General features: G+C 73.1%; 209 protein-coding genes, 3 rRNA genes, 3 pseudogenes and 1 riboswitch (2 of these 216 only partly in view). Of the genes and pseudogenes, 82 read left to right on the top strand and 133 right to left on the bottom strand.

Features of this window, described 5'->3' with window-relative positions:
• Together ABD981_RS31375 and ABD981_RS31370 are read left to right on the top strand one after the other, a co-directional pair.
• Positions 1-335, top strand: the end of a protein-coding gene (locus ABD981_RS31375) for a GNAT family N-acetyltransferase (RefSeq protein WP_046909479.1). The gene continues 595 nt to the left of window position 1, outside the view; only the last 335 of its 930 coding nucleotides appear in the window; the start codon falls outside the window, past its left edge; the stop codon is at positions 333-335.
• Positions 316-810, top strand: a complete 495-nt coding sequence (locus ABD981_RS31370; protein WP_046909480.1) for a ribonuclease FAU-1 family protein — start codon at positions 316-318, stop codon at positions 808-810. Before ABD981_RS31375 ends, ABD981_RS31370 begins: the two co-directional genes overlap by 20 nt.
• Positions 811-857: 47 nt before the next feature.
• Here the strand turns inward: ABD981_RS31370 and ABD981_RS31365 are convergent, their stop codons facing one another.
• From ABD981_RS31365 to ABD981_RS31345, 5 genes are all read right to left on the bottom strand, one after another.
• Positions 858-1277, bottom strand: a complete 420-nt coding sequence (locus ABD981_RS31365) for a DUF6299 family protein (RefSeq protein WP_123954738.1) — start codon at positions 1275-1277, stop codon at positions 858-860.
• Positions 1278-1368: 91 nt separating this feature from the next.
• Complete coding sequence (locus ABD981_RS31360; protein ID WP_046909482.1) at positions 1369-1866, bottom strand: GNAT family N-acetyltransferase; 498 nt, start codon at positions 1864-1866, stop codon at positions 1369-1371.
• On the bottom strand, positions 1863-3359 hold the full coding sequence (locus ABD981_RS31355) for a tripartite tricarboxylate transporter permease (RefSeq protein ID WP_046909483.1): 1497 nt from the start codon (positions 3357-3359) through the stop codon (positions 1863-1865). Before ABD981_RS31355 ends, ABD981_RS31360 begins: the two co-directional genes overlap by 4 nt.
• A 3-nt stretch (positions 3360-3362) precedes the next feature.
• On the bottom strand, positions 3363-3911 hold the full coding sequence (locus ABD981_RS31350) for a tripartite tricarboxylate transporter TctB family protein (protein ID WP_046909484.1): 549 nt from the start codon (positions 3909-3911) through the stop codon (positions 3363-3365).
• On the bottom strand, positions 3908-4891 hold the full coding sequence (locus ABD981_RS31345) for a Bug family tripartite tricarboxylate transporter substrate binding protein (protein ID WP_046909485.1): 984 nt from the start codon (positions 4889-4891) through the stop codon (positions 3908-3910). Before ABD981_RS31345 ends, ABD981_RS31350 begins: the two co-directional genes overlap by 4 nt.
• 131 nt (positions 4892-5022) lie before the next feature.
• Here ABD981_RS31345 and ABD981_RS31340 point away from each other — a divergent pair, with 131 nt between their 5' ends.
• Together ABD981_RS31340 and ABD981_RS31335 are read left to right on the top strand one after the other, a co-directional pair.
• Positions 5023-5697 carry a response regulator gene (locus ABD981_RS31340; protein WP_205628221.1) on the top strand — a complete coding sequence of 225 codons (675 nt, stop codon included), beginning with the start codon at positions 5023-5025 and terminating at the stop codon, positions 5695-5697.
• A gap of 155 nt (positions 5698-5852) precedes the next feature.
• Positions 5853-6842: a lytic polysaccharide monooxygenase gene (locus ABD981_RS31335; protein ID WP_046909486.1), complete on the top strand. Its 990-nt coding sequence runs from the start codon at positions 5853-5855 to the stop codon at positions 6840-6842.
• 44 nt (positions 6843-6886) lie between these two features.
• Here the strand turns inward: ABD981_RS31335 and ABD981_RS31330 are convergent, their stop codons facing one another.
• The 3 genes from ABD981_RS31330 to ABD981_RS31320 all read right to left on the bottom strand — a co-directional run bounded on the left by ABD981_RS31330 (position 6887) and on the right by ABD981_RS31320 (position 12401).
• Positions 6887-7774: an esterase/lipase family protein gene (locus tag ABD981_RS31330; RefSeq protein ID WP_046909487.1), complete on the bottom strand. Its 888-nt coding sequence runs from the start codon at positions 7772-7774 to the stop codon at positions 6887-6889.
• Between the two features lie 179 nt (positions 7775-7953).
• A complete protein-coding gene (locus tag ABD981_RS31325) occupies positions 7954-8913 on the bottom strand; it encodes a DNA polymerase Y family protein (protein WP_046909547.1) in 960 nt (319 codons plus the stop codon).
• The gene (locus ABD981_RS31320; RefSeq protein WP_046909488.1) at positions 8910-12401 is read right to left on the bottom strand and encodes a DNA polymerase III subunit alpha; all 3492 of its coding nucleotides are present in this window, start codon (positions 12399-12401) and stop codon (positions 8910-8912) included. Before ABD981_RS31320 ends, ABD981_RS31325 begins: the two co-directional genes overlap by 4 nt.
• Positions 12402-12544: 143 nt before the next feature.
• On the opposite strand from ABD981_RS31320, the gene ABD981_RS31315 reads away from it, so the two are divergent.
• Positions 12545-13582: a membrane protein gene (locus tag ABD981_RS31315; protein ID WP_046909489.1), complete on the top strand. Its 1038-nt coding sequence runs from the start codon at positions 12545-12547 to the stop codon at positions 13580-13582.
• A gap of 62 nt (positions 13583-13644) precedes the next feature.
• Here ABD981_RS31315 and adhE read toward each other — a convergent pair whose 3' ends face one another.
• The 8 genes from adhE to ABD981_RS31275 form a co-directional block, all read right to left on the bottom strand.
• Complete coding sequence (gene adhE / locus ABD981_RS31310; protein ID WP_046909490.1) at positions 13645-16239, bottom strand: bifunctional acetaldehyde-CoA/alcohol dehydrogenase; 2595 nt, start codon at positions 16237-16239, stop codon at positions 13645-13647.
• Between the two features lie 223 nt (positions 16240-16462).
• The gene (locus ABD981_RS31305; RefSeq protein ID WP_046909491.1) at positions 16463-17362 is read right to left on the bottom strand and encodes a S1 family peptidase; all 900 of its coding nucleotides are present in this window, start codon (positions 17360-17362) and stop codon (positions 16463-16465) included.
• Between the two features lie 238 nt (positions 17363-17600).
• Positions 17601-18398 carry a DUF1684 domain-containing protein gene (locus tag ABD981_RS31300; RefSeq protein WP_046909492.1) on the bottom strand — a complete coding sequence of 266 codons (798 nt, stop codon included), beginning with the start codon at positions 18396-18398 and terminating at the stop codon, positions 17601-17603.
• A gap of 24 nt (positions 18399-18422) precedes the next feature.
• A complete protein-coding gene (locus ABD981_RS31295) occupies positions 18423-19406 on the bottom strand; it encodes an ABC transporter substrate-binding protein (RefSeq protein WP_046909493.1) in 984 nt (327 codons plus the stop codon).
• Between the two features lie 75 nt (positions 19407-19481).
• A complete protein-coding gene (locus tag ABD981_RS31290; RefSeq protein WP_240495325.1) occupies positions 19482-20297 on the bottom strand; it encodes an amino acid ABC transporter ATP-binding protein in 816 nt (271 codons plus the stop codon).
• Entirely contained in the window at positions 20294-21199 is a 906-nt protein-coding gene (locus ABD981_RS31285; protein WP_046909494.1) for an amino acid ABC transporter permease, read from the bottom strand. The genes ABD981_RS31290 and ABD981_RS31285 overlap by 4 nt, the downstream gene beginning before the upstream one ends.
• Before the next feature lie 68 nt (positions 21200-21267).
• Positions 21268-23121 carry an FAD/NAD(P)-binding protein gene (locus ABD981_RS31280; RefSeq protein WP_046909495.1) on the bottom strand — a complete coding sequence of 618 codons (1854 nt, stop codon included), beginning with the start codon at positions 23119-23121 and terminating at the stop codon, positions 21268-21270.
• Positions 23118-23969, bottom strand: a complete 852-nt coding sequence (locus ABD981_RS31275) for an amino acid ABC transporter permease (protein WP_046909496.1) — start codon at positions 23967-23969, stop codon at positions 23118-23120. The genes ABD981_RS31280 and ABD981_RS31275 overlap by 4 nt, the downstream gene beginning before the upstream one ends.
• 415 nt (positions 23970-24384) lie before the next feature.
• On the opposite strand from ABD981_RS31275, the gene ABD981_RS31270 reads away from it, so the two are divergent.
• Together ABD981_RS31270 and ABD981_RS31265 are read left to right on the top strand one after the other, a co-directional pair.
• Positions 24385-24864: a GNAT family N-acetyltransferase gene (locus ABD981_RS31270; RefSeq protein WP_046909497.1), complete on the top strand. Its 480-nt coding sequence runs from the start codon at positions 24385-24387 to the stop codon at positions 24862-24864.
• Positions 24861-25835, top strand: coding sequence for an ABC transporter substrate-binding protein (locus tag ABD981_RS31265; RefSeq protein ID WP_046909498.1), 975 nt, complete (start codon positions 24861-24863; stop codon positions 25833-25835). The genes ABD981_RS31270 and ABD981_RS31265 overlap by 4 nt, the downstream gene beginning before the upstream one ends.
• A gap of 54 nt (positions 25836-25889) precedes the next feature.
• Here ABD981_RS31265 and ABD981_RS31260 read toward each other — a convergent pair whose 3' ends face one another.
• The gene (locus ABD981_RS31260; protein WP_046909499.1) at positions 25890-27122 is read right to left on the bottom strand and encodes a DUF5685 family protein; all 1233 of its coding nucleotides are present in this window, start codon (positions 27120-27122) and stop codon (positions 25890-25892) included.
• 288 nt (positions 27123-27410) lie between these two features.
• Between ABD981_RS31260 and ABD981_RS31255 the strand changes: the two genes are divergently transcribed.
• Positions 27411-27848, top strand: coding sequence for a cell division protein SepF (locus tag ABD981_RS31255; RefSeq protein WP_046909500.1), 438 nt, complete (start codon positions 27411-27413; stop codon positions 27846-27848).
• Between the two features lie 40 nt (positions 27849-27888).
• Here the strand turns inward: ABD981_RS31255 and ABD981_RS31250 are convergent, their stop codons facing one another.
• Complete coding sequence (locus ABD981_RS31250; RefSeq protein WP_046909501.1) at positions 27889-29637, bottom strand: MFS transporter; 1749 nt, start codon at positions 29635-29637, stop codon at positions 27889-27891.
• A gap of 414 nt (positions 29638-30051) precedes the next feature.
• Here ABD981_RS31250 and ABD981_RS31245 point away from each other — a divergent pair, with 414 nt between their 5' ends.
• The gene (locus ABD981_RS31245; protein WP_046909502.1) at positions 30052-31056 is read left to right on the top strand and encodes a phosphatase PAP2 family protein; all 1005 of its coding nucleotides are present in this window, start codon (positions 30052-30054) and stop codon (positions 31054-31056) included.
• An 86-nt stretch (positions 31057-31142) separates the two neighbouring features.
• Here the strand turns inward: ABD981_RS31245 and ABD981_RS31240 are convergent, their stop codons facing one another.
• Complete coding sequence (locus ABD981_RS31240; RefSeq protein WP_046909503.1) at positions 31143-31334, bottom strand: I78 family peptidase inhibitor; 192 nt, start codon at positions 31332-31334, stop codon at positions 31143-31145.
• A gap of 285 nt (positions 31335-31619) precedes the next feature.
• Between ABD981_RS31240 and ctaD the strand changes: the two genes are divergently transcribed.
• The gene (ctaD, locus tag ABD981_RS31235) at positions 31620-33332 is read left to right on the top strand and encodes an aa3-type cytochrome oxidase subunit I (protein WP_046909504.1); all 1713 of its coding nucleotides are present in this window, start codon (positions 31620-31622) and stop codon (positions 33330-33332) included.
• Here the strand turns inward: ctaD and ABD981_RS31230 are convergent.
• The 4 genes from ABD981_RS31230 to ABD981_RS31215 form a co-directional block, all read right to left on the bottom strand.
• Positions 33271-34257 (bottom strand): helix-turn-helix transcriptional regulator, encoded by a 987-nt coding sequence (locus ABD981_RS31230; RefSeq protein ID WP_046909505.1) that lies wholly within the window; start codon positions 34255-34257, stop codon positions 33271-33273. The two genes, ctaD and ABD981_RS31230, sit on opposite strands and share 62 nt — an antisense overlap.
• A 108-nt stretch (positions 34258-34365) precedes the next feature.
• A complete protein-coding gene (locus ABD981_RS31225) occupies positions 34366-35649 on the bottom strand; it encodes a glycosyltransferase (RefSeq protein WP_046909506.1) in 1284 nt (427 codons plus the stop codon).
• Positions 35650-35718: 69 nt separating this feature from the next.
• Positions 35719-37023: an ABC transporter substrate-binding protein gene (locus tag ABD981_RS31220; protein ID WP_046909507.1), complete on the bottom strand. Its 1305-nt coding sequence runs from the start codon at positions 37021-37023 to the stop codon at positions 35719-35721.
• On the bottom strand, positions 37001-37519 hold the full coding sequence (locus ABD981_RS31215; RefSeq protein ID WP_046909549.1) for an MTB12 C-terminal domain-containing protein: 519 nt from the start codon (positions 37517-37519) through the stop codon (positions 37001-37003). Before ABD981_RS31215 ends, ABD981_RS31220 begins: the two co-directional genes overlap by 23 nt.
• Before the next feature lie 108 nt (positions 37520-37627).
• Between ABD981_RS31215 and ABD981_RS31210 the strand changes: the two genes are divergently transcribed.
• Genes ABD981_RS31210 through ABD981_RS31200 form a run of 3 tightly spaced genes read left to right on the top strand, consistent with a single transcriptional unit; the run spans position 37628 to position 41516 of the window.
• Positions 37628-38032: a hypothetical protein gene (locus ABD981_RS31210; protein ID WP_046909508.1), complete on the top strand. Its 405-nt coding sequence runs from the start codon at positions 37628-37630 to the stop codon at positions 38030-38032.
• The gene (locus tag ABD981_RS31205; protein ID WP_046909509.1) at positions 38020-40851 is read left to right on the top strand and encodes an ABC transporter permease subunit; all 2832 of its coding nucleotides are present in this window, start codon (positions 38020-38022) and stop codon (positions 40849-40851) included. Before ABD981_RS31210 ends, ABD981_RS31205 begins: the two co-directional genes overlap by 13 nt.
• Complete coding sequence (locus ABD981_RS31200) at positions 40848-41516, top strand: ATP-binding cassette domain-containing protein (RefSeq protein WP_046909510.1); 669 nt, start codon at positions 40848-40850, stop codon at positions 41514-41516. The genes ABD981_RS31205 and ABD981_RS31200 overlap by 4 nt, the downstream gene beginning before the upstream one ends.
• Before the next feature lie 53 nt (positions 41517-41569).
• Here the strand turns inward: ABD981_RS31200 and ABD981_RS31195 are convergent, their stop codons facing one another.
• Entirely contained in the window at positions 41570-42097 is a 528-nt protein-coding gene (locus ABD981_RS31195) for a LysM peptidoglycan-binding domain-containing protein (protein WP_123954740.1), read from the bottom strand.
• Positions 42098-42291: 194 nt separating this feature from the next.
• On the opposite strand from ABD981_RS31195, the gene ABD981_RS31190 reads away from it, so the two are divergent.
• Both ABD981_RS31190 and ABD981_RS31185 read left to right on the top strand, forming a co-directional pair.
• The gene (locus ABD981_RS31190) at positions 42292-43074 is read left to right on the top strand and encodes a hypothetical protein (protein ID WP_046909511.1); all 783 of its coding nucleotides are present in this window, start codon (positions 42292-42294) and stop codon (positions 43072-43074) included.
• A 176-nt stretch (positions 43075-43250) separates the two neighbouring features.
• Complete coding sequence (locus ABD981_RS31185; RefSeq protein ID WP_240495327.1) at positions 43251-43484, top strand: hypothetical protein; 234 nt, start codon at positions 43251-43253, stop codon at positions 43482-43484.
• Between the two features lie 90 nt (positions 43485-43574).
• Here ABD981_RS31185 and der read toward each other — a convergent pair whose 3' ends face one another.
• The 6 genes from der to ABD981_RS31155 form a co-directional block, all read right to left on the bottom strand.
• Positions 43575-45041, bottom strand: a complete 1467-nt coding sequence (gene der / locus ABD981_RS31180; RefSeq protein ID WP_046909512.1) for a ribosome biogenesis GTPase Der — start codon at positions 45039-45041, stop codon at positions 43575-43577.
• A 70-nt stretch (positions 45042-45111) separates the two neighbouring features.
• Positions 45112-45699: a lysophospholipid acyltransferase family protein gene (locus ABD981_RS31175; RefSeq protein ID WP_123954750.1), complete on the bottom strand. Its 588-nt coding sequence runs from the start codon at positions 45697-45699 to the stop codon at positions 45112-45114.
• Positions 45700-45752: 53 nt separating this feature from the next.
• Positions 45753-46427 carry a (d)CMP kinase gene (gene cmk / locus ABD981_RS31170; protein ID WP_123954741.1) on the bottom strand — a complete coding sequence of 225 codons (675 nt, stop codon included), beginning with the start codon at positions 46425-46427 and terminating at the stop codon, positions 45753-45755.
• Between the two features lie 133 nt (positions 46428-46560).
• Positions 46561-47649 (bottom strand): prephenate dehydrogenase, encoded by a 1089-nt coding sequence (locus ABD981_RS31165; protein ID WP_046909514.1) that lies wholly within the window; start codon positions 47647-47649, stop codon positions 46561-46563.
• Complete coding sequence (gene aroH, locus ABD981_RS31160; RefSeq protein ID WP_046909515.1) at positions 47646-48008, bottom strand: chorismate mutase; 363 nt, start codon at positions 48006-48008, stop codon at positions 47646-47648. Before aroH ends, ABD981_RS31165 begins: the two co-directional genes overlap by 4 nt.
• A gap of 89 nt (positions 48009-48097) precedes the next feature.
• Positions 48098-48541, bottom strand: a complete 444-nt coding sequence (locus tag ABD981_RS31155; protein ID WP_046909516.1) for a YidB family protein — start codon at positions 48539-48541, stop codon at positions 48098-48100.
• A gap of 98 nt (positions 48542-48639) precedes the next feature.
• On the opposite strand from ABD981_RS31155, the gene ABD981_RS31150 reads away from it, so the two are divergent.
• From ABD981_RS31150 to ABD981_RS31140, 3 genes are read left to right on the top strand one after another with little or no spacing between them, the layout of a single operon-like run.
• Positions 48640-48975 (top strand): DUF952 domain-containing protein, encoded by a 336-nt coding sequence (locus ABD981_RS31150; RefSeq protein WP_046909517.1) that lies wholly within the window; start codon positions 48640-48642, stop codon positions 48973-48975.
• A gap of 45 nt (positions 48976-49020) precedes the next feature.
• Positions 49021-49458, top strand: a complete 438-nt coding sequence (locus tag ABD981_RS31145; protein WP_046909518.1) for a Rieske (2Fe-2S) protein — start codon at positions 49021-49023, stop codon at positions 49456-49458.
• Positions 49459-49468: 10 nt separating this feature from the next.
• A complete protein-coding gene (locus tag ABD981_RS31140; protein WP_046909519.1) occupies positions 49469-50146 on the top strand; it encodes a nucleotidyltransferase domain-containing protein in 678 nt (225 codons plus the stop codon).
• Here ABD981_RS31140 and ABD981_RS31135 read toward each other — a convergent pair.
• From ABD981_RS31135 to pyrG, 12 genes and pseudogenes are all read right to left on the bottom strand, one after another.
• Complete coding sequence (locus ABD981_RS31135; protein WP_046909553.1) at positions 50143-51132, bottom strand: ADP-ribosylglycohydrolase family protein; 990 nt, start codon at positions 51130-51132, stop codon at positions 50143-50145. The two genes, ABD981_RS31140 and ABD981_RS31135, sit on opposite strands and share 4 nt — an antisense overlap.
• Before the next feature lie 32 nt (positions 51133-51164).
• Positions 51165-51905, bottom strand: coding sequence for an NUDIX hydrolase (locus ABD981_RS31130; RefSeq protein WP_046909520.1), 741 nt, complete (start codon positions 51903-51905; stop codon positions 51165-51167).
• A complete protein-coding gene (locus ABD981_RS31125) occupies positions 51902-52819 on the bottom strand; it encodes an AAA family ATPase (RefSeq protein WP_046909521.1) in 918 nt (305 codons plus the stop codon). Before ABD981_RS31125 ends, ABD981_RS31130 begins: the two co-directional genes overlap by 4 nt.
• Before the next feature lie 178 nt (positions 52820-52997).
• Positions 52998-54257: a pseudouridine synthase gene (locus tag ABD981_RS31120; protein WP_046909522.1), complete on the bottom strand. Its 1260-nt coding sequence runs from the start codon at positions 54255-54257 to the stop codon at positions 52998-53000.
• Positions 54257-54818: pseudogene (gene scpB / locus ABD981_RS31115) on the bottom strand (SMC-Scp complex subunit ScpB). Before scpB ends, ABD981_RS31120 begins: the two are co-directional and overlap by 1 nt.
• Before the next feature lie 38 nt (positions 54819-54856).
• Positions 54857-56203, bottom strand: coding sequence for a segregation and condensation protein A (locus tag ABD981_RS31110; protein ID WP_205628222.1), 1347 nt, complete (start codon positions 56201-56203; stop codon positions 54857-54859).
• A 44-nt stretch (positions 56204-56247) separates the two neighbouring features.
• On the bottom strand, positions 56248-56763 hold the full coding sequence (locus ABD981_RS31105; RefSeq protein ID WP_123954742.1) for a hypothetical protein: 516 nt from the start codon (positions 56761-56763) through the stop codon (positions 56248-56250).
• Positions 56748-57773, bottom strand: a complete 1026-nt coding sequence (locus ABD981_RS31100; RefSeq protein ID WP_046909525.1) for a ParA family protein — start codon at positions 57771-57773, stop codon at positions 56748-56750. Before ABD981_RS31100 ends, ABD981_RS31105 begins: the two co-directional genes overlap by 16 nt.
• Before the next feature lie 469 nt (positions 57774-58242).
• The gene (gene ald / locus ABD981_RS31095; protein ID WP_046909526.1) at positions 58243-59358 is read right to left on the bottom strand and encodes an alanine dehydrogenase; all 1116 of its coding nucleotides are present in this window, start codon (positions 59356-59358) and stop codon (positions 58243-58245) included.
• A 181-nt stretch (positions 59359-59539) separates the two neighbouring features.
• Positions 59540-61556: pseudogene (locus tag ABD981_RS31090) on the bottom strand (hypothetical protein).
• A gap of 207 nt (positions 61557-61763) precedes the next feature.
• Complete coding sequence (locus ABD981_RS31085) at positions 61764-62390, bottom strand: NUDIX domain-containing protein (RefSeq protein WP_046909528.1); 627 nt, start codon at positions 62388-62390, stop codon at positions 61764-61766.
• Between the two features lie 87 nt (positions 62391-62477).
• Positions 62478-64136 carry a CTP synthase gene (gene pyrG, locus ABD981_RS31080; protein ID WP_046909529.1) on the bottom strand — a complete coding sequence of 553 codons (1659 nt, stop codon included), beginning with the start codon at positions 64134-64136 and terminating at the stop codon, positions 62478-62480.
• 485 nt (positions 64137-64621) lie between these two features.
• Here pyrG and ABD981_RS31075 point away from each other — a divergent pair, with 485 nt between their 5' ends.
• On the top strand, positions 64622-66424 hold the full coding sequence (locus ABD981_RS31075) for a glycoside hydrolase family 15 protein (protein WP_123954745.1): 1803 nt from the start codon (positions 64622-64624) through the stop codon (positions 66422-66424).
• Positions 66425-66492: 68 nt separating this feature from the next.
• Positions 66493-67875 (top strand): FAD-binding oxidoreductase, encoded by a 1383-nt coding sequence (locus tag ABD981_RS31070; RefSeq protein ID WP_046909530.1) that lies wholly within the window; start codon positions 66493-66495, stop codon positions 67873-67875.
• Positions 67876-67906: 31 nt separating this feature from the next.
• On the opposite strand, the gene ABD981_RS31065 is transcribed toward ABD981_RS31070, so the two are convergent.
• Together ABD981_RS31065 and ABD981_RS31060 are read right to left on the bottom strand one after the other, a co-directional pair.
• A complete protein-coding gene (locus tag ABD981_RS31065; RefSeq protein ID WP_046909531.1) occupies positions 67907-69553 on the bottom strand; it encodes a flavin monoamine oxidase family protein in 1647 nt (548 codons plus the stop codon).
• A gap of 34 nt (positions 69554-69587) precedes the next feature.
• Complete coding sequence (locus tag ABD981_RS31060) at positions 69588-71105, bottom strand: APC family permease (protein ID WP_046909532.1); 1518 nt, start codon at positions 71103-71105, stop codon at positions 69588-69590.
• Positions 71106-71266: 161 nt separating this feature from the next.
• Here ABD981_RS31060 and ABD981_RS31055 point away from each other — a divergent pair, with 161 nt between their 5' ends.
• On the top strand, positions 71267-72889 hold the full coding sequence (locus ABD981_RS31055; RefSeq protein ID WP_046909533.1) for a PucR family transcriptional regulator: 1623 nt from the start codon (positions 71267-71269) through the stop codon (positions 72887-72889).
• A 121-nt stretch (positions 72890-73010) separates the two neighbouring features.
• Here the strand turns inward: ABD981_RS31055 and ABD981_RS31050 are convergent, their stop codons facing one another.
• Together ABD981_RS31050 and ABD981_RS31045 are read right to left on the bottom strand one after the other, a co-directional pair.
• A complete protein-coding gene (locus ABD981_RS31050) occupies positions 73011-74093 on the bottom strand; it encodes a glycosyltransferase family 4 protein (protein ID WP_123954746.1) in 1083 nt (360 codons plus the stop codon).
• 141 nt (positions 74094-74234) lie between these two features.
• Complete coding sequence (locus ABD981_RS31045; protein ID WP_046909535.1) at positions 74235-74993, bottom strand: hypothetical protein; 759 nt, start codon at positions 74991-74993, stop codon at positions 74235-74237.
• Positions 74994-75064: 71 nt separating this feature from the next.
• Between ABD981_RS31045 and ABD981_RS31040 the strand changes: the two genes are divergently transcribed.
• Entirely contained in the window at positions 75065-76132 is a 1068-nt protein-coding gene (locus tag ABD981_RS31040) for an HNH endonuclease signature motif containing protein (RefSeq protein WP_240495329.1), read from the top strand.
• A 72-nt stretch (positions 76133-76204) separates the two neighbouring features.
• Here the strand turns inward: ABD981_RS31040 and recN are convergent, their stop codons facing one another.
• From recN to ABD981_RS31020, 4 genes are all read right to left on the bottom strand, one after another.
• Positions 76205-77923, bottom strand: a complete 1719-nt coding sequence (gene recN / locus ABD981_RS31035; RefSeq protein WP_046909536.1) for a DNA repair protein RecN — start codon at positions 77921-77923, stop codon at positions 76205-76207.
• A gap of 162 nt (positions 77924-78085) precedes the next feature.
• Entirely contained in the window at positions 78086-79009 is a 924-nt protein-coding gene (locus ABD981_RS31030) for an NAD kinase (protein WP_046909537.1), read from the bottom strand.
• A complete protein-coding gene (locus ABD981_RS31025) occupies positions 79006-79821 on the bottom strand; it encodes a TlyA family RNA methyltransferase (RefSeq protein ID WP_046909538.1) in 816 nt (271 codons plus the stop codon). The genes ABD981_RS31030 and ABD981_RS31025 overlap by 4 nt, the downstream gene beginning before the upstream one ends.
• Positions 79822-79828: 7 nt before the next feature.
• Positions 79829-80092: a hypothetical protein gene (locus ABD981_RS31020; protein WP_046909558.1), complete on the bottom strand. Its 264-nt coding sequence runs from the start codon at positions 80090-80092 to the stop codon at positions 79829-79831.
• Between the two features lie 192 nt (positions 80093-80284).
• Between ABD981_RS31020 and ABD981_RS31015 the strand changes: the two genes are divergently transcribed.
• Entirely contained in the window at positions 80285-80632 is a 348-nt protein-coding gene (locus ABD981_RS31015; protein WP_046909539.1) for an SCP2 sterol-binding domain-containing protein, read from the top strand.
• A gap of 15 nt (positions 80633-80647) precedes the next feature.
• On the opposite strand, the gene ABD981_RS31010 is transcribed toward ABD981_RS31015, so the two are convergent.
• The 4 genes from ABD981_RS31010 to ABD981_RS30995 all read right to left on the bottom strand — a co-directional run bounded on the left by ABD981_RS31010 (position 80648) and on the right by ABD981_RS30995 (position 84837).
• Positions 80648-81583, bottom strand: a complete 936-nt coding sequence (locus ABD981_RS31010) for an ABC transporter ATP-binding protein (protein WP_046909540.1) — start codon at positions 81581-81583, stop codon at positions 80648-80650.
• Entirely contained in the window at positions 81580-82614 is a 1035-nt protein-coding gene (locus ABD981_RS31005; protein ID WP_046909541.1) for a FecCD family ABC transporter permease, read from the bottom strand. Before ABD981_RS31005 ends, ABD981_RS31010 begins: the two co-directional genes overlap by 4 nt.
• Positions 82611-83570, bottom strand: a complete 960-nt coding sequence (locus tag ABD981_RS31000) for a FecCD family ABC transporter permease (protein ID WP_123954747.1) — start codon at positions 83568-83570, stop codon at positions 82611-82613. The genes ABD981_RS31005 and ABD981_RS31000 overlap by 4 nt, the downstream gene beginning before the upstream one ends.
• Before the next feature lie 199 nt (positions 83571-83769).
• On the bottom strand, positions 83770-84837 hold the full coding sequence (locus ABD981_RS30995) for an HAD-IIA family hydrolase (protein WP_046909543.1): 1068 nt from the start codon (positions 84835-84837) through the stop codon (positions 83770-83772).
• Positions 84838-84922: 85 nt separating this feature from the next.
• Here ABD981_RS30995 and ABD981_RS30990 point away from each other — a divergent pair, with 85 nt between their 5' ends.
• On the top strand, positions 84923-86209 hold the full coding sequence (locus tag ABD981_RS30990; RefSeq protein ID WP_046909544.1) for a DUF1015 domain-containing protein: 1287 nt from the start codon (positions 84923-84925) through the stop codon (positions 86207-86209).
• A 68-nt stretch (positions 86210-86277) separates the two neighbouring features.
• Here the strand turns inward: ABD981_RS30990 and ABD981_RS30985 are convergent, their stop codons facing one another.
• The 6 genes from ABD981_RS30985 to ABD981_RS30960 form a co-directional block, all read right to left on the bottom strand.
• Positions 86278-87054 (bottom strand): tetratricopeptide repeat protein, encoded by a 777-nt coding sequence (locus ABD981_RS30985; RefSeq protein WP_046909545.1) that lies wholly within the window; start codon positions 87052-87054, stop codon positions 86278-86280.
• Entirely contained in the window at positions 87039-88346 is a 1308-nt protein-coding gene (locus ABD981_RS30980) for a hypothetical protein (RefSeq protein WP_205628223.1), read from the bottom strand. The genes ABD981_RS30985 and ABD981_RS30980 overlap by 16 nt, the downstream gene beginning before the upstream one ends.
• 189 nt (positions 88347-88535) lie before the next feature.
• Positions 88536-88652, bottom strand: a 5S ribosomal RNA gene (gene rrf, locus ABD981_RS30975).
• A 106-nt stretch (positions 88653-88758) separates the two neighbouring features.
• Positions 88759-91879, bottom strand: a 23S ribosomal RNA gene (locus tag ABD981_RS30970).
• A gap of 283 nt (positions 91880-92162) precedes the next feature.
• Positions 92163-93688, bottom strand: a 16S ribosomal RNA gene (locus ABD981_RS30965).
• Together the 16S, 23S and 5S rRNA genes form the textbook arrangement of a ribosomal RNA operon.
• 505 nt (positions 93689-94193) lie before the next feature.
• Entirely contained in the window at positions 94194-94856 is a 663-nt protein-coding gene (locus ABD981_RS30960) for a DNA-3-methyladenine glycosylase (RefSeq protein WP_345530432.1), read from the bottom strand.
• Between the two features lie 85 nt (positions 94857-94941).
• On the opposite strand from ABD981_RS30960, the gene ABD981_RS30955 reads away from it, so the two are divergent.
• From ABD981_RS30955 to ABD981_RS30945, 3 genes are all read left to right on the top strand, one after another.
• On the top strand, positions 94942-95724 hold the full coding sequence (locus tag ABD981_RS30955; RefSeq protein ID WP_345530431.1) for a sporulation protein: 783 nt from the start codon (positions 94942-94944) through the stop codon (positions 95722-95724).
• Positions 95725-95775: 51 nt separating this feature from the next.
• Complete coding sequence (locus ABD981_RS30950; RefSeq protein ID WP_345530430.1) at positions 95776-96312, top strand: YbhB/YbcL family Raf kinase inhibitor-like protein; 537 nt, start codon at positions 95776-95778, stop codon at positions 96310-96312.
• A 162-nt stretch (positions 96313-96474) separates the two neighbouring features.
• Positions 96475-96981, top strand: coding sequence for an HNH endonuclease (locus ABD981_RS30945; protein ID WP_345530429.1), 507 nt, complete (start codon positions 96475-96477; stop codon positions 96979-96981).
• Between the two features lie 63 nt (positions 96982-97044).
• Here the strand turns inward: ABD981_RS30945 and ABD981_RS30940 are convergent, their stop codons facing one another.
• From ABD981_RS30940 to ABD981_RS30925, 4 genes are all read right to left on the bottom strand, one after another.
• Positions 97045-97818 carry a sulfite exporter TauE/SafE family protein gene (locus ABD981_RS30940; RefSeq protein ID WP_345530428.1) on the bottom strand — a complete coding sequence of 258 codons (774 nt, stop codon included), beginning with the start codon at positions 97816-97818 and terminating at the stop codon, positions 97045-97047.
• A 96-nt stretch (positions 97819-97914) separates the two neighbouring features.
• Positions 97915-98865 (bottom strand): SPFH domain-containing protein, encoded by a 951-nt coding sequence (locus ABD981_RS30935; protein WP_345530427.1) that lies wholly within the window; start codon positions 98863-98865, stop codon positions 97915-97917.
• A gap of 126 nt (positions 98866-98991) precedes the next feature.
• Positions 98992-99420, bottom strand: a complete 429-nt coding sequence (locus ABD981_RS30930) for an NfeD family protein (protein ID WP_345530426.1) — start codon at positions 99418-99420, stop codon at positions 98992-98994.
• A 92-nt stretch (positions 99421-99512) separates the two neighbouring features.
• Positions 99513-100304 carry an ABC transporter ATP-binding protein gene (locus ABD981_RS30925; protein WP_345530425.1) on the bottom strand — a complete coding sequence of 264 codons (792 nt, stop codon included), beginning with the start codon at positions 100302-100304 and terminating at the stop codon, positions 99513-99515.
• 155 nt (positions 100305-100459) lie between these two features.
• Here ABD981_RS30925 and ABD981_RS30920 point away from each other — a divergent pair, with 155 nt between their 5' ends.
• Positions 100460-101251: a hypothetical protein gene (locus ABD981_RS30920; RefSeq protein WP_345530424.1), complete on the top strand. Its 792-nt coding sequence runs from the start codon at positions 100460-100462 to the stop codon at positions 101249-101251.
• 93 nt (positions 101252-101344) lie between these two features.
• Here ABD981_RS30920 and ABD981_RS30915 read toward each other — a convergent pair whose 3' ends face one another.
• The 3 genes from ABD981_RS30915 to ABD981_RS30905 all read right to left on the bottom strand — a co-directional run bounded on the left by ABD981_RS30915 (position 101345) and on the right by ABD981_RS30905 (position 103522).
• Complete coding sequence (locus tag ABD981_RS30915) at positions 101345-101584, bottom strand: chaplin (RefSeq protein ID WP_345530423.1); 240 nt, start codon at positions 101582-101584, stop codon at positions 101345-101347.
• A 140-nt stretch (positions 101585-101724) separates the two neighbouring features.
• Positions 101725-102384, bottom strand: coding sequence for a response regulator (locus ABD981_RS30910; protein WP_345530422.1), 660 nt, complete (start codon positions 102382-102384; stop codon positions 101725-101727).
• Positions 102377-103522, bottom strand: a complete 1146-nt coding sequence (locus ABD981_RS30905) for a GAF domain-containing sensor histidine kinase (protein WP_345530421.1) — start codon at positions 103520-103522, stop codon at positions 102377-102379. The genes ABD981_RS30910 and ABD981_RS30905 overlap by 8 nt, the downstream gene beginning before the upstream one ends.
• A gap of 195 nt (positions 103523-103717) precedes the next feature.
• Here ABD981_RS30905 and ABD981_RS30900 point away from each other — a divergent pair, with 195 nt between their 5' ends.
• From ABD981_RS30900 to ABD981_RS30890, 3 genes are all read left to right on the top strand, one after another.
• The gene (locus ABD981_RS30900) at positions 103718-104419 is read left to right on the top strand and encodes an SDR family NAD(P)-dependent oxidoreductase (RefSeq protein ID WP_345530420.1); all 702 of its coding nucleotides are present in this window, start codon (positions 103718-103720) and stop codon (positions 104417-104419) included.
• Positions 104416-105789 (top strand): S-adenosylmethionine:tRNA ribosyltransferase-isomerase, encoded by a 1374-nt coding sequence (locus ABD981_RS30895; protein WP_345530419.1) that lies wholly within the window; start codon positions 104416-104418, stop codon positions 105787-105789. The genes ABD981_RS30900 and ABD981_RS30895 overlap by 4 nt, the downstream gene beginning before the upstream one ends.
• Positions 105790-106078: 289 nt before the next feature.
• Positions 106079-106816, top strand: a complete 738-nt coding sequence (locus ABD981_RS30890) for a transglycosylase SLT domain-containing protein (RefSeq protein WP_046907970.1) — start codon at positions 106079-106081, stop codon at positions 106814-106816.
• Positions 106817-106897: 81 nt separating this feature from the next.
• On the opposite strand, the gene ABD981_RS30885 is transcribed toward ABD981_RS30890, so the two are convergent.
• A complete protein-coding gene (locus tag ABD981_RS30885; protein WP_123954495.1) occupies positions 106898-109501 on the bottom strand; it encodes an ABC transporter ATP-binding protein/permease in 2604 nt (867 codons plus the stop codon).
• 221 nt (positions 109502-109722) lie between these two features.
• On the opposite strand from ABD981_RS30885, the gene serB reads away from it, so the two are divergent.
• Positions 109723-110985, top strand: coding sequence for a phosphoserine phosphatase SerB (gene serB / locus ABD981_RS30880; RefSeq protein ID WP_240495226.1), 1263 nt, complete (start codon positions 109723-109725; stop codon positions 110983-110985).
• 79 nt (positions 110986-111064) lie between these two features.
• Here the strand turns inward: serB and ABD981_RS30875 are convergent, their stop codons facing one another.
• The 4 genes from ABD981_RS30875 to ABD981_RS30860 form a co-directional block, all read right to left on the bottom strand.
• A complete protein-coding gene (locus ABD981_RS30875; RefSeq protein ID WP_046907969.1) occupies positions 111065-111583 on the bottom strand; it encodes a SixA phosphatase family protein in 519 nt (172 codons plus the stop codon).
• Positions 111584-111642: 59 nt separating this feature from the next.
• Entirely contained in the window at positions 111643-111858 is a 216-nt protein-coding gene (locus tag ABD981_RS30870; protein ID WP_046907968.1) for a hypothetical protein, read from the bottom strand.
• A 158-nt stretch (positions 111859-112016) separates the two neighbouring features.
• Positions 112017-112133, bottom strand: coding sequence for an SGM_5486 family transporter-associated protein (locus ABD981_RS30865; protein ID WP_276205580.1), 117 nt, complete (start codon positions 112131-112133; stop codon positions 112017-112019).
• 17 nt (positions 112134-112150) lie between these two features.
• A complete protein-coding gene (locus tag ABD981_RS30860) occupies positions 112151-113461 on the bottom strand; it encodes a CynX/NimT family MFS transporter (RefSeq protein WP_046907967.1) in 1311 nt (436 codons plus the stop codon).
• Positions 113462-113545: 84 nt separating this feature from the next.
• On the opposite strand from ABD981_RS30860, the gene ABD981_RS30855 reads away from it, so the two are divergent.
• The gene (locus ABD981_RS30855) at positions 113546-114235 is read left to right on the top strand and encodes a FadR/GntR family transcriptional regulator (RefSeq protein ID WP_046907966.1); all 690 of its coding nucleotides are present in this window, start codon (positions 113546-113548) and stop codon (positions 114233-114235) included.
• Here ABD981_RS30855 and ABD981_RS30850 read toward each other — a convergent pair.
• The 3 genes from ABD981_RS30850 to fabG all read right to left on the bottom strand — a co-directional run bounded on the left by ABD981_RS30850 (position 114204) and on the right by fabG (position 116350).
• Positions 114204-114605, bottom strand: coding sequence for a hypothetical protein (locus tag ABD981_RS30850; RefSeq protein WP_046907965.1), 402 nt, complete (start codon positions 114603-114605; stop codon positions 114204-114206). The two genes, ABD981_RS30855 and ABD981_RS30850, sit on opposite strands and share 32 nt — an antisense overlap.
• Positions 114606-114852: 247 nt before the next feature.
• Positions 114853-115629 (bottom strand): enoyl-ACP reductase FabI, encoded by a 777-nt coding sequence (gene fabI, locus ABD981_RS30845; protein ID WP_046907964.1) that lies wholly within the window; start codon positions 115627-115629, stop codon positions 114853-114855.
• Between the two features lie 4 nt (positions 115630-115633).
• Positions 115634-116350: a 3-oxoacyl-[acyl-carrier-protein] reductase gene (fabG, locus tag ABD981_RS30840; protein WP_046907963.1), complete on the bottom strand. Its 717-nt coding sequence runs from the start codon at positions 116348-116350 to the stop codon at positions 115634-115636.
• 186 nt (positions 116351-116536) lie between these two features.
• Between fabG and ABD981_RS30835 the strand changes: the two genes are divergently transcribed.
• From ABD981_RS30835 to tyrS, 3 genes are read left to right on the top strand one after another with little or no spacing between them, the layout of a single operon-like run.
• Entirely contained in the window at positions 116537-118069 is a 1533-nt protein-coding gene (locus ABD981_RS30835) for a TldD/PmbA family protein (RefSeq protein ID WP_046907962.1), read from the top strand.
• Positions 118066-119457, top strand: coding sequence for a metallopeptidase TldD-related protein (locus tag ABD981_RS30830; protein WP_046907961.1), 1392 nt, complete (start codon positions 118066-118068; stop codon positions 119455-119457). The genes ABD981_RS30835 and ABD981_RS30830 overlap by 4 nt, the downstream gene beginning before the upstream one ends.
• Before the next feature lie 56 nt (positions 119458-119513).
• Complete coding sequence (tyrS, locus tag ABD981_RS30825) at positions 119514-120779, top strand: tyrosine--tRNA ligase (RefSeq protein ID WP_046907960.1); 1266 nt, start codon at positions 119514-119516, stop codon at positions 120777-120779.
• Positions 120780-120857: 78 nt separating this feature from the next.
• Here the strand turns inward: tyrS and ABD981_RS30820 are convergent, their stop codons facing one another.
• On the bottom strand, positions 120858-121133 hold the full coding sequence (locus ABD981_RS30820) for a GlsB/YeaQ/YmgE family stress response membrane protein (protein WP_046907989.1): 276 nt from the start codon (positions 121131-121133) through the stop codon (positions 120858-120860).
• A gap of 168 nt (positions 121134-121301) precedes the next feature.
• On the opposite strand from ABD981_RS30820, the gene ABD981_RS30815 reads away from it, so the two are divergent.
• A complete protein-coding gene (locus ABD981_RS30815) occupies positions 121302-121637 on the top strand; it encodes a DUF3099 domain-containing protein (RefSeq protein ID WP_046907988.1) in 336 nt (111 codons plus the stop codon).
• A gap of 184 nt (positions 121638-121821) precedes the next feature.
• Positions 121822-122046, top strand: coding sequence for a hypothetical protein (locus ABD981_RS30810; RefSeq protein ID WP_046907959.1), 225 nt, complete (start codon positions 121822-121824; stop codon positions 122044-122046).
• Here ABD981_RS30810 and moaA read toward each other — a convergent pair.
• From moaA to ABD981_RS30795, 3 genes are all read right to left on the bottom strand, one after another.
• Positions 122029-123018, bottom strand: a complete 990-nt coding sequence (gene moaA / locus ABD981_RS30805) for a GTP 3',8-cyclase MoaA (protein ID WP_046907958.1) — start codon at positions 123016-123018, stop codon at positions 122029-122031. The two genes, ABD981_RS30810 and moaA, sit on opposite strands and share 18 nt — an antisense overlap.
• A 188-nt stretch (positions 123019-123206) precedes the next feature.
• Positions 123207-124844: a solute symporter family protein gene (locus tag ABD981_RS30800; RefSeq protein ID WP_046907957.1), complete on the bottom strand. Its 1638-nt coding sequence runs from the start codon at positions 124842-124844 to the stop codon at positions 123207-123209.
• A complete protein-coding gene (locus tag ABD981_RS30795; protein WP_046907956.1) occupies positions 124841-125215 on the bottom strand; it encodes a DUF485 domain-containing protein in 375 nt (124 codons plus the stop codon). Before ABD981_RS30795 ends, ABD981_RS30800 begins: the two co-directional genes overlap by 4 nt.
• A 272-nt stretch (positions 125216-125487) precedes the next feature.
• Between ABD981_RS30795 and ABD981_RS30790 the strand changes: the two genes are divergently transcribed.
• Together ABD981_RS30790 and ABD981_RS30785 are read left to right on the top strand one after the other, a co-directional pair.
• Positions 125488-127023, top strand: coding sequence for a S8 family peptidase (locus ABD981_RS30790; RefSeq protein ID WP_046907955.1), 1536 nt, complete (start codon positions 125488-125490; stop codon positions 127021-127023).
• An 85-nt stretch (positions 127024-127108) separates the two neighbouring features.
• Positions 127109-128410 carry a CoA transferase gene (locus ABD981_RS30785; protein WP_046907954.1) on the top strand — a complete coding sequence of 434 codons (1302 nt, stop codon included), beginning with the start codon at positions 127109-127111 and terminating at the stop codon, positions 128408-128410.
• A gap of 54 nt (positions 128411-128464) precedes the next feature.
• On the opposite strand, the gene ABD981_RS30780 is transcribed toward ABD981_RS30785, so the two are convergent.
• The 8 genes from ABD981_RS30780 to ABD981_RS30745 form a co-directional block, all read right to left on the bottom strand.
• Entirely contained in the window at positions 128465-129508 is a 1044-nt protein-coding gene (locus ABD981_RS30780; RefSeq protein WP_046907953.1) for a zinc-dependent alcohol dehydrogenase family protein, read from the bottom strand.
• A gap of 52 nt (positions 129509-129560) precedes the next feature.
• Positions 129561-130211 (bottom strand): lysoplasmalogenase, encoded by a 651-nt coding sequence (locus ABD981_RS30775; protein WP_046907952.1) that lies wholly within the window; start codon positions 130209-130211, stop codon positions 129561-129563.
• Positions 130208-131083 (bottom strand): sterol desaturase family protein, encoded by an 876-nt coding sequence (locus ABD981_RS30770; protein WP_046907951.1) that lies wholly within the window; start codon positions 131081-131083, stop codon positions 130208-130210. The genes ABD981_RS30775 and ABD981_RS30770 overlap by 4 nt, the downstream gene beginning before the upstream one ends.
• Positions 131084-131196: 113 nt before the next feature.
• On the bottom strand, positions 131197-131910 hold the full coding sequence (locus ABD981_RS30765) for a VIT1/CCC1 transporter family protein (RefSeq protein WP_046907950.1): 714 nt from the start codon (positions 131908-131910) through the stop codon (positions 131197-131199).
• A 24-nt stretch (positions 131911-131934) separates the two neighbouring features.
• On the bottom strand, positions 131935-133170 hold the full coding sequence (locus ABD981_RS30760; protein ID WP_046907949.1) for an amidohydrolase family protein: 1236 nt from the start codon (positions 133168-133170) through the stop codon (positions 131935-131937).
• Entirely contained in the window at positions 133167-134489 is a 1323-nt protein-coding gene (locus ABD981_RS30755) for an amidohydrolase family protein (protein WP_046907948.1), read from the bottom strand. Before ABD981_RS30755 ends, ABD981_RS30760 begins: the two co-directional genes overlap by 4 nt.
• A 9-nt stretch (positions 134490-134498) precedes the next feature.
• On the bottom strand, positions 134499-135383 hold the full coding sequence (locus tag ABD981_RS30750) for an SDR family NAD(P)-dependent oxidoreductase (protein WP_046907947.1): 885 nt from the start codon (positions 135381-135383) through the stop codon (positions 134499-134501).
• Positions 135383-136198 carry an acetoacetate decarboxylase family protein gene (locus ABD981_RS30745; RefSeq protein ID WP_046907946.1) on the bottom strand — a complete coding sequence of 272 codons (816 nt, stop codon included), beginning with the start codon at positions 136196-136198 and terminating at the stop codon, positions 135383-135385. Before ABD981_RS30745 ends, ABD981_RS30750 begins: the two co-directional genes overlap by 1 nt.
• A gap of 98 nt (positions 136199-136296) precedes the next feature.
• Between ABD981_RS30745 and ABD981_RS30740 the strand changes: the two genes are divergently transcribed.
• The 6 genes from ABD981_RS30740 (at position 136297) to ABD981_RS30715 (ending at position 141765) form a co-directional block, all read left to right on the top strand.
• On the top strand, positions 136297-136953 hold the full coding sequence (locus ABD981_RS30740; RefSeq protein WP_046907945.1) for a TetR/AcrR family transcriptional regulator: 657 nt from the start codon (positions 136297-136299) through the stop codon (positions 136951-136953).
• Positions 136954-137014: 61 nt separating this feature from the next.
• Positions 137015-137989, top strand: a complete 975-nt coding sequence (locus ABD981_RS30735; RefSeq protein ID WP_046907944.1) for a DEDDh family exonuclease — start codon at positions 137015-137017, stop codon at positions 137987-137989.
• A gap of 64 nt (positions 137990-138053) precedes the next feature.
• Positions 138054-138287, top strand: coding sequence for a hypothetical protein (locus ABD981_RS30730; RefSeq protein WP_123954493.1), 234 nt, complete (start codon positions 138054-138056; stop codon positions 138285-138287).
• A gap of 90 nt (positions 138288-138377) precedes the next feature.
• Entirely contained in the window at positions 138378-139181 is an 804-nt protein-coding gene (locus ABD981_RS30725) for an SURF1 family cytochrome oxidase biogenesis protein (protein ID WP_046907942.1), read from the top strand.
• Between the two features lie 39 nt (positions 139182-139220).
• Positions 139221-141005 carry a glycoside hydrolase family 15 protein gene (locus ABD981_RS30720; RefSeq protein WP_046907941.1) on the top strand — a complete coding sequence of 595 codons (1785 nt, stop codon included), beginning with the start codon at positions 139221-139223 and terminating at the stop codon, positions 141003-141005.
• A gap of 4 nt (positions 141006-141009) precedes the next feature.
• The gene (locus tag ABD981_RS30715) at positions 141010-141765 is read left to right on the top strand and encodes an SDR family oxidoreductase (RefSeq protein ID WP_046907940.1); all 756 of its coding nucleotides are present in this window, start codon (positions 141010-141012) and stop codon (positions 141763-141765) included.
• Between the two features lie 7 nt (positions 141766-141772).
• On the opposite strand, the gene amaP is transcribed toward ABD981_RS30715, so the two are convergent.
• From amaP to ABD981_RS30690, 5 genes are read right to left on the bottom strand one after another with little or no spacing between them, the layout of a single operon-like run.
• The gene (amaP, locus tag ABD981_RS30710) at positions 141773-142360 is read right to left on the bottom strand and encodes an alkaline shock response membrane anchor protein AmaP (RefSeq protein ID WP_205628169.1); all 588 of its coding nucleotides are present in this window, start codon (positions 142358-142360) and stop codon (positions 141773-141775) included.
• Positions 142361-142364: 4 nt separating this feature from the next.
• A complete protein-coding gene (locus ABD981_RS30705) occupies positions 142365-143021 on the bottom strand; it encodes a DUF6286 domain-containing protein (protein ID WP_046907939.1) in 657 nt (218 codons plus the stop codon).
• Positions 143018-143380, bottom strand: coding sequence for an Asp23/Gls24 family envelope stress response protein (locus ABD981_RS30700; RefSeq protein ID WP_240495225.1), 363 nt, complete (start codon positions 143378-143380; stop codon positions 143018-143020). The genes ABD981_RS30705 and ABD981_RS30700 overlap by 4 nt, the downstream gene beginning before the upstream one ends.
• 6 nt (positions 143381-143386) lie before the next feature.
• Positions 143387-143578, bottom strand: a complete 192-nt coding sequence (locus tag ABD981_RS30695; protein ID WP_046907938.1) for a hypothetical protein — start codon at positions 143576-143578, stop codon at positions 143387-143389.
• A 30-nt stretch (positions 143579-143608) separates the two neighbouring features.
• On the bottom strand, positions 143609-144070 hold the full coding sequence (locus tag ABD981_RS30690) for an Asp23/Gls24 family envelope stress response protein (protein WP_240495224.1): 462 nt from the start codon (positions 144068-144070) through the stop codon (positions 143609-143611).
• An 86-nt stretch (positions 144071-144156) separates the two neighbouring features.
• Between ABD981_RS30690 and ABD981_RS30685 the strand changes: the two genes are divergently transcribed.
• On the top strand, positions 144157-144807 hold the full coding sequence (locus ABD981_RS30685; protein ID WP_240495223.1) for a hypothetical protein: 651 nt from the start codon (positions 144157-144159) through the stop codon (positions 144805-144807).
• A 14-nt stretch (positions 144808-144821) separates the two neighbouring features.
• On the opposite strand, the gene ABD981_RS30680 is transcribed toward ABD981_RS30685, so the two are convergent.
• The 3 genes from ABD981_RS30680 to ABD981_RS30670 all read right to left on the bottom strand — a co-directional run bounded on the left by ABD981_RS30680 (position 144822) and on the right by ABD981_RS30670 (position 147935).
• Positions 144822-145622: an enoyl-CoA hydratase/isomerase family protein gene (locus tag ABD981_RS30680; RefSeq protein ID WP_046907935.1), complete on the bottom strand. Its 801-nt coding sequence runs from the start codon at positions 145620-145622 to the stop codon at positions 144822-144824.
• 129 nt (positions 145623-145751) lie between these two features.
• A complete protein-coding gene (locus ABD981_RS30675; protein WP_006123601.1) occupies positions 145752-145973 on the bottom strand; it encodes a helix-turn-helix domain-containing protein in 222 nt (73 codons plus the stop codon).
• A gap of 363 nt (positions 145974-146336) precedes the next feature.
• Positions 146337-147935, bottom strand: a complete 1599-nt coding sequence (locus ABD981_RS30670) for an ABC-F family ATP-binding cassette domain-containing protein (protein WP_046907934.1) — start codon at positions 147933-147935, stop codon at positions 146337-146339.
• Positions 147936-148155: 220 nt separating this feature from the next.
• Here ABD981_RS30670 and ypfJ point away from each other — a divergent pair, with 220 nt between their 5' ends.
• Together ypfJ and ABD981_RS30660 are read left to right on the top strand one after the other, a co-directional pair.
• Positions 148156-149046: a KPN_02809 family neutral zinc metallopeptidase gene (gene ypfJ / locus ABD981_RS30665; RefSeq protein ID WP_046907933.1), complete on the top strand. Its 891-nt coding sequence runs from the start codon at positions 148156-148158 to the stop codon at positions 149044-149046.
• 94 nt (positions 149047-149140) lie between these two features.
• The gene (locus ABD981_RS30660) at positions 149141-149545 is read left to right on the top strand and encodes a VOC family protein (RefSeq protein WP_123954492.1); all 405 of its coding nucleotides are present in this window, start codon (positions 149141-149143) and stop codon (positions 149543-149545) included.
• A 112-nt stretch (positions 149546-149657) separates the two neighbouring features.
• Here ABD981_RS30660 and ABD981_RS30655 read toward each other — a convergent pair whose 3' ends face one another.
• Positions 149658-151037: a hypothetical protein gene (locus ABD981_RS30655; protein WP_382748344.1), complete on the bottom strand. Its 1380-nt coding sequence runs from the start codon at positions 151035-151037 to the stop codon at positions 149658-149660.
• 119 nt (positions 151038-151156) lie between these two features.
• Positions 151157-152284 carry an alpha/beta hydrolase gene (locus ABD981_RS30650; RefSeq protein ID WP_046907931.1) on the bottom strand — a complete coding sequence of 376 codons (1128 nt, stop codon included), beginning with the start codon at positions 152282-152284 and terminating at the stop codon, positions 151157-151159.
• Between the two features lie 372 nt (positions 152285-152656).
• On the opposite strand from ABD981_RS30650, the gene ABD981_RS30645 reads away from it, so the two are divergent.
• The 7 genes from ABD981_RS30645 to ABD981_RS30615 all read left to right on the top strand — a co-directional run bounded on the left by ABD981_RS30645 (position 152657) and on the right by ABD981_RS30615 (position 161132).
• On the top strand, positions 152657-153946 hold the full coding sequence (locus ABD981_RS30645; protein WP_046907930.1) for an inorganic phosphate transporter: 1290 nt from the start codon (positions 152657-152659) through the stop codon (positions 153944-153946).
• A 16-nt stretch (positions 153947-153962) separates the two neighbouring features.
• Complete coding sequence (locus ABD981_RS30640; RefSeq protein WP_046907929.1) at positions 153963-154184, top strand: hypothetical protein; 222 nt, start codon at positions 153963-153965, stop codon at positions 154182-154184.
• Positions 154185-154355: 171 nt separating this feature from the next.
• A riboswitch (adenosylcobalamin (AdoCbl) riboswitch) is annotated at positions 154356-154434 on the top strand.
• 52 nt (positions 154435-154486) lie between these two features.
• Entirely contained in the window at positions 154487-155479 is a 993-nt protein-coding gene (locus ABD981_RS30635; protein ID WP_046907928.1) for a cobalamin biosynthesis protein, read from the top strand.
• Positions 155476-156984: a cobyric acid synthase gene (locus ABD981_RS30630; RefSeq protein WP_046907927.1), complete on the top strand. Its 1509-nt coding sequence runs from the start codon at positions 155476-155478 to the stop codon at positions 156982-156984. The genes ABD981_RS30635 and ABD981_RS30630 overlap by 4 nt, the downstream gene beginning before the upstream one ends.
• A gap of 76 nt (positions 156985-157060) precedes the next feature.
• A complete protein-coding gene (locus ABD981_RS30625; RefSeq protein WP_046907926.1) occupies positions 157061-159139 on the top strand; it encodes a putative cobaltochelatase in 2079 nt (692 codons plus the stop codon).
• Positions 159139-159747: a cob(I)yrinic acid a,c-diamide adenosyltransferase gene (cobO, locus tag ABD981_RS30620; RefSeq protein WP_046907925.1), complete on the top strand. Its 609-nt coding sequence runs from the start codon at positions 159139-159141 to the stop codon at positions 159745-159747. Before ABD981_RS30625 ends, cobO begins: the two co-directional genes overlap by 1 nt.
• Positions 159741-161132 carry a cobyrinic acid a,c-diamide synthase CobB gene (locus tag ABD981_RS30615; RefSeq protein WP_046907924.1) on the top strand — a complete coding sequence of 464 codons (1392 nt, stop codon included), beginning with the start codon at positions 159741-159743 and terminating at the stop codon, positions 161130-161132. Before cobO ends, ABD981_RS30615 begins: the two co-directional genes overlap by 7 nt.
• 2 nt (positions 161133-161134) lie before the next feature.
• On the opposite strand, the gene ABD981_RS30610 is transcribed toward ABD981_RS30615, so the two are convergent.
• On the bottom strand, positions 161135-161896 hold the full coding sequence (locus ABD981_RS30610; protein ID WP_046907923.1) for a ZIP family metal transporter: 762 nt from the start codon (positions 161894-161896) through the stop codon (positions 161135-161137).
• A 57-nt stretch (positions 161897-161953) separates the two neighbouring features.
• Between ABD981_RS30610 and cobC the strand changes: the two genes are divergently transcribed.
• Positions 161954-163522 (top strand): Rv2231c family histidinol phosphate aminotransferase CobC, encoded by a 1569-nt coding sequence (gene cobC, locus ABD981_RS30605; protein ID WP_123954497.1) that lies wholly within the window; start codon positions 161954-161956, stop codon positions 163520-163522.
• Between the two features lie 89 nt (positions 163523-163611).
• On the opposite strand, the gene ABD981_RS30600 is transcribed toward cobC, so the two are convergent.
• Positions 163612-164595: an SCO1860 family LAETG-anchored protein gene (locus ABD981_RS30600; RefSeq protein WP_046907922.1), complete on the bottom strand. Its 984-nt coding sequence runs from the start codon at positions 164593-164595 to the stop codon at positions 163612-163614.
• Between the two features lie 327 nt (positions 164596-164922).
• Positions 164923-165687, bottom strand: a complete 765-nt coding sequence (locus ABD981_RS30595) for a siderophore-interacting protein (protein WP_046907921.1) — start codon at positions 165685-165687, stop codon at positions 164923-164925.
• 101 nt (positions 165688-165788) lie between these two features.
• On the opposite strand from ABD981_RS30595, the gene ABD981_RS30590 reads away from it, so the two are divergent.
• Positions 165789-167975 carry a penicillin acylase family protein gene (locus ABD981_RS30590; RefSeq protein WP_046907920.1) on the top strand — a complete coding sequence of 729 codons (2187 nt, stop codon included), beginning with the start codon at positions 165789-165791 and terminating at the stop codon, positions 167973-167975.
• Entirely contained in the window at positions 167962-168522 is a 561-nt protein-coding gene (locus ABD981_RS30585; RefSeq protein WP_046907919.1) for a GNAT family N-acetyltransferase, read from the top strand. Before ABD981_RS30590 ends, ABD981_RS30585 begins: the two co-directional genes overlap by 14 nt.
• 18 nt (positions 168523-168540) lie before the next feature.
• Here ABD981_RS30585 and ABD981_RS30580 read toward each other — a convergent pair whose 3' ends face one another.
• Together ABD981_RS30580 and ABD981_RS30575 are read right to left on the bottom strand one after the other, a co-directional pair.
• Positions 168541-169635, bottom strand: coding sequence for an amidohydrolase family protein (locus tag ABD981_RS30580; protein ID WP_046907918.1), 1095 nt, complete (start codon positions 169633-169635; stop codon positions 168541-168543).
• Positions 169636-169644: 9 nt separating this feature from the next.
• Entirely contained in the window at positions 169645-170706 is a 1062-nt protein-coding gene (locus tag ABD981_RS30575; RefSeq protein ID WP_131723866.1) for a PD40 domain-containing protein, read from the bottom strand.
• Positions 170707-171102: 396 nt separating this feature from the next.
• Between ABD981_RS30575 and ABD981_RS30570 the strand changes: the two are divergent.
• Positions 171103-172207, top strand: a pseudogene (locus tag ABD981_RS30570) (pyridoxal-phosphate-dependent aminotransferase family protein).
• A gap of 88 nt (positions 172208-172295) precedes the next feature.
• Here the strand turns inward: ABD981_RS30570 and ABD981_RS30565 are convergent.
• The 4 genes from ABD981_RS30565 to ABD981_RS30550 form a co-directional block, all read right to left on the bottom strand.
• The gene (locus ABD981_RS30565) at positions 172296-173351 is read right to left on the bottom strand and encodes an aminotransferase class V-fold PLP-dependent enzyme (protein WP_205628168.1); all 1056 of its coding nucleotides are present in this window, start codon (positions 173349-173351) and stop codon (positions 172296-172298) included.
• 107 nt (positions 173352-173458) lie between these two features.
• Positions 173459-174154, bottom strand: a complete 696-nt coding sequence (locus tag ABD981_RS30560) for a DsbA family oxidoreductase (RefSeq protein WP_046907916.1) — start codon at positions 174152-174154, stop codon at positions 173459-173461.
• A gap of 69 nt (positions 174155-174223) precedes the next feature.
• Complete coding sequence (locus ABD981_RS30555; protein WP_046907915.1) at positions 174224-174727, bottom strand: GNAT family N-acetyltransferase; 504 nt, start codon at positions 174725-174727, stop codon at positions 174224-174226.
• Between the two features lie 6 nt (positions 174728-174733).
• Positions 174734-175756, bottom strand: coding sequence for a GlxA family transcriptional regulator (locus ABD981_RS30550; protein ID WP_046907914.1), 1023 nt, complete (start codon positions 175754-175756; stop codon positions 174734-174736).
• A gap of 70 nt (positions 175757-175826) precedes the next feature.
• Between ABD981_RS30550 and ABD981_RS30545 the strand changes: the two genes are divergently transcribed.
• On the top strand, positions 175827-177374 hold the full coding sequence (locus ABD981_RS30545) for an MFS transporter (protein ID WP_240495221.1): 1548 nt from the start codon (positions 175827-175829) through the stop codon (positions 177372-177374).
• A 126-nt stretch (positions 177375-177500) separates the two neighbouring features.
• On the opposite strand, the gene ABD981_RS30540 is transcribed toward ABD981_RS30545, so the two are convergent.
• Positions 177501-178415, bottom strand: a complete 915-nt coding sequence (locus ABD981_RS30540; RefSeq protein ID WP_046907913.1) for an AraC family transcriptional regulator — start codon at positions 178413-178415, stop codon at positions 177501-177503.
• A 101-nt stretch (positions 178416-178516) separates the two neighbouring features.
• Between ABD981_RS30540 and ABD981_RS30535 the strand changes: the two genes are divergently transcribed.
• Complete coding sequence (locus ABD981_RS30535; RefSeq protein WP_240495220.1) at positions 178517-179521, top strand: zinc-dependent alcohol dehydrogenase family protein; 1005 nt, start codon at positions 178517-178519, stop codon at positions 179519-179521.
• Positions 179522-179524: 3 nt separating this feature from the next.
• On the opposite strand, the gene ABD981_RS30530 is transcribed toward ABD981_RS30535, so the two are convergent.
• On the bottom strand, positions 179525-181018 hold the full coding sequence (locus tag ABD981_RS30530; RefSeq protein WP_123954489.1) for an aldehyde dehydrogenase (NADP(+)): 1494 nt from the start codon (positions 181016-181018) through the stop codon (positions 179525-179527).
• Between the two features lie 112 nt (positions 181019-181130).
• On the opposite strand from ABD981_RS30530, the gene ABD981_RS30525 reads away from it, so the two are divergent.
• The 7 genes from ABD981_RS30525 (at position 181131) to ABD981_RS30495 (ending at position 188417) form a co-directional block, all read left to right on the top strand.
• Positions 181131-181901: an IclR family transcriptional regulator gene (locus ABD981_RS30525; protein ID WP_046907912.1), complete on the top strand. Its 771-nt coding sequence runs from the start codon at positions 181131-181133 to the stop codon at positions 181899-181901.
• Between the two features lie 109 nt (positions 181902-182010).
• The gene (locus ABD981_RS30520) at positions 182011-183018 is read left to right on the top strand and encodes a hypothetical protein (RefSeq protein WP_046907911.1); all 1008 of its coding nucleotides are present in this window, start codon (positions 182011-182013) and stop codon (positions 183016-183018) included.
• Positions 183015-184280, top strand: a complete 1266-nt coding sequence (locus tag ABD981_RS30515) for a sensor histidine kinase (RefSeq protein ID WP_046907910.1) — start codon at positions 183015-183017, stop codon at positions 184278-184280. Before ABD981_RS30520 ends, ABD981_RS30515 begins: the two co-directional genes overlap by 4 nt.
• A complete protein-coding gene (locus ABD981_RS30510; RefSeq protein WP_046907909.1) occupies positions 184280-184975 on the top strand; it encodes a response regulator transcription factor in 696 nt (231 codons plus the stop codon). Before ABD981_RS30515 ends, ABD981_RS30510 begins: the two co-directional genes overlap by 1 nt.
• 170 nt (positions 184976-185145) lie before the next feature.
• On the top strand, positions 185146-186594 hold the full coding sequence (locus tag ABD981_RS30505; RefSeq protein WP_046907908.1) for a peptidoglycan D,D-transpeptidase FtsI family protein: 1449 nt from the start codon (positions 185146-185148) through the stop codon (positions 186592-186594).
• 137 nt (positions 186595-186731) lie between these two features.
• Positions 186732-187184: a hypothetical protein gene (locus ABD981_RS30500; RefSeq protein ID WP_046907907.1), complete on the top strand. Its 453-nt coding sequence runs from the start codon at positions 186732-186734 to the stop codon at positions 187182-187184.
• A 48-nt stretch (positions 187185-187232) separates the two neighbouring features.
• Positions 187233-188417 (top strand): MFS transporter, encoded by a 1185-nt coding sequence (locus tag ABD981_RS30495; protein ID WP_046907906.1) that lies wholly within the window; start codon positions 187233-187235, stop codon positions 188415-188417.
• Here ABD981_RS30495 and ABD981_RS30490 read toward each other — a convergent pair.
• Positions 188410-189531, bottom strand: a complete 1122-nt coding sequence (locus ABD981_RS30490; protein WP_046907905.1) for a hypothetical protein — start codon at positions 189529-189531, stop codon at positions 188410-188412. The genes ABD981_RS30495 and ABD981_RS30490 overlap by 8 nt on opposite strands.
• Positions 189528-190460 carry a 5-dehydro-4-deoxyglucarate dehydratase gene (locus tag ABD981_RS30485; protein ID WP_046907978.1) on the bottom strand — a complete coding sequence of 311 codons (933 nt, stop codon included), beginning with the start codon at positions 190458-190460 and terminating at the stop codon, positions 189528-189530. Before ABD981_RS30485 ends, ABD981_RS30490 begins: the two co-directional genes overlap by 4 nt.
• Positions 190461-190664: 204 nt before the next feature.
• On the opposite strand from ABD981_RS30485, the gene ABD981_RS30480 reads away from it, so the two are divergent.
• A complete protein-coding gene (locus ABD981_RS30480) occupies positions 190665-191477 on the top strand; it encodes an NAD-dependent epimerase/dehydratase family protein (protein ID WP_046907904.1) in 813 nt (270 codons plus the stop codon).
• Between the two features lie 204 nt (positions 191478-191681).
• Here ABD981_RS30480 and ABD981_RS30475 read toward each other — a convergent pair whose 3' ends face one another.
• A complete protein-coding gene (locus ABD981_RS30475; RefSeq protein WP_046907903.1) occupies positions 191682-192617 on the bottom strand; it encodes an AraC family transcriptional regulator in 936 nt (311 codons plus the stop codon).
• An 85-nt stretch (positions 192618-192702) separates the two neighbouring features.
• Here ABD981_RS30475 and ABD981_RS30470 point away from each other — a divergent pair, with 85 nt between their 5' ends.
• Both ABD981_RS30470 and ABD981_RS30465 read left to right on the top strand, forming a co-directional pair.
• Positions 192703-192942 carry a hypothetical protein gene (locus ABD981_RS30470; protein WP_046907977.1) on the top strand — a complete coding sequence of 80 codons (240 nt, stop codon included), beginning with the start codon at positions 192703-192705 and terminating at the stop codon, positions 192940-192942.
• 36 nt (positions 192943-192978) lie between these two features.
• Positions 192979-194190, top strand: a complete 1212-nt coding sequence (locus tag ABD981_RS30465; protein WP_205628167.1) for a TerD family protein — start codon at positions 192979-192981, stop codon at positions 194188-194190.
• A gap of 72 nt (positions 194191-194262) precedes the next feature.
• Here ABD981_RS30465 and ABD981_RS30460 read toward each other — a convergent pair whose 3' ends face one another.
• From ABD981_RS30460 to ABD981_RS30450, 3 genes are all read right to left on the bottom strand, one after another.
• Positions 194263-195282, bottom strand: coding sequence for a 1-aminocyclopropane-1-carboxylate deaminase (locus ABD981_RS30460; RefSeq protein WP_046907901.1), 1020 nt, complete (start codon positions 195280-195282; stop codon positions 194263-194265).
• 125 nt (positions 195283-195407) lie between these two features.
• Positions 195408-196076 (bottom strand): GntR family transcriptional regulator, encoded by a 669-nt coding sequence (locus ABD981_RS30455; protein ID WP_046907900.1) that lies wholly within the window; start codon positions 196074-196076, stop codon positions 195408-195410.
• A gap of 50 nt (positions 196077-196126) precedes the next feature.
• Entirely contained in the window at positions 196127-197578 is a 1452-nt protein-coding gene (locus tag ABD981_RS30450) for an alkaline phosphatase PhoX (protein WP_046907899.1), read from the bottom strand.
• 88 nt (positions 197579-197666) lie between these two features.
• Between ABD981_RS30450 and ABD981_RS30445 the strand changes: the two genes are divergently transcribed.
• Positions 197667-198434, top strand: a complete 768-nt coding sequence (locus ABD981_RS30445; RefSeq protein WP_046907898.1) for an SDR family NAD(P)-dependent oxidoreductase — start codon at positions 197667-197669, stop codon at positions 198432-198434.
• Positions 198435-198462: 28 nt separating this feature from the next.
• On the opposite strand, the gene ABD981_RS30440 is transcribed toward ABD981_RS30445, so the two are convergent.
• Positions 198463-199938 (bottom strand): transcriptional regulator domain-containing protein, encoded by a 1476-nt coding sequence (locus tag ABD981_RS30440; protein WP_046907897.1) that lies wholly within the window; start codon positions 199936-199938, stop codon positions 198463-198465.
• Positions 199939-200143: 205 nt separating this feature from the next.
• Between ABD981_RS30440 and ABD981_RS30435 the strand changes: the two genes are divergently transcribed.
• The 3 genes from ABD981_RS30435 to ABD981_RS30425 all read left to right on the top strand — a co-directional run bounded on the left by ABD981_RS30435 (position 200144) and on the right by ABD981_RS30425 (position 203524).
• Positions 200144-201988 (top strand): endonuclease/exonuclease/phosphatase family protein, encoded by a 1845-nt coding sequence (locus tag ABD981_RS30435; RefSeq protein ID WP_046907896.1) that lies wholly within the window; start codon positions 200144-200146, stop codon positions 201986-201988.
• Between the two features lie 35 nt (positions 201989-202023).
• Positions 202024-202467, top strand: coding sequence for a GNAT family N-acetyltransferase (locus ABD981_RS30430; protein WP_046907895.1), 444 nt, complete (start codon positions 202024-202026; stop codon positions 202465-202467).
• A gap of 121 nt (positions 202468-202588) precedes the next feature.
• Positions 202589-203524, top strand: a complete 936-nt coding sequence (locus ABD981_RS30425; protein ID WP_046907894.1) for a hypothetical protein — start codon at positions 202589-202591, stop codon at positions 203522-203524.
• 8 nt (positions 203525-203532) lie between these two features.
• On the opposite strand, the gene ABD981_RS30420 is transcribed toward ABD981_RS30425, so the two are convergent.
• The 5 genes from ABD981_RS30420 to ABD981_RS30400 form a co-directional block, all read right to left on the bottom strand.
• The gene (locus tag ABD981_RS30420) at positions 203533-204273 is read right to left on the bottom strand and encodes an SDR family NAD(P)-dependent oxidoreductase (RefSeq protein WP_046907893.1); all 741 of its coding nucleotides are present in this window, start codon (positions 204271-204273) and stop codon (positions 203533-203535) included.
• A 110-nt stretch (positions 204274-204383) separates the two neighbouring features.
• The gene (locus ABD981_RS30415) at positions 204384-204617 is read right to left on the bottom strand and encodes a hypothetical protein (protein ID WP_046907892.1); all 234 of its coding nucleotides are present in this window, start codon (positions 204615-204617) and stop codon (positions 204384-204386) included.
• 69 nt (positions 204618-204686) lie between these two features.
• On the bottom strand, positions 204687-205670 hold the full coding sequence (gene dapD / locus ABD981_RS30410) for a 2,3,4,5-tetrahydropyridine-2,6-dicarboxylate N-succinyltransferase (RefSeq protein ID WP_046907891.1): 984 nt from the start codon (positions 205668-205670) through the stop codon (positions 204687-204689).
• 109 nt (positions 205671-205779) lie between these two features.
• Positions 205780-206340 (bottom strand): TetR/AcrR family transcriptional regulator, encoded by a 561-nt coding sequence (locus ABD981_RS30405; RefSeq protein WP_046907890.1) that lies wholly within the window; start codon positions 206338-206340, stop codon positions 205780-205782.
• The gene (locus tag ABD981_RS30400; RefSeq protein ID WP_046907889.1) at positions 206340-206660 is read right to left on the bottom strand and encodes a DMT family transporter; all 321 of its coding nucleotides are present in this window, start codon (positions 206658-206660) and stop codon (positions 206340-206342) included. The genes ABD981_RS30405 and ABD981_RS30400 overlap by 1 nt, the downstream gene beginning before the upstream one ends.
• Positions 206661-206700: 40 nt before the next feature.
• On the opposite strand from ABD981_RS30400, the gene ABD981_RS30395 reads away from it, so the two are divergent.
• A complete protein-coding gene (locus ABD981_RS30395; RefSeq protein ID WP_123954486.1) occupies positions 206701-207765 on the top strand; it encodes a DUF7847 domain-containing protein in 1065 nt (354 codons plus the stop codon).
• A 72-nt stretch (positions 207766-207837) separates the two neighbouring features.
• Here the strand turns inward: ABD981_RS30395 and ABD981_RS30390 are convergent, their stop codons facing one another.
• The 9 genes from ABD981_RS30390 to ABD981_RS30350 all read right to left on the bottom strand — a co-directional run bounded on the left by ABD981_RS30390 (position 207838) and on the right by ABD981_RS30350 (position 215287).
• Positions 207838-208176 (bottom strand): metal-sulfur cluster assembly factor, encoded by a 339-nt coding sequence (locus tag ABD981_RS30390; RefSeq protein ID WP_046907888.1) that lies wholly within the window; start codon positions 208174-208176, stop codon positions 207838-207840.
• Positions 208173-208640: a Fe-S cluster assembly sulfur transfer protein SufU gene (sufU, locus tag ABD981_RS30385; protein ID WP_046907887.1), complete on the bottom strand. Its 468-nt coding sequence runs from the start codon at positions 208638-208640 to the stop codon at positions 208173-208175. The genes ABD981_RS30390 and sufU overlap by 4 nt, the downstream gene beginning before the upstream one ends.
• Before the next feature lie 10 nt (positions 208641-208650).
• Entirely contained in the window at positions 208651-209919 is a 1269-nt protein-coding gene (locus ABD981_RS30380; protein WP_046907886.1) for a cysteine desulfurase, read from the bottom strand.
• Positions 209916-210680, bottom strand: coding sequence for a Fe-S cluster assembly ATPase SufC (gene sufC / locus ABD981_RS30375; RefSeq protein ID WP_046907885.1), 765 nt, complete (start codon positions 210678-210680; stop codon positions 209916-209918). Before sufC ends, ABD981_RS30380 begins: the two co-directional genes overlap by 4 nt.
• 7 nt (positions 210681-210687) lie before the next feature.
• Positions 210688-211005, bottom strand: coding sequence for a bifunctional 3-phenylpropionate/cinnamic acid dioxygenase ferredoxin subunit (locus tag ABD981_RS30370; protein WP_046907884.1), 318 nt, complete (start codon positions 211003-211005; stop codon positions 210688-210690).
• A complete protein-coding gene (sufD, locus tag ABD981_RS30365; RefSeq protein ID WP_046907883.1) occupies positions 211005-212186 on the bottom strand; it encodes a Fe-S cluster assembly protein SufD in 1182 nt (393 codons plus the stop codon). The genes ABD981_RS30370 and sufD overlap by 1 nt, the downstream gene beginning before the upstream one ends.
• A gap of 71 nt (positions 212187-212257) precedes the next feature.
• Positions 212258-213673, bottom strand: coding sequence for a Fe-S cluster assembly protein SufB (gene sufB / locus ABD981_RS30360; protein ID WP_046907882.1), 1416 nt, complete (start codon positions 213671-213673; stop codon positions 212258-212260).
• Complete coding sequence (locus tag ABD981_RS30355) at positions 213670-214407, bottom strand: helix-turn-helix transcriptional regulator (protein ID WP_046907881.1); 738 nt, start codon at positions 214405-214407, stop codon at positions 213670-213672. The genes sufB and ABD981_RS30355 overlap by 4 nt, the downstream gene beginning before the upstream one ends.
• Positions 214408-214510: 103 nt before the next feature.
• Positions 214511-215287 (bottom strand): formate/nitrite transporter family protein, encoded by a 777-nt coding sequence (locus ABD981_RS30350; RefSeq protein ID WP_046907880.1) that lies wholly within the window; start codon positions 215285-215287, stop codon positions 214511-214513.
• Positions 215288-215398: 111 nt separating this feature from the next.
• On the opposite strand from ABD981_RS30350, the gene ABD981_RS30345 reads away from it, so the two are divergent.
• The 3 genes from ABD981_RS30345 (at position 215399) to ABD981_RS30335 (ending at position 218159) form a co-directional block, all read left to right on the top strand.
• Complete coding sequence (locus tag ABD981_RS30345; RefSeq protein WP_046907879.1) at positions 215399-216334, top strand: ABC transporter ATP-binding protein; 936 nt, start codon at positions 215399-215401, stop codon at positions 216332-216334.
• A complete protein-coding gene (locus tag ABD981_RS30340; protein WP_046907878.1) occupies positions 216331-217095 on the top strand; it encodes an ABC transporter permease in 765 nt (254 codons plus the stop codon). The genes ABD981_RS30345 and ABD981_RS30340 overlap by 4 nt, the downstream gene beginning before the upstream one ends.
• Before the next feature lie 104 nt (positions 217096-217199).
• Positions 217200-218159, top strand: a complete 960-nt coding sequence (locus ABD981_RS30335; RefSeq protein ID WP_205628166.1) for a COX15/CtaA family protein — start codon at positions 217200-217202, stop codon at positions 218157-218159.
• 127 nt (positions 218160-218286) lie between these two features.
• Here the strand turns inward: ABD981_RS30335 and ABD981_RS30330 are convergent, their stop codons facing one another.
• From ABD981_RS30330 to ABD981_RS30315, 4 genes are all read right to left on the bottom strand, one after another.
• Complete coding sequence (locus ABD981_RS30330; protein ID WP_046907877.1) at positions 218287-219207, bottom strand: Imm49 family immunity protein; 921 nt, start codon at positions 219205-219207, stop codon at positions 218287-218289.
• Positions 219208-219305: 98 nt separating this feature from the next.
• Complete coding sequence (locus tag ABD981_RS30325) at positions 219306-220385, bottom strand: amidohydrolase family protein (protein ID WP_046907876.1); 1080 nt, start codon at positions 220383-220385, stop codon at positions 219306-219308.
• A 78-nt stretch (positions 220386-220463) separates the two neighbouring features.
• Positions 220464-220784 (bottom strand): hypothetical protein, encoded by a 321-nt coding sequence (locus ABD981_RS30320; RefSeq protein WP_046907875.1) that lies wholly within the window; start codon positions 220782-220784, stop codon positions 220464-220466.
• 93 nt (positions 220785-220877) lie between these two features.
• Positions 220878-221825 carry a heme o synthase gene (locus ABD981_RS30315; protein WP_046907974.1) on the bottom strand — a complete coding sequence of 316 codons (948 nt, stop codon included), beginning with the start codon at positions 221823-221825 and terminating at the stop codon, positions 220878-220880.
• A 349-nt stretch (positions 221826-222174) separates the two neighbouring features.
• Here ABD981_RS30315 and tkt point away from each other — a divergent pair, with 349 nt between their 5' ends.
• Positions 222175-224262 carry a transketolase gene (gene tkt, locus ABD981_RS30310; protein ID WP_046907874.1) on the top strand — a complete coding sequence of 696 codons (2088 nt, stop codon included), beginning with the start codon at positions 222175-222177 and terminating at the stop codon, positions 224260-224262.
• Between the two features lie 36 nt (positions 224263-224298).
• Positions 224299-224803, top strand: partial view of a transaldolase gene (gene tal, locus ABD981_RS30305; RefSeq protein ID WP_046907873.1) — the 5' end (the start) only. It continues 614 nt past the right edge of the window; the window shows 505 of its 1119 coding nt (coding positions 1-505); it begins with the start codon at positions 224299-224301; its stop codon lies beyond the right edge, outside the window.

Below are 224803 nucleotides of genomic sequence, written 5' to 3'. Positions count from 1 at the left end.
CGCACTGGCTGGAGTCCACCTGGAACCACCCGCTGCTCGACCGCGAGCTGACCACGGTGGCGCTGGTCGACGGGCGCCCGGCGGCGTTCACCGCGGCCCAGACCGACGGGCTCGGCCGCTTCGGGTCGGGGATGACCGGCACGGCGCCGGAGTTCCGGGGCCGGGGGCTGGCCAAGCTGGCGAAGAACCACGCCCTGCACCTGGCGCGGGCGGCGGGCTGCACGGAGGCCTTCACCGGCAACGACACCGGGAACGGGCCGATGCTGGCCATCAACACGTGGTTCGGGTACGAGGTCGGCGCGAAGGAGGTCCGTCATGTCCGCACGGCCGGTTGAGATCGCCCTGGTGAAGGCGGGGCGGACGAAGATCCGCTACCCGGCGGAGCTGCTGACCGACGACGGGGTCCGGCTGACCGTCCGGGCGCCCTGGGCGGCCGAGGGCGTCCGGGACTTCGGCTTCGTGCGCTTCGAGCCGGGTGACGTCTTCACCGAGCACTACTGGCGGGACCGCTGGTACGCGGTGAAGGAGGTCCGGTCCGGCGACGGCACGCTCAAGGGCTGGTACTGCGACGTGACCCGGCCCGCCGTGGTGGCCGCCGACGGGTCCGAGGTGCTGGTCGAGGACCTGGACCTGGACCTGTGGGTGTCGGCGGACGGCGGCGAGGTGCTGCGGCTGGACGAGGACGAGTTCGCGGCGAGCGGCCTGGCCGCCGCCGACCCGGAGGCGGCCGGACGGGCCGTGCGCGCCCTCGACGAGCTGGACGCGCTGGGCCGCGACGGGCTGGTGGAGCTGCTGGGCGGGGAGGGCTGACGGGGCGGGCCCCCGCCCGGCCGGACCCCCGCCCGGCACCGCCCGTTCTAGCGCAGGGTGATGTCCCGCTCCTCCTCGGCCAGGAACTCGGGCAGCGGCAGCCCCAGCGGGTCGGCGGGGGCCAGTTGCATGAGGGAGGCCTCCACCCGGGCCTCGCCCGGCCGGTAGGCGGGGTCCTTCACGACGGCGCTGTTGGTCCACGTGTGGACCTGCCCGTCGCAGACGGCCTGGGTGCCGCCGATCCCGGCGGAGTGCTCGCCCTGGACGAGCGTCGAGCCGACGAAGACGGGGCCCGCGCTGTCGTCGGTGCAGCGGTAGGCGCCGGAGAGGCTGACCGTGCCGTCGGCACCGATCGTGCCCTGCGGGTCGACGGCGACGGCGTCGGCGGGCCCGGCGTGGGCGGTGGCGGCCGGGACGGCGGTGAGGGCGAGCAGGGCACCGGCGGCGACGGCGAGGCGAGCGCGCATGGGTTGGGGGTCCCTTCGGGGCATGGGGGGGGGAGTCGGGGTGGGAACTGCCCGCCAGGGATATCGGATCAAGCCGCCCGTTGTCCGAAACTCACCCCTTCGGGGGCGAGTTGTGCGCCGGGTCGACCGCCACCGTCTTTCGGTAGTGAATACGGTCGTACGGTCCGTCAAGACGCCGTTCGACGACCTCGTAGCCGTACCGCTCGTACAACTTCCGGTTCTCCCACATCATCGCGTTGGTGAGCAGCCGCACCTCGGGCAGCCCGAGGGCGCGGGCCCGGTCCTCGACCCAGCCCATCAGGGCGCGGCCGAGGCCGGTGCCCTGGGCGTCCGGGTGGACGGCGACGGTGTCGAGGTAGAGGTGGTCCGCCTCCGGGATCACGACGACGAGCCCGGCCACGGGCTCGCCCGCGACGAAGACGCGCCCCGCCGCCACGTTCGCCGCGTGGTCCTCCTCCATCGGGGCCGGTACGAGACCGATCCGCTCGATGTAGTGGTGGAAGGCCGCGTCGATCACGGCCTTCACGGCGGGCACGTCGGCGGCGTCCGCGGGGCGGGGCGCGTCGTTCGTCGTACGGTCAGGCGTCATACCGACACGGTACGGCGGCGGTTGATCGTCTTCCGCACCAGCGGCCAGGCCAGCAGGAGCAGCACCACCGCGTAGACGGTCACCGAGAACGGGGTGTTCACCAGGCCGGTGACGGAGCCGTCGCTGATCTGCAGCGCGCGGCGCAGCTGCTGTTCGGCGGCCGGGCCGAGGATGACGCCGATCACGGCGGGCAGGACGGGCAGTCCGTAGCGCCGCATGCCGAAGCCGATGAGGCCGATGACCAGCAGGATCACCAGGTCGAGGGCCTCGCCGCCGACCGCGTACGCGCCGACGGCGGCGAAGAACAGGATGCCGGCGTAGAGGTACGGGCGGGGGATGCGCAGCAGCTTCGCCCAGACCGGGGCGAGCGGCAGGTTGAGCGCGAGCAGCAGCACCATGCCGACGAAGAGCGAGGCGATCAGGCCCCAGACCAGCTCGGGTTCGCGTTCGAAGAGCAGCGGGCCGGGCTGGATCCCGTACTGCTGGAAGGCGGCGAGCATCACGGCGGCGACGGCGGTCGTCGGCAGGCCCAGGGTGAGCATGGAGACCAGGGTGCCGGCGGCGGAGGCGGAGGCGGCGGACTCGGGGCCCGCGACGCCCTCGATGGCGCCCTTGCCGAACTGGTCCTTGTGCTTCGACAGGCGCTTCTCCGTCACGTACGACAGGAAGGTCGGGATCTCGGCGCCGCCGGCCGGGATCGCGCCGAACGGGAAGCCGATGAACGGGCCGCGCAGCCAGGCCTTCCAGGTGCGCCTCACGTCGTCGCGGCCGAGCCAGGGGCGTCCGACGGGGATCGCCTCGCCGGTGCCGCGGCGCAGGTGGGCGGCGACCCACAGGGCCTCGCCGATGGCGAAGAGGCCGACCGCGACGATGACGACGTCGATGCCGTCGGCGAGCTGGAGCGAGCCGTAGGTGAGGCGCTGCTGGCCGGTCATCTGGTCGAGGCCGACCAGGCCGAGGGTGAGGCCGATGAGCAGGGAGGCGAGGCCGCGGATGCGGGAGGAGCCGAGGACGGAGGTCACCGCGATGAAGGCGAGGACCATGATGGCGAAGTAGTCGGGGGCGCCGATGTCGACGGCGAGCGCGGCGACGACCGGGGCGAGGAGCACCAGCAGGATCGTGCCGGTCATGCCGCCGGCGAAGTGTCCGATGGCCGCGGCGGCGAGGGCCTGGGCGCCGCGGCCCGACTTGGCCATCGGGTTGCCCTCGATGGCGGCGACGACGGCCGCGCTCTCCCCCGGCGTGTTGAGCAGGATGGAGGTGGTGGAGCCGCCGAACATGGCGCCGTAGTAGATGCCGGCGAACATGATGAACGCGCCGGTGGGCTCCAGCCCGTAGGTCACGGGGAGCAGCAGGGCGACGGCCATGGCGGGGCCGATGCCGGGCAGGACGCCGATGGCGGTGCCGAGGAGGACGCCGAGGGCGGCCCAGAGCAGGTTGACGGGGGTCAGCGCGGTGCCGAAGCCGTCGAGGAGGGAGTTCAGCGAGTCCATGGGTCAGAGCACTCCCATCAGCGGGCCGCCGGGCAGCGGGACGCCGAGCAGCGTGTCGAAGACGACGTAGGTGAGCAGGGAGAGGGCGGCGGCGATCAGCGGGTCGCGGGGCAGGTGGCGGCTGCCGAGGGCGTAGGCCGAGCCCCAGAAGAGCAGGGCGCCGGCGAGGGGGAAGCCGGCCGGGCCGATGAGGGCGGCGAAGCCGAGGAAGACGCCGGCGAGCAGGAGGACGGTGCGCCAGTCGCCGGGCTCGGACAGGTCGACGTCCTCGCCCCCCTCGGCCTCGCCGCGGCCGCCGCGCAGGACGTCGACGGCGAGGAGGACGGCGACGAGGAGCAGTCCGGCGCCGACGACGAGGGGGACGGTGCGGGGGCCGACGGGGCCGCGCTGGGCGACGTCGACGGTCATGGTGAGGGCGTCGGTGAGGACGAGGCCGCCGAGGAGCAGCAGGATGAGGCTGACGCCGAGTTCGGAGTGGTCGCGCAGCCAGGACGGGCGCTCGGCGGCGGTGTCGGGGGTGCCCGGCGTGTCGGTGGGGGTCGTGGTGGTCACAGTCCCAGCTCCTTCAGTACGGAGGCGACGCGGCGGTCCTGCTCGGCGAGGAAGGTGCCGAACTCGTCGCCCGGCAGGAAGGCGTCGTTCCAGCCGTGGGTCTTCAGGGACTCGCGCCACTGCGGGGACTCGTGCAGCTTGGTGACGAGGACGACCAGCTTGTCGCGTTCGGCGTCGGAGAGGCCGGGCGGGGCGACGATGCCGCGCCAGTTGATGAACTCGGTGTCGAGTCCGGCCTCGCGGAGGGTGGGCGCGTCGAGTCCGGGGACCCGCTGGGCGCCGGTGACGGCGAGCAGGCGCAGCTCGCCGGCCTTGATCTGGTCGAGGTACTCGCCGACGCCGGAGACGCCGAAGGCGACCTTCTCGCCGAGGATGGAGGCGAGCAGCTCGCCGCCGCCGTCGAAGGGGACGTAGTTGACGTCCTTCGGCGGGATGCCGGCGGCCTGGGCCATCAGCATGGGCGCGAGGTGGTCGGGGCCGCCGGGCGAGGAGCCGCCGCCTACGGGCAGCTTGCCGGGGTCCTTCTTCCAGGCGGTCAGCAGGTCCTGGATGGTCTTGTACGGGGAGTCCTTGCCGACCACGACGATGTCCTGCTCCATGGTGAGCCGGGCGATCGGGGTGGTGTCGGCGAGGGTCTTCGGCGTCTTGTTGGTGTGGACGGCGCCGACGACGCCGAGGCCCATGGACATGGCGATCCGGCCGTTGCCGTGTTCGCCGACGAGCCGGGTGAGGCCGACGGTGCCGCCCGCGCCGGGCAGGTTGAAGACCTCGATGTCGGTGGTGAGTCCGGCCTCCTCGGCGTTCTTGGCCGCGGTGCGGGCGGTGATGTCGTAGCCGCCGCCGGGCGTGTTGGGGACCATGAAGCGCAGGCCGGGTATCCGGGTGCCGGTGTCGGAGCCGCTGCCGGTGCTGAGCAGCGGCGGTCCCACGAGCACGAGCAGCGCCGCCCCGAACAGGGCGAGGGGAGTGCTGAGCCGCACGGGAGCCGCCTCTCTCTAGGGAGGAATGGGGGTGTGAGGTGGCCCACATGTTGCCTGCGCGTGAAGAAGCTGTCTCGCTTCCGCAACCAACGGACGTTGTGGTCCTTGTGGTCGCGCCCTACGTTGGCCGCGTGACGAAGGTGCTGGTGGTCGACGACGACTTCATGGTGGCCAAGCTGCACTGCCGCTACGTGTCGGCGGTGCCGGGCTTCTCCGTCGTGGGGGTCGCCCACGGCGGCGCCGAGGCGCTGCGTGCCGCGCACGCGCTCCGTCCCGATCTGCTGCTGCTCGACATCTTCCTGCCCGACATGGACGGGATCGCGGTGCTGCGGGAGCTGCGGGCCTCGGGGATGGCGACGGACGCGCTGTTCATCACGGCCGCGCGGGACGTGGACACGATCCGGGCGGCGCTGCGCGCGGGGGCCCTGCACTACCTCATCAAGCCGTTCAACCAGGCTGCGCTCCAGGAGCAGTTGCGGCACGTGGCCCTGCTCCGCAGCCGCCTCGACGAACTGTCGGCGGCGGAGGCGCGCCAGGAGGACGTGGACCAGATCTTCGGCACCCGCCCGCGCGGCTCCCGCGAGCTCCCCAAGGGCCTGGCCGCCCCGACCGCGGAGCTGGTCGACACGATCCTGCGCGCCCACCCGGAGGGCCTGTCGGCCACGGAGTGCGCCGAGGCGGGCTCGCTGTCGCGGGTGAGCGCCCGCCGCTACCTGGAGTACTTCGCGCAGACCGGCCGCGCCGAGATCACCCTCCGCTACGGCGGGACCGGACGCCCCGAGCGCCGCTACCGCCGTCTGGGCTGACGCCGGAGCCTTTTCTGTGGCCCCGCTTAGAAGCCCCTTAACACGACCATAAGGATCGCCCGAAGACCCTCCTGAGCCCCTGAACACCCTTTTCCGAGGGCTAGTTTGCTCGACAACCCCCCACACCCTCACCCTCGTGAAGGAGTTGTCCCCCCATGACCTCTCTCCGTACGGCCGCCGTCCCGGTCGTCACCGCTTCCGCCGTCCTGGCGCTGGCCGGGCTCGGCGCCGGGCCCGCCTTCGCGCACGGGTCGATGACCGACCCGGTGAGCCGGGTCGCGGCCTGCTACGCGGAGGGGCCGGAGAGTCCCGAGTCGGCGGCGTGCAAGGCGGTGGTGGCGGCCGGCGGGACGCAGCCGCTGTACGACTGGAACGGGGTGAACATCGCGAACGCCGGCGGACGGAGCAAGCAGATCATTCCGGACGGGAAGCTGTGCAGCGCAGGCAACGCCACCTACCGGGGGCTCGACCTCGCGCGGGCGGACTGGCCGGCCAGCAAGATGGCGTCCGGCGAGCACACCTTCCACTACAAGGGGACCGCCCCGCACAAGGGCTCGTTCGAGCTGTACGTGACGAAGGACGGGTACGACCCGGCCAAGCCGCTGAAGTGGTCGGACCTGGAGGCGAAGCCGTTCGTCACGGTCACCGACCCGGGCATGGTGAACGGCGACTACGTGTTCAAGGGCACCGTGCCGAAGAAGTCGGGGCGGCACCTGATCTACTCGATCTGGCAGCGGTCCGACTCCCCCGAGGCGTTCTACACCTGCTCGGACGTGGTGTTCGGGGCGGACACCGGCTCGAAGGGGCCCGCCGCGCCGACCGCCGCCGCGCCCACCGACGCTCCGACGGGCGGGCACTCCGGGCACGGTGGGCACGCCTCGAACTCGGCCGCGCCCACGTCCCAGGCGCCCGCCTCCCCGGCGCCGGCCACCTCCGCGCCGGCGTCCGGGGCCGAGTCCGGCTCCGCCGGGTCGGGGTCCGGCGGGCCCGCCGGGTCCGGCAGCACGTCCGGGTCCGGCGGGGTCGAGCTGGCCGAGACCGGCGGCGACGCCGCCACGACCTATCTGGCGGTGGGCGGCGCCGTCGTCCTGGGGGCCGGAGCGGCCGTGCTGTTCGCCACGGCCCGCCGTCGGTCGGCGCGTTAGCCGACACGTCGGCCGACCTGTGCGCCGATCGGTGAGCCGATGCTTCAGCCGATCGCGGAGAGGCAGGTGGTCGGGGTCGCGTGGGCCGGGTCGAGGGCGTTGTTCACCTCGTGCATGACGACCCGGTCCACGGTGCCGATCGCCACGTGCTCCGACAGGTCGAGGGCGCACAGGTCCTGGAGCACGATGTTGTCGACGTCCGGTCCGCTGAGGAAGCCGGAGCGGTACGGGGTGACGACCTCGTCGTACCGGGTCGCGATGACCGTGTAGCGCACGCCGGGCACGGTGTCGCCGCCCGCGTTGAGCTTGGTGAGCAGCGGCGAGCCGGCGATCTGGTCGGCGAGTCCCGGGGTCGACGCGGACAGCAGGTCCTCGGCGCCCGGGAAGTACGGCAGCAGCTTGGTGAGGCCGTTGAGGGTGGTGCCGTGGTTGTCCGGCGCGATGCCGACGAGCGCGTTGACCTTCGCCGCGCCGCCGAGGAACTTCAGGTAGTAGCGGGGCATCATGCCGCCCTGCGAGTGCCCGACGAGGTCGGCCTCGGCGGCGCCGGTGGCGGCGAGGACCCGGTCGACGTACGCGTCGAGCTGTTCGGCGGACTTGTCGACGGGGCCGAGGCCGTGGAAGAACGGCACGCCGGGCAGCTGCCCGTAGTCGAGGGAGAAGACGCAGTACCCGCGGTCGACCAGGTACGGCGCCAGGCCCAGCCAGTTGTCGACGGCGTTGCCGAAGGTGCCGTGGACGAGGACGACGGGGCGGGGGTGCGCGGCCGAGGGCTTGCAGGAGAAGTCGTTCCAGCCCCTGCTGGGGGCCGTGCCGGCCTGCGCGGCGGCGGTGGGGGCGAGGGTGGCGGCGGCGGTCAGCAGGAGCACGGCCAGGGTTCTGAGGGCGTGCTTCCAGAGGGGCCGGGGGGTGCGGGGGGTCCGGGGCAGCATCGGGCGGTCTCCTTGCGGCTCAAGGGGAAACTCGAAGGGTGCGTTGCTGTACGCCCTGCGGTCCGGACCACAAGTGGGGATGCGCTTCCGTCAAGCTACGCACGGGTAGCGTCGACTGGGAAGTTACGCGTCGGTAAAAACTGGCGTGTCCCCGCCGGGTGCCCCGCGCCCGAGGTCTCTCAGGCCGCGAGCGTGCCCGGCAGCACCGCCCGCGGGCCGAACCTCGCCCTCGCCCGGTCCGCCACCGCCTCGATCCGGCGGGCCTTGTCGTCCGCCGGGTCGAAGGTCAGCTGGTGCGCGGCCGCCTCGGCCGGCCCCAGCCCCTCGGCGCGCAGGGCGATCCCCCGGACCCGGGCCCGCTGGAGGCCGAAGGAGGCGTGCACCGCGTACGCGAGGGCGGTCAGCTCCGCGGAGTGGGCGGTCGGTTCGCGCAGGGTGCGGGTCCTGGCGGACGTGCTGCGGTCGGCGTACCGCACGGTGACCGCGAGGGAGCGGCACACCTGCCCCTCCGTACGCATCCGGGCGCCCAGCTCCTCGGTGAGCGAGAGCAGGGCCCTGCGCTGCTCGGCCGGGTCCAGTTCGTCGTGCGGGAAGGAGCGTTCGGCGGCGAGGGACCGGGAGGGCTCGCCGGGGACGACGGGGGTGCGGTCGACGCCCCGGGCCCGCTCCCACAGCTCGCGGCCGGCCTTCGCGCCGACGAGCCGCTGGAGCACGGCGAGCGGCGCGTCGGCGACCCGGCCGACCGAGTCGAGGCCGTAGCCGCAGAGGGTCCGGGCGGTGGCGCGGCCGACGCCGTCGAGCGCGACGACCGGGCGGTCCCGCAGGAACTCCGCCGGGTCCTCGACGACCAGGGTGACGCCGGGCCGGGCCTCGCGGGCCGCCATCCGGGCCAGCATGGGGTTGGGCCCGGCGCCGATGACGCAGTCCACCCCGTACAGGGCGAGCGCCCTGACCCGGATCACCGAGGCGAGTTCGGCCGGGCTCCAGCCGAAGTAGCGCAGTGCGCCGCGGACGTCGGCGAGCGCCTCGCCGGGCGGGGTCGCCTCGACGACGGGGGTGAACTCCGTCAGCAGCTCGACGAGACGGGGGAGCATCACCTCCCCCGTCGGTGCGAGCCGGAACCGTACGCAGAGGATCATCCGGCGCTCCCCGGGCTGCTGTGCCACAGTTTCCGCGCCGGCGTCGCGGCGCCCTCCCCGGCGGGCCGGAGGTCGGCCCAGGGGTTCATCTCGTAGCCGGTGGACATCGTGATGCGACGTCCGGTGTCCCCGGTGCCGTCGGCCCCGTCGGGGGACGGCTCCCCCGGCTGTTCGGACAGGCGCTCGCCGACCGCCGGCAGGCCGCCGCTCGCGCGCAGTTCGGCCAGTTCGGCGAGGTTCCAGGCGGCGGAGCCGACCACGCTGAGGCTGCGCGGGCCGCGCCGCTGCACCACGCCCCGGACGAGCAGCAGCCAGGAGTGGAAGACGGTGTGGGCGCAGCGTTCGTGGGAGTCGTCGAAGAAGGCCAGGTCGACCAGGCCGGTGCCGTCGTCGAGGGTGGTGAAGATGACCCGCTTGCCGGAGCGGATCGGCGGGGTCTGGGTCGCCGCCTTGGCGCCGGCGACCAGGACGGTCTGGCCGTGCCGGGCGGAGCGCAGCCGCTGCGCGGAGACGACGCCGAGTTCGCGCAGGAAGGTCCGCTGGTCGTCCATGAGGTGGCGGGAGGCGTCCATGCCGAGGATGCCGAGTTCGGCGCTGAGGCGTTCGGACTCGTCGAGATCGGGCAGGCCGACGGGGGCGGTCCTGTTGCCCTGGGCGAGCGGGAGCTGTCCGCCGTAGGAGGCGGCGCCGCGCTGGAGGCGGTGGAGTTCGGTCAGGTGCAGGAGCAGGTCGCGGCGGTTGGCGCCGAAGGCGTCGAGCGCGCCGACCTGGGCGAGGCGTTCGGCGACGGGTTTGCGCGGGCGGGCCCGCTCCCAGAAGTCGAGCAGGGAGGCGTAGGGCCGGCCGTTCTCGATGCGGGCGCCCTCGGCCTCGCTGATGCCGTGGACGTCGGCGAGGCCGAGCCGGAGGCCCCACACCGCCGGACCATCGGACACCAGTTCGATACGGTGGGCGACCGCCGACCGGTTCACGTCCAGCGGCAGCACCGGCACCCCGCGCCGCCGGGCGTCCGCGAGCAGCAGCCGCTTGGGGTACATGCCGGGGTCGTGGGTGAGCAGCCCGGCGTAGAAGGCGGCCGGGTGGTGCGCCTTGAGCCAGGCCGACTGGTAGGTCGGCACGGCGAAGGCCACCGCGTGCGCCTTGCAGAAGCCGTACGAGCCGAAGGCCTCGACGATCTCCCAGGTGCGGGCGACCACGTCGGCGGCGTACCCCCGGTGCCCGGCCCGCTCGGCGAACCACAGCCTGATCCGCCCCTGCGACTCCGGGTGGGAGAGCCCGCGGCGCACCTGGTCGGCCTCGTCGCGGCCGCAGCCGGTCATGATGCTCACGATCTCGATGATCTGCTCGTGGAAGACGACGACGCCATAGGTCTCCTTCAGCGTCCCCTCCAGGTCGGGGTGCGGGTAGCGGACGGGCGCGCGGCCGTGCCGGGCCTCGATGAAGGGGCGGACCATGTCGGCGGCGACCGGGCCCGGCCGGAAGAGCGAGATGTCGACGACGAGGTCGTGGAAGGTCTCCGGCTGGAGCCGGCCCACCAGGTCGCGCTGGCCGGGCGACTCGATCTGGAAGCAGCCCAGGGTCTCGGTGGAGCGGATCAGCCGGTAGGTGTCGGGGTCGCCGGGCGGGACGGCGTCGATGTCCGGGCGGACGCCGGTGGCGCGCCCGACCTCGGCGACGGCGTGCGCCATCGCGGACTGCATCCGCACCCCGAGGACGTCGAGCTTGAGCAGGCCGAGGTCCTCGACGTCCTCCTTGTCGAACTGGGCCATGGGGAGGCCCTCGCCACTGGTGGGCATCACGGGGGTGCGGGTGAGCAGCGAGGCGTCCGAGAGGAGCACTCCGCAGGGGTGCATGGCGATGCCGCGGGGCAGCGCGTCGAGCGCCTCGACCAGGGCCCAGAAGCGCTCGCGCCCCTGGAGTTCGGCTTTGAGCCCGCGCAGTTCGGGCAGCTCCTCCAGGGCGGCGCGGGCGTCCCGGGCGCGGATGTGCGGGAAGGCCTTGGCGATCCGGTCGGTGTCGGCGGGGTCCATGGACAGGGCGGCGCCCACGTCCCGCACCGCGTGGCGGACCCGGTAGGTCTCGGGCATGGCGACGGTGGCGACCCGCTCGGCGCCGAAGCGGCCGAGGATCGCCCGGTAGACCTCCAGGCGGCGGGCGGACTCCACGTCGATGTCGATGTCGGGGAGGGCGGTGCGGCGCTTGGAGAGGAAGCGTTCCATCAGCAGGCCGTGCTCGACCGGGTCGGCGTGGGCGATGCCGAGGAGGTGGTTGACGAGGGACCCGGCGCCGGAGCCGCGGGCGGCCACCCGGATGCCCATCCCCCGGACGTCGTCGACGACCTGGGCGACCGTCAGGAAGTAGCTGGCGAAGCCGTGGTGGGCGATGACGTCCAGCTCCCGGTGCATCCGGTCCCAGTACCCGCGCCGCCTCTCGTACCCCTTCAGGACCATGCCGGCGGCGGCCCGGGAGGCGAGCACGCGCTGGGCGGTGCGGTGGGCGGCGCCGACCAGGTGCGGTTCGGGGAAGTGCGCGGAGCCCATGCCGAGGTCGTCCTCGGGGTCGACCAGGCAGCCGGCGGCGACGGCGGCGGTGTGCTCCAGGAGCCGGTGGGCGGCCTCGCGGCGGAAGCCCGCGGCCTCGACGGTCCGCTCGGCGGCGGCCCGCATGGCGTCGGGGTCCTTGAGCCAGGCCTCCCCGGCGTCGAGCCCGGCGCCGCGGGGGTCGACGGGGACGAGCCGGCGGGCGGAGTCGAGGACATCGGCGACCGGGCCCTGGCCGGGGTCGGCGTAGCGCACCTCGTTGCCGAGCACCGGCCGGACGCCCTGCTCGGCGGCGAAGCCGACGGTACGGGCGGCGAGCCGCAGCGAGCCGGGCCCGGTGCCGGCGCGCCCGTGCGGGACGACCTCCAGGCACAGGGCGTCCCCGTACCGCTCGCGCCAGGGCACGAGCAGCCGGGCGGCCCGGTCGGGGCGGCCGGCGACGAGGGCGCGCCCGACGTCGGAGGCGGGCCCGAGCAGGACGAAGAGCCCGTCACCGGCGGCCGCCCCGCCCCGGCCGGCGGGCCCGTCGGCCGTCCAGGGCAGCACCGGCGGCCCCTCCCCCGCCCGGGCGTGGGCGGCGGTGACGAGCGCGCAGAGTTCGGCCCAGCCGGCCCGGGAGCGGGCGAGGAAGACGGCGCGGGGCGCGGACTCGTCCACGAAGGCGCCGCCCCGTACGGGGACGCGCCGCGCGGAGGTGCGGGCGGTGGCGGCGGCGTCCGGCGGGCCGGGGGCCGGCTCGTAGGCCAGGTCCGCGCCGAACAGCGGCCGGACGCCCGCCGTCGCGCAGGCCTTGGCGAAGCGGACGACGCCGGCGACGGTGTCGCGGTCGGTCAGGGCGAGGGCGTCCATGCCCCGCTCCGCGGCGCGTTCGGCCAGCCGGGCGGGGTGGGAGGCGCCGTAGCGCAGGGAGAAGCCCGACGCGGTGTGCAGGTGCGTGAACCCCGGCATGCGCCACACCTCCGCATCGAATTCGTACGTACGTTCCCACCCCCCCTCGGTCCCAGCGTAGCTCATTTTCGAACGCCCGTGCGATAACCCGTTCGGGCCCGTCCCACCTGCGCCGACACCCCTCTCCGTCGAGCCTGGGGGGCATGAGCCTCGTCGACGAACTGAAGAGCGCCGTCACCCCCCGAGCAGCCCTGCTGGTCGTCGGGGTCTTCGCCCTCCAGATGCTGTTCATCGCCTCGTACGTCGGGGCCCTGCACGATCCCAAGCCCCGGGACGTCCCCTTCGGCGTGGTCGCCCCGCAGCCGGTCGCGGGCCCGCTGGTGGAACGCCTGGAGAAGCTGCCGGACGACCCGCTCGACCCGCGGACGGTCGCGAGCGCGGACGCGGCCCGGGACCAGATCCTGAACCGGGACATCGACGGGGCCCTGATCGTCGACCCGGCGGGCCGCACGGACACCCTGCTCGTCGCCTCCGGCGGCGGCACCGTGCTCTCCTCCACCCTGCAGAAGATGTTCACGACCCTCGAAGGGGCCCAGGGCCGCGCGGTGCGGACCGTCGACGTGGCCCCGGCCTCCCCCAAGGACTTCGACGGGCTCTCCGCGTTCTACCTCGTCGTCGGCTGGTGCGTCGGCGGGTACATCTGCGCCGCGATCCTGGCGATCAGCGCCGGCTCGCGCCCCGCCAACCTCGAACGGGCGGTCATCCGGCTCGGGACGCTCGCGGTCTACTCGGTCCTCGGCGGCCTCGGCGGCGCGATCATCGTCGGCCCGATCCTGGGCGCCCTGCCCGGCAGCGTCGCCGCCCTGTGGGGCCTGGGCGCCCTGGTGGTCTTCGCGGTCGGCGCCGCCACCCTGGCCCTGCAGTCGGTCTTCGGGATCGTCGGCATCGGCCTGGCGATCCTGCTCATCGTGGTCGCGGGCAACCCCAGCGCGGGCGGCGCCTTCCCGCTGCCGATGCTGCCGCCGTTCTGGAACGCGATCGGCCCGGCCCTGCCACCGGGCGCGGGCACCTGGGTGGCCCGCTCGATCGCGTACTTCAAGGGCAACGACGTCCTCGGCTCCCTGCTGATCCTCTCCTCCTGGGCACTGGTCGGCTCGGTCGTCACGCTGGTGATGTCCTCGCTGAAGCGCAAGCCCGGGGCGGAGCCGATCGCCGCGGAGGTCGGCGAGGTCCGCCCCTAGGTCGTGGGCACGCGGAAGGGCCCCCGGTCGCGGTGACCGGGGGCCCTTCCGTGCGGGGGCGCCTACTTCCCGTAGTACGCCCGGGTCATCAGCGCCTTCATGTCGTCGATCATCGGCATCCGCGGGTTGGCGGGCGCGCACTGGTCGGCGTAGGCGTTCATCGCCTGCTGCGGCAGGGCCTCCAGGAAGGCCGCCTCGTCGACGCCCTCCGCCTGGAAGGAGGCCGGGATGCCGCACTTCTCGCGCAGTTCCTCGACCGCGCGGGCGTAGGACTCCACGCCCTCCTCCGGGGTCGCGGCCGGCAGGCCCAGCGTACGGGCGATCTCCTGGAACCGCTCCGGGGCCCGGTAGACCTCGGCCTTCGGCCACGGCACGGCCTTGTGGGTCACGGTGCCGTTGTGCCGGATCACGTGCGGCAGCAGCAGGGCGTTGGTGCGTCCGTGGGCCACGTGGAAGGTGTTGCCCAGGGTGTGGGCCATGGCGTGCACCAGGCCGAGGAAGGCGTTGGCGAAGGCCATGCCGGCGATGGTGGACGCGTTGTGCATCTTCTCGCGGGCCTCGGGCGCCTTGGCGCCCTCCTTCACGCAGGTCTCCAGGTTCTCGAAGATCAGCTTGATGGCCTGGAGGCACTGGCCGTCGGTGAAGTCGTTGGCGTAGGCCGAGACGTACGCCTCGGTGGCGTGGGTCAGGGCGTCGAAGCCGGAGTCGGCGGTCACCGTCGGCGGGAGGTTCAGCGGGAGGACCGGGTCGACGATGGCCACGTCCGGGGTGAGCGCGTAGTCCGCGAGCGGGTACTTCTGCGCCGCCTCGGGGTCGGAGATGACCGCGAACGGAGTGACCTCGCTGCCCGTGCCCGAGGTGGTCGGGACGGCGACCAGCTTGGCCTTCTCGCCCAGCTTCGGGAAGCGGTAGGCGCGCTTGCGGATGTCGAAGAACTTCTCCTTCGTGTCCGCGAACTCGACCTCGGGCCGCTCGTACATCAGCCACATGATCTTCGCCGCGTCCATCGGCGAGCCGCCGCCGAGGGCCACGATGGTGTCCGGCCCGAAGTCCCGCATGGCGGCGGCGCCGGCCCGGACGGTGGCCAGCTCCGGGTTGGGCTCGACGTTGTCGATGACCTGGATCGTCACCGGCTCGGTGCGCCCGTTGAGGATGTCGGTGACCTTCTGGACGAAGCCGATGGCGCCCATGGTCTTGTCGGTCACGATGGTGACCCGGCGGACGTCCTCCATCTCGCCGAGGTAGCGGATGGCGTTGCGCTCGAAGTAGATCTTCGGCGGGATCTTGTACCACTGCATGTTGGTGTTGCGCCGTCCGATCCGCTTGACGTTGATCAGGTTGACCGCGGTGACGTTGTCGGAGACGGAGTTGTGTCCGTACGAGCCGCAGCCGAGGGTGAGGGAGGGCAGGAAGGCGTTGTAGACGTCGCCGATGCCGCCGAAGGTCGAGGGGGCGTTGACGATGACCCGGATCGCCTTGACCCGCTTGCCGAACTCCTCGGCCAGCGCCTCGTCCTCGGTGTGGATGGCGGCGCTGTGCCCGAGGCCGTGGAACTCGACCATGCGGGCGGCCAGGTCGAGGCCGTGCTCGGTGGAGTCGGCCTTGAGGGCGGCCAGGATCGGGGAGAGCTTCTCGCGGGTGAGGGGCTCGCTCTCGCCCACCTCGGCACACTCGGCGAGGAGGATGGAGGTGTTCTCCGGGACCTCGAAGCCGGCCTGCTCGGCGATCCACCGCGGGGACTTGCCGACGACCGCCGCGTTGAGCTTGGCACCGCCGCAGTTGGTGGCGTAGGCGGTGGTGCCGAAGACGTACTCCTCCAGCTTGGTCTTCTCGGCGGCGGTGACGACGTAGGCGCCGAGCCGCTCGAACTCGGCGATGCCCTGCTCGTACACCTCCCGGTCGAGGACGACGGCCTGCTCGGAGGCGCAGATCATGCCGTTGTCGAAGGCCTTGGAGAGCACGATGTCGTGGATCGCGCGCTGGAGCTTGGCGTCCTTGGCGACGTAGGCGGGCACGTTGCCGGCGCCGACGCCGAGGGCGGGCTTGCCGCACGAGTAGGCGGCCCTGACCATCGCGTTGCCGCCGGTGGCGAGGATGGTGGAGACGCCCTCGTGGTTCATCAGCTCGCCGGTGGCCGCCATGGACGGCTCCTCGATCCACTGCACGCAGTCGGCGGGCGCGCCGGCCTCGACGGCGGCGTCGCGGACGATCCGGGCGGCCTCGGCCGAGCAGTTCTGCGCGGAGGGGTGGAAGGCGAAGACGATGGGGTTGCGGGTCTTCAGCGCGATCAGCGCCTTGAAGATCGTGGTCGAGGTCGGGTTGGTGACGGGGGTCATCGCGCAGACGACGCCGACGGGCTCGGCGATCTCGGTGATGCCGTTCAGCTCGTCGCGGCTGATGACGCCTGCGGTCTTGAGCCCGGCCATCGAGTGGGTGACGTGCTCGCAGGCGAAGAGGTTCTTGACGGCCTTGTCCTCGAAGAGGCCGCGGCCGGTCTCCTCGACGGCGAGCCGGGCGAGCTCCCCGTGGGCGCTCAGGGCGGCGAGCGAGGCCTTCTTCACGATGTGGTCGACCTGCTCCTGGTCGAGGGTCTCGAACGTGTCGAGGGCGGCGAGGGCCGCCTGGACGAGTCCGTCCACCATCTCCTTGGCCTCCATGGCAGGCACTCCTTCTTGGTCCCGTTCGTGGTCCCGTTGATTTCCTTCACCTCCCATTCGACACCCGGTGACCTGCGAGAAGAGGCGATGAAAGACCCGAGGGACGGGGCCGGAAGTCCTTTTGTGAATGGATTCACAAGATCTTGGAAGGGGGTGCCCCCGGCGCGTCCGCCGAGGGCACCCGAGGAGACCGCGAAGACCGCGGGGAGAGCGCGGGTCCCGCCTAGAAGACGCTGACCCCGTACGCGCTCAGCGCCTCGGTCACCGGCTGGAAGAACGTCGTCCCTCCGGAGCTGCAGTCGCCGCTGCCGCCCGAGGTGAGGCCGATGGCGCGGCTGCCCGAGTAGAGCGGGCCGCCGGAGTCGCCCGGCTCGGCGCAGACGTTGGTCTGGATCATGCCGTAGACGATGTCGCCGCCGCCGTAGTTCACGGTGGCGTTGAGGCCGGTCACCGTGCCGCCGTGGGTGCCGGTGGTGGAGCCGCGCCGGGTGACGGACATGCCGACGGTGGCGTTGGCGGCGCTGGTGATGTCGACGCTGCCGACCGTCCCGGACTTGGTCACCGAGGTGTTGGTGTAGCGGACGATGCCGTAGTCGTTGGTCGGGAAGCTGGACCCGGCCGTGGTGCCGAGGACGGTGGTCTTGGAGGAGTTGGACCACCACGTGCCCGCGCCGTCGGTGCAGTGGCCCGCGGTGAGGAAGTAGTAGTTGCCCGCGCTGTCCTTGACGTTGAAGCCGAGCGAGCAGCGCCAGCTGCTCGCGTAGATGGCGTCGCCGCCGGAGATCAGCTTGTTGAACTTCCCGGCGGTGCGCTCGATGCGCAGCGCGCCCGCGTTGGTGCCGGCCTGGCGCTTGATCCTGGCTATGTCGGCCTGCGAGACGGTGGAGTCGGCGGTGACGACCACCGTCTTCGTGGCCGGGTCGACGCGCCAGGCGGTGCCCGCGACGTCGGCCGCGAGGACGGCGTCGCCCGCGGCGGTGAGCTGGGTGGCGCTGAAGGTGCCCGCCTGGACGGCGGAGTCGGCGTTCGCGGCGGGGACGGCGAACGCCGCGGCGGCGGCGAGACCGGTCGCGACGGCGAGCATCCGGATGTTTCTCGTGGGGGTGGTGCGCTTGGTCCTCACTTCTCGTTCCTCCAGAGGGGAATCGGGGGTCCGCAGTGGGGTGTCGGACCCGTGAGGCGCGGCCCTGGGCCGGCGCTGTGGGGGAGTCTCGGGCCGCACGGCTTCACGCCGCAAGGGCACCTTTCGGCCGTACAGCCTTCAACTGCCGTGTGGGCCAAGGGTGTTGAAGAAGCACAAAAGGGCGGCACCCGGAGCCGGAGCCCCGGGTGCCGCCCGTACGGAGCCGATCAGCCCCCGATCAGCTCCCGATCAGCCGCCGCTCCCCCGCCGCGACCGCCGTGTCCAGCGTGTTGCCCGGCGGCGGGAAGGGGCAGATGAAGTGCGCGGCGAACGCGCAGGGCGGCAGCAGCGCCCGGTTGAGGTCCACGGTCACCGAACCGTCCGCCGCCGGGGCCGGCGGCCGCAGGAAGCGGAAGCGGTAGCTGTCCCGCCCGCTGGTGGCGTCCGCGAAGACCGCCCAGAGCGTGCCGTCCTCCTCCACGGCCACCTGGAGGCTGTGCTCGGCGCCGTGCAGGTCGAAGACCAGCTCACCGGCGAGACCGAGACCGCGCTCCTTGCCGTCCGCGTTCTCCACCCGGACGTGCCGGTCCTCGCCGTACGGACGGAACACTCCGGGCCGCACCCACGCCTCGTCGTACGGGGTGGCCTCGATGCCCCGGAAGGCGCGCCGGGCCTCCGACTCGGGGTCGAAGTCCCGTACCGCCCACTCCCCTTCGCGGCGCAGCACGACCAGCCGGCGGCCGGCCGACTCGGCCCGGGACTCGTGGATCGGGCCGTGGTCGGCGGTGAGCCGGACGCTGCCGATCAGCGGCTTCCCGTCCACCGTGACCGCGTCCTCGGCGCCGGCGGTCAGGACCACCTCGTCGTCCTCCGCGCGCCACTCACCGGGAACGGCCGGAATTCGCCCCTCCGGGAAGTCCGAGAGCCAGTACGTACCCGTCAGCGAGAGCGGTCCGTAGGCCGAGGCGACCGCCGCGTCCCGCTGCTCGTGCCAGTGCTGCCAGTCCTGCCGGTCCTGCGATGCATCCGTGCTCATGGTGGGAAACCTTTCCATACCGGGTCAGTTCTTGGTCCGGGGCAGGCCGGGCGGGTTGATCTCCGAGGCGGGCACGGCCTCGCTGCTCAGCCCCCAGCGCTGGAGGACCTGCGCGTAGGTGCCGTTCTGGATGATGTGGTTCAGCGCGTCGGCGTAGGCGGCGACGAGGCCGCTGTCCTTCTTGGTGGTGGCGGCGATCTTGCCCTGGAGCCCGGCGCCCGCGCCGGAGAACTTGCCGACGATCTCGGTCTGCCCGGCGGCGGCCACGTGGTAGGCGGCGCTCGGGTTCGGGCCGAGGTAGGCGTCGATGCGGCCGGACTGGAGGGCCAGGTAGTAGTCGGAGACGTTCTGGAAGTACTTGATGTCGACCGGCTTGCGGCCCGCCTTCTCGTTCTCCTTGCTCCAGTCGACCAGGATCTTCTCCTGGTTGGTGCCGGAGCCGACCGCGATGGACTTGCCCGCCACGTCGGCCGGGCCCTTCACCTTCCAGCCGGAGCCCTTCTTCGCCTCGAAGGCCAGGTCGTCCAGGCGGTAGGTGGCGAAGTCGTACTTGTCCTTGCGCTCCTCGGTCACGGTGACGTTGGAGAAGACGCCGTCGAACTTGCCGCTGTCCAGGCCGACGAAGAGGTTCTCCCAGGAGACCGCGGAGAACTCGGGCTTCACGCCGAGGGTGTCGGCGACCAGCGTGGCGAGGTCGAGCTCGACGCCGATGAGCGTTCTGTCGTCGGTGGCGTAGAAGCCGAGCGGCGGGGCGCTGCCGGTGGAGACGCCCAGCGAGAGCGTGCCGCGCTTGCGCACGGCCTCGGGCAGCTTGGCGGCGATGGCGTCCACCTTGGCGGTGTGGATGCGCTTCTGGTCCGGGCCGAGGTTGATCGAGCTGCCCGCGCCCTTCTGGCCCTTGGGCACGACCTGGTCGGTGGCGGCGTCACTGGCACCGCAGGCGGTGAGCGAGGCGAGGGCGGTGAGCGAGGCGAGCGCGACGGCGAGCGGACGGCGGCATACGGACATGACGGGACTCCCGGTGTCGAGGGATGGACGGACGAAGGGAACGAAGAGAAGAGAAGAGAAGAGAAGGAGCGGGGGTCAGAGGACCTTGGAGAGGAAGGCGCGGGTGCGTTCGTGCTGCGGGGCCTCCAGCACCTCGGCCGGCGTGCCCTGCTCGACGATCCGGCCCTCGTCCATGAAGACGACCGTGTCGGCGACCTCGCGGGCGAAGCCGATCTCGTGGGTGACGACGATCATCGTGGTGCCGGAGGCGGCCAGGTCCTTGATGACGTCGAGCACCTCGCCGACCAGCTCCGGGTCGAGCGCGGAGGTCGGCTCGTCGAAGAGGAGCAGGCTCGGTTCGAGGGCGAGCGCGCGGGCGATGGCGACCCGCTGCTGCTGTCCGCCGGAGAGCTGCTTGGGGTACGCCTTGGCCTTGTCGGCGAGCCCGACCCGTTCGAGCAGCGCCAGGGCCGCCGCCTCGGCCTCCTTGCGGGGGCGCTTGAGGGCGGAGACCGGGGCCTCGACGATGTTCTCCAGGACGGTGAGGTGCGGGAAGAGGTGGAAGTTCTGGAAGACGAAGCCGATCCGGGTGCGCTGCTTGAGGATCTCGCGCTCGCGCAGCTCGTAGAGCTTGTCGCCGGAGCGGCGGTAGCCGACCAGGGTGCCGTCCACGCTGATGGAGCCGCTGTCGACCTTCTCCAGGTGGTTGATGGTCCGCAGCAGGGTGGACTTGCCGGAACCGGAGGGCCCGAGGATGACGGTGACCTCGCCGGGGCGGACGTCGAGGTCGATCCCGCGCAGGACCTCCAGGGCGCCGAAGCTCTTGCGCACGGAACGGATCCGGACCTTGTTCTCGGCGTGCCCGGGTGTTGCGGTCTCGGGTGCGGCGGTCTCGGGTGCGGCGGTGCTCATCGGGTGCTCCCCTTCGCGTAGTGACGTTCGACGTAGTGCTGGACGATGGAGAGCGCCGTGGTGAGCAGGATGTACCAGGCGGTGGCGACCATCAGGAGCGGGACGACCCGCCCGTTGCGGCCGTAGACGACCTGGACCTGGTAGAAGAGCTCGCCGATCGCCATCACGGAGACGATCGAGGTGCCCTTGAAGAGCGAGATGATCTCGTTGGCGGCGTTGGGCAGGATCGAGCGCATGGCCTGCGGCAGCACGATCCGGCGCAGCTGCCGCAGCCGCGGGATGCCGAGCGAGGCCGCCGCCTCCAGCTGGCCGCCGTCGACGGCGAGCACGCCGCCGCGGACGATCTCCGCCGCGTACGCGGCCTGGTGCAGCGCCAGGCCGAGGACGGCCGCGCTCATCGCGCCGACCAGGCCCATGGTGTCGAAGGCGAAGAAGCTCGGCCCGAACGGGATGCCGAAGCTCAGCTCCTTGTAGAGGTAGGCCAGGTTGAACCAGAAGAGCAGCTGGACGATGAGCGGGATCGAGCGGAAGGCCCAGATGTAGCCGAAGGCGACCGCCTTGAGGAAGGGGCTCGCGGACAGCCGCATGAAGGCGAGCACGATGCCGAGGGCGAAGCCGAGGGCGGTGCCGTAGAAGGTCAGCTGGAGGGTGACCCAGACGGCCTTGAGGATGGCGTCGGCGGTGAAGAAGCGGGCGAAGACGTCCCACTCCCAGCCGGGGTTGGTGATCAGGCCGTTGAGGAACTGGGCGAGGACGACGGCGGTGGCGACGACCGCGACCCAGCGCCAGGGGTGGCGCACGGGCACCACCTTGAGGACGGCGGGGTCGGCGGGATCGGCGGCTTCGGCCGCGCCGGCCGGCCGCGGGGGCGCGTCGACCGGCGGGTCGCTGGTGAGAGACATGGGCGTACCTCGGTACGGGGAGGAGGCGGGAAGGGCGGGGCGGGAGGAGCGGGTGGACGGCCGACGGGCTAGGCGCTCAGCGGCGCGGGCTCGGGCGCGTGCGCGGGCTCCGGACAGGACAGCTCGCGCAGCAGCGCGAGCGCGGTGCGGGCGGTCCGGTCGTTCTGCCGGAAGGCGAAGCCGCCGGTGCGCGGCCGGGTGAAGGCGCCGCCGGCCCGGGCGGTGGTGTGCGGGCCGAGCGCGAAGTGCCGCGGGTGCGGGCGGCCGTCGCGGTCCAGGACGCGGCCGTCGTCCGGGTCGACGGCGAGCAGCCCGGCGTCGGTGGCCCGGGCGCCGGCCTCGTACAGGGCGCGCAGCAGCGGGCTGCCGGTGCGCTCGAGGGTGGGATCGGGCAGCCGGGCCTCGACCAGGGCGCGGGCCTCGGTCCACTCCCCCGGCAGGCTCGTGGAGGAGGCGCGGAAGACGCCCCGCTCCTCGTCGGTCGTGACGGTGACGTCCGCGCCCAGGAAGCGGACGATCCCGGCGTCGGAGAGGGCGAGCAGCTGCCGCAGCCGGGGGCCGGGCGGGCCGGAGGCGAGGTAGCTGAAGAAGCCGTGCCACCAGTTGCCCGGGTCGCCGATGTCGCCGAAGCGCAGCAGCTGCCCATAGACGGAGAGGACCGCGCCGAAGACGGCCAGATCGGTGCTGTAGGCGGGGTCGTGGCGGCGGTCGAGGTCGGCGGCTATGTACGCGCGCAGCCCGTCCTGGAGGGCGTCGGCGGACTCGTACCGCACCCCCTCCAGCGGGTGGTCGAGGGCGTCCAGGTCGAGCCGGTCGGCCGGGTCGGGCACGGCGGCGGCGACCAGCGCGTCGAGTTCGGGCGAGCGCGGGGCGGCGGCCGCGTACTTCTCCTCGAAGTCGGTCCAGGCGACGGCGGTCCGCTCGGGGTGCGCGGCGAAGAGCCGGTGGTAGTGGGCCCAGCCGAGCTCCTTGTCGACGAGCGGCCAGACGTCCCTGCGGAAGTCCAGCGGGCCGGGGCCGCCGAGCAGCGCGTCGACCTCGGCGGGCCCGAAGAAGCGCGGCAGCGGCGGGCGTTCGCCGTCGAGCTCGTAGCCGATCTTGGAGTGGTACGGGACGCCCCGCCGCGACCCGACGTAGAGCACCGGCTCGCGGCCGGACGGCCGGTAGACGAGCCGGCCGGAGCCCGCGGTGTCCCCGGCGTCTTCCTCGTATCGGCCGCCACGGCCCTCGGTGAGGAGCACCATGAGGTCCACGAAGGCGAGGCCGAAGCCGCGCACCAGGACGGGTTCCCCGGCGGGAAGCGCGGACAGGTCGGTGTCGGCGGTGAAGTCGGGCGGCAGGTGGACGAGGCCGTGCCGGTCGGCGAAGTCGGCCAGCTCGCGCTGGCGTTCGTCGGGGTGGGCGTCGAGGTGGCCGAGGGCGAGGACGACCAGGTCGGCGGTGAGCGGCACGGCGTGGCCGTCCAGCCAGACCCGCTGGCGGCCGTCGCGGGGCCCGGTGACGCGCAGCGCGGTGGTGGGGTGCTCGTGCACGGTGACGGAGGCCGGCAGCGCGGCGCGGGCCCGCTCGTAGACCCAGCGCAGGTAGGCGCCCTGTTGGGGGCGGCTGGGGAAGGTGCGGCCGTCGAGGCCGGCCCATTCGGCGAGGGTGGGTCCGGGCCGTACGGGTCCGTCGATGGTGACGGTCTCGTCGGTGAACATGGTGACGTCCTCGGCCTGGGAGTTCATCCACAGCAGCGGGGACTGGGAGGTGCGCCAGATCCGGCCGCCGCCGGCCGGGTGCGGGTCGACGAGGTGCAGGTCGAGGGGCCGGTCCCCGTACAGCTCGGGCAGGTTGGCGGCGAGCCGTTCGAGGAAGCCGGTGCCGCGGGGCCCGGCGCCGACGACGACCAGCGAGCGGCGTTCGGTGTGCGGCCGGTTCACCGGGCACCCGCCGTCCCGCGGGCGTAGTGCCGCTCGACGTAGTGCTGCCCGACGCTGAGGACGGAGGTGACCAGGACGTACCAGAGGGTGGCGACCAGGAGCATCGGGACGACCTGGTAGGTGGCGTGGTAGACGAGCTGGACGGAGTAGAGCAGGTCCTGCACGGCGATGACGGAGACGATCGAGGTGCCCTTGAGGGTGCCGATCAGCATGTTCCCGGCGGGCGGGACGATGGCGCGCATGGCCTGCGGGAGCACGATCCGGGTGAGCCGGCGGGTGCGCCCGAGGCCGAGCGACTGGGCGGCCTCGATCTGGCCGCGGTCGACGGAGAGGACGCCGCCGCGGACGACCTCGGCGGCGTAGGCGGCCTCGTGCAGGGTGAGGCCGATGACGGCGACGGAGACCGGGCCGAGCAGATTGACCGTGCTGACGCCGAGGACGGTCGGGTAGAGCACCCCGATGTTGAACCAGAACAGCAGCTGGACCAGGATCGGCGTGGACCGGAAGAACCACACGTATCCCCAGCTCACCGCGCGCAGCACGGGGTTGATGGAGAGCCGCATGACGGCGAGCAGGGTGCCGAGGACGAAGCCCAGGGCCATCACGAGGGCGGTCAGCCACAGGGTGAGGCCGAGTCCGCGCAGCACGGAGGTCGAGGTGAAGTAGTCGGCGACCACGTCCCACTGGAAGGCGCGGTTGGTGGCGACGGAGACGAGGCCGAGCGCGACGAGGACGAGGACGGCCGCGGCCGCGGTCCACTGGCCGGTGCGGCGGGCGGGGACGATGCGCGGGGCGGGTTCTTCGTCGGGCGGGGCCGTGACGGGGGCTTTGGTGAGGATCGCGGACATGGCGAAGGCTCCGTGGATGCCAGAGACGGATCGAACACGGGAGTGCGCCTTCACGCGCGGTGAGCCGCGGATCCGAGCCCCTCAGCACGGTCCGCCCTTTCAACGTAGTCGGCGGGCACGGAGTGCTGTCAAGTCCGTCCGCAGTGTGAGCCGTTCGTCTCATCCTGGTTGACGGGGAAACGGATGCCTGTTCCACTTGGGCCATGAATTCGCAGCAGTGGCTGGTCACGCGCTCCCACATCGACTTCGGTCGCGTGTGGTCCTCTTCCTGTTGAGCCGACCCCCTGCTGCCTCCCGCCCGCGTGCTGTTGTCCCGCGGCGCCTTCACTTCCGCACGTCCGTGAGTGCCTGAGCTCGACTCCCCTCGTCCTGCCCCGCCTTTCGCCTTTTTCCCTACTTGTTCCGTAGGAAATCCATGACCTTCGCGTTGTCCGTGCACCGGACCACGACCACCGACCCGTTGGCGCGCCCGCTCCTCGACGAGCTGGCGTACGAGTACACGACCCGGTACGGCTCCTCGGACGACCTGAGCCGCTATCCGGCGGAGGAGTTCGCCCCGCCGCAGGGGGCCTTCCTGCTGCTCCTGGAGCAGGGGCGGCCCGTGGCGGGCGGCGCCTACCGCCGCTACGACGAGCACACCGCCGAACTGAAGCGGATCTGGACCCACTCGGCACACCGCAGGCGCGGTCTCGCCCGCCGGGTCCTGACCGTCCTGGAACGCGAGGCCGCCGACCGCGGCTACCGCCGGATCTACCTGACCACCGGTCCGCGCCAGCCCGAGGCCAAGGGCCTCTACCTGGCCACCGGATACCGCCCGCTCTTCGACGTCGCCGCCGACCCCGAGTCCATCGGGCCGCTGCCGTTCGAGAAGTACCTGGAGACCCCGAAGCCATGAGCACCCAGCGCAGCACCCGTACGAAGCGCACCACCGCCCTGCTCGCCCTGACCGCCGCGGCCGGCCTGGCGCTCACGGCCTGCGGCACCGGGGAGCCGGTGGCGGCCCCCGCCGGCGCGGCGGGGAAGGGGGGCGCGCAGGCCGCGCTCCCGAAGGAGGACGTGGCGGCGGGGGTGAAGAAGAACGAAGCGGCGGCGAAGCTGCTGCCCGCCGAGGTGAGACAGCGCGGCAGTCTGACCCTCGCCACCTCGGTGGGCACCCCGCCCAGCTCGGCCTATCTGCCGGACGGGAAGACCGTCGTCGGGCTGGACGCCGACTTCGCGCAGGCCGTGGGGAAGGCGCTGGGCCTGGAGGTGAAGACCGAGATCGCCGGCTTCGAGGTCATCCTGCCCGCGCTCGGCAGCGGCAAGTACGACCTCGGCATGGGCAACTTCGGTGTGACGGAGGAGCGGCGCAAGACGATCGACTTCGTCACCTACATCAACGACGGGCAGGGCTTCGCGGCCCGCGCCGACACCAAGCTGACCGACATCACCGACCTGACCCGGCTGTGCGGTCTGAAGGTGGCCACCGGCGCGGGCACCACCTTCGAGCGGACCCTGGAGAAGAACAAGGAGCGGTGCGGGAAGGCCGGCAAGGAGCCGTACGAGGTGAACGTCTTCTCCGACACCTCCGCCGCCTGGCTGGCGCTCCAGCAGGGCCGCAGCGACGTGCTGATGAGCACGATCAACGGCATCCGGTACGCGGTGACCCAGCAGCCGGGCACGAAGTTCCTCAACGAGTACCGGCGCCTGGACGTCGGCTTCGCCTTCAAGAAGGGCTCGGCGCTCACGCCCGCCTTCCAGGCCGCGGTGAACGGGCTGAAGGCGGACGGCACCTACGACCGGATCCTCAAGAAGTGGGGCGTGACCGCCTCGGGCATCGCCGAGTCGCGGATCTCCCCGCCGGAGATCCCGGCGCCGACGAAGTGACGCACCGGCCGCCGGACCCCGCCGCACCGGGGCCCGGCGGCCGCTGAGGGACGGTCAGCAGTCGCAGGGGCAGCAGCAGTCGCAGTTTCCGCAGTCGCAGTTTCCGCAGTCGCAGTTGTGGCAGCAGCCCTCGCGCTTCTTGCGGGACCAGGGGCCCTCGTACTTCTCGGCGCAGCAGATCTGGCAGGTGCAGAACAGCCAGGTGAAGGCGGCGCAGCCGGCGAGGAAGCCGCGCGGCTCGGGCCGGTGCGGCCCGCCGCCACCGCCGCCCCCGCCGAAGGGCGGCATCCCGCCCGGCCCGCCGGGGCCACCGGGGCCGCCCGGCTTGGCGAGCGGGTCGCCCGGCCCGTACGGCCCGGCCTGCGCGTACGGGTTCCCCGGCACAGGCCCGTACGGCTGCTGTCCCGGCCCCGGCGCGCCGTGGGCGCAGCTCGTCGTGCCGAAGGCCCGGTCGACGGAGGTGCGCAGCTCGTGGGCGAGGAGGACGTGGGCGAGCCGTCCGTCGGCGAACTCGGCGTCCTTGAGCGCGAGCCGAATGCCGTGCAGCGCGTCGTCGGCGAGCCTGCGGGCCTCCGCGCGGGAGGTCCCGGTCGCGGTGAGCGGGTTCCAGGATCCGGCGGCGGCGTCGGCGGCCTGGTCCTCGACGGCGTCGAGCAGGTGGGCGAGGCGCCCGAAGAGCCGTCCGGCCTCGGCGAGCGGTGCCGCGTTGCCGGGGCGGCCGGCGAGGACGGCGGTGTGCGCGAAGGCCGCGGCGGTCGCGGTCTCGGTCGGCTCGGTGACGGCGAGCAGCGGGGTGCCGGGCCCGGCGAGCGCCTCGATGCCGGTCTGCCGGTCGACGGCGTCGACCAGGACGGCGGTGTCGAAGCCGAGGGCCCGTCCGGTGCGGGCGCCCGCCCGGTCCCAGGAGCGGGCGACGCGGCGGGCCGCGGCGGCGACCGGGCGGCGGGCCAACAGGCCGTCCCGGTCGGCGACGTGGTCGCGGACCTTGGCGGAGGCCAGCACGAGGGAGACGGCGGCGGCGAGCCGCGCGCCCTCGCCCCGGGCGACGGGCGCGGTCCGCATCGCCCGGAGCGGGCAGGGGCCGGCGGTGCGGCGGCCGGCCGCGGTGGCGCCGGTCTGAGCCTCCGTCAGAACCGAGACGATCAGGCCGTCGTAGTTGGTGACCACCCGGGCGAGCTGCCCGTGGTCGGAGCGAAGTGCCAGGCAGAGGCCGCAGAGATGGGCCATCCACTCGGTCTTGAGCCCCTCGGTGAGGCGGTGCGTGCAGGGTCTGACGATTCCGAACAAGACATTCTCCCCCGTGGCCCCCTGGTGCGACGGTTCACCCGTACGCCTCCGTCGTCACCCTTCCGGCCCGACATTCGTATTTTAAGTTGCGCGCCCCCCGTCCGACCCCCCGTCACGCCCGGCATACCGCAAGATCCCTGACGAATCGCCAGTTTTCGAACCTCACGTTCTGCACCAGTACCGTCACGAATCCCCTGCGCGCCGACTATCCACTTGGCGCACGATCCGCATCATGGACGACGATAGGGATTGCGGAACCACAAGTGACCGCGCTGAAAGGAGGCGTCCATGGGATCGGTGCGCAAGGCGAGTGCCTGGCTGGGACTCGTCGAGGACAACGACGAGCGTTACTACGACGACGAGTACGCCGACGGTGCCGAGAACGGCAGCGACGCCTGGGTGACGGACCCGCGGGTGCGGGTGGCGACCGACACGGCGCAGGAGCACGGCCGTCGGATCGCCACCGTCTCCCCCGACGGGTTCCGGGACGCCCGGGGCATCGGCGAGCTGTTCCGGGACGGCGTCCCGGTGATCGTGAACCTGACCGCGATGGAGCCGAACGACGCCAAGCGCGTGGTCGACTTCGCCGCCGGTCTCGCCTTCGGCCTGCGCGGTTCGATCGAGCGGGTGGCCACGCGGGTCTTCCTGCTGACCCCGGCCGACACGCAGATCGTCAACGGCGAGTCCGCCGGACGGTCGCAGGACGGTTTCTTCAACCAGAGCTGACCCCCACCGGGGCTCGGCTCGCCTCCGGCCCGGTCCTGGCTCAGGACCGGGGCCGGGCCGAGCCGGCCGGCTCGGCGGGCTCGCGGCTCCCGGGCACCTTCGGCGCGCGGTCCGCTGGCCCCGCCTCCGGGGCGCCGTCCACCGCCGCCCCTCGCACGGCCTCCGGCCCGGTCTCCCGGCCGGTCACCGCCGCGGGCCCCGCGATCCCGGTCACCGCCGCCTGCTCCGCGACCGGCTCCGGCTCCTGGTCCGCGGCGCACTCCATCACCCGCGGCAGCCGCAGCGCCATCAGCGCCCCGAGCAGCAGCAGCCCGGCGCTCACGAACAGGGTCACGTGCAGGCCGTTCACGAAGGCGTGCCGGGCCGCCTGGTGCAGCGCCGCCCCCGCCGGGCCGCCGAGCCGCTCCGCCACCTGGTAGGCCTCGCCGAGCGAGTTCGCGGCGGCCTTCGTGGCATCCGCCGGCACCCCGGGCAGCCCGCCGAGACCGGGCGCGTAGGCCGCGTTCATGACACTGCCGAGCAGCGCGATGCCCATGCCCGCGCCGAGCTGGTACGAGGTCTCGCCGATCGCCGCGGCGCCGCCGGCGCTCTCCACGGGCGCCTCGCTGAGCATCGACTCGTAGGCCGAGAAGAGCGTGGTCTGCAGCCCGAAGCCGAGCAGCACGAAGCCGACGGTGAGCAGCAGCGGGCGGTCGTGCTGTCCCATGAGGACCAGCAGCAGCACCGCGGCGGCGGTCAGCACGAAGCCCCAGCCGACCATCCGGCGCGGTCCGATCCTGCGCAGCGTGTACGAGCCGGTGGCGCCCGCGGCCATGGCGGCGAAGGTCAGCGGCAGCAGCCGCAGCCCGGTCTCCAGGGGGCTGAGCCCGAGGATCAGCTGGAGGTACTGGACGGCGATCAGCTCCAGGCCGACCAGGGCCAGCATGCCCAGCACGATGCAGCCGACCGAGGTGGTGAAGGCCGGCCGGGAGAACAGCCGCATGTCGATCAGCGGGTGGGCGCGCCGCTTCTGCCGCCGCACGAAGAGCACGAGGAGGGCGGCGCCGATCAGCAGCGGGCCCGCGGTGGCCAGGGTGAGCGGGGGATCGCCCGCGCCGAGCCGCTTCACGCCGAGGACGGCGCCGAGGACGCCGGCGGCGGCCATGAGCGCGCCGAGCACGTCCCAGGGGCCGTCGCCGCTGCCCTTGGACTCGGGCAGCAGCCAGCGCCCGAGCGGCAGGATCAGCGCCATCAGCGGGATGTTGATCAGGAAGACCGAACCCCACCAGTAGTGCTCGACCAGGAAGCCGCCGAGCACCGGCCCGGTGGCGGCGCCGATGGCGGCGACCGCCGTCCAGACGCCGATGGCGGTGGCCCGCTCGCGCCGGTCGGGGAAGACCGCGCGGAGGATCGAGAGCGTGGCGGGCATGATCATCGCGCCGCCGACCCCGAGCAGGGCCCGGGCGCCGATCAGGACCTCGGGGGTGGTGGCGAGCGCGGCGACCACGGAGGCGATGCCGAACAGCGCGTAACCGAGGAGCAGCACCCGTCTGCGGCCGACCCGGTCGCCGAGCGTGCCGAAGAGGATCAGCAGCGAGGCACAGATCAGCGGGTAGGCGTCGACGATCCACAGCAGCGCGGTGGAGCTGGGGCGCAGGTCCTCGGTGAGGGAGGGGACGGCGACGTGCAGCACGGTCGCGTCGAGCGCGACGAGCAGCAGACTGACGCAGAGGACGACGAGGACGACCCAGCGGTTGGCGCCGCCGGCAGCGGTTCGGAGCCGCGCTCCGGCCGTGTTCGTCCGCGTCATGTACGTACCTCCCAGTGAAGCCCTCGCGCTCGGCGGGCACCTGCCGGGGCCGGACCCCGGGGCGGCCCGGCATCGACGGGCGAGTGAGCCGTCAGCGTACGCGAGTTCAAGGCCCGAGCGCGTGGCGCAGCTCTCACCCCGGCGGGCCGCGGAGTGTGGCGTACGCCACTCGGGCCGCGCCGCGCGTCGCATGGAATTCCGCGCGGAAGGCCGTTCGGCCAATTGCCCCGGCATTCCCCGGGACCTCAAACAGACTTCCGGAAACACCCGCTCGGCAATAGGGCAGAAGGTCATCCGATTTTCCGACGGGTGACGGGAACAAACGCCCGGCTGAGAGCAACTCCACATCACATCGTCATCACGAAGGCACCGGAACGACCAAGGCCGCTACTCACTCCCTGTAACGTCGATTGGGTGCGTACCGACATCTTTGCCCGGCTGGACCGGGAGCCGGAACCGCCGAAGATAGAGGTCCCGCGGATGACCCGCACGCGTCTCGCCCTCTTCGGCGGGACGTCGGCGTTCTATCTGGCCATCGTCGTCGCCGTACTGCTGTCGACCTGGCTGGTGACCCTCGACTGGAAGATCATGCTGTTCCGGCCCTATCAGCAGTGGCCGGAGCTGCACGCCTTCCTCGACTACTACGTCGTCCTCGGCCAGCGCGGCCCCACGGCCGTGATGGTGGCGGCCTGGCTGGGCTGGCGCTCCTGGCGCCAGCACACGCTGCGACCGCTGCTCTCCCTCGGCGCCGCGCTGCTCCTCCTCAACGTGACCGTCGGCGCGGTCAAGCTCGGACTCGGCCGTCTCGGCCCCCACTACGCGACGCAGGTCGGCTCCGCCGAGCTCTTCGCCGGCGGGGATATATTCCCGTCCGGTCACACCGCGAACGCGGTCGTGACCTGGGGCATCCTGGCCTATCTGGCGACCACGCCGAGGGCCCGGCGCTATCTGTCGGCCCTCTCGGCCGTGGTCGCCCTCGGGGTCGGCCTGACCACCGTCTACCTCGGCACCCACTGGCTCAGCGACGTGCTGCTGGGCTGGGCCGCCGGCCTGCTCATCCTGCTCGCGCTGCCCTGGTGCGAGCCGGTGATCGCGGTGGCCGAGGCCTGGATCCTGGGGCTGCGGGACCGGCTGCGCGAGCAGCTGCGGGCCCGTCGGCGCCTGGTCCCCTCGCTGCCCGTCGCGGCCGGCGGACCGGTGCCCGGACTCTTCCCGCAGCGCCCCACGGGCGCCGAGGAGCCGGTCCGGGAGAAGGTCGGCGCCGGTTCCGGCCGGGCGGCCGCGGGCCGCGCGGCCGGGCTCCCGACCCCGCCGCTCGCCCCGCCCCGCACCCATCACGCGGTGCGCTCGGAGCGCAGCCCGGTCGGTCCGGCCGGCAGCCGCCGGCCGCCGCACTCGCGGCCGGCCACCGGCGGCTGAGCCGCCGCACGGCATGACGGAGGGGCCCCGGCCGGGACGGCCGGGGCCCCTCCGTCACACCCGGGCCCGCGGGCCCGGCGGCTCCGTCAGCCGAGCCAGACGCGCGTGACGACCCCGTCCTCGACCTCGAAGTTGATGCGCCCGGCCAGGTACTCCATGGTCACGATCGAGCCGGGCGGCAGTGAGCGGACGACCCGCCAGCCCCGGTGACGGGCGATGCGCTCGGCATCGTCGGCGGCGAGCCCCACATACGTTTCGGGTGCGTGTTCGGGTGTCATACAGCTCACGTTAGTCCCTTGCCGGTCACGCTTGTGTCACAGGTTCTCGACATATGTTTGACAGGGACCCGCCCGTTCGCACGGGCGGTTTCCGGCCGCCTCTCCGGTATTTATCGGCCCTTCCCCGGAATTCGGGTACGACTGCCGTCCGCCGGAATTCCCGGGCATCCGCCCAGATGCGCGGCTTTCACGTTTTCCGCGCACCGCGCACACACCGTCCGCCGACCGGACGACCCGTCGGTCCGCCTCCCCCGCTTCCCGTCCGGCCCGGCGCATCATCCAGGGATGGCTACCGAGACCGCGGTCGGAACCGCCGAATCCGCACGCCAGCGGCACGGACGGGTCCTGATCGACTGGATCACCACCACCGACCACAAGAAGATCGGTCACCTGTATCTGGCGACCTCGTTCGTCTTCTTCCTGATCGCCGGGGCCCTCGCGATGGTGATGCGGGCCGAGCTGGCCAGACCCGGGCTCCAGCTGGTCTCGAACCTGGAGTTCAACCAGGCCTTCACCCTGCACGGCACGATCATGCTGCTGCTCTTCGCGACCCCCACCTTCGCCGGCTTCGCCAACGAGCTGGTGCCGCTGCAGATCGGCGCCCCCGACGTCGCCTTCCCGCGGCTCAACATGTTCTCGTACTGGCTGTTCCTCTTCGGCGGCCTGATGGTGCTCGGCTCCGCCTTCACCCCCGGCGGCCCGGCCGCCTTCGGGTGGACCGCCTACGCCCCGCTGAACGGCCTGCTGCGCTCGCCCGGCGTGGGCCCCGACCTGTGGATCATGGGGCTCGCGCTCTCCGGCTTCGGCACGATCCTCACCTCGGTGAACTTCCTGGCGACCGTCATCGGGATGCGGGCGCCGGGGATGACGATGTTCCGGATGCCGATCTTCACCTGGAACGTCCTCTTCACCGCGATCCTGGTGCTGATGGCCTTCCCGGTGCTCGCCGCGGCCCTGCTCGTCCTGGAGGCCGACCGGCGGCTGGGCGCGGTGGTCTTCCAGCCGGAGTACGGCGGCGCGCTGCTGTGGCAGCACCTCTTCTGGTTCTTCGGGCACCCCGAGGTCTACATCATCGCCCTGCCGTTCTTCGGCATCATCAGCGAGATCATCCCGGTCTTCTCCCGCAAGCCCATCTTCGGCTACACCACCCTCATCGCCGCCACGATGGCCATCACCGGTCTGTCGGTGGTGGTGTGGGCGCACCACATGTTCGCGACCGGGGCGGTGCTGCTGCCCTTCTTCTCGCTGCTGTCCTTCCTGATCGCGGTGCCCACCGGGGTGAAGTTCTTCAACTGGACCGGCACCATGCTGGGCGGCTCGCTCTCCTTCGAGACCCCGATGCTCTGGGCCACCGGCTTCCTGGTGTCGTTCCTGTTCGGCGGGCTCACCGGGGTGATCCTCGCCTCGCCGCCGATGGACTTCGCCGTCACCGACTCGTACTTCGTGGTCGCCCACTTCCACTACACGGTCTTCGGCACCGTCGTCTTCGCGACCTTCGCCGGCTTCTACTTCTGGTGGCCCAAGTTCACCGGGCGGATGCTCGACGAACGGCTCGGGAAGATGCACTTCTGGACCCTCTTCGTCGGCTTCCACACGACCTTCCTGGTCCAGCACTGGCTCGGCGCCGAGGGGATGCCCCGGCGGTACGCCGACTACCTGGAGGCGGACGGCTTCACCGCGCTCAACACGGTCTCGACCATCGGCGCCTTCCTGCTGGGCGCCTCCACCCTGCCCTTCCTCTACAACGTGTGGCGCACCTGGCGGTACGGGGAGAAGGTCGAGGTCGACGACCCGTGGGGCTACGGGCGCTCGCTGGAGTGGGCGACCTCCTGCCCGCCGCCCCGGCACAACTTCACCTCGGTGCCCCGGATCCGCTCCGAGTCCCCCGCCTTCGACCTGCGCCACCCGGAGTTCGCCGCCTACGAGCGGATGCGGCTCACGAGCCCTCCCCCGGAGCGCCGCCCGGCCGGTCGAGGGCGCGGGACAGCAGGTCCCTGAGCGCGCGGACCCGTTCGGCCAGCTCCGGCGGGTCGACCACCTCGAACTCCAGCCCCATCATCGACACGTGGACGACCATCACCTCCAGGCTGTGGGCGCCGGTGCGCAGCAGGCAGGCGGCGTCCCCGTCCGCCGTCAGCACGCCGTCCATCGGGCCGACCACCGCGGCGGCCTCGGCGAGCGGCACGTGCAGCCGGACCGTGGCCTCCGTCGCGTACGCCGTCGTGGACACGCCCTTGGACACATAGGCGGCCAGGTCCTCGGCGGGCGGCTCGCGGGGCGGGAAGCGGGGGCCGTGCGGCGGCTTGGGCTCGATCCGGTCGGCCCGGAAGGTGCGCCAGTCGCCGCGGTCGACGTCCCAGGCCACCAGGTACCAGCGGCGCTCGCTGCACACCAGGCGGTGCGGCTCGACGGTCCTGCGGGTGGCGGCGCCGTTGTGGTCCCGGTAGGCGAAGCGCAGCAGTTCGGCGTCCCGGCAGGCGTGCGCGAGCTCGGTGAGCACCGCCGGGTCGATCGTGTCCCGCGGGGTGCGCAGCATCGGCACGGTGAAGGCGTTCAGGGCGCTCACCCGGCGCCGAAGCCGCCCGGGCAGCACCTGTTCCAGCTTGGCGAGGGCCCGTACGGAGCTCTCGCCGATGCCCTCGACGCCCTGCCCCGCGGCGGCGCGCAGCCCGACGGCGACGGCGACCGCCTCCTCGTCGTCGAGCAGCAGCGGCGGCAGCTCGGCCCCCGCCCCGAGCTGGTAGCCGCCACCGGTGCCGGGTGTGGCGTTGACCGGGTAGCCGAGCTCGCGCAGCCGGTCGACGTCACGGCGCACGGTCCGCGAGGTCACCCCGAGCCGCGCGGCGAGGTCGGCCCCGGACCACTCGCGATGGGCCTGGAGCAGCGAGAGCAGACGCAGCAGTCGTGCGGAGGTCTCCAACATGCGGGCGAGTCTGCCAGCCCTCGCGGACGGTTACGGTCCTCGATCCGGCCGGATCCGGAGGCCCGGTGAGCCGGGGGCGGCCGGGCCGGCCGTGGGCGACGCCGCGCCTCAGCGCAGGCGGCGGACCAGCCGGCCGGCCGCGGCCTTCGCCGCGTAGCCGGTGTCGAGGAGCGCGCCGACCGCGCGGTGGACGGCGGCGCGGCCGCGCGGGTGGCTCCGGGTCCGGGGACGGACGGCGGCCTCGGCGGCGAGCTCGGTCCAGATCGCCTCGTGGCGGGCGGCGATCGGCACCGGGTCGAAGCGCTCGGACGCGGCGAGCGCCGCCTTCGCCGCGCGGGCCCGGCCCTCGTCGTCGTTGATGAGGGCGAGCAGGGCCGCGCCGACCGCGGCGGTGTCGTCGACGGGGACGAGCCGGCCGTCGACGCCGTCCTCGATGATCTCGCCGGGTCCGTGCGGGCAGTCGGTGGAGACGACCGGGAGGCCGCAGCGCATCGCCTCGACGATGGTCATGCCGAAGGACTCGCGCCGGGAGGTGACCGCGGCGAGCGAGCCCTTGGCCCACTCGGGCTCCATCGGGTGGGCGGTGCCCATGAGGAAGACGTGCGCGCCGAGCTCGCGCCGCTCGATCTGCCGGGCCAGCGTCCGCTTCAGGTTGTCGGAGGCGTCGCCGGTGCCGTAGATCCGCAGCTTCCAGTCGGGGCGGGCGGCGGCCACCTCGGCGAAGGCGTCGATCAGCAGGTCGTACCGCTTGACCGGGGTGAGCCGGCCGGCCGCGACGACGACCTTCGCGGCGGGGTCGGCCGGCGGCACGCCCGGCGCGGGCACGCTGTTGGGCACGGCGTCGACGCGGACGCCGGGCAGGCCGAGCGCCCGGTAGGCACGGGCGTCGGCCTCGGTGACGGTGGTGACGGCGTCCAGGAGCGCGTACTCGTGGGCGATGTCGCGGCGCAGCCGGTAGCTGTGCCCGTCGAGGATCAGGTGCTCCTGGCCGATCAGGACCGGCCCGCGCGGGGCCTGCCGGGCCAGCTGCACGTTGAGGCCGGGGCGGGTGGCGACCACCACGTCCGCGGCGACCGAGGCCAGGTGGGCGCCGATCCGGGCGTCGGTGAGCGCGCTGTACTGCCTCCAGCGCCCGTCGCCGCGCGGGAAGACCCGGGCGGGGCGCCGGAAGTCGGGGTGCCCGCCGTCGTAGCCCGGGCCGTCCTTCCGCAGGTCGACGAGGTGACGCAGGGTCACTCCGGCCGGGAGGCCGAGGATCGGGTCGTCGCGGTGGCGGAACACCGAGACGATCTCCACCTCGTGACGCGTCGCCAGCTGCGCGGCGAGCGTGAACGTGGTCCGGATCGTGCCGCCGATGTGATAGCCGTTGTGGAGCAGGAAAGAGATGCGCATGACGCCTACCGGTTCCCCCCGGTCAAGTGCGTGGTCGGGGCGACTGTACTGCGCCCGCGCGGACACCGTTCACGGCCTGTACGGCAGTTGGGGCACGGTCGCGCAGTCGGTGTCCATGTCCCCCTGCGACACCCAGCCCCGGCCGTCCCGCCAACGGGCCACGGACAGGCAGGTGGAGCGGGTCTTCGGCGGTTCGGCGAGGTGCTCGAAGCGGACCGGCAGCAGCAGCCCCCGCGCGGTGTACGGCTCCGGCCGGTTGACGAACTCCTCGACGCACGCCCGGGAGAGGCGCGCGCCGCAGGACGTCGCCGCGTCGGTGAACCACATCGCCGCGGCCCAGCCCTCCAGCTGCCACTGGGAGAGCGGCCGGTCGCCCATCGCCGCCCGGAACTCCCGCACCGCCGGCCGCCCCGCGTCGTCGTGGTTGCGGCTGGACCCGGTCACGTAGAGCGCCGACCGGCAGCCGGGCGCGGCCGCGTAGTCGCGGGGCACCGAGGAGGACCAGTTCTGCACGTTGGTGACCTTGGCGGTGACGCGGACGCCGAGCGACTCCATCGCCTCGCACAGCCGGGCGTTGCCGTGGGTGTCGAGGGCGTCGAGGACGAGGTCGGCGTGCTGGGCCCGCAGATCGGCCGCCACGGCGCGGAAGTTGGGCAGCGCGAAGTCGACCTGCTCGTCGACGACCCGGTAGCCCTCGGCGCGCAGCCCGTCGGAGACCAGCCGGGCGTACGAGGCGGAGGCGGCCTGGTTGTAGGAGACGACGGCGGCGGTGCGGGCGCCCAGGTGTTCCCGGAACCAGCGGTAGACCTCGGTGCCGCCGTAGAGCACCCCGTTCCAGCCGGGCGCGCGGCCGGTGCGCGGGGCGGAGCTGCCGTAGATCCCGTACAGGTGCGGATAGGTGTCGTAGGCCGGGGTCAGCGGCTGGCCGCCGATGTCGGGGACGCCGGCCCGGGAGACCAGCGGGGCGCCCGCGTAGTCCAGGGCGGTGGTGGCGACCAGCGCGAACACCTTCCGCTCGTCGACCAGCTCGTGCACGCAGGCGTTGTTGCCGACGCCGCTGCCGCCGTCGTCGCAGGTGAGGACCTCGACCTTGCGGCCGTCGATGCCGCCGCGGGCGTTGAGTGCGTCGAAGTAGGCGCGGGCCCCGTCGCGCGGGCCGGTGAAGGCACCGCCGCCGACCGGGCTGGTGGCGCTGGTGATGATGCCGACGCGGAGCGGCTCACCGCCGGAGGGGTGGGCGGTGGGCCGCGTCTCGAAGGCGCGCTCCGGGAGCCGGCTGCCGCAGCCCGCGAGCAGGAGCACGAGCAGGGCGATCAGGGCCGCCACGGCGACGCGCGGCGACGGTGCCGCCTCAGCAGCCGGGAACCTGCGCACCGCTGAGCTGGACCAGGCCGCAGAGGGTCTTCACGGAGACCTTCCAGGTGTCGTTCTGCAGGACGGAGGTGCCCTTGGCGTCGGGGAGGGCGGTGTCGCCGCCGACGAGGAGGTCATAGGTCACCTCGGCGCCGGAGGGCGAGGTGAACGTGACGCCCGTGACCTTGGCGGAGGCCAGACCCGCGGTCTTGTCCGCGGCGAAGGCGCCGATCACGGGGGCCATCTTGTCGCCGTTCTCCAGGAGCTCGATCCTCTCGTTCAGCGGGGTCTTCGGGTCGAAGAAGGCGGTCCAGTTCCTGGTGATCTCCGCCTTGGCGGCGACCGGGTCGGCGGGTCCGCTCGCCGAGGCGGGCGCGGTGGTGCCGCTCTGGCCGGAGCCGGAGCCGCCGTCGTCCGAGCAGCTCACGAGTGCCGGGGCCAGCAGCAGCGTCGCGGCGGCGGCGAGCACGGCGGCGCGTCGACGGGGTCGTAGGCGTCGTCGGCTTCGCAGAACCATCTGGCTCACCACCGGATGTCCGTGCAGGCCGGGCGGCCTGATGATTCCAGGGTGTGCCGATTCGGGGCATAGTGCAAGAAACCAGACAGATCGGCGAGGGAGGGTCCCGTGCCGTCGACATCCCGGATCCTGCTGTGGGGCGGACTCGCGGCGGCCGCCGGGGGCGCGGTGCTCTGCGCGCTCGGCTGGTACGGGATCTCGGGCGAACGTTTCGCGGAACGGCAGCTGCCGTACCTGGCCTCGTGCACGGTGCCGGGCGCGGCGCTGATCGTCGCGGGAGCGGTCCTGCTGGCGGCGGGCGCCCGGGCCACCGCCCCGGACCGCCCGCGCGCACCGCGGCCGGCCCCCGCCTCCGCTCCCCCGCCCTCCTCCGTCGGCCCCCCGCTCCGCGTGCCCGGCGGGACGCTCGCGCACCGGCCGGACTGCCCGCTGGTGGCGGCGCGGCCGGAGGCGGTGCCGGTGGGGGACGCGGAGCTGGACCCCTGCCCGGTGTGCGAGCCATGGCCTCGCTGACGTACGAGCTGACGCTCGCCGGCCTGGCGGTGGGCAGCGCGGCGGCGCTCACCGGCATCGGTCTGATCGTCACCCACCGGGCGACCGGCGTGCTGAACCTGGCCCACGGCGCGATCGCGATGGTCTGCGCCTACGTGCTGCGGCAGCTGGTCGTGGAATGGCACTGGCCGCTGCCGCTCGGCGCCCTGTTCACCCTCCTTCTGGTGGCGCCGGGCCTCGGGCTCGTCCTGGACCGGCTGGTGTTCCGCCCGCTCGCCCTGGCCGGCGCGGGCCCGGCCCAGACCCTGGTGGCCTCGATCGGCGTGTTCGTCCTGCTCGTCGGCGTGGCGGCGCTGGTCTGGGGCACCGGCGCCCGCGCGGACGCGCCGGTGCTGCTCGGCGACGACCCGTGGGCCCAGCTCGCGGCGGTGGTGGCGCTCGCCTGCCTGGTCGGGGCGGTGACGCGGTGGACCCGGTTCGGCCGGGAGCTGCGGGCGGTCGTGGACAACCGGCCGCTCGCGAGGGTCTCCGGCATCGCCGCGGACCGGGTGTCGGCGGCGGGCTGGGCCTTCGGCGCGTTCACGGCGGGCCTCACCGGGGTGCTCCTCGTGCCGTACGTGCGGCTGGACCCGTACGGGATGCCGCTGCTGGTGGTCGAGGCGATCGCGGTCGCGGTGGTGGCCCGGATGCGGAGCCTGCCGGTGGCGGTGCTGACCGGGCTCGCGCTGGGCGTGGCCCAGGCCCAGCTCACCCGGCTGCACCCGGAGGGCTGGGCGGGCCCGCTCGTCCAGGCGGTCGGGGCGAACCTCTTCGTGGTGGCGCTCCTGGTGGCGGCGCTGGTGCTGCCCGGGGTGGGCGGCGGGGACACGCTGCCGCCGGCGACGACCGCGGGCCGCACCCCGCCGGGCCTGTGGCTGACCGCGGGCGTCCTGCTGCTCCTGCCGCTGGGCTTCGGCGGCACCGACCTGACCACGGCGGTCCAGGTGCCGGCGCTGGCGACGGTGCTGCTCTCCCTCGTGGTCGTCTCCGGGCGGGCCGGCCAGATCGCACTGGGCCAGACGGCGTACGCGGGCCTGGGCGCCCTCTTCACCGCCCTGCTGGCCGCGGCCGGCCTGCCGGAGCTGGTGGCGCTGGGGACGGCCGTGCTGTGCGTGGCCCCGCTGGGCCTGCTGACCGGCTGGCCCGCGATCCGCCGGCACGGCCTCGCGCTGGCCCTCGCCACGCTGGCGGTGGGCGTGGCGGTCAGCCGCTTCGTCTTCGCGCAGCCGTACGCCACGGCGGGCCTGAGCTCCCTCGCCCGCCCCGCCGGCTTCGCCGACGACCGCGCGTACTACGTGCTGGAGCTCCTGGTGCTGGCCGCCTGCCTGCTCCTGGTGGCGGCGCTGCGCCGGGGCCGCACGGGCCGCGCGCTGGCCGCCCTGCGCGACCACGAGCCCGGCGCGGAGGCGGCGGGCGTCCGCGTCGCCGGACTCAAGCTCCTCGCCTTCGTCCTGGGCGCGGCACTGGCGGCCCTGGGCGGCGGCCTGCTGAGCATGGGCCGGCGCGCCTTCGACCCCGAGGCGTACGACCCGGTGCGCGGCCTCCTGTGGTTCGCCGCCGTCCTGGTCCTGGGCGCCGACACCCTCCTCACCCCCGTCCTGGCCGCCGCCCTCCTCGTCGGCCTGGACTCCGGCACCCACGCGGGCGTGGCGGCGGCGGCGATCGGCGTCCTGGCCGCCCTGACGGGCAGGATCCCGCCCCTCCTGAGCGGCCTGGGCCGAGGAGGGGAGCGGCGGACCGGGGCAGGCGGGCCGGAAGCGGCGGACTTGCGGCGCGACACGGGCCCGCTGGGCACCACGGGCCCGCGGCACGGCACGGACTTGCGGCACGGCACGGACTTGCGGCACGCCCCGGACTCGCCGGGCCCGGCGAGCGCGCCGCCGGTGCCGAACCCGCCCCGGCCGGCCCGTCCCGAAGCGCCACCGCCCTCCCCCCACCGGCCCGCTGCCGCCGACGGCGCGACACCCGCCACGGGGAGACCCTCACCTCTGCCCGCCCACCGCACGGGTGGTGCGGGCGAGGACCCCCGCCCGTCCGGAGGCCGGGCGCACCCCCACCGGCCCGCGCCCGCCCACGCGACCGCGCCCCCTCCGGGACGGCCGCCCGCCGCCCAGGCGACCGCACCCCCAGCGGGAAGACGCCCCGCACCCCCCACCGGCCCCCTCCACGCCCACCGCCTCACCCTCACCTACCCCGGCGGCCTCACCGCCCTCCACACCGTCACCCTCACCCTCCGCCCCGCCCAGATCACCGCCCTCGTCGGCCCCAACGGCGCGGGCAAGAGCACCCTGTTCGACTGCCTCGCGGGGACCCTGCGCCCCACCTCCGGCCGGATCGCCCTCGGCCGGGCCGACATCACCGCCCGCCCCGCCCACGCCCGTGCCCGGCTGGGCATCGGCCGGACCTTCCAGCAGCTCGCCGTGTTCCCGTCCCTCACCGTGGAGGAGAACGTCGGGGTCGGCGCGGAGCAGGGCGGCCGGGCCGCCGCAGGGGCCGTCGAGCAGGCCCTGCGCCTGGTCGGGCTCGCGGGGCCGGTGCGGCACCGGGCGGCCGCGGGGCTGCCGACCGGGACGCTGCGCCGGGTCGAGCTGGCCCGGGCCCTGGCGGGCCGCCCGCACACGCTGCTGCTCGACGAGCCGGCGGCCGGCCTGGACGCAGACGAGACGGCGGCCCTGGCCCGGATCCTCGCCGCCCTCGCCGCCGACGGCCTGACCGTGCTGGTCGTCGAGCACGACCCGGACCTCGTCGCCGGCCTCGCCCGTACCGTCCACACCATGGAAGGCGGCCGGATCGTGTCATGAGCGTCGAGATCGCCCTGCGCGCCGCCCGGGTCCGCTACGGCCCCCTGGAGGCCCTGCACGGCCTCGACCTGGCGCTGCCCGCAGGCACCGTCACCGTGCTGCTGGGACGCAACGGCGCGGGCCGCAGCTCCGCGCTGCGCGCCCTCGCCGGGACGGTGCCGCTCGCGGCGGGGCGGGTGGAATGGCGGGGCACCGACGTGACCCGGCTGCCGGCCCATGAACGCGCCCGCCGCGGCCTGTGCTTCGTACCGGATCTGCGGGCGGTGTACGCGACCCTCACCGTCGCCGAGAACCTGGACCTCGCGGCGCCCGGCCGCCGGGACGAGGCGCTCGCCGCCTACCCCGAACTGGCGCCGCTGCTCACCCACCGCGCCGGGACCCTGTCCGGCGGCGAGCGCCGGATGCTCGCGCTCACCCGGGCCCTGCTCTCCGACGCCCGCGTGGTGCTGGTGGACGAGCCGTCGCTGGGCCTGTCGGCGCCGGTGGCCGAGCGCACGTACGGGCTGCTCGCCGCCCTCGCCCGCCCGGGCGGAGCGGGCGGCGCCGCCGTCGTCCTGGCCGAGCAGCGGCTCCCGCCGGGGCTGCCGCCGGGCTCGGTGGCGTACGAGCTGCGCCGCGGCTCCCTCGCGTCGGCCGGGGAGGTCCTGTCCACGGACGCGCCGTGAGGGGCGTCTCGTCGATCGCGCCGGGCTCGCGGCCCGCCGGTCGGGCCACCGCCTCAGGGCAGCCGCAGCAGCGTGCCGACCATCAGCCGGTTCGGGTCCGGTCCGATCGCCGCGCGGTTCGCCGCGTACAGCGCCTCCCAGCCGCCCTTCACGGAGAACCGACGGGCGATCGTGCTGAGCGTGTCCCCGGCCTGGACGACGTGCGCGCGGCCGCTCAGCCCGTACCGCTTCGAGCAGACCGGCCACGCGCCCCAGCCCTGGGTGCGCAGGACGTCCTCGGCGACGGCGATCTGCTGCGCGCGGGTCGCGAGGTCGGCGCGCGGGGCGTACGTGAGCCCGCCGAACTCGCGCCAGGTGGGGGGCCAGAACTGGAGCCCGCCGTAGAAGCCGTTGCCGGTGTTCGCCGCCCACCGCCCACCGCTCTCGCACTCGGCGACGCAGCCCCACGGCCACTGGTCCTTCACGCAGGCCTCGACCGGCGAGGGGGCCGCGGCCGCTTCGGCGACCGCGCCCGGGGCGAGGAGCGCGACGACTAGGGCGGCACCGACGGCACCGGCCGTCGCATATCGGATCTTCGACATCGGCGCAGGCTAGGCAGGCGCCGCGGCCGCCCGGCCCGTGCCGCGCGGAACGCCGTTCACATGCCACCCGGTCGGCGTCACACAAGTTGCCGGGCGCCCACGCGTGACCCCGGCCGAGCCTTGCCCGTTGAAGTCGGCATGAGACGCCCGGGAACCGCCCGGCCGTCGCACGCACCGAGTCCAGGGAGCCCCCCGTGCCGCGCATGCTCGACGTCAGCGAGGACGTACGCGCCGAGATCGGCGACGAAGAAGCCGACCGGCTGCTCGCCGGCGACAACGCCCCGGGCAGCTACGACTGCACCTCCTGCCGCACGCCGGGCGATTCCGAGCAGGAGCGCACCAGCACGGTGCTGTTCGTCGGCGACGAGACCGCCGTCCTCGCCTTCGCCCACGCCAGCTGCATCCCGTCCCAGGTCGTCCGGGTCGAGGAGGCGCAGCTCCAGGGCGCGGTGGCCTCCATCGCGGCGGCGGACGCGGCCGACTCGCTGGCCGTGGCCCACCCGGAGCAGGCGGTGCTCGGCGTCACCAGCGGTCTGGTGCTGATCGACGGCGAGCTGCACCCGGCGCTCGTGGTGGAGCCGACCGCCCCGGTCGCCCGCCCGGGCTCGGAGGGGCTGACCGACGAGTTCCTGCCGCTGCTGGCGGAGCAGGGCTTCCAGCAGGTCGTGGACATGAACCGGAAGCCGGCCCCGCTGCCGGGCTGGTCCGTCCTGGTCGCCATGGGCCAGCTGCACTCCGTGCTGCAGCCGGGCACGGGCGGCAACGGGCAGGTCGCCTGGTGGCAGGCGCACCAGCCGCTCCAGGTCACCGAGGGCTGGCGGGCCGCGGCCAACAAGTCGCACACGGTGCTGGTCTTCGCCGCCCCGGTCGGCTCGATCGGCCAGCAGCCGCGCGAGGACCTGCTCCGGGACGCCCTGGAGAAGGCCGCGGCCAACGGGCGTCTGGTGGCCGCCGCCATGCCGCTGGCCGGTACGTGATGGAGGACCGGCCGGGCATAGGGCCGGCGCGCGTGCCGGGCGTCCCGACCGTGCCTCGCCCGCGTCGGGCTCCTCTTTCCGAGGGCCGCCCGCATCTCGCGGACGGCGGGGTCGTTGGCACCTACGTGCACCCATACGACCCTTTCCGCCAGCAGTATCCGAGTCCGATCCCGTCCATGCGCCCGGCCCAGGACGTGTCGGCGGGACCTTCGGCGACGCCGATCTACGACGCCCTGTACTCCGAGTACCGGCGGTCGTTCCGCACGCTGCCGGGCGACCGCAGCGGCGAGGAGGAGCTGAGCTTCCGGTCCTTCGGGGCGGGGACGCACGGCCAGGGACACGGCCACGGGCAGCGGCACGCGGGCTGGTCGGCGTACGCGCTGCCACCGGGGCCCCGGACCAGCCTGTAGGGACGCGCACGTACGGCGGAGGGCCGGGGCGGATCGATCCGCCCCGGCCCTCCGCCGTACGTTCCGTGCGCGGGTGTCCGCGCCCGGGTGCTACTGCTTCTTCGAGTTCTTGGCGTTCTTGCCGCGCTTCTCGCGCACCCGCACCGAGATGTGGATCGGGGTGCCCTCGAAGCCGAACTCCTCGCGCAGCCGGCGCTCGACGAAGCGGCGGTAGCCGGCCTCCAGGAAGCCGGAGGCGAAGAGCACGAACCGCGGCGGCTTGGTGCCGGCCTGCGTGCCGAAGAGGATGCGGGGCTGCTTGCCGCCGCGGATCGGGTGCGGGTGGGCCGCGACGATCTCGCCCAGGAAGGCGTTCAGCCGACCGGTGGGGACGCGGGTCTCCCAGCCTGCGAGGGCGGTCTCGATGGCCGGGACCAGCTTGTCCATGTGACGGCCGGTCTTGGCGGAGACGTTGACCCGGGGCGCCCAGGAGACCTGCTGCATCTCGGTCTCGATCTCGCGCTCGAGGTAGTAGCGGCGCTCCTCGTCGAGCTCGTCCCACTTGTTGTAGGCGATGACGATGGCGCGGCCCGACTCGACCGCCATCGTGATGATGCGCTGGTCCTGGACGGAGATGGTGTCGGTGGTGTCGATGAGGATGACGGCCACCTCGGCCTTCTCGACGGCGGCCGCGGTGCGCAGGGAGGCGTAGTAGTCCGCGCCCTCCTGGAGGTGCACCTTCTTGCGGATGCCGGCCGTGTCGACGAACTTCCAGGTCTTGCCGCCGAGCTCGATGAGCTCGTCGACCGGGTCGCGGGTGGTGCCCGCGAGCTCGTTGACGACGACCCGGTCCTCGTTGGCGACCTTGTTGAGCAGGGAGGACTTGCCGACGTTCGGGCGGCCGATCAGGGCGATGCGGCGCGGGCCGCCGAGGGCGGTGCCGAAGCGCTGCTCGGGGGCGTCGGGCAGGGCCTCCAGGACGGCGTCGAGGAGGTCACCGGTGCCGCGGCCGTGCAGCGAGGAGACCGGGTACGGCTCGCCGAGGCCGAGCGACCACAGGGCGGTGGCGTCGGCCTCGCCGGACTGGCCGTCCACCTTGTTGGCGGCGAGGACGACCGGCTTGCCGGCGCGGCGCAGCAGCTTGACGACGGCCTCGTCGGTGTCGGTGGCGCCGACCGTGGCGTCGACGACGAAGAGGCAGGCGTCGGCGGCCTCGATGGCGTACTCGGCCTGGGCGGCGACGGAGGCGTCGATGCCGAGGACGTCCTGCTCCCAGCCGCCGGTGTCGACGACCTTGAAGCGGCGGCCGGCCCACTCGGCCTCGTAGGTGACGCGGTCGCGGGTGACGCCCGGCTTGTCCTCGACGACTGCCTCGCGGCGGCCGATGATCCGGTTCACCAGGGTCGACTTGCCGACATTGGGACGGCCGACGACGGCGAGGACGGGGAGCGGGCCGTGCCCGGCCTCCTCGATCGCGCCCTCGACGTCCTCGACGTCGAAGCCCTCTTCCGCGGCGAGCTCCATGAACTCCGCGTACTCGGCGTCGCCAAGTGCCCCGTGGTCGTGCTGGTCGTTCATGAAGTCCGTTCCTTGATCATTCGTGGTCGGTGGGTCCCCGGGCCGCGGGGCCCACTACTGAGAGTGTCGCTCAGCGCCCGGTGAGGCGCCTGGCGTTTTTCAGGTGGTCGGTGAGACGTCCCTGGATCCGGTGGGTCGCCTCGTCGAGCGCCTTGCGGGTGCGCCGTCCGCTGCCGTCGCCCGCCTCGAAGGCGTCTCCGAAGACGACGTCCACCGGGTGGCGGAACCGGGGCAGCGCCTTGACCAGCCGGCCGGGCCGCTCGGTGCTGCCGAGGACGGCGACCGGGACGATCGGGGCGCCGCTGCGGACGGCGAAGTAGGCGAGTCCGGAGCGCAGCGAGGCGAAGTCGCCCTCGCCGCGGGTGCCCTCGGGGAAGATCCCGAGGACGCCGCCGTGCTCCAGGACGGCGAGGGCGTTGCCGATGGCGGCGCGGTCCGTGCTGTCCCGGTCGACCTTCAGCTGGCCGATGCCTTCGAGGAAGCTGCCCAGCGGTCCGACGAACGCCTCCTTCTTGATGAGGAAGTGCACGGGCCGCGGGGCGGTGCCCATGAGCATGGGGCCGTCGAGGTTGTGCGCGTGGTTGACGGCGAGGATGACGGGACCCGAGGCCGGGACCCGCCAGGCGCCGAGGACGCGCGGCTTCCAGAGACCGTACATCAGCCCGATGCCGATGCCCCGGCCGACGGCGGCGCCCTTCTCGGAGGGCTGGGTCACTTGGCGGCCGCCCTCTTCTCGTCCACCAGGGTGACGACGCACTCGATGACCTGGTCGAGGGTGAGCTCGGTGGTGTCGACCTCGACGGCGTCGCCGGCCTTGGCCAGCGGGGAGGTCTTGCGGCTGGAGTCGGCCGCGTCCCGCTTGATCAGGGCTTCCTTGGTGGCGTGCACGTCGGCGCCCTTGACCTCGCCGGAGCGGCGGGCGGCGCGGGCCTCGGGGGAGGCGGTGAGGAAGATCTTGAGGTCGGCGTCGGGCAGGACGGTGGTGCCGATGTCCCGGCCCTCGACGACGATGCCGTGCTCGGCGCCCTTGGCGATGGACCGCTGGAGCTCCGTGATCAGGGCCCGCACCTCGGGGACGGCGCTGACGGCGCTGACCTTGGAGGTGACCTCCTCGGTGCGGATGGGGCCGGCCGCGTCGACGCCGTCCACGGTGATGGTGGGGCGGGCCGGGTCGGTGCCGGAGACGATCACGGGCTTCGTGGCGGCGTTGGCCACGGCCTCGGCGTCCTGGACGTCGACGCCGTTGCTGATCATCCACCAGGTGATGGCCCGGTACTGGGCGCCGGTGTCGAGGTAGCTCAGCCCCAGCTTGGCGGCCACCGCCTTCGAGGTGCTCGACTTGCCCGTGCCGGAGGGGCCGTCGATGGCGACGATCACGGTTTCCACGGTGGGGAACGCCTTCCTGGGTGAGCGGGAGCCCCCGGCGGACGTGCGGGGACCCCCACAAGGTTACCGAGTCCCCCGCCCCCGTTCGGCCCAGCGGCCCCCGGACCCCTTGCCGGGGCCCCGGGACCCCGGCTCAGCCGGTCCGCAGCGCCCAGCCCCGCTCCCGCAGCGCCTCCGCCAGGGCGGGGGCCGCCGAGGGCTCGACCATCAGCTGGACCAGGCCCGCCTGCTGGCCGGTGGCGTGCTCGATGCGGACGTCCTCGACGTTGACGCCCGCGCGGCCGGCGTCGGCGAAGATCCGGGCCAGCTCGCCGGGCTGGTCGCTGATGAGGACGACGACCGTCTCGTACGCGGTGGGGGCGGCGCCGTGCTTGCCGGGGACGCGGGCGCGGCCGGCGTTGCCGCGGCGCAGCACGTCCTCCACGCCGGAGGCGCCGGCCCGGCGCTTGGCGTCGTCGCCGGACTCCAGGGAGCGCAGCGCCCGTACCGTCTCGTCCAGGTCGGCGGCCACGCCCGCGAGGACGTCGGCGACGGGTCCCGGGTTGGCGGAGAGGATCTCGACCCACATGCGCGGGTCGGAGGCGGCGATCCGGGTGACGTCGCGGATGCCCTGGCCGCAGAGCCGCACCGCGGTCTCGTCGGCCTGTTCCAGCCGGGCCGCGACCATCGACGAGACCAGCTGCGGGGTGTGCGAGACGAGCGCGACGGCGCGGTCGTGGGCGTCGGCGTCCATGACGACGGGGACGGCCCGGCAGAGCGCGACGAGTTCCAGGGCGAGGTTGAGGACCTCGGTGTCGGTGTCCCGGCCGGGGGTCAGCACCCAGGGGCGGCCCTCGAAGAGGTCGGCGGTCGCGGCGAGCGGTCCGGAGCGCTCCTTGCCGGACATCGGGTGCGTACCTATGTACGGGGTGAGGTCGAGGCCCAGCTCCTCCAGCTCCCGCTTGGGGCCGCCCTTGACGCTGGCCACGTCGATGTAGCCGCGCCCGAGCCCGGCCCGCATGGCCTCGGCGAGGGTGCCGGCGACGTGCGCGGGGGGTACGGCGACGACGACGAGGTCCACCGGACCCTCGGGCGCCTCTTCCGTGCCCGCGCCGAGCGCGGCGGCGGTACGGGCCCGGGAGGGGTCGTGGTCACGCAGGTGGACGCGGATGCCGCGGCCGGCCAGGGCGAGCGCCGCCGAGGTGCCGATCAGGCCGGTTCCGATGACGAGCGCGGTTCTCACTGGGCGATGTCCTTGCGCAGGGCGGCCGCGGCACCGAGGTAGACGTGCGCGATCCGGGACTTGGGCAGATCCGACTCGACGTGCGCGAGGAGCCGTACGACCCTCGGCATCGCGCCCTCGATGTCGAGCTCCTGGGCGCAGATCAGGGGGACGTCCACGATGCCGACGCGGCGGGCCGCGGCGGCGGGGAAGTCGCTGTGCAGGTCGGGCGTGGCCGTGAACCAGATGCTGATGAGGTCGTCGGCGGTCAGCCCGTTGCGTTCGAGCACGGCGGCGAGCAGCTCCTCGACCCGCTCGTGCATGTGTCCGGCCTCGTCCAGGTCCAGCTGGACGGCGCCTCGGACCGCTCGTACCGCCACCTCGTCACCCCTTCGCCCGCGTCGGTGCTCCGGCCAGCCTAGTCAGCCGCCCGGAGCACCGTCGCGGCGCCCGCGCTTCGAGACGGGGATCAGAGGTTCTGCTGCCGGATCAGGTCCTCCAGGGAGGTGCCGGCCTGGGGCAGGCCGCCGCCGGGCGTCAGCTTGTCGACGGCCTGCGGCAGGGCCTGGGCGATCTGGTCGGCGGCCTCCTCGGGGCTCACCCCGGCCTGGGCCGCGGCCTTCTGGAGGGCCTCGTCGGGGAGGGCCTCGGCGATCTGGGCGCCGCTGACGGGCTGGTTCTGGCCGGTGCCGATCCAGGACTGGGCCTGGTCGGCGAGGCCCGACCTGGTCAGCATCTCCAGGAGGCCGCCGAGCGGGTTGGATCCGCCGCCGGCGCCTCCGCCGGCGCCCGAGCCTCCGCCGAGCGCCCCGAGGAGGGCGCCGAGGATGTTGCCCGCGCCTCCGCCGCCGGCGCCCTGGCCGCCGCCTCCGAGGAGACCGCCGAGCAGACTGCCGAGATCGTTTCCCGCCATGAGCGTGCCTTTCGTTCGATGGGGAACACGGCCAATCTCACCCAGACCGGTATGTTCCGCCACCCGGGGTAGGGGCTCGGCGCGGTACAACTGTCGGCATGCTGCTGCACGTCGTACCCCTGGACGAATGGTCCGCCGACCCCGGTCTCCCCTACGCCCCGCCGTCCCTGGCCGCCGAGGGCTTCGTCCACTGCTCTCCGGACGAGACCGCCGCCCTGGCCATCGCCGACGCCCACTACCGGACCGCGGCGGGACCGCTCCTGGTCCTGGTGATCGACGAGTCCCGGCTCTCCGGCGAGGTCCGCTGGGAGGGCTCGGAGGACCAGCTCTTCCCGCACGTGTACGGACCGATCGAGCGGGCGGCGGTGACGGCGCTCCTGGAGGTGCGGCGGGATCCCGACGGCCGTGCGAGGGAGCTGACGCCCTGGGCGTAGGCGTGTCGCGGCGCCGGCGCGGGGCGCGCGGCCAAGCTGGGCGGCATGACTGCTGACGCCCTGCCCCGCCGTACGGCGCTCCTCGCCGGAGGAGCCGTCGTCCTCGTCTCCGGCTGCGGGGGCGGCTCCGACGACTCCGGCGGCACGGTAGGCACCGGCGGCACGGGGGGCACGCCGCCGGGTGCCGCGCCCTCGCCGGCGGTGCTCGCCCGGACCTCCGACATCCCGGTCGGCGGCGGCACCGTCTTCAAGGACGAGAAGGTCGTCGTCACCCAGCCGGTGGCGGGCGAGTTCAAGGCCTTCTCCGCGGTCTGCACCCACCAGGGCTGCCTCGTGGACAAGGTCGCCGACGGCACCATCGACTGCCCGTGCCACGGCTCGAAGTACCGCGTCGCCGACGGCACGGTGGCCGCGGGACCGGCGCCCCGCCCGCTCCCGGAGGAGCGCATTAATGTGTCGGCGGGCACCATCACGCTGGCCTAGCCTGGCGCGCATGACTCCCGAAGAGCTGGTCCGCGACCACACGATCTACTCCTGCGTCATGGGGTCGCGCGCGTTCGGTCTGGCGACCGAGGACAGCGACACCGACCGCCGGGGCGTCTACCTGGCCCCGACCCCCCTCTTCTGGCGCTTCGACAAGCCGCCGGCCCACGTGGACGGCCCGGCCGAGGAGCAGTTCAGCTGGGAGCTGGAACGCTTCTGCGAGCTCGCCCTGCGCAGCAACCCGAACATCCTGGAGTGCCTGCACTCCCCCGTCGTCGAGCACGTCACCCCCCTCGGCGGCGAACTGCTCGCGCTGCGCGGGGCGTTCCTGTCCCGTCAGGCGCACACCACCTTCGTCCGCTACGCGTCGGGCCAGGGCCGCAAGCTGGAGGCCGACGTCCGGCAGTACGGCGCGCCGCGCTGGAAGCACGCCATGCACCTGCTGCGGCTGCTGACCAGCTGCCGGGACCTGCTGCGCAGCGGCGAGCTCCGCGTCGACGTGGGCGAGGAGCGCGAGCGGCTGCTCGCGGTGAAGCGGGGCGAGGTGTCCTGGGAGGAGTGCGAGCGCTGGATGGCCCGGCTCCAGGACGAGGCCGACCGGGCCCAGGACACGAGCCCGCTGCCCGCGGCCCCGGACCACGCCCGGGTCGAGGACTTCCTGGTCCGGGCCCGCCTGTCGGCGCTCTAGGCGCCGCTCCCGGCGGCGTCCCAGGCCGCCCCGAGGGCCAGCAGCTCGTCCCGGTGCTCGATCCGCTCGACCCACTCCCGGGGCCAGGCGTCCGCGCCGAGGTGGGCGCCCGCGAAGGCGCCGGTGAGGCAGGCGATCGAGTCGGAGTCGCCGCGGGTGCAGGCGGCCCGGCGGAGCGCGGTGAGCGGCTCCTCGGGGAAGAGCAGGAAGCACAGCAGGCCGGTGGCCAGGGCCTCCTCGGCGATCCAGCCGTCGCCCGTGTACGTGCAGGGGTCGAGCTCCGGGTCGGCGGTGCGCTGCACGGCGTCGAGGCGTTCCAGCACGGCCAGGCACTCGTCCCAGCCGCGCTCGATGAAGTGGCGCGCCGAGGGGTCCTGCGAGCGGGTCCACAGGTCGCCGAGCCAGCGCTCGTCGTACCGGGAGCGGTTCTCGTACGCGTAGGAGCGCAGCCGGCCGACGAGCCCGGCGGGCTCCACGCCCCGCGCGAGCAGGTGCACGGCCTGCGCCGTCAGGTCGGAGGCGGCGAGGGCGGTGGGGTGGCCGTGGGTGAGGGCGGACTGGAGCTGGGCGGCGCCGGCGGCGAAGTCGTCGTACACGCCGAGCAGCCCGAGGGGCGCGACCCGCATGTTGGCGCCGCAGCCCTTCGAACCGATCTGGCTGGCGTCCGCCCAGGGACGGCCGGTCATGAGGAGGGCGCACGCGCTCAGGCAGGTGCGGCCTGGCGCCCGGTTGTTCTCGGGAGAGCGGTACCAGTCGACGAACTCTTCGCGGAGCAGGTCGGCGAACCGCTCCGGCCCGGCGACCCCGCGCTCCTGGCAGGCGCGCAGTGCCCGCGCCACGGAGAGGGTCATCTGGGTGTCGTCGGTGATCTTCGCGTCCTCGGGGAGCGCCAGCTCCCGCCAGGGGCCGTACCACCTGAGGATCATCGGGACGTCGCTGAACTCCGTGCGGCGGCCCAGCGCGTCCCCCAGCGCCAGCCCGAGCATCGCCCCGGTCGCGGCTTTCTTCGTCGTGCGGGTCACGCGGATCGTCCTTCCGGTCGCAGCAGCGGCGGGTGCAGCGCGGTGGCCTCTCCCGCCCGGTAGAGAGCGGCCGGTTTCCCCCGTCCGCCGGTGCGGCGCGGCGGTGCCTCGACGGGCCGGACGAAGCCGGGGGTGGCGAGGACCTTGCGCCGGAAGTTGGGGCGGTCGAGCGGGACGCCCCAGACCGTCTCGTACACCTGCCGCAGCTCGCCGAGGGTGAACTCGGGCGGGCAGAAGGCGGTGGCGAGGCAGGTGTACTCCAGCTTGGCGCCGACGCGTTCGCGGGCGTCGGCGAGGATCCGGTCGTGGTCGAAGGCGAGCCCGCGGACCGTCTCGTACGGCAGCCAGCGGGCCTGGGCCGCGTCCCCGCCGCCGCGCGGCTCGGGCAGGTCGGGCACGAGCGCGGCGAACGCGACGGAGACCACCCGCTTCCGGGGGTCGCGGTCCGGATCGCTGTAGGTGCGCAACTGCTCCAGGTGGAGCCGGGCGACGGTGGCGCCGGACAGGCCGGTCTCCTCGGCGAGTTCGCGGCGGGCGGCCCGCTCGGCGGACTCGTGGGGCAGCACGAAGCCGCCGGGCAGGGCCCAGCTGCCCGCGTAGGGCTCCTGGCCGCGTTCGACGAGCAGGACGTGCAGCCGGCCCTCGCGGACGGTGAGCACGGCGAGGTCCGCGGTGAGGGCGAAGGGCTCGAAGGCGCGGGGGTCGTAACCCTCCAGGGCCGGGTGGGCCGTGGTCATCGGCGCTCCGGGGGCGTGGCGAGCAGGGCGTCCACCGCGGCGACGGCCGCGGCGAGCCGTTCCTCGTGCGGTCCGGTCAGGACGGCGGTGGGGCGGCCGGTGCGGGTGAGCTGGGTGAGCAGCCGGGCGGTGGTCCAGGACCGCAGGCGCTCGTCACCCTCGGGGTCGGCGGCCTCCTCGCGGCCCTCCGGTACCGGGGACTCCACCCCGCGGTGGTCGGTGAGCAGCCAGAGGTGGTGGCGGGCGCGGGCGGCTATCTCGCCGGTGTCGGCGCTGCGGGTGCCCAGCTGGCGCTCGTGGCGGATGGTGACGGTGAAGGCGTCGGTGTCGCAGACGAGGACCGGCGAGCCGTCCCGCGCCGCCTCCTCCTCGCGCTCGGCCTGGCCCAGGGCGATGAGCGGGAAGTCCCCGGAGCGCAGCGGCGCCCCGTCGCGGGCGGCGCGGTACTCGGGCGCGTACTCGGGGACGTACCGGGTGCGGGCCCAGACGCCGCCGCGGGCGCGGTAGTGGGCGGCGAGGGCGCGGGCCAGGGTGGTGGTGCCGGTGTGCCCGGCGCCGAGGACGACGACGCGCCGGGTGAGCGCGGCCCGCACGGGCGCCTCCAGGAGGTCCCAGTGGGCGGCGGGATCGGCGAGGACGTCCTCGGCCGGGCGCTCGGGCGTGAAGACGGCGTCCACGGGCTCGCGGACGGCGCCGAGGGGGTCGTCGCCGGTGGTGCCTGCGACGAGGGCCTCGGGGTGGATCTCGCGCATCCAGGCGACCCGCTCGGCGAGCGGCAGCGGGTCGTCGGGGCAGCCGCGGACGAGGACGGTGAGCCGCTCGCAGCGCTCGTGGGCGGTGCGGACGAGGCGGTGGTGGGCGGCGTGCGGAGGGCAGAACGCGCCGAGGACCAGGCCGTGCCCGTAACGCTTCATCGCGGTCGCCTCCCCACCCCGTACCGTTTAAAAGTCATCCTGACTATAAAGCCGGGGGCGTTCGCACACAAGGACGAAAAACGCACGGAGGCCCGTGCCCGCCGGGCGGCGGTCACGGGCCTCTGCGAGGGGTCCTGAGGGCGGGCCCACCGGCCGATGCCCTCGGTGCCGATGACGGCTACAGGCCGACTTCCTTCATCAGCATGCCGACCTCGGTGTTGCTCAGGCGGCGCAGCCAGCCCGACTTCTGGTCGCCCAGGGTGATCGGGCCGAAGGCGGTGCGGACCAGCTTCTCGACCGGGAAACCGGCCTCGGCCAGCATCCGGCGCACGATGTGCTTGCGGCCCTCGTGGAGCACGACCTCGACCAGGTAGTTCTTGCCGGTCTGCTCGACGACCCGGAAGTGGTCGGCGCGGGCGTAGCCGTCCTCCAGCTGGATGCCGTCCTTCAGCCGCTTGCCGACCTCGCGGGGCAGCGGGCCGGTGATGGCGGCCAGGTAGGTCTTCTTCACGCCGTACTTGGGGTGGGTCAGACGGTGGGCCAGCTCGCCGTGGTTGGTGAGCAGGATGATGCCCTCGGTCTCGGTGTCGAGCCGGCCGACGTGGAAGAGCCGCGTCTCGCGGTTGGTGACGTAGTCGCCGAGGCACTGGCGGCCGTCGGGGTCCTCCATCGTGGACACGACGCCGGCCGGCTTGTTGAGCGCGAAGAACTGGTACGACTGGGTGGCGACGGTCAGGCCGTCGACCCGGATCTCGTCCTTGTCCGCCACGCGCAGACCCTGCTCCAGCACGATCTCGCCGTTGACCTCGACGCGGGCCTGCTCGATCAGCTCCTCGCAGGCGCGGCGCGAGCCGTAGCCGGCGCGGGCGAGCACCTTCTGCAGCCGCTCGCCCTCCTGCTCGGCGCCCGGGAAGGTCTTCGGGGTCTTGATCTCCGGCTTGTTGGCGTACCGCTCGCGGTTGCGCTCCTCGGCGCGGACGTCGTACTCGCGCGAGCGCGCCGGGGCCGTGCGGCCGCCGCCGCGGTTCGGGGACTGCTTCGGACCGCCCTTGGCACCGCCGCGGGCGGCGTCGCCGCGACCGCGCTTCGGGCCGTCGGAAGGACGACCGGCGAGGCCGTCCACGTCGTAGCTCCGCTCCTCGGGGCGGGGCCGACGCGGGCTGCTCTGGCGCTTCTGGTCGTCCCGGTAACCGCCGCCTCCACCGGAGCCGGAGCCACCGCGGTAGCCGCCGCCACCGCCGGAACCGCCCCGGCCACCGCCACCGGAGCCGCTGCCACCGCGGTAGCCGCCGCCACCGCCGGAGCCACCCCGGCCACCGCCACCGGAGCCGGAGCCGCCCCGGTAGCCGCCACCGCTGCTGCCGCCGCGGCCGCCGCTGTTGCCACCACGGCTCCCGCCGTTGTTTCCGCTGCTGTTCCTGCCGCTGCTGCTTCGCATCAGTCTTCCGTAGTCTCGTCAGTCTCGTCCTCGTCCGGATCGAACGAGGGGACCCCCTCCAGGGAGTCCGGCTCCACCGCTTCCGCCTCGGGGAGGAAGGGTGCAAGTTCCGGGAGCTCGTCCAGGCCGCGCAGGCCCATCCGCTCCAGGAAGTAGTTCGTCGTCCTGTACAGGATCGCACCTGTTTCGGGTTCCGCGCCCGCCTCCTCCACCAGACCCCGCTGGAGGAGGGTGCGCATGACCCCGTCGCAGTTCACTCCGCGCACCGCGGAGACCCGCGAGCGGCTGACCGGCTGGCGGTACGCGACGACCGCCAGCGTCTCCAGGGCCGCCTGGGTGAGCCGGGCCTGCTGCCCGTCCAGGACGAAGGCCTCGACTGCGGGGGCGTACGCGGCGCGGGTGTAGAACCGCCAGCCCCCGGCGACCACCCGGAGCTCGAACCCGCGGCCCTGGGCCGTGTACTCGTCGGCGAGCTCGCGCAGGGCGTCGGCGACCTCGCGGGGGGGTGCGGTCGAGCACCTTGGCGAGGTGGGCCTCGGTGGCCGGCTCGTCGACGACCATCAGGACGGCTTCGAGCGCGGGCTTGAGGTCGAGCTCGCTCACGGGGCGGCCTCCTGGTCTGCGGGGTCGGTGCGTTCGGTCCGGCCGGCGGGGCCGGCGGGGTCGGCGGGGTCGGCGGGGTCGGCGGGGTCTTCCTGGTCGAACTCGTCGGTGACGGCCCCCGACGGGTCCGTCTCCCCGCCCGTCCAGGAGACGGTGAGGTCCCCGAGGGCGGTCTCCTGGTCGAGGGCGACGGCCTTCTCCCGGTAGAGCTCCAGGAGCGCCAGGAAGCGCGCGACGACGGTGAGCGTGTCGCCGGCCCCTTCGGCGAGCTCCCGGAAGCTCAGCACGCCGCGCTCGCGCAGCAGGGCGACGACGATCCCCGCCTGCTCGCGGACGCTGACGAGGGGCGCGTGGATGTGGTCGACGTACACCTGCGGCTCGGCCTTCGGCTGCATGGCCTTGACCGCCAGGGCGGCGAAGCCCTCGGCACCGATGGAGATGACGACCTCGGGCAGCAGCTCGGCGTGGTGCGGCTCCAGACCGACGGTGCGGGGGTGGCGGCGCCCCTCGGCCTCCCAGCGCTCGGCGAAGATCTCGGCGATCCGCTTGTACGCGCGGTACTGCAGCAGCCGCGCGAAGAGCAGGTCCCGCGCCTCCAGGAGCGCGAGGTCGGCCTCGTCCTCCACCTCGGCCGCGGGCAGCAGCCGGGCGGCCTTGAGGTCGAGCAGCGTGGCGGCGACGACCAGGAACTCGGTGGTCTGGTCGAGGTCCCAGTCGGGGCCCATGGCGCGGATGTGCGCCATGAACTCGTCGGTGACCTTGGAGAGGGCGACCTCCGTGACGTCGAGCCGGTGCTTGGAGATGAGCTGCAGCAGCAGGTCGAACGGCCCCTCGAAGTTCGCGAGCCGCACGGTGAACCGCCCGTCGGCGGGCGCGTCGGCGCCGGCGGGCGCGTCGGCGCCGGCGGGCGCGTCGGCGACGGGCACGGGCTCCGCGGGCTCGGGGATGAGCACCCCACCGGCGCCGCCGGGGTCGACAGGGGCACCCCCGGCGGCCAGGGGCTCACAAGGGGCGTGCGCGGCAGCGTGGGGCGCGGCGGGGACGTCCACGGCGTCGTGGGCCGCCCCGGGCGCCTCGGCGCTCCTGGGCTCCGCGGAGCCCTTCCCGGCGCCGTCGGGCCTCGCGAGGACCTCCTCGGCGCCGTACGCCTCCTCTGCGCCCTCCTCGGCCCCGTACGCGCCCTCTTCGGCCCCGTACGCCCCCTCCGGCGCCCCCGGGTCCGCGGGCTCGGCCGGCGGGGCCGGCTCGCCGGGACCGGGGAGGGGCGGCGGGGCCGACCCCGGTCCGCGGCCCAGGAGGCGGCGGCGGGGCGGGCGGGACGTTTCGTCAGGGGGGTGGGGCATCGAGGTCCTGGTGGAGCGGGGGTGCGGGAGCCCGCAGGCTACCGTCAGCGGCCGCGCAGGCGGCGGACGAGGATGCTCGCGTCGCCGCGGGACTCCAGGTCCGCCAGGACCACGGCGACCGCCTCGCGGACGATCCGGCCGCGGTCGACCGCGAGGCCGTGCTCGCCGCGCAGCACCAGGCGCGCGTGCTCCAGGTCCATCAGCTCCTCGGCGGAGACGTAGACCGTGATCTTCTCGTCGTGGCGCTCACGCCCGCTGGGCCGCCGGTTGGCGGCGCGGGCGCGCCGACGGGCCGCCTGGGTGGAGGCGGGGGCGGCGGCCGGGGTCTTCGACGGAGCGGGGGCCGGGGCCTCCGCCTCCGCCGTGCGGGCGCGCGGCTCGGACGGATCGGCGTCGGCGGAGGCGTGCTCCGCCCCGCCCGCCCCGCCTTCCGAGGCCGCCGTGTCGCTCTCCCCCGCCGGGGCCGGGACGGCCCGGCGCGGCGAGGACGCCTGGAGCGCCATCCCCCCGGTCGTACGGAACAGTTCGTCGGCGCCGGGCAGACTCACTCGGCGTGACACCGGGCGAGCACCTCCCTGGCGAGCTGACGGTAGGCGGCGGCGCCCACGGAGTTGGAGGCGTACGTGGTGATGGGCTCACCGGCGACGGTGGTCTCCGGGAAGCGCACCGTACGGCCGATCACCGTGTGGTACACGTGGTCGTCGAAGGCCTCGACGACGCGCGCCAGCACCTCGCGCGAGTGCACCGTCCGCGAGTCGTACATCGTGGCGAGGATGCCGTCGAGCTCCAGGTCGGGGTTGAGCCGCTCCTGGACCTTCTCGATCGTCTCGGTCAGCAGGGCCACGCCGCGCAGCGCGAAGAACTCGCATTCCAGCGGCACGATGACCTTGTGAGCGGCCGTCAGGGCGTTCACGGTCAGCAGGCCGAGCGAGGGCTGACAGTCGATCACGATGTAGTCGTAGTCGTTCATCAGCGGCTTGAGGGCGCGCTGGAGCGTGGACTCGCGCGCGACCTCGGAGACCAGCTGCACCTCGGCGGCGGAGAGGTCGATGTTGCTCGGGAGCAGGTCCATGTTGGGGACCGCGGTCTTGAGCAGCACCTCGTCCGCCGACATGCCCCGCTCCATGAGCAGGTTGTAGACGGTGAGGTCGAGCTCCATCGGGTTCACGCCGAGGCCGACCGACAGGGCTCCCTGCGGGTCGAAGTCGACGAGCAGGACCCGCCGTCCGTACTCGGCGAGCGCGGCGCCCAGGTTGATGGTCGACGTGGTCTTGCCGACGCCGCCCTTCTGGTTGCACATCGCGATGATCTTCGCGGGACCGTGGTCGGTCAGCGGGCCCGGGATCGGGAAGTACGGCAGGGGCCGTCCGGTGGGGCCGATCCGCTCGCGGCGCTGGCGGGCAGCGTCGGGTGCGAGGGTGGCCGCGTACTCCGGGTCGGGCTCGTACTCGGCGTCGGGGTCGTAGAAGTGCCCCTCGGGCACCTCGTCAAAGGCGGCGAAGTGGGTGGACTCTCGGCCCATCTCGTTGCCGGCCGTGGCGTTCACGTGTAGGCCGTCCGTCATCTTCATCGTATGGGCTGGCGTCATGGGCTGGTGCGTCGCGAAGGTCCGCACCGCGACGGAGCCGATCGGGGCTCCTGGCTCCGCACCCCCGGGAGTAAATGTCGACTCATTCACAAGTCGTCTTACCTCCTTGGATGTGACCAGGAACATTTATCGATAGGTCAGCGTGGCACCATGCCGACGGTTGGCGACTCTATGGCGTGTCACCGGTCCGCAGCAACACAATCCGCCGGACCCGGCCCGATGTGTCGGCAACCGAACACCCCGCTGTCAAGGGTGCGCAGGCATGGAACCGTACGTTTCAGGGGTGCGCGAAACGGTTAAAGAGTTACGTTCGAGGCGAGTTGACCAGGCGTCGGAACGTGTCCGGACGCACATCGGGCCGGACCTTGCTCGACAAGGTCCGGCCCGATGCGTGAGGTTGACGGAAGGCGTTGACCGACCGTTTCTCCTCTTGTGTGGAGCGTGCGGAGGGTCAGCCGATGAGGGTGCTCAGCTCGACGTGCTCGAGACCGTGGGCCTCGGCGACCTCCTTGTAGACGACCTTGCCGTCGTGGGTGTTGAGGCCCTTGGCGAGGGCGGCGTCACGGCGCAGCGCCTCGACCCAGCCGTTGTTCGCCAGCGACACGATGTAGGGCAGCGTGGCGTTGGTGAGGGCGTAGGTGGAGGTGTTCGGGACCGCGCCCGGCATGTTGGCGACGCAGTAGAAGACCGAGTTGTGGACCTGGAAGGTCGGCTCGGCGTGGGTGGTCGCGTGGGAGTCCTCGAAGCAGCCGCCCTGGTCGATGGCAATGTCGACAAGGACACTTCCGGGCTTCATCTTGGCGACGAGCTCGTTGGTGACCAGCTTCGGGGCCTTGGCGCCGGGGATGAGGACGGCACCGACGACGAGGTCCGCCTCGACGACGGCCTTCTCCAGCTCGAAGGCGTTGGAGACGATCGTCTTGACCTTCGTGCCGAAGATCTTGTCGGCCTCGCGGAGCTTGTTGATGTCGCGGTCGAGCAGGGTCACGTGGAAGCCCAGGCCGATGGCGATCTGCACGGCGTTCCAGCCGGAGACGCCGCCGCCGATGACCACGCACTCGCCGGCGTGGGTGCCGGGGACGCCGCCGGGGAGCACGCCGCGGCCGCCGGCCGAGCGCATCAGGTGGTAGGCGCCGACCTGCGGGGCCAGGCGGCCCGCGACCTCGGACATCGGGGCGAGCAGCGGGAGCGCGCGGTTCGCGGTCTCGACCGTCTCGTACGCGATGGCGGTGGTGCCGGACTCCAGGAGGGCGTCCGTGCACTCCTTGGAGGCGGCGAGGTGCAGGTAGGTGAAGAGGGTCTGGTCCTTGCGGAGGCGGTGGTACTCCTCCGCGATCGGCTCCTTGACCTTGAGCAGCAGGTCGGCGGTGGCCCAGACCTCGTCGGCGGTGGCGAGGATCTCGGCGCCGGCGCCGACGTACTCCTCGTCCGTGATCGAGGAGCCGACACCGGCGTTCTGCTCGATGAAGACCTGGTGGCCGTTGCGGACGAGCTCGTGGACACCGGCAGGGGTGATGGCCACGCGGAACTCGTTGTTCTTGACCTCGCGGGGGATGCCGACCTTCATCGTCGATCACGGTCCTTGAATCAGGGGGGAAGACGGGGGTGACTGCGGTGTGGCCGCACCGGGGAAAGCCCGGCAAAGCCATACATACCCGGATGCACTGCGGCACACCGGCACAGACCGCGACCGAACGCGGCTCAACCAGTCTAATGAAGGAGTTCCCGCTGTCTAGCCTTTCAAAGTACTAATCTTCGACAGAAGCACTACGGATTTCGTAGGCGGAGGAACCGGTTCCCAGCAGTCTTTCCGCCGCCGACCTGTGCAGTCGCGCCGCCGCCGGGTCGCCGAGCCGGTCCAGGGTGTCCGCGAGCCGGAGCTGGAGCGCCGCCTGGAGCCGTACGTCCTTGGCGCGCCGGGCCCACTCGACCGCCTCCTCGCAGCTGCGCAGGCACTCCTCGGGACGGCCCGCGTACTCCTGGACCCGGGCCGCCTCGCTCAACGCCCTTGCGTAGCCCGGGAGATCGGCGAGCCTGCGGTAGCCGGACGCGGCGGCGCGCCAGCTGCGCAGGGCCTCGCCGTAGCGGCCCGCGTAGGTGTGCACCGCGCCGAGCCGGCCGTAGAGCCGGGCCTGGTCGGCGCGCTCGTCACGGGCCAGCCGCTGGGCCAGCGCCCGCCCGTACCAGTCGCCGGCCCGGTGCCAGTCCCCCAGCTCCTGATAGGCCCCACCTACGGATTCCATTGCGCGACCCACCGCGTACGGGTCATTTGCTTCCCTGCCGGCCTCCAAAGCCGACCGATATCGCAGCAATGCGTCCTGGGTGCGTCCGGTCCTGGCATCCAGGTCGGCCAGGTTCAGCAGGGCCGCGGCCCGCTCCCGGTGCAGCCCGCGCCGCTCGGCGACGTCCAGCACCAGCCGGTGCAGCCCGTAGAGGTCGGGGGCCGCCGCCTCGGCGCCCCGGTGCGCGGCCAGCGCCCGGACCAGGGCGGCGATCAGCCGGCGGGCCAGGGTGTCGAGCTCCCCGTCGGCGACGGCGAGCCGGGCCGCGGCGAGCAGCACGGGCCGGCGGCTGTCCAGCCAGGCGGCGGCGGTGGCGGCGTTCGGGAAGCGCAGGGCGCGGGGCAGCCCCGCCAGCCTGCGGCGGGCCGGGGAGCCCTCCGGCTCGGTGACCGCGCGGCCGGACTGGAGCAGCCGCACGGTCCGCTCCAGCATCCGGGCCCGGGCCAGCTGCGTCTCGGCCGGCCGGTCGCACTCCTGCAGCTGCTCGCGCAGCAGCGGGACCAGGTGCGCGGGCAGCTCGTACTGCCCGTCCCCGTCCGGGACCTCCCGGACGAGACCGAGCGCGGCGAAGTCGGCGAGGGTGGCGGTCGCCGCGGAGACCGAGCAGCCGGCCAGCGCGGAGGCGGTGTGGGCGTCCGCCCGGCCCAGCGGGGCGAGGCAGAGGTGGCGCAGTATCCGGGCGGCGGGCTGCGGCAGCGAGGCGTGGACGAGGGTGAACGCGCGGGTGACCGGGTCGCCGGTGAGGGCGCGCAGCCGCTTGGCGAGATCGGCGACGGAGGCCTTGGGCCGGGCGGCGAGCCAGCCGCCGGCCAGGACCAGCGCGCCGGGCAGTCCGCCGCACTCCTCGGCGAGGGTCTCGGCGGCCTGCGGGTCGACGGTGACCCGGACCGAGCCGGTGAAGGAGGTGAGCAGTTCGATGGCCGACTTGGGGTCGAGGCCGCCGAGGGTGCAGGGCCGGACGTCCGGGATGCCGGTGAGCGGGCCGCGGGCGACGCCGACGACCAGGCTGTCCGGGTTGTCGGGGAGCAGCGGGTCGACCTGCTCGGCGTCGACGGCGTCGTCGAGGAGCAGGAGCGCCCTGCGGTCGGCGAAGGCCGCGCGGACCAGGGAGGCGAGCTCGTCCTCGGCGGCGCCGGGGGGGCTCGGCGACACCGAGCGCGGCGAGGAGTTCCTGGGCGGCCCGGCCGGTGGGGACGGGGTCGCCGCCGGGTTCGGTGAGCCGGACCCGGAACACCCCGCCGGGGTAGTCGGCGGCGAGGCCGGCGACCAGTTCCTCGGCGAGGGCGGTGCGCCCGGAGCCGGGCTTGCCGGCGATCAGCAGGACCCGCGCGCGGGGGGCCTTGCGGCCGGTGAGGGTGTCGAGGCCGGTGCGTTGGATGTCGGCACGCAGGGCCTTCAACTCCCGCTGGCGACCGTAGAACCGCGAGGCGCCCACGTCTCCCGGACTCCGTCCGGGGGGACCCCCGACCGCCTGATCCGTCACGGGCCACTCTCCCGTCCACCTGCGCACGAGCCGATCCCGCGGGGGGTCCGCACGGGCGCTTCCGAGCGTAGTTCAGGGCACGGCGCGGACCCGGCGGAGCGCGGCGGACAAATCCCCCGATCGGATCACTGGATTGTCTGACCGGCGGCGTGGCGTCGCGCGCCACGCCGTGCCCGCCCCGGCCCCGACCGGGCCCGGGGCCCGGGACTACGCCTCGAAGGGGCGCGCCGGCCAGGGCGCGTCCGCGGGCCGCAGCGCGTCCGGCCCGTCCCCGTTCAGCGCGGCCGTGAGCGAGAGGAGGCCCACCACCAGGCAGGTGTTGTGCAGCTCCCCGGCGAGGACGCCGCGGACCAGCTCCGCGAGCGGGACCCGGGCCAGCTCCATGTCGGCCTCCTCGTCGGAGACCTCGTACCGCTCGCCCTCCGCCTCGGACAGCCCGCGCGCGAGGAAGATCCGCACGGCCTCGTCGGAGCCGCCGGGGCTGGGGAAGACGTCCACGAGGACCCGCCAGTCCTCGGCCTTGACGTGCGCCTCCTCGTACAGCTCCCGCTGGGCGGCGTGCAGCGGGTTCTCGCCGACCACGTCGAGCAGCCCGGCCGGGACCTCCCAGAGCTTCTCGCGCACCGGGTGCCGGTACTGCTTGATCACGAGGACCCGGTCCCGCTCGTCGAGGGCGACGACCGCGACCGAGCCGGGGTGCACCTGGTAGTCGCGTCGGGCGACGGAGCCGTCCGGCATGACCACGTCGTCCGTGCGGACACTCGTCTTGGCTCCCCTGAAGGGGGTGGTGGTGGCGACGACCCGCCACTCCTCCGGGGTGTCCTGCACCTGCATCAGCTGTCCTCCCGCATGGCCACGTACGAAAACCGGGGTACGCGTCCCGGAAGGGACCCGTACCCCGGCAACGGTAACGCCAGGCGACTACTGGGCCGGCTTGCCCGTCTTGCGCTCGACGGCCGCCTTCACCAGGCCCGCGAAGAGCGGGTGCGGGCGGGTCGGGCGGGACTTGAGCTCCGGGTGCGCCTGGGTGGCGACCAGGTAGGGGTGGACGTCCTTCGGGTACTCGACGAACTCCACCAGCTTGTTGTCCGGGGAGGTGCCGGAGAAGACCAGACCGGCCTTCTTCTCCAGCTCCGCGCGGTACGCGTTGTTCACCTCGTAGCGGTGACGGTGGCGCTCGTCCACGTACGGCTGGTCGTCGTAGGCCTCGCGCACGACGGAGCCCTCGGCGAGCTTGGCCGGGTAGAGGCCCAGGCGCATCGTTCCGCCCAGGTCGCCCGCGCCCTCGACGTACGCCAGCTGCTCCTCCATCGTCGAGACGACGGGGTGCGCGGTGGCCGGGTCGAACTCGGTGGAGTTGGCCTCGGGGATGTCGGCGAGGTTGCGCGCCGCCTCGATGACGATGCACTGCAGGCCGAGGCAGATGCCGAGCAGCGGCACCTTGTTCTCGCGGGCGTACTGGATCGCGCCGACCTTGCCGCTCACGCCGCGGTCGCCGAAGCCGCCGGGGATGAGGACGGCGTCGCAGTCGCCGAGCTGCTTCTCGGCGCCGGCCTGGGTCTTGCAGTCGTCGGAGGTGACCCACTTGACCTTGACCCGGGCCTTGTTGGCGAAGCCGCCGGCCCGCATGGCCTCGGTGACCGAGAGGTACGCGTCGGGCAGGTCGATGTACTTGCCGACGAGCGCGACGGTGACCTCGTGGTCGGGGTTGTGGACGCGGTCCAGGAGGTCCTCCCAGACGGTCCAGTCCACGTCGCGGAAGGGCAGGTCCAGCTTGCGGACGACGTAGGCGTCCAGGCCCTCGGAGTGCAGCACCTTCGGGATGTCGTAGATCGACTTGGCGTCGATGGCGGCGACCACCGCGGCCTCGTCGACGTCGCACATCAGCGAGATCTTGCGCTTGATGGCGGTCGGGACCTCGCGGTCGGCGCGCAGCACGATCGCGTCGGGCTGGATGCCGATGTTGCGCAGGGCGGCGACCGAGTGCTGGGTCGGCTTGGTCTTCAGCTCGCCGGAGGGGCCGATGTAGGGCAGCAGCGAGATGTGCACGACGAAGACGTTGTCGCGGCCGACCTCGTGGCGGACCTGGCGGACGGTCTCCAGGAAGGGCAGCGACTCGATGTCGCCGACGGTGCCGCCGACCTCGGTGATCACGACGTCCACGTCGTCCGTCGCCATGCGGCGGATGCGGGACTTGATCTCGTTGGTGATGTGCGGGATGACCTGGACGGTGTCGCCGAGGTACTCGCCGCGCCGCTCCTTGGCGATGACCTGCGAGTAGACCTGGCCGGTGGTGACGTTGGCCGAGCCGTCGAGGTCGACGTCGAGGAAGCGCTCGTAGTGGCCGATGTCCAGGTCGGTCTCGGCGCCGTCGTTGGTGACGAACACCTCACCGTGCTGGAAGGGGTTCATCGTGCCCGGGTCGACGTTCAGGTACGGGTCGAGCTTCTGCATCGTGACCCGCAGGCCGCGGGCCTTGAGGAGCGCACCCAGGCTGGAGGCGGTCAGGCCCTTGCCGAGGGAGGAGGCGACACCCCCGGTGACGAAGATGTGCTTGGTCGTCGTGGTGTTGGGCGGCATCGCCAAGAGGGGGCTCCCGTGGTCGCGTTCTGGAGGTGCGTACCGGCGTCCCCTCCGGAAGAATCGGGGGGTGCCGTCGCTGCGGTTGCGGGGTCCTCGGCTGTCGCCGTTTCCCACCGGTCCACGGGGTACCAGGGTATCAGCGACATCGGGAGACCGCTTCCGGCCACACGGGGCAGTCGGGTGCACACGTACCGCGACACGCCGTCCGCCGGGCGGCTCGGCCCGGGAACCGCGGAGGGGGCACGGCCGGGGTCTTGGCCGGGGTCAAGACCCGTTCACCCGAACGGATCAACGGCGTTACAAGATCGGCGCCTTCGGTCACTAGGGTGCGTCGTATCCTGCTCGGAACACGCGCTGCCGAGCCGGACCGGCACGGCACCACCCCCGCCCTCCCCCGGACCAAGAGCTCGTCAACGATCCCCTGACCGCTGACCTGTAAGCGCCCCGCGGGGCGACGTGGCCGTTCGACTGGAGTGAAGCACGTGGCCGGGCGCATCGAGGATTACGCACTCATCGGAGACATGCAGACCGCCGCCCTGGTCTGCCGGGACGGCAGTGTCGACTGGCTCTGCCTGCCGCGCTTCGACTCGCACGCCGTCTTCGCGGGGCTGCTCGGCACCGAGGAACACGGCTTCTGGCGGGTCGCCCCCGCCGGCCCCGAGGGCTCACCCGCTCCACACGCCGACCGCCGCCGCTACGTCGGCGACTCGCTCGTCCTGGAGTCCGAGTGGGACACCCCGCGCGGCACGGTCCGGGTGACCGACTTCATGCCCCCGCGCGACGGGGCCCCGCAGCTGATCCGGATCGTCGAGGGGATCAGCGGCCGGGTGCCGATGCGCTCCGCGCTGCGGATGCGGTTCAGCTACGGCCGGGTGGTCCCCTGGGTGCACAAGGTCGGCGAGCGCACGGTGGCCGTGGCGGGACCCGACTCGGTGTGGCTGGACACCGACGCCGAGACCCACGGCAAGGACCTCACCACCTACTCCGAGTTCACCGTCACCCCCGGTGACCGGATCACCTTCACGCTCTCCTGGCAGCCCTCCCACAAGGAGCCGCCGTCGCTGCCGGACCCCGAGGGCTCCCTCGCGGCGACCGCGGAGTTCTGGCGCGAGTGGGTCGAGCACTGCACGTACCACGGCCCCTACCGGGAGGCCGTGGTCCGCTCCCTGATCACCCTGAAGGCGCTCACCTACGCGCCGACCGGCGGGATCGTGGCCGCGCCGACCACCTCCCTGCCGGAGGAGATCGGCGGCGTCCGCAACTGGGACTACCGCTACACCTGGCTGCGGGACGCGGCGATCACCCTCTCCTCGATGCTGCGCACCGGCTACCGCGAGGAGGCCCGCGCCTGGCGGGACTGGCTGCTGCGCGCCGTCGCCGGCGACCCCGAGAACCTGCAGATCATGTACGGCATCGCGGGCGAGCGGGAGCTCGGCGAGGCGGAGCTGGACTGGCTGCCGGGGTACGAGAACTCCGGCCCGGTCCGGGTCGGCAACGGGGCCGCCAACCAGCTCCAGCTCGACGTGTACGGCGAGGTCACCGAGGCCCTGCACCTGGCGCACATGACGGGCCTGTCCCGCAACGACTACGCCTCGCTGCTCCAGCTGAAGCTCATCCACTACCTGGAGACCCACTGGGACCAGCCCGACGAGGGCATCTGGGAGGTGCGCGGCCCGCGCCGGCACTTCGTGCACTCCAAGGTGATGGCCTGGGTGGCGGTCGACCGCACCATCAAGCTGATCGAGTCCGGGGACGCCGACGGCCCGCTGGAGCGCTGGCGCGAGCTGCGCGACGACATCCACCGGGACGTCTGCGAGAAGGGCTACGACAAGGAACGCAACACCTTCACGCAGTCCTACGGCTCCAAGGAGCTGGACGCCTCGCTGCTGCTCATCCCGCAGATGGGCTTCCTGCCGCCGGACGACAAGCGGGTGATCGGCACGATCGAGGCGATCCAGCGGGAGCTGTCCACCGAGGACGGCTTCGTGCTGCGCTACCCGACCGCCGGCGACGAGGCGGGCGTGGACGGCCTGGAGGGCGACGAGGGCGCGTTCCTGGCCTGCTCGTTCTGGCTCGCCGACGACCTGGCGATGATCGGCCGGGTCGACGAGGCCCGCAAGCTCTTCGAGCGGCTGCTCTCGCTCCGCAACGACCTGGGGCTGCTCGCCGAGGAGTGGGACCCCCGGCTCCAGCGTCAGGTGGGCAACTTCCCGCAGGCCTTCAGCCACGTCCCGCTGATCGACACGGCGCTGCGGCTGACGGCCAGCGGGGCGTACGGAGGCTGAGGAGCGCCGCCGGGGGGCCGGACCTACGATGGGAAGGTCCCGTCCCCCCGTACGAAAGGGGGGCTCCCATGGCTCCCCACATCTCCGAGAGCGCCCTGGCCGGACTGGTCGAGGACCTGGCCGGTGAGGTGATCACCCCCGGCGGTCCGGGCTACGACGAGGCCCGCACCCTGCACAACGGCATGATCGACCGGCGTCCTTCGGTGATCGCCCAGTGCGCGAACCAGGCCGACGTGTCCAACGCGATCCTGTTCGGCCGCGAGGCCGGGCTGCCGATCGCGGTGCGCGGCGGCGGGCACAGCGTCGCCGGGACCTCCGTGATCGACGGCGCGCTGGTCGTCGACCTCCGCCGGATGCACGCCGTGGTCGTGGACCCGGAGGACATGACGGTACGGATCGAGGGCGGGGCCACCATGGCCCACCTGGACCACGCCTGCCAGCCGTTCCAGGTGGCGACGACCGGCGGGCGGGTGTCCACGACGGGCGTGGGCGGCTTCACCCTGGGCGGCGGCTCGGGCTGGCTGGAGCGGAAGTTCGGTCTCGCCAGCGACAACCTGCTCGCCGTCGACCTGATCACCGCGGAGGGCAAGCACGTCCACGCCAGCGACGAGGAGAACCCGGACCTGTTCTGGGCCCTGCACGGCGGCGGCGGCAACTTCGGGGTGGCGACCTCGCTCACGATGCGGGTGCACCCGCTCCCCCGGATGAGCATGTCGATGCTGCTGTACCTGCCCGAGAGGGCGCCCGAGGTGGTGCGCACCTTCCGGGACCTCGGGGCCGTCGCGCCCGACGAGATGGGCGGCGGCGCCATCTACCTGCCGGCGCCCCCGGAGCCCTTCATCCCCGAGGACCTGGTCGGCAAGCTGGTCTGCGGGGCGCTGTTCACCCACGCCGGGCCGGTCGGGGAGCTCCGCGAGTTCGCCGCGCCGCTGTTCGCGCTGGAGCCCGCGGTGGAGGTCGTCACCGACATCCCGTACGCGGACCTGCAGTCGATGATGGACGACCCGCCGGGGCTGCGGAACTACTGGTCGGCCGAGTACCTGCGGGAGTTCCCGGACGAGGCCGTGGACGTCTTCTGCGACCGCGGCGCCGGGATCCCCGCGTCCACGGCCACCCAGCACGTGCTCTTCCTGATGGGCGGGGCCGTGGCCGCCGGGCCCTCCGGGTACCCGCAGCCGTGGCGCACCGCGCCCTGGGCGGTGCACCCGTTCGCGACCTGGGAGGACCCGGCGTACGACGAGGCGGCGCGGCAGTGGGTGCACGACGTCCGCTCCGACGTGCGGCCCTGGGCGCTCGACGCGACGTATCTGAACTTCGTCGGCGCCGAGGGCGAGCAGCGGATCGTCTCCTCGTTCGGGGAGGACAACTACCGCCGGCTCGCCGCCGTGAAGGCCGCCTACGACCCCGAGAACGTGTTCCGGTTCAACCAGAACATCGTCCCGGCCGGCTGAACCGGATCACCCCGGCTCGGCCCGCCCCGGCTCACCGCAGCGCGGCGATCACCTCCTTCGCGGCCCGCTCGCCCTCGGTCGCACCGCCCTCCATGAAGCCCTGGAAGTCGTACGAGCAGTGCTCGCCGCCGATGTGGATCCGGCCCTGCGCGGTGCCCTCGTACCCGGCGTAGCGGTGCAGGTAGCCGACCGGCCAGTACGAGTAGGCGCCGAGCGCGTAGGGGTTCTTGTGCCAGGCGGAGAGCTGGGCGCGGCCCGTGTACGCCCGGGAGGTGCCGGGGAAGAAGGCGTCGATGCCCGCCAGGTAGCGGGTGACGAGGCCGCGCACGTACGGGTCGGACTCGGTGGCGAACGGCGTGCCCGGGGTGAGGGACCTGGCCAGGCTGCCGCCGCCGTACTGGAGGAGGATGCCGCCGGTGCCGCCCTGGATCTTGGTGGTGTCCCAGGTCTGCTGCACCTCGCCGTCGGTGAAGCAGTCCCCGGCCGAGACCCCGGGCCAGGGTCCGGTGCCGCGCCAGGGGCGGGTGGCGAACTGCATGTTGAGCTTGGTGCAGTAGCCCATCCGGGCGTCCCGCAGCAGGCCGGTCATGCGCGGGTCGAAGCCGGCCCGGCTCAGGTCGAGCCGCTGGAGGATCGGCAGCGGTACGCACAGCACGGTGTGGTCGGCGGTGACGGTCCGGGTGGCGCCGGCCTCGGTGAAGGTGAGCGTCTGGGTGCCGTCGGCGTTGGCGCGCACGGCCTCCAGCGACCAGCCCATGCGCAGGGTGCCGGGGTTCAGCGCCCCGGCGACGGCGTTCGGGAGCCGGTCGTTGCCGCCGACGACGTGGTAGCGCTCGTTGGACAGGCCCCACACGTTGAAGTTGCCCGGATTGGTCTGGTAGCCCATGAGCAGGACGAGGGCGAGCGCGGACTGGTCGGTGGTGTCGGCCCCGTACTCGACGTTGTAGGCGACGTCGAGGAAACGGCCGAGCGGCGAGGAGTGGCCGCCGGGGACGCGGCTCTCGATCCACTCGTACAGCGACATGTCGTCGAGCGCGGTGCCGGTGGGCGTGGTCTGGTTCCACTTCACCTCGCCCGCGTCGACGAGGTCGCGGTGGAGCGCCTGGTAGACGGCGTTGAAGTCGACGTCGGCCTGCTCGCGCGGGTAGTAGGCGCCGCCGAACCAGAGGACCTCCTCCGCTCCGTTGGGGCCGCCGCCGAGGAAGTCCTCGGTGGCCAGGCCGAAGCGGCGGCACAGCTCCAGGATCTTCTTGTGGCTGGTGTCGATGAGCTCGCCGCCGATCTCGGAGGTCTGCCCGTAGGCCCAGTGCTCGCGCTGGGTCCACATGCGGCCGCCGACCCGGGCGGGGTTGGCCTCGTAGAGGACCGGGCTGAGGCCGGCGTCCTGGAGGGTGAGGGCGGCGGTGAGCCCGGCGATGCCCGCGCCGACGACGGCCACCCGGGCCGTGTCCTTGACGGGCGGACCGGGCGGTGTCGCCGCCGCGGCGGGCAGGGCCGTGCCGGCGGAGACGGCGGAGGCGGTGAGTCCGGCCGCCGCCGCGTACCGGAGCAGGGTCCGTCTGCCGGGCCCGTCGGCCTTGAGGCCGCGCAGCTCGTCGACGGGGAGGTTCAGGCGCCGGGCCTCGGCGTGCTCGGCGGCCAGCTTCTTCAGGAGGTGCATCGGGTTGGTGCGTGCCATGGGGCGCTCCTGGGAGATCGTCCGGGTGGAGGGATCAGCTCTGCGGTACGGCGGCGGGGGCGGGCTCCGCGTCGGTGTCGGTGCGCTCGGCGGCGTCCTCCAGGACGATCCGGCCGATGATCTCGTAGCGCTCGGGGCGCCGGGCCTTCAGGTAGAAGCCGAGGCCGAGGCCGCCGAAGAAGACCAGGCCGACGACCCAGGGGATGGCCTTGAAGAAGAGGGAGTCGGCGGCGAGCCCGGCCGCGGTCTCCATGTTCATGATCAGCAGGACGACGACGGCGACCATGCCGATGCCGCCGAGGAGCGGGGCGACGAGCGTCTTGAACCAGTGCCGGTCCTCGGGGTGGTTCTTGCGGAAGTAGCCGATGACGGCGAAGGAGCAGAGGGTCTGCACGATCAGGATCGCCATCGTGCCGAGGATCGCGAGCAGCGTGTAGAGGTGGATGTACGGGTCCTGGCCGGTGAGCCAGAAGGCGCCGACGAGGACGACCGCGATGACGCTCTGCACGAAGGAGGCGATGTACGGCGAGCCGTGCCGGGCGTGGGTGCGGCCGAGCGCCGGGTGGAGGAAGCCCTCGCGGCCGATCGCGTAGAGGTAGCGGGAGGCGCACTGGTGGAAGGCCATGCCGCAGGCGAAGGAGCCGGTGAGCAGCAGCCACTGGAAGGCGTCGACGGCCCAGGCGCCGATGAAGGACTCGGTGGGCGCGAAGAACAGGTCCAGCGGGCTGGCGGAGGCGGACAGCTTGACCGAACCGGTCAGGCCGTTGCCGGCGATCGTCATCCAGGAGACGTAGATGTAGAACAGCCCGACGCCGACGACGGAGATCAGGGTCGCCTTGGGGATCACCCGCTTCGGGTCGCGGGACTCCTCTCCGTACATCGCGGTCGACTCGAAGCCCACCCAGGACCAGAAGGCGAAGAAGAGGCCGAGCCCGGCGGAGGCTCCGGTGAAGGCGTTCTTCGGGTTGATCGGCTCGACCGGGATGCCGTCCGGGCCGCCGCCGGCGATCAGCACGGCGGTGGCGACCGCGAACAGCACCGCGATCTCGGCCACCAGCATCACCCCGAGCGCCTTGGCGGTCAGGTTGATGTCGAAGTACGACAGGACCGCGGTGACCGCGAGCATCACCGCCGCGTACCCGATCCACGGCAGGTCCACGCCGAGCTGGTCGGCCACGGTCGTCTTGGCGAAGTAGGCGAAGACGCCGACGATGGAGGCCTCGAAGACGATGTACGCGAGGACGGCGAGCATGCCGGAGGCCATGCCGGCGATCCGGCCGAGGCCGTGCGAGATGTAGCCGTAGAAGGCGCCGGCCGCGGTGATCCGCTTCGCCATGGCGACGTAGCCGACCGAGAAGACGGTCAGGACGACGGTCGCGAAGAGATAGCCGGCCGGGGCGCCGATGCCGTTGCCGAAACCGACGGCGATGGGGAGGTTGCCGGTCATCGCCGTGATCGGGGCCGCCGTGGCGACCGCCATGAAGACGACTCCGACGAGGCCGACCGAGTTCGCCTTGAGCCGGTGGACCTCTGGGGTGGGGTTCTCTGCCATGGCGCGAGAGCATCCTCGTGCGTGACGTAGGCCACAATCGACAGTCGGTCGCACAATTCCCGCCACGGAGCGACGAGTTGTCGCCCTGGCGGACGACGTGTCGGGTCCGGTAACGCCCCGGTGATGTCCCCGGAACGCGGACGCGGGTAGCGTCCGGCCCCATGGACAATCAGGGCGGGATCACCGTGCAGCGGGCCCTCGAACTGCCGGGCCTGCGCAGCGGGCTCCCCGAGGTCGTCGCGGGCGCCGACCGGCTGCACCGCACCGTGCGCTGGGTGCACGCCGGCGAGGTGCCGAACATCGCCTCGCTGCTCAAGGGCGGCGAGCTGCTGCTCACCACGGGGCTCGGGCTCGGCACCCGGCCGGCCGAGCAGCGCGCCTTCGTCCGGCGGCTCGCCGAGCGGGGCATCGCGGCGCTCGTGGTGGAGCTCGGCCCGCGCTTCGCCCGGCTGCCGGCGACGATAGTGGAGACCGCCCGGTCGGCCGGCCTCCCGCTCGTCCAGCTGCACCGCGAGGTCCCCTTCGTCGCCGTCACGGAGGAGATCCACACCGAGATCGTCAACGGCCACTACGCGCTCCAGCGGCAGGCCGAGGAGGTCCACCGGCAGTGCACCGAGGCGTTGCTCGGCGGCGGCGGGGTGCCGCAGGTGCTGCGGATCCTCGCCGACTTCTCGCTCAACCCGGTCTTCCTGGAGACCGCCGACGGACAGCTCCTGTACGCGGCGGGCACCGAGTCCGGGCCGGCCGACCCGCTCCAGGTCTGGGACGGGCTGCGCGGCGGACGGGCGGCGCGGGAGTCCGGGCCGCCGGTCGGCTCCGTCCTGGTCGACGTGCCCGGCGGCGGCCCCGGCTCCGGCAGCGTGCGGGCCCGGCTGGTGCTGCTCGCCGTCTCCTCGCCGCTCACCCCCGTGCACCGGATGGCCGCCGAGCGGGCCGCCGGGCTGCTCGCGGTCGTCCTGATGCAGGCCCGGCAGGAGGAGGAGCTGGCGGCGCGCGGCCGCGGCGACTTCCTGACCGACCTCGCGGAGGGCCGCATCTCGGCGGAGGACGCCCCCGCCCAGGCCCGCGTCCTCGGCTTCAAACCGGGCGAGGGACCGCTCCTCCCCGTGGTCATGCGGCTGGCCTCCGAGCTCTCCGCCTCCGGCAACTGGGCGCTGCTCGCCCGGGCCGTCCTGGAGGAGCTCTCCGCCGTCGGCGTCCCCGTCCTGCTGGGTGTCCGCCCGGTGGAGGGCCGGGTGCCGCTCCTCCTCGGCCTGCGCTCCGAGTCCGAGCGCACCGCGGTCGCCGACCGGGTCGCGGCGGCGCTGCGGGCGGGCGTGGAGCGGGCCGGCCTGGAGCGCTCGGGCGTCCACCCGCCGGTCGTCGTCGTGGGCGTCGCGGGCGGCTGGGCGGCGGCCTCGGCGGGCCTGCGGCACGCCGCGGAGACGGCCACGGCGGCGCAGGGCCTGTCCGAACTCCCCTGGTACGACGCCCGGCGCCTCGACACGGACCTGCTCCTGTGGCGGCTGCGGGACCACCCGGACCTGGCGGCCTTCGTGGACCGCGCGATCGGCCCGCTCCGCGACCACGACCGCACCTCGCGCCCGCCGCTCCTGCCCACGCTGGAGACCTACCTGGCCCACGCGGGCCGCAAGGCGGAGACGGCCCGCGAGCTCCACCTCAACCGCCAGACCCTCTACAACCGCCTGGCCCGCATCTCCGAACTCCTGGGCACCGACCTGGACGACCCCCAGACGGTCCTGGCCCTCTCCCTGGCCTTGCGGGCCAGACGCCACACGCCGTAGCCGTCGGGCCGCCGCCCCCACCCCCGCGGTCACTCGTTCCGCCGTGGGCGGCGGGCACGGGCGGCCGGGGGCTGGGCCGCGGCCGGAAAGTAGCGCCGGGCGGGACCTTCCGGACAACGACCTAGCGGGCCGAGAGTTCGTCGTAGACGCTCAGGACGTGCGCGATCGTCTCGTCCTCCGTGGGCCACGTCCGCGCCTGCATCCGCCCCGCCGCCGCCAGATCCATCCGCCGCTCGGCGTCGTCGAGCAACGCCCCCACCACCCCCGCCATCCCCTCCGCGTCCCCGTACGGCACGAGCTCCGCCGCGTCGCCGACGAGCTCCGGCACACCGCCGACGGCCGTCGCGACGAGCGGCACGCCGAGCCGGAGGGCCTCCTGCGCCAGGTGGGAGCGGGCCTCCCAGCGGGACGGCAGGACGGCGACGTCCGCCGCCGCGAGCAGCTCCGCCACGTCCTCCCGGCGCCCGATCAGCCGCACCCCCAGCCGCTCCGCCTCGATCCGCCGCTGCAGGAACGGCCGCTCGGGCCCCTCCCCCGCGATGACCAGCAGCGGCTGCGGATCCAGGTCCCGCCACACCCGCGCCGCGTCGAGCAGCATCCCGTACCCGCGCCCCGGCTGGAGCGCGCCCACCGCCATGATCAACGGCCGGTCCACGGCACCGAGTTCGGCCCGCGCCTTGCCGTCGTGCAGGCAGACCGGCGCCCGCGAGGCCGGTACGGTCACCGGCGCGAGCCGCGCGTCCCGGGCGCCGCGCCGCCGCGCCCGGTCGACCAGCTCCGAGGAGGTGCCGAGCACGACGGCCGCGGCCCGCACGGTCCTCCGCTCCAGGAGCCGTACCAGCCCGGCCCGGGCGCCGGCCAGCCGGCTGCGGGTGTGCCAGGTCGTCACCAGCGGCGTCCGGGGCCCTCCGCCCGACAGCGCGAGCGCGGCCCGCACCGAGGCGTCGAGACCGTGCGCGTGCACGACGTCCGCGCCGATGGAGAGGTTGCGGAGCGCGGTGACGGCCGTCGGGCCGCCGTGCCGCGGCGTCGGCACGAAGTGCGCGCCGGCGCCCGCGAAGTCGTAGGCGTGATCGAGTTCGGGCGGGGCGCACACGGTCACCCGCACGCCCCTCGCCACGAGCCCCGAGGCAAGTGATCTGACGTGCGCGCTGCTTCCCGCGCCGCCGCCGCCGAGCACTTGGACCGTACGGAGCTGTGTCACGCGCCCAAGGATGCCAGTCCGTACGCACGTTCCGGCACCGAAGTGACGTCGTTGCCGTGTCCGACGCCTCAACTTACCGACGGGGATCACCCACACGGGTGAGGCCGGTGCATGACGTGGCGCGTGCGCCCCGGCCCGGACTCAGTCGGCGAGCTCCCCGTACACCGCCGCCGCGACCAGCCCCGCCGCGTGGACCGCGAGCCCGAACCGTCCGTTCCCGGCGGCGACGGCCGCGCCGACGGCCGCCCCGAGGGCGTGCGCGCCGGTGCCGCCGAGCAGGGTCTCCTCGGCCAGGTCGTCGCCGAGGACGGCGGCCACGGCCCCCATGGGCGCGGCGGCCTGCGGCCCCCGTAGCAGCCCCGGCGCGCCGAGCGCGAGGACGACGAGCCCGGCCCGGCCCGGCCGGCCGTCGGCCAGGCCGACCAGGTGGGCGGTCCCGGCGATGACGGTCGCCGCGAGGACCTTGTCCAGCGGCCGCTCCTTGAGCAGCGCCCCGGCCGCCAGGGAGGCGGCCCCGATCCCGAACAGCCTGACCGCCCCGGCGGTCACCTCGCCCTCCCGCAGCGCCGCGAGCCGCGCCCGGAAGCCGCGCCGGCCGTCACCGCGGCCGTCACCGTCACCGTCACCGTCACCGGGGACGTCGCCCCGGACGTCTCCGTACGCCCCGCACGCCCCCGCCGCCAGCACCGCGAGGACGGCCGGCCCCCCGCCGGGCACCGCCCCGGCCCCCGCGGCGGCACCGAGGGCGACCGCGGGTCCCGCGTACAGGGGGACGCCCCGCCCCGCGTGGTTCGTCCGCTCCCAGCGGGGTCCGCCGATCCGCCGCAGCCCCTCGTACACGCCCCGGGACACCCCGGCGGCCACGGCGAGCGAAGCGGCCCTGCCACCTGTCCTGATCATGCCGTTCAGCCTAACGCCGTGTCAGAGGCGGCTGACAGGCTGTCCGCGCACGACGTGACACGGGAGGGGACATGGCGAGGAAGCCGCGGCAGCAGACCCGCAGGGGTCCGGGGAAGACGCCCGAAGGGGTGGCGATCTACCACGACATGAAGGTGTACGAGAACTTCGAGCGCTGCGCCCAGCGCCTCTTCGAGATGGTCGGCTGGGCCCAGCGGGAGTCCCCCGGGGCGCCGCGCCTGCTGTTCCTCGACATCCAGGGCCACCGGAACTCGGCGGGGGGCTTCGACCACGACGCCTTCGAGCTGATGCAGGACTTCGGCATGGGCTACCTGCTGCAGTACCTGACCGAACTCAGTACGCCGCTCTTCCGGGTCCGCAACGACCGTCAGCGCGACGACCTGCCCGCCACCCTGGTCATCGGCTACCCGGACGACGGCAGCGACTACGGCTACGACGCGGCGGAGCTGTCCCTGAAGCCGCGCGAGAGGCACGCGGAGGAGCGCAGGTCCAAGCCGACGCTCAAGGCCATCACCGCGTACCTGGGGCTGGACGAGCCCGCCTGCCTGGTCTGCTGGAAGCGGCCGGTCGAGCGCTGCCACGTGGTCCCCGACAAGCTCGGCGGCTCCAACGACGTGCGGAACTTCGCCCTGCTCTGTCCCGCCCACCACGCCGAGGCCCCCGACGTCGCCGACGCCGAGAGCTTCTGGGCCTGGGTCGACTACGCCGAGCTCCGCGACAGCCCGGACAAGTGGCTGGACGCCCCGGCGGAACTCCAGGAGTGGCTGAGCCGGAACGGGGTGCGGGTCGGCACGCCGCGCAGGGAGCCGCAGTCCTTCTTCTCGGCGGTCAAGCGCGAGCTGAAGGGGCTGTACGGCTGGACGGACGCGCACTTCACGTCGGCGGTGTGGGAGGAGCTCATGGAGGAGTTCCACACGGTGCTCGACTCCGCCACGGGCAAGCACTTCTCGATCGAGAAGAAGGTCTCGACGTACGCCTGGGCCTACGACGTGGCACGCCGCCGCGTGACCGGGGAGACCGGCCCCGGCCAGGGGATCGTGACGCACCTGTCGCCCCCCGACCGCGACGGGACCGACGGGACCGACGGCGGCCGGGGACCGGACCGGGCCCCCGGACCGTGACCCGCCGCCGTGGCCCGCCGGACGCGACCGCCGGACGCGAACCGCGGGCCGCGAGCCGTCAGACGGAGGCCGTCATCCGTCCGCCCGCGCCGTGGCGAGGAGCTCCTCGGCGTGCGCCCGCGCGGTCTCCGAGTCCTCCTGGCCGGCGAGCATCCGGGACAGCTCGCGCACCCGGTCCTCGCCCTCCAGGACGGTGACGCCGGAGCGGGTCACGGAGCCGTCGTTGGTCTTCTCCACGAGCAGCTGGCGGTCGGCGAACGCGGCCACCTGCGGCAGGTGGGTGACGACCACGACCTGCGCGGTCTTCGCCAGCTTGGCGAGCCGGCGCCCGATCTCCACGGCCGCCTTGCCGCCGACGCCCGCGTCGACCTCGTCGAAGAGATAGGTCGGCACCGGGTCCGTGCCCGCGAAGACGACCTCCACCGCGAGCATCACCCGGGACAGCTCACCGCCGGACGCGCCCTTGGCGATCGGCCGCGGCGGGGCACCCGGATGCGGGGCGAGCAGCAGCTCCACCTCGTCGGCGCCGGACGGCGTGTAGGCGACCCGGCGGCCGCCGACCTCGACGCCGTCGGGGTCCTCGGTCTGCCGGATCGCGAACGACACCCGCGCGTGCGGCATGGCCAGCGAGGCCAGTTCGGCGGTGACGGCGTCGGCGAACCGGTCGGCCGCCTCCGTCCGCGCGTCGGTGAGCCGCTGCGCGAGCACCGACAGCTCGTCGCGCAGCCGGTCGCGCTCCTCGGTCAGCTCGCCGACGCGGTCGTCGTCGCCGTCCAGTTCGGTGAGCCGGGCCGCGCTCTCCTCGGCCCAGGCGAGCACGGCCGCGATGTCCGCCCCGTACTTCCGGGTCAGCTGCGTGAGCAGGGCCCGCCGCTCCTCGACGGCGGCGAGCCGCAGCGGGTCGGCGTCCAGGTCGTCGGCGTACCCGGCGAGCTCCCCGGCCACGTCCGACAGCAGGATGGAGATCTCCCCCATCCGGTCGGCGAGCGCGGCGAGCGCCGGGTCGTGCGCCCGTACGGCCTCCAGGGCCCGGCCCGCGCCCGCGACCAGCGTCGTCGCGTCCACGGCCTCCGGGTCCTCGGGCTGGCCCGCGAGCGCGGCGTGCGCGAGGGCGGCGGCGGAGGCCAGGGACTCGGCGTGGCCGAGCCGCTCCGCCTCGGCGGCCAGCTCGACGTCCTCGCCCGGCAGCGGCGCCACGGCCTCGATCTCGCCCAGCCCGAACCGCAGCAGATCGGCCTCCTGGGCCCGCTCCCGGGCCCGGGTGGTGATCTCCTCCAGCTCTGCGGTGACGGCCCGCAGACGCTTGTACGCCTCGCCGTACGCGCCGAGCGGGACGGCGACGGCGTCCCCCGCGTACCGGTCGAGGGCGCCGCGCTGCCGGGCCGGCTTGAGCAGTCCCTGCTGGTCGGTCTGGCCGTGCACGGCCACGAGCTCGTCGGCCAGCTCGGCCAGCAGCCCCACGGGCACGGAGCGCCCGCCCAGGTGCGCCCGCGAGCGCCCCTCGGCCGAGACGGTGCGGCTGACGAGCAGCGCGCCCTCGTCGAGCTCGGCGCCCGCCTCCTCGGCGCGCGCCGCGACCGGCGCGCCCGGGGGCAGCGCGATGCGGCCCTCGACGACGGCGGCGCCCGCCCCGATCCGTACCAGGGCCGGGTCGGCGCGCCCGCCGAGCAGCAGCCCGAGGCTGGTCACGACCATCGTCTTGCCCGCGCCGGTCTCACCGGTCACCGCGGTGAACCCGGGCGACAGCTCGACCACCGCGTCGTCGATGACTCCGAGCGACCGTATCCGCATCTCCTCCAACACGGAGAAGACCTTACGAGGTCCGGGCACCGCTGTGCGACGGCCCCTGCCGACTGAGCGCGAACCCGCAGGTCGGAGGGGCCTTCTATCACCCACTGGAGTGGATCTCCGGTCCCGCCGACGGCCCGGCAGGGCCGGCCGGCCCCGCCGGCGTCAGTGCGGCGCCCCGCGCCATCCCGACACCGGCAGGGCGAACTTCGCCACCAGCCGGTCCGTGAAGGAGGCGTGGTGCAGCCGGGCGAGCCGGACCGGGACGGCGCCGCGCCGGACCTCGACCCGGGCGCCGGCCGGGAGCTCCACCGTCCGCCGGCCGTCGCACCACAGCACCCCGTGCGGGGTGTGCGGCTCGACCTCGACGGCGAGCACCGAGTCGGGCGTGGTGACCAGCGGCTTGGCGAACAGGGCGTGCGCCCCGATCGGCACCATGAGCAGCGCCTCGACCTCCGGCCAGATCACCGGCCCGCCCGCCGAGAAGGCGTACGCGGTCGAGCCGGTCGGCGTCGCGCAGATGACGCCGTCGCAGCCGAAGCCGGTCACCGGCCGCCCGTCGATCGCGAGGACGACCTCCAGCATCCGCTCCGGCGACACCTTCTGCACGGCCGCCTCGTTGAGCGCCCAGTCCCGGTGCAGGACGTCGCCGTTCTGGTAGACGGTCACGTCGAGGGTCATCCGCTCCTCGACCTCGTACGCCTTGGTCACGACCCGGTCGACGACCTTGTCGAGGTCGTCGCGCTCGGCCTCGGCGAGGAAGCCGACCCGGCCGAGGTTGACGCCGAGCATCGGCACCCCGGAGGCGCGGGAGAACTCGGAGCCGCGCAGCAGGGTGCCGTCGCCGCCGAGGACGACGAGGAGTTCACAGCCGTCGAGCGCGTCGGAGCAGGCCTCCGGGACCTTCTCCACGGACGGCGGCAGCGGCAGGTCGGCCGCCTCCGCCTCCAGGACGCGCACCCCGATGCCGCTGCGGAGCAGCCCGAGGACGACGAGTTCGGCGCTGCGCACCGCGGCCGGCCGGCCGGTGTGCGCGAGCAGGAAGACGGTACGGGTGCTGTCGGTCGAGGTGCTCGAACCAGTGCTCAACGAGGTCCTTCCGCCACGGCGCGGTCGACGTCCGCCGGATCAAGGGCGGGCGCCCCGGCCCGCAGCCACAGAAAGTACTCGACGTTGCCCGAGGGCCCGGGCAGCGGGCTGGCCGTGACGCCGAGGACACCGAGCCCGAGCTCGCCCGCCTGCCGGGCCACGTTCTTCACGGCGTCGGCGCGCAGCTCGGCGCTGCGCACGACGCCGCCGGTGCCGAGCCGCTCCTTGCCGACCTCGAACTGCGGCTTGACCATCAGGACGAGGTCGGCGCCGGGCCCGGTGCAGGCGGCGAGGGCGGGCAGCACGAGGCCGAGCGGGATGAACGACAGGTCGCCGACGACGAGGTCGACGGGGATGCCGTCGATGGCGTCGAGGGTCAGCTCGCGCACGTTGGTGCGGTCCTTGACGGTGACCCGCTCGTCGCTCTGCAGCGACCAGGCGAGCTGCCCGTAGCCGACGTCGACGGCCATGACGTGGGCGGCGCCGGCGCGCAGCAGCACGTCGGTGAAGCCGCCGGTGGAGGCGCCCGCGTCCAGGGCGCGCCGGCCCTCGACGCGCAGGCCCTGCGGCACGAAGGCGGCGAAGGCCCCGGCCAGCTTGTGGCCGCCGCGCGAGACGTAGTCGGGGTCGGCGTCGTCCTGGGCGACGACGATGGCCGCGGCGGTCTCCACCTGGGTGGCGGGCTTGGTGGCGACGGTCTTGCCGACGGTCACCCGGCCCGCGGCGATCAGCTGGCTGGCGTGCTCGCGCGAGCGCGCCAGCTTGCGCCGTACCAGCTCGGCGTCGAGACGGCGGCGGACCGGTCCTGCCACGTTCGGTTCAGCTCCTGTTGTCGTACGGACGGGGGGCGGGGTGCTCGTCGAGCGAGGTCAGCTCGGCGCGCAGCCCACGGTGTACATCCTCGTACACGTCGAGGTGTCCGTCGGCCGTGAGGTGGTCGGCGTCGCCGAGCCGGTCCAGCAGCGCGTCGACGGCGGGCCGCCCGGTGGGGGTCCGCACGACGCCGAGCGGAGCGGGCCCGGCGGCCTCGTAGGGGTCGGCCCCGGCGTCCCCGCCCGGCTCCGCGGCGACCGCCGCCCCCACCACGGCCGGCGCCAGGGCCGGCGCCAGGGCCGGCGCCACGGCGGCCAGCGGGTCCGGCCCCGGCGGGGGGTGCGGGAGGTCCTCGTCGAGGTCCGCCGGGTCGCCGTCGGCCCGCCGGGCACCCCCGGGGTACGGGTACGCGTCGCTCATGCCCCGACGCTATCGCGAAGCGCTGGGGTACCGTCGACGGCGATGGCGACGATCACCGAGTGCCGCGGCGCACTGAGCAGACTTTCGGACAACCTCGCGCGGGCCGACGAGGGGGTGCGCGGCGCGGCCGCGTTCGACCGCAGCCTGAGCTGCCACCTCACCGACCTGGACACGACCTTCACGGGGCGTCTCGTGGACGGCCGGATCGAGGTCGAGGACACCGTCCCCGGCCCGCCGCCCCACAAGGCGCAGATCCGTCTCCGGATGACCGGGGACGACCTGGTGGCGATGGTGGACGGCGAGCTGAACTTCGCCAAGGCCTGGGCCTCCGGCCGGGTCGGCCTGGAGGCGGGCTTCCGCGATCTGCTGCGGCTGCGCTCGCTGCTCTAGGCCGCGTCTTTCGGCTCAGGTCGCGGGCGCGGGCTCCGGCAGCACGGCCGGCACCGCAGGAGCCGCCTCCACGGGCGCCGCGGACTCCACGGGCGCCACCGCCTTGCGCCCGGCCCTCGCCTTGCGCCCCGCCGGGACGACCAGCGGCGTGCCGGTCTCCGGGTCCTCGATGACCTGGCAGCGCAGCCCGAAGACCCGCTCGACGAGCTCCGCCGTGACCACCTCGGACGGCGGCCCCTCGGCGACGACCTCGCCGTCGCGGCAGGCGATCAGGTGGGTGGCGTAACGGGCGGCGTGGTTGAGGTCGTGCAGGACGGCGACGAGGGTGCGGCCCTGGTTCTCGTGGAGCTCGGCGCACAGGTCGAGGACGTCGATCTGGTGCTGGATGTCGAGGAAGGTGGTCGGCTCGTCGAGCAGCAGCAGCGGGGTCTGCTGGGCGAGGGCCATGGCGATCCAGACGCGCTGCCGCTGACCGCCGGAGAGCTCGTCGACGTACCGCTCGGCGAGTTCGGCGACCCCGGTCGCGGCCATCGACTCCTGCACGATCCGCTCGTCCTCGGGCGACCACTGGCGCAGCAGCCCCTGGTGGGGGTAGCGGCCCCGGGCGACGAGGTCGGCGACGGTGATGCCGTCGGGGGCGACGGAGGACTGCGGCAGCAGGCCGAGCGTCTTGGCGACCTTCTTGGCGGGCAGCGAGTGGATCGCCTGCCCGTCGAGCAGGACGCGCCCCTGGCTGGGCTTGAGCATCCGGGAGAGGGCGCGCAGCAGCGTCGACTTGCCGCAGGCGTTGGGCCCGACGATGACGGTGAAGGAGTTGTCGGGGATCGCGACGCTGAGGTCGCGGGCGATGACCCGCTGGTCGTAGGCGAGCGTGACCGACTCGGCCATGAGCCGCTGCGCCTGCTGCTGCCCGTTCATACCCTTGCTCCTGGTGGTGTTCTGGGTGGTCATATCCGGCCCGCCTTGCGCTCGCTGACGAGCAGCCACAGCAGGTAGCAGCCGCCGAGGACGCCGGTGACGACGCCGACCGGCAGCTGGCGCTCGCCGAACGCGTTGGTGGCGGCCCAGTCGGCGAGGAGCAGCAGGGCGGTGCCCATCAGCGCGGACGCGGCGAGGTTGGGCCCGGGCGAGCGGGTGAGCCGGCGGGCCAGCTGGGGCGCGGTGAGGGAGACGAAGACGATCGGCCCCGCGGCGGCGGTGGCGACCGCGACGAGCAGCACGGCCGAGCCCATGAGCACGATCCGGGTCCGCTCGACCTTCACCCCGAGGGCGTAGGCGGCGTCGTCGCCCATCTCCAGCATGCGCAGCGCCCGCCCGTGGCCGAGCACGACCGGCAGCAGCACGCAGCTGACGGCGAGCAGCGGCCAGAACTGGGCCCAGTCGCGGCCGTCGAGCGATCCGGTCATCCAGACGGTGGCCCGGGCGGCGTCGACGAACTGCGCCTTGGTGATGAGGTAGTTGATGACGGCGGTGAGCATGGCGGCGGCGCCGATGCCGATGAGCACGAGCCGGTAGCCGCTCACCCCGCGCTTCCAGGCGAGCAGGTAGATCACGACGCCGGTGACGAGGCCGCCGACGACCGCGCCGCCGGCCGCCGCGGCGGCGCCGCCCTGGAAGAGCACCATGACGGTGAGCGCGCCGACGGTGGAGCCCTGGCCGAAGCCGATGACGTCGGGGCTGCCCAGCGGGTTGCGGGAGACCGACTGGAAGACCGCGCCGCCGATGCCGAGCGCGGCGCCGACGAAGACGGCCACCAGGACTCTCGGCAGCCGCAGGTCCATGACGGCGAACTCCTGCACGGGCGTGCCGTGGCCGAGCAGGGTGGCGACGACGTCGGCGGGCGCGATGGGGAAGTCGCCGCTGCCGATGAGGACGACCGCGGCGGCGACGGCCAGCAGGAGCAGGCCGAGGACGGAGAGGAGCGCGCGCGGTGCGTAGCGTACGGAGAGCCCGCCGGCGGTCCGCAGGGTCTTGGTGCTCACAGGGTGGCCATCCTCTTGCGGCGGACGAGTCGGATGAAGACGGGCCCGCCGATGAGCGCGGTGACGATGCCGACCTGGAGTTCGGAGGGCCGGGCGACGACCCGGCCGATGATGTCGGAGCCGAGCAGGAGCACGGGCGACAGGACGGCCGCGTACGGGAGGATCCAGCGCATGTCCGGGCCGGTGATCGACCGCACGATGTACGGGACCATCAGGCCGAGGAAGACGATCGGGCCGCAGGCGGCGGTCGCGGCCCCGCACATCAGCGTGACCGAGACCATCGCGATCGCCCGGGTGCGGTTGAGGTGGGCGCCGAGGGCGCGGGCGGTGTCGTCGCCGAGCTCCATGGCGTTCAGCGGTCGGGCGATGAGCAGCGCGAGCACGGCGCCGACCAGGATGAAGGGCGCGACCTGCCCGACGGTGTCCATGGTGGCGGAGGCGAGCGAGCCGACCGTCCAGAAGCGCAGCCGGTCCAGGGCGGCGGAGTCCAGCAGCTGCACGGCGTTGACGTACCCGTACAGCGCGGCGGTGGCCGCCGTGCCGGCGAGCGCGAGGCGCACGGGGGTGGCGCTGCGGCTGCCGCCGAGGACGTAGACGAGGACGGAGACGACCGCGGCGCCGATGAAGGCGAACCACACGTAGGTGTCGGCGTCGGTGACCCCGAGGAACGCGATCGCGGACACGACCGCCGCGGCGGCGCCGGCGTTGACGCCGAGCAGCCCGGGCTCGGCGAGCGGGTTGCGGGTGAGGCCCTGCATGACGGCCCCGGAGAGCCCGAGCGCCAGGCCGACGAGCAGCCCGAGGATGGTGCGGGGGACGCGGACGTCGTGGATGACGACGTCGTTGCGGATGCCGCTGTTCTGGAACAGTCCGTGCCACACGTCGCCGAGCGGCACCGGCTTGGCACCGATCATGATGCTCAGGACACAGACCAGCAGCAGGACGCCGACGGCCACGACCAGTCCGACGGCACGCAGGGAATGGCGACGCGACGGTTTCCGGACAGGACCGACCGGCTCCGCGCTCGCACGGGAGGGGCTCTCGACCAACACGAGGTTAGGTTAGCCTACCCTCCCACGGGATCGATCCCCTGGACACCGGGAGGATCCGGACCCGGACGTACGAACCCGCAGCCCGCCGCCCCGGGCCCTCCGATCACTCCAGCCCCAGCCGCCCCAGCGCCTTCCCCGCGTCGAGGCCGCACGCCCCCCCACCCGCGTGCGCCCAGGCCGCCGCGCACAGCGCCCGTACGCCGTCCAGCGGATCCAGCCGACCGGCCGTCTCCTCCACGCCCTCCACCACCAGCGCACCGCCGCTCACCGAGGCCGTCCAGCCCCCGCACAGGAACGCCCCCTCGGCGCCCCCGGCGACCTCCGGCTGCGCCACGAGCAGCCCGCGCAGGTCGGCCGCCACGTACGTCGGCCGGTGCTCCGGGACGGCCGCGAGGAGCCGCGCCACGTCCGTGACACCGGTCAGCACGAGCAGCGAGTCCACGCCCCCGTTGAACGCCCCCTCGATGTCCGTGTCCAGCCGGTCCCCGACCACCAGCGGCCGCTCGGCCCCGGTCCGCAGCACCGTCTCCCGGTGCATCGGCGGCAACGGCTTGCCCGCGACCTTCGGCTCCGCCCCGGTCGCGATCCGGACGACCTCCACGGCCGCGCCGTTGCCCGGCCCGATCCCCCGCGCCCCCGGGATGGTCAGGTCCGTGTTCGAGGCGTACCACGGCAGCCCCCGCGCCACCGCGTAGCTGGCCTCGGCGAACCGCCCCCACGGCAGCTCCGGCCCGCCGTACCCCTGCACCACCGCCGCCGGGTCGTCGTCCGCCGACTCCACCGGCACCAGACCCCGCTCGCGCAGCGCCACCCGCAGCCCCTCGCCGCCGATCAGCAGGACCCGCGAGCCGGGCGGCAGCTCGTCCGCGATCAGCCGGGCCACCGCCTGCGCCGAGGTGATCACGTCGCCGGCCTCCGCCGGCACCCCCAGCTCGGTGAGGTGCGCCGCCACCGCCTCCGGCGTCCGCAGCGCGTTGTTGGTGACGTACGCGAGGTGCATCCCGCCCGCCCGGGCCGTCCCCAGCGCCTCGACGGCGTACGGGATCGCGTGCCCTCCGGCGTAGACGACGCCGTCCAGGTCGAGCAGCGCCGTGTCGTACGCCTCGCTCAGCGCGACCGCACTGCCGCCCGGCCGAATCCTGCCCTGCCGGCCCTGGCCGATTCCCGTCATGACCACGCACTCCTCACGTCAACGGGTGAAATTCCCTCACTCCCCCGATCATCGCTCATCGCTACCGGCCACATACGATGACGAGATGAACACTTCAGGTCACGCGGCCGATGACGTCCGCGCCCCAGGACTGCGCCTGGCCCCGTTCCGGGGTCTCCGATACGTGCCCGCACGGGTCGGCAGCCTGGCAGCCGTGACCTCACCCCCGTACGACGTGGTCGTACGACCCGACGGACTCCACCACCTGGAGTCCGCCGACCCGCACAACATCGTGCGGCTGATCCTCCCCCAGGCCATCACCGCCGGCACCCGGCACCGCAAGGCGGCCGTCACCCTCGACCGCTGGCTCGCCGACGGCATCCTCGCCCCGGACCCCGACCCCGCGATCTACGTGTACGAGCAGCGCGGCGACGGCATCCTCCAGCGCGGCCTCATCGGGGCCCTGGAACTGTCCGCGCCCGGCGAGGGCGTCGTCCTCCCCCACGAGGACGTGATGCCGCACGTCGTCGAGGACCGCGCGGCCCTCATGCGCACCACCGCCGCCAACCTGGAGCCGCTGCTCCTGACCTACCGCGGCGACGGCGACGGGGCCGGCAGCGTCATCGACCGCACGGTCGAACGCGAGCCGCTGCTCTCGACCACCACCGAGGACGGCTTCCACCACCGCCTCTGGGCGGTCACCAACCCGGCCGACCTCGCCGCCGTCGCCGCCGAGCTCGGCCGCCACCAGGCCCTGATCGCCGACGGCCACCACCGCTGGGCCACGTACCTGCGCCTGCGCGAGGAGCACACCGCGCCCGGCCCCTGGAACTACGGCCTGGTCCTCCTCATCGACACGGCCCGCTACCCGCTGCGGGTCCGCGCGATCCACCGCCTGCTCAACCGCCTCCCGGTCGCCGACGCGCTGGCGGCCGTCGGCGACGCCTTCCTCGTGACGCGCGTCGACGGCCCGCTGTCCGCGGCCCAGGAGGCCCTGGCGGCGGCCACGGCGAAGGGCAACGCCTTCCTCCTCGCCGGCGACGGCTCCTTCCACCTGCTCGACCGCCCCGACCCCGAGCTGCTGGCCCGCACGATCCGCACCGACCGCCCCGACGCCTGGCGCACCCTGGACGCGACGGTGCTGCACTCGACGCTCCTGGACCACGTCTGGCACATCCCGGACGACCCCGAGGACATCGCCTACATCCACGACACCCAGGCCGCCGTCGACCAGGCCGAGCGCCGGGGCGGTACGGCGGTCCTGATGCACCCGGTGAAGGAGGAGGTCGTCCGCGACCTCGCCCGGCAGGGTGTGACGATGCCCCGCAAGTCGACCTCCTTCGGCCCCAAGCCGGCGACGGGCCTGGTCCTGCGGAGCCTGGCCCTCGACTGACCCGGCCCCGGACATGACGAAGGGCCCATCCCGCCTGCGGGATGGGCCCTTCGTCCTGCACTCAGCCGTCAGCCGTTGTCGCGCTCACGGTCCTCGTCGACACCCTCGACACCCTCGTCGAGCTCGTCGTCGTGGTCGTCGTCGAAGTCGTCGGCGTCGTCACCCTCGACCTCGCCGGCCTCGGCCTCGGCCGCCTCGTCCTCCTCGTCGTCCTCGAACGCGTCGACGAACTCGACCCCGTCCAGCTCGGCGAGCCGGTCGGAGGCGTCCGTGGAGCCGTCCTTGTCGGACTCCAGCGCCTTGGCGAACCACTCGCGCGCCTCACGCTCGCGACCGGCGGCCAGCAGCGCGTCGGCGTACGCGTAGCGCAGTCGGGCGGTCCAGGGGTGGTTGGCGTTGGACGCCAGCTCGGGGCTTTGCAGGGTCACGATGGCCGCGTCGAGCTGCCCCATGTCCCGGCGGGCGCCGGCGGCGACGAGCCGCATCTCGACCTGCCCGGCCTTGTCCAGCTTCTGCACCTCGGGCTCGCCGGCCATCGCGAGCGCACGCTCGGGACGGCCCAGACCGCGCTCGCAGTCCGCCATGACGGGCCACAGCTCGACGCTGCCGGTCATCCGCCGCGCGGCCCGGAACTCGGCCAGCGCCTCGGAGTACTTCTGCGTCGCGTACGCCGCGAAGCCGGCCGCCTCACGGACGGCGGCGACACGGGAGGCGAGCCGCAGCGCGATGCGCGAGTACTCGTACGCCTTCTCCGGCTCCTCGTCGATCAGCTGGGCGACCATGACGAGGTTGCGCGCGACGTCCTCGGCCAGCCCCTTGGGCAGGCTCATCAGCTCCTGGCGCACATCCGGGTCGATCTCCTCACCGGTGACCTCCGGCGGGATCGGCAGCCGCTTGATCGGCGCGCGGTCCGGACGGTCCCGGTCGTCCCGGCGCCCGTACCCGCCACGGTCGTCCCGGCCGCGGAAACCGCCCCGGTCGTCCCGACGGTCGTCGCGGCCACGGAAACCGCCGCCACCACGCCGGTCGTCGTCACGACGCGGACCACGGGGCCGCTCGTCACGCCGGTCGTCGCGACGGAAGCCGCCACCGCGGTTGTCGTCGCGGCGGTCGTCACGCTGGTACGAGGAGGGGCGCTCGTCGCGGCGGTCGTCACGCTGGTACGAGGAGGGGCGCTCGTCGCGGCGGTCGTCACGCTGGTACGAGGAGGACGGACGCTCGTCACGGCGCTCGTCGCGACGGAAAGACGGACGGTCGTCGCGACGGAAGCCGCCACCACGGTTGTCGTCCCGGCGGTCGTCACGGCGGAAGCCGCCGCCGCCCCGGTTGTCGTCACGCCGGTCGTCGCGACGGAACCCGCCGCCACCACGGTTGTCGTCCCGGCGGTCGTCACGCTGGTACGAGGACGACGGACGCTCGTCACGGCCACGGTAGCCACCGCTGCCACCACCGCGGTTGTCGTCACGGCGGAAGGAGGGACGGTCGTCGCGGCCACGGTAGCCACCGCCACCGCCACGGTTGTCGTCCCGGCGGTCGTCACGCTGGTACGAGGACGACGGACGCTCGTCACGGCCACGGTAGCCACCGCCACCGCTGCCACCACCGCGGTTGTCGTCGCGACGGAAGGAGGGACGGTCGTCGCGGCCACGGTAGCCACCGCCGCCACCGCGGTTGTCGTCCCGGCGGTCGTCACGCTGGTACGAGGACGACGGACGGTCGTCACGGCGGAAGCCGCCGCCACCACGGTTGTCGTCACGCCGGTCGTCGCGACGGAACCCGCCACCGCTGCCGCCGCCACGGTTGTCATCCCGACGGAAACCGCCGCCGCTGCCACCACCGCGGTTGTCGTCACGGCGGAAGGAGGGACGGTCGTCGCGGCCACGGTAGCCACCGCCACCGCCACGGTTGTCGTCCCGGCGGTCGTCACGCTGGTACGAGGACGACGGACGCTCGTCACGGCCACGGTAGCCACCGCCACCGCTGCCACCACCGCGGTTGTCATCGCGGCGGTCATCACGACGGTCGTCGCGACGGAAGGACGGGCGGTCGTCGCGGCCACGGTAGCCGCCACCGCCGCTGCCGCCACGGTTGTCGTCACGACGCGGCCCACGGAAGCCGCCCCGGTCGCCACCGTCACGGCGGCGCGGCTCGCGCTCCGGACGGTCGTCGGGAGAGTTGGTGGACATCGACGTGACTCCTGTCTTCGGGTACTGCAGTCATTCTCGCGCAGCCGGCACCCCGACGCGCGCTTCAGAAAAATTCAAGGAAAAACAAAAGGACCCCTGGTCCCAGCGTGAACGCTGGGACCAGGGGTCCCTGAAATATTGTTCGGCGGCGTCCTACTCTCCCACAGGGTCCCCCCTGCAGTACCATCGGCGCTGAAAGGCTTAGCTTCCGGGTTCGGAATGTAACCGGGCGTTTCCCTAACGCTATGACCACCGAAACCCTATCGGTTTCGAGCGAACAAGCACACTCTGTAGTTGTGTTCTAGCTCTAGAAACCAGCAACCGTTCGTTGCTTCAGAACTAACACAGTGGACGCGAGCAACTGAGGACAAGCCCTCGGCCTATTAGTACCGGTCAGCTCCACCCATTACTGGGCTTCCACATCCGGCCTATCAACCCAGTCGTCTACTGGGAGCCTTACCCTCTCAAGGAGGTGGGAATACTCATCTCGAAGCAGGCTTCCCGCTTAGATGCTTTCAGCGGTTATCCCTCCCGAACGTAGCCAACCAGCCATGCCCTTGGCAGGACAACTGGCACACCAGAGGTTCGTCCGTCCCGGTCCTCTCGTACTAGGGACAGCCCTTCTCAATATTCCTACGCGCACAGCGGATAGGGACCGAACTGTCTCACGACGTTCTAAACCCAGCTCGCGTACCGCTTTAATGGGCGAACAGCCCAACCCTTGGGACCGACTCCAGCCCCAGGATGCGACGAGCCGACATCGAGGTGCCAAACCATCCCGTCGATATGGACTCTTGGGGAAGATCAGCCTGTTATCCCCGGGGTACCTTTTATCCGTTGAGCGACGGCGCTTCCACAAGCCACCGCCGGATCACTAGTCCCGACTTTCGTCCCTGCTCGACCCGTCGGTCTCACAGTCAAGCTCCCTTGTGCACTTACACTCAACACCTGATTGCCAACCAGGCTGAGGGAACCTTTGGGCGCCTCCGTTACCCTTTGGGAGGCAACCGCCCCAGTTAAACTACCCATCAGACACTGTCCCTGATCCGGATCACGGACCGAGGTTAGACATCCAGCACGACCAGAGTGGTATTTCAACGGCGACTCCACCATGACTGGCGTCACGGCTTCAAAGTCTCCCACCTATCCTACACAAGCCGAACCGAACACCAATATCAAACTGTAGTAAAGGTCCCGGGGTCTTTCCGTCCTGCTGCGCGAAACGAGCATCTTTACTCGTAGTGCAATTTCACCGGGCCTATGGTTGAGACAGTCGAGAAGTCGTTACGCCATTCGTGCAGGTCGGAACTTACCCGACAAGGAATTTCGCTACCTTAGGATGGTTATAGTTACCACCGCCGTTTACTGGCGCTTAAGTTCTCAGCTTCGCCCTGTCGAAACAGAGCTAACCGGTCCCCTTAACGTTCCAGCACCGGGCAGGCGTCAGTCCGTATACATCGCCTTACGGCTTCGCACGGACCTGTGTTTTTAGTAAACAGTCGCTTCTCGCTGGTCTCTGCGGCCACCCCCAGCTCACGGAGTAAATCCGATCACCAGTGATGGCCCCCCTTCTCCCGAAGTTACGGGGGCATTTTGCCGAGTTCCTTAACCATAGTTCACCCGAACGCCTCGGTATTCTCTACCTGACCACCTGAGTCGGTTTAGGGTACGGGCCGCCATGAAACTCGCTAGAGGCTTTTCTCGACAGCATAGGATCATCCACTTCACCACAATCGGCTCGGCATCAGGTCTCAGCCTTAATGTGTGACGGATTTGCCTATCACACGGCCTACACCCTTACCCCGGGACAACCACCGCCCGGGCTGGACTACCTTCCTGCGTCACCCCATCGCTTACCTACTACCACCTTGGGTCAGCGGCTCCACCACTCCCCTTTGCCCGAAGGCTCCGGGGCGGCTTCACGGCCTTAGCATTAATGGGCTCGATATTGGGCGTTTCAAAGCGGGTACCGGAATATCAACCGGTTGTCCATCGACTACGCCTGTCGGCCTCGCCTTAGGTCCCGACTTACCCTGGGCAGATCAGCTTGACCCAGGAACCCTTAGTCAATCGGCGCACACGTTTCTCACGTGTGTATCGCTACTCATGCCTGCATTCTCACTCGTGAACCGTCCACAACTCGCTTCCGCGGCTGCTTCACCCGGCACACGACGCTCCCCTACCCATCACAGCGGGCGTTGGCCCTATTGCTGCAATGACACGACTTCGGCGGTACGCTTGAGCCCCGCTACATTGTCGGCGCGGAATCACTTGACCAGTGAGCTATTACGCACTCTTTCAAGGGTGGCTGCTTCTAAGCCAACCTCCTGGTTGTCTCTGCGACTCCACATCCTTTCCCACTTAGCGTACGCTTAGGGGCCTTAGTCGATGCTCTGGGCTGTTTCCCTCTCGACCATGGAGCTTATCCCCCACAGTCTCACTGCCGTGCTCTCACTTACCGGCATTCGGAGTTTGGCTAAGGTCAGTAACCCGGTAGGGCCCATCGCCTATCCAGTGCTCTACCTCCGGCAAGAAACACACGACGCTGCACCTAAATGCATTTCGGGGAGAACCAGCTATCACGGAGTTTGATTGGCCTTTCACCCCTAACCACAGGTCATCCCCCAGGTTTTCAACCCTGGTGGGTTCGGTCCTCCACGAAGTCTTACCTCCGCTTCAACCTGCCCATGGCTAGATCACTCCGCTTCGGGTCTTGAGCGTGCTACTGAATCGCCCTATTCGGACTCGCTTTCGCTACGGCTTCCCCACACGGGTTAACCTCGCAACACACCGCAAACTCGCAGGCTCATTCTTCAAAAGGCACGCAGTCACGAGATGCAAGCAAGCTTGCATCCGACGCTCCCACGGCTTGTAGGCACACGGTTTCAGGTACTATTTCACTCCGCTCCCGCGGTACTTTTCACCATTCCCTCACGGTACTATCCGCTATCGGTCACCAGGGAATATTTAGGCTTAGCGGGTGGTCCCGCCAGATTCACACGGGATTTCTCGGGCCCCGTGCTACTTGGGTGTCTCTTAAACGAGCCGCTGACATTTCGTCTACGGGGGTCTTACCCTCTACGCCGGACCTTTCGCATGTCCTTCGACTACATCAGCGGTTTCTGACTCGTCTCACAGCCGGCAGACTGTGAAAAAGAGATCCCACAACCCCGCATGCGCAACCCCTGCCGGGTCTCACACGCATACGGTTTGGCCTCATCCGGTTTCGCTCGCCACTACTCCCGGAATCACGGTTGTTTTCTCTTCCTGAGGGTACTGAGATGTTTCACTTCCCCTCGTTCCCTCCACATGCCCTATGTGTTCAGGCATGGGTGACAGCCCATGACGACTGCCGGGTTTCCCCATTCGGAAACCCCCGGATCAAAGCCTGGTTGACGGCTCCCCGGGGACTATCGTGGCCTCCCACGTCCTTCATCGGTTCCTGGTGCCAAGGCATCCACCGTGCGCCCTTAAAAACTTGGCCACAGATGCTCGCGTCCACTGTGTAGTTCTCAAGCAACGACCAGCCACCCATCACCCCACCACAGAAGCGGTGAGTTCACTGGGGCCGGCATCGCGAAGGCAGACCTTTCGGCCGTACCCTCAGATACCCAACAACGTGCCAAGCGTGAGCACCATCCGTGTTCCCCGTTCCACGCCGAAGCAGTACTAGGAGACCTTCAGGTCACTCACGCCAACTAATCAACGTTCCACCCATGAGCTGACCGTGCAGAACGTTTGCCTGCAATCGGTACTGTGCTCCTTAGAAAGGAGGTGATCCAGCCGCACCTTCCGGTACGGCTACCTTGTTACGACTTCGTCCCAATCGCCAGTCCCACCTTCGACAGCTCCCTCCCACAAGGGGTTGGGCCACCGGCTTCGGGTGTTACCGACTTTCGTGACGTGACGGGCGGTGTGTACAAGGCCCGGGAACGTATTCACCGCAGCAATGCTGATCTGCGATTACTAGCAACTCCGACTTCATGGGGTCGAGTTGCAGACCCCAATCCGAACTGAGACCGGCTTTTTGAGATTCGCTCCGCCTCGCGGCATCGCAGCTCTTTGTACCGGCCATTGTAGCACGTGTGCAGCCCAAGACATAAGGGGCATGATGACTTGACGTCGTCCCCACCTTCCTCCGAGTTGACCCCGGCGGTCTCCTGTGAGTCCCCATCACCCCGAAGGGCATGCTGGCAACACAGGACAAGGGTTGCGCTCGTTGCGGGACTTAACCCAACATCTCACGACACGAGCTGACGACAGCCATGCACCACCTGTATACCGACCACAAGGGGGGCACTATCTCTAATGCTTTCCGGTATATGTCAAGCCTTGGTAAGGTTCTTCGCGTTGCGTCGAATTAAGCCACATGCTCCGCTGCTTGTGCGGGCCCCCGTCAATTCCTTTGAGTTTTAGCCTTGCGGCCGTACTCCCCAGGCGGGGAACTTAATGCGTTAGCTGCGGCACCGACGACGTGGAATGTCGCCAACACCTAGTTCCCAACGTTTACGGCGTGGACTACCAGGGTATCTAATCCTGTTCGCTCCCCACGCTTTCGCTCCTCAGCGTCAGTAATGGCCCAGAGATCCGCCTTCGCCACCGGTGTTCCTCCTGATATCTGCGCATTTCACCGCTACACCAGGAATTCCGATCTCCCCTACCACACTCTAGCCTGCCCGTATCGGATGCAGACCCGGGGTTAAGCCCCGGGCTTTCACACCCGACGTGACAAGCCGCCTACGAGCTCTTTACGCCCAATAATTCCGGACAACGCTTGCGCCCTACGTATTACCGCGGCTGCTGGCACGTAGTTAGCCGGCGCTTCTTCTGCAGGTACCGTCACTTTCGCTTCTTCCCTGCTGAAAGAGGTTTACAACCCGAAGGCCGTCATCCCTCACGCGGCGTCGCTGCATCAGGCTTTCGCCCATTGTGCAATATTCCCCACTGCTGCCTCCCGTAGGAGTCTGGGCCGTGTCTCAGTCCCAGTGTGGCCGGTCGCCCTCTCAGGCCGGCTACCCGTCGTCGCCTTGGTGAGCCGTTACCTCACCAACAAGCTGATAGGCCGCGGGCTCATCCTTCACCGCCGGAGCTTTCCACCCGCCGAGATGCCTCGGCAGGTCGTATCCGGTATTAGACCCCGTTTCCAGGGCTTGTCCCAGAGTGAAGGGCAGATTGCCCACGTGTTACTCACCCGTTCGCCACTAATCCACCCCGAAGGGCTTCATCGTTCGACTTGCATGTGTTAAGCACGCCGCCAGCGTTCGTCCTGAGCCAGGATCAAACTCTCCGTGAATGTTTGCCGGTAATCCGGCTAGACACTCGCGTTGAGCGGGACAGACAAGCCGGAATAGGGCCTGCTGTCCACAGCGTCCTCGCTGTGTGCCACCCCGGAGGGTGGACTTTTTCAAAGGAACCTCGACCATCCGAAGATGGACGGGGTATCAACTAATCTGGCGTTGATTTTTGGCACGCTGTTGAGTTCTCAAGGTGCGGACGCTTCCTTTGTACTTACCCTCTCGGGCTTTCCTCCGGGCGCTTCCTTCGTTCTTGCGTTTCCGACTCTATCAGATCTTTCCGATCCGATTTCCTCGGTGCTTTCCGGTCCCGAATTTGTTTTTCTCGGGGCCTTCCGGCGTGTCCACTACGTTAGCCGATTTCCCGGGAGACTCATAATCGAGCCTTTTGGAACGCATTTCGGCATGCCGAAATAGGCCCCGTTGGGATTCGTCGTAAGGAGTGGATGGCCGCTCCGGGGAGGCTTGAGTAAGCACTGCCCGTCTCAAGCGGCTCGGGCCACATTACGCATCTGTTGCGCCCGAGTCAAGGCGACGCTTCCGCGGCGTGTGGGCCCGGTAGGGACTCACCGTCCGGTCGCCCTCGATCCAGAAGCGCCAGGGATGCGGGGCTCCGTCGCCCCCCACTCCGGTGCGCGGGCCGCTGCGGACCTGGTCGCGCGCGGCCGGGGTGCCCGTGAGCACGGAGAGCGGGGTGTCGGGGCCGGCGCAGGTGTCGGTGCCGTTGAGGGAGAGGGAGACGTCGAGGGCGGTGGCCAGGCGGGCCGGGCCCTTGGCGAGCTCGGTGTCGTACCGGGCCGAGAGCCGGCGCTTCCTGGCCTGTTCCGCGCCGCTCAGGATCTCGCCCGCCCGGAGCAGTACCCCGCTCGCGTGTCCCTCCGGGCCGCACACCAGGTTCAGGCAGTGCCACATGCCGTAGGTGAAGTAGACGTACGCGTGCCCGGGTGGGCCGAACATCACGGCGTTGCGGGCGGTGCGGCCGCGGAAGGCGTGCGAGCCGGGGTCGATCGCGCCGGCGTACGCCTCCACCTCGGTGAGGCGGAGCTCGATGCGTCCGTCCGGGGAGTTCCGTACGAGGGTGCGGCCGAGGAGATCGGGGGCGACCTCCAGGACGGGGCGGTCGAAGAAGGCCCGCGGGAGCGGCGTACGGTCGGGGCTCTCGCTCATGGCGTCCGAGCGTAGTGGGGAACCGGCTACGGTCGTCACGCGTATGTAGGGGTCAGGACAGCGCAGGACACATAAGGAGTCGTTGATGGGGTTCAAGAAGCTGCTCGCGAGCCTGGGTGCGGGCGGGGCGTCCGTGGAGACCGTGCTCACCGAGGAGAACGTCGTCCCGGGTGGCGTCGTCCAGGGTGAGGTGCGGATCCAGGGCGGTTCCGTGGCGCAGCAGATCGAGGGGCTGTCCGTCGGGCTGCAGGCGCGGGTCGAGGTCGAGGGCGGCGACCAGGAGCACAAGCAGGACATCGAGTTCGTGAAGGTGCGGCTCGGCGGGGCCTTCGAGGTGCAGGCCGGGGCGGTGCACGTGGTGCCGTTCGGTCTGGAGATCCCGTGGGAGACGCCGGTCACCGCCATCTCCGGGCAGCAGCTGCGCGGCATGAACATCGGGGTGACCACCGAGCTGGAGATCGCCCGCGCGGTGGACTCCGGCGACCTGGACCCGATCAACGTGCACCCGCTGCCGGCGCAGCAGGCGATCCTGGACGCCTTCATCCAGCTGGGCTTCCGCTTCAAGAGCGCGGACATGGAGCGCGGGCACATCCGCGGGACGCGCCAGCGGCTGCCCTTCTACCAGGAGATCGAGTTCTTCGCGCCGCAGCAGTACCGGGGGCTCAACCAGGTGGAGGTCAGCTTCGTCGCGGACGACCGGGAGATGGACGTCGTCCTGGAGATGGACAAGAAGCCGGGTCTGTTCACCGAGGGCAGCGACTCGTTCCGTTCCTTCACGGTGGGGCTGCACGACTTCCACACGACCGACTGGGCGGCCTATCTGAACCAGTGGCTCGCCGAGGTCGGCGGACGCCGCAACTGGTTCTAGGCTCGGCCGTACAGGACGTTCAGAGTGGTCAGCGATACGGAGGTTCCAGACGTGGCCGAGGGCAAGAGGGCTCCGCTCCCCCATGACTTCCATCCGCCGGTGCCGGAGTTCACCGTGGTGAGCGACGACGTCGTGCCGGGCGGGGTGCTGAAGGACGCTCAGGTGTACGCGGCGGGGAACACCTCGCCGCAGCTGAGCTGGGAGGGCGCCCCCGCGGGGACGAAGAGCTTCGCGGTGACCTGCTTCGATCCGGACGCGCCGACGGGCAGCGGTTTTTGGCACTGGGTGCTGTTCGACATCCCGGCGTCGGTGACGGAGCTGCCGGCGGGTGCCGGTTCGGGTTCCTTCGAGGGTCTGCCGGCGGGTGCCGTTCAGGCGCGCAACGACTACGGGTCGAGGGACTTCGGCGGGGCGGCGCCGCCGGCCGGGGAGAACCACCGTTATGTGTTCACCGTGTACGCGGTGGACGCGGAGAAGCTGGGGCCGGACGCGGACGCGTCGCCCGCTGCTGTCGGCTTCCACCTGCGGTTCCACACGCTGGGGCGTGCGCAGCTGATCGGTGAGTACACGGGTCCCGCGCACAGCTGAGCGTTCGTTCGTTGTTTGCCCGCTTCTGGTCTTGGAGAGATCAGAAGCGGGCATCTTTGTTTTCGCGGATATTGCGTTGTCCTACCCGGCGTGCCCGGCCAGAGTTGATCCAAGCCCGGAGCCCACAAGGGGGGCTGGGCCGGCACACGGGAGGTGGGCACAATGCGGGACACGCTGGTACTGAACGCGAGCTTCGAGCCGCTTTCTACGGTCACACTCAACCGTGCGGTGGTGCTTGTCCTGCAGGACAAGGCCGTCGTGGAGCAGGAACATCCCGGCCTGCGCGTGCGGGCCGCGGCCGTGGACATGCCGGTGCCACGGGTGATCAGGCTGTGCCGCTACGTCCGGGTGCCCTTCCGAAGACAGGCTCCGTGGTCGAGGCGGGGCGTGCTGGTGCGGGACCAGCACCGGTGCGCGTACTGCGGGCGGCGGGCGACGACCGTGGACCATGTGGTGCCGCGGGCGCAGGGTGGTGGGGACCACTGGCTGAACACGGTGGCCTCGTGCGCGGAGGACAACCACCGCAAGGCGGACCGGACGCCGGAGCAGGCGGGGATGCCGCTGCTGCACCAGCCGTTCGTGCCGACGCCGGCGGACGCGATGCTGCTGGCGATGCGGGCCGGTGAGCGGTCGGAGCTGCCGGCCTGGCTGACCGATCAGGCGGCGTAGGCCCTTCCCGTGTCCGTGCGCGCTTCGTGTGGGCCCGCCCCCGGCCGGGGGCGGGCCCCGCCGTCATTTCAGGGTGAGCTGGAGGATGGCGACGATGCCGACGGCGATGATCACTCCGCGCAGGACGGCGGGTGAGAGGCGCTTGCCGACCTTGGCTCCGATCTGGCCGCCGATGGTGGAGCCGACGGCGATGAGCAGGACGGCGGTCCAGTCGAAGTCGGCGACGAAGAGGAAGAAGGCGGCGGCGACGCCGTTGACGACGGCGCCGAGGATGTTCTTGACGGCGTTGATGCGCTGCAGGGTGTCGTGGATCAGCAGGCCCATGAGCGAGAGGTAGAGGACGCCCTGGGCGGCGCCGAAGTAGCCCCCGTAGATGCTGGCGAGGAAGAGTCCGACGAGGAGGACGGGGCCGCCGTCGGGGTGGGCCTCGGTGCCGGTGGCCTCGCGGCGGCGCTGGACGGCGGCGGCGATGCGGGGCTGGAGCAGGACGAGCAGCAGCGCGATGCCGATGAGGACGGGGACGATCGCGTCGAAGGCGTCGGAGGGCAGGGCGAGGAGGAGGATCGCGCCGACGAGTCCGCCGACGAGGGCGGTTCCTCCGAGGCGGAGGACGCGGGCTTTCTGGCCCTTGAGTTCGCTGCGGTAGCCGACGGCGCCGCTGATGGAGCCGGAGACGAGTCCGAGGGTGTTGGAGACGTTGGCGGTGATCGGCGGCAGGCCGGTGGCGAGGAGGACGGGGAACGTGATGAGCGTTCCCGATCCGACGACGGTGTTGATGGCGCCGGCCGCGGTGCCGGCGCCGAAGACTGCCAGTGCTTCCCAGATGGACAAAGCCATCTCCTTACATGGTCAGTGAGTCGCCTCCCCGCCCTGGTGTCATCGTCCGGGGTCGAGGGGCTCGCACTGATCATGCACGAGGGTTACGTGTACGTGTCAGTCAACCCGGGGTTCTTCGCGGCGCTCCGAACCGTTGCGGGGCGACGGGGTCTTGGTGTCGAAGCCGGGGACGCCGGGGGCCACGTTGCCGAAGGCGCCGGAGAGGCCCTTGAGGGCGTCGCCGATCTCGCTGGGCACGATCCAGAGCTTGTTGGCGTCGCCCTCGGCGATCTTCGGGAGCATCTGGAGGTACTGGTAGGAGAGCAGCTTCTGGTCGGGGTCGCCCGCGTGGATGGCCTCGAAGACCGTGCGGACGGCCTGGGCCTCGCCCTCGGCCTTGAGGGCGGCGGCCTTGGCCTCGCCCTCGGCGCGCAGGATCGCGGACTGCTTCTCGCCCTCGGCGGTGAGGATCTGGGACTGGCGGATGCCCTCGGCGGTGAGGATGGCGGCGCGCTTGTCGCGATCGGCGCGCATCTGCTTCTCCATCGAGTCCTGGATGGAGGTGGGCGGCTCGATCGCCTTGAGCTCGACGCGGTTGACGCGGATGCCCCACTTGCCGGTGGCCTCGTCGAGGACGCCGCGCAGGGCCGCGTTGATCTCCTCGCGGGAGGTGAGGGTGCGCTCCAGGTCCATGCCGCCGATGATGTTGCGGAGCGTGGTGACGGTGAGCTGCTCGATGGCCTGGATGTAGCTGGCGACCTCGTAGGTCGCGGCGCGCGCGTCGGTCACCTGGTAGTAGATGACGGTGTCGATGTTGACGACCAGGTTGTCCTGGGTGATCACCGGCTGCGGCGGGAAGGGCACGACCTGCTCGCGGAGGTCGATGCGGTTGCGGATGCGGTCGATGAACGGGACCACGATGTTGAGCCCGGCGTTGAGCGTGCGGGTGTAGCGGCCGAAGCGCTCCACGATCGCGGCGCTCGCCTGGGGGATGACCTGGATGGTCTTGATCAGGGCGATGAAGACAAGCACCACCAGAATGATCAGGACGATGATGACTGCTGACATCGTGTTCCCTGTGCCCTTCGCTGCGGGTTGCCGGTTGACTACGAGATGATGATCGAGTTTCCCAGACCGCGGGGCGTCATGGGTGAGGTTCGGTCACATGGGGCCGCGTGCGGTGGTCACTTGGGGTCACATGACGACGGCGGTGGCTCCGTCGATGTCGATGACGTCGACCTGTTCTCCGGGCTCGAAGCTCTGGCCGGTGTCGAGCGTGCGGGCGGACCAGACCTCGCCGTTGAGCTTGATGCGGCCGCCTGCCGAGTCCACCCGTTCCAGGACCAGGGCCTGACGGCCCTTCAGGGCGTCGATGCCGGTGGCGAGTCGGGGGCGGTCGTCGCGGTGGCGGGCCGCGATGGGGCGGACCACCGCGATGAGGGCGACGGAGACCGCGGCGAAGGCGATCACCTGCGCGACGATCCCGAAGCCGAGGGCCGCGGTCACCGCCCCGGCGACGGCGCCGACGGAGAGCATGCCGAACTCGGGCATCGCGGTGAGCACCAGGGGAATGCCGAGCCCCACCGCGCCGATCAGCCACCAGACCCATGCGTCGATGTCCACAAGGTCATGGTAGGGCGGGTGGGGCTTCGGGGACAGGGCGCGGTGGGGGGCGTGGCTCTGTGCGGGGGCTACGTCCGGACCGGCCCGGTCGGCTACTTGAGGGGCAGGCCCTGGGCGGTGTAGCGGTCGCCGACGTGCTCGACGACGAGGGGGAGGCCGAAGCAGAGGGAGAGGTTGCGGGAGGTCAGCTCGGTCTCCATGGGGCCGGCGGCGAGGACCTTGCCCTGACGGATCATCAGCACGTGGGTGAAGCCGGGGGCGATCTCCTCGACGTGGTGGGTCACCATGATCATCGAGGGGGCGTACGGGTCGCGGGCCAGTCGGCCGAGGCGGCGGACCAGGTCCTCGCGGCCGCCGAGGTCGAGGCCGGCGGCGGGCTCGTCGAGGAGGAGGAGCTCGGGGTCGGTCATCATCGCGCGGGCGATGAGGGTGCGCTTGCGCTCGCCCTCGGAGAGGGTGCCGAACTTCCGGTCCAGGTAGTCGGTCATGCCGAGCCGGTCGAGGAAGGCCTTGGCGCGCTCCTCGTCGACCGGGTCGTAGTCCTCGTGCCAGGTCGCCGTCATGCCGTACGCGGCGGTGAGGACGGTCTCCAGGACGGTCTGGCGCTTGGGGAGCTTCTCCGCCATCGCGATGCCGGCCATGCCGATGCGGGGGCGGAGGTCGAAGACGTCCACGCCACCGAGGCGCTCGCCGAGGATGGTGGCGGTGCCCTTGGTGGGGTAGAGGTAGCTGGAGGCGATGTTGAGCAGGGTGGTCTTGCCGGCGCCGTTGGGGCCGAGGATGACCCAGCGCTCACCCTCCTTGACCGACCAGGAGACCCCGTCCACCAGAGCGCGTCCGTCGCGGACCACGGATACGTCCACCAGCTCCAGTACATCGCTCATGAGCGCGTTGTCTCCCCTTGCGGTCGAATCTTTGTCGTCGCCTTGCGCCTGTGGGCGCGGCGTCCAGGGAAAACCTACGCCACCGGCGGGCCGGGCCGGTCCTTAGGGCTTGCTTTGCGCCGTGGGGCGGCCCGGGAGTCCCTACGCTGGGGGGCATGCTTTCGGAACCACGCTCAGGACGTCTGGCCGCCTGGGGCAATGCCCTGCTGGCCGGGGCGGTGTCGCCGGACGACGCGGCGCTCGCCATTGTCGGGGAGGACGCGGTGCACCGCGTGGAGGGACTACCGGGTGAGGCGGGGCCGGTCGGCCTGACGCTCGCGCTCGGGCGGCTGCGGCGGCTCGGGGTGACCGGGTGGCGGGTGGCGCTGCCCGCGCCGGGGCATCCGCTGGGGCTGAGCGGCCCGCCGGAGTTCAACGCGCGGGCGCTGGAGGCGGAGGAGGCGGTGGTCGGCTTCGGGGCGCCGTACGGCCTGGTGCCGGAGGTCTCGGAGGCGGGACCGGCGGGTGACCTGCACGTGGAGGTCGTCTGGCGGTGCCTGGCGGTACGGGAGGCTCCGCCGGCGGACGTGCCGTCCCTGGGCGAGGCGGAGCGGGAGCTCGCGGAGGCCCTCCGGGAGGCGACGACGGTCCTGACCCGCCTCGACGTGGCCGCGGCGGGCCCGACCGCCGAGGCGGCCCGCGACGCGTACCGCGCCCGCGCGGAGAACGGCCGCGAGGTCCTGGCCCCCGGCTATCCGCCGCGCGCGGTCCGCGTCCTGGAACTGGCCCAGCGGATCGGCCTCCTCGTCGACCTGGCGTACGACCACGGGCACGGGGGCGCGGTGAGCGCGTCGGAGATGGCGGCCCGGGGGGCGGCGCTGCGGCCGGTGGAGCGGGTGGCGCGGCGGGCGCAGGTCGCCGCGTACAACGCGTACGTGGAGGAACGGGAGCGGGAGCGGGGCTTCTAGCCGCGCCCCGGGCGGTGCGAGCCGCGTGGGGCGCGGGGGAAAAGGGACCGGCCCCCGGGGGGATCGTCCGGGGGCCGGGGGTCTGACTGGGCGTCAGTGGTTGACGGCGCCGTTGCCGAAGGCCGGGTTGAGCAGGCCGATCACGTTGATCGTGTTGCCGGAGACGTTCACGGGAACGTGGACCGGGACCTGCACCAGGTTGCCGGAGGCGACGCCCGGGGAGTGGAGGGCCTGGCCCTGGGCGTCCGCGTTGGCGGAGGCGACGCCGGCACCGGCGGCGACGATGCCACCGGCGACCATGGTGAGGGCGGCGGCCTTCTTGAGGTTCTTCACTTCAGGATCCTTTGGTCATCGCTGCGGCCGGTCCGCCGCAGCACGCCATGGAGAACGCCGCCGGCCCCGCTCGGTTGCGCCGAACGGGGGACATACACACGACGGTATGACTGGGGGAACGGGCGTGCGCCCGCTCGCCCTCAGGTGGTGAGGCCGTGCCGTACGGCCCAGAGCGCGGCCTGGGTGCGGTCGGCGAGGTCCAGCTTCATGAGGATGTTCGAGACGTGGGTCTTGACCGTCTTCTCGGAGAGGACGAGCACCCGGGCGATCTCCCGGTTGGAGCGCCCGTCGGCGATCAGGCCGAGGACCTCCCGCTCCCGCTCGGTCAGCGTGGAGCCGCGCCCGGTGCCGCCGCCCGGGCCGTGGTCCTCCTGGCTGAGCAGGGCGCCGGCGACCTCGGGCTGGAGCAGCACGTGGCCGGCGTGGACGGAGCGGATGGCGCCGGCGAGCGCGTCGGGGTCGATGTCCTTGTAGACGTATCCGCTCGCGCCGGCGCGCAGCGCGGGGACGACCGTGCGCTGTTCGGTGAAGCTGGTGACGATCAGGACGCGCGCCGGGTTGGCCAGCTCGCGGAGGCGGCGCAGGGCCTCGATGCCGTCGGTGCCGGGCATCTTGACGTCCATGAGGACGACGTCGGGCCGCAGCTGCTCGGCGGCGGCCACGCCCTCGGCGCCGTCGGCGGCCTCCCCCACCACCTCTATGTCGTCCTGGACCTCCAGGAAGGTGCGCAGACCGCGGCGGACGACCTGGTGGTCGTCCACCAGGAGGACGCGGATCGTCTTCCTCTTCTCCTCAGCCACCGGGGACCTCCATCTCGATCGTGGTGCCCCGCCCCGGGGCCGATGTCACGGTCAGTGTGCCGCCCACCCCGGCGGACCGGTCGCGCATGGAGACCAGGCCCAGGTGGCGGCCGGCGCTGCGGACGGTCCGCGGGTCGAAGCCCCGGCCGTCGTCGGTGACGGCGAGCCGTGCTCCCTGGCCGCTGCGGGTGAGGGAGACGGTGACGAGGGCCGCGCCGGAGTGGCGCAGCGCGTTGTGCAGGGCCTCCTGGGCGACCCGCAGCACGGCCTCCTCCTGGGCGGCGGGCAGTGCGCGGACGCCGGCGCTGTCGAAGGTCACCCGGGCGGTGTGGGCCCGGTCGAGGACCTGGATCTGGGTGCGCAGGGTGTGGACGAGGCCGTCCTCGTCCAGCGCGGCGGGCCGCAGCTCGACGACGGCGGCGCGCAGCTCGTCGGCGGCCTCGGCGGCCAGCCCGGCGACCTGCTGGAGCTCCTCCTTGGCACGGGCCGGGTCGCGGTCGACGAGCGCGGCGGCGGCCTGGGCGGTGAGCCGCAGGGAGAACAGCTTCTGGCTGACCGCGTCGTGCAGCTCGTGGGCGAGGCGGGAGCGCTCCTCGGCGATGGTGAGCTCGCGGCTGCGCTCGTACAGCCGGGCGTTGGTCAGGGCGATCGCCGCGTGCTGGGCGAGGAGCGTCAGGAGCTCCTCGTCCTCGGCGGTGAAGCCGCAGCCGCCGCCCGGCTTCGGGCAGCGCTTGTTGGCGAGGAAGAGCGCGGCGAGGATCTCGTCGCCGTCGCGGACCGGGAGGCCGAGGAAGTCGGACATGTCCGGGTGTGCCTCGGGCCAGCCCTCGAAGCGGGGGTCCTCGCGGACGTCGGCGAGCCGCTCGGGCTCGGCCTTGTGGAGCATCGCGGCGAGGATGCCGTGCTGCCGGGGCAGCGGGCCGATGGCCCGCCACTGCTCGTCGCTGACCCCGTCGACGACGAACTGGGCGAAGCCGCCGTGGTCGTCCGGGACGCCGAGCGCCGCGTACTCGGCGTCGAGCAGCTCTCGGGCGGAGGCGACGATCGTCTTGAGGACGTCGCGGACCTCCATCTGGCGGTTCATCGCCAGCAGGGCGCTGCTCACGGCGGCCAGGCCGGAGCTCGGTCGGTGGCTCATGTGTTCACCGTACCGGCGGGGTGTGACGGTCCGTATCCGTCCGGGGACGGCGGCCGGCCGGTACCCGGGGACTAGGTCGAAGTGCCCTGGGCGGTCGGGGCCCGGGGACGAGGCGGGGCGCGGCGCGGGCGATGAGGCTGGATCCCGTCGGTACCGGCGGCGCACCGCCGAACAGCTGAGAAGGGGATGGGGCACATGCCTGTCGCGATCGTCACGGGGGCGTCGAGGGGTCTGGGGCGGGCACTGGCGCTCGCGCTGGCCGGCCGGGGCTGGGACCTGGTCCTGGACGCGCGGACGCCGTCCGTACTGGAGGGGACGGCCCGCGAGGCGGGGCGGCTCGGGGCCGGGGTGGTGGCGGTGCCGGGCGACATCACGGACGCCGGGCACCGCGCGGAGCTGGTGGCCGCCGCGAAGGGGCTCGGCGGGCTGGATCTGCTGGTGAACAACGCGGGGATCCTGGGCGTCGAGCCGCTGGTGACGCTGGAGGAGCATCCGCTGGACCGGTTCCGGGCGGCGCTGGAGACCAATCTGGTGGCCCCGCTGGGGCTGGTCCAGCAGGCGCTGCCGCTGCTGCGCGCGGCGCCCGCGGGGGCGGTGCTCGACATCAGCTCGGACGCGGCGGTGGAGGCGTACCCCACGTGGGGCGGGTACGGGGCGACGAAGGCCGGGCTCGACCTGCTGTCGGGCGTGCTCGCGGTGGAGGAGCCCGGGCTGCGGGTGTGGTGGGTGGATCCGGGCAGCATGCGGACCCGGATGCTGGCGGCGGCGGAACCCGACGAGGACCTGGCGGGCACGCCGGCCCCGGAGGAGGTCGCCCCGGCGTTCCTCCGGCTGCTCGACGAGCGTCTGCCGAGCGGCCGCTACACGGCCGCGGACCTGGCGGGGGTGGCCCGGTGACCGCGCTGCTCGGCGGGCGGGCGGTGCCGGAGGAGCTGTCGGCGCGGGTGCCGGCCGAGCAGCGCGGGCCGGGGCGCGGCCGGGACGACGTACGGCTGCTGGTGTCGGGCGGGCCGGGCGGCACCGAGGTGGCGCACCGGGCGTTCCGGGAGCTGCCGGGGCTGCTGCGGGCCGGGGACGTCCTGGTGGTCAACACCTCCACGACGCTGGCGGCGGCGGTGGACGGGCGGCTCGGGCCGGAGCCGGGCGGGGAGCGGCTGGTCGTCCACTTCTCCACGCGGGGGGACGACGGCCGGTGGGCGGTGGAGCTGCGCGTCCCGGACGGGGCGGGCACGACGCGGCCGCGGCCGGGCGGTCCGGCGGGGGCGGTGGTGCGGCTGCCGGGCGGGGCGCGGCTGGTCCTGGAGGAGCCCTTGGCGCGGGGCGCGGAGCGGCTGTGGTGGGCGCGGCCGGACGTCGGGGTGGCGGAGCTGCTCGCGCGGCACGGGCGGCCGATCCGCTACGGGTACACGGAGCGGGACCAGCCGCTGTCGGCCTACCGGACGGTGTTCGCGCTGCCGTCGCCGGACGGCGCGGGCTCGGCGGAGATGCCGAGCGCGGGGCGTCCCTTCACTGCGCGGCTGGTCGCGGAGCTGGTGAGCCGGGGCGTGCAGTTCGCCCCGGTCGTCCTGCACACGGGGGTGGCCTCGGCGGAGGCGCACGAGCCGCCGTATCCGGAGCGCTTCGAGGTGCCGGCGACGACGGCGTGGCTGGTGAACGCGGCGCGGGCCGGCGGGGGCCGGGTGATCGCGGTGGGGACGACGGCCGTGCGGGCGCTGGAGTCCGCGGTGGGGCCGCCCGGCCGGCCGCCGGAGGGCGCCGCGGCGCTCCGGGGCCCGGGCGGCCCGCTCGGGCCGAGTGGCGCGCCCCGTGCGTCAGGAGAGGGGACGCCGGCCGCGCAGACCCCGGGTCGGCGGCCGGCGGGCACCCGGGCGGGGGCGGGGACGGACGCTGGAGCGGGGACGGACACGGGGACGGACACGAACACGGATACGGATACGGGGGCGGGGGCCGGAGCGGGGGCCGGGGGCCGGGCGGTGCTGGCGACCGGCGCGGGGGCGTCCGGTCGGAAGCCGGCGGTCGTGCGGGCCGCGGCCGGGTGGACCGGGCTCGTCGTCACGCCCGAGCGCGGGGTGCGGGTGGTGGACGGGCTGCTGACCGGGCTGCACGAGCCGGAGGCCTCGCATCTGCTGATGCTGGAGGCGGTGGCCGGGCGGCCCGCGCTGCGCCGGGCGTACGCCGAGGCGGTGCGCGAGCGCTACCTCTGGCACGAGTTCGGCGACCTGCACCTCATCCTTCCGGAGGAGAACCCTCACCGTACGCATTGCTGACGCAACGCCTGGTGAGTTTGTTACGTGCCCGATGTGAGCCCGCGCATAGGACCCACATCACTTACGAATCCCCCTAGTGGATACGTAAAGGACAGATCAGCGCTGCCCGGACCGGCCTCAGGGCGGTCCGGGGGCGACCCTCCGGGGCCCCTGATCCACTACCCCGGATCGTACGTCACACCTTTGCCACCGCATTTTGCTGCCGCTAAGAATTGCGTCCGTCGCCGCCGAGCAGGCGCAGCGCCGCCCGGCCTGAGCGACCCCCTGCGATTCGAAGAGGTACTGCCGCATGTCTGCGAAGACCCCTGGCCACAGTCGTGGTCTGAAGAAGACCCACAAGGCCGCGATCGCCGGCGTCGCCGCCCTCAGCGCCGCCGCCATCGGCTTCTCCCTGGTCCCCGGCAACGGTGGCGCCACCGAGACGGAGCCGCAGGCGCTGGCCAACACGCAGCAGGTCGCCTGGTCGTACGACGCGAACAGCCCGCAGGCGAAGGCGCTGGCCGCCAGCCTCGACTCCCAGCAGTCCACGATCGAGCTCAAGGCCAAGCAGGACGCCGCCGCCAAGGCGAAGGCCAAGGCCGCCGCCGACGCGAAGGCCAAGGCGGAGGCCAAGGCGAAGGCCGAGGCCAAGGCCAAGGCCGACGCGAAGAAGCGCGCCGAGGCGAAGGCGGCCGCGAGCCGCGCCGCCGTCCGCAAGCCGGTCTTCGCGAACAACCTCGACGGCTGGATTCGCGAGGCGCTCTACATCATGGACAAGCACGACATCCCGGGCACCTACAACGGCATCCACAAGAACGTGATGCGCGAGTCCAGCGGCAACCCGTTCGCGATCAACAACTGGGACATCAACGCCATCAACGGCGTCCCGTCCAAGGGTCTGCTGCAGGTCATCTACCCGACCTTCAAGGCCTACCACATCCCCGGCACCAAGTTCGACCAGTACGACCCGGTCGCCAACATCGTCGCCGCCTGCAACTACGCGGCCGACCGCTACGGCTCGATCGACAACGTCAACAGCGCGTACTGAGCCTCCGCTCCGCGCCCCACGACATGCCGAAGGGCGGCACCCCGCACGGGGTGCCGCCCTTCGGGCGTGGTTCCGCGGCCGTTACTTGCGCATGACCTCGGGCTCGTGGCGGCGCAGCAGCCGCGCGACGAGCACGCAGCAGACGGTCGCCATGAGCAGCTGGATGCCGAGGTCGAGGCTCCACTGCCCCACCGAGTGCTCCCACAGGGCGTCGGTGTTGTCCGGGTTCTTGTGGTCCCACGGCGGCATCAGGTGGGCCAGGTCGAGCGTGGTGCCGGCGCCGGCGATGCCCCAGCGGGAGGGCATCAGCCAGGCGAACTGCTCCAGGCCGGGCGAGCCGTAGACCTGGAAGAGGATGCCGGTGAACACGACCTGGATGATCGCGAACATGACGAGCAGCGGCATGGTCTTCTCGGCGGTCTTCACCAGGGCCGAGATGACCAGGCCGACCATCATCGAGGTGAGGCCGAGGGCGATGACCTGGATGCACAGCTCGATCGCCGGCGGCATGAAGAGGCCCTCCTCCGGCAGCTCGCGGGTGGAGAAGCCGATGCCGCAGATGATCACGCCCTGGAAGGCGGTGATCACGCCGAGGACGATGACCTTGGACATCAGGTACGCGGAGCGGGACAGGCCGGTGGCGCGCTCCCGCTCGTAGATGACCCGTTCCTTGATCAGCTCTCGTACGGAGTTGGCCGCGCCCGAGAAGCACATGCCGACCGCGAGGATCAGCATGATCGTGCCGGCGTCGCCGTTGAAGCGGGACGGCGCGACGGGCTTGCCGAGGCCGAAGTCGGCCGGGATGACCACGGAGACCGCGCCGAGCACGGCCGGCAGGATCACCATCAGGGCCAGGAAGCCCCGGTCGGAGGCGATCACCGAGACGTAGCGGCGGATCAGGGTCCACAGCTGGGAGCCCCAGCCCTGCGGCTTGGGCGGGCGGGCCAGCGCCTGCTGGGCCTGCTGCGGCAGCTGGACCGGCTGGGCGGCGACGGCGTCGATCTCCGCCGCGTACATCTGGTAGTGCTGCGAGCCCTTCCAGCGGCCCGCCCAGTCGTAGTCGCGGTAGTTCTCGAAGGCGGAGAAGACGTCGGCCCAGGTGGAGTAGCCGAAGAAGTTCAGCGCCTCCTCCGGCGGACCGAAGTACGCCACCGAGCCGCCGGGCGCCATCACGAGCAGCTTGTCGCACAGGCCGAGCTCGGCCACCGAGTGGGTGACGACGAGGACCGTGCGGCCGTCGTCGGCGAGGCCGCGCAGCAGCTGCATGACGTCGCGGTCCATGCCCGGGTCGAGGCCGGAGGTCGGCTCGTCCAGGAAGATCAGCGAGGGCTTGGTGAGCAGCTCCAGGGCGACGGAGACGCGCTTGCGCTGGCCACCGGAGAGGGAGGTGACCTTCTTCTCCTTGTGGATGTCCAGCTTGAGCTCGCGCAGCACCTCGTCGATGCGGGCCTCGCGCTCGGCCTCGGCGGTGTCGCCGGGGAAGCGGAGCTTGGCCGCGTAGCGCAGCGCCTTCTGGACGGTCAGCTCCTTGTGCAGGATGTCGTCCTGCGGGACCAGACCGATGCGCTGGCGCAGCTCGGCGAACTGCTTGTAGAGGCTGCGGTTGTCGTAGAGGACGTCGCCCTCGTTGGCCGGGCGGTAGCCGGTCAGCGCCTTGAGGAGGGTGGACTTTCCGGAGCCGGACGGGCCGATGACGCCGATCAGCGACTTCTCCGGGACGCCGAAGGTGACGTCCTTGAGGATCTGCTTGCCGCCCTCGACCGTCACCGTGAGGTGGCGGGCGGAGAAGGAGACGTCGCCGGTGTCGACGAACTCCTCGAGCTGGCTGCCGACGATCCGGAAGGTCGAGTGGCCGACGCCGACGATGTCGTTGGGGCCGATGAGAACGGTGCCGTTCTTCGGGATCGGCTGACCGTTGACGTACGTGCCGTTGTGCGAGCCGAGGTCGGTGATCTCGAACCGGCCGTCGGGCGTCGCCTGGAACTTGGCGTGCTGGCGCGAGACCTGGAGGTCGGAGACGACCAGTTCGTTCTCGAGCCCACGGCCGATGCGCATGACATGGCCGAGGTTCAGCTGGTGGAAGGTGGTGGGGCTGCGGTCGCCGTGCACCGGGTAGGCGCCCTGCGGGCCGGCCTGCTGGTGCGGGACCTGCGGCTGCGGCGGCTGCTGGGCCTGCGGCACCTGCTGGTGTGGCACCCCCTGCGGGGCCTGCTGCTGCGGCTGCTGCCAGCCCTGCTGCGGCGGCGGGGCCTGGTGGGTGGCCCAGTCGGCCTGCGCAGCGGCCTGCTGCTGCCCGGCGGCGTGCGCCTGGTGCGCGGGCTGCGCCTGCGGGGCCGGAGCCTGCTGGGCCGGCGCGGCCGCCTGCTGCTGGGCCGGCGCGCCGGCGGCGGCGAGGTTCAGCCGCGGGCCGTCGGTGGCGTTGCCGAGGTGGACGGCCGAGCCCGGCCCGATCTCCACCTGGTGGACCCGCTGGCCCTGCACGAACGTGCCGTTGGTGGAGCCGTGGTCCTCGATGACCCAACTACGGCCGCCCCAGCTGACGGTGGCGTGCCGCCACGAGACCCTGGCGTCGTCGATCACCAGGTCGCCCTGGGGATCGCGGCCGAGGGTGTACGACCTGGACGGATCGAGGGTCCAGGTCCTTCCATTCAATTCCAGTACGAGTTCTGGCACTCCATGCCCCACTACTTGTCCCCCGCGGTACCCCCGTCATCGGGAGCCCAGGGATGATGAACATCCGGGGGAACTATTTCAGGCCCCGGCCCGTATCCGAAAGTCGGGCCGCGTGAAGAGCTTGCGCAGCCCGCACGGCGCACGCCTCCGTGGCAAGCGCGCGGCCACGCGGGTGTCCGGCAGGCGGGACGGGGGGCCGGGTGGCGGCGGGTGCCCGATACGGTGGAAGCACCATGAGCGCATCGCAGACCTCAGACGTTCCCACCTCGGACGATCCCGCCGCGCACCTCGCCGCCGCGGACGTTCCCACGCTTCTCGTCAAGATCTTCGGGAAGGACCGTCCCGGGATCACCGCCGGACTCTTCGACACCCTCGCCGCCTACTCCGTCGACGTCGTGGACATCGAGCAGGTCGTCTCCCGCGGCCGGCTCGTCCTGTGCGCGCTCGTCACCGAGCCGACCGTCGCCTCGCAGGGCGAGCTCCGCGCGACCGTGCACAGCTGGGCCGAGTCCATGAAGCTGCAGGCCGAGATCATCTCGGGCACCGGCGACAACCGGCCACGCGGTGAGGGGCGCTCGCACGTGACCGTGCTCGGGCACCCGCTGACCGCCGAGCAGACGGCGGCCATAGCGGCCAGCATCGCCGGGACCGGCGGCAACATCGACCGCATCTTCCGGCTCGCCAAGTACCCGGTGACGGCGGTCGAGTTCGCCGTCTCGGGCTGCGAGACCGAGCCGCTGCGGACCGCCCTGGCCACCGAGGCGCACGCGGTCGGCGTGGACGTGGCCGTGGTCTCGGCCGGGCTGCACCGGCGGGCCCAGCGGCTCGTCGTCATGGACGTCGACTCGACCCTGATCCAGGACGAGGTCATCGAGCTGTTCGCGGCGCACGCGGGCTGCGAGGACAAGGTCGCCGAGGTGACGGCGGCGGCGATGCGCGGCGAGCTGGACTTCGAGCAGTCGCTGCACGCGCGGGTGGAGCTGCTGGCCGGCCTGGACGCCTCGGTGGTGGACAAGGTCCGCGCCGAGGTGCGGCTGACCCCCGGGGCGCGCACCCTGATCCGTACCCTCAAGCGGCTCGGCTACCAGGTGGGCGTCGTCTCCGGCGGTTTCACCCAGGTCACCGACGACCTCAAGGAGAAGCTGGGCCTCGACTTCGCCCAGGCCAACACCCTGGAGATCGTGGACGGCCGGCTGACCGGCCGGGTGACCGGCGAGATCGTGGACCGGGCCGGCAAGGCGCGGCTGCTGCGCCGCTTCGCGGAGGAGGCCGGGGTGCCGCTGGCGCAGACGGTCGCGATCGGCGACGGCGCCAACGACCTGGACATGCTGAACGCGGCCGGGCTCGGGGTGGCGTTCAACGCCAAGCCCGTGGTGCGCCGGGCGGCGGACACCGCGGTCAACGTGCCGTTCCTGGACACGGTGCTCTACCTGCTGGGGATCACCCGCGAGGAGGTCGAGGCCGCGGACGGCGGCGCGGAGGACCTGCTGCACTGACCCGCGGGGCGGTACGCGTACGGGAAGGGGCCCGGTCGTCGGTCGACGGCCGGGCCCCTTCGCGTACGGGCGTGCGGGCTCAGGCGTGCGGGGCCCAGAAGTCGACCAGGGTCCCGACGCCGTGCTCGACCGACTTCCAGGAGCCGTTGAAGGTCACGACGGCGTAGGCGGAGGTGGGGAAGCCGCTGCGGTTCATCCGGGCGAGGGCGTCGCCCTCGACCTGGCCGGCCAGGGCGTCGGCCATCGCGTGCATCCCGGGGTTGTGGCCGACGAGCAGCAGGCCGTCGACGGTGTCGGGGGTCTCGTTGACCACGGCGATGAGCTCACCGAGGGAGGCCTCGTACAACCGCTCCTCGTACACCGTCTTCGGGCGTTGGGGGAGCTCCTGGACGGCGAGCTTCCAGGTCTCGCGGGTCCTGGCCGCGGTCGAGCACAGGGCCAGGTCGACGGAGATGCCGGAGGAGGCCAGTCGGCGTCCCACGACGGGGGCGTCCTTGCGGCCGCGCTCGGCGAGCGGCCGCTCGTGGTCCGAGGTCTGCGGCCAGTCGGCCTTGGCGTGTCGGAGCAGCACGATCCTGCGGGGTGTGTCGACGCTCATGCTTCACAGCTTCGCACGGATCAGGCCGCGTTGACCCGGAGAGCGCCTCGGTGCACACGTCAGAGGGAGAGCGTGGTCTGGAGCTGCTCCAGGAGGCGGGAGACCGTGACGTCGCCGCTCACCGCCTGTGCCTGGTCCGGTCCCGTGATGAGGAGGAAGAGGGCGCCGAAGGCGAGCACCGGAAGGGCGAGGGCCCACCAGGGCAGCCGGGTGTCGACCCCTGCCGACGCGCGGGCGAGGTCCCTCCGGCTGCTGCTGTGGGTCTGCGCCGGCATGGCCGCCTCCAGGGGTGCGGGGTCACTCCGCGGAGCCGTTCTCCGCGATGACTCCACCGTAGGGAGCGCGCGGCTTCCGGCCCATCAGGTGACCCACCCACTCGACCCTGACACTCACCCCCTAGGGGATGCGGGGGTTAGCCCCACCCCCGGCGGGTTCAGGGGGAGGCGAGGGAGGCGATCACGGCGATGACGGCGGTGATGCCCAGCATCGCGCCGAGCACGATGAGGAACTTCTTCTGGCCGTTCGGGGGGTTCGGTTCGAGTACAGGCATGGGATCAGTCTCGCATCTCAGCATTCGTCCTCGACCGTCCGGTCCCGCCCGGCGAGGCTGCCCACGATCATCTGCGGGATCATCAGGCCGGCCATGAGCGCGATGGGCAGCCCCCAGCCGCCGCTGTGCTGGTAGAGGATGCCGACGAGGAGCGGGCCGGGGATGGAGATGAGGTAGCCGACGCTCTGCGCGAAGGCGGACAGCTTGACGACGCCGGCGCCGGTCCGCGAGCGCATCCCGATCATGGTGAGGGCGAGCGGGAAGGCGCAGTTGGAGACGCCCAGGAGCAGGGCCCACAGCCAGGCGCCGCCGGCCGGGGCGAAGGCGAGGCCGGTGTAGCCGGTGAGGCCGCACAGGCCGAGGGCGACGACGATCGGGCCCTGGCTCTTCATCCGGGTCGCCAGGCGGGGTATGACGAAGGCGAGCGGGACGCCCATGACCATCGTGACGGCGAGCAGCACGCCCGCGGTCGAGGCGGGGACGCCTGCGTCGCGGAAGATCTGCGGCATCCAGCCCATGGTGATGTACGCGCCGGTGGCCTGGAGCCCGAAGAAGACGCCGAGGGCCCAGGCGGTGCGGCTGCGGGTGACCCGGGGCCCCGCGGCGGCCGCGGCGGCGGACTGCGCGGGGACCGGTCCGGTGCCGCCGGCGGTGGAGCGGCCGCGCAGCGTCAGCAGGAGCCAGGGCAGCACGGCGAGGGCCGCGAGGCCGGCCCAGACGCCGAGGCCGAGCCGCCAACTGCCGCCGAGTGCCTCGGTCACGGGCACGGTCGCCGCGGCGGCCAGGGAGGTGCCGAGGGCGAGGGCCATGGAGTAGAGGCCGGTCATGCTGCCGATGCGCTCGGGGAAGTACGTCTTGACGATGACCGGCATCAGGACGTTGCTGAGCGCGATGCCCATGAGGGCGAGGGCGCTGGCGGCGAGGAAGGCCGGGGTGCCGCCGGCGAAGGGGCGCAGCAGCAGGCCGGTGAGGATGGCGGCCATGCCGGCGCAGACCACGGCCGCGGGGCCGAAGCGGCGGGCGAGGCGCGGGGCGGCGATGCCGAAGACGGCGAAGCAGAGCGGCGGTACGGAGGTGAGGACGCCGGCGACGCTGCCGCTCATGTGGAGCCCGCCGCTGACCTCTTCGAGGAGGGCGCCGAGGCTGGTGATGGCGGGGCGCAGGTTGAGCGCCGCGAGGACGAGGCCGACGGCGACGAGTCCGGTGACCCAGCGGGCGGGGCCGACGGGCGTGCCGGGTACGGGAGAATCGGCGGCGCCCGCGCGGGGGCGGGCCCCGGTGGGGGCGGCCTCGGCGGCGGGGGCGAGGGTCTGCGGCTCGTCAGGCATGAGGACATCATAGAATCATGGGATGATTGGTTGTCCAATCTCGAACCAATCCCCCACGACGGAACGACGACGGAAGGTGCACCCATGGCGCTCGGCCATCCCCGGCGTGCCGGGCTCTCCGATCAGGTGATCGCCCAGCTGCGGAACCAGATCACCTCGGGCGAGTGGCCGGTGGGCACCCGGATCCCGACCGAACCGGAACTCGTCGAGCAGCTCGGCGTGGCCCGCAACACCGTCCGCGAGGCGGTCCGCGCCCTCGCCCACAACGGGCTCCTCGACATCCGGCAGGGCTCGGGCACGTACGTGGTCGCGACGAGCGAACTGGCCGGGGTGATGCACCGCAGGTTCGCCGGCTCCGACCCGCGGGACATCGCGGAGCTGCGCTCGACGCTGGAGTCCTCGGCGGCCCGGCTGGCCGCGCAGCGGCGCACGGACCGGGACCTGAAGCAGCTGGACGCACTGCTCGCGCGGCGCGAGGAGGCGTGGGAGTCGGGGGACGCGGAGGAGTTCGTGACCGTGGACGCGGCCTTCCACCACGCGATGGTCGTCGCCTCGCACAACGACGTGCTGACCGAGCTCTACGCGGACCTCGGGCACGTGCTGCGGGAGTGGCTGCGCGGCGACGTCGGCCGGGAGCTGCGACCGGAGAACCACATGGACCACGCGCGCCTGGTGGAGGCGGTCCGCGAGGGCGACGCCGAGCGGGCGGCGGCGGAGGCGGCGAGCTACCCGTTCCTGTGCCTCAGGAGCCCGGAGCCGCCGGTTCGTGGGTGATCCACGCCGAGCGGACCTCCTTCCAGCAGTGGCCGGTCACCTGGGCGTAGTCGGCGGGGCCGACCGCCACGGCGGCGCTGTCGCTGTCCACGTCCCACCAGCGCTCGCACTCGATGTGGAGCCGGACGCGGTCGGTGCGCGGGTAGGGGTTCTGGCAGTGGGCGGTGACCGAGGAACCCTCGACGACCGTGCGGCAGGAGGCGCCAACGTCCTGGTCGCGCTCGGCCCGCCCGGCCGCCGGGGCGGCGGGGGCGGCCTCGGCGGGCGCCGGTGCGGCGCGGACCTCTGCGGCGACGGCGAGACCGGCCAGGCCCGCGAGGAGAGCGGCGGCCGAGAGGAGGGCGGGGGCCCTGGAGTACAGCGCGCGCATGTGCGTACCTACCTCCCCGTCCGTGGCCCGTCAGCCCGCCTGCGGCCCGTCCGCGGCCCGGTGGACCGTCCGTAGCCCGTCGGCAGCCTGCCGGTAGTCGGAATGTCACGCTCTGAACGTCACGCTTCGACCAGTCTGCGGTGATTCGCTCCACTTTTCGACTCGGGCCCGGGTTGCGGAACGGCGAAGGGGCCGGACGCCCGCCTCTCGGCGGGTGTCCGGCCCCTTCGGAGCGCTGCGGGAGGCGTCAGGCGCCGATCGCGTGCAGGCCGCCGTCCACGTGGACGATCTCGCCGGTCGTCTTCGGGAACCAGTCGGAGAGCAGCGCGACGATGGCACGGCCCGCCGGCTCCGGGTCGGACAGGTCCCACTCCAGCGGGGAGCGGGAGTCCCAGACGCTCGCCAGCTCGCCGAAGCCCGGGATGGACTTCGCGGCCATCGAGCCGAGCGGACCGGCCGAGACCAGGTTGCAGCGGATGTTCTGCTTGCCCAGGTCACGGGCCATGTAGCGGCTGGTGGCCTCCAGGGCGGCCTTGGCCGGGCCCATCCAGTCGTACTGCGGCCAGGCGAACTTCGCGTCGAAGGTGAGGCCGACGACCGAACCGCCCTCGCTCATCAGCGGGAGCAGCGCCATCGTCAGGGACTTCAGCGAGAAGGCCGAGACGTGCATGGCGGTCGAGACCGACTCGAACGGCGTGTTGAGGAAGTTGCCGCCGAGCGCGTCCTGCGGGGCGAAGCCGATGGAGTGCACGACGCCGTCGATGCGGTCGCCCAGGTGCTCGCGCACCTGGCCCTCCAGGCGCGCGAGGTGCTCGTCGTTGGAGACGTCGAGCTCCAGGACCTTCACGTTCTCGGGCTTGGGGAGCTTCTTGGCGATGCGCTCGGTCAGCGTCGGCCGGGGCCAGGCGGTGAGGATGATCTCCGCGCCCTGCTCCTGGGCCAGCTTCGCGGCGTGGAAGGCGATGGAGGACTCCATCAGCACACCGGTGATCAGGATGCGCTTGCCCTCGAGAATTCCGCTCATGTGATCAGTGACCCATGCCCAATCCGCCGTCAACCGGGATGACGGCTCCAGTGATGTACGAGGCGTCGTCCGAGGCGAGGAACTTCACCGCCGCGGCGATCTCCCCCGGCTGCGCGTAACGGCCCAGCGGTACCTGGGAGACGATGCCGGCACGCTGCTCGTCGGTGAGGACGGCGGTCATGTCGGTGTCGACGAAACCGGGCGCGACGACGTTGAACGTGATGTTGCGCGAGCCCAGCTCCCGGGCGAGCGAACGCGCGAAACCGACCAGGCCGGCCTTCGAGGCGGCGTAGTTCGCCTGACCCGCGGAGCCCAGCAGACCGACGACCGAGGAGATCAGCACGACGCGGCCCTTCTTGGCGCGCAGCATGCCGCGGTTGGCGCGCTTCACGACCCGGAAGGTGCCGGTGAGGTTGGTGTCGAGGACGGACGTGAAGTCCTCCTCGGACATGCGCATGAGGAGCTGGTCCTTCGTCACGCCGGCGTTGGCCACGAGGACCTCGACCGGACCGTGCTTCTCCTCGATCTCCTTGTACGCCTGGTCCACCTGCTCGGCGTCGGTGATGTCGCACCGGACGGCCAGGAAGCCGGCCTTCTCCAGCTCCGCGGGGTCGCCGGAGCGGTACGTGATGGCGACCTTGTCGCCGGCCTCGGCGAACGCGTGGGCGATGGCGAGGCCGATGCCCCGGTTTCCTCCGGTGACGAGAACCGAGCGGCTCAACGGATCACCCTTTCGATAGCGGTCTGGTATGCCGAAAACCTATCGGTCCGTTCCTCGATACGGAGAATCGGGCCCTGACAGTGGCGTACGGATGTCACTGTCGGATCCCTACAGAATGGTCTGGGCATCCCGGCGTAAAGCGCGACATGATCGGGGACGACCGGTCTCACACGACAGGAGACAGCTGTGCCATCTGGCCTCCATTCCCTCGACGAAGCCTTCACGGCGCTGCCGCTGCGGGCGCTCGCCGACGCGGCGCTCGCCCGCGCCCGCGCGCTCGGCGCCGACCACGCGGACTTCCGCCTGGAACGGGTGCGCAGCGCCTCGTGGCGGCTGCGGGACGCCAAGCCGTCCGGCTCCTCGGACACCACCGACCTCGGCTACGCGGTGCGCGTGGTGCACGGCGGGGCCTGGGGCTTCGCCTCCGGTGTCGACCTGACCATGGACGGGGCCGCGAAGGTCGCCTCGCAGGCGGTGGCCATGGCCAAGCTGTCCGCGAAGGTGATCGCGGCGGCCGGGTCGGACGAGCGCGTGGAGCTGGCCGACGAGCCGGTGCACGCGGACAAGGTGTGGATCTCCTCGTACGAGATCGACCCCTTCACCATCTCCGGCGAGGAGAAGAGCGGGCTGCTCGCCGACTGGAGCGCGCGGCTGCTGCGCGCCGACGGCGTGGCGCACGTGGACGCCTCGCTGCTCACCGTCCACGAGAACAAGTTCTACGCGGACACCGCGGGCACCGTCACCACCCAGCAGCGGGTCCGGCTGCACCCGCAGCTCACCGCGGTCGCGGTGGACGAGACCACCGGCGAGTTCGACTCGATGCGGACCATCGCGCCGCCGGTCGGGCGGGGCTGGGAGTACCTGACCGGCACCGGCTGGGACTGGGACAAGGAGCTCGACGAGATCCCCGGGCTGCTCGCCGAGAAGATGCGGGCGCCGAGCGTCGAGGCCGGCCGCTACGACCTGGTGGTCGACCCGTCGAACCTGTGGCTCACCATCCACGAGTCCATCGGCCACGCCACCGAGCTGGACCGCGCCCTCGGCTACGAGGCGGCGTACGCGGGCACCTCCTTCGCCACCTTCGACCAGCTGGGCAAGCTGGCGTACGGCTCCTCGGTCATGAACGTGACCGGCGACCGGACCGCCGAGCACGGGCTCGCCACCATCGGCTACGACGACGAGGGCGTCGAGGGCCAGAGCTGGGACCTGGTGAAGGACGGCACGCTCGTCGGCTACCAGCTCGACAGGCGGATCGCGAGGCTGACCGGCCTCGGGCGCTCCAACGGCTGCGCCTTCGCCGACTCCCCCGGCCACGTGCCGGTGCAGCGGATGGCGAACGTGTCGCTCCAGCCGGATCCCGGCGGGCTCTCCACCGAGGACCTGATCGGGGGCGTGGAGCGGGGCATCTACGTGGTCGGCGACCGTTCCTGGTCGATCGACATGCAGCGCTACAACTTCCAGTTCACCGGCCAGCGCTTCTTCCGGATCGAGAACGGGCGGCTCGCCGGGCAGCTGCGGGACGTCGCGTACCAGGCGACGACCACCGACTTCTGGGGCTCCATGGAGCAGGTCGGCGGCCCGCAGACGTACGTGCTCGGCGGCGCGTTCAACTGCGGCAAGGCCCAGCCGGGCCAGGTCGCCGCCGTGTCGCACGGCTGCCCGTCCGCCCTCTTCCGGGGCGTCAACATTCTGAACACGACGCAGGAGGCCGGTCGATGAGCCGCGTCAGCAAGCCGTACGAGATCGTCGAGAAGGCCCTGGAGCTGTCCCGGGCGGACGGCTGCGTCGTCATCGCCGACGAGGAGTCCTCGGCCAATCTGCGCTGGGCCGGGAACGCGCTCACCACCAACGGCGTCACCCGCGGCCGCACCCTCACCGTGATCGCCACCGTGGACGGCGCCCAGGGCACCGCCTCGGGCGTCGTCTCGCGCTCGGCCGTGACCGCCGCCGACCTGGAGCCGCTGGTCCGCGAGGCGGAGGCGGCCGCGCGGGCCGCCGGTCCCGCCGAGGACGCGCAGCCGCTGGTGACGGGGGTGCCCTCCTCGCCGGACTTCACGGACGCGCCGGCCGAGACGAGCTCCGCGGTCTTCGACGCCTTCGCGCCCGCGCTCGGCGAGGCCTTCGCCCGGGCCCGGGCCGGCGGCCGGGAACTGTACGGATTCGCCAACCACGAGTTCACCTCCAGCTACCTCGGCACGTCCACCGGGCTGCGGCTGCGGCACGACCAGCCGAAGGGCACCCTGGAGCTCAACGCCAAGTCGCCCGACCGCTCGCGCTCCGCGTGGGCCGGCCGCTCGACCCGCGACTTCAAGGACGTCGACCCGGCCGCGCTCGACGCCGAGCTCGCCGTCCGGCTCGGCTGGGCGGAGCGCCGGATCGAGCTGCCCGCCGGCCGGTACGAGACGCTGCTGCCGCCGACCGCCGTGGCCGACCTCCTGATCTACCAGCTGTGGTCCTCCACGGCCCGGGACGCGGTGGAGGGCCGGACGGTCTTCTCCAAGCCCGGCGGCGGCACCCGGCTCGGCGAGACCCTCTCGCCGCTGCCGCTGACCCTGCGCAGCGACCCGAACGAGCCGGGCCTGGAGTCGGCCCCGTTCGTGATCGCCCACTCCTCCGGCGACGACTCCTCCGTCTTCGACAACGGTCTGCCGATCTCCCCGGTGGACTGGGTACGGGACGGGAAGCTGGCCCATCTGATCACCACCCGGCACACCGCGGGGCTTACTCGGTTGCCCGTGGCGCCGGGAGCCGGGAACCTGATCCTGGACGGCGGCGGCGAGCGCTCCCTGGAGGAGATGGTCGCGGCCACCGAGCGCGGCCTGCTGCTGACCTGCCTCTGGTACATCCGCGAGGTCGATCCGGCGACGCTGCTGCTCACCGGCCTGACCCGGGACGGCGTCTACCTCGTCGAGAACGGCGAGGTGGTCGGCGAGGTGAACAACTTCCGGTTCAACGAGTCGCCGGTGGACCTGCTGTCGCGGGCCACCGAGGCGGGCCGGACGGAGAAGACGCTGCCGCGCGAGTGGAGCGACTGGTTCACCCGGGCCGCGATGCCCGCCCTGCGGGTGCCCGACTTCAACATGAGCTCGGTCAGCAAGGGCGTCTGACCCGCCTAGACTGGCCGGGAAGCCATTCCATCCAGGATCACGAGGAGACGGACGACGTGACCGACATCGTCGACGAGCTGAAGTGGCGTGGGCTCTTCGCCCAGTCCACCGACGAAGAGGCCCTGCGCAAGGCCCTCGCGGACGGTCCCGTCACGTTCTATTGCGGTTTCGACCCGACCGCGCCCAGTCTCCACGTCGGCCACCTGGTCCAGGTGCTCACCGTCCGCCGGCTCCAGCAGGCCGGGCACCGGCCGCTGGCGCTGGTCGGCGGGGCCACCGGCCAGATCGGCGACCCGCGGCCGACCGCCGAGCGCACCCTGAACGACCCCGAGACGGTCGCCAACTGGGTGAACCGGCTGCGCACGCAGATCGAGCCGTTCCTCTCCTTCGAGGGCGAGAACGCCGCGGTCATGGTGAACAACCTGGACTGGACCGCCGGCCTGTCGGCGATCGAGTTCCTGCGGGACATCGGCAAGCACTTCCGGGTCAACAAGATGCTGACCAAGGACTCCGTCGCCCGGCGCCTGGAGTCCGAGCAGGGCATCAGCTACACCGAGTTCAGCTACCAGCTGCTCCAGGGCATGGACTTCCTGGAGCTGTACCGGCGTCACGGCTGCACGCTGCAGCAGGGCGGCTCCGACCAGTGGGGCAACCTGGTGGCGGGCCTCGACCTGATCCACCGGCTGGAGCCGGAGGCCAAGGTCCACGCGCTGGCGACCCCACTGATGGTCAAGGCCGACGGCACCAAGTTCGGCAAGACCGAGAGCGGCGCCGTCTGGCTGGACCCGGAGATGACCACGCCGTACGCGTTCTACCAGTTCTGGCTGAACGTGGACGACCGCGACATCTCCACCTACCTGCGGATCCTGTCCTTCAAGTCCCGCGAGGAGCTGGAGGAGCTGGAGAAGCTGACGGCGGAGCGGCCGCAGGCCCGTACCGCCCAGCGCGCGCTGGCCGAGGAGCTCACCGCCCTCGTGCACGGCGCCGACCAGTGCCAGGCCGTCATCGACGCCTCCAAGGCGCTGTTCGGCCAGGGCGAGCTGTCCGGGCTGGACCCGGCGACCCTCGCCGCTGCCCTCTCCGAGCTGCCGCACGCGCAGGTGTCGGAGCTCGGCCAGGTGGTGGACCTCTTCACCGAGGTCGGCCTCGCGCCGAGCAAGTCGGGCGCCCGTCGCACGGTGAAGGAGGGCGGCGCCTACGTGAACAACGTCAAGGTGACCGCCGAGGACGCCGAGGTGTCGGCGGACGAGCTGCTGCACGGCCGCTGGCTGGTGCTGCGCCGGGGCAAGAAGAACCTGGCCGCGATCGAGTTCGTCGGCTAGTCCGGCCCCGTACGGGCGGAGGGCCCGGTACGCGCGCGGTGCGCCGTACCGGGCCCTCGGTCGTCCGTGCCGCGCGGGTCACGTCCGCTGCTTGTTGCCCTTCATCGAGGCCCACAGCATGTCCCCCACGCCCACCACCGCGACCGCGCCGATGAGCTGGAGCAGATGACGGGTCCAGTCGATGCCCTTGGTGTCGTTGACCCCGATCCAGGTCGCGACCGCGTTGCCCAGCACGCTTCCGACAATGCCGAACACGGTCGTCAGCCACAGCGGGATCTGCTGCTTGCCCGGAAGGATCGCCTTCGCGATCAGACCCAGGACGAAGCCCACAATGATCGCCCACAACCAACCCATCGTCGCCTCCTCGTGCGCATGTGTGCCCAGTCTCGGGCCCTGGGCCATACGGCGCATGTCGGACGGCTCCATACGTGCCCCGGTCTCCTCCGCCCGGCACGACGGGCGTACCGTGGAAGCAGGAACGGACCGGGGAGAGTCCGGCACGTCTCGTGGGTGGTGGGTGTGATGCGGAAGCATGGCGGAACCGAGGTCTTCCGGATCACCGGCGCCCGGCAGGGCCTTGCGGAGGACGTCCGGGGCCGGCAGCGGCGGTACGTCATCTCCATGTCGATCCGCACGCTGTCGGTGATCGCCGCCGCCTCGCTGTGGAACGTGGAGCGGTACGTGGCCATCGTGGCGCTCGTGGTCGGCGCCCTGCTCCCCTACATCGCCGTGGTGATCGCCAACGCCGGACGCGAGACCCCTCCGTCCCTTCCCTCCACCTTCATCCCCCCTCCGGTGCGGCCCGCGCTGGAGGCCGATGCGGAACGCCGGGGCGACGAGAACGATCACGCAGCGTGAGCGCGAAGCTCAAGAAATGCTCAGATCAATCATGAAGTTCCGGTGCACCGCACCCCATAGGCCGTGACATACTGCCTACGCGCTCCGCATCCCCCGTCGGAGCGACGGACCGATGCCGGGCAGCTCCCCCCGTGGCTGCTCGGCATCGCCCTTGCTGGAGAATGTTCCCGTGATCAACGGTCCAGTGAGTGAAGAGAAGCCGATCTGTTCCGCCAAGGGCTGCCGGGCCGATGCCGTCTGGGTCCTCGCCTGGAACAACCCCAAGCTGCACACGCCGGAGCGGCGCAAGACCTGGCTCGCGTGCGAGGAGCACCGCGAGCACCTCTCCCAGTTCCTGGGCGTACGGGGCTTCCTGAAGGACGTCGTCCCGTTCGCCGACTGGGACGGGGAGTCAGCCGCCGATCGCTGACATCGGGCGGTCCGGCTGGAGGAAGCTCGGGTCGTCCAGGCCCGAGCCGGCCTTCTTGCCCCACATCGCCTTCCGCCAGATCTCCGCTATCACCGCGTCCGGCGCGTCCGAGCGCAGCGCGGCCCGCAGGTCGGTCTCCTCGGTGGCGAACAGACAGGTCCGCACCTGGCCGTCGGCGGTGAGCCGGGTGCGGTCGCAGGCCCGGCAGAACGGGCGGGTGACGGAGGCGATGACGCCGACCGTGTGCGGGCCGCCGTCGACGACCCAGCGCTCGGCGGGGGCCGAACCGCGCTCGCCCTCGCCCTCGGCGGTCAGCTCGAAGCGGGTGCGCAGCGACTCCAGGATGTCCCCGGCGGTGATCATGCCGTCGCGCTTCCAGCCGTGCTGGGCGTCGAGGGGCATCTGCTCGATGAAGCGGAGCTCGTAGCCCTCGGCGATCGCCCAGGCCAGCAGGTCGGGGGCCTCGTCGTCGTTGAGTCCGGGCATCAGGACGGCGTTGACCTTGACCGGGGTGAGTCCGGCCTCGCGGGCGGCGGCCATGCCGTCGAGGACGTCGTGGTGCCGGTCGCGGCGGGTGAGGGTCTTGAAGACCTCGGGGCGCAGGGTGTCGAGCGAGACGTTGACCCGGTCGAGGCCGGCCGCCTTCAGGGCGGCGGCGGTGCGCTTGAGGCCGATGCCGTTGGTGGTGAGCGACATCCGGGGCCGGGGCTCCAGGGCGGCGCAGCGCTCGACGATCCCGACCAGGCCGGGGCGGAGCAGCGGCTCGCCGCCGGTGAAGCGGACCTCGGTGACGCCCAGCTCGGTGACGGCGATCCGGATCAGCCGGACGATCTCGTCGTCGGTGAGCAGATCGGGCTTGGCCAGCCACTGCAGACCCTCTTCCGGCATGCAGTACGTGCACCGCAGGTTGCACCGGTCGGTCAGGGAGACGCGCAGGTCGGTGGCGACCCGCCCGTAGGTGTCGATGAGCACTGGGCCCCCTCCCCTTCTTCTGCCGGTCCGTTGGGCCGGACCGTTCCGCCGGATCTTCCGGTCGCTTCTCGTTCGAGCCTACGTGACCGGTCGGACACGGGGCACGGCCCGATTGTCACGAGGACCGGACCGGCCGCGTCGTAGAACTCTACGACGCGGCCGGCGGGCGGTCGCGGAACGTATACGGATCAGTGCGCTCCGACGCCGGTGAGGGACTTGACCTCCAGCTCCGCGTACTTGCCCTTGTCCGGCTCCTCCTTGGAGAGGACCGAGCCGAGCCAGCCGAGCAGGAAGCCGAGCGGGATGGAGACGAGGCCGGGGTTCTCCAGCGGGAACCAGTAGAAGTCCACGGTCTTGAACATCGAGGTGGGCTTGCCGGAGACGACCGGCGAGAACAGCACCAGGACGACCGCGGAGACCAGGCCGCCGTAGATCGACCAGAGCGCTCCGGTGGTGGTGAAGCGCTTCCAGAAGAGGCTGTAGAGGATCGTCGGCAGGTTGGCGGAGGCGGCGACGGCGAAGGCGAGGGCGACCAGGCCGGCGACGTTGAGGTCGCGGGCGAGGGCGCCGAGGGCGATCGAGACGATGCCGATGAGGACGGTGGCCCAGCGGGCGGCCCGCACCTCCTCCTTCTCGGTGGCCTGGCCGCGGCGGATGACGTTGGCGTAGATGTCGTGCGCGAACGACGAGGACGAGGCGAGGGTGAGGCCGGCGACGACGGCGAGGATGGTCGCGAAGGCGACGGCGGAGATGACGGCGAGCAGGATCGCGCCGCCGGTCGAGCCGGCGCCTCCGCCGATCTCCAGGGCGGCGAGCGGGGCCGCGGTGTTGCCGGCCTTGTTGGAGGCGATGATGTCGCCGTTCTTGAGCAGGGCGGCGGCGCCGAAGCCGAGGACGATCGTCATCAGGTAGAAGGCGCCGATGATGCCGATGGCCCAGTTGACCGACTTACGGGCGGCCTTGGCGGTGGGCACCGTGTAGAAGCGGATGAGGATGTGCGGCAGGCCGGCCGTGCCGAGCACGAGCGCGATGCCGAGCGAGAGGAAGTCCAGCTTCGAGACGCCGGTGGCGCCGTACTTGAGGCCGGGCTTGAGGAAGGCCTCGCCCTTGCCGCTGTTGGAGGCGGCGGCGCCGAGCAGCTCGGAGACGTTGAAGTGGAACTTCAGCAGGATGAGGAAGGTGATCAGGAGCGTGCCGGCGATGAGCAGCACGGCCTTGACCATCTGCACCCAGGTGGTGCCCTTCATGCCGCCGATCGTCACGTACACGATCATCAGGACGCCGACCAGGGCGACGATGGCGACCTTGCCGCCGTCGCTGGTGATGCCGAGCAGCAGCGAGACGAGGACGCCGGCGCCGGCCATCTGGGCGAGCAGGTAGAAGATCGAGACGACGATGGTGGAGGTGCCGGCCGCGGTGCGGACGGGGCGCTGGCGCATCCGGTAGGCGAGGACGTCGCCCATGGTGAAGCGGCCGGAGTTGCGGAGCGGTTCGGCGACCAGGAGCAGGGCGACGAGCCAGGCGACGAGGAAGCCGATGGAGTAGAGGAAGCCGTCGTAGCCGAAGAGGGCGATGGCTCCGGCGATGCCGAGGAAGGACGCGGCGGACATGTAGTCGCCGGAGATCGCGAGGCCGTTCTGGAAGCCGGTGAACTGGCGGCCGCCCGCGTAGAAGTCGGCGGCGCTGCGGGTCTGGCGGCCGGCCCAGACGGTGATGATCAGGGTGGCCACCACGAAGGCCGCGAAGAGCCCGATGATCAGCGGGCGGTGCTCGCTCGCGCCGCCGCCGGCGGCGAGCAGCAGGGTGGTGTCGGCGGGGGTGCTCATGCGTCGGCCTCCATGCGCGCCTTGATGGCTTCGGCCTTCGGGTCCAGGCGGTGGGCCGCGTGCCGCGAGTAGAGCCAGGCGATGAGGAAGGTGGTGGCGAACTGGCCGAGGCCGAGGACGAGGGCCACGTTGATGTTGCCGAAGACCTTGGTGCCCATGAAGTCGCCCGCGTAGTTGCAGAGCAGGACGTACAGCAGGTACCAGGTGATGAAGGCGATCGTCAGCGGGAAGGCGAAGGACCGGTAGGTGCGGCGCAGTTCGCCGAACTCCTCGCCCTCCTGGACCTCGATGAACCGCTCCGTGGTGGGCTGGGCGGGACCGCTGTCGGTCTCCGTGCCGTTTCTCGGCGGCGGCGGTGCTTCGGTAGCCACGGAATCTCCTCGTGACGCGGGGGCGGGCGGCTTGGACAAGGGGGCCTCACTGAGGTGCGGAGCGGGGGCTTCCGGGAGGGAGCCCCTCCCCTGCTCAACGGCACGGAGGGCGTGGCGAAGCGGTTCACGCGGTGGATTTCTTTTGCCCGATCTTCATGAAGTCTTCTCAACTCATTGAATCGCGGGGAAGATCGGCGATAGCTTCACTCGTCATGCACCTGTTCGCATGCAATCGGCGCGCGGACAGTACAGACGGATGATGTGGAGAACCCATGGCTCATCTGGGATCGAGGCGCGGCCGAGTACTCGCTCTGCCGGTTGGTCTCGCGCTCACGGCCTCGCTCGGCTTCCTGCCCTCCGGCGCCGCCTCCGCCGCGGAGCTGAGTGACGTCAAGGCCGCCGTTTCCACCGACGGCCCGCAGCTGTCGTACGTCGTCAACGTCGAGGGGGGCCGCTGGACGGCCGCCTCGGTGAAGAAGGCGATCGCCCGCGCCGGTGGTGAAGTGGTCGTGTCCTACGACCAGATAGGCGTCATCGTCGTCCACTCCAAGAACCCGGAGTTCGCCCAGTCGATCCGCCAGGTGCGTGGCGTGGTCTCGGCCGGCGCGACCCGTACGGCGCCGCTGAAGGCCGCCCAGGACGACGCCGTCGACGAGGGCGCCCAGGCGCTCACCCCGGCCGAGGTGAAGGCCGCCGCGGCCGCCGCCACGGACGAGCAGGACCCGCTGGAGCCGCTGCAGTGGGACCTGCCGGCCATCAAGGCGGACAAGGCCCACCAGAAGACGCTGGGCAGCAAGCGCGTCACGGTCGGCATCATCGACACCGGCGTGGACGACACCCACCCGGACCTGGCGCCGAACTTCGACGCCAAGGCGTCCGCCAACTGCGTGAGCGGCAAGGCCGACACCACCCCCGGCTCGTGGCGCCCCAACGCGGGCGAGTCCGACCACGGCACGCACGTCGCGGGCACGATCGGCGCCGCCAAGAACGGCGTCGGCGTCACCGGTGTCGCGCCGGGCGTCAAGCTGGCCGGCATCAAGGTGTCGACGCCGGACGGCTTCTTCTACACCGAGGCCGTGGTCTGCGGCTTCGTGTGGGCGGCCGAGAACGGCATCGACATCACGAACAACAGCTACTACACCGACCCGTGGATGTTCGCCTGCAAGAACGACGAGGACCAGAAGGCCCTCATCGAGGCGGTCACCCGTGCGACCCGCTACGCGGAGCGCAAGGGCACGGTCAACGTGGCGGCGGCCGGCAACTCGAAGTTCGACCTCGCGGCCGACTCGATCCTGGACGGCAGCAGCCCGAACGACAGCACCCCCGGCGACCGGGTCATCAACCCGAAGGAGTGCTTCGACTACCCGGCCCAGCTGCCGGGCGTGGTGACGGTCTCCGCGACCGGCGCCAAGGGCCTGAAGTCCTCGTACTCCAACTACGGTCTCGGCGTCATCGACGTGGCGGCGCCCGGCGGCGACCGCACCGAGTACCAGACCCCGGACGCCCCGGCGGTCAACGGCCGCATCCTGTCGACCACGGTCAACGGCGGCTACAACTACAAGGCCGGCACCTCGATGGCCTCGCCGCACGTGGCGGGCGTCCTCGCGCTGCTGAAGTCGACCCACCCGTACGCCTCGCCGGCGGCCCTGAAGGCGCTGCTGTACGTCCAGGCCGACGAGCACGCGTGCACCAACCCGTACGACATCGAGGGCGACGGCAAGGTCGACGCGGTGTGCGAGGGCGGCAAGAACAAGAACGGCTTCTACGGCGCGGGCATCGTCGACGCGCTGGCGGCGGTCCGCCGCTAAGCAGGCGAAAGGTTTTTCCCGAGGCCCTGGTGTGGTGCGCCACACCAGGGCCTCTTCGCGTGGCACCGAGTGCCATGATGCGGGTATGGACAACACGGTGCGCAGCGGTACGGAGTTGTTGTGGTCGGCCCTGGGCGGCGATCCCGCCCTGCTCGACCGGGTGGCGTACGGCGGCCCCTCCGGGCTGCTGGCGGCCCGGCTGCCGGTGATGGACCTGGCGCGGGCGACGGTCGCGGTCTGCTCGCTGGCCGCCGTCGAGCACGGCGGGCTCGCGGGGCCCGCCCGGGTGGACGACGGGGCGGTGGCCACCGCCTTCGTGAGCGAGCGCCACCTGCGCGTGGACGGGCGGGCGCCGGTCAACTTCGCGCCCCTGTCGCGGTTCTGGCGCGCCGCGGACGGCTGGGTGCGCACCCACGCCAACTACCCGCACCACAAGGCCGCGCTGCTCGCCGCGCTCGGGGCCGCCGACTCCGTGGACGCGGTGGCGGCGGCGATCGCCGAGCGGAGGGCGGTGGAGGTCGAGACGCTCGTGTACGGGGCCGGGGGCCTCGCCGTCGCGCTGCGCACGCCCGGGGAGTGGGCGGCCACCCCGCAGGGCCGGGAGGTGGCGGCCCGGCCGCTGCTGACCCGGGAGCGGCTCGACGAGGCGGCGCCCCGGGCGCGTGCGGGCCGTCCGCTGCGGGTGCTGGACCTGACCCGGGTCATCGCGGGCCCGGTGGCCACCCGGTCGCTCGCGCTGCTCGGGGCGGACGTGCTGCGGATCGACCCGCCGGGCAACCCGGAGCTGCCGGACCAGCACGCCGAGACGGACGTCGGGAAGCGCACCGCCGCGCTGGACCTGGACCGTCCGTCGGACCGGCGCACCTTCGACGAGCTGCTCGACGCGGCGGACGTGCTGGTGACCGGGTACCGGCCGGGCGCCCTGGACCGCTTCGACCTGCACCGGCCCGGCCTGGTGGTGGCCCGCCTCTCCGCGTGGGGCGACTACGGGCCGTGGGCCGGGCGGCGCGGCTTCGACAGCCTGGTGCAGGTGGCGACGGGCATCGCGGCCGTGGAGGGCTCGCCGGAGGAGCCGGGCACGCTGCCGGCGCAGGCCCTGGACCACGGCACGGGCTATCTGCTCGCGGCGGCCGTGCTGCGCTCGCTGACCGAGCAGGACCGCGAGGGCGGCACCCGCCTCGTACGGCTGGCGCTGGCGCAGACCGGACACTGGCTGACCGGCACGCTGCCGCGCTACCGGCCCGAGCGGTACCTCACGGAGACGGAGGGCCCGCTCGGCCGGCTGCGGCACGCGCTGTCGCCGGTGGCGTACGAGGGCGGTCCTGCGGACTGGTCGCGGCCGGCCGGCGTGCAGGGCGGGGACGAGCCGGTCTGGCTGACGGACTGAGCTCGCCCGGGCGCCCCGACGGGACGACGGCTACGGCTACGGCTACGGCTACGGCTACGGCTTGACGAGGACCTTGAGCGCGGTGCGCTCGTCCATGGCCCGGTAGCCGTCGGGGACGCCGTCCAGGCCGACGGTCAGGTCGAAGACCGGGGACGGGTCGATGGTGCCGTCCAGGATGTCCGGGAGCAGCTCGGGGATGTACGCGCGGACCGGGGCGACGCCGCCGCGCAGGGCGATGTTGCGGTCGAACATGACGGACAGGTCGAGGCCGGTGCCGCTGCCGTGCGGGACGCCGACGTAGCCGATGGAGCCGCCGTCGCGGGTGACGGCGACGGCGGTGCGCATGGACTGCTCGGTGCCGACGGCCTCGATGACGGCGTGGGCGCCCTGGCCGCCGGTGAGCTCGCGGACGGCGGCCTCGGCGGCCTCGCCGCGCTCGGCGACGACGTCGGTGGCGCCGAAGGCGCGGGCGATGTCGGTGCGGGCGGTGTGGCGGCCGAGCGCGATGATCCGCTCGGCGCCGAGCCGCTTGGCGGCGAGGACCCCGCAGAGGCCGACGGCGCCGTCGCCGACGACGGCGACGGTGGAGCCCTTGGTCACGCCCGCGCCGAGGGCGGCGTGGTGGCCGGTGCCCATGACGTCGGAGAGCGCGAGCAGCGCGGTGAGCAGGTGGTCGTCGGAGGCGGCGTCGGCCGGCAGCTTGACGAGGGTGCCGTCGGCGAAGGGCACGCGGACGGCCTCGCCCTGGCCGCCGTCGGAGCCGGCCGAGCCCCAGAAGCCGCCGTTGGGGCAGGAGGTCTGGAGGCCCTCGGCGCAGTAGTCGCAGCTGCCGTCGGACCAGACGAAGGGGGCGACGACGAGGTCGCCGGTGCGGAAGCCGCGGACCTCGGAGCCGGCCGCCTCCACGACGCCGAGGAACTCGTGGCCGATGCGCTGGCCGGGCTGCCGGGCGGACTCGCCGCGGTAGGCCCACAGGTCGCTGCCGCAGATGCAGGCGCGGACCACGCGGACGACGACGTCCGTGGCGTCCTGAATGACGGGGTCGGGCACGTCCTGCACGCGCATGTCGAAGGGGGCGTGGATGGTGGTGGCGCGCATGACGGACGTTCCCTGCTGTGCTCGGAGCGGTGCTCAGACTGTTGTACGACGTTCACCGTACATCGAGCGCGGCGGCTTTTGTACGACGCTCACCGTACGTTGCGCGCAGGGTTCCCTCGGTCAGCAGCCACTGCGCCGCGATGTAGGTCGCCATGACCCAGAAATCGGGGGCGGGCGGCTGGGGCCAGTCGGCGACGCCGGTGGCGATCAGGGTGTCGGAGAGCAGGAAGAGCGCGCCGCCGAGGCCCGCGCGGAGGCCGAGGGAGCTCGACCGGTAGGCCATGGCGGTGAGCAGGAGGGAGTAGCCGGCGACGGGAACGCGCAGGTCGGCGGGGAGGTCGGGCCACAGTGCGGTCACGGTGGCGAGGAGCGCGAGGGCGTAGAGCGCCCCGAGGGGGACGCCGGTCCCGCGCCGCCCGAAGAGCACGAGGTAGCAGACGTGCCCGGCGGCGAAGGAGGCCATGCCGACGAGGAAGGCCCCGTCGGCGCCGGAGAGCAGGAACACGTCCCCGCCCCAGCCGAGGAGGAGCGCGGCGAGCAGCGCCGTGGGGGCCCGGCGGGTGGCCGCGTACCCCGCGAGCAGCGGCATGAGGAGCGGCTTGGCGATCTGGTGGCCGAGCCCGGCCCCGACGAGCAGGGAGCCGAGGTCGACGGCGGCGGCGAGCAGGAAGGCGACGAGCAGGACGCGCCGGAGCCGGCTCACGCGGCGGGCTCCGGGACGGTGCCGCCCTGCGCCGCCGGGGGCGGTCCCGGCTGCCAGCCGGGCCCCCGGAACAGGCGCCCGGCCCGTTCCGGCCAGCCGCGGGCGGCCCGCAGGTCGCGGGCGATGGCCGCGTACTCGTGGGTGGCGACCCGCAGCGGGTTGTGGGTGGCGATGTTCTTGGTGAGCCCGTAGACCGGCCGGTCCGTCTCGGCCGCGAAGGAGCCGAACATCCGGTCCCAGACGATGAGGACGCCGCCGAAGTTGCGGTCCAGGTAGCCGCCCTGGGAGGCGTGGTGGACGCGGTGGTGCGAGGGCGTGTTCAGGACGTACTCGAAGGGCCGCGGCAGCCTGCCGACCCGCTCGGTGTGGATCCAGAACTGGTAGACGAGGCTGATCGAGGAGCAGAACGCGACGACGGCCGGGTGCGCCCCGAGCGCGATCATGGGCAGATAGAACGCCCAGGACGTCACCCCGGTCCAGGGCTGGCGCAGCGCGGTGGTGAGGTTGAACCTCCGGCTGCTGTGGTGCACGACGTGACTGGCCCACAGGATCCGGACCACGTGGTGGCCCCGGTGCTGCCAGTAGTAGAGGAAGTCCTGCCCGAGCAGCAGGAGCGGGAAGGTCCACCACAGGAGCGGCACGCGCAGCGGGGTGAGCTCGTAGAGCGCGGTGGAGAGCGCGACGACGGGGATCTTCCACAGGGCGTCGAACACGAGGCTCCCCAGCCCCATGGAGACGCTGGTGGCGGCGTCCTTCGCCTCGCACCCGGCGGCGTCCTCGTCGGGGCGCAGCCGGTGGGCGGCCATCTCCACGGCGGTGAGCAGCACGAACGCCGGTATGGACCAGAGCACGACATCGGGCAGGTGGGGCATGCCGATGACGGTAGGGCCGGGCGGCGGGCGCGGCTAGACGTCGTTACTTACAAGTAAGTGAGACGGCTTGTCAGCAAGCTTTGGCGACTTCTCACAAGCGGCGCCGCCCCCGGTCACACCCCCGCCGCCCCCAGCAGCGACCCCGCCCCGTACGTGACCGCCATCGCGAGCGCCCCGCCGGCCACGTTGCGGAGGATGGCGCGGGCCGGTGGGGCGGCGCCGAGGCGGGCGCTCCACCAGCCGGTGAGGGTGAGGGCGGCCAGGACGGAGAGGACGGTGACCCAGAGGCGGGTGGAGGCCGGGGGCAGGACGATGGCGAGGAGCGGGAGCAGGGCGCCGACCGTGAAGGCGAGGAAGCTGGCGCCGGCGGCGTGCCAGGGGTTGGTGAGGGCGTCGGGGTCGATGCCCAGTTCGACGCGGGCGTGGGCGCGGAGGGCGTCGCGGGCGGTGAGCTGTTCGGCGGCCTCGCGGGCGACGTCCGCGGAGAGGCCGCGGGCGGAGAGGAGCGCGGTCAGTTCGGCGAGTTCGGCCTCGGGCTGTTCGCGCAGTTCGCGGCGTTCCTGGGCGAGGGCGGCCACCTCGGAGTCGCGCTGGGTGGAGACCGAGACGTACTCCCCCGCGGCCATCGACATGGAGCCGGCCAGGAGGCCGGAGAGGCCGGCGGTGAGCAGGGCCGCCTGGGACTCGGTGGCGCCGGCGACGCCGACGACGAGGCCCGCGGTGGAGACGACCCCGTCGTTGGCTCCGAGCACGGCGGCCCGGAGCCAGTTGAGACGGGAGCCGAGGCCGCCGCCGTGGGCCTCGTCGTGCGCGGGGGTTTCGGTCACGTCAGGAGGGTCGCACCCGGCGGCTCACCAGACGCGGACCGACCCGCCCAGCGCGAACGCGGGGCTGGTGGCGCCCGCGGGAACCTCCTTCAGGGGCTCGGCGATCTCCTCCACGGTCGGGCCGTGGACGGCGGCGAGGGCGTCGAGGAGCCGCAGGTCGAAGCCGTAGACCCGGGCCGCGTTGCCGCCGACCATCGCCGCGACCTCCTCCCGGGGCAGCCCCGCGTACGCGATGCGGAGGCCTTCGCGGGAGTACGGGGTGGTGCCCTCGTCGTGCGGGTAGTCGCTGCCCCACATGATCTTGTCGAGGCCGATCCGCTCGCGCAGCGGCACCTCGTGCGGGCGCATGAAGCTGGCGCCGACGAAGCAGTTGTCCCGCCAGACCGCGCTCGGGCCCTTGCCCATGGACTCCGCCAGGCCCGCGCCGAACTTCGACTCGGCCGTCGAGGCCTTCGTCGACGCCGCGACCAGCCGGTCGTGGTAGTAGTCCAACATCCGCAGCACGCCCGGGATCCAGCCCGAGCCCTGTTCCGTGAGGACCAGCTTGAGGTCCGGGTGGCGGCGGAACGCGCCGCCGAAGATCAGGTGCCAGAGGGCGCGGTGCGAGAACCACGTGGTCTCCACCATGAACACCGCGCGGGCGGCCGGTTCGTCGCCGAGCGGCGGGGAGGCGGAGCCGCCGTGGTGGTTCACGGGGACGCCGAGCTCGGCGCAGACCGCCCAGATCGGGTCGTACGCCTCCGCGTACAGCTCGGGCACGGGCGAGCCGGGCGGGACGCCGGGCAGCAGGATGCCGCCGGTCAGCCCCGCCTCGCGGGTGCGGCGGATCTCCGCGACCGCCGCGTCCACGTCGTTGAGCAGGATCTGCGCCACCCCCGCGCGGCGCCCGGGCGCGTCCGCGCAGAAGTCGGCGAGCCAGCGGTTGTGCGCCTGGAGTCCGGCCCAGCGCCGCTCGTACTCGCCGCGCGTGGGCGGCTGGGCCATCAGCGAGGCCTTGGGGAAGAACGGCGGGATGGTGTTGGGGAAGACCACCTCGGCGACGATCCCGTCCGCCTCCAGTTCGCGCAGCCGGCGCTGCGAGTTCCAGTTGCGGTCCGCGGTGTCGGCGAGCAGGTCCTCGTACGGGTTGACGTAGGTCGCCGCCCAGGCGTCGAAGTCGTCGTGGTGCCTCTTCTCCAGGTACGGCCGGTAGTCGAGGAGGTCGGCGCCGGCGTGGCAGTCGGCGGAGATGACCGTGTAGCGGTCGGGCGCGGAACTCACGGGGTCACCCCCGTGGTGCCCAGGGACGGGAAGTCGTGCTCCGTCAGCCAGTGGCGGCCGACCTCCCGGGAGCGGGCCCAGGACGCCTCCACCGCGGCCTGGTCGGCGGGCTGCCCGAGCTCGGCCGGGGTGGGGCCGATGCGCCGGGCGATCGGTTCCAGCTTCCGGACGTCGAAGCCGAACACCTCCGCGGCCGCCAGGCCGAGCATCCGCCGGGTCTCCGCCACCGGGATGTCGTGGAAGGTCCGCCGCAGCCACGCCCGGGTGTCGGGCCAGGTGCCCTCGGGGTGCGGGAAGTCGGAGCCCCACAGGATGTTGTCGACGCCGATCTCGTAGCGCTGGGCGAGCTCCCGCCGCTTGGTGTTGGTGGCGCAGACGAACATCTGGCGGTCCAGGTACTCGCTGGGCGGCCTCTTCAACTCGGCGAAGGGTGACAGTTTCTTCCCGCCGTGGGCGCCCAGGTAGAGCCGGTCCATGAACCAGAGCAGGTTCGGCAGCCACCAGCAGCCCGACTCGGCGACGCCGAAGCGCAGCCCCGGGTGGCGCTCGAAGACCCCGGACCAGAGCAGGAACCACAACGGCCGGGACGGCCAGAACGTGACCTCCGAGACGTAGATGCCGAGGTGGTCGCCGTACTCCTCGCGCGGCGCCGCGCCCGAGTGGGTCACCACGGGCATCCCGGTCTCCGCGGCGGCCGCCCACACCGGGTCGTAACGCCGGTCGTGGTAGGGCGCCTTGTCCACCCACATGGAGGGGATCATCAGCGCGCCGAGCCCGGACTCCTTGGCGCGGTGGATCTCGGCGACGACCTCGGCCGGGTCGGCGGTGACGGGCAGCAGGGCGACCCCGCAGTGGCGCTCGGGGTTGCGGGAGACGAAGTCGGCGAGCCAGCGGTTGTGCGCCCGGGCGCCCGCCATGCCGAGCTCCGGGTCCTGGTCGCCGGAGAGCCCGAGGCCGACCCCGAAGGGCGCGGCGGTCTGGCTGTCGACGGCGTCCGCGTCGGGGAAGACGACCTCGGCGGCCACCCCGTCGCCGTCGAGCTCCTTGAGCCGCTGGGCGGTGTCCCAGCCGCCCCTCAGCCCTTCCTCGTTGTCGCTGAACCACTTGTCGGCGAAGGCCTCGTTGCGCACCCCGAGCCGGGTCATGGCCTCCCGGCGGGCCTCGCGCCCGTCGAGGAACTCGTCGAAGGCGCGGTGGAAGCGGGAGTCGAGGTAGGGCCGGTACTCCTCGGTGGGGAGGCCGGCGTGACAGTCGGAGGAGATGATCAGGTACGGGTCGTCCGCGGGGTTCGCGGCGTGCGCATCGTTCGAGTCGGTCATCACGGCCCCTCAGTCGAGGATGAAGCTCTCCAGGTACGACGGGTTGGCGCGGTCGAGCATCGACTGCGAGCGCGCCCGGATCTGCCGGTCGCTGTGCTCGCTCGCCGGCAGCATCCAGAAGCGGTCGGCCCGGATGCCGTCCACGACGTGCTCGGCGACCTCCTCGACCGGGGTGAAGGCGATCTCGTGCCCGGCCTCCTTCATGGCCGCCTCCCACTGGTCGAGGCTGCGGTACGGGGTCTTGCGGGGGCGCTGCTTGGCGTACCGCTCGGGCCGGTTGCGGTGCGACTCCCACAGGCCGGTGCGGAGCATGTGGGGGCCGGGGAAGAGGACGGAGGCGCCGACGGGGGCGCCTTCCGCCTTCAGGTGGGCGTAGAGCGACTCGGTCATGGTGACGACCGCGGACTTGGTGACGGCGTAGACGGAGGCGGTGGGCAGCGGGGCGATGCCGCCGTCGCCGGAGGAGGTGTTGACGACGTGGCCGGGCTCGCCGCCCGCGAGCATGCGCGGGAGGAAGGCCTGGATGCCGTGGAAGACGCCCCAGACGTTGACGGCGAAGGCCCACTTCCAGTCGTTGGGCTCGTGCTCCCACATGCGGCCCTCGGCGCCGGAGCCGACGCCGGCGTTGTTGCAGAGCACGTGGACGGCGCCGAAGGTGTCGTACGCGGCGTCGGCGAAGGCGCGTACCGAGTCGGGCTCGCTGACGTCGACGGTCCGGGCGAGGATCTGCGCCCCGCCCGCCATCAGCTCCTCGGCGGCCTTGGCCAGCGGGGCCTCCTCGACGTCGCCGAGGACGACGGCGAGGCCCTCGGCGGCGAAGCGGCGGGCCATCGCGAGCCCGATGCCCCCGGCCGCGCCGGTGACGACGGCGACCTGTCCCTGTCGCAGTTCCATCAGGCGCGTCCTTCCAGGGAGCCCTCGGGCGGCGCGTCGAGGATCTGCTGCGGGTCGTCGTAGCGCTGGTGGAGGTAGGGCAGCAGGGCCTGGGCGCTGACCCGTTCGACGACCCGGCCCTTCTGGTCGGTGGTCTTCTCGCCGATGGTGATCTCGACGAGCCGGCGGACCGGGAGGTCGGCGACCGGGTCGTACATGGACTCGCGCAGCACGACGTCGCCGGTGATCCGCTCCAGGCGGCGCACCTTCTCGTTGCGGACGCAGTGGACGAGGACGGGGTCGGCGTCGAAGCCGGTCCCGGCGCCGTCGACGGACGGCAGGAACTTGAAGTAGAAGTCGGTCTTCTCGACCGGTTCGGGCACCGGCAGCTCGCCCGAGACGGCGCCGCGCACCTCGACGAAGGCGATGCCGTGCCGGGCGAGCGAGGCCCTGACCACCAGGCCCTCGCGCTCGACGAGGACCTCGCCGAGCTTCTTCGGCTCGCCGAAGACCTCCCGGCCGCCGGTCAGCGCGCGCTCGTGGGTCATCGGCATGACCAGCGGGTACCAGCCCTCCTGGTCGCCGTGGGCGGCGGCGACGGCGACGGATCCGGCGCCGAGGGGGTAGCCGGGCAGGTCGACCTTGCTGATGTTGGCGCGCACCAGCGGGCGCGCGGTGGGCTTGAGCGGGGGCGGCAGGACGGCCGCCACGACGTCGGGGTCGGTCTCCCAGACGGCGACCACTCCGGTGGACCAGATGTCGGGGAGCCCCGCGCTCCTCGCGCGGGTCGCGGCGATCTCCGCCTCGGTGCGCGCCCCGTACCGTACTCGTGCCATGACGTACCGCCTTTCGGGAACGTATCGGCCTGTAACACAGTTACACCGACGGCCCGGAAGGGTAAAGAGCCGTGCACGCAAAGGAGTTGGGGGATCCGATGGCACGCACCGCATTGAGCCGCGACCAGGTGCTCGACACCGCCGCCGCCCTGGTCAAGGAGCACGGCCCGGCGGCGCTCACCATGCGCCGGCTCGCCGCGGAGCTCGGCACCGCGGTGACCTCGATCTACTGGCACGTCGGCAACCGCGAGTCGCTGCTCGACGCGCTCGTCGAGCGCACGGTCGCCGACCTCGGCACGCTGCGCCCGCACGGCGCGGACCCCGCCGAGCGCATCGTCTCGGTGGCCCGGCTGCTGCGCCGCGCCCTGCGGGACCGGCCGCACCTGGTGGCGATGGTCCACGAACGCGGCCTGACCGAGCAGATGTTCCTGCCCGCCCAGCGCGCCCTGATCCACGAGGCCCACGCGGCAGGACTGCGCGGCGCGCGGGCGGCCGAGCTGGTGCGGGCGGTGCAGTTCCAGGTCGTCGGCCACGTCCTGGTGGAACGCAACCGCGAACGCTCCCCGGCCCAGTCGCCGGCCGAGACGGAGCTGTGGGCGGCGCGGAGCTCCGCCGGGACGCCCGACGAGGACCCGGCGCTGGCCCGCGCACTGGCCGCCCCGGTCGACACCGAACGGCTCTTCACGGCGGCGGTCGGGGCGCTGGTGGCGGGGCTGCTGGGCGCGCACACCGGTCCGGAGCCGTCAACCCGGTGACCGGTTCCGGCCACTGAGGGGGCACCGGGAGCGGGACTGTCACCGGTGGCCCGTATTCTCAATGACCATGCTCGACGACCGTACGACAGCAGCGACGTGGCCGGCCGCCTACCCACAGGGGTACGCGGTCGTCGACGTGGAGACCACCGGACTCGCCCGCGACGACCGGATAGTTTCGGCTGCCGTCTACCGGCTCGACGTCCAGGGCAACGTCGAGGACCACTGGTACACGCTCGTCAACCCGGAGCGGGACCCCGGGCCGGTGTGGATCCACGGACTGACCAGCGACGTGCTGGAGGGTGCGCCGCTCTTCCCGGAGATCGCCGAGGAGTTCTCGGCGCGGCTGGACGGGCGGGTGCTCGTCGCGCACAACGCGATGTTCGACTGGCAGATGATCGCCCGTGAGTACGCGCGGGCCGAGCGCACCGCGCCGGTGCGCCAGCGGCTGTGCACCATCGCGCTCTCCAAGGAGCTGGCGCTGCCGCTGCCCAACCACAAGCTGGAGTCGCTCGCCGCGCACTTCGGCGTCGTGCAGCAGCGGGCGCACAACGCGCTGGACGACGCGCGGGTGCTCGCGGAGGCGTTCCGGCCCAGCCTGCACGCGGCCGCCGAGCGGAACGTGCGGCTGCCCCTGCTGGAGTGCCGCCCGCTGACCGAGTGGGCCTCGGCCCCGGCGCAGCCGCGGATCGGCCACCAGGCCTCCTACCGGCAGACGAGCTGGCGGCCCTCGCGGAAGCGGCCGGCGTGCCCGTACCCCAACCCCGGGCGCTATGAATCGGACAAACCACTCAAGCAGGGCATGCGGGTGGCGTTCTCCGGTGACACCTCCATCGACCGCGAGCTCCTGGAGGACCGCACGGTCGAGGCGGGACTGCACGTGGCGACCAGCGTCTCCCGGGTCACCAGCCTCCTCGTGACCAACGACCCGGACTCGGCGACCTCCAAGACGGTGAAGGCGAAGGCCTTCGGCACGCCGGTCGTCGACGAGGCGGCGTACACCCAGCTGCTGCGGGACGTGACCCCGGCAGACGAGTGACGGGCGGGCGGGGGCCGGGCGCGCCGCCCGGCCCCCGCCGGTCCTCGGCCTCACCCTGTGGCGCATGGCACGTTGTGAGGTCTGCGGAAACGATTACGGCATGTCCTTCGAGGTGCACGCGCAAGGCGCCGTGCACGTCTTCGACTGCTTCTCCTGCGCCATCCACCGCATGGCGCCCATCTGTGAGCACTGCCGGGTCCAGATCATCGGCCAGGGGGTCGAGGTCCAGGGCAACTGGTACTGCGGGGCGCACTGCGCCCGCGCGGAGGGGAAGGCGGGGATCGTCGACAAGGTGTGAGCGCGGCGCGAGGCCCTTCGCGTACAGGTGAGGAAACGATCTGGCAACCCCCCTGCGGGCACCCCGTGACGCTGGCTGTACGGTCATGGGGTGTACCGCTTCCTGTTGTCCCGGCAGTGGGTGATCCTCACCCTCGTCGCCCTCGTCCTCATCCCCGTGATGATCGAGCTGGGCTTCTGGCAGTTCCACCGGCACGAGCGCCGGGTCGCCCAGAACGCGCTGATCGAGGACAACCTGCGGGCCGGGTCCGTCCCGGTCGAGGAGCTCACCTCCCCGGGGCACACCGTCCCGCGCGAGGACTACTGGCGGCAGGTGACCGCCACCGGCACCTTCGACAGCTCGCACGAGGTCGTCGTGCGCCGGCGCACCTCGGCCGACGACCGGGTCGGCGTGCACGTGCTGACCCCGCTGGTCCTGAAGGACGGCAAGGTGGTCATGGTCAACCGCGGCTGGGTGCCCGCCGCCGACGACCAGCACTCCTTCCCGAAGGTGCCGCCCGCCCCGCGCGGCGAGATCACCGTCACCGGACGGCTCAAGGCCGACGAGACCACCGGCGCCAGCGGCATCAAGGACCTCAAGGGCCTGCCCGACCGCCAGGTGATGCTGATCAACAGCGCCCAGCAGCAGGCGCTGATCGGCCGCACGGTGCTCGGCGGGTACATCGAGCAGACCGCGCCCGAGGCCGCCGGGGGCTCCCCCGAGCAGATCGCCGAGCCCGACCACGACTCGATCGGCGCACACATGGCGTACGCCGTCCAGTGGTGGCTCTTCACGGCCGGTGTGCCGGTCGGCTGGGTGATCCTGGTGCGACGCGAGGTGCGCGACCGCAGGGCCGCCGCGGAAGGGGACGACGCGACGGACGCGACGCCCGAGCCCGCCGGGGCGACCGCCTGAACTGATTGACCGTCGCCGCTTCCGGGAACAGCCCAGAGCGTGACCCAACGTATCGACGACTACGCCCTCATCGGTGATCTCCAGACCGCCGCGCTCGTCGGCCGCGACGGGTCGGTCGACTGGCTGTGTCTGCCGCGCTTCGACTCGGCCGCCTGCTTCGCCGCGCTCCTCGGCGACGAGGACAACGGCCACTGGCGGATCGCCCCCAAGGGCGCCGGCACCTGCACGAGCCGCCGGTACGCCGAGGACACCCTGATCCTGGAGACCCGCTGGGAGACCCGTACCGGCACGGTCGAGGTCGTCGACTTCATGCCGCAGCGGGACAGGGCCCCCGACGTGATCCGGATCGTGCGGGGCGTCAGCGGGCGCGTCGAGATGGACGCGGTGCTGCGGCTGCGCTTCGACTACGGCTCGATCGTGCCGTGGATGCGCCGGGCCGACGGGCACCGGGTCGCCGTCGCCGGACCGGACTCGGTGTGGCTGCGCAGCGAGCCGCCGGTGAAGACCTGGGGGCAGCAGTTCGCCACCCGCTCCTCGTTCACCGTCGGCGCGGGCGAGGAGGTCGCCTTCGTCCTCACCTGGCACCCCTCTCACGAGCCGCGCCCCGAGCTCGTCGACCCCTTCGATGCGCTGGAGCACGCGCTCGCGGACTGGCGGGAGTGGGCGGCCCGCTGCACCTACCGGGGCCCCTACCGGGACACCGTGATGCGCTCGCTGATCACCCTGAAGGCCCTCACCTACGCCCCGACCGGCGGCATCGTCGCCGCCCCGACCACCTCGCTGCCCGAGGAGCTCGGCGGGGTGCGCAACTGGGACTACCGCGCCTGCTGGCTGCGGGACTCCTCCCTGACGCTCGGCGCGCTGCTCTCAGCCGGGTACGTCGAGGAGGCGGCGGCCTGGCGCGACTGGCTGCTGCGCGCGGTCGCCGGGGACCCGGCGGACCTGCAGATCATGTACGGGCCGGCCGGCGAGCGCCGGCTGCCCGAGACCACCCTGCCGTGGCTGCGCGGCTACGCCGACTCGGCGCCGGTGCGGACCGGGAACGCGGCCGTGGAGCAGTTCCAGCTCGACGTGTACGGCGAGGTGATGGACTCGCTCAGCCGCGCCCGCGAGGCCGGGATCCCCGCGCGGCGGCACGCCTGGAACCTCCAGCTGAGCCTGCTCGGCTTCCTGGAGTCGACCTGGCGGGAGCCCGACGAGGGGCTGTGGGAGGTGCGCGGCCCGCGCCGCCACTTCGTCCACTCCAAGGTGATGGCCTGGGTGGCCGCCGACCGGGCGGTGCGCACCCTGGAGGACGACCCGGAGCTGCCGGGCGACGCGGCCCGCTGGCGGGCGATGCGGGACGAGATCCACGCGGATGTGTGCGCCAAGGGGTACGACCCGGTGCGCAACACCTTCACGCAGGCGTACGGCTCGCGCGAACTGGACGCGGCGACGCTGCTGATCCCGCAGGTCGGCTTCCTGCCGCCGGACGACCCGCGGGTGGTCGGGACGGTCGACGCGGTGCGGGCGGAGCTGACGCAAGGGGGCTTCGTGCGCCGCTACTCGACCGAGGGCGTGTCGGTGGACGGGCTGCCGGGCGACGAGGGCACCTTCCTGGTCTGCTCCTTCTGGCTCGCGGACGCGCTGCGGCTGACCGGCCGGACCGGGGAGGCGCGCGAGCTGTTCGAGCGGCTGATCGGGCTGTGCAGCGACGTGGGGCTGCTCGCGGAGGAGTACGACCCGGTGGCGGGCCGCCAGCTGGGGAACTTCCCGCAGGCCTTCAGCCACATCGGCCTGGTCGGCACGGCCCTCGCGCTGGCCGCGGAGGAGACGGCAGGATAGGCCCATGGATCTTGGACTGAAGGACCGTGTGTACGTGGTGACCGGCGCGACGCGGGGGCTCGGCCGGGCTTCGGCGGAGGCGCTGCTCGCGGAGGGCGCGAAGGTGCTGCTGACCGGGCGCGAGGCGGGCCCGGTGGCCGAGGCGGCGGCCGAGCTCGGCCCGGGCGCGGCCGGCATCGCCGCCGACAACGCCGACCCGGCGACCCCGGAGCGGCTGATCGCGGAGGCGCGGTCCCGCTTCGGCGGCCTGGACGGCGTGCTGATCAGCGTCGGCGGGCCGGCGCCCGGCTTCGCCGCGGACAACACGGACGAGCAGTGGGCGGCCGCCTTCGACACGGTCTTCCTGGGCGCGGTGCGGCTGGCCCGCGCGGCGGCGGACGCGCTGCCCGAGGGCGGGGTCATCGGCTTCGTGCTGTCCGGCTCGGTGCACGAGCCGATCCCGGGCCTGACCATCTCCAACGGGCTGCGCCCGGGCCTGGCCGGCTTCGCCAAGTCGCTCTCCAACGACCTGGGCCCGCGCGGCATCCGGGTGATCGGGCTGCTGCCGAGCCGCATCGACACCGACCGGGTCCGCTCGCTGGACGCGCTGTCCGGCGACGCCGACGCGGCCCGCGCGGCGAACGAGGCGCAGATCCCGCTGCGCCGCTACGGCACCCCCGAGGAGTTCGGCCGCACGGCCGCGTTCCTGCTCTCCCCCGCCGCCTCGTACCTGACCGGCGTGATGCTCCCGGTGGACGGCGGGGCGCGCGGCGGCTTCTGAGCCCGGCTCAGTTGACCCGGCGGGCGCGGTGCTTGACGGCCCGCAGCCGGGCCTCGGTGGGCAGGGCGGGCAGACCGGCCGAGGTGCGGGCGTTGCCGAGGGCCTCGGCGGCCAGGGTGGTCAGGGCGTCGGCCGGGGCCGCGTACGGCTCCAGGAGGAGCGCGACGCGGGTCCGCGGGGCGGTGCGCCGACCGGTGAGCGAGACCCGGGCCCGGGCGACGCCCTCCTGGGCCGCCGCGTCGGCCTCCAGGACCGCTTCCAGGGCCCGGCCGCGCAGCACGGCCTCCTCGCCGTCGCCGCTGTCGACGAGCACCTCGGCGAGCCGGGCCCGCCGGAACTGGGCGATCAGCCACCACAGGGCGAGCAGCACGACGAGCCCGAGCACGGCGATGACCGTCGGCCACCACCAGCTCTCGGCGCGCCAGTGCTGCCGCTGGGAGCGGGTGAGCAGGACGTCGTCGGGGCCCGACCAGGGCCACCAGGACGGCACGGAGAGGCCGAGGCCGGCGGCGAGCACGGCACCGCCGCCCACCACGAGCAGCAGTCCCACGAGGGCCAGCACGATCCGGTTGACGCGCCGGAGCACGACGGTCACGCCGTCACCCCTTCCTGGGCGGCCGGGCCACCCGTACCGTCAGGGCCGGCGGACGGGCGAGCCCGAGCTCGTCGATGCCGGCGGTGAGGACGCTCTCCAGGTCGGAGCGGACCTCGTCGAGTTCGCGGAAGTGCGAGACGGCCCGTACGGCCGCCTTGGCGCGGCCCATCCTGACCCGTACCGACTGGACGCCGGACACCTCCATGGCCCGGTCGCGCAGGGCGAGCGCGGCGGCCTCGCGGTCGAGTCCGGCGCGGACGTCGGGGTGCTCGCGGCGCATCGGCAGGACGGCGCGCAGCCCCGGGGTGAGGGCGAGCAGCAGCAGCCAGACGCCGAGGAGGACGGCGACGCCCGCGCCGACGAGGACCGCGGTGTCGTCGAGGGGGCGGGTGGCGAGGCCCTCGGCCAGCGAGCTGCGCCAGGCCATGGCGGTGTGCTCGGCGCGGACGGCCGCCACGTCGTACAGGAGCAGTCCGGCGCCGCCGAGCAGGAGGGCGGCGAGGAGGGCGGCGGGGACGCGCCGCACCGCCCAGAAGCGGCGCCCGGGCGGGCGCGGGGCGGCGGTGCCCCCGTCGTCCCGGTCCCGGTCCTGGTCCTGGTCGGTGAGGACGGGTACGGGCGCGGGTTCCGGGGCGGGGCCCGGCGCGGGTCCGGTGCTCATCGCAGGCGCTCCCGGGCCTTCTCGTGCGCGGTGTGCGCGGAGTGCAGCTTCTCGACGTGGACGGCGACCTCGTGGACCTCCAGGCCGGCCAGTTCCTCCACGCGGTGGCGGACCCGGCCGCGGACGGCGCCGCACTGGCGGCCGATGTCGGAGGGGTAGGCGAGTTCGAGGCTCACCGAGACCCGGGCGCTCTCCCGGTGGACGACCACCGAGGCGTGCGGTCGGGACGCGCCCTTGGGGACGGCGTCCAGCGCCTCACGGGCCGCCTGCGCGGCGATCTTCGCGACGACGCGGTCGGCGACCGTGGTCGCGCCCCGGGCGGCCGCCCCCACCCGGTCCCTCGCCAGGTCCGCTGCCAACCCGGGTCACCTCCGCCAGTCGCCGCGTTCGCGGCCCCGGAAGAGGTCACCGAAGTCCAGGTCGCCGTCGAGGAAGCGCCCGGCGACGAAGCCGACCGCCCCCAGCGCGGCGACCAGGAGGAACGCCCCGAAGCCGCCGAAGTACCCGGCGAAGCCGAGCGCCATGCCGGCCACCAGGCCGACCCCAGCCATGCTCATGTTGAGCCCTTTCCGTCCTCGTGCCGTCGGCTACTGGAGCCGCGACTCCGGCTCCTCGTCCTCGTCGTCCGGCAGCTTGACATCGCTGACGGCGATGTTGACCTCGACGACCTCGAGACCGGTCATGCGCTCGACGGCGGCGATGACGTTCTCCCGGACCGCGCCGGCGACGTCGGAGATCGAGACGCCGTAGTCGACGACGATCTCCAGGTCGAGGGCCGTCTGCACCTCGCCGACCTCGGCCTTGACGCCCCGGGTGACGCCGGACTTGCCGCCGCCCCCTCCGGGCACGCGGTCCCGGACGGCACCGAGGGTGCGGGAGAGTCCGCTGCCCATGGCGTGGACGCCGACGACGTCGCGGGCGGCCAGTCCGGCGATCTTCTCGACGACCCCGTCGGCGATCGTGGTCCGGCCCCGGGAGGCGGGGTCGCCCCCACCGCGCTTGGTCACCGAGGTCTGCTGGTCGGAATGCGTGCTCTCAGCCATCACCATCCGTCCTTCCATGAGGCTTTTGCCTTGTTCGCCCACACTAAGGGCGCTTACCCGATCTCGCGCCGGGCATGCGGCAGGCTGGTGCCATGACGACGGTGCAGATGGGGCGTGCGACGGACCGGCTGCTGCCGCTCGGCGCGCCCGAGGACGGGGCGTGGATCGCGGAGCGCGCGGTGCGGGAGACGCTCGCCGCGGCGGCGGGGACGGTACGGGGCACGGTGCCGGAGCCGCCGAGGTTCCGGCTCGCCGCGGCGGCTGCCGGAGCGCCCTTCCCGGTGCCGCCGGGCGGGCTGCCACCCGGGGAGCTGGGAATCTCCGTGGAGTTCGCGGCGGTGGCCGGACGTCCGCTGCCGGAGCTGGCCGGGAGGCTGCGGACGGCGCTGCTGGCGGCGGCCGAGGAGGCCTTCGGCCTGGTGGTGGCGGCGGTGGACCTGAGGGTGACGGAGCTGCTCGACGCGCCACCCGATCCGGTGGCGCCCACTGCGCCGGCCGGGGGAACCTCGCCGGCGGCGCCCGAGGATCCGGCCGCCCTGGCCGCGCTCGCGGTGGAGGGCGTGGCGGCCCTCACCGACGTCTACGGCGGTCCGGTGCAGCGCACGGGAGGGGACGTGCGCCTCGAACTGGCGGTGACCGCCGGCCGACGGGCCCTGGACGTGGCCCGCGCGGTCCGCACGGCCGCGACCGCCGCGGCCCCGGAGGCGACGACGGTCACGGTGGTGGTGTCGGAGCTGCGCTGAGCTCCGGGGCGGTCTCAGTCGCCGAGGCCCGCGAGGTCGCGCAGCCGGCGGGCCTGGGCGGCGCGCTCGGCGGTGCGCTGCTCCTCGTACGAACGGCCCTGGGCGCCCTGGAGCAGCGCCTTGGTCTCGATGACCGCGGAGCGCGGCGCGGCGAGCAGGGCGGCGCTGAGGTCCCGTACCGCGGCGTCGAGTTCGGCGGCGGGCACGGCGATGTTGGCCAGGCCGGTGCGCTCGGCCTCCTCGGCGTGGACGAACCGGCCGGTGGCGCAGATCTCCAGCGCGCGGGCGTAGCCCACGAGGGAGACCAGGGGATGCGTACCGGTCAGGTCCGGGACCAGGCCCAGGCTGGTCTCACGCATGGCGAACTGCACGTCGTCGGCGACGACCCGCAGGTCACAGGCGAGCGCGAGCTGGAAGCCCGCGCCGATGGCGTGCCCCTGGACGGCCGCGATCGACACGATGTCGCTGCGGCGCCACCAGGTGAACGCCTCCTGGTACTCGGCGATGAGCGCGTCGAGGTCCTCCTCGGACCCGCGCGCCATCTCCAGGAAGGACGGCTCTCCGTCGAAGCCCTCGGGCGTGAACGCCTGCCGGTCGAGGCCCGCGGAGAAGGACTTGCCCTCACCGCGCAGGACCACGACCCGCACGCTGCCCGGGAGTGACCGGCCGGCCTCCGTCAACGCCCGCCACAGAGCGGGAGACTGGGCGTTGCGCTTCGCCGGGTTGGTCAGGGTCACCGTGGCAACGGCGTCCTCGACGGTGAGCCGTACACCGTCCTTGTCGAATACGAGCTCAGAGTCGTCGAGCGTAGTCATGGGGGCGCCTCCGGTTCCGGTGCAGCACTGCAGCCGATGCTAAGTGACTGCACAGTAACCACCCGGTCGACCACCCGGTCGACCGGGTGGCCACCGGAAACCCGGTGGACCGGTCGAGCCGCCCCGATGTCAGGCCGAGGCCGCCTTCTTGCCCCGTGTCGCTCCGCCGCGTCCCCGCAGCGTGACTCCGGACTCGCTGAGCATCCGGTGGACGAATCCGTAGGAGCGGCCGGTTTCCTCGGCCAGCGCCCGGATGCTCGCACCGGAGTCGTACTTCTTCTTCAGGTCTGCCGCGAGCTTGTCGCGCGCGGCGCCGGTCACCCGGCTGCCCTTCTTCAGAGTCTCGGCCACCCGTGCCTCCTCATGGGAAGTGCGCTCTGGACTTCTCATGATCACCCCTCCCGGACTTCCTGGCCACCCATTCGACAAGGTCCGTGCCATCGGCTTGGCCCGGGCGGCGGGGGACGACACGAACGGAATGGATTGTTCCGCCGGGCTCGGAGACCCGTCCGGAGCCGACTCGCGCGGGAAGTGCCAGGTCAGCGACACGGCGGGAACACCAGTACGGCGCGGGCCCTGGCGGAAGGATTCCGCAGGGCCCGCGCCGGGGGTACGAGACGCTCTCACTCAGATGAAGGATCACCCATGAGCCGAATGATCCAGTCCGGCATGATCACCCGGCGACCGGGGACGGGCCGGACCCGACCGGGCCGGTCAGGCCAGGGCCACCAGGTCCGCGTAGTCCGGGCCCCACAGGTCCTCGACACCGTCCGGGAGCAGGATGATCCGCTCCGGGTCCAGCGCCTCGACCGCGCCCTCGTCGTGGGTGACGAGCACGACCGCGCCCTTGTAGGTGCGCAGCGCGCCGAGGATCTCCTCGCGGCTGGCCGGGTCGAGGTTGTTGGTGGGCTCGTCGAGGAGCAGCACGTTGGCCGAGGAGACGACCAGGGTCGCGAGCGCGAGCCGGGTCTTCTCGCCGCCGGAGAGCACCCCGGCCGGCTTGTCGACGTCGTCGCCGGAGAACAGGAAGGAGCCGAGCACCTTGCGGACCTCGACCAGGTCGAGGTCCGGGGAGGCGGAGCGCATGTTCTCCAGGACCGTGCGCTCGGGGTCGAGGGTCTCGTGCTCCTGCGCGTAGTAGCCCAGCTTCAGGCCGTGACCCGGGGTGACCTCGCCGGTGTCGGGCTGCTCGACCCCGCCGAGGAGGCGGAGCAGGGTCGTCTTGCCCGCGCCGTTGAGGCCGAGGATGACGACGCGGGAGCCCTTGTCGATGGCCAGGTCCACATCGGTGAAGATCTCGAGCGAGCCGTACGACTTGGACAGGCCCTCCGCCGTGAGCGGGGTCTTGCCGCAGGGCGCGGGGTCCGGGAAGCGCAGCTTGGCGACCTTGTCGGAGACGCGGACCGCCTCCAGGCCCGACAGCAGGCGCTCGGCCCGCTTGGCCATGTTCTGCGCGGCGACCGTCTTGGTGGCCTTGGCGCGCATCTTGTCGGCCTGCGAGTTGAGCGCCGCGGCCTTCTTCTCGGCGTTCTGGCGCTCGCGCTTGCGGCGCTTCTCGTCGGCCTCGCGCTGCTGCTGGTAGAGCTTCCAGCCCATGTTGTAGACGTCGATCGTGGAGCGGTTGGCGTCCAGGTAGAAGACCTTGTTCACGACGGTCTCGACCAGGTCGACGTCGTGGGAGATCACGATGAAGCCGCCGCGGTAGGTCTTCAGATAGTCCCGCAGCCAGACGATCGAGTCGGCGTCGAGGTGGTTGGTCGGCTCGTCGAGGAGCAGGGTGTCCGCGTCGGAGAAGAGGATCCGGGCCAGCTCGATCCGGCGGCGCTGACCACCGGAGAGGGTGTGCAGCGGCTGGCCGAGGACGCGGTCGGGCAGGCCGAGCGCGGCGGCGATGGTGGAGGCCTCGGCCTCGGCCGCGTACCCGCCCTTGGTGAGGAACTCGGTCTCCTGGCGCTCGTACTGCCGCAGCGCCTTCTCGCGGGTGGCGCCGGCGCCGGTGGCGATGCGCTCCTCGTTCTGCCGCATCTTGCGGATCAGGACGTCGAGGCCGCGGGCCGACAGGATGCGGTCGCGGGCCAGCACGTCCAGGTCACCGGTACGGGGGTCCTGCGGCAGGTAGCCGACCTCGCCGGAGCGGGTGATGGTGCCGCCGGCCGGCTGGCCCTCGCCCGCGAGGCACTTGGTGAGGGTGGTCTTGCCCGCTCCGTTGCGGCCGACCAGGCCGATGCGGTCGCCCTTGGCGACGCGGAAGGAAGCGGACTCGATGAGGACTCGGGCGCCGGCGCGCAGCTCGATACCGGAAGCGGTGATCACGGACAGACTCCTGGGCGGTGGGAAGGGCGGAAGGACGGCTGATGGCGGGCTTCGACGCCGCTAATGCACCCAGAGGAGACAGACCATGCGGTCAGTCTAACGGGCTCATGCAACTGATTTTCGGCCGTGCGGCATAGCTCACATCCCTCTCATGCCGCACAAAAGGGGTGACATCCGGCGGGGCCCTCGATACTCGGCAGAGACGCGGAGGGCGGTGGCCATGCAGTTCGACGACGACGCCGATCTGGACACCTCGGAGGTCAAGGACGTCCGGGGCAGCCGCGTACCCGGCGGCAAGGCCACCATCGGCGGCGGGGTCGTCGGCCTCCTCGCGCTGATCCTGGGCCTGCTCTTCGGGGTGGGCCCCGAGCAGCTGGGCCTCTCCTCGGGCGGTGACGAGCCGGCCGCGACCTCCTCGTCGGCGGCCCAGGTGACCCAGGTCTGCAAGAAGGGTTCGGACGCGAACACCCGCGAGGACTGCCGGATCGTGGCGGTCGTCAACAGCGTGCAGGACTTCTGGCGGGCCGAGTACACCCGGCGCGGCGGGACGTACGCGCCCGCCTCCACCGTGATGTTCACCCAGCGGGTCCCCACCGCCTGCGGCTCGGCCACCTCCGCCGTCGGCCCGTTCTACTGCCCGGGCGACCGTCAGGTCTATCTGGACCTCGGCTTCTTCGACGAGCTGCGCACCAAGTTCGGCTCGACCGGCGGACCCTTCGCGCAGGCCTACGTGGTGGCGCACGAGTACGGGCACCACGTGCAGAACCTCATGGGCACGCTGGCCAGGGCCCAGGACGGGCGGACCGGCGCGAACTCCAACGCGGTGCGGGTCGAGCTCCAGGCCGACTGCTACGCGGGCGTGTGGGCGCGGCACGCGACGACCACGCCCGACGACCGGACCGGCCGACCGCTGCTCACCCGGCTGACCGAGGAGGACATCCGCGACGGCCTGGACGCGGCGGCCGCGGTGGGCGACGACCGGATCCAGGAGCGCTTCCAGGGGCGGGTGACGCCGGAGAGCTGGACGCACGGCTCGGCGGCGCAGCGGCAGCAGTGGTTCCGCACCGGCTACACCACGGGCGACATGGCGCGCTGCAACACCTTCCGGTGACCCGGGGCGACACGGCGGCCTCCGGCGCCGTGTCGGCGGCGACTGCCAGACTGAGATCCAGGTCACATCGCTCACGGGAGAGGAAGTGATCGGGATGGCTGAGTCACCCGACATCTGTCCGACGCTGCGGTACGCGGACGCGAAGGCGGCGATCACGCTGCTGACGGAGGCGTTCGGCTTCACGGCGACCGCGGTGTACGAGGGCGAGGACGGGCGCGTGATGCACGCGGAGCTCGCGCACGGGAACGGGATGGTGATGCTCGGCAGCTCGGGCACGGGCAGCGAGTTCGACAAGCGGATGGCCGGCGGCGGCCCGACGGGGGTGTACGTGCGCGTGCCGGACGTGGACGAGCACCACGCCCGGGCCGTGGCCCACGGCGTGGAGATCGTGATGCCGCCGACGGACCAGGAGTACGGCGCCCGGGACTACATGGCCCTGGACGCCGAGGGAAACGTCTGGAGCTTCGGGACCTACGCCCCCGGCGCGGCGGCCGGGTAGCGGTCTGCGTCCGGCACACGCATCCCTCCCGGGGCCATTGCCGCCCGGCCCCGCCCCCGTGGACCCGCCCGTCCGGCGCGTTTCCGCCGGACGGGCCCCGGGAGCCGGCCGGTCAGGCGCCGCCCGTGTGGACCTGGAAGGCGGCCCGGCGGACCGCCTTCGCCAGGGCCGGGTCGGGGTGGGCCGCGGCGAGCGCGACCAGGACCTGCACGGTGCGCGGGTGGCCGACGGCCCGCACCGCGTCGAGCAGGGCCGGGACGGTGCCCTGCACGGCCGAGTCCAGGTGCCGCACGAGCAGGGCGCTCTCGCCGTGGTCGGCGACGGCCGCGGCGGTGTCGACCCAGAGCCAGGTCGCCTCCTCCCGGGTGAGCACCTCGGGGGCGTCGTCGGGGTCGGCCCCCTCGTACTCGGCGAGCCACAGCAGCGCGTACGGGCGCAGCGAGGGTTCCGCCAGGACGGCGCGGACCTCGGGCTCGGCCGGGGCGCCGACCACCCGCAGGGCCTCGAAGGCGAGCCCGCGCAGCAGGGCGTCCTCGCCGCGGGCCACGGCGAGGAGCTCGCCGACGGCGCTGGAGAGGGTGCGGGCGGCGAGCCAGGCGCGGTACTCGTCGCGGGCCGGGCCCGGGGTGAGCCGGGCGCAGCCGCGCAGCATGTCCTCGGCGGACTGCTCGATGTTGCCCGCGGGGCTCTGGGCGGCGACGCAGATCTGCTCCAGCTTGACCCAGACCGCCCAGTTCCCCAGCGGGGTCAGGGTGGCCTGGCCGGTGCCCAGGGTCAGCGCGCCGACGGCGGCCAGGCCCTCCAGGGCCCAGTCGAGCAGCGCGGGCAGGCCCTCGGCGGCGGGGGCGGTCTCGACGGCGGTGCCCGGGGCCGGGACCTCGCAGCGCTCCTCGCGGAGCTCCTCGACGCGCTGCCCGAGCAGGTCGAGCAGGGTCGGCACCGGGACCGGCCCGGCGGAGAGCTGGAGCAGCGAGAGGACCTGCGGGACGGCCTCGACGACCTCGGCGACGGCGCCGGGGACGACGTCCCGGGGCGCCGGGTGGACCAGCGACCAGGCGTCGAAGAGGGCGACCCAGCCGCGCAGCACGGCGGAGTCGTCGCGGTCCCAGGCGTGCAGCCGCCAGCCGGGGCGGGCGGTGTCGCCGTGCAGTTCGACGAGTCCGGCGAGCCGGGCGCGGTCCCAGCCGGCCCGGACCTGCGCGGGCGTCAGGCCCAGTGCCGCGGCGGCCCGTTCCCCGGCGTCGACGTCCGGGGGAGCCGTCTCGGCGTTCCGCTCCACGGCGGCCCAGCGGGCGATCCGTACGGCGTCGGCAAGCACGGCACGGGCCTGTCCCGCCAGTTCCGCCCGGGGCGGTGTTCCCTCGGGCGGCCGCGGCGCCGGGCGGGTGCGCCGGGTCGTCACGGCCCGCCGCGCGGTGGCGAGGGCCCGCGGACGGACGAGTCGGAGTCTGGAGTTGCGCGCCAATGGTTCATCGGGCTTTCGAGACGTCACGGGGGCAGTCTTCCCGCTGACGGCCCGAAAGCCCAATCGGAATCCGCAACGCCGCTGCATCGGGCCCGGCTTCGGGGGCTGCGCCCCGGTCCGGCCCGGCGTGATCCGGAGGGCAGGACCTAGACGAGCGGCGTGAGGAAGCGGCGCAGGGCCTCCTCGTAGCGGAGCGGGTCCGCGTTCCACATGGCCGCGTGGGGGGCGTTGCCGACCGTGGTGAGGGTGACCAGGTCGGGGCGGAGGGCGGCGAGCTCCTGCGAGCGGGCCCAGGGGGCGATCGTGTCGTCGGGCCCGTGGAAGACGAGGGTCGGCACGCGCAGGCCCGCGGGGTCGGCGGCCTCGGCGAGCCGGTCGCCGTGCAGGCCGGTCCTGCCCTGGGCGGCGCGGACGGCGAGCGGGACGAGGGGGCCGGGCACGCCGCGGGCGGCGGCGAGGTTGCGCAGGGTGGCCTCCCAGTCGAGGACCGGGGAGTCGAGCACCAGGCCGCGGATCCTGTCCCGCACCCCGGAGCCGGCGGCGGCGTGCAGGGCCATCGCGGCGCCGGCCCCCCAGCCGTGCAGGACGACCTGTCCGGCGCCCCGGCGGACGGCGTAGCGGATGGCGGCGTCGACGTCGCGCCACTCGGAGTCGCCCAGGTGGGCGAGGCCGTCGGGGGCCGCGGGCGCGCCCTCGTCGCCCCGGTAGGCGGGGACGAGGACGGGGACCTGGCGGCGCTGGAGGAAGGGGACGAGGTTGAGGGCGTGCTCGCGGGTGGCGCCGAGGCCGTGCAGGGCGATCACCCAGGTGGAGTGGGCGCCGGGGACGAGCCAGGCGGGGAGGGTGCCGAGTTCGCCGGGGATCTCGACGTCCTCGTGGGCCAGGCCGAGGGCGGTCTCGGGGGTGCCGCAGTGCAGCTGGGGGGTGAAGCGGACGCGGGCGCCGGTGGAGAGGGTGCCGAGCTCGACCCGTTCGAGCCGGCGCACCACGGTGTCGGCGGTGTGCGGGACCCGGTCGAGGACGGGGCCGACGACCGCGTGCAGTCCGGCGGCCTCGATCCCGTACGTGCCGGGGCGCAGGGAGGCCAGGCTGCGGGTGAGGGTGATCCGGCCGGGGCCCGTGGCGTGCACGGTCAGCTTGGGATCTCCGGGGAGGGGACGTCCGGACGGCACCCCGAGGGCGGCGTCGCTGGCGTACCGGCCGGCCGCCACCGCGGCCGCGCCGACACCGATCACTGTGGTGACGGCCGCTGCCGTCGCTGTAGCCGGGCGCACGCTCCCAGTGTCGGCAGAGTGCGCGGAGGCTGCCACCGGGCGACACGCCGGACGCGGGGCACGGGCCCCCGGACGAGTGACATGGGTCTCCCCGGAGGGGTCGCCCGTACGACTGACGGGGTCCGCGCGGGGTCCACGGGACGGAACGGGTGGAGAGCGGCGGAAGGGGTGGGAGTCGCATCCGTCCCGGTACGCCAGGGCTTACCCCGGGTCGCACCACGACCGCATGGTGGACAGCGCGGCCGTCCGGGGCGGAAGCGGAATCCCGGGACCCCGGTTGGGGACACCACACAGCCGGACCCAGTTCATCTTCCGTTCACCCAGGTTGCGTACGTTCGACCAGCCACTGACGTCAAACGATTGCCTGGGTAAATGGAACACATCACGCTGCTGCTCGCGATTGTGGTCGTGACAGCTCTCGTGTTCGATTTCACGAACGGTTTCCACGACACCGCCAACGCGATGGCGACGACCATCTCGACCGGTGCTCTCAAGCCCAAGACGGCGGTGGCCATGTCCGCCGTGCTGAACCTCGTCGGCGCGTTCCTGTCCGTGGAGGTCGCCAAGACGATCTCCGGCGGGATCATCAACGAAGAGGGCATTCGCACAGAAGTGATCTTCGCGGCGCTCGTCGGCGCCATCCTGTGGAACCTGCTGACCTGGCTGCTCGGTCTGCCGTCCAGCTCCTCCCACGCCCTCTTCGGCGGCCTCATCGGCGCCGCCGTGATGTCGGCCGGCTGGGACGCGGTCAACGGCCCGACCATCGTCACCAAGGTCCTCATCCCGGCCGTCGCCGCCCCGATCGTGGCCGGTCTGGCCGCGATGGTCGCGACCCGCCTGACCTACCGCCTCGGCGCCAAGTCGAACACCGGGACCAAGGCCACCGCCAAGGGCTACCGGGCCGGCCAGATCGCCTCCGCCGGTCTCGTCTCCCTCGCGCACGGCACCAACGACGCGCAGAAGACGATGGGCATCATCACCCTCGCCCTGGTCACCAGCGGCGTCCTCGCCCCCGGCTCGAACCCGCCCATGTGGGTCATCGTCTCCGCCGGTGTCGCGATCGCGCTCGGCACCTACCTCGGTGGCTGGCGCATCATCCGCACCATGGGCAAGGGCCTCACCGACCTCCAGCCGCAGCAGGGCTTCGCCGCCCAGACCAGCGCCGCCACGGTCATCCTGGCCTCGTCCCACCTGGGCTTCTCCCTCTCCACCACCCAGTCCTGCTCCGGTGCCGTGATGGGCGCCGGCCTCGGCCGCAAGGGCGGTGTCGTCCGCTGGTCGACCGCCACCCGGATGTTCGTCGCCTGGGGCCTGACCCTGCCCGCCGCGGGCCTGGTCGGTGCCGCCGCCGAGTTCCTCACCAAGCAGGGCACCTGGGGCATCGCCGCCGTCGCGGTCCTGCTGGTCGCCGGCTCCGCCGTGATCTGGTCGCTGTCCCGCCGCAAGCCGGTGGACCACAACAACGTCACGGCCGACGACCTGGACGCCCCGGCCGCTCCCGCCGAGCCCGCGGGCGTCGTGACCACCGCCATCGCGGCCGTGACCCCGCCGCCGCCGGCCGGTTCCGTCGCCGCCGTCGCGGACGAGGACCTGAAGACCACCATCCCCACCCCGGGCCCCACGGACCCGGCCGCTCCCCCGGCCCCCGCCGCCGCGGTCTAAGGAACTGGAACCAAGCATGAAGATCGACTGGGCAGCCCTGGGCTCCGTCTTCGGAGTCAGCCTCGTGGCGACCGTCGCCCTGGTGGGCCTCTTCACCCTCGGTGTCATGGGCCTCTCCAAGCAGGAGGAGGCCGCCGAGAACGGCGGCACCGCCACCCTGGCCCGCACCGGCGCCTACGCCTGCTTCGCCCTCTGCGCGGCGGCCGTGGCGTACGGCATCTACCTGATCGTCGTCTGAGCCTCCGGGCCCGACGACGCGTACGACGGACGGGCGGTCCGCACCCGAGGGTGCGGACCGCCCGTCCGTCGTGTTTGTGGCGCTCCGCACAGTGACCCGGCGCAGGTCAAGGGTGAGTTGACGGCTGTTCGCGCAGCGTGGTGGACTGCCGGGGCCATTACGGCGGCAATGGAGAGGAAGTCCGGTGCGAATCCGGCGCGGTCCCGCCACTGTGACCGGCCCCCCCCGGGGCCGGGAGTCAGGAACTCTCGCCGCCGGTCACGTCGATCCAGGGCGCGGACCCTGAGTGAGGACAGAGCGCCATGCCCGGCCGCGCCCTCAGCCTTCCCGGTGCCCCCGGCATCCCGGGTGCCACCACCGCCTTCGCGTACGGGGCGGCCGCCGGCCTCGCCGTCGACCTGATCGCCGGCGACCCCCGCCGCGGCCACCCCGTCGCCGCCTTCGGCCGGGCGGCCGGCGCGGTGGAGGAACGCCTGCTGCGCGACCACCGCGGCTGGGGCGCCCTGCACACCGCCGTCTGCGCCGGATCCACCGTGGCGCTCGGCGCGCTGGCCGCCCGCACGGTACGGGGCAGCCGCACGGCCACCGTCGCCCTGACCGCCGCCTCCGTGTGGGCCGTCGTCGGCGGCACCACCCTGGGCCGCGAGGCCCGCGCGATCGGCGGGGCGCTCGCGGCCGGGGACCTGGAGGTCGCCCGGGAGCGCCTGCCGCACCTGTGCGGACGCGACCCGCACTCCCTGGACGGCCCCGCGATGGCCCGCGCGGTCGTCGAGTCGGTCGCCGAGAACACCTCCGACGCCGTGGTGGGCGCCCTGTTCTGGGGCGCCGTCGCGGGCGTGCCGGGCCTGCTCGGCTTCCGCGCCGTGAACACCCTGGACGCGATGGTCGGCCACAAGTCGCCGAAGTACCGCCGCTTCGGCTGGGCCTCGGCCCGGCTCGACGACCTGGCCGGCTGGCCGGGCGCCCGGCTCACCGCCGCGCTCGCCACCGTCGCCGGCGGGAACCCGCGCGGGGCGGTGCGCGCCTGGCGCGCGGACGCGTCGAAGCACCCCAGCCCCAACGCCGGACCGGTGGAGGCCTCCTTCGCGGGAGCGCTGGGGGTCCGGCTCGGCGGCACCCTGGCCTACGGCGGCCGGGTCGAACACCGGCCCGTCCTCAACGCGGAGGGGCGGCCCGTCGAGGTCGCGGACATCGACCGGGCGGTGCGCCTGTCCCGCCGGGTGACCGGACTGACCCTGGCCGCCTGCGTGGGCGGCCGGCTGATCGCGAGCGCGCTGAAGCGGAGGAACGCATGAGGGGTGGGGGGCTGCTGGTCGCCGGGACCACGTCCGACGCGGGCAAGAGCGTCGTCACGGCCGGCATCTGCCGCTGGCTGGTCCGGCAGGGGATCAAGGTCGCGCCGTTCAAGGGGCAGAACATGTCCCTCAACTCCTTCGTGACCCGGGAGGGCGCCGAGATCGGCCGCGCCCAGGCCATGCAGGCGCAGGCCGCCCGCGTCGAGCCCACGGCGCTGATGAACCCGGTCCTCCTGAAGCCCGGCAGCGACCGCTCCAGCCAGGTCGTGCTCATGGGCAAGCCGGTCGGCGAGATGAGCGCCCGCGGCTACCACGGGGGACGGCAGCGGACGCTGTTCGAGCCGGTGATGGCGTGCCTGGAGGAGCTGCGGGGCACGTACGACGCCGTGATCTGCGAGGGGGCGGGCAGTCCGGCCGAGATCAACCTGCGGCGCACCGACATCGTGAACATGGGCATCGCGCGCGCCGCGCGGCTGCCCGTCGTGGTGGTCGGCGACATCGACCGGGGCGGGGTGTTCGCCCAGTTCTTCGGCACCACCGCGCTCCTCGCGCCCGAGGACCAGGAGCTCGTCGCCGGGTACCTGGTGAACAAGTTCCGGGGCGACGTCACGCTGCTGGAGCCCGGGCTCGACATGCTCCACGGGCTGACCGGGCGCCGGACCTTCGGTGTCCTGCCGTACGCCCACGGGCTCGGCATAGACGAGGAGGACGGCCTGCGGGTCTCGCTGCGGGGCACCGTCCGCGAGTCGGTGGTGGCGCCGCCGGTCGGCGCCGACGTGCTGCGGGTCGCCGTCTGCGCCGTCCCGCTGATGTCCAACTTCACCGACGTGGACGCGCTGGCCGCCGAGCCGGGCGTGGTGGTCCGCTTCGTGGACCGGCCCGAGGAGCTCGTCGACGCGGACCTGGTCGTCGTGCCCGGCACCCGCGGCACCGTCAAGGCCCTGGCCTGGCTGCGGGAGCGCGGCCTGGCCGACGCGCTCGCCCGGCGGGCCGCCGAGGGGCGCCCGGTGCTCGGCATCTGCGGCGGCTTCCAGGCGCTCGGCGAGCGGATCGAGGACGAGGTCGAGTCGAAGGCCGGCGTGGTCGACGGGCTCGGACTGCTGCCCGTACGGGTGCGCTTCGGCGTCGAGAAGACCCTGGCCCGGCCGGTCGGCGAGGCGCTCGGCGAGAGGGTCGAGGGGTACGAGATCCACCACGGCGTCGCCACCGTCGACGGCGGCGAGCCCTTCCTCGACGGCTGCCGGGTCGGCGCGGTGTGGGGCACCCACTGGCACGGCTCGCTGGAGAGCGACGGCTTCCGCCGGGCCTTCCTGCGCGAGGTCGCGGCGGCGTCCGGCCGCAGCTTCGTGCCGGCCCCGGACACCTCCTTCGGCGCGCTCCGCGAGGAGCAGCTGGACCGGCTCGGCGACCTGATCGAGGAGCACGCCGACACGGACGCGCTGCTGCGGCTCATCGAGGAGGGGGCCCCGACGGGGCTGCCGTTCGTGCCGCCGGGGGCACCGTGACCGCCCCGGCCACACCGCCCGCTCCCGCAGTACCGCCCGCCCCGACCTCCGTACGACCCGAAGGAGTGACCACCCGATGAGCACCCGCTTCCCGTTCACCGCCGTCGTCGGCATGGACGACCTGCGGCTCGCGCTGCTGCTCAACGCCGTCAGCCCGGCCGTGGGCGGGGTGCTGGTCCGCGGCGAGAAGGGCACCGCGAAGTCGACCGCCGTCCGCGCGCTCGCCGAGCTGCTGCCGGCCGTGTCGGTGGTCGCCGGCTGCCGCTTCAGCTGCGACCCCGGCGCGCCCGACCCGGGCTGCCCCGACGGGCCGCACGACGCGGGTGCGCCGGCGGACGCGCGGCCGGCCCGGATGGTCGAGCTGCCGGTCGGCGCCTCCGAGGACCGGCTGGTCGGCGCGCTCGACATCGAGAAGGCGCTCGCGGAGGGCGTGAAGGCCTTCGAACCGGGGCTCCTCGCCGACGCGCACCGGGGCATCCTGTACGTCGACGAGGTCAACCTGCTCTCCGACCATCTGATCGACCACCTGCTGGACGCCGCCGCGATGGGCTCCTCCTACGTCGAGCGCGAAGGCGTCTCCGTACGGCACGCCGCCCGCTTCCTGCTGGTCGGCACGATGAACCCCGAAGAGGGCGAACTGCGGCCGCAGCTGCTCGACCGGTTCGGGCTCACCGTGGAGGTCGCCGCCTCCCGCGTGCCCGAGCAGCGGGTCGAGGTGGTCCGGCGGCGGCTGGCGTTCGAGGACGACCCGTCCGGTTTCGCCGCCCGCTGGGCCGGCGAGGAGGCCGCGCTGCGCGAACGGATCGTCGCCGCGCGGGAGTTGCTGCCCCGGGTGACGCTCGGGGACGCGGTGCTGCTGCAGATCGCCGCGACCTGCGCCGCCTTCGAGGTGGACGGCATGCGCGCCGACATCGTGATGGCCCGGACCGCGACCGCGCTCGCCGCGTGGGCGGGACGGACCGAGGTGAGCTCCGAGGACGTCCGGCAGGCGGCGCTGCTCGCGCTCCCGCACCGGCGGCGGCGCAACCCCTTCGACGCGCCGGGCCTCGACGAGGACAAGCTCGACGAGACCCTGGAGCGGTTCAAGGGCGAGGACGAGCCCGACACCGACCCGGAGCCCGACGGCCCGGGCGACGGCGGCCCCGACGGAGGCGGCGGGGGCGGCATCCCGCCGCAGGGCGAAGGCCCCGCGCCGCAGGACTCCGGGGCGCCGGAGGACTCCCCTTCCCCCGAGCCCGCGCCCGCGCCCGCGCCGCAGAACAGCGGCTCCGGGTCCGGCCCCGGCCCCGGCTCCGGCGAGCGCGCCGCCGTCCAGGCGGCCGAGCCCTTCCGCACGAAGATGCTGAGCGTGCCCGGCCTGGGCGAGGGCGCCGCCGGGCGGCGCTCCCGGGCCCGCACCGAGCACGGCCGCACCACCGGCGCCACCCGCCCCCGGGGCGCGCTGACCAAGCTGCACCTGGCCGCGACCGTGCACGCCGCCGCCCCGCACCAGAAGGCCCGCGGGCGCAGCGGCCCCGGTCTGGTGGTGCGCAGGGACGACCTGCGGCAGGCCACCCGCGAGGGCCGGGAGGGCAACCTGGTGCTGTTCGCCGTGGACGCCTCCGGTTCGATGGCGGCCCGGCAGCGGATGGGCGCGGTGAAGGGCGCGGTGCTCTCGCTGCTGCTCGACGCCTATCAGCGGCGCGACAAGGTCGGCCTGATCACCTTCCGCGGCCGGGACGCGGAGCTCGCGCTGCCGCCGACCTCGTCGGTGGACGCGGCCGCCGCCCGGCTCGAACAGCTCCCGACGGGCGGCCGTACGCCGCTGTCGGCGGGGCTGCTCAAGGCGCACGACGTGCTGCGCGTCGAGCGCCTGCGGGACCCCTCCCGCCGCCCGCTGCTCGTGGTCGTCACCGACGGCCGCGCGACCGGCGGCGGACCCGATCCGCTGGCGCTCGCCGCCCGCGCCGCGCGGCTGCACGCCGCCGACGGCACGGCGAGCGTCGTCGTGGACTGCGAGACGGGACCGGTGCGGCTCGGCCTCGCCGGGAACCTCGCCCGTGAACTCGGCGGCACCGCCGTCACCCTGGACGAGCTGCGCGCCGACGCGATCGCCGGACTCGTCAGGGACGTGAGGGACGTACAGGACAACCGCTCTGCCAGGAGGGCCGCCTGATGCCACAGGGACAGCCGACCGTCGTTCCCGACGACGGTCTCACCACCCGCCAGCGCCGCAACCGCGCACTCGTGATGGTGCACACGGGCGTCGGCAAGGGGAAGTCGACCGCCGCCTTCGGCATGGCGCTGCGCGCCTGGAACCAGGGGTGGCCGATCGGGGTGTTCCAGTTCGTCAAGTCCGCCAAGTGGAGGGTCGGCGAGGAGAACGCCCTCAAGGCGCTCGGCGAGACCGGCAAGGGCGGCACGGTCACCTGGAACAAGATGGGCGAGGGCTGGTCCTGGATCCAGCGCGAGGTCGCCGAGGGCGAGCAGTCGCACGAGGACAAGGCCCGCGAGGGCTGGGAGCAGGTCAAGCGGGACCTGGCCGAGGAGAAGTACCGGTTCTACGTCCTCGACGAGTTCGCCTACCTGCTGCACTGGGGCTGGATCGACACCGAGGAGGTCGTCGAGGTGCTGCGGGACCGTCCCGGGCAGCAGCACGTCGTGATCACCGGCCGCAACGCCCCGCAGGAGCTGCTGGACTTCGCGGACCTGGTGACCGACATGTCGAAGGTGAAGCACCCGATGGACGCGGGTCAGAAGGGCCAGCGGGGCATCGAGTGGTAGCACGTCTCGTCATCGCCGCGCCGTCCTCGGGCGCGGGCAAGACCACGGTCGCGACCGGCCTGATGGCCGCCTTCGCCGGCCGTGGTCTCGCGGTCTCCCCGCACAAGGTGGGCCCGGACTACATCGACCCGGGTTACCACGCGCTCGCCACCGGCCGCCCGGGCCGCAACCTCGACGCGTACATGTGCGGTACGGAGCGGATCGCGCCGCTCTTCCTGCACGGCGCGCGGGGCTGCGACCTGGCGGTCGTCGAGGGCGTGATGGGGCTGTACGACGGGGCCGCCGGGCAGGGCGAGCTGGCCTCGACCGCGCAGGTGGCGAAGCTGCTGCGGGCGCCGGTGGTGCTCGTCGTGGACGCCTCCTCGCAGTCCCGGTCGGTGGCCGCGCTCGTGCACGGCTTCGCGTCCTGGGACCCGGAGGTGCGGCTGGGCGGGGTGATCCTGAACAAGGTCGCGACCGACCGGCACGAGCTGCTGCTGCGGGAGGCCCTGGAGGAGTCCGGGGTGCCGGTGCTCGGCGTCCTGCGGCGGGCGCCCGCCGTGGCCACGCCGTCGCGGCACCTGGGGCTCGTGCCGGTCGCCGAGCGGCAGGCCCAGGCCGTGGAGGCGGTGGCGGCCCAGGCCGAGCAGGTGCTGGCCGGGTGCGACATGGAGGCGCTGCTGGCGCTGGCGCGGTCGGCGCCGCCGCTGGACGCCGAGCCGTGGGTGGCCGAGGCCGGGGAGCGGCCGCACGCGGGGGGTTCCGTGGTGCCCGCCGTCCCCGGCCCGGCGGAACGCGTGCCCGCGACGAGGCCGGTCGTGGCCGTCGCCGGCGGCGCCGCGTTCACCTTCTCGTACGCCGAGCACGCGGAGCTGCTGACCGCCGCCGGCGCCGAGGTGGTCACCTTCGACCCGCTGCGCGACGAGGCGCTGCCCGAGGGCACCCGCGGCCTCGTCATAGGCGGCGGCTTCCCCGAGATGTACGGCGAGCAGCTGTCCGCCAACGAGCCCTTGCGGAAGGCCGTCGCCGAGCTGGCCGCCTCGGGCGCGCCGATCGCGGCCGAGTGCGCCGGGCTGCTCTACCTCGCGCGCTCGCTCGACGGGCACCCGATGTGCGGGGTGCTCGACGCCGACGCGCGCATGTCGGAGCGGCTCACGCTCGGCTACCGGGACGCCGTCGCCGTGAACGACAGCGTGCTGGCGGCGGCGGGGACCCGGATGCGGGGGCACGAGTTCCACCGCACGGTGATCGAGCCGGGGGCCGGGGAGCGGGCGGCCTGGGGGCTGCGGCAGCCGGAGCGCCGGGTCGAGGGCTTCGTGCGGGGCGGGGTGCACGCGAGCTACGTGCACACGCACTGGGCCGGGGCGCCGGGCGCCGCCGCGCGTTTCGTGGAGCACTGCGGGTGAGCTCAGCCGCCGGACAGGCCCACCACGAGCCAGATGAAGGCCACGCCGGCCACCGTGCAGAGCAGGGTGGTCAGGGCGGGGTGTTCGTGGTGGGCCTCGGGCAGGATCTCGGCGGCGGCGAGGTAGAGCAGGGCACCGCCGAAGAACCCGAGATAGCTGCCGAGCAGTTCCTCCGGAAGGGTGAACAGCAGGGTGGAGGCGGCGCCGACGAGCGGGGCGACCGCGTCGGCGACGAGCATCGCGAGGGCCTTGCGGCGGGCGTTCCCGTACAGGCTGGTGATCGTGTACGTGTTGAATCCGTCGGCGAAGTCGTGGGTGATGACGGCGAGTGCGACGGTGGCCCCCATGCCGCCGCCGACCTGGAAGGCGGCGCCGAGGGCGAGGCCGTCCATGAGGCTGTGACCGACCATGGCGGCGGCCGCGGTGAGGCCGACCTGTGGGGTCCGCCCATCCCTCGGCGAAGCGCTCTGCGCTGCCCCCCAGTCCGTCTCCGCCCCGTGCGCGGCGCTGCGGACGGCGAGGACGCGTTCCACCACGTGGGCGAAGAGGAAGCCGCCGACGAAGAGCAGCAGGGCCTGCGGGACGCCGAAGACCTTCTCGCCGGCGGCCTCCATGGCCTCGGGGAGCAGGTCGAGTCCGACGACGCCGAGCATGAGGCCGCCGGCGAGTCCGAGGACGAGGTGGCGCCGGTCGGTGACGCGTTGGGCCGTCCAGCCGCCGAACAGCGTCATGAGGAACGCGCCGAGCGCGACGACTACAGCCATGGGCCTTTGCTATCCGATGGCGGCTCGTCCGCGCACCTCGACGCCGGGGTCCGGCTCGTGGTGGGGGTCGGGGCCCGGTCCGGGGCCGAGGTGGCGGAGGTGCTGGAGCTGGTCGGGTCGGCGCTGCGCGAGGCGGGGCTCGGCGGGGGTGACGTGACCGCGCTGGCGACGCTGGAGGCGCGGGCCGCGGAGCCGGGGATCGCGGGCGCGGCGGCGCGCCTCGGGGTGCCGGTGCGGGCGTTCCGGAGCGAGGAGCTGGCCGGGGTGCCCGTACCGCATCCGTCGGGGCGGGCGCTGGCCGCGACGGGGACGGCGTCCGTGGCGGAGGCGGCGGCGCTGCGCGCCGCGGGGCCGGGGGCGGTGCTGGTGGTGCCGAAGCGGAAGGCGCGGAGCGTGACCTGCGCGGTCGCCCGTTCCGTACCGGGCTGTCCGGATGGTGCGGTTCGTTCGCACGAAGATGGCTTAGGCGTACGGTTGTTGGACCGGGGCCACGGGTACATCGCAGGCGAGCCCCGCTCATCCCCCACGCGCACCATCCCCACCCCCACCCCCCACACGACGGCGGCCATGGACATCCACACTCATGCTGATGCGCACGATCTGCGTCACCACGGCGACGCCGAGGTCCGGGACGAGAAGCTGACCGACCTCGCGGTCAACGTCCGTACGAACACCCCGCCGGAGTGGCTGCGGGAGCGGATCGCCGGCTCCCTCACGGGCCTCGCCGCCTACCCCGACGGCCGGGCGGCGCGGGCGGCGGTGGCCGAGCGGCACGACCTTCCGGCCCGGCGGGTGCTGCTGACGGCGGGCGCGGCCGAGGCCTTCGTGCTGCTCGCGCGGGCGCTGCCGGCGCGGCGGCCGGTCGTGGTGCACCCGCAGTTCACCGAGCCGGAGGCCGCGCTGCGGGACGCGGGGCACGAGGTGGAGCGGGTGCTGCTGCGCGAGGAGGACGGTTTCCGGCTGGATCCGGCGGCGGTGCCGGAGGAGGCGGACCTGGTCGTGATCGGCAATCCGACGAACCCCACGTCGGTGCTGCATCCGGCGGCGGCGATCGCGGCACTGGCCCGGCCCGGGCGGACGCTGGTGGTCGACGAGGCGTTCATGGACGCGGTGCCGGGCGAGCGGGAGTCGCTGGCGGGGCGGACGGACGTGCCGGGCCTGGTGGTGCTGCGGAGCCTGACGAAGACCTGGGGTCTGGCGGGGCTGCGGATCGGCTACGTGCTGGCGGCGCCGGAGACGATCGCCGCGCTGGAGCACGCGCAGCCGCTGTGGCCGGTGTCGACGCCGGCGCTGGTGGCGGCGGAGGCCTGCATGTCGCGGGCGGCGCTCGCGGAGGCCGAGGACGCGGCGCACCGGATCGGGGTGGAGCGGGCGCACCTGCTGGCGGGGCTGGCGGAGTTCGACGAGGTGCGGGCGGTCGAGGCCGCGGAGGGCCCGTTCGTGCTGGTGCGGATCGAGGGCGCGGACGCGGTGCGGGACCGGCTGCGGGGGCTCGGCTTCGCGGCGCGGCGCGGCGACACCTTCCCGGGGCTCGACCGGAACTGGCTGCGGCTCGCGGTGCGGGACCGGGCGACGACGAACCGTTTCCTCCAGGCCCTGGACCAGGCGCTGTTGATGCTGGGCTGAGACCTCGGGGCGGTGCGGCCCCTCACCGGGGGCGGTGCCGTGTGCGCGGCGCCGCCCCCGGCGTCCCCTGGTGTTCCCCCTCGGGCCGGTCAGCCGCGGGCGCGGGCGCGGCCGCGCGCGAGGACCATGGCGCCGCCGCCCAGGCCGAGGAGCAGCAGGGCGCCGCCGGCCAGGTACGGCGTCATGGAGCTGCCGCCGGTCTCGGCGAGGTTCTCGGTGGGGGTGGTGCCGCCGTTGTCCGTCGTCAGGCCGGTCTCGTGGCTGGGCCGGGTGGTGGGCCGCTCGGACGGCTGCTCCGAGGGGCGCTCGCTGGGCCGCTGGGTCGGGCGCTCGGTCGGCTTGCTGCCGGCCGGGGTCGCGCAGGTGGCCTCGGCGAGGGTGACCTTGCCGCTGACCTCGGCGACGTTGAGTTCGAGCGGGTTGACCGTGACCTTCAGCTCCAGGGCGGTGGCCGCGGCGGTGCGGGAGGTGGTGGAGGTGCGGGAGAGGTCGAGGACGACCTCTCCGACGCCGGGCACGCTCACCTTGGTCCGACCGCCGGTCGACAGGGTGGTCTTCTTGCCGAGGACCGTGACGTGGCCGAGCAGGTTGGACTCGGCGACCGGGCGCTTGCCGGCCTCGCAGACGGCCTTGGAGGTGACCTTCTCGACCTCGACCAGCGAGAGCAGCGGGAGTCCGGGGACGTGGACCCGCGCCTTGACGAGGTTGACGTAGCCCTTGGCGGTGTTCCCCTCGACGGTCGCCTCGGAGGTGGCGACGTCGGCGCGCAGGACGTCGACCGGCTTGTCGTTCTCCGCGCCCTTCACCGTCACCGAGAGCGCGGTCTTCTTGGCGGTGGCCGGGGCCTCGACCTCGTTGAGGGAGGCGCGCAGCGGCACGTTCACCGCCTTGTTGAGCAGGTTCACGTCGAGTCCGGCGCGCAGGACGACGGCGGTGGCGTGCCCCTCGGCGCCCTCGCCGCCCGTGGCGTGGGCCGCCGGGGCCGCGAGGAGCACGGGACCGACGGCGAGCGCGACGACGGTCGCGGCGGCGGCGGAACGGCGTACGGGCAGGCGGAAGGTGTTGCTGTTCAAGACGGTGGAACCCCCACGAGAGACATGGCGTCGCCGGCCGCTCGCCACGGGGACTGTGGGTCGTTGCGGCAGCGGCGACTCGAGACACCGGAATCTTTACGCACTGTGGGTGAACTGGCAGACACCTGGCGTGAGTTCACTCCAAAGGGTGGTTTCCGTGTCCATATTCGAATCTTTCGGCACAGGCGTTCTCGCCAGCCCCGCGCGTTACGGCGTGCACGGGGCTCAGGGGCGCGTTCGGGGGCCTTCGGGAGCTCTCCCGAGCCCCTCCGGAAGCGTCGGCGAAAAGTGCTTCAACGATCCGCGCCGAGCTGGGGTAACGGATCGTCAACCCGCCGCGAGATCCGCCGCGCGCTCGCGGGAGGGCCGCCAGTAACCGAGCGCGTGCACCCGCTCCTTGGGCAGCCCGAGCTCCTTGCGGACGTACCCGGCGAGGGTGCGGGTGGTCACGGTGTCGCAGGCGATCCAGACGTACGGGTCGGGGACGGCGGCCGCGAGCGCGGGCAGCTCCTCGCGGACCCGGGCGACCAGGGCGGCCCCCGCGTCCTCGCGCGCCACCCGGCGGAGCTCGTGCAGCTCCGGGTCGAGGCGCGTCGGCAGCGCCTCGTCGGAGGCGTGGGCGGTCTCGAACCAGAGCGTGGCGGGGGTGCCGGGGAAGGCGTCGAGCAGGGAGTTCATCGCGGGCAGCGAGGCGGCGTCGCCGACCAGGAGGAGACGGCCGGGGGCCGGTTCGGGCGCGGTGAAGCCGGTGCCCTGGAGGGTGGCCTCGACGGTGTCGCCGGGGGCGCAGCCGCGGGCCCAGCGACTGGCGACGCCGTCGTGCAGGGCGAACTCCAGGCTGAAGGTGCCGGCGTCCGGGTCCGGGTCGACGAGGGTGTAGGCGCGCTGGTGGGGCTTGCCGGCCCGGTCGAACCAGAGCCGCACCCACATGGTCGGGTGGACCCCGGCGGCGGCGAGCAGCCCGCCGTCGGTGAAGCCCACCCGGCGGTAGTGCTCGGTGACCTGCTCGGCTCCGGTCACCGTGAACGTGAAGTCCCTGCCGCGGAACAGCTTGAGGACGACGCCCTCCCAGCCGTGGCCTGTGCGACCCACCCCGACCCCCTCCCCTGCCGACCGCGCGAGCCCGCCGGTCCTGTAGATTAATTTAGGTCAGCCTAACCTAAGAAACGACGATCGGATCGGGGCCGAACGCAGTGAGCATCGAGGTCTACCGGGACCCCTTCGGCATCCCGCACCTGCGCGCCGACGGTCCGCGCGAACTGGCCCGCGCACAGGGCCTGGTGACCGCGCGGGACCGCGCCTGGCAGCTGGAGGTCGAACGGCACCGGGCGCAGGGCACGACAGCCGCCTTCCTCGGCGCGGCCGAGACCGGCTGGGACGCCTTCGTCCGGCAGGCCAGGCTGGCCGACACCGCGCGCCGCTGCCACGACCGGCTGGACCCGGAGACGGCGGCCTGGGTGCGGGCGTACGTGGACGGGGTCAACGAGGGCCTCCCGGAAGGCGCCCGGCGGGCACCCGAGTTCGCGGCGACCGGCCTGGAGCCGGGGCGCTGGGAGCCCTGGACGCCGCTCGCGGTCTGGCTCTCCACCCACATCCTCTTCGCCGGCTTCCCCACCAAGCTGTGGCGCGACCAGGTCGCCCGGCGGCTCGGCGAGGAGTGGACGGAGCTGTTCGCGACGGACGGCCCCGGCACGGCGGGCTCCAACGGCTGGGTCGTCGCCGGCACCCGCACGGCCGGCGGCGCCCCCATCGTGGCGGGCGACCCGCACCGCTTCATCGAGGCGCCCGGGGTCTACCAGCAGATCCGGCTCTCCTGCCCCGAGCACGACGTCCTCGGCCTCGCCGTCCCGGGCGTCCCCGGCCTCGCCCACTTCGGCCACACGGGCCGGGTCGCCTGGGCCATCACCAACGCGATGGCCGACTACCAGGACCTCTACCGCGAACGCCTCCGCCGCCACGCCGACGGCCGCGTCGAGGCCCTCGGCCCGGCCGGCTGGGAGCCCGCGACCGCGCACACGGAGACGATCCGGGTCGCGGACGCGGCCGCGCCGGTCGAGATCGAGGTGATCGAGACGGCCCGGGGTCCGGTGATCATCGGCGCGGAGGGCGGGACCGCCGCCGGGGGCGCCACGGGCGCCGGGGACGGGGACACCGCGAGCGCCGGGAGCGCCGCCGGGGCCGGGGCCGGAACAGCCGGGGGCGCCACGGGCGCCGAGGACGGCCCCCGCGAGTGGGAGGCCGTCAGCCTGCGCTACCCGCCGCGCGTCACCGGCGAGTCGGGCTTCTCCGTGCTGCCCGCGCTGCTGCGGGCACGGAACGTCGGGGACGTCGACCGGGCGCTCGACCGCTGGATCGAGCCCGTGAACGTCGTGCAGGCGGCCGACGCCGACGGCGGGCTGCTGCACCGGGTCGCGGGGTACGTGCCGGTGCGCGACCGGCTCAACTCGCTGCGGGTGGTGCCCGCCTGGGAGGCCGCCCACGCCTGGACGGGCGAGGCCGCGACCACCCCCCGCGCCGAGGTCGAGGGGCACGCGGTGATGGCCAACGCCCGCGGCCTCGCCGCTCCGCTGGGCGTCGAGTTCGCCCCGCCGCACCGCGCCGAACGGATCGACGCGCTGCTGGGCGCCTCCAAGTCCTGGACGCCGTCCGCGATGGCCGCCGTCCACGCCGACACCGACAACCCCTCCGCCCGCCGTCTGCTCGACGCGGTGCGGGGCACCGACGAGGAGGGCCTCTCCCCCGCCGCCCGGCAGGTGCGCGGCACGCTCCTCGGCTGGGACCGGCGGATGGACGCCGACAGCGCGGACGCCGGGCTCTACGCGGCGGTGCGCGGGGCGGTGGTCCGCCGGCTCGCGGCCCACGAGGCGTTCGCGGAGCTGCGCGAACCCGCCCCGTACCCCGAGCTGTTCCGGCCCTGGCTGGCGCTCGGCCCGCGGGTCGCGTTCGCCCTGGAGACCCTGCTCGTCGCCGGGCCCGTACCGGCTGGCGACGTCCGGCGGATCGTGCGGGAGGCGGTCGAGGAGGTCGCGGCGGGCGAGCCGCCGGCCGCCTGGGGCGTCACGCACCGGCTGGCGCCCTGGCAGGCGCTGCCCGACGCGGACGACGCGCAGTGGCCCGGGCTCGCCGGCGACCACGACTGCGTGCTCTCCACCTCCAGCGTGCCCGGCTACACCGACCGCTCCGCCCGTGCCTCGGCCGCCCGCTACGTCTGGGACCTGGCCGACCGCGGACGCAGCCTGTGGGTCGTGCCGTTCGGCGCCTCCGGGGTGCCCGGCGACCCGCACCACCGTGACCAGCTTCCCCTGTGGCTGCGGGGCGCACTCGCCCCGGTCACCACCGACTGGAACGACCTCGTGAAGGAAGACCATGAGCAGAACTGAGTACGTGCGGGACGTCGAGGCCTTCGGCACCGTCCGGGTCGACCGCATCGACCCCGAGCGCGACGCCCCCCTCATCCACCGCTGGGTGAACGAGGAGCGCGGCCGCTTCTGGGGGATGGGCGGCACGACGGTCGAGCAGGTGGCGGAGATCTACGCCCACCTCGACTCGCTCACCACCCACCACGGCTTCCTGGTGCACCGCGACGACGAGCCCGTCGCGGTCTTCCAGACCTACGACCCCGAGGCCGACCGGATCTCCGAGTGCTACGAGGCGCGGCCGGGCGACATCGGCGTGCACCTCTTCGTCGCGCCCTCGGCCGCACCGGAGCGGGGCTTCACCGAGAAGCTGTTCGCCGCCCTGCTCGACTTCGCGCTGACCGGCCGCACCCGGGTCGTGGGCGAGCCGGACGCCGCGAACGAGAAGGTGCTCGCCCGGCTCGCGCGCACCGGCTTCGAGCTGGGCCCGGAGATCGTGCTCCCCGAGGTGGACCTGCCGGAGGTGTTCATCCCGGAGAAGAAGGCCCGGCTGGTCTTCTTCACCCGCTGAGGCCCGGCGGGCGGGCGGTCAGCCGATCACCCGCCCGTTGACCACCACCCGCCGCGGCGCCGCCAGCGCGCGGACGTCGGCGCGCGGGTCCTCGGCGTAGACGACCAGGTCGGCCGGTGCTCCCTCCTCCAGCGAGGGGCGCCCCAGCCAGGCGCGGGCCCCCCAGGCCGTCGCGGAGAGGGCGTCGAGGGCGGGGATGCCCGCCCTCGTCAGCTCCTCGACCTCCGCGGCGACCAGGCCGTGCGCCAGCGAGCCGCCCGCGTCGGTGCCGACGAAGACGGGCACGCCCGCGTCCCAGGCGGCGCGGACCGTGCCGTAACGGCGCTCGTGCAGCCGCCGCATGTGTGCCGACCAGCGCGGGAACTTCTCCTGGCCGCCGTCCGCGAGGTGCGGGAAGGTCGCGATGTTGACCAGGGTCGGGACGATGGCGACGCCCCGCTCGGCGAAGAGCGGGATCGTCTCCTCGGTGAGGCCCGTCGCGTGCTCGATGCAGTCGATGCCCGCCTCGACCAGGTCGCGCAGCGAGTCCTCGGCGAAGCAGTGCGCGGTGACCCGGGCGCCGAGCCGGTGCGCCTCGGCGATGGCCGCCTCGACCTCCGGGCGCGGCCAGGACGGGGCCAGGTCGCCCAGGTCGCGGTCGATCCAGTCGCCGACCAGCTTGACCCAGCCGTCGCCCCGGAGCGCCTCGCGCCCGACGTGGGCGACCAGGTCCTCGGGCTCGATCTCGTGGGCGTAGTTGCGGATGTAGCGGCGGGTGCGGGCGATGTGCCGGCCCGCCCGGATGATCTTCGGCAGGTCCTCGCGCCCGTCGATCCACCGGGTGTCGGAGGGCGAGCCGGCGTCGCGGATGAGCAGGGTGCCGGCGTCCCGGTCGGTGAGCGCCTGCTTCTCGGCGGTGGCCTCGTCGACCGGGCCGTGCCGGTCGAGCCCGACGTGGCAGTGGGCGTCGACCAGGCCGGGCAGCACCCAGCCCTCGACGGTCAGCGCCTCCCCCGAGAGACCCCCGGGGCGCTCGAACGTGATCCGTCCGTCGACGCACCACAGTTCGTCCCGGACGTCCTCCGGGCCGACGAGCACCCGCCCCTTCACATGCAGCACCACGTGATCGCTCATACCGGCACTCTACGGCCGCCAGTCGGCCTCCAGATCGTGCGAGTCGGTCTTGGTGAGCTGGGTGAGCGCGGTGCCGTCGGCCCGTACCAGGAAGAGGTGTTCGGGGTCGGCGTCGTCCGTGCCGCCCCGGGTGAAGACCAGCCGCCGGCCGTCCGGCGACCAGGACGGGTACCTGTCGTGGGCGCGGGCCGAGGTGATGCGGTGGATGCCCGAGCCGTCGGGGCGGACGACGTAGAGGTGGGCGAAGCCGGTGGAGTCGACCCGGCTGAAGGCGATCCGGTTGCCGCGCGACCAGTCGGGCGTCCAGTCCCGGGAGCCGGCCAGGGTGATCGGCGTCTGGGCCAGGGTGGACAGGTGGAGGCGCATCAGCCGGCTGTTCCCGGACGCGTCCGCGCGGCTGTACGCCAGCTGGGCGCCGTCCGGCGACCAGGTGGGGCGGTGCTCGTCCGCCGCCGTGTGGGTGAGCCGGGTGGCGGGGCTCCCGTCGAGGTGCGCCAGGTAGATCTCGCGCTGGGTGCCGACCGGCCGGGAGTAGGCGATCCGCGTGCCGTCCGGGGACCAGGCCGGTTCGGCGGCGCCCGCCGTGCCGGGCACGGCCTTGAGGTCGCCGCCGGTGCTCTTCATCGTCCAGATGCCGTCGACCGCGCCGCCGGCGCCGTAGCGGAGGAACGCCACCCGCTTGCCGTCCGGGGACCAGCTCGGCATCACGTCGCTGACGGCCGGGGTGTGGGTGAGCTTGGCGGGCACGCCGCCGGCCGGAGAGACGGCGTACAGGTCCTCGACGGGCGCCGCCGCGGTGTAGCGGGCGAAGACGATCGGGCGGTCCACGGCCGGCCGTACGACGGCGGGCACGGCCGGCCGTACGGCGGGCGGGGCCGCGGCGGGCACGGTGGCCGGGGCGGCGGCGCCGAGCGTCAGCGGCGCGAGCGCCGCGAGCAGCGCGGCGCTCAGGGCCGTGCGCCCGACCGCCCCGGCGCCCCCGGTCCTCCCGGCCCCCCGGGCTCGCGCGCCGCTCCCGTCTCGCGCGCCTCGCCCGGCTCGCTCGGCTCTCAGGGTTCTCTCGGCTCTCACGGTTCTCTCGGTGCGCCGCGTCATCGTGTCCACCCCGGTTCCTCCCGGCGGCCCCCCGCGGGCCGCTCCGGCCCGCACCATCCCACCGGCGGGGTCCCGGGGAAAGCGCCGGGAGCCGGCGGTGCGCGGGCTGTGACAGGTTCCGCACCGTGCCGTGACGCCCCGTCGCCTCCGGGACCGGTGCCGCCCGGCACCTCGGCGGGATCGGGGCGGGGGTCGCCGGTCCGGGGGACGCGGTCCGGGGGACGCGGTCCGGGGATCGCGGTCCGGGGGGACGCGGTCCGGGGGACGCGCCCGGCGGTCGGCGGAGCATCTACGCTGGCACGAGCTCCACCCCGATGTAGGCGACACGCATCCGATCCACCTGTCGACACCGAAGAAGGCACCGCCGTGACCGTGACCCACCCGCTCCTGGACCTGGCCCCCGCTGACCGCGGCGCACTTCGCGTCGATCGAGGACCGGGTCGCCGCGCTGCTCTCCACCGAGCAGGACGTGGTGATCACCCAGGGCGAGGCGCTGCTGCCCCTGGAGGGCTGCATCCGCAGCGGCGCGCGGCCGGGCTCGACCGCGCTGAACATCGTCACGGGGCCGTACGGGCAGACCTTCGGCAACTGGCTGCGGGACTGCGGCGCCACGGTCGTCGACCTGGAGGTGCCCTTCCACACGGCGGTGACCGCCGAGCAGGTGGCCCGGGCGTTCGCCGAGCACCCGGAGATCGACTTCGTGTCCCTGGTGCACGCGGAGGCGGCGACCGGCAACACCAACCCGGTCGCGGAGATCGGCGAGGTCGTGCGGGCGCACGGCGCGCTGTTCTACCTGGACGCGGTTGCCTCGATCGGCGCCGAACCGGTGCTGCCGGACGAGTGGGGCGTCGACATGTGCATCATCGGCGCGCAGAAGGCGATGGGCGGCCCCGCGGGCGTCTCGGCGGTGTCGGTGAGTGCCCGGGCCTGGGAGCGCTTCGCCGCCAACCCGCAGGCGCCGCGCCGCTCGTACCTCTCGCTCCTGGACTGGAAGGAGCGCTGGGTCGACGGCGGCCGCAAGGCGCTGCTGCACGCCCCGGCGCAGCTGGAGATGCTGGCCCTGGAGGCGTGCCTGGAGCGGATCGAGGCGGAGGGCCTGGACGCGCTGATGGCCCGGCACGCCTCGGCCGCGGCGGCCACCCGCGCGGGCGCGCTGGCGCTCGGCGGCGGTCTGGAGCCGTACGTGTACGAGGCGCGGGACGCGGCCCCGGTCGCCACGACGCTGCGCTCCCCCGCCGGGGTCGACGCCTCCGAGCTGGTGGCGAAGGCGCTGGCCGCGGACCCGTCGCTGCCGCTGATCGCGGGCGGCGGGGCGCTGGCCAAGGAGATGGTCCGGGTCAACCACTACGGGGTGGACGCGACCCCGGGCGCGGTCCAGTCCTCGCTGGCGGCGCTGGGCGCGGCCCTCGCGGAGACGGGCCGCCCGGTGGACCTGGAGGGCGCCCGCAGGGCGGTCACGGAGGCGTGGGGGCGCTGACGGGCCCGGATGCGGCCGGGGGGCCGCCGCGGGACGGGTCACGCACGCACCCGTCCCGCGGCGGCCCCTTTCCGGTCCCGGGCGGGGTTCAGCCCGCGATGATCTCCAGGGCCCGCTCCACGTCCGCCGAGGAGTTGTAGAGGTGGAAGGAGGCCCGCAGGTTGCCCGCGCGGGCCGAGAGGAGCACGCCCGCCTCGCGCAGGGCGTCGGCGCGACCGCCGAGGCCGGGGACGCCGACGACGGTCGACTCGTCCGCGACGGGGTGGTGGCCGAGCTCGATGAGGCCGGCCCGGAAGCGGGCGGCGAGGGCCTTGTTGTGGGCCTCGATGCGCTCGATGCCGACCTCCTCCAGGAGGGCCAGCGAGCGGGCCGCGCCGTGGTACGAGAGGAAGGCCGCGGGCTCGTCGAAGCGGCGGGCCGAGCGGGCCAGTTCGCGCACCGGTCCGTAGCTGTTGACCCACAGCTCCTCGCCGGTGACCCAGCCGGCGTGGATCGGCAGGAGGGCGTCCTGGGCCTCCTCGGTGACGGTGAGGAAGGACGCGCCGCGCGGGCAGAGCAGGTACTTGTAGCCGCCGGCGACGGTGAAGTCCCAGTCCGCCGCGTACAGCGGCAGCCAGCCCGCGGACTGGGTGGCGTCCAGGAGGGTGCGGGCGCCGTGCGCGGCGGCCGCGGCGCGGACCGCCGCGAAGTCGGCCGTCCGGCCGTCCGCCGACTGCACGGCGGAGAAGGCGACGAGGGCGGTCTCGGGCCGCACCGACTCCGCGAGCAGCTCCAGCGGCACGAAGCGGATCTTCAGGTCGCCGCGGACGGTGAAGGGGGTGATGACGGAGGAGAAGTCGCCCTCGGGGAAGAGGATCTCGGCTCCGGCCGGCATGGACTGCGCCACCATGCCGACGTGGACCGAGACCGAGCTGCCGACCGCGACCCGGTCGGCGCCGATGTGGGCGAGCCGGGCGAAGGAGGCCCGGGCCTCGTCGACGATGTCGAAGCTGCCGGCGCCGTCGGGGCGCCCGGCCGCGGTCTCCTCGGCGAGGAGGGTGACGGCCTCGACCGTCCGGCGGGGCAGCAGGGCACAGGCGGAGGTGTTCAGATAGGTCTGCTTGGGGGCGAACTCGGCTCCGCCCAGGGGCTCCAGAATGTCCATGGCACCAGCCTGGATTCCCCACGATCTCCCGTCAATTGCCATAGATCATGGGGAATCTCCAAGTGGCGCTTATGCGTCCGTCGCCGGGCGGGCGTCCGGGGACGCGTTCAGCAGGTGCCGCCGTCGACGTCGCAGGCGTCGGCGTCGCCGCCGACGGGCTGGAGGGTGCGGCCCTGCCAGGCCTGCTCCAGGGCCTGGGTGAAGACCTCGGCGGGCTGGCCGCCGGAGACCCCGTACTTCCGGTCGAGGACGAAGAACGGCACGCCGTTCGCGCCGAGTTCGGCGGCCTCGCGCTCGTCCGCGCGGACGGCGTCGGCGTAGGCGGACTCGTCGGCGAGCACCGCGCGGACCTCGGCCTCGTCGAGACCGGCCTCGACGGCGAGGGCGACCAGGGTGCCGGGCTCGAAGACCGAGCGCTCCTCGGCGAAGTTGGCCCGGTAGGCGAGGTCGAGGAGCTCGCTCTGGCGGCCGCGCTCCTTCGCCAGGTGCAGCAGGCGGTGGATGTCGAAGGTGTTGCCGTGGTCACGGCCCTCGGTGCGGTAGCCGAGTCCCTCGGAGTGGGCGTTGGAGGCGACGTGGGCCTCCATGGCGCGGGCCTCGTCGAGGGTGCGGCCGTACTTGGTGGCCAGCATCTCCAGGACGGGCGCGGTGTCGCCCTTGGCACGGTTCGGGTCGAGCTCGAAGGAGCGGTGCACGACCTCGACGTCGTCGCGGTGGGCGAAGGCCGCGAGGCCCTTCTCGAAGCGGGCCTTGCCTATGTAGCACCAGGGGCAGGCGATGTCGCTCCAGATCTCGACGCGCATGATGGGGTTTCTCTCCAGACGGGGCGGGGGTCGGGTGTCCACGGAGCGGAACGTCCCGACCCGCCGGATTCATTCCGCCGCTGCCTCCGGGGCGAGTGTGAGCCGGAGCACGAGGTGGTCCCCGTCGCGCGGGGTGTCGGGGTCGGGGAGCCAGCCGCGGGCCGCGTAGAAGGCGCGGGCGCGGAGGTTCGGCTCGAAGACCTCCAGGCGGGCGGTGGACACCCCGGCGGCACGCCAGGCGTCGACGCAGGCGGTGTGCAGGGCGGTGCCGACGCCGCCGCGCCAGCGGGCCGGGGCGACGTGGAGCTGGGAGAGGGTCATGACGCCGTCGCGCTCCCCGTACGCGGCGATGCCGAGGAGCTCGCCGGCCGTGTCCCGGGCGCCGAGCACCCGGCCGGCGTCGATCGCGGCGGCCCAGCCGGCCCGGGAGCGGGCCAGCTCCCCGGGGCCCGCGAAGGCCTCGTCGGGGAGGTGGCCGCGGTAGTAGGTCGCGCGGGCCTCGGTGTGGAGGGCGACCACGGCGTCGAGGTCGGCGGGGACCGCCTGGTGGATACGAAGAGGGGATCCGATCATGACCTCTCAGGACGCGGAGGCGGCGGTCGCGGTTGCGGTCGCACCGCCCGCCGCCGCCGTCGCCGCCGCCGAGCCGAGCCGGTCGAAGGAGGCCCGGTAGGCGCTCGGGGTCAGCCCCGTCCTGCGCAGCAGGTGCCGGCGCAGCGAGTCCGCCGTGCCGAGGCCGCCGGCCCGGGCCACCCGGTCCATGGGCAGCGAGGTGGTCTCCAGGAGCTCCTTGGCGCGTTCGACGCGCTGGTGCAGGAGCCACTGGAGCGGGCTGACCCCGGTCTCGGCGTGGAAGCGGCGGGAGAGGGTGCGGACGGACACCCCGGCGTGCCGGGCCAGGTCGGTGAGGGTGAGCGGCTCGTCGAGGTGCTCCATCGCCCAGGCGCGGGTGCGGGCGAAGGAGACGCCGCGCTCGGGCGGCAGCGGGGTGAGGGTGAACTGGGTCTGGCCGCCGGGCCGCACGGGCGCGACGAGGGCGAGCCGGGCCACGGTGTTGGCGACGGCGGCGCCGTGGTCGGTGCGGATGACGTGCAGGCACAGGTCGATGCCGGCGGCGTAGCCGGAGGAGGTGAGCACCGGGCCGTCCTGGACGAAGAGGACGTCGTCCTGGAGGTCGATGGTCGGGTGCCGTTCGGCGAGCTGCTCGCGGTAGGCCCAGTAGGTGGTGGCCGCGCGGCCGTCGAGGAGTCCGGCGGCGGCCAGCGCGAAGGAACCGGTGCAGATGGACGCGATCCGCTTGCCCGCGGCGGCTGCCCGGCGCAGCGCGTCCAGGATCCGCGGGTCGGGATCGGTGTACGAGCCGCTGCCGGCCAGGATCACGGTGTCGGCCGCGTCGGTGGCGTCGAGCCCCAGGGGGACGTGCAGGTCGAGGCCGCCGGTGGTGGCGACGGGGCCGGGATCGGGGGCGCAGATCACCGTCTCGTAGCCGGGGCCGCCGTCGACCTCGACCTTGGCGAAGAGCATCTCGGGGATGGCGAGGTTGAACATCGAGGCGGGCGGGGCGGCGATCACGGCGACGCGGCGGACCCGGGACGCGGGCATGGCCAGAACCTCCGGTCATCTGGCATTCGGGCCACTACTCTACGGGGCGGGCGCTGACGAAGCTGGACGCATGACCTCAACCGACGCCCCCGAAGCCGCCGTTGCCCCGAAGTCCGCCGGAGCCACCGGCTCCAGCGGCGCCGCCGGCGCCGCTGGAGCCGCTGGAGCCGCTGGAGCCGCTGGAGCCGCTGGAGACACCGTCCCCGTCGACACCACTGGCACCGCCAGACCCACCGCAGGCTCCGCAGGCACCGCAGGCTCCGCAGGCACCGGCTCCCCGCCCTCCCCCGGCGCCCCGCCCGGCGACCGGCGCCCCGGTCCCGCGCTCGTCGCCGCGATGCTGGGCTTCGCCCTGATCACGCTCGACACCTCGGTGGTCAACGTGGCGCTGCCCGCGATCGGCGGCGACCTCGGGGCAGGGATGGCCGGCCTGCAGTGGGTGGTCGACGCGTACACCCTGGCGTTCGCGGCACTGCTGCTGTCCAGCGGCGCGCTCGCCGACCGGATCGGCGCGAGCCGTGCGTACGCGGTCGGGGTCGTCGGCTTCACCCTGGCCTCCGTCGCGTGCGGGCTCGCCCCGGGCCTGCCCTCGCTGCTCGCGGCCCGCGCCGTGCAGGGCGCGGCGGCCGCGGCGATGCTCCCGGCCTCCCTCGCGCTGGTGCGGGAGGCCTACGGCGACCCGGTGCGGCGGGCCCGCGCGGTGTCGCTGTGGGCGGCGGGCGCCACCGTCGCGGTGGCCTTGGGGCCGGTCGTCGGCGGCGCGCTGACCACGGCGTGGAGCTGGCGCGGGATCTTCTTCGTCAACCTGCCGCTCGGCCTGGTCGCGCTCGCCCTGCTGACCCGGGTCGCGGGCTCGGCGCGGCGGCCCGCGCCGCTGGACCTGCCGGGCCAGCTGACGGCGACGGCCGCGCTGGGCGGGCTGACCTTCGCGGCGATCGAGGGCGGTACGGCGGGGTGGTGGGCGCTGGGCGGCGCGGCGGTCTCCTTCGCCGCCTTCCTGGCGATCGAGGCGCGGCGGGCGCACCCGATGGTGCCGCTCGGCCTGTTCCGGGACCGGACGGTGGCCGTGGCGGTGACGGCGGGCGCGGCGAACAGCGTGGCGTTCTACGGCATGGTCTTCGTCTTCAGCCTCTTCTTCCAGCAGGTGCTGGGGCTTTCCGCGCTGGGCGCGGGCCTGATGTTCCTGCCGATGACGGGGCTGCTCGCCGGGGTGAACGTGCTGTCGGCGAAGGTGGCGGCGCGGTACGGGGCCAGGCTGCCGATCCTGGTGGGCCAGACCGTGGCCGTCGCGGGGCTGCTCGGGCTGCTGACGGTGGACGCGGAGACCCCGCGGGCGGCGCAGGCGCTGCTGCTCGTGCCGCTGGCGCTGGGGGTCGGCTTCTCACTGCCGCCGCTGATCGCCGCGATGATGGAGGCGGTCCCGGCCGAGCGGGCGGGCACCGCGGCGGGCCTGCTGAACGCGATCCGGCAGACGGCGGGGGCGCTGGCCGTCGCGGTCTTCGGCTCGCTCGTCGCGCAGGGCATGGCGGCGGCGCTGCGGACCTCGCTGCTGATCAGCGCGGGCCTGCTGGCCCTGGCCACGCTCGGCGCGCTGCGCCTGCCGCGCCGGCGCGCCTAGGAGCGGCTGCCCAGCCTCCCCGGACCGGCGGCCCCGACCCGGCCCACGCCACGCCGCCCCTGCCGCCACCCCAGGCCGCCGCCGCGCGCACACCCCCTCCGGCGCACCCCGTCGCCCTACGCCGTCCTACGCCGCCCTCCGGTACTGCCCCGGCGCCACCCCGTACTCCCGCTTGAACGCCTTGGCGAAGGCGAACTCCGAGGAGTAGCCCGAGCGTTGGGCCACGGTCCGCAGGGGCAGGTCGTCGGTGCGCAGCAGCCGGCCGGCGGTCGTCATGCGCCACCAGGTGAGGTACGCGAGCGGGGGCCGGCCGACGAGGGCGGTGAAGCGGCGGGCGAACGCGGCCCTCGACAGGCCGCCGAGGGCGCCGAGTTCCTCGACCGTCCAGGGGCGGGCCGGGTCGTCGTGGAGGGCGCGCAGGGCGCCGGCGACGGCCGGGTCGCTGAGGGCGGCGGACCAGCCGGTGGACCGGTCGGCGCACTCGGCCAGCCACCAGGTGCGCAGCAGGTAGAGCAGCAGGGTGTCGAGGAGGGCGGGGACGATCGTGTCGGCGCCCGGCTGGGGTTCGGCGAGTTCGGCGCCGAGCAGGTCGACCGCGGCGCGCAGCCGGGGGTGGGCGCCGACCCGGGCGGGGAGGTGGACGTACGGCGGCAGCCCGCTGAGCAGCGGGTGGGCGCGGGCCCGGCTCAACTGGTAGGACCCGCACAGCAGCAGGGTCTCCTCGGCTCCGACGGGTCCGCGGTCGGGGAGGCTCGGCCAGGAGCCGTCGGGGGCGGGGACGGCGTCGACGAGCGGGGTGTCGGGGTGGTCGGCGAGTCCGTGTCCGGCGCCGTGGGCGAGCAGGACCACGTCGCCGGGGCCCAGCCGGACGGGCGCCGTGTCGTCGGGGGGCAGCAGCCAGGCGGTGCCCTGGAGGACGACGTGGAATCCGGCGCCCCGGGTGGCGGGGAAGCGGAAGCCCCAGGGCGCGAACCTGACGGTGCGGGAGGAGTGCGGCCGGCCGGTCCGCATGGCGGCGATGGCATCGCTCAGTACGTCCATGCCCGGCACCGTACCCCTCGTCCGTGGGGCGAGACGATCGGACATGACCGGGAGCCATGGGGACATGGATCGTCTCGCGGGCCGCGCCTAGCGTCGGGGACATGGGAAACGACACGATGACGAGGGCGGTCCTGTTCCACGAGCTCGGCGGCCCTGAGGTGCTGGCCGTCGAGGAGGTGCCGCTGCGGGCGCCGGGCCCGGGCGAGCTGCGGGTGCGGGTGGAGGCGATCGGCCTCAACCGGGCCGAGGTGCTGTTCCGTTCGGGCACGTACTACTACCGGGCGACGCTGCCCGGCTCGCGGCTGGGCTACGAGGCCGCCGGGGTGGTCGAGGAGGTCGGCGAGGGCGTGACGGACTACGCGCCGGGCGACGCGGTGATGGCGGCGGCCAACTTCGACTTCGGCGTGCACGGGGTGTACGCGGAGCGGGTGGTGCTGGCGGAGGAGTACGTGGTGCCGCGCCCCACGGGGGTGGACGCGGTGACCGCGGCGGCGGCCTGGCTGGCGTACTCGACGGCCTACGGCGGCATGGTGGAGGCGGGCGGGCTGCGGCCCGGGGACGAGGTGGTGATCACCGGCGCGTCCAGCGGGGTCGGCACGGCCGCGATCCAGACGGCGCTGCGGATCGGGGCGGTGCCGATCGCCACGACCCGCGGCGAGGAGAAGCGCCGGCGGCTGCTCGACCTGGGCGCGGCGCGGGTGATCACCACCGGCACCCAGGACCTGGTCGCGGAGGTGCGGCGGCACACCGGCGGCCGGGGCGCACGGGTCGCGTTCGACGCGATCGGCGGCCCCGGCTTCGCCGAGCTGGGCGACGCCCTGGAGCCGGGCGGCACGGCGGTGCTGTACGGCTGGCTGGACCCGCGGCCCGCGGCCGTGTCGCTGAACTGGCCGCTGACCGTGCGGGGTTACGCCAACGGCGCGGTGGTGCGGACGCCCGAGGGGCGGGCCCGGATGGCCGGCTTCATCGGCTCCGGGCTCCGCGACGGCTCGCTGGCTCCGGTGATCGCGGAGGTGTTCGAGGGGCTGGCGGCGGTCCCGGACGCCCACCGGCTGATGGAGTCCGGCACCCACATCGGGAAGATCGTGGTGCGGGTGCCGCACTGACGGTCAGTTCCGGGGCACGCCGAGCGGGTTGTCGTCGCGCAGCTCCGGCGGGAGCAGGTGCCCGGGGGTCGACTGGTAGGTGACCGGGCGCAGCCAGCGCTCGATCGCCGTCCCGCCGACGGAGGTGCCGGTGGAGGTGGTCGCCGGGTAGGGGCCGCCGTGGTGCTGGGCGGCGGCGACGGCGACGCCGGTCGGCCAGCCGTTGACGAGGATCCGGCCGGCGAGCGGGGTGAGTTCGGCGAGCAGCGAGGCGGCGCCGGGGTCCTCCTCGGCGATGTGCAGGGTGGCGGTGAGGTTGCCGGGCAGCAGGCCGAGGACGGCGCTGAGCTGCTCGCGGCCGTCGTAGCGGGCGACGACGGTGACCGGGCCGAAGCACTCCTCCAGGAGCGGGGCGTGGCCGCCCTCGGGCAGCAGCCCCGCGTCGACGGTGAGCACCCCGGCGCTGACGGTGTGCTCCCCGCCGGCGCCCGGGGTCACGGGGGCGGTCACGCCGGGCAGCCCGGCCCGCTCGCGCACCCCGTCGAGGAAGGCGCCGCGCATCCGGTGGTCGAGCATCACGCCCGGCTCGGTCTCGCTGACGGCGGCCGTGAGCGCGGCGACGAACCGGTCGCCCGCATCGCCCCGGGGCGCGAGCACGAAGCCGGGCTTGGTGCAGAACTGGCCCTCGCCCAGGGTCATGGAGCCGGCGAGTCCGGCGCCGATCTCCTCGGCCCGCGCCTCGGCGGCGGCCGGGGTGATCACCACCGGGTTGAGGGAGCCGAGTTCGCCGTGGAAGGGGATGGGCACGGGACGGGCGGCGGCGGCGTCGAAGAGCGCGCGCCCGCCGCGTACGGAGCCGGTGAAGCCCGCGGCGGCGACCAGCGGGTGGCGGATCAGCCCGACGCCGGCCTCGAAGCCGTGCACGAGGGAGACGACGTCCGCGGGGAGCCCGGCCTTGACGGCGGCCCGGCGCAGCAGGGCGGCGCAGAGCTCGGAGGTGGCCGGGTGGTCCGGGTGCGCCTTGATCACGACGGGGCAGCCGGCCGCGAGGGCGCTGGCGGTGTCGCCGCCGGGGACGGAGAAGGCGAGCGGGAAGTTGCCGGCGGCGTAGACGGCGACGACGCCGAGCGGGATCTTCATGCGCCGCAGGTCGGGGGTGGGCGGGGTGGTGGCCGGGTCGGGCCGGGAGATCCGCACGTCGAGGAAGGCGGCCGCGTCGACGACCTCGGCGAAGGAGCGCAACTGGGCGGTGGTGCGGGCGAGTTCGCCGGTGAGCCGGACCGGCCCGAGGGCGGTCTCGGCGTCGGCGGCCTCGATGACGTGCTCGCGGGCCTCGTCGAGGAGGTCGGCCGCGGTCCGCAGCAGCGCGGCCCGGGCGGTGCGGTCGGCGAGCGCGCCGAGGGTGGTGTGCGCGGCGCGCACGACCCGGTCGATCTCCTCGGCCGTGGCCTCCACGGCGACCTGTTCGCGCGCCTTTCCCGTCCGGGGGTCCACGCTCCACACTGGTTCTGCCGCCACCGCCACGCACCTCGTTCGCTATTCTGAACACTGTCCCCGTAGGTGAATCCTGGGGGGACTCTATTGACGGCCGAGCCGTCTCCACAAGTGCTTCGGAAGAGGGGCGAGGGCGATGTCGACGAGCGACACGGGTGGGGCCCAGGTCAAGTCCGCCGTGCGGACCGTGGAGTTGCTGGAGTACTTCGCCGGACGGCCCGGGATGCACTCGCTCGCCGCCGTCCAGGAGGCCGTCGGCTACCCGAAGTCCAGCCTCTACATGCTGCTGCGCACCCTGGTCGAGCTCGGCTGGGTGGAGACCGACGCGACCGGCACCCGGTACGGGATCGGCGTGCGGGCGCTGCTCGTCGGCACCTCGTACATCGACGGCGACGAGGTGGTGGCCGCCGCCCGGCCGACCCTCGACCGGCTGTCCGACGACACCACCGAGACCATCCACCTGGCCCGCCTCGACGGCACCAACGTGGTCTACCTGGCGACCCGCCAGTCCCAGCACTACCTGCGCCCGTTCACCCGGGTCGGGCGCCGGCTGCCGGCCCACTCGACCTCGCTGGGCAAGGCACTGCTCGCCACCCACACCGACGAGCAGGTGCGCAAGCTGCTCCCCGAGACGCTGCCCGCGCTCACCGAGCACACCGTCACCGACCGCGAACAGCTCATCGAGGAGCTGCGCCTCGTCCGCGAACAGGGCTACGCGGTCGACCGCGAGGAGAACACCCTGGGGCTGCGCTGCTTCGGCATCGCGATCCCCTACCGGACCCCGGCCCGGGACGCCATCAGCTGCTCGGTGCCGGTGGCCCGGCTGACCCCGGGGCACGAACAGCTCATCAAGGACGCGCTGTTCGACGCCCGCGACCGGCTGGCGCTGGCGACCCGCCGGCTCTGAGACAGCCGGGGCCCTCCTCCCCGCGGCCGGGCCTGCTCCCCCGTACGGCGGAGGCGGTTCGTCGCCCGGCAGGAGGCGCCCGGGCCAGGCCGCGCGGGACGGTGGGGGCATGACCTCACCGACGCTCCCCGCCCAGGCCGCCACCGCCCAGGCCGCCACCGTGCCGGCCGGCCCCCTCCGGCCGGTCCTGCGCACCCTCGCGATCGTCGCCTGCCTCCCGTACATCGCGCTCAAGGCCGTCTGGGTGTCCGGCGGGCGGCTCGGCATCCCGGACGGGAGCGTCCTGCTCGACCACCCCACGATGATGGCCGTGGCCAACGGCGTCTCGCTCCTCGCCGACGCCGCCGTGGTGCTCCTCGCGCTGCTGCTCACCCGGCCCTGGGGACTGCGGGTGCGGGCCTGGCTGCTGGCCTTCCCCATGTGGGCGGCGACCGGCCTCATCGCGCCGATCATGACGGCCTATCCGGCCCAGCTCCTCGTCGCGCTGCTGGGCGGCTCCGGCAGCGGCACCGCGGGGCCGCCCCGCGAACCCTTCCTCGACTCCTGGGTCTTCCCCGTCGTCTACGGCGGCTTCATCGTCCAGGGCCTCAGCCTCGGCACCCTCTTCGCCCTGTACTCCCGCGACCGCTGGGGCCGGGTCTGGAGCGGGCGGCTCGGGGAGCTGCCGGCCCGGGCGGGCGGTCCGGGCCTCCGCGCCGCCGCCGTGGCCGGGGCCGTGCTCGCCCTCGCCCCGGCCACCCTGTGCTTCCTGTGGGCCGGCGGTCTGACCGGCGGCCTCTCCACCGGCCTCGCCGCCTCGTACGACTCCGACCGGGCCGTGGTCGACGCGGTGCGCGGCACCTTCCTGGTCCTCGCCGCCCTCTCCGTCCTGCTGCTCGTCCTGCGCCGGCCCGCCGGGCTGCGGGTGCGCACCGCGATGGGCGTGGCCTGGGTGGCCTCGGGCTCCGCCGGGTGCTGGGGCGCGTACATGACGCTGGTCGCCCTGATGCCGGCGACCGAAGCCGGAAAAGAGCCGTCGGGCCTGATGATCACCGCCTACGCTGGCGAAATGATCACCGGATTCCTGCTGGCGGGCTGCCTCGCGCTCGTCCTCGGCCGCCGGGGCGCGTCGGCGTGACCCGCTTCTGGGGCGCCCTCTTCGGGCAGCGGGCCCGGCGGCGCTGGCTGCACCTGATCCTCGGCGGCGCGCTGTTCATGCCGTACTGGCTGGTCGGCACCGTGGCCGTGGGGCCGTTCTCGCCGGACGGCAACGTCCTCGGGGGCGGCCTGCGCTTCCAGCTCGCGGCCTACGCCGTCGGGCTGCCGATCGCCGCACTGACCGCGCTCTTCCCGCTCGCCCGGCCGATGTCGGTGGCGGCGGCCCGGGCGCTGTGCGGGGTGGCGCCCGGCCGGTTCGCCGACGGGCCCGCCCGGGGATCCGGCGCCCGGGCCCGGACCGCCGGGTGGTTCACCCTCCACCTCGGGGCGGGCGCCCTGCTCAGCGGGGCCACGCTGGCGCTGCCGCCGTTCGCGCTGGCGGTGTGCGCGCTGCCGTTCTCGGCGGAGCTGCGCGCCTCCGAACTCGGCCGCTTCTGGCACCTGGACCGGCCCTGGCTCGCCTGGGCCGGGCTGCCGCTCGGGCTCCTGATGCTGCTCGGGCTCGCGGCGGTCGTCGCGGCGGCGGGCGCGCTGCTGGCCCGCGAGGCGCCCCGGCTGCTCGGGCCCGGACCGGCGGACCGGCTCGCGGCGGCCGAGCGGCGCGCGGCCGAACTGGCCGTGCGCAACCGGCTCGCCCGCGAACTGCACGACTCGGTGGGCCACGCCCTGAGCGCGGTCACCCTCCAGGCGGGCGCGGCCCGCCGGGTGCTCGACTCGGGCGCCGCAGGCGCGGACCTCGGCTTCGTCCGGGAGGCGCTCAGCGCGATCGAGGAGACCACCCGGCGCACGGTCGGCGAACTCGACGCGGTCCTCGGCCTGCTGCGCAGCGGCGAGGACGACGGCGAGCTCGACGCGCCCGGCCTGGACGCTCTGGACGCGCTGGTGCGGGGCGCGGGGCCGGGGGTGCGGCTGACCGTCGGCGGGAGCCTGTCGGGGCTGCCGGAGGCGGTGTCGCGGGAGGCCTACCGGATCGTGCAGGAGGGGCTGACCAACGCCGTGCGCCACGCGCGGGGCGAGACGGTGACGGCGCGGATCGCGCTGTCGGGGGACGAACTGGAGATCACCATGGAGAATCCGCTGCCCGCGACCCCGCCGGTGGCCCGCCCGGACGGCGGCCGCGGCCTGCGCGGCATCGCCGAACGCGCCCGGCTGCTCGGCGGCACCGCCCAGGCCGGCCCGGCGGACGGGACCTGGCTGCTGGCCGCCCGGCTGCCGGTGGGCACGGGCGGAGGGCAGCGCTGATGGACGGCGGCACGATCAGGATCGTCCTCGCGGACGACGAGCGGATGGTCCGGACGGCGCTGCGGGTGATCCTGGACGCGGAGCCCGGCCTGGAGGTCGTCGGGGAGGCCGCCACCGGCGCCGAGGCGGTCTCGGTGGTGCGGGAGCTGCGGCCCGACGTGGTCCTCATGGACGTCCGGATGCCCGAGATCGACGGCATCCAGGCCACCCGGCAGATCCTGTCGTCACTGCCGGAGCGGGCGGAGCCGTCGGAGCGGGCGGAGCCGGGCGGGCCCCGGATCGTGGTCGTGACCACCTTCGAGAACGACGCCTACGTGTACGACGCGCTGCGGGTCGGCGCGGCCGGCTTCCTGCTCAAGCGGGCCGCGCCGGAGGAGCTGGTGAGCGCGGTGCGCCTGGTGGCCCGCAGCGACTCGCTGCTCTACCCGGCCGCCGTCCGCGGCCTCGCCGCCGAGCACGCCCGCCGCCATCCGCCGGCCGCCCCGCCGTGGGCGGCCCGGCTCACCGAGCGGGAGGCGGAGGTGCTGCGCCGGATGGCGAAGGGCCTGACCAACGCGGAGATCGCCGCCGGGATGGGCGTGGGCCCGGCGACGGTGAAGAGCCATGTGGCCGCGGTTCTGGCGAAGACCGGCGCGAGGGACCGCACGCAGGCGGTGATCGCCGCGTACGAGTCGGGGTTCATCACCCCGGGGTGAAGCCGCGGGGCCGGCCGGACACGGGGGTGCCGGCCGGCCCCGCTCCACCGCGCGCCCCGCCTCCGCCTCCGCCTCTGCCCGCATGAACGTTTCATGAGAAACCTGAGAAAGCTGAGAAAAGGGACACATCCGGAACGGCGGCCACTGTTCCGTTCGTCCCCTTGAGCGGGATGAACAAGACGATCAGGCGCGCCTCGGTCTTCTCGCTGCTCCTGGTGCTGGCCCTGCTGGGCCGGGCCACCTGGGTACAGGCGTACGAAGGCAAGGCCCTCGCGGACGACAAGAAGAACCGGCGGAACACCATCGCGCAGTACGCGCAGCCGCTCGGGAACATCATCGTGGCCGGTTCGCCGGTCACCGGTTCTAAGGAGACGAAGGGCGGCGACCTCGCGTACAAGCGCGACTACACCGACGGGAAGCTCTACGCGGCGGTCACCGGGTACAGCTCCCAGGCCTACGGCGCGACCCAGCTGGAGGGGATCTACTCCGACGTCCTGGACGGCACCGACACCCGGCTGAAGAACCCGCTGGACGCGGTCACCCGCAAGCAGGCGGAGCCCGGCTCCGTCCTCACGACGATCGACCCCGCCGTGCAGAAGGCCGGCTACAAGGCGCTCGGGAACAAGAAGGGCGCCGCGGTCGCCATCGACCCGAAGACGGGCCGCGTCCTCGGCATGGTCTCGACGCCCTCGTACGACCCCTCGAAGATCGCCGGGCTCACCGACGGCGAGGTATGGAAGCAGCTCACCGAGGACGAGGACAAGCCGCTGGTCAACCGGGCGCTGCGGCAGCCGCTGCCGCCGGGCTCGACCTTCAAGCTGGTCGTCGCGGCGGCCGGCCTGGAGGAAGGGCTGTACGGCTCGGTGGACACGCCGACGCGCAGCCCCAACCCGTACAAGCTGCCCGGCTCGACCCGCTACCTGGAGAACGAGAACCCCTCGGCGCCCTGCGAGAACGCCACCCTCCGCACCGCGCTGCAGTACTCCTGCAACAACGTCTTCGCCAAGCTCGCGGTCGACCTCGGCCAGGACAAGGTGAAGGCGATGGCGGAGAAGTTCGGCTTCAACGACAAGGAGCTGGACCTGCCCGTCCGGGCCTACGCCAGCGTCTACCCGTCCGGCATGGACAAGGCGCAGACCGCGCTGACCGGCATCGGCCAGTTCGACGTGACGGCCACCCCGCTCCAGATGGCCATGGTGTCGGCGGCCATCGCCAACGACGGCCTGATGGCGAGCCCCCACATGGTCTCCGAGGTCGTCGACTCCGACGGCGACGCCCTGAAGTCCTTCAAGGACGGGGACACGAAGCGGATCGTCTCCTCCGCGACGGCGGAGCAGCTGCGCAGCGCGATGCAGACGGTGGTCGACAAGGGCACCGGCTCCAACGCGGCGATCGACGGCATGGAGGTCGGCGGCAAGACGGGCACCGCGCAGCACGGCGAGAACAACAGCAAGACGCCGTACGCCTGGTTCACCTCCTACGGCAAGGACCCGGCGACCGGCAAGGAGATCGCGGTGGCGGTGCTGATCGAGGACTCGGGCGCGGCGCGCTCCGAGGTCAGCGGCAACGGCCTGGCGGCGCCGGTGGCGCAGAAGATGATGAAGGCCTGGCTGAAGTGACGTCCCGGTGCGCGGTACCGGGACGGCCTGCCGCTCCGTCACTCCGGTGCGCGGCACCGAGGTGACGTAACGGCCGAAGTGCCGTGGAAGCGGGGGCCGGTGGAACGACCGCCCCCGCTTCACGATATGCAGGGCGCATGCTCTCGACCGCACGCCTTCCCCGCTCCCCCTCCGGCTGGACCATGGCCGTCTTCGGCACCCTCGCCGCCGCGCTGGGGGTGGTGGGCCTGGTGTCCCCCGACACGACGATCCGGCTCATGGGCCTGAGCCCCGTACCCGGCGCGGACCGCGCGGACGCGGACCACACCCTCTTGTTCCTGACGGCCTCCTCCATGGCGGCCCTCAACATGGGCGTGTACTACGTGCTGGCCGCCCTGGCCGACTGGAAGCCCTTCTTCCGCTGGACGGTCCCCTTCCGTCTCCTCACCTGCACGGTCTTCACCCTCGCCGTCGTCACCGGGCGCGCCCCGGCCGGCTTCCTGGGCGTGGGGCTCTGGGAGGGCCTGGGCGCGCTGGCCACGGGGGTGGCGCTGCGTTATGAGAAGCGGTCCGCGGGCACCCGGCCGGCCCCGGCGGGCGCCGGCGGTTAGGGCATCTGACCGATCCGCGGGGGCCACCTCAGACGCCAGCCTGCGGGCATGCGTCTTCCTCTCTACCTCTGCGCCGTCCTCGTCTCCGGGTTCGGCACCACCGCGATGTGGCTGGTCTCCGGGATCTGGGTGAAGTCCCTGACCGGCTCCGACTCCCTCGCGGCCCTCACCGCCTTCGCCCTCTGGGCGCCCGCGCTGCTCGGCCCGGTGCTGGGCGGGCTCGTCGACCGGGTGCCCCGGCGGCCGCTGCTGGTCACGGTGAACCTCGCCATGGCAGCCGTGCTGCCGTTGCTGCTGTGGGTGGACCGGGCCGACCGGGTGTGGCTGCTGTTCCTCGTGCTGTTCGTGTACGGGACGCAGGGCGCGCTCGTCGAGGCGGCGGAGGCGGCGCTCGCCGCGGGCGCCCTCGACCCGGAGCGGCTCGGTTCCTTCAACGGGCTGCGGCTGACCGTGAACGAGGCCGTGAAGCTGGTCGCCCCGCTGGTCGCCGCCGGGCTCTTCGCCCGGTACGGCGGCGGGCCGGTCGCGCTGCTCGACGCGGCGACGTTCGCGCTGGCGGCGGGCGTCTTCGCGCTGCTGCGGGTGCGGGAGGCCCGGATCCCGGCGGCGGAGGAGCGCGGCCGGGTCGCGGACGGGGTCCGGCCGCTGCGGGAATCGCCGGTGCTGCGGGCCCTCGTGGGGGCGGGCGGCTTCACCATGTTCCTGGCCGGGCTCAACGGCGCCGCGATCTACACCGTGGTGGACCGGGGGCTCGGGCACTCCCCCGCGTACGCCGGTGTGCTGTACGCCGTGCAGGGCGCGGGTTCGGTGGCGGCGGGGCTGGTGGCGGGGCCGCTGCTGCGGCGGGTGCCGGAGCGGGTGCTCGCGGCGGCCGGCCTGGCCCTGTTCGCCCTGGGGGCCGCCGCCCGGGCGCTGCCGTACGACGGCGTGGCTCTGGCGGCGAGCGGGGTGGTCGGGGTGGGGCTGCCCTGGGTGCTGATCGCCGCGATGACGGCGGTCCAGCGGGGCGTGCCGCCCGAGGTGGTGGGGCGGGCCGCGGGCACCGCGAACACCCTGGTCTTCGTGCCGAACGCGGTGGCGCTGGCGGTGGGCGCCGGTCTGGTCGCGGTGGTGGACGTGCGGGTGCTGCTGCCGGTGGTGGGCGTGGCGGGGCTCGCGGGCGCGGCGGCGCTGGCCTTCGCCCCCGGGGCCCGGGGGACGCTCGTGCCGCGCGAGCGCGCCTCCGTCAGCTGAGCTCCGCCAGGGCCTCGGCCACCGCCGCCAGGTCCGCGTCCGAGGCCAGGCCCGCGTGGTAGAGCCGGAGTTCGGTGGCTCCCTCGTCCGCGGCCTGCCGCGCGTCGGCGGCGAGGGTGGCCGGGGAGCCGCCCAGTCCGGCGACGACGGGGAGGTTGGCCGCCAGGACCTCGTCCCCGCGGGCGTGGGCCGCGAAGGGCGCGACGGTCGCCGCCGGGGTGACCACGCCGTCCGCGACGGCGAGGACGTGCCGCGGGTCCGTGCCCGCGTTGGCGCCGCAGCGGTGCGGGGCCGGGTCCGCGTGCAGCAGCACCCGGAAGCCCGGGGGCGCCGCGGCCCGTACGGCGCCGACGGCGGCCTCCTGGAGGGTGCGGGCGGCCTCCACGCGCCAGGCGAGGGCGGCGGCCGGGGCGGGGCCCGGGGGCGCCCCGCGCCAGACCGGGGCGAGGGCGGCCCGCACCTCGGCGGCGAGGGCGTCGGGGTCGGCGCCGTGCCGCGCGTACCCCTCCCGGCAGGAGGGGCAGAAGCAGAGCGACATCAGGTACTGGGCGGTGTCGTCGAGCGGGACGCCGGCCGTCTTGTCGTGCGCGTGGAGGTGCGCGAGGCCGTACCAGCCGCAGGACTCCAGCTCGGTGCCCGCGGCCCCGGGCCGTACCGCCGCCTCGGCCGCCAGCTCCACCAGGTGGGCGCGCACGACGTCCTGGCCGATGCAGGGGGCCCAGGGGTAGCGGTCGCCGTACGCGTTGACGACGGAGCTCGCGGGACGGTCGGCGCCCAGGCGGGAGTTGTGGGCCAGGACCACCCAGGTGTGGACCTCCAGGCCGGCCGCCGCCAGGGCCCGCGAGGCGTCCCCGTGCGCGTCGCCGGGGGCCCAGTCGCCGGAGGCGTGCGGCCGGATCGGGTGGTCGCGCCAGCGGGCCGGGTCCGGTGGGTAGAGGACGGCGGCGTGGGCGGCGGTGACCACCCGGTGGCGGGGGTGGCGGGGGGTCAGCGCCCGGGTGGAGTGGTAGGCCGAGGCGAGGGTGATCCGGTCGAGGCCGAGTCCGGCCAGGCGGGCGGGGGCGGCCGGGTCGCCGTTGACGTCCCAGGGGTAGAGGAAGGCGCCGGCCCTCATCGGGCCCCCCGGGCGAGGGCGGCCCTGCCGCGGGCGACGAGCGCGGCCAGCTCGTCGAGGTGCTCCGGGCGGGGTTCGCTGAGCGGGGGGCGGACCTCGCCGACGTCCAGGCCGGCCATCCGCACGCCCGCCTTGACGAGCGAGACGGCGTAGCCGCGGCCCTTCGCGCGCAGTTCGACGAGGGGGCGGTAGAAGGCGTCGATGAGGCGGTGGGCGGTGGGGTCGTCGCCGGTGGCGAGGGCGCGGTGGAAGGCGAGGGCGAGGTCGGGGGCGAAGCAGAAGACGGCGGAGGAGTAGAGGGTGACGCCGATCCCCCGGTAGGCGAGGCCGGTGAGTTCGGCGGTGGGCAGGCCGTTGAAGTAGCGCAGGGTCAGGCCCTCGGCGCGGACGGCGCTGACGATGCGCTGCATCAGGTCGAGGTCGCCCAGGCCGTCCTTGAGGCCGATGACGCCGTCGGTGCGGGCCAGTGCCACGGCGGTCTCGGGGGTGAGGACCGCGTTGTCGCGCTGGTAGACGATCACGGGGAGGGCGGTCGCGCCGGCCACCTCGGTGTAGTGGCGGAGCAGGCCGGCCTGGTCCGCCACTACCAGGTACGGGGGCATGACGAGCAGGCCGTCGGCGCCCGCCTCCTCGGCGAGCCGGGCGTAGCGGACGGCGAGCGCGGTGCCGTAGCCGGTGCCGGCGAGGACCGGGACGCGGCCGGCGGCCTCCCGGACGGCGGCGGCGACGCAGTCGCGGAACTCCTCGGGGGTGAGGGCGTGGAACTCGCCGGTCCCGCAGCAGGCGAAGACCGCGCCCGCGCCCGCGTCGATCCCGGCGCGTACATGGGCCCGGAAGGCGTCGAGGTCGACGGTGCCGTCCGGACCGAAGGCGGTGACGGGGAAGAACAGCAGGCCGTCGAGCCGTTCGGCGAGCGGGGCAGGGGTCACGGGCGCTCCCAGACTGATCGGTTCGTGCATCACTCTGACTCTCGTCCATATGCTTGAACGACTTCACGGTAGAGGCGCCGCGGAGCGATGGTCAAGGACCCTGCCTGCCTTGCCAGCAGGGCTTCTTGACGGTCCGACACGGCACTGCCTAGCGTGTCGGACCTTCCATGTCTGTGAATTCGGACCACGAACGGAGACCGGCCCATGCCCCCCGCTCCCCGCACCGTCCTGCTCACCGGCGCCGCCGGCGGCGTCGGCACCCTGATGCGGGAGCTGCTGCCCGCGTACGGCCACGCGCTGCGCCCGCTCGACGTGCTGCCCGTCCCCGGCGCGCCGGACGCGATCCTCGCCGACCTCGCCGACCGGGCCGCGCTGCGCGAGGCGGTGCGCGGGGTGGACGCCGTGATCCACCTCGCCGGGATCTCCCTGGAGGCCGGCTTCGACGCGCTCGTGGCCGCCAACATCACCGGACTGCACCACCTGTACGAGGCGGTGCGCGAGGAGGGCGTGCCCCGGGTCGTCTTCGCCTCCAGCAACCACGCGGTCGGCTTCACCCCCCGCCCGCGCCGCGACGAGCCCCCCGTCCCGGTCTCCACCCCGCACCGGCCCGACACCTTCTACGGCCTGTCCAAGGCCTTCGGGGAGGACCTGGCGCAGTACTACTGGGACAAGCACGGGGTGGAGACCGTCTCGGTGCGGATCGGCTCCTGCCTCCCCGAGCCGGAGTCCGTGCGGATGCTCTCGACCTGGCTGAGCCCCGCCGACTGCGCCCGGCTGTTCCACGCGGCGCTCACCGCGCCGGAGGTCGGGCACACGGTGGTGTACGGCTCCTCCGCCAACACCCGGGAGTGGTGGGACCTCTCCTCGGCCCGGGCGCTGGGCTACGAACCGAAGGACGACTCCGAGGTGTTCGCGGAACGGATCATCGCGGAGCGGGGGCTCCCGGCCCCGGGCAGCGCCGACGACGTGTACCTGGGCGGGCACTTCTGCGAGGACCCGCCGCGCTGGACGCGCTGAGGAGGCCGGGAGGGCCGAGGCGGGGAAGGGGAACGGGCCCGGCCGGACAATGCGGGGGAGCCGGCCAGGCCCGGGTCGACGCGCGCGGCTGGCGCACGCGGACATTCCGACGATATGACCCGACCAAGATCGTCGCGAGCCGGGGAACGCGGCAACCGTCCGGAAAGCGCGATCCGTTCACGCCACGCGCCGCGCGCCCCGCCGTCAGCGGCGCAGGGTGGCCGAGGGGGACTCGCCGAAGCGCTCGCGGTACCGCGCCGCGAACCGGCCCGGATGGGCGAAACCCCAGCGCCAGGCCACCTCGGTCACGCTCAGCCCGTCCGGCGCGCCCGCTCGCAGCTCCTCGTGGACCCGCTCCAGGCGCACCTCGCGCACGTACGCCATCGGGGACATCCCCACGTACTCCCGGAACGACTCCTGGAGCCGGCGCACGCTCACCCGGGCGAGGGCGGCCAGTTCGGTGCTGGTGAAGGGGTGCTCGGGGCGGGCCCGCACCGCGTCCATCACCCGCTTCACCGGCCCGGGCCGGGCGGGCCCGCCCGGGTGGGCGAGCTCATCCCGCCACGGGTGCTCGGCGGCCAGCAGCAGCCCGTTGAGCAGCGCCTCCTGGAGCGGCCGGGAGACCAGCTCGTGGGTGGCCAGGCCGTCCCCGGCGAGCGCCCCGGCCGCCACCTGCCGGGCGAAGGTCACCCAGCTCAGCCCCGGGCCGCTGGTGATGTCGAGCCCGGCGCCGAAGGCGAGCCGGCCGCGCGGCGGGCGCCCGATCAGCTGCTCCAGCCGCTCGTGCAGCGCGGTCGCGTCGATCTTCACCGAGAGGACGCGGCAGTCCCCGCTCCACCGGTCGAGGAAGGTGTCCCCCGCCGGGTCGAGCAGCACCGCCTCCCCGCTGGTGGCCAGCAGCCGGCTCCCGCCGCCGCCCTGGCGCAGCTCCATGGTCCCGCTCATCGGGGCGTTGACGTGGAACGCGCCCAGCTCGCCGAAGCGCATCCGGACGTCGGCGCCGCAGCTCAGGTCGCCGATCATCAGCGACCCCAGCCCGACGGTGTCGAAGCGCGCGGCGAAGGGGCGCTCCCCCGCGTCGATGACGTCCATGAAGTTGGCGTAATAGCGCGCGTCGATCTCCTCGCGCGCCTCGTCCACGTCCCGCGTCCGGAAAGAGCTCCCACCCACAGCTCGTAAGAATATTCGTATGACGGACGCGGCCGGGACCGGCAGGATGCCCGGCATGCCTTCACCTCAGGGATTCGTCTTCGCACGCCGTGCGGACGGCACGGTCGTCATCACCCATCGCGGCCGGGCCGCCGCCACGCTGCGCGGCGGCCGCGCGGACCGCTTCCTGGCGGAGGTCGAGGCCGGCGACCCGCAGCTGGTGATGGCCCGCTGGACCGGCTCGTACCGCTTCGGCAACGAGCGCACCGCGCGCGAGCACCCGCGTAACCGGAGTGGCCGAACGGGACGAAGGTAAGGGAACGGCAAAAGCGTCTCGTTCGTTACCCCCGGCATGACCGCAATGACCCCCGGCTCGAACATCCCTCTCACCGCCGCGCGCGTGGCGGTGGACGTCGCCGCGCCCGTGCGGCTCGACGTGTCGGGCCTGCTGCTCGGCGCCGACGGCAAGGTGCGCTCGGACGACGACTTCATCTTCTACAACCAGCCCGCCGGGCCCGGTGTCAGCTACCGCTCCGGCGGCGGCAGCGCCCCGGACGCGATCGTGGTGGACACCGGAGCCGTCCCGGCCGGGGTCGAGAAGATCGTCGTGACCGCCAGCCCCGACGCCGCCGGCCAGACCTTCCAGGGCATCGAGCCCACGGCCACGCTGCGCAACGCGGACGACGGCAGCGTGCTCGCCACGTTCACCCCGCCGCGGCTCGGGACCGAGACCGCCCTCGTGGTCATGGAGATCTATCTGCGCGGCGGCGCCTGGAAGGCCCGCGCGGTCGGCCAGGGCTACGCGAACGGGCTGGCCGGGATCGCCACCGACTTCGGCGTCAGCGTCGACGAGGAGCCGACGCCCGCCGCGGCCCAGGCCCCCGCCGCGCCGGTCGCCCCCGCCCCGGTCGCCCCCGCGCCGGCCGTGGTCCCGCCGGCCCCGGCGGCGCCGCCCGCGGCCCCCGCCCCGGCTCCCGTCGGCACCGGGAAGATCAACCTGGACAAGGGCCGGGTCAGCCTGCAGAAGAACCAGACCGTCTCCCTGGTCAAGGGCGGCCGCCCGCTGCTCTCCCAGGTCAAGATGGGCCTCGGCTGGGAGCCCGCCTACCGCGGCAAGGACATCGACCTCGACGCCTCGGTCATCGCCTACGGCCCCCAGCGCAACCACCTGGACAGCTGCTACTTCGGCAAGCTGTCCATCCTCAACGGCTCGATCAAGCACTCCGGCGACAACCTGACCGGCGAGGGCGCGGGCGACGACGAGGTCATCGTGGTCGACCTGGGCCGGCTGCCCGCCGACGCCACCGGCCTGGTCTTCACCGTCAACTCCTTCTCCGGCCAGAAGTTCACCGAGGTCGCCAAGGCCTACTGCCGGCTGATCGACGCCGCCACCGGCGAGGAGCTGGTCCGCTTCGACCTCACCACGGCCGAGCCGCAGACCGGCGTGATGATGGCCAAGCTCATCAAGCAGTTCAGCGGCGAGTGGGAGATGACGGCGATGGGCGAGTTCGTGAAGTCGCGGACCGTCCGGGGCATGGTGAAGCCCGCCGCCCAGGCCCTCTGAGCCCCGGTCCGGCCGGAGGGCGCCCGGCCGGAAGCCGTCCGGCCGGAGGGCGCGCCCGGCCCGCGGGCCGGGCTAGAACAGCGCGCTGTACGCGTTGAGGGCCGGCTGGCCGCCCAGGTGGACGTAGAGCACGGTGGAGTCCGCGCCGATCTCGCCCCGGTCCACCAGGTCGACCAGACCGGCCATCGACTTCCCCTCGTAGACGGGGTCGGTGACCATGCCCTCGGTCCGGGCGGCCAGCCGCATCGCGTCCAGCGTCGCCTCGTCGGGGACGCCGTACACCCCCGCGTGGTAGCGGTCGTCCAGCTCGACGTCGGCGGCGGTCAGCGTCCGCTCGACGCCGATCAGGGCGGCCGTGTCCCGGGCGATCCGGGTGATCTGCTCATGGGTGGACACCGGCTTCGCGGAGGCGTCGACGCCCAGCACCCGGCGGGCCCGCCCGCCCTCCTCGGCGAGCGCGGCGAAGCCCGCGACCATCCCGGCCTGGGTGGAGCCGGTCACCGAGCAGACCACCACGGTGTCGAAGAAGACGCCGAGCTCGCGCTCCTGCTCGGCCACCTCGTACGCCCAGCGGGCGAAGCCGAGGCCGCCCAGCGGGTGGTCCGAGGCGCCCGCCGGGATCGCGTACGGCTTGCCGCCGGCCTCCTCGACCTCGCGCAGCGCCCGCTCCCAGCTCTCCTTGAACCCGATGCCGAACTCGGCCCGCACCAGCCGCACGTCGGCGCCCGCGAGCCGGCTGACCAGGATGTTGCCGACCTTGTCGTAGACGGAGTCGGGCCACTCGACCCAGCTCTCCTGCACCAGCACGCAGCGCAGCCCGGCGTGCGCGGCGACGGCCGCGACCTGGCGGGTGTGGTTGGACTGCACGCCGCCGATGGAGACCAGGGTGTCGCACCCCTGGGCGAGGGCGTCGGCGACCAGGTACTCCAGCTTGCGGGTCTTGTTCCCGCCGTACGCGATGCCGGAGTTGCAGTCCTCGCGCTTGGCCCACAGGGTGGCGCCGCCGAGGTGGCCGGTCAGCCGCTGGAGGGGGTGCACGGGCGAGGGCCCGAAGAGCAGCGGGTAGCGCTCGAAGTCGTCGATCGTCGGCATGCGGGGCTCCCTGGGGTGGTCGCGGTCGGGTCCTGGACGCCCGGGCGGACCGGCGGCGGGGCCGGGGCGGGGATCGGGGCCCGCGGACGCCGCGGGCCGATCCGGCATGATCCGAAGGACACGGCCTAGAGCCGGTCCGGCGGGTCCGTCGCCTCGTCGGCGAGCTCTTCGAGGGCCCGCCATATCTCCGTCGTCACCCGCACCGCCTCCTCCGTGTCGCCCGCCTCGCACGCGTCGATCAGGCGCGCGTGGAGCTCCGTGGAACCGCAGCTGCCGGCATCCCCGAAGAGGCGGCGCTCGACCCGGCGGATCAGGGGCGTGTAGCGGTCGATGGTGGCGGCCACCGCGTGGTTGCCGCTCGCGCCGACGAGCACGTCGTGGAGTTCGTCGTCGGCGCGCAGGGCGGCCTCGACGTCCGCGGAGCGCACGGCCGCGGCGAACCGCTCGTTGGCCTCGCGCATCGCCCGGATGCCCTCGGGTCCGAGCAGCGGTACGGCGGTGCGGGCGGCGAGTTCGTGCATCACCCGCACCACGGAGGCGGCGTCCCGGACCACCCGGCTGACCAGCCGGGTGACCCGGGTGTAGCTCTGCGGCTTGGTCTCGACCAGGCCCTCGTCGCCGAGCCGGGCCAGTGCCTCGCGCACCGGGGCGCGCGAGAGGCCGAGGCGGGCGGCGAGCTCGGCGTCCTTGACCACGGAGCCGGGCGCGAGTTCACCGCGCACGATGGCCTCGCGCAGTGCCTCGTACGCGCGGTCGCGCAGCAGGGTCCGGCCCACCGGCCGTAAGGCGTCCATGGGCTGACATGTTAGGTGTCAGCCCGGCGACGGCACCAGGACCGGAGGCGTCAGCGACGGGGCTGTCGGCGCCACGGGCCGGTGATGGCGAGCATGATGCCCGGGTCCTGGATGTTGGCGAACAGGGTGTCGCCGTCGGGCGAGAAGACCACGCCGGTGAACTCGCTGTCGTTCAGGTCGTTGCGGGCGATCGGGTAGGTCCGGCCGCTCTCGGTCGCGCCGAAGAGGTGCTGGACGCCCTCGCCGTCCTCGGCGATCACGATGCCGCCGTACGGGGAGACGGTGATGTTGTCCGGGCCGTCGAAGGCGCCGTCCTGGTCGGGCGTCGCGTTGACGCCGAGCAGCACCTGGAGGGTGAGGGTGCGGCGCTTGGGGTCGTAGAACCAGACCTGGCCGTCGTGCGCGGCGCCGGGGCTCTCCTCACGGGCGTACGAGGAGACGATGTACGTGCCGCCGTCGGCCCACCACATGCCCTCCAGCTTGCGGGCGCGGGTGACCTCGCCGGGGCCGAACTGCTTGCGGACGGGGGTCTTGCGGGCGTCGCGGTCGGGCACGTCGACCCAGTCCACGCCGTAGACGGTGCCGGTCTTCGTGGCGCGGGAGAGGTCGTCGACGAAGCGGCCGGCCGAGTCGAAGCACTTGAAGGCCTGGAGCACGCCGGCGTCGTCGGCGAGGGTGCCGAGCCGCCCCCGGCCGTGCTCGAAGCCCTTCGGCGGGACCCAGCGGAAGAGCAGGCCGTTGGGGCCGGAGGCGTCCTCGGTGAGGTAGGCGTGGCCCCGCTTGGGGTCGATGACGACGGCCTCGTGGGCGTAGCGGCCGAAGGCCTTGACCGGCTTCGGGTTCCGGTTGGCGCGGTGGTCGTGCGGGTCGACCTCGAAGACGTAGCCGTGGTCCTTGGTCATGCCGTTCTTGCCGGCCAGGTCCTCGGTCTCCTCGCAGGTGAGCCAGGTGCCCCAGGGGGTGCGGCCGCCCGCGCAGTTGGTGGAGGTGCCGGCGATGCCGACCCACTCGGCGACGGTGCCGTCGCGGTGCACCTCGACGACCGTGCAGCCGCCGGCCGCCGCCGGGTCGTAGACCAGGCCCTCGGTGAGCGGGACGGGGTGGGCCCAGTTGGCGCGGGGGCCCTTGAGCTCGTGGTTGTTCACCAGGTACGTGGTGCCGCGCCGGCCCGCGAAGGTGGCGGTGCCGTCGTGGTTGGAGGGCGTGAACTCGCCGCTCTCCAGGCGGGTGACGCCGCTGTGGGTGATGACGCGGTACGTGAAGCCCTCGGGCAGGGCGAGGACGCCGTCCGGGTCCGGGACCAGCTCGCCGTAGCCCAGCCGGTGGCCGTGGCCGTGCCCGTGCCCGTGGCCCTCGCCGTGGCCCTCGGCCGCGAACTCCTGCGGGTCGTCGGCGGCCAGCGCCTCGGGCGCGGTGGCCAGCGTGCCGACGGCGCCGGTGAGCGCGAGGCCGGCGCCGGTGGCTGCGGACTTCTTGGCGAACTCTCTGCGGTTGAGAGACATGACGGTTCTTCTCCCTGTCGTCACCCGGTGTCGCGGCACACGGTCGCGCCCCCGTATAAACGGCGGTTGAACAGAAAGGCGATCCCTCATGAACCTGCCCCACAACGGCCGGCGCGTTCTGGTCAGCGGTGCCTCGCGCGGCCTGGGCCGCGCGGTGGCCCGCGCCTTCGCGGCCGGCGGCGACCGGGTGGCCGTGCACTACGGCTCGCGCGAGGAGGAGGCCCGCGATACCCTCGCCGCCCTGGAGGGCACCGGCCATGTGCTGGTCTCCGGCGATCTGGCCGACCCGGCGGAGGCCGCCCGGGTCGCGGACGAGGCGGCCGGGGGCCTCGGCGGCATCGACGTCCTGGTGAACAACGCGGCCGTCAACCTGCCGCACCCGCCGGCCACCACCCCGTACGAGGAGTGGGTCGGGCTCTGGCAACGCCACGTCTCGGTGAACCTGCTGGGCACGGCGTACCTCAGCCACCTCGCTGCCCGGCGGATGATCGAGGCCGGCGTACCCGGCCGGATCGTCAACATCGGCTCGCGCGGCGCCTTCAAGGGCGAGCCGGACCACCCGGCCTACGGTGCCACCAAGGCGGCCGTGCACGCCCTGGGCCAGTCGCTGGCCGTGGCGCTCGGCCCGCACGGGATCGGGGTGGCCTCGGTCGCCCCGGGCTTCTTCGCGACCGAGCGGGTGGCGCCCCGGCTCGCGGGGCCCGAGGGCGCGGCGATCCTCGCCCAGAGCCCGTTCGGCCGGGTCGGCACCGCGGAGGAGATCGCGGCGGCGGTCCACTGGCTCGCCTCCCCCGAGGCCGCCTGGGCCTCGGGGACGGTGCTCGACCTCAACGGGGCCTCGTACCTGCGGACCTGAGGACCGGGCCCCGTCCCCCGCGTACGGCTCAGTTCTTCGAGCGGGCCTTGAAGGCGGCCTTGCGGGCCTCCTTGGCGGTGGGCTTGTCGCGGTGCAGCCGGCCCATGGCCTCCAGGACCTCGGCCGTCGCCGGGTGCTCGACCCGCCAGGCCGCTTCGAAGAAGCCGCCGTGCCGGCTGGTCAGGCCCTCGATGAGGTCCTGGAGCTCGGTGAGGTCCCCGTCGGCGTCGAGGTGGGCGGCGATCGTGTCGATGGCCAGCCAGAAGATCATCGCCTCCGGCGGGGCCGGGATGTCCGCCGCGCCCCGCTCGGCGAGCCAGACCCGGGCGAGACCGCCGAGCTCCGGGTCGTCCAGGACCTCCCGGACGGCCGGTTCGGCCTCGGCCCCGACGAGGGACAGGGCCTGCTGCGCGTGCAGGCGGCGCAGCGGGGAGTCCGGGTCTCCGCCCTTGGCGGCGGCGAGGAGTTCCCGGGCGGCGGTGCCCGGCTCGCGGGCGGTGAGCCAGCCCGCGGTCTCGGCGCGGGCCGCGTCCTGCGGGTAGTGGGCGATGCCGTCGAGCAGGACGTCGGCGCCCTTGTCGGCGAGCTCGCCGACCGCCGGGACGACGAGTCCGGCCTCCAGCATCCGGGCGCGCACGCCGTACAGGCCGAGCGGGGTGAGCCGGACCATGCCGTAGCGGCTGACGTCCTCGTCGTCGACGGGCGGGGCGGGCTCCTCGCCCTCCTCGGCCATCAGGGCCTCGTCGACGGGGTCGTACTCGACGAGTCCGATCGGTTCGAGGACCCGGAACTGCTCGTCGAGCCGCATCATCGCGTCGGAGACCTGCTCCAGGACGTCGTCGGTGGGCTCGCCCATGTCGTCGGGGACGACCATCGAGGCGGCCAGCGCGGGCAGCGGCACCGGGCCCTCGCCCGCGCCGCCCTCGCTGACGGTCAGCAGGTAGAGGTTGCCGAGCACGCCCTCCAGGAACTCGGCCTCGCCCTCCGGGTCCCAGTCCAGGGCCTCGAAGTCGATCTCGCCGTCCTCGCCGACCAGTGCGTCGAGGTCCTCGATGTAGGGCGCGGCGGCGTCGGCGAAGACGGCGTCGAAGCCCTCCAGCCAGATCGCGAGGACGTCCTGCGGGGCGCCGCCGGTGACGAGCGCCAGGTTCTCGCCGGGAGTGACGGTGCCGTCCCCGGCGCCCTCCACGGCCTCCACGGCCTCCTCGCCCGCTTCGGACTCCTCGCCGTCCTGGACGTCCACGAGGCCGGTGTCGACGGCGATCCGCCAGGCCTCGCTCGCGTACGCCTCGGCGTCCGGGTCGCCGGCCAGGCCGAGCTCCTCGGCGGCGGCGGGCAGCTGCTCGTCGACGAGCTCGCCGCCCGCCCCGACCCGGGTCTCCGGCCCGGCCCAGCGGGCGAGCCGCACGGCGCGGGCGAGGAGGGGGGTGGCCAGGGCGTCCCGCGCCAACTCCGCGTCCGAGCGCAAGCGGACGGGGGGAAGGGTCTGGCGGTCCGGTGCCATCTGGGGTGTTCTCCTCGACGAGTGCGGGGCCTTCACGGCGCTTAGAGCGGCCTTCAGCGTAGACGTATTCGCGGGGCGGTCCGGCGGTTCACGGAGGCGTCAGCCTTCGTACACCCGTCGACCCTTGACAAGTCGAAGGGTCTGCAACGAAATTGACGCGCGTAGACCGTTCGATCGTTTCTCCAAGCCCTCACGGAGCTCCTTGATGTCTTCCTCCATACCGAGATCCGCCGCCGTCGCCGCCGTCGTCTCCGCCGCCCTCGCCGCCGGCCTGCTGGGCGGCGCGTCCGCGTCCGCCGACGACGTGACCACGGGCGCGGCTCCCGTCCGCATCCACGACATCCAGGGCACCACCCGGGTCTCGCCGCTGGCCGGCAAGCCGGTCACGGGTGTCACCGGCATCGTCACCGGCGTGCGCACGTACGGCTCGCGCGGCTTCTGGATGCAGGACCCGCAGGCGGACGAGAACCCGGCCACGAGCGAGGGCATCTTCGTCTTCACCAGCTCCGTGCCGACCGTCGCCGTCGGCGACTCGGTCAGCGTCAACGGCTCGGTGACCGAGTACGTGCCGGGCGGCCTGAACTCCGGCAACCAGTCGCTGACCCAGATCTCCAAGCCGGTCGTCACGGTCCTGTCGCAGGGCAACCCGGTTCCGGCGCCCGTCACCATCTGGGCGGGTTCGGTGCCGCGCGCGTACGCCCCCGAGGGCGACCCGGCGGCCGGCGGCTCCATCAACGGCCTCACCCTGGACCCCGAGGCCTACGCCCTGGACTACTACGAGTCCCTGGAGGGCACCAACGTCCGCGTCGGCACCTCGCGGGTGGTCGGCGCCACCGACCCGTACTCCGAGCTGTGGGTGTCGGTGAAGCCGTTCGAGAACCCCAACCTCCGCGGTGGCACGGTCTACGGCTCGTACGACTCCCAGAACACCGGCCGCCTGCAGATCCAGCAGCTGGCGCCGATCGCCCAGCAGCCCTTCCCCAAGGCGAACGTCGGCGACTGGCTGGTCGGCCGGACCGAGGGCCCGCTCGACTTCAACCAGTTCGGCGGCTACACCCTGGTCGCGAACACGCTGGGCAAGCACGTGGACCTCGGCCTGGAGCGCGAGGTGACCGACAAGCAGCACAAGAACGAGCTGGCGGTCGCCACGTACAACGTGGAGAACCTCGACCCGACCGACCCGCAGGAGAAGTTCGACGCGCTCGCGAAGGCGGTCGTCGAGAACCTCGCCTCGCCCGACGTCGTCGCGCTGGAGGAGATCCAGGACGACAACGGGGCCAAGAACGACGGCACCGTCACGGCCGGCGCGACGCTGAAGAAGTTCACCGAGGCGATCGTCGCGGCCGGCGGCCCGGCGTACGAGTGGCGCTCGATCGACCCGCAGAACGGCAAGGACGGCGGCGAGCCCGGCGGCAACATCCGTCAGGTCTTCCTCTTCAACCCGGCCCGGGTCTCCTTCGTGGACCGCCCGGGCGGCGACGCCACGACCGCGACCGCGGTGACGGGCACGAAGGGCGACGCCCACCTGACCCTCTCCCCCGGCCGGATCGACCCGGCGAACACCGCCTGGGAGAACAGCCGCAAGCCGCTCGCGGGCGAGTTCCTCTTCCGCGGCCGCACGGTGATCGTGGTCGCCAACCACTTCGGCTCCAAGGGCGGCGACGAGTCCATCGTCTCGCACCACCAGCCCCCGGCCCGTTCCTCCGAGGTCAAGCGGCTGCTCCAGGGGCAGGCCGTCAACGCCTTCGTGAAGGACGTCCTGGCCCTGGACAAGCAGGCCGACGTGCTGGTCCTCGGCGACATCAACGACTTCGAGTTCTCCGGGACCACGAAGGCGCTGACCGACGGCGGCGCGCTGTACCCGGCGGTCAAGTCGCTGCCGCGCAGCGAGCGCTACTCGTACGTCTACCAGGGCAACAGCCAGGTCCTCGACCAGATCCTGACCAGCCCCGGCGTGCACCACTTCGAGTACGACAGCGTGCACATCAACGCCGAGTTCGCGGACCAGAACAGCGACCACGACCCGCAGGTCCTGCGCTTCCGCCCGTAGTTCCCCGTCGGCACGGGTGTGCGAGACTGCGGGCCGTGATCCTGCGCCCCGCCACCCGTGCCGACCTGCCCGCCGTCCTCGCGCTGCTCGCCGACGAGGAGCGGGTGGTGGACCCGGCCTCGGTGCCCGTCACCGCCGCCTACGAGCGGGCGTTCGCGGACATCGAGGCCGATCCGCGCAACGAGGTCCTCGTCCTGGTGGACGGCGTCCTCGTCGTGGGCTGCCTGCAGGCCACGTACATCCCCGGCCTCGGCAAGGGCGGCGCCGAACGGGCGCTGATCGAGGCGGTCCGGATCAGGGCCGACCGGCGCGGCGGCGGACTCGGCCGGGAGCTGATGGAGCGCGCGGTGGCCAGGGCCCGGGCCCGGGGCTGCGCGCTCGTCCAGCTCACCAGCAACAAGGACCGCACGGCCGCCCACCGCTTCTACGCCTCGCTGGGCTTCGCCCGCAGCCACGACGGGTTCAAGCTGAGCCTTTAGCGGCGGATGGGCGATAAACGTCGTTTATGGGTCGATCAACCGCGACGGGGTACCCGGTGACGGTTCGTCGCCCCAGGGTGGAATCGTCCCGTCCACCCACCTCGGCGAAACGACGAATCCCTTGAAATCCACGCGCATCGCAGCCCTCGCGGCCGTCTCGGTCCTGTCCCCCGCCACCTGGCCGGCCACCCCCGCGGCGGCGGACGCGTCCCGCCCGCCCGCCGTGTCCGCTCCGGACGCGGCGGAGGAGCGGAAGGCGCCGGACGTACTGGTGGTCCCCAGCGTGAGCGGACTTCCGAAACGGTTCCTCGCGGGCGGCGAGTGGCAGGAGTTCACGCTCACCCTGGACAACACCGGCGACGGGGTGCTGCGGGACCTGGAGGTCCTGCTGTGGTGGGACGTCGACGAGGACTACCCCGGTCTGCGGCCGGAGCAGATACGGATCCAGATGAAGGTCGACGGGCAGTGGCGGGAGCAGGAGTTCAGCCCGCCGCAGCCGTCGCATCTCATCAACACGGATCCTGCTCTGGCCGGGCGCCCCTTCCCGCCCGGGAAGAGCACCTTCCCGCTGCGCATGAAGTTCACGGCGGACGCCCCCTCGCAGTTCTACGCCTTCGGCGCGGGGGTGAACGTGGAGTACGGCGACGACGAGGGCGAGGGCGCCGGATGGACCGAGTCCGAGATCTACCGCCCGGCCGACCCGGACCCCGACCCGGAACCGACGCCGGACCCGAAGCCGACCCCGGACCCCGAGCCCACCCCGGACCCGAAGCCGACGCCGGACCCGAAGCCGACGCCCGACCCCGGACCGAAGCCCACGCCGGACCCCGGCGGCCCGCGGCCGACGCCCGACCCCGGGCACACCTCCACCCCCGCCCCGGCCCCCGACCCGGCGGGGGACCCAGCGCCGGAGCAGACGGTGGGCGGCAGGCTGGCCGACACCGGCGGGGGCACCGGACGGTGGCCCCTGGCGGCCGGCGCCGCGGTCACCCTCGGCACCGCCCTGACCATGCTCGCCCGTGCCCGCGCCCGCCGTCGCCACGGCGAGGAGGGCTGACGGCCCGCTCAGCCGAGCAGGTGGCCGCCGCCGTCCACGAGCAGCACCTCGCCCGTGATGTACGTGGCCTTGGCGAGGTCGTGCACGGCCTCGGCGATGTCCTCGGGCCGTCCCACCCGGCGCAGCGGCACCACCGAGGCGACGTGTTCCTTGGCGGCGTCGGCGCCCTCGACGCCGTCGAACCACGGGGTGTCGATGAGCCCCGGCGCGACCGCGTTGACCCGCACCTCGGGGCCGAGGGTCTTGGCGAGCAGCTTGGTCATGTGGTTGACGGCGGCCTTCGTCACCGCGTACGGGATGGAGCTGCCGCCCGGCCGGACGCCGGCCTGCGAGGAGACGTTCACGATGGCGCCGCCCGCCGCGCGCAGGTGGGGGACGGCGGCGGTGACGGTCTGCCAGACGCCGATGACGTTGACGTCGTAGAGGTGCCGCCACACGTCGGGCGAGGCGGCCTCGAGGTCGTCGTGCGGGATGAAGCGGGTGGTGCCCGCGCTGTTGACCAGCAGGTCCAGGCGGCCGAAGTGTGCCACGGTCTCCTCGACGAGGCGGGTGGCCTGGGCCTGGTCGGCGACGTCGGCCCGGACGTAGTGGGCGCCGGGGAGTTCCGCGGCGAGCTTCTCGCCCGCCTCGACGGAGCGGGCCGAGTTGACGGCGACCCGGTAGCCCGCGGCGGCGAGCCTGCGGGCGACGGCGGCCCCGATCCCCGAGGACGAGCCGGTGACGAGGGCGACGGGCTGCTGTTCGGTCATGGTGCTGTTCCTTGTCTCGTGGCCTCCTGTCGCGCAGGGGGATCATGCCAGAGACGGGCGACGGCCCGCCGCCCCGGGAAGGGGCCGGCGGGCCGTCGGTGTGCGGAGCGTCAGGCGGAGTCGGTCGTGCGGGTGCTGCCGAGGATCGCGGCGTGCTCCAGGACGTCCTCCAGCGGGTCGTCGATCTGCCCGGTGGAGATCAGCGACACGTGCGGCCCGTTGTGGGAGTGGCTGTGCGTCTCGTCGGCCTCGGCCGTGCCCGCCGGGAGCACCGCCGCCGCGACGGCGAACGCGCCGGTGAGCACCGACCGCGCCCTGGGCGTCCCGCTGATCCTGGTCGTCATGTCGACCTTCCCCTCGCCTGTGTGACTCTCGTACGGCCCCCGCGCCCTGTCAACGCGGGGACCCACGGGTCAGTTGTGGCTGTGGAGGATCTCGTTCAGGCCGCCCCAGACCGCGTTGTTCGGGCGGGCCTCGACGGCGCCGGAGACCGAGTTGCGGCGGAAGAGGATGTTCGAGGCGCCGGAGAGCTCGCGGGCCTTGACGATCTGGCCGTCGGGCATGGTGACCCGGGTGCCGGCCGTGACGTAGAGACCGGCCTCGACGACGCACTCGTCGCCCAGGGCGATGCCGACGCCCGCCTCGGCGCCGATCAGGCAGCGCTCGCCGATGGAGATGACGACGTTGCCGCCGCCGGAGAGGGTGCCCATCGTGGAGGCGCCGCCGCCGATGTCGGAGCCGTCGCCGACGACGACGCCGGCCGAGATGCGGCCCTCGACCATGGAGGTGCCGAGGGTGCCGGCGTTGAAGTTGACGAAGCCCTCGTGCATGACGGTGGTGCCGGCGGCGAGGTGCGCGCCGAGGCGGACCCGGTCGGCGTCGGCGATGCGGACGCCGGCGGGCGCGACGTAGTCGGTCATGCGGGGGAACTTGTCGATCGAGGTGACCTGGAGGTGCAGGCCCTCGGCGCGGGCGTTGAGCCGCACCTTCTCGATGTCGTCGACGGCGACCGGGCCGAGCGAGGTCCAGGCGACGTTGGCGAGCAGGCCGAACATGCCGTCCAGGCTCTGGCCGTGCGGCTTGACCAGCCGGTGGCTGAGCAGGTGGAGGCGCAGGTAGGCGTCGTGGGCGTCGAGCGGCTTGTCGTCGAGCGAGGCGATGACGGTGCGGACGGCGACCACCTCGACACCGCGGCGGGCGTCCACGCCGAGGGCCTTGGCGGCGCCTTCGCCGAGGGCGTTGACGGCCTCGTCGGGGCCGAGCCGCTCGGTGCCGGCGGGGCCGGGGGCGGCGGTGAGCTCGGGGGCGGGGAACCAGGTGTCGAGAACGGTGCCGTCGCCGGCGATGGTGGCGAGGCCGGCGGCGACGGCGCCGGTGGTGCGAGGAGCAGTGGTCATGACGGAAAACCTAACCGGCGGGCCCCCGCGCGGGCCAACCGGTCTCAGGTGTCGGTCCGCCTCCCTGGCGGTTCGGACGAGTCCCGGGGGCGGGTCTTCGGCGCTTCGTTCAGCCCTTCGGGGCGGCGCCGCCGAGCACCCGGCCGAGCATCTCGCGGGCGTACTCCTCGTCGTACCTGCCGTCGGTGAGGAGGACCTGGAGGCAGATGCCGTCCATGAGGGCGATGACGGCGCGGGCGGTGGCCGGGTCGGTGCGCGGGGCCAGGCAGGCGCTGACGTCCTCGGCCCATTCGGCGGCGACGGGGCGCAGGGCGGGGCGGCGCAGGGCGGCGAGGTAGAGCTCGTACTCCAGCTCCACGCCGGTCCGTTCGCCGCCGAGCCACGTGCCGATGAGGCGGGCCAGGACGGCGGCGAGGTCGGCCGCCGGGTCGGCGAGGCCGGGGCTCTCGCGCAGCGCGCGGCCGAAGTTGTCGTTGGCGCGGCGCAGGGCGGCGACGAGGAGTTCGTCGAGGGAGCCGAAGTGGTACGTGGTGGAGCCGAGCGGCACGTCGGCCTCGGCGGCGACGGTGCGGTGGCTGAGCCCGGCGATGCCGGCGCGGCCGACGACGCGCAGGGCCGCGTCGACGATCCGGTCGCGGCGCTCGGGGTCGTACCGCCGGGGCCGGGCCATCAGTGCGCGCCGCCCAGGTTGAGGACGGCGACCCCGGCGATGATCAGCACGATGCCGGCGATCTTGGCGAGGTTCAGGGACTCGCCGAGGAAGAGCGCGCCGATCGCGGCGACGGCGGCGGTGCCGACCCCGGACCAGATGGCGTAGGCGGTGCCGACCTGGAGGGTCTTGAGCGCCTGGGCGAGCAGGGCGAAGGCGATCAGGTAGCCGGCGCCGGTGATCAGCGAGGGCACCAGTCTGGAGAAGCCCTCGCTGTACTTCATGGAGGTGGTGGCGACGATCTCCGCCGCTATGGCGCCCGCGAGCAGTCCGTATCCCATGTGTACGAGCGTACACAACGACCGGCGCTACGGTGTGCGCATGACATATCCCTCGGGGCCGTACGGATACGGATACGCTCCCCCGCCGCCACCGCCGAAGCCCGGCGTCATACCCCTGGCGCCGATGTCCTTCGGCCAGATCCTGACCGGCGCGTTCAGCGCCTTCGGCCGCTACTGGAAACCGCTCCTCGGCGTGGCCGTGACCGCCTTCGGGGTGGCGACGGCGCTCGTCCTCGGCGCGGTCCTGGTCGCCTGGAACGCCGTGTCGGACAACATCGACCGGCTCTCGAACCTCCCGCACGGCCAGGACCCCGACATCGCCGACATCCGGGGGTTGATGCTCGCCTTCGGCGGCGTCTGGCTGACCGGGGTGCTCTGCCTGGTGCTGGCCAACGCCCTGGTCTACGCCGCCGCCCCGGTCGTGGCGCAGGAGGCGGTGCTCGGCCGCACCGTGGGCTTCGGGGCCGTCTGGCGCCGGTCCTGGTCCCGGGTGGGCACGGTGCTGAGCGCGGTCGTCCTGTCGATGCTGGCCATGTTCGTGCCGGTGCTGCTCTTCATCGTCGGCTTCGGCTTCCTGATGTTCGGCATGATCGCGGGCATCGGCGCGTCCGGGAGCGACGAGGGCGTGGGCCCCGCGATCGCCGGCGTGGTGTTCTTCCTGGGCGCCCTGGCGACCGTCCCCTTCGGCCTCTGGCTCTGGGTGAAGTTCAGCCTGGCCCCCGCGGCCGCGGTCATCGAGGGCGCGGGCGGCCTGGCCGCGCTGCGCCGCTCCGCCGAGCTGGTCCGCGGCTCCTGGTGGCGGATCTTCGGCTGCACGATCGCCACGGCCGCGATCGCGGCCGTGGTCAACTGGGCGATCCAGCAGGTGTTCTCGCTGATCGCCTGGATCCCGATGTCGACGATGGACTTCGACGCCGACACCGCCCCCACCGAGGTCCTCGGCTCGATGTCCGTCGTGATGGGCGTCGTCCTGATCGGCAGCATCGCCTGCCAGGCCCTGCTGGCCCCCCTCCAGCCCCTGGTCTCCGCCCTGCTCTACGTGGACCAGCGCATGCGCAAGGAGAACCTGGGCCCGGTGCTGGCCCAGACGGCCGGAGTCCTCTGAGGCCTCCGGAACGCGCGCGAGGGCCGCACTCCGGAAGGAGTGCGGCCCTCGGCACCTGCCGTCAGGCGGGGATCAGACGTTGAACCCGAGCGCGCGCAGCTGCTCGCGGCCGTCGTCCGTGATCTTGTCCGGGCCCCACGGGGGCATCCAGACCCAGTTGATCTTCAGCTCGTTGACGATGCCGTCGGTGGCGGCCTTCGCCTGGTCCTCGATCACGTCGGTCAGCGGGCAGGCCGCCGACGTCAGGGTCATGTCCAGCGTCGCGACGTTCGAGTCGTCGATGTGGATGCCGTAGATGAGGCCCAGGTTGACCACGTCGATCCCCAGCTCGGGGTCGACGACGTCGTACAGCGCCTCGCGGACTTCTTCCTCGGAGGCCGGCTTCATCGTGGCCTCGGCGTTCTCGGTCATGCCGACTTCCTCTCAGCGACACCGTCTCCCAGGGCCTGGGCGGTCGCGTCCTTCCACGCCATCCAGCTGAGCAGCGCGCACTTCACCCGGGCCGGGTACTTCGAGACACCGGCGAACGCGACCGCGTCCTCCAGGATCTCCTCCATCGCGTCGTCCGGCTCGATCTGGCCCTTGGACTGCATCAGCTCCAGGAAGGTGCCCTGGATCTGCTGCGCCTCGGCCAGCTCCTTGCCGACGAGCAGCTCGTTGAGGACGGACGCCGAGGCCTGGCTGATGGAGCAGCCCTGTCCCTCGTACGACACGTCCTCGATGCGCGAGCCGTCGTACTTCACGCGGAGCGTGATCTCGTCACCACAGGTCGGGTTGACGTGGTGCACCTCGGCGTCGCCGTCCCGCAGACCGCGCCCGTGCGGGTGCTTGTAGTGGTCCAGGATGACGTCCTGGTACATCGAATCCAGCTTCACGAGGCGTCCCCTAGCCGAAGAAGTTCCGTACGTGCTCCAGACCCGCGACGAGGGCGTCGACCTCGCCCGGGGTGGAGTACAGATAGAACGACGCTCGCGTGGTCGCGGGAATTCCGTACCGCAGGCAGACCGGGCGCGCGCAGTGGTGACCCACGCGGACGGCGATGCCCTGCTCGTCGAGGACCTGGCCCACGTCGTGCGGGTGGATGTCGCCGAGCGTGAAGGAGATCGCCGCGCCGCGGTCCTCGGCCGTGGTGGGGCCGATGATCCGCAGGTCCGGAACCTCCTGGAGGCGGCGGACGGCGTACTCGGTGATCGCGTGCTCGTGGCGCGCGATGTTCTCCATGCCGATCGCCGACAGGTAGTCCACGGCCGCGCCGAGGCCGACGGCCTGCGCGATCGGGGGCGTACCCGCCTCGAACTTGTGCGGGGCCGGCGCGTAGGTGGAGGAGTGCATCGAGACGGTCTCGATCATCTCGCCGCCACCGAGGAACGGCGGCAGGTCCTCCAGGAGCTCCTGGCGGCCCCACAGCACGCCGATGCCGGTCGGGCCGCACATCTTGTGGCCGGTGAAGGCCACGAAGTCGGCCTGCAGCGCCTGCACGTCGAGCACCATGTGCGGCGCGGCCTGGGAGGCGTCGATGCAGACCAGCGCACCGACCTCCTGGGCCCGGCGGATGATCGTCTCGACCGGGTTGATCGTGCCGAGGAGGTTGGAGACCAGGGTGAAGGAGACCACCTTGGTCTTCTCCGTGATCAGTTCCTCTATGTTCGACAGGTCGAGCCGGCCGTCGTCGGTGAGGCCGAACCACTTCAGCTTCGCGCCGGTGCGCTGCGCGAGCAGCTGCCACGGGACGATGTTGGAGTGGTGCTCCATCTCGGTGATGACGATCTCGGTCTCGTGGTCCACGCGGTAGGGCTCTTCGGCCCAGCCCAGCATGTTGGCCACGAGGTTGAGCGACTCGGAGGCGTTCTTGGTGAAGATCACCTCGTCGCGGCTCGGCGCGTTGATGAAGGCGGCGACCTTGTCGCGGGCGCCCTCGTACAGCGCGGTGGCCTCCTCGGCGACCGTGTAGACACCGCGGTGGACGTTGGCGTTGTGCCGCTCGTAGTACGCGTTGAGAGCGTCGAGGACCTGGCGCGGCTTCTGCGAGGTGGCCGCGGAGTCCAGGTAGACGATCTTCTTGTCGTCGTGGACCAGACGATCCAGGAGCGGGAAGTCCTTGCGGATCGCCTCGGTGTCGAGGAGGCCGGTCAGCCCCTGATGGGCGGAAGTCACGCGGATGCGCCACCCTTCACGTACTTGTCGTAGCCCTCGTTCTCCAGCTGGTCGGCGAGCTCGGCGCCACCGGACTCGACGATGCGGCCGTTCGCGAAGACGTGCACGAAGTCGGGCTTGATGTAGCGGAGGATCCGCGTGTAGTGCGTGATCAGCAGGGTGCCGACCTCGCCGGTCTCGCGGACGCGGTTGACGCCCTCGGAGACGATGCGCAGCGCGTCGACGTCGAGGCCGGAGTCGGTCTCGTCGAGGATCGCGATCTTCGGCTTGAGCAGCTCGAGCTGGAGGATCTCGTGGCGCTTCTTCTCGCCGCCGGAGAAGCCCTCGTTGACGTTGCGCTCGGCGAAGGCCGGGTCCATCTGGAGCTGCTCCATCGCGGACTTGACCTCCTTCACCCAGGTGCGCAGCTTGGGGGCCTCGCCGCGGACGGCGGTGGCGGAGGTGCGCAGGAAGTTGGAGACCGAGACGCCGGGGACCTCGACCGGGTACTGCATGGCCAGGAAGACGCCGGCGCGGGCGCGCTCGTCGACCGACATCTCCAGGACGTCCTCACCGTCGAGGGTGACGGTGCCGCCGGTGATCGTGTACTTCGGGTGGCCGGCCAGCGAGTACGCCAGGGTCGACTTGCCGGAGCCGTTCGGGCCCATGACGGCGTGGGTCTCGCCCTGCTTGATGGTCAGGTCGACACCCTTGAGGATCTCGCGCGGACCGTTCTCGGCCTCGACGGAGACGTGCAGGTCGTGGATTTCAAGCGTTGCCATGGGTGACTCAGGACTCCTGGGTGACGGAGACGAGCACATCGTCCCCTTCGATCTTTACGGGGTATACGGGGACGGGGCGCGTCGCGGGGAGGCCGGACGGCTTGCCGGTGCGGAGGTCGAACGCGGAGCCGTGCAGCCAGCACTCGATCTGGCAGTCCTCCACCTCGCCCTCGGAGAGGGAGACGTTCGCGTGCGAGCAGATGTCGTGGATCGCGTACACCTCGCCCTCGGTGCGGACCACGGACACCGGCGTGCCGTCGAGTTCCACCCGCTTCGGGGTGTCCTCCTCCAGCTCGCTCAGCGCACAGGCGCGGACGAAGGCCATCAGACGGACGCCTCCAGCTCCGCCTCGATCTTGGCGAGCAGGCGCTCCTGGACGTCCGGGAGCCCGATCTGCTGGACCAGCTCGGCGAAGAAGCCGCGGACGACGAGGCGGCGGGCCTCGGCCTCCGGGATGCCGCGGGACATCAGGTAGAAGAGCTGCTCGTCGTCGAAGCGGCCGGTGGCGGAGGCGTGGCCGGCGCCGGCGATCTCGCCGGTCTCGATCTCCAGGTTCGGCACCGAGTCGACCCGGGCACCATCGGTGAGGACCAGGTTCCGGTTGAGCTCGTAGGTGTCCGTGCCCTCGGCCGCGGCCTCGATGAGGACGTCGCCGATCCAGACCGCGTGGGCGTTCTGGCCCTGCAGCGCGCCCTTGTAGGCCACGTTGGACTTGCAGTGCGGGACGTTGTGCGTGACCAGGAGGCGGTGCTCCTGGTGCTGGCCGGCGTCGGTGAAGTACAGGCCGAAGAGCTCGGCCTCGCCGCCGGGGGCCGCGTAGGTGACCCGCGGGTGGATGCGGACGACGTCGCCGCCGAAGGTCACGACGACCGACTTGAAGGAGGCGTCGCGGCCGATCAGCGCGTTGTGCTGGGCGACGTGGACGGCCTTCTCGTCCCAGTCCTGGACGGAGACGACGGTCAGCTTGGCGCCGTCGCCGAGCACGTAGTCGACGTTGGCGGCGAGCACCGCGTCACCGGTGTGGTCGATGACCACGACGGCCTCGGCGAAGGCGCCGAGCTCGATCACCTGGTGGCCGAAGGCGACCCCGCCCTGGCCGTGCACGGCGATGCGGATCGGCTCGGTGAGGACGGCCTCCTTGGCGACGGTGACGACCGAGGCCTTCTCGAAGGAGGTGTACGCCTGGGCGGCGACGCGGTCGACCGGCGTGCCGGCCTTGCCGAGGCGCGCGTCGTCGCGGCCCACGGTCTCCACGGTGACGCCCTCGGGGGCCTCGACGTCGACGCGGACGCCCTCGCCGGACGCGACGGCGGTGCCGTCGTGCAGGCCGCGCAGGCGCTCCAGCGGAGTGAAGCGCCACTCCTCCTCGCGACCGTGCGGGACGGGGAAGTCCGCCACGTCGAAGGACGGCGGGGCGCTCATGCGCGTGGCGACGGTGGACTCGGCGGCCACCGCGATCGAACCCGCGGTGGTGGAGCCCGCGGGGATGTTCTGAGCCTCAGCCATGGCTGTCGTCTTGCTCTCTTCCTGCGTACGTAAAGAAAATCGGTCGCTGCGTGGCGGTGCGGTACGGGGCCTTAGCCGACCGAACCTTCCATCTGCAGCTCGATCAGCCGGTTGAGCTCCAGCGCGTACTCCATCGGCAGCTCCTTCGCGATGGGCTCGACGAAGCCGCGGACGATCATGGCCATCGCCTCGAACTCGGTGAGGCCGCGGCTCATCAGGTAGAAGAGCTGGTCCTCGGAGACCTTGGAGACGGTGGCCTCGTGGCCCATGGAGACGTCGTCCTCGCGCACGTCCACGTAGGGGTACGTGTCCGAGCGGGAGATCGTGTCGACGAGCAGCGCGTCGCACAGGACGTTCGACTTGGCGCCCGGGGCGCCCTCGCCGATCTCGATGAGACCGCGGTAGGAGGTGCGGCCGCCGCCTCGCGCCACCGACTTGGAGACGATGTTCGAGGAGGTGTTCGGGGCCATGTGGACCATCTTGGCGCCGGCGTCCTGGTGCTGGCCCTCGCCCGCGAAGGCGATGGAGAGGGTCTCGCCCTTGGCGTGCTCGCCCATCAGGTAGACGGCCGGGTACTTCATGGTGACCTTGGAGCCGATGTTGCCGTCGACCCACTCCATGGTGGCGCCCTCATAGGCGACGGCGCGCTTGGTCACCAGGTTGTAGACGTTGTTCGACCAGTTCTGGATGGTCGTGTAGCGGCAGCGGCCGCCCTTCTTCACGATGATCTCGACGACCGCGGAGTGCAGCGAGTCGGAGGAGTAGATCGGGGCGGTGCAGCCCTCGACGTAGTGGACGTAGGCGTCCTCGTCGACGATGATCAGCGTCCGCTCGAACTGGCCCATGTTCTCCGTGTTGATGCGGAAGTAGGCCTGCAGCGGGATCTCGACGTGCACGCCCTTCGGCACGTAGATGAACGAGCCGCCGGACCACACGGCCGTGTTCAGCGAGGCGAACTTGTTGTCGCCGACCGGGATGACGGTGCCGAAGTACTCCTTGAAGAGCTCCTCGTGCTCCTTCAGCGCGGTGTCGGTGTCGACGAAGATGACGCCCTGCTCCTCCAGGTCCTCGCGGATCTGGTGGTAGACGACCTCGGACTCGTACTGCGCGGCGACACCGGCGACGAGGCGCTGCTTCTCCGCCTCCGGGATGCCGAGCTTGTCGTACGTGTTCTTGATGTCCTCCGGCAGGTCCTCCCAGGACTCGGCCTGCTTCTCGGTGGACCGCACGAAGTACTTGATGTTGTCGAAGTCGATGCCGGAGAGGTCGGAGCCCCAGGTCGGCATGGGCTTCTTGTCGAAGAGCCGCAGACCCTTGAGACGCAGCTTCAGCATCCACTCGGGCTCGTTCTTCTTGGAGGAGATGTCGCGGACGACGTCCTCGTTGAGACCGCGCTTGGCGGCGGCACCGGCCGCGTCCGAGTCGGCCCAGCCGTACTCGTACCGACCCAGGCCCTCGAGCTCGGGGTGGCTGATCTCGGTGGTCATGCGGGGTTCCTCCCGGCCGTGCTTGCGGATGCTGATGATGAACTGGTCTGTGGGCCCTGGGGGCCGCCGTGCGGGATGAAGGTCGTGCAGACGCCGTCACCGTGGGCGATGGTGGCCAGGCGCTGGACGTGGGTCCCGAGGAGGCGGGAGAAGATCTCCGTCTCCGCCTCGCACAGCTGGGGGTACTGCTCGGCGACGTGGGCGACCGGGCAGTGGTGCTGGCAGAGCTGCTCGCCGACCGGCGCGTGACGCGCAGTGGCAGCGTACCCGTCGGCGGTCAGCGCCTTGGCGAGGGCCTCGGTGCGGTCCCGCGGGTCGGCGGACTCGACGGCCTCGCGGTACGACTCGGCCTGGGCCTCGATGCGGTCCCGGGCGAAGGCGGCGACGGCCGCCTCTCCCCCGGCGTTGCGCTCGATCCAGCGGAGCGCCTCGACGGCCAGGGAGTCGTACGACTGGTCGAAGGCGTCGCGGCCGCAGTCGGTGAGCGCGAAGACCTTCGCGGGGCGACCGCGGGTGCGGGTCCCGTAGACGCGCTTCTCGCGGGCCTCGACGACGGAGTCGGCGACCAGCGAGTCGAGGTGACGGCGGACGGCGGCCTGGGTGAGGCCGAGCCGCTCGGCGAGGTCGGCGACGGTCGAGGGCCCGTGGTCCAGGATCGACCGCGCCACCCGGTTGCGCGTGGAACGCTCCCGGGTCGCGAGTTCCTCCACCGGAGCCGCGCCAACGTTTTTCACAACGCCATTGTTGCGTAATTAATCGAGGAGTGACAAGCCGCGTCCCGACCGGTGACGATGTCGTGCATCACTCAGGTAAGGCTTACCTGACCTGCGGAAATGATCATTCGTAGGACGTTTCCGGCCGTCCCGTGAACCAGTACGAGCCCCCCACCAGCAGTCCTCCGCCGACGATGTTGCCCGGCACGGTGAAGAGCAGATTGCGCAGCAGGTCCCCGAACCCGGCCGTCCCGTCGAGGATCGCCAACGAGAACAGCGCCATGTTCGCGACGCAGTGCTCGAAGCCCACCGCCACGAACACCAGCACCGGAAGCCACAGCACGAACAGCTTCGCCACGTCCCCCTTCGCCCGGTAGAACATCCAGATCGCCAGGCACACGAGCATGTTGCAGAGCACCGACCGCCAGAACAGCTGCCCGCCCGCGAGCGCCTCCTTGCCGGCCACCATCTCCGCCAGCATCGCCTTCGCCGACGGCGCCGACAGCACCCCGGAGGCGTGCACCATCGCGCCGAAGAGGAAGGCCCCGACGAAGTTCCCGCCCAGCGACAGCCCCCAGCTGGCCGCCAGGTCCCGCCAGCCCGTGCGGCCGGACAGCGCGCCCAGCAGCATCACCATCACGTTGCTGGTGAACAGCTGCGCCCCCGCGAACATCACGATCGTCAGCGCGATCGGGAAGACCGCCCCCTCCAGCAGCTTCACCGCCGCCGAGTGCCGGGCCACGAAGGGCGACACCGCGACCAGCAGCAGCACCTCCCCCACCCCGATGTACGCGCCGGCCAGCACCGCCGAGACCGCGTACCGGCCGGGGCGCGCCAGATCGTGCGCCTTGTGCTCGGCCTGACCGGCCGTCTCCCGCAGGTTCTCCGCCACACTGATCACCCTGTCGACGCTAGTTCCGGCCGCACCGGTGAAGCGCGCGTAAAGGTCCCGTCTCGAGGGACCCGGGCCCCCCGCCGGAGGGACCTTCGCCCCCTCTCTAGACTTCCCGGCATGCGAAACGAGTCCGTCGAGTCCGCCGTCCGGGTCCGGGGCCTGGTCAAGCGGTACGGGACGAAGACCGCCGTCGACGGCCTCGACCTCGACGTCCGGGCCGGCACCGTCACCGCCGTCCTCGGGCCCAACGGCGCCGGCAAGACCACCACCGTCGAGACCTGCGAGGGCTACCGCAGGCCGGACGCCGGCACCGTGCGCGTCCTCGGCCTCGACCCGGTCGCCGACGCCGCCGCGCTGCGCCCCCGGATCGGCGTGATGCTCCAGTCCGGCGGCATCTACTCCGGCGCCCGCGCCGACGAGATGCTGCGCCACATGGCGAAGCTGCACGCGCACCCGTTGGACGTGGACGGACTGATCGAGCGCCTCGGCCTCGGCTCCTGCGGCCGGACCGCCTACCGGCGCCTCTCCGGCGGCCAGCAGCAGCGCCTGTCGCTCGCCATGGCCGTGGTGGGCCGCCCCGAGCTGGTCTTCCTCGACGAGCCGACCGCGGGCCTCGACCCGCAGGCCCGCCGCGCCACCTGGGACCTGGTCCGCGAGCTGCGCGCCGACGGCGTCACCGTCGTGCTCACCACCCACTTCATGAACGAGGCGGAGGAGCTCGCCGACGACGTCGCGATCATCGACGCCGGCCGGGTCGTCGCCCAGGGCAGCCCCGAGGAGCTGTGCCGCGGCGGCGCCGAGAACACCCTGCGCTTCACCGGCCGCCCGGGCCTCGACCTCGGCTCCCTCCTGAAGGCGCTGCCGGACGGCACCGCCGCGGCCGAGCCGACCCCCGGCACATACCGGCTCACCGGCACGGTCGACCCCCAGCTGCTCGCCACCGTCACCAGCTGGTGCGCGCAGCACGGGGTGATGCCCGACCGGCTCTCGGTCGAGCGGCACACCCTCGAAGACGTCTTCCTCGAACTGACCGGCAAGGAGCTGCGCGGATGAGCACGGGTACGTACGCGCCGAAGCCCGGGGCGGCCCCCGTCGGCCGCATGATCGCCGCGCAGACCGCGCTGGAGACCCGGATGCTGCTGCGCAACGGCGAGCAGCTCCTCCTGACGGTGATCATCCCCTCCCTGCTGCTGGTGCTCTTCTCGACGGTCGACATCGTCGACACGGGCGCGGACAAGGCCGTCGACTTCCTCGCCCCGGGCGTCCTCGCGCTCGCCGTGATGTCCACGGCCTTCACCGGGCAGGCCATCGCGACCGGCTTCGAGCGCCGGTACGGGGTGCTGAAGCGGCTCGCCGCCTCGCCGCTGCCGCGCTGGGCGCTGATGACCGCCAAGACCTTGTCGGTGCTGGTCACCGAGGTGCTCCAGGTCGCCCTGCTCACGGCGATCGCGCTGGCGCTCGGCTGGTCGCCGCAGGGCGACCCCCTCTCCGTCCTCGTGCTGCTCGTCCTCGGCACCGCGGCCTTCTCCGGGCTCGGCCTGCTGATGGCCGGCACCCTGAAGGCGGAGGCGACGCTGGCGGCGGCGAACCTGGTCTTCCTGCTGCTCCTGGTGGGCGGCGGGGTGATGGTGCCGCTGGAGAAGTTCGGCGCCGCGGGTGACGTGCTCGCGTTCCTGCCGATCTCGGCCCTCTCCGACGGCCTGCGGGACGTGCTGCAGCACGGCGCCTCGCTGCCCTGGGGCGACGCGCTGGTCCTCGCGGTCTGGGCGGTGCTCGGGCTCGGCGCGGCGGCGCGGTTCTTCCGCTGGGAGTAGGCGGGGCAGCCGGAGCGTGAGCGCCCGGTGACGTTTCGCGGCGCAAACGCCCGTAACGCACCCCTCGTGAAAACGCGCACAAGCCGGTGCCTACGATAGGGCCCGTGCAGACCCCCCTCGCCTACATCGCCCAGCGCTGGACCCCGTCCCCCCGGACGCTCCGGCGCGCCGCGCTCTCCGCCGTCGTGATGAGCGTGGTCATCATCGTCACCGGCGGCGCGGTCCGGCTGACCGGCTCCGGTCTCGGCTGCGACACCTGGCCCAAGTGCACGGACGACAGCCTGATCGTCACCTCCGAGCAGGGCATCCACGGTGCCATCGAGTTCGGCAACCGCATGCTGACCTACGTCCTGTCGGCGGCCGTCGGCTGGGCGATCGTCGCCGCCCGCTCGGCCAAGCCCCGGCGGCGCGGCCTCAGCCGGCTCGGCTGGGCCCAGTTCTGGATCGTGATGAGCAACGCCGTGCTCGGCGGCATCACCGTGTGGATGGGCCTCAACCCGTGGACCGTCGCCGGCCACTTCCTCGCGGCGAACTCGCTCCTCACCGTCGCGGTCGTCACCTGGCACCGCACCGGCGAGGGCGACGGCGCCCCCAAGCCGCGCGTCCCGCGCCCGGTGCGCAAGCTCTCCTGGGCGCTCGTCCTGGTCTCCGCGCTGCTCATCGCGCTCGGCACCACGGTGACGGGCGCCGGCAAGCACGCCGGCGACTCCAGCGACGTGCCGCGGATGCCGTGGGACTGGACGAACGCGGCCCACGTCCACGCCATCGCCGCCTGGGTGGTCTGCGCCCTGGCGGTCGCCATGTGGCTGGTGCTGCGCGTGGTGGACGCCCCGGACGACACCCGGGCCCGCGCCCGCGACCTGCTGGTCGTGCTGCTGCTGCAGGGCGGCATCGGCTACGTCCAGTACTTCACCGGCGTGCCCGAGGTCATGGTCGCGGTGCACATGCTGGGCTCCTCGCTGATGTGGATCGCGGTGCTGCGCCTGGCCCTGAGCCTGCGCGAGCGCCCGGTGACCACGGCCCCGATCCCGGCCCAGCCGGACGCGGAGCTCGCGAGCGCCTGACCGCGCCCCCGCCGTACGACGGCCCCGGCCCGCACCTCGGCGGGCCGGGGCCGTGTCGTGTCCGGGGCCGTGTCCGGGCCCTGGGTCCGCCCTCCGGATCGGGCCGGCCTGATCCGGAAGACGCCGCCTAGCCGACGGAGTCCCGGTCCGGCTCCGTCAGGAACGCCTCGGGCAGGTAGCCGGAGCGCACGCCCGGCTCCCAGCCGTGGGCCTGGCGGGCGAGGGCGGCCAGGGCCGCCGTCCGCACCGGCAGCAGGCTCCCGGGGGCCTGCTCCCCCGCCGCCTCGGCGCTCGCGCGGTACGCGTCGAGCCGGTCGGCGAGGGCCCGGTCGAAGGCCTCCCGGTCGCCGTCGAGCAGCACCCGCAGCAGGGCCTGGTCGGGGTCGAGCTCGCCCGCGCCGTCGAGCCCCCGGGCCAGCGCCGCCCGCTCCTCCGCGTCCGGGAGCCGCAGCGGTACGGGTGCCCCCCAGGAGCCGTCCGCGCTGAGGTAGGCGCAGAGGGCGTCCATCTCCGCGAGCTCGGCCGGCCCGGAGACCGAGTCGAAGCGCGAGTACGGGACCCCGGAGCGGATCGCGGGCGCGTAGTCCGCGTGGAGCAGCGGCCCCGCCACCCGCCGGGGCGTCCACAGCACCCCGCCGAGCAGGCAGAGCGCGAAGGTCTCGGTCCAGGTCCGCGCGGTGGGCACCTCGTGCCCCGCGTCCCAGCCCTCGTCGAAGAGCTGCTCGTCGCTGCTCAGCGTCTCGTCGACCAGGGGGAACCGGACGTCCCAGTCGCCTTCCGGGAAGCAGCCCAGCCCGAGCGCCCCGATGGCGCACTCGGCCGCGGTGCGCAGCGCCTGGCGCGGCTCCGGTACGGCCGCCTCGGGACCCGCCGCGAGGGACGCCCCGACGTGGTCCAGCAGCTCGTCACGCGCCTTCGCCAGCCCGCGCAGCGACACGCCGCTGCCGTAGCGCATGTCGTGCCAGTGTCCGGCGGTCCGCCCGCGGATGCCCTCCCGGGCCCGCTCGATCCGCTCCGCGTCGATCTCGTGGCATGTCACGTCCTGCACGGCTTGCCGCCTCCCCCATGATCCATTTCGCTGGACCGAAGCTATCAGCGGCCACTGACAGCGCCGGGGCGGGGCGTCCGGGACCCGCGCCCGCCCGTTCACCCCAGCCGGTAGACCCGTCGCGCGTTGTCCGCCGCGAGCATGCCGGCGACCCGCTGCGCGTCGGCGCGGGACCAGGCGCCGTCAGCGACCCACTCGCCCAGGACCCGGGAGAGGGCGCCGCGGAAGATGCTCGCGGCGACCACGTGGAGCTCCGGCAGGCCGCGGGCGCCGCTGGAGAAGAGCAGCTTGCCGAAGGGGGCCAGCTCCAGGAACTCGGCGAGCACCCCCGCCGCGCGGGCCCCGGTGCGCGCGACGACCGGGCCGAGGTCCGCGTAGACGTGCGGGTGGTGCGCGGCGAGCCGGGCCGCCTGGCGGTGGTGCGGGTAGCCGTGCAGCAGCACCAGGTCCGTGCCGAGGCCGCCGGTGGCGCTCGCGAAACCGGCCAGGTCGCTCGGGTCCCGCTCCCCCACGTACAGCTGGAGGGGCCGCCCGGAGCCGACCGCGATCCACAGCAGGTGGCGCAGCAGGACGGGGTCGTCCAGGGCCCCGCCGGCCCGGCGCCGGGCCAGCCAGCGGCCCGCGGCCCCGCGCACCTGGCCCGGCCAGGGCGGCTCCGGGGCGGCGACGAGCCCGCCGCGGACGGCGGCGACGGAGAGGAAGGCGACGGCGCCCGCGGCGGCCCCGTGCACGGCCTCGGCGAGGTTGGCCAGGAAGGCCTCGACGGTGCCGGAGGTGTCGGCGACCTGCTGGGCGAGGAGCTCCAGGCGGACGATCTCGTGCGCGGCGGCCCCGCCGGTGGCGGCGAGCTCGGCGGGTCCGGTGAGGTCGCCGGGGAGTCCGGTGTCGACCAGGTAGGCGGTGATGCCGGAGGACCTCAGCAGGCGCCGGCCCGCCTCGACGACGCCGAGTTCACGGCGCCGGGCGAGGTAGCGGGCGGGCGGGCAGTGCGGTTCCAGGCCGAGCAGCGGCGGGCACCAGCGGCGGACCGCGAAGCCGGTCTGGGTGTCGAAGAAGGTGGTGCCGGCCGCCGGGAGCGCGGAGGACGGGGCGAGGTGCGTCTCGAAGGTGCCGAGGCCGAGCTCCGTACGGAGCACCCCGTGGCAGTACTGGTCCACCAGGCTCGGAGTGTCGATCATTCGGGGGGCTCCCACGTGTGGACGGGCTTCCACCCCTCCTAACGGGTGAGCCCCGCGCGAGGTTGTTGCCTTGCGGCGTCAGCTGTTGGCCGGGCCGCCGATCTGGATACCCGCCATCCGGGTCCACTCGTACGGGCCCGTGACGACCTTGGCGGCGAACTCGCCGTCGAACTCGTCGTGGAGGGTGAGGCCGGCCTTCTCGGCGGCCAGCCGCGCGGTCTCGTAGCTGGGCGCCACCAGGTCGCCCCAGCCGCCGTCCTCGCCGACGAGGACGATCCGGGTCCCCGCCTGGCCGATGTGGGCGAGCTGCCCCTCGGCGCCGCCGTGCTTCCCGGAGAACGCCTGGATCTGCTTGGCCAGCTTGGCCGCCCTGCGCTCCGCCTGCTTCGTGTCTGCCATGGCAAGGATGCTACTCGCGGGTAGATCGACTGGCGACGGCCGGGGCACGTGGCGTGGGCCACGCACCCCGGCCGCCGGCCGGGTCCGTACGGACTAGCGCAGGAAGGGGTCCACCGCGACCGCCACGAAGAGCAGCGACACATAGGTGATGGACCAGTGGAAGAGGCGCATCTCCTTGAGCTTGGCGCCCGTGGCACCCGCCTTGGCGCGGTTGAGCAGGGCGTGCGCCTCCCACAGCCACCAGCCGCCGGTGGCCAGCGCCACGGCCGTGTAGAACCAGCCGGTGTAGCCCAGCGGGGTGAGCAGCAGCGAGACGGCGACCATCACCCAGCTGTAGAGCACGATCTGCTTGGCGACGACCTTGTTGGAGGCGAGCACCGGCAGCATGGGCACGCCCGCGCGGGCGTAGTCGTCCTTCACCTTCATCGACAGCGGCCAGTAGTGCGGCGGCGTCCAGAAGAAGATGACGAGGAAGAGGATGACCGCGGCCCACGACATCGAGTTCGTCACGGCCGACCAGCCGATGAGCACCGGCAGGCAGCCGGCGATGCCGCCCCAGACGATGTTCTGGGTGGTGCGCCGCTTCAGGATCATCGTGTAGACCACGACGTAGAAGAGGAGCGCGCCGAGCGACAGGGCGGCGGACAGCCAGTTGACCAGCAGTCCGAACCAGAGCGTGGAGACCACGGCGAGGGTGAGTCCGAAGACCAGGCCCTCACGCGGAGTGAGCACGCCGGTGACGAGCGGACGCTGCGACGTGCGGTCCATCAGCGCGTCGATGTCGCGGTCGATGTACATGTTGAGCGCATTCGCGCCACCCGCCGACAGGTATCCGCCGAAACACGTGGCGAGCACGAGCCACAGGTCGGGCACGCCCTGCTCGGCGAGGAACATCACCGGAACGGTGGTGATGAGCAGCAGCTCGATGATCCGCGGCTTGGTCAGCGCCACGAATGCCTTGACGCGGGCCCCGAACGGCCGATGGCCCCCCGGGCTGGGAGTCAAGACGACCCCTGCGGGTCGGGACTCGACGGCCGTCACGCACACCCCTGACAGAGAAATTCCCAGCAAGCTCCCCGGATGAGAACGGGGTGAAGACTTGCGCGTACCACGCCACTGTAGACGTTGCCCATACGCCGATCTTCGCGGGGGTGGGGTCGTGTTGGCGGGACCCACGCGGGGGTGCGCGCGGGGTGCGTCCCAAGGGGTGGACACGCCCCGTGTCCGGCTCGGGAGGCGAACTCCCGCGGCCCCCGGCAGTCTTTGCTGTGAGCGCACATATGAGCGGCATGAACACGAAAAGAGGGACGAATTCCGGGGGTAGGCTCGACACCGCCGGGACACCCTCAGTCACCGGCTACAGACATGCGGAGAGGAGCCCTGACTCAGGGTGAGCACTAAGCCGACGACCACAGACCTCGAGTGGACCGAACTGGACCAGCGGGCCGTGGACACCGCCCGCATCCTTGCCGCCGACGCCGTGCAGAAGGTCGGCAACGGCCATCCCGGTACGGCGATGAGCCTCGCGCCCGCCGCGTACACCCTCTTCCAGAAGGTGATGCGGCACGACCCGGCCGACCCGGAGTGGGTGGGCCGTGACCGCTTCGTGCTCTCCGCCGGGCACTCGTCCCTGACCCTCTACACCCAGCTGTACCTGGGCGGCTTCGGTCTCGAGCTCGACGACCTGAAGGCGTTCCGCACCTGGGGCTCCAAGACTCCGGGCCACCCGGAGTACGGCCACACGGCGGGCGTGGAGACGACCACCGGCCCGCTGGGCCAGGGCGTCGCCAACGCCGTGGGCATGGCCATGGCGGCCCGCTACGAGCGCGGCCTGTTCGACCCGGAGGCCGCCGAGGGCACCTCTCCCTTCGATCACCGCATCTACGTGATCGCCGGCGACGGCTGCCTCCAGGAGGGCATCTCCGCCGAGGCCTCCTCGCTCGCGGGCCACCAGAAGCTCGGCAACCTGATCCTGCTGTGGGACGACAACCACATCTCGATCGAGGGCGACACCGAGACCGCCGTGTCCGAGGACACGATGAAGCGGTACGAGGCCTACGGCTGGCACGTCCAGCGCGTGGAGCCGCAGGCCAACGGCGACCTGGACCCGGCCGCGCTGTACGCCGCGGTCAAGGCCGCCGAGGCCGAGACGGAGCGCCCCTCGTTCATCGCGATGCGCTCGATCATCGCCTGGCCGGCGCCGAACGCCCAGAACACCGAGGCCGCGCACGGCTCGGCGCTGGGCGACGAGGAGATCGCGGCCACCAAGCGCGTCCTCGGCTTCGACCCGGAGCAGACCTTCGAGGTCTCCGACGAGGTCATCGCGCACACCCGCTCGCTCGGCGACCGCGGCCGCGAGGCCCGCGCCGCCTGGGAGAAGTCGCTCGCCGAGTGGCGCACCGCCAACCCGGAGCGGGCGGCCGAGTTCGACCGCATCCAGGCCAACGAGCTCCCGGCCGGCTGGGAGGAGAAGCTCCCGGTCTTCGAGGCGGGCCAGGGCGTCGCGACGCGTGCCGCGTCCGGCAAGGTCCTGCAGGCGCTCGGCGCGGTGATCCCGGAGCTGTGGGGCGGCTCGGCCGACCTCGCCGGGTCCAACAACACCACGATCGACAAGACGTCCTCCTTCCTCCCGGAGGGCAACCCGCTGCCCGAGGCGGACAAGTACGGCCGGACGATCCACTTCGGCATCCGCGAGCACTCCATGGCCGCGGAGATGAACGGCATCGCCCTGCACGGCAACACCCGCATCTACGGCGGCACCTTCCTGGTGTTCTCCGACTACATGCGCAACGCCGTCCGGCTGTCCGCACTGATGCACCTGCCGGTGACGTACGTGTGGACGCACGACTCGATCGGCCTCGGCGAGGACGGCCCGACCCACCAGCCGGTGGAGCACCTGGCCTCGCTGCGCGCGATCCCGGGCCTCAACGTCGTCCGCCCGGCCGACGCCAACGAGACGGCGATCGCCTGGCGCGAGATCATGAAGCGTCACACCAAGGTGTTCGGCAAGGGTGCGCCGCACGGCCTGGCCCTCACCCGCCAGGGAGTGCCGACCTACGCGCCGAACGAGGACGCGGCCAAGGGCGGCTACGTGCTGTTCGAGGCGGAAGGCGGCGAGGCGCAGCTGGTGCTGATCGCGACCGGTTCCGAGGTGCACCTGGCCGTCGAGGCCCGGGAGCAGCTGCAGGCCGCCGGCGTCCCGACCCGCGTGGTCTCGATGCCGTCGGTGGAGTGGTTCGAGGAGCAGGAGCAGGCGTACAAGGACGCGGTCCTGCCGCCGGCCGTCACCGCGCGCGTCGCGGTCGAGGCCGGGATCGGTCTGACCTGGCACAAGTACGTCGGCGACGCCGGCCGGATCGTCTCGCTGGAGCACTTCGGTGCCTCGGCCGACGCGAAGGTGCTCTTCCGCGAGTTCGGCTTCACGCCGGAGGCGATCGTCGCCGCCGCGCGGGAATCCCTCGCCGCCGCCGCGCGCTGACGCCCATACGTACGACTTAATGGAGATGCAACTCTCATGACAGACGCTCTCAAGCGCCTCTCCGACGAAGGCGTCGCGATCTGGCTGGACGACCTCTCGCGCAAGCGGATCACGTCCGGCAACCTGGCCGAGCTCATCGACCAGAGCCACGTGGTCGGTGTGACCACCAACCCGTCCATCTTCCAGAAGGCGATCACCTCGGGCGACGGTTACGAGCAGCAGCTCGTCGACCTGGCCGTCCGCAAGGTGACCGTGGACGAGGCCATCCGCATGATCACGACGGCTGACGTGAGGGACGCCGCCGACATCCTGCGCCCGGTGTTCGACGCGACCGACGGCCAGGACGGCCGGGTCTCCATCGAGGTCGACCCCCGGCTGGCCCACCAGACGGCCCCCACCATCGCCGAGGCCAAGCAGCTGGCCTGGCTGGTGGACCGTCCCAACACCCTCATCAAGATCCCGGCCACCAAGGCGGGTCTGCCGGCGATCACCGAGGTCATCGGCCTCGGCATCAGCGTCAACGTGACGCTGATCTTCTCGC

Source organism: Streptomyces showdoensis, assembly GCF_039535475.1.
GTDB lineage: Bacteria > Actinomycetota > Actinomycetes > Streptomycetales > Streptomycetaceae > Streptomyces > Streptomyces showdoensis.
Note: the sequence above shows the minus strand (reverse complement) of the source record. Positions and strands in the feature narration are given on the sequence as shown.

Coding starts and splice junctions, on each gene's coding strand:
- ABD981_RS30345 (WP_046907879.1), top strand. CDS start 215,399: ATGCGAAACGAGTCCGTCGAGTCCGCCGTCCGGGTCCGGGGCCTGGTC.
- ABD981_RS30865 (WP_276205580.1), bottom strand. CDS start 112,133: ATGCCTGTACTCGAACCGAACCCCCCGAACGGCCAGAAGAAGTTCCTC.
- ABD981_RS30945 (WP_345530429.1), top strand. CDS start 96,475: ATGCGGGACACGCTGGTACTGAACGCGAGCTTCGAGCCGCTTTCTACG.
- ABD981_RS30535 (WP_240495220.1), top strand. CDS start 178,517: ATGGGAAACGACACGATGACGAGGGCGGTCCTGTTCCACGAGCTCGGC.
- ABD981_RS30625 (WP_046907926.1), top strand. CDS start 157,061: ATGAGCACCCGCTTCCCGTTCACCGCCGTCGTCGGCATGGACGACCTG.
- ABD981_RS31040 (WP_240495329.1), top strand. CDS start 75,065: ATGGCGAGGAAGCCGCGGCAGCAGACCCGCAGGGGTCCGGGGAAGACG.
- sufB (WP_046907882.1), bottom strand. CDS start 213,673: ATGACCACCGAGATCAGCCACCCCGAGCTCGAGGGCCTGGGTCGGTAC.
- fabI (WP_046907964.1), bottom strand. CDS start 115,629: ATGAGCGGAATTCTCGAGGGCAAGCGCATCCTGATCACCGGTGTGCTG.
- ABD981_RS30405 (WP_046907890.1), bottom strand. CDS start 206,340: ATGGCCCGGCCCCGGCGGTACGACCCCGAGCGCCGCGACCGGATCGTC.
- ABD981_RS30735 (WP_046907944.1), top strand. CDS start 137,015: ATGACCATGCTCGACGACCGTACGACAGCAGCGACGTGGCCGGCCGCC.
- ABD981_RS30920 (WP_345530424.1), top strand. CDS start 100,460: ATGCTTTCGGAACCACGCTCAGGACGTCTGGCCGCCTGGGGCAATGCC.
- ABD981_RS30415 (WP_046907892.1), bottom strand. CDS start 204,617: ATGACGACCAGGATCAGCGGGACGCCCAGGGCGCGGTCGGTGCTCACC.
- ABD981_RS30705 (WP_046907939.1), bottom strand. CDS start 143,021: ATGAGCACCGGACCCGCGCCGGGCCCCGCCCCGGAACCCGCGCCCGTA.
- ABD981_RS30440 (WP_046907897.1), bottom strand. CDS start 199,938: ATGGCACCGGACCGCCAGACCCTTCCCCCCGTCCGCTTGCGCTCGGAC.
- ABD981_RS30640 (WP_046907929.1), top strand. CDS start 153,963: ATGAAGATCGACTGGGCAGCCCTGGGCTCCGTCTTCGGAGTCAGCCTC.
- ABD981_RS30790 (WP_046907955.1), top strand. CDS start 125,488: ATGGCTCATCTGGGATCGAGGCGCGGCCGAGTACTCGCTCTGCCGGTT.
- dapD (WP_046907891.1), bottom strand. CDS start 205,670: ATGACCACTGCTCCTCGCACCACCGGCGCCGTCGCCGCCGGCCTCGCC.
- ABD981_RS31355 (WP_046909483.1), bottom strand. CDS start 3,359: ATGGACTCGCTGAACTCCCTCCTCGACGGCTTCGGCACCGCGCTGACC.
- ABD981_RS31270 (WP_046909497.1), top strand. CDS start 24,385: ATGACCTTCGCGTTGTCCGTGCACCGGACCACGACCACCGACCCGTTG.
- ABD981_RS30585 (WP_046907919.1), top strand. CDS start 167,962: ATGAGCAGAACTGAGTACGTGCGGGACGTCGAGGCCTTCGGCACCGTC.
- ABD981_RS31225 (WP_046909506.1), bottom strand. CDS start 35,649: ATGCGCATCTCTTTCCTGCTCCACAACGGCTATCACATCGGCGGCACG.
- sufC (WP_046907885.1), bottom strand. CDS start 210,680: ATGGCAACGCTTGAAATCCACGACCTGCACGTCTCCGTCGAGGCCGAG.
- ABD981_RS31330 (WP_046909487.1), bottom strand. CDS start 7,774: ATGCTGCCCCGGACCCCCCGCACCCCCCGGCCCCTCTGGAAGCACGCC.
- ABD981_RS31010 (WP_046909540.1), bottom strand. CDS start 81,583: ATGACCACCCAGAACACCACCAGGAGCAAGGGTATGAACGGGCAGCAG.
- sufD (WP_046907883.1), bottom strand. CDS start 212,186: ATGGCTGAGGCTCAGAACATCCCCGCGGGCTCCACCACCGCGGGTTCG.
- ABD981_RS30460 (WP_046907901.1), bottom strand. CDS start 195,282: ATGCCGACGATCGACGACTTCGAGCGCTACCCGCTGCTCTTCGGGCCC.
- ABD981_RS30875 (WP_046907969.1), bottom strand. CDS start 111,583: ATGAGCGTCGACACACCCCGCAGGATCGTGCTGCTCCGACACGCCAAG.
- ABD981_RS30320 (WP_046907875.1), bottom strand. CDS start 220,784: ATGGCAGACACGAAGCAGGCGGAGCGCAGGGCGGCCAAGCTGGCCAAG.
- ABD981_RS30470 (WP_046907977.1), top strand. CDS start 192,703: ATGCCTTCACCTCAGGGATTCGTCTTCGCACGCCGTGCGGACGGCACG.
- ABD981_RS31055 (WP_046909533.1), top strand. CDS start 71,267: ATGGACAATCAGGGCGGGATCACCGTGCAGCGGGCCCTCGAACTGCCG.
- ABD981_RS31195 (WP_123954740.1), bottom strand. CDS start 42,097: ATGTCGAAGATCCGATATGCGACGGCCGGTGCCGTCGGTGCCGCCCTA.
- ABD981_RS30935 (WP_345530427.1), bottom strand. CDS start 98,865: ATGTCAGCAGTCATCATCGTCCTGATCATTCTGGTGGTGCTTGTCTTC.
- ABD981_RS30850 (WP_046907965.1), bottom strand. CDS start 114,605: ATGCGCGCGCTGTACTCCAGGGCCCCCGCCCTCCTCTCGGCCGCCGCT.
- ABD981_RS30695 (WP_046907938.1), bottom strand. CDS start 143,578: ATGAGCATGGCTGGGGTCGGCCTGGTGGCCGGCATGGCGCTCGGCTTC.
- ABD981_RS30465 (WP_205628167.1), top strand. CDS start 192,979: ATGACCGCAATGACCCCCGGCTCGAACATCCCTCTCACCGCCGCGCGC.
- ABD981_RS31285 (WP_046909494.1), bottom strand. CDS start 21,199: ATGTCTCTCACCAGCGACCCGCCGGTCGACGCGCCCCCGCGGCCGGCC.
- ABD981_RS30560 (WP_046907916.1), bottom strand. CDS start 174,154: ATGCGCGTCGAGATCTGGAGCGACATCGCCTGCCCCTGGTGCTACATA.
- ABD981_RS30450 (WP_046907899.1), bottom strand. CDS start 197,578: ATGTCTCTCAACCGCAGAGAGTTCGCCAAGAAGTCCGCAGCCACCGGC.
- ABD981_RS31145 (WP_046909518.1), top strand. CDS start 49,021: ATGACTGCTGACGCCCTGCCCCGCCGTACGGCGCTCCTCGCCGGAGGA.
- ABD981_RS31290 (WP_240495325.1), bottom strand. CDS start 20,297: ATGAGCACCGCCGCACCCGAGACCGCCGCACCCGAGACCGCAACACCC.
- ABD981_RS30685 (WP_240495223.1), top strand. CDS start 144,157: ATGACGACGGTGCAGATGGGGCGTGCGACGGACCGGCTGCTGCCGCTC.
- ABD981_RS31015 (WP_046909539.1), top strand. CDS start 80,285: ATGGCGACGATCACCGAGTGCCGCGGCGCACTGAGCAGACTTTCGGAC.
- ABD981_RS30400 (WP_046907889.1), bottom strand. CDS start 206,660: ATGGGATACGGACTGCTCGCGGGCGCCATAGCGGCGGAGATCGTCGCC.
- ABD981_RS30855 (WP_046907966.1), top strand. CDS start 113,546: ATGGCGCTCGGCCATCCCCGGCGTGCCGGGCTCTCCGATCAGGTGATC.
- ABD981_RS31060 (WP_046909532.1), bottom strand. CDS start 71,105: ATGGCAGAGAACCCCACCCCAGAGGTCCACCGGCTCAAGGCGAACTCG.
- ABD981_RS30545 (WP_240495221.1), top strand. CDS start 175,827: ATGACCTCAACCGACGCCCCCGAAGCCGCCGTTGCCCCGAAGTCCGCC.
- ABD981_RS30830 (WP_046907961.1), top strand. CDS start 118,066: ATGAGCCGCGTCAGCAAGCCGTACGAGATCGTCGAGAAGGCCCTGGAG.
- ABD981_RS30690 (WP_240495224.1), bottom strand. CDS start 144,070: ATGGTGATGGCTGAGAGCACGCATTCCGACCAGCAGACCTCGGTGACC.
- ABD981_RS31320 (WP_046909488.1), bottom strand. CDS start 12,401: ATGCCGGGGTTCACGCACCTGCACACCGCGTCGGGCTTCTCCCTGCGC.
- ABD981_RS31370 (WP_046909480.1), top strand. CDS start 316: ATGTCCGCACGGCCGGTTGAGATCGCCCTGGTGAAGGCGGGGCGGACG.
- ABD981_RS30940 (WP_345530428.1), bottom strand. CDS start 97,818: ATGGCTTTGTCCATCTGGGAAGCACTGGCAGTCTTCGGCGCCGGCACC.
- ABD981_RS31100 (WP_046909525.1), bottom strand. CDS start 57,773: ATGAAGATGACGGACGGCCTACACGTGAACGCCACGGCCGGCAACGAG.
- ABD981_RS30645 (WP_046907930.1), top strand. CDS start 152,657: ATGGAACACATCACGCTGCTGCTCGCGATTGTGGTCGTGACAGCTCTC.
- ABD981_RS30745 (WP_046907946.1), bottom strand. CDS start 136,198: ATGGCACGAGTACGGTACGGGGCGCGCACCGAGGCGGAGATCGCCGCG.
- ABD981_RS31250 (WP_046909501.1), bottom strand. CDS start 29,637: ATGACGCGGACGAACACGGCCGGAGCGCGGCTCCGAACCGCTGCCGGC.
- ABD981_RS30890 (WP_046907970.1), top strand. CDS start 106,079: ATGTCTGCGAAGACCCCTGGCCACAGTCGTGGTCTGAAGAAGACCCAC.
- ABD981_RS30785 (WP_046907954.1), top strand. CDS start 127,109: ATGGACAACACGGTGCGCAGCGGTACGGAGTTGTTGTGGTCGGCCCTG.
- ABD981_RS31300 (WP_046909492.1), bottom strand. CDS start 18,398: ATGAGCACGGATGCATCGCAGGACCGGCAGGACTGGCAGCACTGGCAC.
- ABD981_RS31130 (WP_046909520.1), bottom strand. CDS start 51,905: ATGACCACGGCCCACCCGGCCCTGGAGGGTTACGACCCCCGCGCCTTC.
- ABD981_RS30540 (WP_046907913.1), bottom strand. CDS start 178,415: ATGGACGTACTGAGCGATGCCATCGCCGCCATGCGGACCGGCCGGCCG.
- ABD981_RS31325 (WP_046909547.1), bottom strand. CDS start 8,913: ATGATCCTCTGCGTACGGTTCCGGCTCGCACCGACGGGGGAGGTGATG.
- ABD981_RS31265 (WP_046909498.1), top strand. CDS start 24,861: ATGAGCACCCAGCGCAGCACCCGTACGAAGCGCACCACCGCCCTGCTC.
- ABD981_RS30435 (WP_046907896.1), top strand. CDS start 200,144: ATGTCTTCCTCCATACCGAGATCCGCCGCCGTCGCCGCCGTCGTCTCC.
- ABD981_RS30860 (WP_046907967.1), bottom strand. CDS start 113,461: ATGCCTGACGAGCCGCAGACCCTCGCCCCCGCCGCCGAGGCCGCCCCC.
- pyrG (WP_046909529.1), bottom strand. CDS start 64,136: ATGCCGCCCAACACCACGACGACCAAGCACATCTTCGTCACCGGGGGT.
- ABD981_RS30390 (WP_046907888.1), bottom strand. CDS start 208,176: ATGACCGAGAACGCCGAGGCCACGATGAAGCCGGCCTCCGAGGAAGAA.
- ABD981_RS30820 (WP_046907989.1), bottom strand. CDS start 121,133: ATGGGTTGGTTGTGGGCGATCATTGTGGGCTTCGTCCTGGGTCTGATC.
- ABD981_RS30990 (WP_046909544.1), top strand. CDS start 84,923: ATGAACACTTCAGGTCACGCGGCCGATGACGTCCGCGCCCCAGGACTG.
- ABD981_RS30550 (WP_046907914.1), bottom strand. CDS start 175,756: ATGCCCGCGTCCCGGGTCCGCCGCGTCGCCGTGATCGCCGCCCCGCCC.
- ABD981_RS30870 (WP_046907968.1), bottom strand. CDS start 111,858: ATGCCGGCGCAGACCCACAGCAGCAGCCGGAGGGACCTCGCCCGCGCG.
- ABD981_RS31230 (WP_046909505.1), bottom strand. CDS start 34,257: ATGTTGGAGACCTCCGCACGACTGCTGCGTCTGCTCTCGCTGCTCCAG.
- ABD981_RS31155 (WP_046909516.1), bottom strand. CDS start 48,541: ATGGCGGGAAACGATCTCGGCAGTCTGCTCGGCGGTCTCCTCGGAGGC.
- ABD981_RS30445 (WP_046907898.1), top strand. CDS start 197,667: ATGAACCTGCCCCACAACGGCCGGCGCGTTCTGGTCAGCGGTGCCTCG.
- ABD981_RS30455 (WP_046907900.1), bottom strand. CDS start 196,076: ATGGACGCCTTACGGCCGGTGGGCCGGACCCTGCTGCGCGACCGCGCG.
- ABD981_RS30420 (WP_046907893.1), bottom strand. CDS start 204,273: ATGACCGAACAGCAGCCCGTCGCCCTCGTCACCGGCTCGTCCTCGGGG.
- ABD981_RS30815 (WP_046907988.1), top strand. CDS start 121,302: ATGCGGAAGCATGGCGGAACCGAGGTCTTCCGGATCACCGGCGCCCGG.
- ABD981_RS31275 (WP_046909496.1), bottom strand. CDS start 23,969: ATGTCCGCGATCCTCACCAAAGCCCCCGTCACGGCCCCGCCCGACGAA.
- ABD981_RS31135 (WP_046909553.1), bottom strand. CDS start 51,132: ATGCTCGGGCTGGCGCTGGGGGACGCGCTGGGCCGCCGCACGGAGTTC.
- ABD981_RS30495 (WP_046907906.1), top strand. CDS start 187,233: ATGCGTCTTCCTCTCTACCTCTGCGCCGTCCTCGTCTCCGGGTTCGGC.
- ctaD (WP_046909504.1), top strand. CDS start 31,620: ATGGCTACCGAGACCGCGGTCGGAACCGCCGAATCCGCACGCCAGCGG.
- ABD981_RS31295 (WP_046909493.1), bottom strand. CDS start 19,406: ATGTCCGTATGCCGCCGTCCGCTCGCCGTCGCGCTCGCCTCGCTCACC.
- ABD981_RS31215 (WP_046909549.1), bottom strand. CDS start 37,519: ATGGTTCTGCGAAGCCGACGACGCCTACGACCCCGTCGACGCGCCGCC.
- ABD981_RS31150 (WP_046909517.1), top strand. CDS start 48,640: ATGCTGCTGCACGTCGTACCCCTGGACGAATGGTCCGCCGACCCCGGT.
- ABD981_RS31110 (WP_205628222.1), bottom strand. CDS start 56,203: ATGCCCCACCCCCCTGACGAAACGTCCCGCCCGCCCCGCCGCCGCCTC.
- der (WP_046909512.1), bottom strand. CDS start 45,041: ATGAACGACCAGCACGACCACGGGGCACTTGGCGACGCCGAGTACGCG.
- ABD981_RS30635 (WP_046907928.1), top strand. CDS start 154,487: ATGCCCGGCCGCGCCCTCAGCCTTCCCGGTGCCCCCGGCATCCCGGGT.
- ABD981_RS30395 (WP_123954486.1), top strand. CDS start 206,701: ATGACATATCCCTCGGGGCCGTACGGATACGGATACGCTCCCCCGCCG.
- ABD981_RS31120 (WP_046909522.1), bottom strand. CDS start 54,257: ATGCGAAGCAGCAGCGGCAGGAACAGCAGCGGAAACAACGGCGGGAGC.
- ABD981_RS31240 (WP_046909503.1), bottom strand. CDS start 31,334: ATGACACCCGAACACGCACCCGAAACGTATGTGGGGCTCGCCGCCGAC.
- cobO (WP_046907925.1), top strand. CDS start 159,139: ATGCCACAGGGACAGCCGACCGTCGTTCCCGACGACGGTCTCACCACC.
- ABD981_RS31175 (WP_123954750.1), bottom strand. CDS start 45,699: ATGTACGGTCTCTGGAAGCCGCGCGTCCTCGGCGCCTGGCGGGTCCCG.
- ABD981_RS31085 (WP_046909528.1), bottom strand. CDS start 62,390: ATGCAGGTGCAGGACACCCCGGAGGAGTGGCGGGTCGTCGCCACCACC.
- ABD981_RS30755 (WP_046907948.1), bottom strand. CDS start 134,489: ATGACCGACTCGAACGATGCGCACGCCGCGAACCCCGCGGACGACCCG.
- ABD981_RS30715 (WP_046907940.1), top strand. CDS start 141,010: ATGGATCTTGGACTGAAGGACCGTGTGTACGTGGTGACCGGCGCGACG.
- ABD981_RS31315 (WP_046909489.1), top strand. CDS start 12,545: ATGAGCCTCGTCGACGAACTGAAGAGCGCCGTCACCCCCCGAGCAGCC.
- ABD981_RS31255 (WP_046909500.1), top strand. CDS start 27,411: ATGGGATCGGTGCGCAAGGCGAGTGCCTGGCTGGGACTCGTCGAGGAC.
- ABD981_RS30525 (WP_046907912.1), top strand. CDS start 181,131: ATGTCGACGAGCGACACGGGTGGGGCCCAGGTCAAGTCCGCCGTGCGG.
- ABD981_RS30480 (WP_046907904.1), top strand. CDS start 190,665: ATGCCCCCCGCTCCCCGCACCGTCCTGCTCACCGGCGCCGCCGGCGGC.
- ABD981_RS30565 (WP_205628168.1), bottom strand. CDS start 173,351: ATGGACATTCTGGAGCCCCTGGGCGGAGCCGAGTTCGCCCCCAAGCAG.
- ABD981_RS30340 (WP_046907878.1), top strand. CDS start 216,331: ATGAGCACGGGTACGTACGCGCCGAAGCCCGGGGCGGCCCCCGTCGGC.
- ABD981_RS31070 (WP_046909530.1), top strand. CDS start 66,493: ATGGCTCCCCACATCTCCGAGAGCGCCCTGGCCGGACTGGTCGAGGAC.
- ABD981_RS30800 (WP_046907957.1), bottom strand. CDS start 124,844: ATGAGCACCCCCGCCGACACCACCCTGCTGCTCGCCGCCGGCGGCGGC.
- ABD981_RS30660 (WP_123954492.1), top strand. CDS start 149,141: ATGGCTGAGTCACCCGACATCTGTCCGACGCTGCGGTACGCGGACGCG.
- ABD981_RS30500 (WP_046907907.1), top strand. CDS start 186,732: ATGCTCTCGACCGCACGCCTTCCCCGCTCCCCCTCCGGCTGGACCATG.
- ABD981_RS30995 (WP_046909543.1), bottom strand. CDS start 84,837: ATGACGGGAATCGGCCAGGGCCGGCAGGGCAGGATTCGGCCGGGCGGC.
- ABD981_RS30750 (WP_046907947.1), bottom strand. CDS start 135,383: ATGGAACTGCGACAGGGACAGGTCGCCGTCGTCACCGGCGCGGCCGGG.
- ABD981_RS31360 (WP_046909482.1), bottom strand. CDS start 1,866: ATGACGCCTGACCGTACGACGAACGACGCGCCCCGCCCCGCGGACGCC.
- ABD981_RS30730 (WP_123954493.1), top strand. CDS start 138,054: ATGGCACGTTGTGAGGTCTGCGGAAACGATTACGGCATGTCCTTCGAG.
- ABD981_RS30580 (WP_046907918.1), bottom strand. CDS start 169,635: ATGAGCGATCACGTGGTGCTGCATGTGAAGGGGCGGGTGCTCGTCGGC.
- ABD981_RS30955 (WP_345530431.1), top strand. CDS start 94,942: ATGGGGTTCAAGAAGCTGCTCGCGAGCCTGGGTGCGGGCGGGGCGTCC.
- ABD981_RS30740 (WP_046907945.1), top strand. CDS start 136,297: ATGGCACGCACCGCATTGAGCCGCGACCAGGTGCTCGACACCGCCGCC.
- ABD981_RS30680 (WP_046907935.1), bottom strand. CDS start 145,622: ATGACTACGCTCGACGACTCTGAGCTCGTATTCGACAAGGACGGTGTA.
- ABD981_RS30900 (WP_345530420.1), top strand. CDS start 103,718: ATGCCTGTCGCGATCGTCACGGGGGCGTCGAGGGGTCTGGGGCGGGCA.
- ABD981_RS30555 (WP_046907915.1), bottom strand. CDS start 174,727: ATGATCGGATCCCCTCTTCGTATCCACCAGGCGGTCCCCGCCGACCTC.
- ABD981_RS31200 (WP_046909510.1), top strand. CDS start 40,848: ATGAGCGTCGAGATCGCCCTGCGCGCCGCCCGGGTCCGCTACGGCCCC.
- ABD981_RS30610 (WP_046907923.1), bottom strand. CDS start 161,896: ATGGCTGTAGTCGTCGCGCTCGGCGCGTTCCTCATGACGCTGTTCGGC.
- ABD981_RS31365 (WP_123954738.1), bottom strand. CDS start 1,277: ATGCGCGCTCGCCTCGCCGTCGCCGCCGGTGCCCTGCTCGCCCTCACC.
- ABD981_RS30505 (WP_046907908.1), top strand. CDS start 185,146: ATGAACAAGACGATCAGGCGCGCCTCGGTCTTCTCGCTGCTCCTGGTG.
- ABD981_RS30630 (WP_046907927.1), top strand. CDS start 155,476: ATGAGGGGTGGGGGGCTGCTGGTCGCCGGGACCACGTCCGACGCGGGC.
- ABD981_RS30520 (WP_046907911.1), top strand. CDS start 182,011: ATGACCTCACCGACGCTCCCCGCCCAGGCCGCCACCGCCCAGGCCGCC.
- ABD981_RS31065 (WP_046909531.1), bottom strand. CDS start 69,553: ATGGCACGCACCAACCCGATGCACCTCCTGAAGAAGCTGGCCGCCGAG.
- ABD981_RS30510 (WP_046907909.1), top strand. CDS start 184,280: ATGGACGGCGGCACGATCAGGATCGTCCTCGCGGACGACGAGCGGATG.
- ABD981_RS30780 (WP_046907953.1), bottom strand. CDS start 129,508: ATGCGCGCCACCACCATCCACGCCCCCTTCGACATGCGCGTGCAGGAC.
- ABD981_RS30490 (WP_046907905.1), bottom strand. CDS start 189,531: ATGAGGGCCGGCGCCTTCCTCTACCCCTGGGACGTCAACGGCGACCCG.
- ABD981_RS31140 (WP_046909519.1), top strand. CDS start 49,469: ATGACTCCCGAAGAGCTGGTCCGCGACCACACGATCTACTCCTGCGTC.
- adhE (WP_046909490.1), bottom strand. CDS start 16,239: ATGGAGGCCAAGGAGATGGTGGACGGACTCGTCCAGGCGGCCCTCGCC.
- ald (WP_046909526.1), bottom strand. CDS start 59,358: ATGAAGGTCGGCATCCCCCGCGAGGTCAAGAACAACGAGTTCCGCGTG.
- ABD981_RS31205 (WP_046909509.1), top strand. CDS start 38,020: ATGGCCTCGCTGACGTACGAGCTGACGCTCGCCGGCCTGGCGGTGGGC.
- ABD981_RS31045 (WP_046909535.1), bottom strand. CDS start 74,993: ATGATCAGGACAGGTGGCAGGGCCGCTTCGCTCGCCGTGGCCGCCGGG.
- recN (WP_046909536.1), bottom strand. CDS start 77,923: ATGCGGATACGGTCGCTCGGAGTCATCGACGACGCGGTGGTCGAGCTG.
- ABD981_RS31335 (WP_046909486.1), top strand. CDS start 5,853: ATGACCTCTCTCCGTACGGCCGCCGTCCCGGTCGTCACCGCTTCCGCC.
- ABD981_RS30770 (WP_046907951.1), bottom strand. CDS start 131,083: ATGCCCCACCTGCCCGATGTCGTGCTCTGGTCCATACCGGCGTTCGTG.
- ABD981_RS30960 (WP_345530432.1), bottom strand. CDS start 94,856: ATGAGCGAGAGCCCCGACCGTACGCCGCTCCCGCGGGCCTTCTTCGAC.
- ABD981_RS30905 (WP_345530421.1), bottom strand. CDS start 103,522: ATGAGCCACCGACCGAGCTCCGGCCTGGCCGCCGTGAGCAGCGCCCTG.
- serB (WP_240495226.1), top strand. CDS start 109,723: ATGAGCGCATCGCAGACCTCAGACGTTCCCACCTCGGACGATCCCGCC.
- ABD981_RS31125 (WP_046909521.1), bottom strand. CDS start 52,819: ATGAAGCGTTACGGGCACGGCCTGGTCCTCGGCGCGTTCTGCCCTCCG.
- ypfJ (WP_046907933.1), top strand. CDS start 148,156: ATGCAGTTCGACGACGACGCCGATCTGGACACCTCGGAGGTCAAGGAC.
- ABD981_RS30325 (WP_046907876.1), bottom strand. CDS start 220,385: ATGATCGACACTCCGAGCCTGGTGGACCAGTACTGCCACGGGGTGCTC.
- ABD981_RS30925 (WP_345530425.1), bottom strand. CDS start 100,304: ATGAGCGATGTACTGGAGCTGGTGGACGTATCCGTGGTCCGCGACGGA.
- ABD981_RS30370 (WP_046907884.1), bottom strand. CDS start 211,005: ATGGCCTTCGTCCGCGCCTGTGCGCTGAGCGAGCTGGAGGAGGACACC.
- ABD981_RS31185 (WP_240495327.1), top strand. CDS start 43,251: ATGCGCCCGGCCCAGGACGTGTCGGCGGGACCTTCGGCGACGCCGATC.